Below are 230,686 nucleotides of genomic sequence, written 5' to 3'. Positions count from 1 at the left end.
AGCGTCCGCCGCGCAGCAACCCGGCGATCTCGTCCACCGTTCGGGGCAGTCCACGCATGCTGTCGCGGTCGATGAACCGGGTGCCGGCGCGCCTGGTCAGGGTGCCGACCAGCGGCCAGTCGCCGACCTCGCGCTTGGCCAGCATGGTCACCGGCTCCACCGCGAGCAGGGCGATGACGTCGAGCCAGGAGATGTGGTTGGCCACGACCAGCGTCCCCACACCGCCCGTACCGCCCGCACCAGCCGTGGCGTTCGGCCCGGTCGGCGCGGTCGGTGCGCTCAGCGGTCCGCCGAGGTGTTCCACGCGGACGCCGATGGCCGCCAGGATGGCCTGGGCGTGGGCGCGTACGGCGGCCGGGTCGGACAGGGCCTCGCCCGCCGCCAGGGCGCTGAGCACGCGGCGGGCGAAGGCCATCGAGCGGCGGGTGGCGCGCGCCGCCGTGACCCGGGCCGCGGCGTGGGCGACGCAGCGCTGGTCACAGGGCGAGCTGGGGGCCCAGGCGTTCACTGGGCGTCGCCGAGGAAGTAGCGGCGGTATCGGTCGTTCATCTGCTCGGTGTCCAAGACGACGAAGAAGTCGGCGTCGTCGAAGTCCCGCTCGTGATGCGGGGCGCCGCACATCCACGCGCCGACCCGCAGGTAGCCGCGGAGCAGGGGCGGCAGGTCGGCGTAGCTGGGCTTGGTGTTCAGGGCCGCGGGGGGCGTCCACGGGTCGCGCGGCTGGACGCGCAACTCGGGCGGCGCGGTGTGCCGGGCGGTGCCGAGCAACCAGGCGTTGCTGGCGGCCCCGCCGCCGTCGGCGAGCGAGACGGAGGCGCAGCCCGCGAGGTAGCGGTGTCCGGAGAGCAGCACGTAGCGGGCGAGTCCGGCCCACATCAGGTTGATCACCGCGCCGGAGCGGTGGTCGGGGTGCACGCAGGCGCGGCCCGCCTCGACCAGCGAGGAGCGCACGTCCAGCGGCAGTCCGCGCAGGTCGAACTCGCCCTCCGAGAAGAGTCGTTCGGTGCGCCCGGGCGGCAGCAGCCGGTAGGTGCCGACGATCTCGCCGGTGGCCTTGTCGCTGACGATCAGGTGGTCCATCACGGCGTCGAACTCGTCGACGTCGAGCCCGGCGGCGTGCGACGCGAGCTTGGCGCCCTTCTCCTCGCCGAAGACCTGGTACCGCAGCCGCTGTGCGGCCTCGATCTGCTGCCGCGTGTCCGCGATGGCGGTGATGTAGGAGTCGGTGGCCGCCGTTACGGTGGACGTCGAGAGCGTAGGCATTCCTGGTCTCCGTTCAGGGGGAATTCAGCAGCGTCGGCAGTCTCGGTCGGCAATTGTTTGCTGCCCGGCTATGTATCGTTCTTTCGCGCGTCGGTAGAATGCCCCGCTCGCCGGCGGCCCGGGTGACGACCTTGGGCAGGCATTTCTCTGGCGCTCGCCAGTATTCCGACGCACGCGAAAGTCGCAGTGTCCGTGCGGTGATTCGCATGCTGCCAAGTGATGACGAAGACGGAACGCCAGGGGCCACACCCCGCCGCCGGCGAGGTGTGGCCCGAGCCCCACGAAAGGGCGTATTCCCCCGCATGTCACCCGCCGCTTCGGCCGCGTCGCGGAACGCGGAATCGTCGCGCTCCCAGGCGACGGAGAAGCGAACTCGCGCGGATCACGGGTTCGTTCGCGACCGAACTCCCGGTTGTCGCGGGAATGTCACCGCTTCCCGTGTCCGAGGGAAATCATTCATTGGCCGGCGATTCGCTGGGGAATATCTTGGTAATGATCCTCCCGTCGCGGGTGAGGTAACCGTAGAGCATCCCGGGACTGCTGTGCGGGGCGTCGAACGTGCCCTTACCGTCCAGGGCGATCACTCCGCCGTCGCCGCCGAGTTGGGGCAATTGCTTGATCAGTACCTGGTACGCGGCCTGGGCCACGCCCAGCCGGCTGTATTCCATGAGGTGGGCGATGGTGGCGGTGGCCGCGCCACGGATGAACACCTCGCCGTGCCCGGTCGCGCTCGCCGCGACCGTACCGTCCTTCGCGTACGTGCCGGCGCCGATCAGCGGCGAGTCGCCGACCCGGCCCGGCATCTTGTTGGTCATGCCTCCCGTGGAGGTCGCGGCGGCCAGGTGGTGCCGGCCGTCCAGGGCCACGGCGCCGACGGTGCCCTTGGTCGAGTCGGCGCCCTTCGCCCCGGTGCCCTTCGCACCGGCGCTCTCGTCGCCGCCCCGACCGTCGCGCGCGCCCCGCTCCTTCTCCTTGGCGGCCATGAGCTGGTCCCAGCGGCGCTGCGTCCAGTAGTAGTCCTGGGTGACGGTGGGCAGGCCGGCTCGGGCGGCGAAGTCGTCGGCGCCCTCGCCGGCGAGCAGCACGTGCCGGGTCCGGTCCATGACCAGGCGGGCGGCCGAGATGGGATTGCGCACGCTGCGTGCGCCGGCGACGGCGCCCGCGGCCTGGTCGGAGCCGCGCATGATGGAGGCGTCCAACTCGTGCCCGGCGTCCGCGGTGAACACCGCCCCCTTGCCGGCGTTGAACAGTGCGTTGTCCTCAAGGACGCGCACGGCGGCCTCGACCGCCGCCACGCTGTCGCCGCCCCGGCGCAGGACGCGCTGGCCGGCGCGGAGCGCGTCGGTGAGGCCGGCGCGGTAGGCGCGCTCCTCGGCGGGGCTGGTGTGGTCGGGGTCGAGGGCGGTGCCGGCGCCGCCGTGGACGGCGAGCACGACGTCGTGCGCCTCGGGCTGCCCGGGCCCGCCGCGTTCGGCGGAGCGGGCGGCGACCCGCTCGGCCGCGGGCGCGGACGTCCCCGCCGAACTGGGCACGGCGCTGGTGAGCGAGGCGGTGAGCGCGACGGCCGCGGCGAACACGGTCGTCATCCGCACCCGCGAGGGAAGTCGCCTCCGCAGGGATCGCGAACGCATTGCCTGTCCTCTCGTCGCAAGGCCGTGGGCCGCGGCCAGCGCGCCGAGCGGGACCGGCGCACTGGCGCGCCACGGATGTCCCCTCAGCTCTGCCCATCCCCACCCCCGTTGTCCCCTCAGCTCCCGCGCGAGAGCGCGCGTCGGCGGGTGAGCCCGGGTGAGTCGGGCGGCGGCGCATGGGACGGCACGGCGACGCGCCGTACGTCGAGCGGCACGGCCGGCGGCGCTCGCGGCGGGTCCCGGCGCGCACCGCAGGCCCGCCGGGACCCGACCGACCGAGCGAGCGCGCGCGGCGCCACGCGCCGCGCGCCAGCACCCCGCGCGGCCGTCAGGGACGGGCGTGCGCGTCGTCCGCCAGCGCGCGCCGCACCTGTTCCGCGACGCCCACCATGGCGCCGCGGCGCGGGTGGTAGGAGGCGGCGGCGAGCGGGTCGGTGTCCTTGCCCTGAATCCACGCCTGGTCACCGGGCGCGCAGGCGTCGTGGCCGAGCGAGGTGCCGTACGTGTCGACGTACTGGGCCGCCCCGTCCCGCTCGGCGGCGTCCGCCATCGAGGTGTTCAGCGCCCGCTCGACGGCGTCGAGCCAGCGCAGGTCCCCGTCGGCGAACGGCAGGATCGCGGGGCAGGCGCCGCTCGGTGGCGCGATGCGCGGATAGCCGACGAGCACCACGTGCGCCCGCGGCGCGCGCTCGTGGACGGCCCGCAGGATGGTCGAGACCCGCTCCGAGACCCGGCGCGCGTGGTCGATCAGGGTGTCCACGCCGTCCACCGTGTAGTGCCGCTGGCACGGGTTGCCGGTGGGGTCCTGCGGGCGCAGTTCGGGGCAGGTCCTGGTGAGTTCGCCGAAGATGCCGAAGTCGTTGCCGCCGATGCTGAGCGTGACCAGGTCGGTCTGTCGGGTCAGCGGGTCGAGTTGCGGCGGGTTGACGCCGCCCAGCGGCACGGACTGCGGCCGGGTCATGTGCGTGGTGTCGGCGCCGCCGCAGCTCATGTCCGTGAACGAGCGGACGCGCAGGTCGCGGGCGAGCAGCGCGGGATAGTTGGCGGTGGACCGGAAGCAGCCGAGCGGGTCAAGCCGCATGAGGGGGATGAGCGGCCCGGAGACGTAGGAGTCGCCGAGCGCCACGTAGCGGCTGTAGCGCGCGTCGCGGTCGCCGGCGGGCGCCGCGGCCGGCCCGTCGGGGGCCGCCGACGCGGTGCCGGGCGCGAGGGTGAGGGCGCAGGCGGCGGCCAGCGCGCCGGCGACCGCGAGCGCGGCGCCCCGCGCAGGGCCCGGCCGCTCCTCGGCGCCGCCCGATGCCGGGCTCCCGCGCCCGGGCAGCAGCCGGCCGATCCCGCCCCGGGGGACGAGCCCCACGCGACCGGAGCGCCACGCGCCGGGGGCGCCGGTAGCACCGGCTAAGCGACGAAGACGGGGACGGGCCGAGTGCGCTGCGCGGTCTTGCCGTACGTGCCGTAGAACCATGGTGACCTCACCCGAGTTGACGTGGCCGGTACGGAGCCACCGGGGCCCGTGCGGGCGGGTCGGCGAGCGAGGCGGCCCGGTCGCGCGGTGGGCCCCGGCGCGCCGGTCCGGCGCCCGGCCGGGCGCGCGCCGATCGACCGGTGGCGGCCGGCGAGCGCCGGCGCCCTGGTGCCTCGTCTCATGCCGCTCGCCTCGACACAGGGCGTGCCGGTGTCGAGCTGACGTAGGGAGTGCCGGTGTCGAGCTACGGAAGTGCGCGGTGCGGGTGGTGCGGGAGGTGCGGGAGTGCGGGTGGCCCCGCCGCGCCGCCCCCCGGTCGCCACGGGGGTGGCCGGTGGCGGCGCGCCGATGCGGTACGGACGGTGCCTGGTGGTGCGTGCGGTCGTACGCGCTGGCGCGCGAGGCTCGCCCGCCACCCGGGGCCCCACGAGGGGAACCATCCCTCACAGAGTTGCCCGCTTTCGACGAGGCATCAACAGTCCGACGTGGCCTCGACTGTGCGGATTCCACGCCGATATCGGGCACATGCCGTGACGGCCCGCCGCGACCGGCGACGGAGCACCGGCGGGCGGCCGAGAGCGGCGACGGGAACGGGCGGCAGGGGCGGCGAGGCGGTCGGGAGGAGTGGGCGCGCTCGGCGCTAGCCGGCCCGGCGGGTCATCGCGCCGCTGGCCGCGGCCGGTCGGTGGTGCCCGACGTGGGTGAGGGCCTGCTCGATGAGCGTGGCCACGTGGTCGTCGTGGAGGGAGTACAGGACCCGGCGCCCCTCGCGGTGCCCGGCGACGAGCCCGAGGTGGCGCAGCATGCGCAGGTGGTTGGAGACGGTGTTCTGCTCCATGCCGACTTCGGCGGCGAGTTCGCCGACCGGGCAGGAGGATCGCAGCAGCCGGTCCAGGATCTGTACGCGCGCGGGCGAGGCCAGCGCCTGCATGACTTCGGCCACGGCGAAAGCCTGCTCCTGAGAGATCAGTTCGCCTGCGTTCCCTCGTCCCATAACGCAAATGGTACCGGTAATCATGTGACTGGCCCGAGGCCGATCGTGGCCGAATCCATCCATGACATATCACGACGTCATGATATTTTGAGCTCATGATTTCGAGGGACGATTGCGCCGGCGCGGACACGCTGCGCCTCGACATCACCGATCTAATCCCCGGCCCGCCCGCAGCCTGTGAGCCGTGCGTCGAGCGCGTCGTCATCTCACTCGGGCGGAGCAAGGCCATCGACACCGCGCACCGGGCCCCCCGTGACGCCCGCGCGGCCGGGACGGTGTGCGTGCACTTCGACGCCGCCGCCCTCGGCGCGGAGGAGGTACGCCAGGCGGCGCGTACGGTCGGCGCCCGCACCGGGTGCGCGCACGGCGACCGCGGCACGGCGGGCCGACGCGCCCCCGAGGGGCCTCCGCCGCCCCCGGCCGCGGGCCCCGACGGCGCGCGTGCCACGGCCGTGGCCGCGAGGCCGCCGACCGAGGCCGACGCGCTCGCCACGCCACCGCCCGGCGTGTCGCACGCCGAACCCCCCGCCGGATCCGCGGTCGAGGTCCCCGTCGGAGCCCCCGCCAGGCCGCACGGCCAGGACCCGGCCCACGGCGGCACCCGGGCGCACCGGCGGGATCACCAGCACGGCCACGACCACGACCACGGCCCGTTCGGGGAGCGTGCCGAGTTGGTCTTCGCGCTCCTGTCCGGCGTGGCCTATCTGACCGGGCTGCTGCTCGGGCTCGCCACCGACGCACCGGAGCCGGCCTCCCTCGTCTGCTACCTCGCCGCCTACGCCTTCGGCGGGTTCTTCACGGTGCGCGAGGCGGTCAGCACGATCAGGGCCGGCCGGTTCGAGGTCGACTTCCTGATGCTGGTGGCCGCCGTGGGCGCCGGGGCGATCGGCAGGTGGGCCGAGGGCGCGGTGCTGCTGTTCCTGTTCAGCCTCGGGCACGCGCTGGAGGAGTACGCGATGGGGCGCGCCCGGCGCTCCATCGAGGCGCTGGCCGACCTCACCCCGGCCACGGCGCTGTTGCGTTCGGGCGAGCGCGTCACCGAGGTGCCCGTCGAGCGCCTGTCGCCGGGCGACACGGTGCTGGTCAGGCCGCACACCAGAGTGCCGGCCGACGGCTTCGTCCGCGATGGCGAGGGCTCCGTGGACCAGGCCGCGGTCACCGGCGAGAGCCTGCCCGCCGACAAGGTGCCCGTCGCCGACCCGCTGGCGGCGCTGCGCGACCCGGCCGCCATCGCCCCGGACAGCCGGGTCTTCGCCGGGACCGTCAACGGCGCGGGCGCGTTGGAGGTGACCGTCACCAGCCGGGCCGAGGACAACACGCTGGCCCGCGTGGTGGCGATGGTGCGGGACGCGGAGAACCGGCAGTCGCCGACGCAGGCGTTCACCGCGCGCTTCCAGCGGATCTTCGTGCCCGCCGTGATCGGCACCGTGCTCGCGCTGCTCGGCGCCGGCCTGGTGGTGGACGAGCCGTTCACCGCCTCGCTCTACCGCGCGATGGCCGTGCTGGTCGCGGCCAGCCCCTGCGCCCTGGCCATCGCCACACCGGCCGCCGTGCTCAGCGCCGTGGCCCGGGCGGCCCGCAGCGGCGTGTTGATCAAGGGGGGCGGGCCGCTGGAGGAGTTGGGAAGGCTGACGGCCGTCGCGTTCGACAAGACGGGCACCCTCACCGAGGGCCGCCCTCGCCTGACGGACGTGGCCCCGGCGCCCGGCGTGTCGGAGCGCGAGTTGCTCACCACGGCGCTGGCCGTGGAGCGGCTCAGCGACCACCCGCTGGCCCGGGCGATCGTGCGCGATCTCGACGCCCGGCTCGGCGACGCGCCCGTGCCGACCGCCCACTCCCTGCGGGCGGTGACCGGGCGCGGCGTCCTCGCGCGCCTGGACGGCGTGCCGGTGGCGATCGGCAGCCCGGCGTTCTTCCCCGCGGGCGGGCGGGCGCGCCCGGAGCCGGCGGAGCCGTCCGGGCCACCCCTGCCTGTCGAACTCCGCGCCAAAGCAAGAGAGTTGGAGACAGCGGGGCGTACGACGATGGTCGTGCGGCACGGCGCGCGCTACCTGGGGGTCATCGGCGTCATGGACACCCCGCGGCCCGAGGCGGCGGCCGTCGTGGCGCGGCTGCGCGGGCTCGGCATCCGGCGCGCCGTGATGATCTCCGGGGACAACCAGCGGGTGGCCGACGCGGTGGCGGCACGGGTGGGCCTCGACGACGCGTGGGGCGACCTGCTGCCGGCGGACAAGGTGGCGGCGGTTCGGCGGCTGCGCGCCGACGAGCACCGCACCGCCATGGTCGGCGACGGTGTCAACGACGCGCCGGCGATGGCCCACGCGACGGTGGGCATCGCGATGGGCGCGGCCGGCTCGGCGGTGGCCCTGGAGAGCGCGGACATCGCCCTGATGTCGGACGGGTTGGACAAGTTGCCGCTGGCCACCGGCCTCAGCCGGCGCACCAGCGCGGTGATCAGGCAGAACCTGCTGTTGAGCCTCGGCATCGTCGCGGTCCTGGTGCCCGCCACGGTGCTCGGTCTGGGCATCGGGCCAGCCGTCCTGGTCCATGAGGGCTCCACACTGCTCGTGGTCGCCAACGCGCTACGGCTGTTGCGCTACCCGGAGCACGCCTGACGCCCCACGCCGAGCCGGGCGCCCAGCGGGCGACAGGCGACGGGCGAGAGCGCGCGACGGTGGCCCGACTCCGGGTTCGGAGCCGGGCCACCGCACCGCGCCACGCGGGGTCAGGCGCGTCCCGTGGTCAGGGCGCTACGGGTTCAGCGCGCCGCCTTGAGGAACGAGCCCTTGTCGAAGGCCGTGAGGCCATTGGCCCACAACTGGTTGACGCGGGCCGACTCCTGCGCGTTCGGGTTGGGGTTCCGGCACGAGGGGCCGGGGCCGCCACCGGACATCAGCTCGCTGCACGGACCCGAGTAGTGGTCCGGCAGGCCGAGCACGTGGCCGGTCTCGTGCGAGGTGACGCGGGTCGAGTCGTACTGCTGGTTCTGCCGGTAGTCGAGGAAGATGTAACCGCGACCGTGACCGTTGGTGCTGGCGTACGAGCCGCGCGGGTCGTTGCCCTCGCGGTACTCGAAGTCGTAGCTGCCCGAGCCCTCGCGCAACTGCACGTTGCGCACGGCGCTGTTCCAGATCTGGGTGCTGCGGGCGATCTGGGAGGCGAAGGTGGGTGCTCGTCTCGCGCTGTACGTCACGGTGACGGCGGCGGCGCCGGTCTTGGCCTGCTTGGCCTTGGCCGACTTCATGACGGCCTCGAAGAACGCCTTCGTCGCCGCCCGGTCCTCGCCCGAACCCTCGTACGCCGCGATGCTCGCGGCGGTGCTGACCTGGGACTCCGCCTTCGCGGGCGAGGCCGATGCGGTGGCCGGCAGGGTGGCGACCGCGGTGGCCAGGCCGAGGCCCAGCGAAGCCGTCAGAAATATCCTGGAGCGTTGCATGGGGGGTACTCCATTTCCGACCCGAAGCGCAGACCAACCGCTCGGATAGCGGTGAAAGCGCTCCGGATACAGCTCAGTTGTGGCCCTGAGTCTCGGGGAGAATTCCGCGCGCGTGGAGCATGTCACTTGCCGATAGCGCGATGTAATGGACCGCATAGGCGGCACACACGGACAAGTGCCGGCATGGGGTGACACGGCCGTACCTCACCCGCGAGCGCTCAGCGGACGGCGGCGGCGGACGGCGGTCAACGGGGCGGGCTCACTCCGCGACGCCAGCCTTCGGCCCGGCCGACCGGCTCTCCATGGCCGCCGGTTCGGTGAGCGTGTACGACAGGGCCCAACAGGCGATGGGCATCGACACCAGCGAGGCGAGCGCCCAGCGCAGCGAGGTGGCCTCGGCCAGGGCGCCGACCAGCGGGCTGGCGATGCCACCGATGCTCACGGCGAGCCCGAGCGTGACGCCGCTCGCGGTGCCGACCCGGCGCGGGAGGTAGTCCTGCCCCAGGGTGACGTGCAGCGAGAAGGGCACGTAGAGCGCGACGGCGGTCGCCGCGACAAAGCCGTACACCAGCGGCCCGGGCGCGAAGGGGATGCCCGCCACGGACGGGACGGCCACCGCGTACGCGACGCGCAGCGTCCGCACCCGGCCCCAGCGCGCGGCCAGCCGGCCGCCGAGCAGGGTGCCGATCGCGCCCCCGCCGAAGAGGATGAACAGGGCCGCCGCGCCGGCCGTGTCGCCGGCATCCAGGTGGTGGCGCACGTACAGCGAGATGAACGCGCTCAGCCCCACGTACGCGATCGACCGGCAGATCACGACCGCCGAAAGGCGCAGGAACAGCGGCCAGTCGTCCTCGCCCGCCCGCTCCTTGGCCGCGCCGGTACCGGCGCCGTCCCAGCCGGCCCGGCCGCGGGTCCACAGCACCAGGGCGACGCCGATGACGGCGGGGACGATCAGCAGCGGCGTGGCCGAAAGCCCGCCGACGGCCAGTACGGGGGTCACGAGGACCGGGGCGAGCGCCCAGCCGATGTTGCCGCCGAGCGAGAACCAGCTCATGCCGATGTGGCTGCCCGCCGTCACCGCGCGCGCCATCCGGGCGGCCTCGGGGTGGTAGGCGGCCACGCCGAGGCCGGAGAGCGCGACCGCGGTCCAGGTCAGCGCGTACACGTCGGTGAGCCCGGACAGGGCGATGCCGAGCCCGGCCGCCGCGATGCCGCCCGGGATCAGCCACGGCATGGGCCTGCGGTCGGTCAGGGCCCCGAAGGCGGGCTGGACCACGGAGGACAGCAGCGTGGCGGCGAGCACGATGCCCGAGACCCCCACGTACCCGTAGTGGCGCTCGGCCACCAGGAAGGGCACCAGGGCGAGCACGGCGCCCTGGTAGACGTCGTTGCAGGCGTGCGCCACGGCAAGCAGGCCAATGGCCGACGGGCGTCGGCCGGTGCGCGGGAGACGTGTCATGGGATCGATCATCGATGGGCAAAAGGTGGCCTGCTTCCGATAAAATGCCAACCAATGTCGGAGATCCGCCACACCCCCCGCGCCTCCACCGCCGTGCGCAGGCTCCCGCCCGGGTTCGGTGTCGGGGCGCACCACCACGACGACCACCAGATCATCTACGCGGGGCGCGGCGTGCTCTCCGTGACGACCGACGCGGGCAGTTGGGTCGCCCCGGCGACCAGCGCGTTGTGGGTCCCGGCCGGCACCGTGCACGAGCCCCGCGCCTGGGGCGAGACCGATCTGCACACCGTGGGGCTGCCCGCCACGGTGAACCCGCTGCGCCTCGACCGGCCCGCCGTGATCGCCGTCGGGCCGCTGCTGCGCGAGCTGATCCTGGAGTACACGCGCGACCCGGCCGACGGCGGCCCGGAGCGGCGGCGCCTGCTGCGCGTCCTGCTCGACCAGCTCCGGCACTCGCCGCGACGCCCCATCCACCTGCCGACGGCGCGCGACCCCCGACTGGCCGCGGTGTGCGCGCTGCTGGCCGACGACCCGTCCGACGGCCGCACGCTGACCGCGCTGGGAGCGGCGGTGGGGGCGAGCGACCGCACGCTGGCCCGGCTGTTCCGCGCCGAGATGGGCATGACCTTCCCGCAGTGGCGCACCCAACTCCGCCTGCACCGCGCGCTGTTGCTGCTCGCGGAGGGCATGCCGGTGACGGCGGTGGCGCACCGGTGCGGCTGGGCCTCCGCGAGCGCCTTCATCGACGTCTTCCGGCGGACCCTCGGCCATACGCCGGGCGCGCGGAAGCTCCCGTACGACTGACCCGCGCACCGCGCACGCGCCGGCGCGACTCGCCCCTGACGCCTCCACCTCGCCACGGCTCAGGGCGGGTTCGGGGAAACCTGGACGTGTAAGCATCTCGATAGTGCGACGGGCCAAGGGCGTGGAGTGCGGACCGCACTGCTCTCTGGCGCTGGCGTGGCTCGGGGACGCCGATGACCCGCCGGGCTGGCGCCTTCGGCTCGGCGGCCAGCGGCGCCAGGGACGGCCGGGCGCGCCCCGCGGGCAAGCGAAGACCGGTGGGGCGGGCCGTAAGCACGGCCCGCCCCACCGGTCATCCGGCCGTGGCGACGGGGTCGGCGGATCGCCGCCCCCGCGCCACGGCGCCGTTACGCCGCCGAGCCGCGTCCGAGACCGCCCCGGCCCTGCTGCCCACCGCCGCTGCGGCCGCTCGCACGGCCCCGGCCGGCGCCGCCGCCCTGGCCCGCGCTCCGCTGGCCCATGCCGGCGCCGCGCTGGCCGGCCTCGCCACGCTGGCCGGCCTCGCCGTGCGGGGCACCGCCGCGTCGGGCGCGGGCGGCGCGGCTACGGCGTCCTCGCGAGGAGGCGCTGCTGCCACCGCTCTGCGGGGGCGCGGCGCTCGGGGGCGGCGCGATGGTGACGGGAACGCCGGACGGCTCCTGGGCGCCGGTCACCCGGACCAGCTCCACGTCGCCGGGGCGCGCCTGCACGCTGCGCGGCGTGATGCCGGCCGCGTGCATGAGGCGGGTCATCTCGCGCCGCTGCTCGGGCAGGACCAGGGTGACGACGCTGCCGGACTCCCCCGCGCGGGCGGTGCGACCGCCCCGGTGCAGGTAGTCCTTGTGGTCGGTGGGCGGGTCGATGTTCACGACCAGGTCCAGGCCGTCCACGTGGATGCCGCGGGCCGCCACGTTGGTGGCGATCAGCGCGGTGACGCCGCCGTTCTTGAACTGGTCCAGGGTGCGGTTGCGCTGCGGCTGCGACTTGCCGCCGTGCAGCGCCGCCGCCCGTACGCCGCTGGCCAGCAGGCGCTTGGCCATCCGGTCCACGGCGTGCTTGGTGTCCATGAACATGATCACTCGCCCGTCGCGGGCGGCGATGTGGGTGGCCACGGTGTGCTTGTCGGTCTCGGACACGTGCAGCACGTGGTGCTCCATCGTGGTCACGGCCCCGGCCGACGGGTCGACCGAGTGCACCACCGGGTCGGCGAGGTAGCGGCGCACCAGCTTGTCGACGTTGCGGTCGAGCGTGGCGGAGAAGAGCATCCGCTGGCCACCCGGCGCCACCTGCTCAAGGAGCGCGGTCACCTGCGGCATGAAGCCCATGTCGGCCATCTGGTCGGCCTCGTCGAGCACGGTGATGCTCACCTGGTCGAGGCGGCAGTCGTCGCGCTGGATCAGGTCGGCGAGGCGCCCGGGGGTGGCCACGACGACCTCGGCGCCGCCGCGCAGCATGCTCGCCTGCCGGGAGATGGACATCCCGCCGACGACGGTGGCCAGGCGCAGCCGCAGGCCCTTGGCGTACGGCGTCAGCGCGTCGGTGACCTGCTGGGCCAGTTCCCGGGTGGGGACCAGGACCAGGGCCAGCGGCTGTCGGGACTGGGCCCGCTGCCCCGCTGTGCGGGCGAGGAGGGCGAGGCCGAAGGCGAGGGTCTTGCCGGAGCCGGTCCGGCCGCGGCCCAGGACGTCGCGCCCGGCCAGCGAGTTCGGCAGCGTGGCGGCCTGGATCGGGAACGGCGCGCTCACCCCGTTCTCGGCGAGCACGGTCAGCAGCGCGGCCGGCATGTCCAGGTCGGCGAACGACTCGACGGCGGGCAGGGCGGGCGTCGTGCTGACGGGCAGCGCGAACTCGGCGTGCCCGGTGGCGGGCGCGGGCTTGCGCCGGCCCTGTCCCTGCGGGCGGGGGCGGGGGCGACCGGCGCGGGACTGGCCCTGGCCGGATCGGGGGGAACGCTCGGTGGAGCGGGTGGAGCGGTTCATGCGGAACCTTTCCTCGAAACGGCACGTATCGAGGAAGTCCCGGCGGCGGCTTGGCCGCGCAGGAATCGCAAGAACGAACCGAAAGGGGTGATGACAGAACACGGCAGGAAATCCTGCCCCGCACTATCTGGGGGCGACGCCCGTATCTTTGTCGAACTCTTTTCGACGATTTCCAGGACGCACGGTGACGGAGAGCGTCACGCACACCGCGGAACCGTCCGGGGAATTCGGGCGGGCACCGGTCAAACACAAGACACCGCCGTCACGTCATCGGGACGGCGGCGTGGGCTGGGCCCGCACCCTGGGGTGCGGGCCCAGCCGCGCGGCGCTCTGGCCGCGCCGGATCAGACGGGCTGGATGTTCTCCGCCTGCGGGCCCTTGGGGCCCTGCGTCACGTCGAACTGGACCTGCTGGCCCTCAACGAGCTCACGGAAGCCCTGAGCGTTGATGTTCGAGTAGTGGGCGAAGACGTCGGGGCCGCCACCGTCCTGCGCGATGAAACCAAAGCCCTTTTCGCTGTTGAACCACTTCACGGTACCGGTCGTCATATCCGTCTCCTAACGGGTCATACGAGAATCCGCACCTTACGGAGCCTCTGTAGTCGCGCTGATCACCCGACCGGAGAAAATACACACCGGAAAACAAAAATGCGCCTGAAGGTCGAGAACCAGCAGGCGCACACAACGTCTATGGGAACCACAACTGCAACTGGTCCTAAGGTAGCACGCCCCATCGGGCGATGGGTGATCTTCGATGGTTACCACCGTCACACCTCGGCCCGACCGTGACACCGCGCGTGCGCCCGCGAGCGGCTACTCCCCTTGCCCCGCCCCGGCGACGACCACCTCCGGTGGGCCTCGCGGCCCCCGGGAACGTGGCCGATCATCGCCCCTCGCCCGGCGACCGGCCCGTCAGTACCCTGTGATCGTTCACGCGGCCGTCGGCTGGGAGAGGCACATGCGGTCCTTAACGTTCATCGTGGGCACCGGGCGCAGCGGCTCCAGCGCCCTGTCCCGCATCGTCAACCGCCACCCCGACATCCTCAGCCTGAACGAGCTCTACGCCTCGCTCGGCTCCACCGCCTTCCCCACCGAGCCGATCACCGGGGCGCGGTTCCGTCGGATCCTCACCGAGCCCAACCCGGTGTTCGACACGCTGACACGCAGCGGGGTGCCGCTCCCGGAGTTCCTGTACATCCGGCGCCCGGGCCGCTACGCGGCCGAGACGACCGGCATCCCCGCGCTGTCCCTGATGGTGCTGCCCCATCTCACCGACGACCCCGACGGCCTGCTCGACGAGGTGGCCGACGAGGTGTCGGGCTGGCCGCCACGGCCGGTGGCGCGGCACTACGTGGCCCTGTTCGAGCTGCTGGCCGCGCGGTTCGGGCGCTCGGCCGTGATCGAGCGCTCGGGGTACTCGCTCGGCTGGGTCCCCCGACTGAGCACGGCCTTCCCCACCGCCCGCTTCGTCCACCTCTTCCGCGACGGCCCGGACTGCGCGCTGTCGATGAGCCGCCACTCCGGGTACCGGGCGATCGCGCTGCTGCGGGAGGTCATGGAGCGCTCGAACGTCACGGACCTCTCCGAGCTGACGCCCGATCACGTCCGCGCGCTGCCGGCGGACCTGTCGGCGCTGCTCGGCGACCGTTTCGACGGTCAACGGCTGATCATGGACCGGGAGATGCCGGTCGAGGGGTTCGGGGCGCTGTGGTCGGAGTTGGTCACGGAGGGCGTCGGGCTGCTGGCCGAGCTGCCGGAGGAGCGCCGGATGACGCTGGCCTACGAGGACCTGTTGGACGCGCCGGAGCGCGAGTTGGCCCGGCTGGCGGAGTTCGCCGGCGTGGCGCCGCGCGCGGACTGGCTGGCCGCCGGTCGCGCCGAACTCCGCGACGGCAGCCGGGGCAGCGCGCTGAGGCTGCCCGACGCGGAGCTGGCGACCCTGCGCGAGCGCTGCGCGCCGGGCACCCGAGCCCTGGGCCGGGCGTAGCGCGGGCGGCACACCACGCCCGGCGCGTCCGTCCAGCTGTACGGTGCCACGTCGCAGCCGAGCCAGGCACGGGCGAGGCCGGGCGAGGGGGCGTACGACGCCCGCGCCCGTGCGGAGCTGCGCGGCTACGCGCTCCGCGGGTGCCCCGGCGCGCACTCGGGCGTGCCCGGATCTGGACGGCCCTCCGCACTGAGCGTTAGGTTTGAGGCCGGAAGCGTAGTCGAGGGTGCGCTGTCGCCCGCGCTGGGCAGGCTCGCGCCCCGCCCCCATCGGTCCCTGGATTCCGGGCCGCGGTCATCCCCGTGTGGCGTGCACGGGCCGCACGATCCCGGTCCGGCGGGCGGCACCGCGGCGGGCGGTGGGGTGGTCGGCGGTCACGAGCCGTGGGTCGGCATCCCGTCCGCGTCACGGCCGCCACGACACCGCCAGGAGACCGGCTCCCATGTCACAGCCCGCGCCCCTCCCCCACCACCGTCTACGGATCGCCGTCCTCGGCGCCGGCAGCATCGGCTGTCACCTCGGCGGCAGTCTCGCCGGCATAGCGGACGTCACCCTGATCGGCCGGCCCGCCGCCATGGACACGCTCCGCGAACACGGCCTGTCCCTGACCGGGGGTGGCCGCCCCGCCCTGCGCGTGGCCACCTCGGGCGGGCCCACCGGGGTGCGCCTGGCCACCAGCCCGGACGCGGCGGCCGACGCCGACTGCGTGCTGGTCACCGTCAAGTCGGCGGGCACCGCCGAGGCGGCCCGGCAACTCGCCCCGCGGCTCGCGCCAGGCGCCGTGGTGGTCAGCTTCCAGAACGGGCTGCGGAACACCCACGCCCTGCGCTCCGCCCTGGCCGAGCACCCGGTGCTCGCCGGCATGGTCCCGTACAACGTGGTGCGGACCGCGCCCGGCGCCTTCCACCAGGGCTCGGCCGGCACGCTCATGGTGGAGGCCGCCGAGCGCGCCGAGCCGCTGATCGCGGCCCTGGCCACGGCCGGGCTGCGCGTCGAGGCGCGGCACGACATGCGCGAGGTGCAGTGCGCCAAGCTCCTGATGAACCTCAACAACGCGATCAACGCGCTCTCCGGGCTCCCGCTACGTGACCAGCTCGGCCAGCGCGCGTACCGGGAGTGCCTCGCGCTGAGCCAGTCGGAGGCGCTCGCGGCGTACGAGGCCGAGGGGATACAGCCGGCGCGGCTGGGCCCGATCCCGGCCCGGCTCACCCCGCGGCTGCTGCGGTTGCCGGACGGGATCTTCCGCCGGGTGGCCGCCGCCACGCTGGCCATCGACGCCCAGGCCAGGTCGTCCACCTGGGAGGACCTCCAGCGGGGCCGGCCCACCGAGATCGACTCGCTCCAGGGCGAGGTGGTGGCGCTGGCGGCCCGGCACGCGCTGCCGGCGCCCGTGAACGCCGAGCTGATCTCCCTGGTACGGCGCATGGAGGCGGCCGGCCCCGGCGCGGCCCGGCGCTGGTCGGGCGGCGAGTTGCTGGCCAAGGTGACCACGATCCGCTGACGGCCGCCCCGTGGGCCGGGGCGGGGCGGAGAAATTCGCGTGCGCCCGGTCCGTCCGTGGGGAGAGCCTGTGGCATGACGTGGACGACGACCGACGACAACGGCGCCTTCCGTGCGACCGCGGGCCCCTTCCTGCGCGAGCGGCCCGACGAGCACACGGTCCTGATCTCGCTCGCCGCCTCGCTGCACGACGTCGGGCCTGACCGGTACAGGGACCAGCCGCCGCGCTACGGGTGGTGGCGCGGGCCGGACGGGGCCGTGTCCGGGGCGTTCGTGTGGACGCCGCCCTATCCCGTGCGGCTCTCACCGATGGCGCCCGCGGTCGCGGCGGACCTCGCGGCGCACCTGCTGGACGGCTCGCGACAGCTCGTCGGCGTGGGCGGGCAGCAGGCCGCCGCGGAGGCGTTCGCCGCGCGGTGGGCGCGGGCCACCGGCGGCGCCTGGCGGGTGACCGGGCGGCAGCGCCTGTACCGGCTGGGCGAGCTGGTGTCGCCCTCGCCGATGCCGCCCGGCCGGGCGCGGCGGGCGACGCGGGAGGACCGCGGGTTCCTGCTGGGCTGGTTCGAGGCGTACCACCGCGACCTCGGCGAGGACCCGGCCGACAGCCAGCGCGCGCTCGACGACCGGCTCGGCTACGGCGGCTGCACGCTGTGGGAGGTGGGCGGTGTACCGGTCTCGATGGCCAGCGTCACCCGCGCCAACGGGGGCATGGTACGCGTCAACGGCGTCTACACGCCGGACGCGCTGCGCGGGAGGGGGTACGCGGGCGCCGTCGTGACCGCCGTGTCCCGGGAGGCGCTGGACGCGGGGGTGCCGCGGGTGCTGCTCTTCGCCGACGTCGCCAATCCGACGTCCAACGCGCTCTACCAGCGGCTCGGCTACCGCGTCGTCGGGGGCCACGCGACGCTCGCGCTCGACCCGGCGCCGGCCCACGCGCGACCGGACGGCCGCGCGTGACCGACCCCCGGTCGGGCCGGACGGTCACGCAGGGGTGCCCGGCGTCAACTCGCGGAGCGGTCCGGCGAGTTCGGCCGCGTAGAAGTCCAGGAAGCCGTCGGGGTCGGGGCCGGCGTTCTGCATGACCAGGTGGTCGAATCCGGCGTCGGCGAAGCTGCGGGCCGCCGCGACATAGCGGGCCGGGTCGGGGCCGCAGGCGAACTTCTGGGCCACGTCCTGCTCGGTGACGGTGGTGGTCGCGGCGGCGAAGTTGACCGGGTTGGGCAGTTCGCTCATCACCTTCCAGCCGGTCAGCGCCCAGCGGGTGGTCTCGTGCGCGGCCTTGGCCGCCGTGTGCTCGTCGGGCGCCCAGGCCACCGGCACCTCGGCGTACTTCGGGCCGGCGCCCCCGGCCTCGGCGTAGCGCCGCACGATCTCGGGCTTGTCCTCCGTGGCGAACAGGCCGTCGCCGAGTTCGGCGGCGATGCGCGCGGAGGGCGGGCCGCTGGCGGCCACGGCGACGGGCGGCGGCTCGTCGGGCAGGTCGAAGACGCGGGCGTCCTCCAGGCTCAGGTAGCGGCCGTCGTACGAGCGGTAGCCGCCGCGCCACAGCAGTCGGATGATCTCCAGCGCCTCGCGCAGCATGGCGTGCCGCGCCCGGACGGCCGGGAACTCCCGCCCCACGACGTGCTCGTTGAGCCGTTCGCCCGAGCCGACGCCGAGCGTGAAGCGGCCGTCGGAGAGCAGCGCGAGGGTGGCCGCCGCCTGGGCGATGACGGCCGGGTGGTAGCGCACGGTGGGGCAGGTGACGCCGGTGGCGAGCCCGATGCGTTCGGTGCGCTCGGCGATCGCGCCGAGCACGGTCCACGCGAAGGGTGAGTGGCCCTGGTTGTCCAGCCAGGGGTGGAAGTGGTCGCTGATCTCCACGAAGTCGAAGCCGACGGCCTCCGCCCGCTGGGTCTGCCGGACGAGTTCCGCGGGCCCGAACGCCTCGGCGGCCAGCTTGTACCCGATCTTCATGTGCCTCCGCTCCCTGCCGATCGCTGGTCTGCCCGCCACGCGGGGCCGCGCGCGCTTCGTGAGGCCGCATTCGCGGTACGCGAAGCGCGCCGACGTTCCTTCCCACCGCGGCCTCGGCCGCGCCCGGCCGTACGCCTGTGACCTGGGGGATGTCGGGCCCGCGGCGGGGTGGCTGCGCGGCTTCGGGTGCCACGGGAGCGGCGCGACTAAACCCGTGGGCCACGTCTGACCCGGCCGGCCGCGCCGCGGGCGGGGGTGCCCGACCGGTGGGCGGGCGTCGCCGCTTCGCTCGGGGCCTGCCGGGCGCGGACCCGAGACCGAGTTCCCGGAGGGGGGCCGTCCGCCCTGGTCAGGAGCGCCGTCGGCGGTCACGCTGGGCCTCGGCACGGAATCGGATGGTGGGGGTGGTGCGGTTGTCCACTGAGCTACGCGACATGCTCGACGGGCTGTTCTTCGACAAGGAGATGTTCGCCCTGGTGAACGTGGCCGCCGCGGGCCGCCTCGACCAGCCCGGGGGACACCGTTGGCGGGTGCGGAGACTGCGGTGGGGGGCAGGCTGGCCGTTCCGCAAGCAGGCTTACACGGAGTGCCTGTGGCACCTGTGGCTCGCCTGCCCGACCGGGCACGAGGGGCTGCTCCGGCTCCTGTTACGGCATGGTCGGACCGCGCACGGCTCCGTGGCGCGTATCCCCTCGCAGGTGATGCTGGGCACCCACGACCACCTGGAGCACACGGACCTGGAACTCATCGTCGCCTGCATGGCGTGCCGCGAGCACCCGATCGGCGAGGCGACCCGCCGCCTGGTGGCCGAGCGGCGCCCCGCGCGGGTGGTGGACGCCCTCTGCGAGGCCGCCGTGGACTCCCCGTTCCTGGCCGCCTTCTGCGCCCGGGAGGGGCTGCGCCCCACCACCCCCGGGTGAGGGGAGCGGGGGCGCCCGGAGCGGCTGAGCACCGCTCACCGGCGCCCGTACGCCCCCGCACACGTGCGGCCCGGGCACAGGTGCCCGGGCCGCTCGCGGGTGGGGCGTGGGCGTCAGGTGACGCGCAGCACGGCCTTGTCGCGGGCCGTGGAGTCGCCGCCCACGTACACCTCGATGGTGCCCGGTTCGACGACGAAGCGGCCCGCGCTGTCGTTGGTCCAGAAGCCCAGGTCGTCGGCGCCGAGCGAGAAGCGCACGGTGTGGCTCTGGCCCGGGTCGAGGCTGACGCGGTGGAAGCCGCGCAGTCGGCGCACGGGTTGCGTGATGCTCGCGACCGGGTCGTGCACGTAGAGCTGCACCACCTCGTCGCCCGCCCGGTCGCCGGTGTTGCGGACGGTGGTGGTGACCTCGACGGTGTCGCCCGCGCGCAGCGCGTCCGCGCCGATCCGGTCCGCGCCGAGGCGGGGTGGGGTGATCTCGAAGGTGGTGTAGCTCAGGCCGTGCCCGAACGGGAACTGCGGCCCGGGCGGCAGGTCGAGGTACTTCGAGGTGTACTTCTCGTCCGCCCTGTAGGGGCGTCCGGTGTTCTCGTGGTTGTAGTGGATGGGGATCTGTCCGACGGTGCGGGGGAAGGACGCGGGGAGCTTGCCTCCGGGGTTGACGGTGCCGAACAGGACGTCGGCGATGGCGTTCCCGCCCTCGATGCCCGGGTGCCAGGCCATCACCACGGCGGGCGCGGAGGCCAGCCAGTCGCCCATCGTCAGCGGGCGCCCGCCCACCACGACGACGGCGAAGGGCTTGCCGACCTTCGCGATGGCGGCGATCAACTCGGCCTGCGCGCCGGGCAGTCCGAGCTGGCTGCGCGAGCTGGCCTCGCCGCTGATCGCCGAGGGTTCGCCGACCACGACGACCGTCACGTCGGCCGCCCGGGCCGCGGCCGTCGCCGCCTTGATCCCGCTGGTGTCCCCGCCCTCGGGGGGTACGCCCTGGGCGTGGCTCACCCTGGCCGTGGGGGCCGCCTTCCTGATCCCGTCGAGCACGGTGGTGGCGCGGAACTTCTTCCCGCCCGGGCCGGCCCAGGTGCCGTGCAGGTCGGGCGAGTCGCCGAAGGGGCCCACGACCGCGATCGAGGCGGTGTCGCGGCGCAACGGGAGCGTTTTCCGTTCGTTTTTGAGCAGTACCAGGCAGCGGCTGCCGACCTCGCGGGCCGCCTTGCGGGCCGCCGGGGTCGGGGCGGTGACGGCGGCGCCCTCGTCGACGTACGGGTTGTCGAAGAGGCCGAGTTGGAACTTCACGCGCAGGATGCGGGTGACCGCGTCATCGAGCCGCTGTTGGCTGATGTCGCCCGCGGCGAGCAGCTTCGCGCCGTGGTCGCGGATGGTGGTGCCGACCATCTCCATGTCCACGCCGGCGGTCAGCGCCAGCCGGGCCGCGTCCGCGGTGTCGGCGGCGAAGCCGTGCGTGATCATCTCCTGCACGCCGGTGTAGTCGCTGACCACGAAGCCGGGGAAGTCCCACGCGCGCTTGAGCACGTCGGTCAGGGTGTGGGGGTTGGCGTGCGCGGGCACGCCGTTGATGGTGTTGAAGGAGGCCATGACGGTGGCGACCCCGGCGTCCACGGCCGCCTTGAAGGGCGGCAGGTAGAGGTTGCGCAGCCGCGCCTCCGAGACGTCGACGGTGTTGTAGTCCCGTCCGCCCTCGGCCCCGCCGTACGCGACGAAGTGCTTGGCGCAGGCGGCGATCCGGTCCGCGCGCGCCAGGTCGGTGCCGTCGGCCCGGCCCTGGTGCCCGGTGACCTTGGCCGCGGCGAACCGCTCGGCCAGGTGCGGGTCCTCGCCCGAGCCTTCGGCGATACGCCCCCAGCGCGGCTCGTGCGTGACGTCCATCATGGGGGCGAAGGTCCACTGCACCCCGTTGGACCGGGCTTCGACCGACGCCACCTCGGCGTCCCGGACGGCCACCGCCGGGTCGAAGCTGGCCGCCTGGGCGAGCGGGATGGGGAAGGTCGTCCAGAAGCCGTGGATGACGTCGAGGCCGAACAGCAGCGGAATGCCGAGCCTGGACTTCTCGACGGCGAGCCGTTGCAGGGCGTTGGTGTGCGCCGCTCCGTGGAGGTTGAGCACGGAGCCGATCCGGCCGCTGCGCGCGGCCCGCTCGACCTCCTCGTTCTGGCCACCGCCGGGCCCCGTGTCACCGTTCCAGGTGAGTTGCTGGAGTTGGCCGAGCTTCTCCTCGACCGTCATCCGCCCCAGCAGCTTCCGGATCTTCTCCTCGTGGGGTCCGGCGCGGCGCGCCGACGGCTGCGCCGCGCGCGCCATGTCGCCTCCTCCCGCGGCCTGGGCCGCCGCTCCCGTGGCCAACTGGGCTCCCGTCGCGCCGCTCACGGCGACCGTGCCGCCGATCGCCGCGAGCAGGGTTCGTCTGCGCATGCCGTCCATGCTCTTCATCCTCTGAACGAAGTTGGCTGAGTGTGCGGCGTGTTCTCGGTGCGAGGTGCCGACGTTCCTGTCTCTTCTTGTGCCCTGCGGTGCCGGGCGGGTCAAGGGTCGGGACACGCCGTCCAGCAGCCAACCCCGTACGGGCCGGGCACGGGAGGCGGACGCGCGCGCCACGCGCGGGAGGCGGGGCAGGACCACCCGTTCGCAGGCCAACCCGCCGGGCGCGCGGGGCGCGGCAGCGTGGGAACCCGGCGCGGGGCGCGCGCGTTGGCCAGGTGAACGAGCGGGGGTGCGCGATGGACGAACTGGTTCCCGGTGCCAACCAGGCCCTGCCCGCGGGCACGCTGACGCTTCGGGTGCCCGGGCCCTTCGACGTGTCGGCGTTGATCACCGACGAGAGCGGACGGGTCGGCGGCGACGCGGACTTCGTCTTCTTCAACCAGCCCGGCGCGCCCGGCGTACGCCTCGACGGGAACGCGCTCACGCTGCGGCCCGAGCACCTGCGCCCCGGCGCCAGTCGGGTCACCGTGGTAGTCAGCCCGGCCGAGCCCGGCGCGGCGCTCAGCGCGCTGCCGCCGCCCGCGCTGAGTATCGCGCGAGCCGACGGCGGGCTCGTCACCCGCTTCACCCCTCGCCGCACGGGCCGGGAGACGGTGCTGCTGCTCGCCGAGGTCTACCGGCGCGGCGCGCGGTGGAAGGTGCGGGCGCTGGGCCAGGGGTACGCCGACGGGTTGGCCGGGGTGGCCCGCGACTTCGGCGTGGACGTGCTGGACGAGGCCCCGCCTCCCCCGGCCCCCGCGCCCGCGCCGTTGGCGGACGCCCACCGCGCGCCGCTCGCACCGGCCGGCGGGCGCGGCCCGTTGGCGCCGAGCGCGACCGGTGCGGACACGACCGGCGAGGCTCTCGCCCGGGTCAACGCGCTGCGCTCGCGCGCCGGCGCCCGTCCCGTCGCCCCCGACGGACGCCTGACCAGCGCGGCCAACGCGCACGCCGTGGCGATGGCCGCGCAGGAGCGACTGGGCGTCCAGGCCCCGGACGGCGTCTCGGTCTACCAGCGCGTCGCGCGAACCGGTTACGTCTGCCTCACCATCGCCGAGCACCTGGTCTCCGGGCCGCGCACGGCCGCCGAGTTGGTGGCTTACTGCCAGTCCGACGCCGCGCGCGGCGGGCCGCTGCTCGATCCGTCGGTCGCCCATGCCGGCGTCGGCCGCGCCGTCGGCGCGGCCTCGGGCGACGTGTACTGGACGGCGCTGTGGGCCGCGCCGTTCTCGGCCACGGGGCTGGCGCGCCTGGTGGCCGAGGTGGTGGCGCTCACCAACGCCGAGCGCTCGGCCGTCGGGCTGCGCCCGCTCGCCGTCGACCCCGGCCTGGCGACGGCCGCCCAGGCGCACAGCGCCGACATGGTGGCCCGCGACTTCTACGCCCACACCACGCCCGAGGGGCGACAGCCGTGGGACCGGGCGGCGGCGGCCGGCTGCCGGCACCGCGGCATCGGCGAGAACATCGCCTGCGGCCAGCGCAGCGCCGCCGACGTCGTCCGCGGCTGGATGAACAGCCCCGGCCACCGGGCCAACATCCTCTCCCCCGGCTTCGCCGAGATCGGCATCGGGTACGCCACGGGCAGCCTGGCCGGCACGTACTGGACGCAACTCTTCGGCACGGCGGGCAGGCACTGACGCCGGCCCCGGCGCCGGTGCGCCAGCGGCCCGAGTTGACCGTCCGGGGCGGTGGTCAGGTGCGCGCACCCCGGCGGCCTCGGCCCGCGTCCCGTCCCGGAACTCGCCCTGCCGGCCGAGGCGTTCGCGTTCGCGGGCGCGGTCGAGCGGGGCATCGTACGCGTCGGTGGCCTGGCTCGTCAGCTCGCGCAGGTGTACCCGGGACCGGGGGGCCAGGACGGAGGGCTGACGGCCGGTCGGGGTGCGGTGCGGCGGGCACGCGCGCCACTCCAGCCACCGACTCCGGGGCGCCCGACCCGGCCGGCCCGGGCCCGCCGTCATCGGCCGGTGGGGCCGCCCCCGTACCCGGCCAGGTGCCGGGTCACACGCGCCCGCTCCAGCGCGGGCCGACCTCGGCCCAGGCGCGCTCCCACTGCGCGGCGCGCTCCCGGTCGAGGCGTCGCTGCACCTGGCGGTGGGCGCTCAGGGTCAGGCAGCAGAAGCCGGTCGCCGCTATGGCACCGACCACGCCCGCCCGGGTGGCCGCCTGCGCTGGGCTGAGCGGCGCGGTGGTCAGCTCGCCGCGCTCGTCGGTCCAGATGGTCACCCGCTCGCCCGCCTCACGCCCCTCGTCCACCCGAGTCTGCCCGGTGTGCGTGGTGCCCGAGGTGTCCGTCCAGCGGACGGTGGCCCGCACCCGGTTGGCTCCCGGCTCGCCCAGCTCCGTGGGTCGCTGCGGCACGTCCCTGACGAGTACGGCCCGCGTCTGGTACCGGTTCTCGTGCTGCTCCATGAGCGGCTCCCGCGCCAGCAGGGCCGTCGTGACGCCGAGGGTCACCCCGCCCACCACCATGATCACGGCCGCCAGCAGCAGCGACCACGCCTCGATCACGTCCGTGCGGCGGCGCAACGGGTTGCGCCGCCAGCGCCACAGCGGACGGCCCAGGCCACGCCGCGTCGCTCTCGCGCTCATCGACTCACTCCCTCGGTGCGGTGCCACCCAGCAGGTCGGCCACCCGGCGGGTCGAGCGGGCTACGGGCCGTGACCCCCGTGACCCGCGGATCACAGCCGTCGCCAGTCGGGTACCGTGCCCGCCCCATGGCATGCATGCCACCTGCCACGCCGGCCCGCCGCGCGGACGGGGAGCGCGGCGGTCTCCCGCGCGCCGCCCGACCGGGGCACGGGGCCCGGCCCGGGCGAAAACCCAGCCCGGTGATCGGCGGCACGGCGCTAGAGTCGGTGCCATGACGGCAGACGAGGGGACCGTACGAGTCGACAGTTGGATCTGGTCGGTGCGGCTGACCAAGACCCGCTCCGCGGCAGCGACGGCGTGCCGGGGCGGCCACGTCCGCATCAACGGCGACCGGGTCAAGCCCGCGGCGGCCGTGCGGCCGGGAGACGAGGTGCGGCTCTTCCACGCGGGACGCGAGCGCATCGTCGTGGTCTCGAAGCTGGTGCGCAAGCGGGTCGGCGCCGCGATCGCCGCCGAGTGCTACGTGGACAACAGCCCGCCCCCGCCGCCGCGCGAGGAGGTCGCGCTGCTCGGCGTCCGGGACCGCGGCGCGGGCCGGCCCACCAAGCGCGACCGGCGCGAGATGGAGCGCCTGCGCGGCAACTGAGCGCGAGGCCGACAGCCGGGTGGCTCCCCGACCCCGGGGCGCCACCCGGCTGTCGTGCGCGGTGCCGGGCGGGGTGCGCGCCTGCCGTGCCGCGGTGCCCGGCGGGGTGCGCGGCCCGGCGCGGACCACCCGGATGCGGGCACGCCCGGCGGCCGGCGGCGGGTAGGGATCGTAGGCGCGGGGCGCCGGGCCCGCCGGCGCGGCCGTGTGGCGTCGCCCGGCGCCGCACGCCGTGGCTGCCCCGCCCCGTGGGCAGCCCGACCCGTCGCGGAGAGGAGAGCCACCGATGCGCTTCGCCGATCGCCGCGCGGCGGGCCGCGCCCTGGCCGAGCGACTGCTGCACTACCGCGCCGGCGGCCAGCACCCCGACCCCCTGGTGCTGGCGCTGCCCCGGGGTGGGTTGCCGGTCGCGGACGAGGTGGCCCGGGCGCTGGCCGCGCCGCTGGACATCATCGTCGTACGCAAGATCGGGGCGCCGTTCGCCGCGGAGGTCGGGCTCGGCGCGGTGGTGGGCGACGACCCGCCCCAGTACGACGAGGCCGCGCTGGCGCAGCTCGGGCTGACCGAGGACGACCTCGCGCCGATCGCGCACCGCGAGCGGGAGGAGTTGCGGCGGCGCACCGCCCTGTACCGGCAGGGCAGGCCGGAGCCCGAGCTGGCCGGCCACACCGCGATCGTGGTGGACGACGGCCTGGCGACGGGCTCGACGGCCCGGGCCGCCCTGCGCTTCGCGCGCGCCCGCGGGCCGGCCCGCCTGGTCATGGCGGCGCCGGTGGGCGCGCCGGACGCGGTGGCCCTGCTGCGCCCGGAGGCCGACGAGGTCGTCTGTCTGGAACAGCCGCCGGCCTTCCACGCGGTCGGCTCCTGGTACGCGGACTTCGCGCAGCTCACGGACGCGGAGGTGCTCCGGGTGCTGCGGGCCGACCACCCCTGACGGTCGCGTTCGCCCCTGCCCCCGCCCCCGGGCGCCCGCCAGGTCCGACGGGGCTCCCGTCCCACGGGCCGCACCGGTCGTCCCGTCGCCCACCCGGGGCGCGGGACGACCGGCGAGCACGCCCCCGCGCACGACCCGCCGACCCGCCATACGGGGCCGGCGGACGCGCCGGAAGCGGGCCGGTGGCGCGCGGGCGGGCCGAGGCCGACGTAGGTCGCGCGCCCTGCGCCCGCCGCGCCGTCACACACGACCGCCACTCCCCCGGCGCGGCTCACCCGCGCTCCCGCCCGTACGCCGGCACGCCGCTCGCCCGCCGTGCGGCGGCTCGGCGGTGCGGCGCCGACGTGACCCGCCGCGCCGAACGAGAGCGTTCCGTACGGGAGTTGTGTCGCTACGACTGGTCGGTGGGGGGCCGGGCGCGGGGTCAGAGCTCGTCGATGTCGATGGCCTCGGCCATCGCGTGGTAGCCGGCGTCGCTCGGGTGCAGGTGGTCGCCGCTGTCGTAGGCGGGGAGCAGCCGGTCCTCGTCGGCGGGGTCGGCCAGCACCTTGTCGAGGTCGACGACCTCGTCGTAGGCGCCGGAGGTGCGTATCCACTTGTTCAGTTCGTCGCGCTTGGTCTCGCCGCGATCGGTGTAGTAGCCGGCGCCCTTGAAGGGGACCAGGGTCGAGCCGATCACCTTGAGGCCCTTGGCGCGGGCCTGACGGATGATGTCGCGGTGGCCGGCGATCAACTGCTCGACCGACACGTCCGGGATCTGTCCCATCCCGCCCAGTCCGATGTCGTTGATGCCCTCCAGCACGATGACCGTCCGGATGCCCGGCTCGGCGAGCACGTCCTTGGCGAAGCGGTCCACGCCGCTCTCGCCCGTCCCGGGGGTGCCGACGGTGACCATGTTGCCGCTGATCCCGTGGTTGAGGATGCTGCGCGGGCCCTCTTCCCGGACGAACCGTTCCGCCAGGTCGTCCGGGTAGCGGTTGTTGGCGTCGATGGTCGAGCCCATCCCGTCGGTGATCGAGTCGCCGAAGGTCACCACGCCGTCGCGCCGCCCGTCACCCTTGCCGCGCACCTCGACGTCGGCGAGGTAGTACCAGGACGCCGAGGTCTCGGTGAAGGGCTTGCCGCTCTCATCGGGGCGCTGGTCGCCCGTTGCCCGGTAGGCCGTGGCGGAGGCCGCCATGTGGTAGGTGGCCGGGCCGGTCGGCTCGTGCAGGTACAGCGTGACGGTCAGCGACTCCAGCGCCCTGACCCGCAGCGGCACCGCGTCGGTGAACACCTCGCCACCCGCCGGGATCGTCACCGACTCCTTCTTCCCGAAGGCCAGCGGCCGGCTCGTGTCCTCGCGCACCGCCGCGCCCTTGTCCGTACGCCCGACCGTGGCCCCGGTCACCTTCAGCGGGGCGGTGCCGTAGCGGTTGGAGAGCTTGAAGCGGGCGCTCGTGCCCCCGACGCTGACCCGCACCACCTGACGCAGCGTCTGCTCCTTGAAGCCCTGCTGCGACCAGTTGGGGAACAACCCCCGCCCGGGCTGCTGGACGGAGGTCGACCAACCGCCCCGCCAGGACTTGCCGTTGAGCCGTTCGGCACTGCCCACCTCGGTGGTGGTCGGCGCGCCGCTGTCGGCCACCGACATCGGCGCGGGGGGCAGCACCAGCAGCACCCCCGCCGAGAACAGCACCGCGAGGGGGCGGGCCGCCGCCCGTAATCGCCGGGGCCCGAGGTCCGCTGCCCGGTTCGCCGGCGTGTGTCGTGTCCGGTCACTCATGGATGTGCTCCTTCTCTGCTTCGTCTCGCGCGCGTCTCGTTCGTGGCCGTGGTTCTCCCGTTCGTTGGTGCGCACGGCGGCTTGGCCACCCGCTTCGCTCGTCTCACTCCGCATCGCCGGCCTCGACGGCCCCGGCGCGGCACGGGCACACCAGGGCACGCACGCGTCACCGTGGGACGCGTGCACGACCTGGGGCACTTGCTCCGCTCACGTACCGGCCCGCTCACGAGCCGACTACCGCACCGCGGATGCTCAGGCTCTACGTCACCACCTCCCCGTGCGGGCGTCTACGGGGCCGACGTGCGGGCGAATCGGGAATTGGCCACGGCCCGCGAGCCGGCGCGCGCGCCGGACCCGGCCCTGGGCACGGCACATGGCGGGGCGCTTCCGGAGCCGCCGACGCGCCGCGCGGCGCTCCCGGCGCGTGCGCGGTGGTGAGCGCGCCAAGCGGCGTCGTGGGAGACGCCGCGCCCGAACGGCCGGTACCGATCGGCGCTTCCCGCGCCCCTCTGTCCCCGTCTGTCCCGCTAGCCGCCCATCCCTACCCCGGAGCCTCCACCCAGCCGCCCGCCGTCCGGGCTCGGCGCGGGGCGGGCCGGGCTCGGCACGCGCTGGGCCGGCGGGGTCGGTTCGCGCTGGGCCGGGGTCGGCTCGCGGTCAGGGGGCGCGTCGTTCGTTTCGTACGATGCGGAACACTGTGCCGAAACAGCCGAGCCGAGAGAGGGGATCTAGGTGGGAGCGGTTCCTGAGCCCCGTGTGCTCGCCCAGGTGAGCGAGCTGACCGAGGGGGCGTCCGGGGAGCAGCGCGGCGCCCTGTGGCGGCTCGCCGTCGACCAGCGACAACTGGACGCCAACGTCATTCGCCTGCCCCCGGGCGCCCGGGTCGCCGCGCACCTGGAGGCGCGGTTGGACGTGCTCCTGTACGTCATCGAGGGCAGCGGACACCTGGCGGGCGGCGGCGACGCGGCCCCGGAGGACGGTGCGGCCGGGCCGTCGGGCCAGGCGCACGAGGCGGACGAGGCGGGCGAGGCGGACGACGGGAACGAGGCTCAGGCGGTGCTCGGGCCGGGTGCCCTCGTATGGCTTCCGCACGGCTCGCGGCGGGCGCTGTCCGCCGGCGCCGCCGGCCTCACCTACCTCACCGTGCACCGCCGCCGCCCCGGGCTCAGCATCGGCGCCCCCGCCCCGGTCGAGCGGGCCGGTGGCGAGGCGGCCTGTCTGTTGCACCGCGTCTGCGTCGAGTGCGGGCGCCTCGCGCCCGAGACCGATGCCCGCTACTGCGGGCGCTGCGGCACCGCCCTGCCCGAGCACTGAGCCGAGCGCTGAGCCCTCGCGGGCGGCCGGCCGCCGGCGCCGCCCGGCCGGGTGGCCTGGTCACGGCGTACGACCGCCGCGCGCCGCCACCCCGCGCCGCCCCTCCGCGCCGACGCGGCCCGGCGGCTGGGCTGACTGGGGCTGAGCGAGCCCCGGGTCGACGGCTGGGCTGACCGGAGCTTGGGGCCGGGGCCGGGACCCGGACCGGCGCTCGGCGCGCGCACGCGTGGCGGCGCACCGCGCCGGGGTGACCCCCGGGGCGGTGCGCCGTGTGGTGCGTGGTGTCAGGCCGTGTGGCCGACGGGCCCGCGTCTCGCCGCGGGGCTCCGTTCGGTGGGTTACGGCACGATGCGCAGCAGCTTGTTGGGCGAGCCGCTGCCCGGGTTGGTCACCTTGCCCGGGGTGGCGCCGTTCACCAGGGCGGTGGCCACCTGGGCCGGGGTGGCGCTGGTGTGGTTGGCGAGGTAGACGGCGGCAGCGCCCGCCACGTGCGGGGTGGCCATGGAGGTGCCGGAGATGGTGTTGGTGGCGGTGTCGCTGGTCCGCCAGGCAGCGGTGATGTCGGAGCCCGGGGCGAACAGGTCCACGATGGAGCCGTAGTTGGAGAAACTCGACCGGGAGTCGCTGCGCGTGGTGGCGCCGACCGTGATCGCCTCGCCGACGCGGGCGGGCGAGGTGTTGCGGGCGTCCCGGTTGTCGTTGCCGGCCGCGACGGCGTAGGTGACGCCCGCGCGGATGGAGTTGCGCACGGCCGTGTCCAGGGCGGAGCTGGCGCCGCCGCCGAGGGACATGTTGGCCACCGAGGGGCCGCTGTGGTTCTTGGTGACCCAGTCGATGCCGGCCACCACGCCCGCGGTGGTGCCCGAGCCCTGGTCGTTGAGCACGCGGACGGCCACGACCTTGGCCTTCTTGGCGACGCCGTGGGCGATGCCCGCCGTGGTCGAGGCGACGTGCGTGCCGTGGCCGTTGCCGTCCTGGGCGACGTTGTCGTTGTCCACCGCGTCGTAGCCGTTGACGGCCCGGCCGCCGAAGTCCTGGTGGCTGATGCGCACGCCGGTGTCGATGATGTAGATGGTGGTGCCGCCGCCCGCGCTGTCGGGGTAGGTGTACTTCTGGTCCAGCGGCAGGTTGGCCTGGTCGATCCGGTCCAGACCCCAGTTGGGCGGGTTGTTCTGGGTGGCGGTCGCGTGCACCGTGGTGTCCTGGATGACCTGGTCGACGGCCGGGTCGGCGGCGAGCTTCTTCGCCTCGCGCTCGCTGAGCTGCGCGGAGTAGCCGTTGAGGGCGGCCGTGTAGGTGTGTCTGACGGTGCCGCCGTACTCGGCGATCAGGCTCTTGCCCTCGCCCGACGTGGAGGCGATCCCGGCGGCCTTGTTCAGGGTGACGATGTAGCTGCCCTTGATGGCGCCGGCCGTGCCCGCGTCGACGATCCGACCCTCCGCTGCCTTGGCCTCGGTGGCCTGGGCGGGGAGCGCGGAGACCGCGCCGAGGGCGGTGACGGCGGCCACCGCGGCGACTGCCGTGGCCAGTCGGGACTTGCGCATGGGTATTGCCATGGTGAGGGGTCCTCCTCATCGTGGCGCGCTGCGGTACGCGCGCGGGGGATGCAGGGTGTGCATGCGCGGTTCTCTTCGGGCTCGGCGACGGAGGGGCCGAGGGATGTGCCTGGGACGGACCGTGTTGCCGAGCCGTGCTGTCGCGGTGTGGTGGGGGTAGGTGTGCCGGCCCCCACCGGAGGTGTCGCGGCAGCGCACGCAGGCCGTCGCTCCCGTGGGGGCGAGCGCCGAAACAGGCGATCGGTACGAGGTGGGTGACGGGCTGCCGTGGCTGAACCTTGGCGCACCCCGCGTACATGACACAAGAGCGCACTGAAGGCCATTTTCCACAGTGATGCACGCTCACGCGAGCCGGCCGCGCGCTCCACGCGCCGCACCCCGGCTCGTATCAGGGCGCGGACCTGCGTCTCCCGCGCGAACTGTGGTGGTCGGCGCGGTGGACGGAGGACGAAGCGGGTTTCACAACGAGGCGCGTGGTTGTGAACAGGGCCACACGGAGGGGCCGTTGGAGCACCGGGCGGCGCAACAAACAGTTAACACTCCGCGGCGCGCGGCCCGCGCACCGCCCCCCTCCCGACGCGCGTGCCACCCCCGCTTCACCCACCTGTGTCGCGGCAGCCGCTCCCGCCCCTGGGCACAGGGCCATTCGGGTGAGCCCGGGTTGGTGACCCCTCCGGTGGGCATCGACCTCCACATCCCCACCGCCCGCGGCCACCGGCCTCGCCTCGTGCCGCCGCGTGGGACGGCCGCGGGCCGTCGGCCAGGCACATCCGTCAGGCCCCGCCGATCAGACACCTCACCCAGGCGCGCCGATCAGGCATTTCACTCACGTCCTCTCATCAAGCTAGGAGTTGCCCCATGTCGCACCGTCCCACAAGGCTCAGAGCACGGACGTCACCCGGCGGGAAGCGGGTCTCGAAGGCACCGGGCCGCCGGAGGGCGGTCGGCGGGGCGGCGCGGTCCGCGTTGGTCCTGACCACGGCCTCGCTGCTGTTCGGCGCCATGACGCTGAGCGCGCACGCGGCCAGGGGCGAGTTCGAGTACCTCGGGGCGGACAACAACAGGCCGGACACCATCTCCGACCCGCCCAACGGGTGCCGCACCCTCAACGGCGGCGCCGCCAACGCCAGCAACCGAACGGACACGGTGGCCACCGTCTACCGGTTCTCCGACTGTCGCGACTCCGGGAGGATCGCCACCGTGCCGGCGCGCGGTGGCACCTGGAACGGCGCTCCGACGCTGACCGTCGCACACGGCGTCAGGTTCGGCTGATCCCGCGCGGGGCGCCCGGGCCCGGGCGCCCCGCGCCGGCGCGCGTCACTCCTGGAGCACGAGCTTGCCCAGCAGCGTGCGCGTCAGGGCGAAGTGGTCGGCGTGGACCAGCCGGCGGCCCACCGGGAGCGGCCCGCCACCCACGGTGACCGTGTCGGTGGCGGTGGCCGCGTCGGTCAGGTACGTCTCGTGCTCCTCGATCCGCAGCCGGTGCACCGCCACCGGCGTCAGGGGCGGCGACGGGGGTGTGAGCAGCCCGGTCCAGGCGAAGCCCGCGCCGCGCGCCGCGCAGCCGAGTTCCACCGGTGGCCCGACGTCGGTCCAGGCCAGGTCGCCGGCGGTCACCTCGCGTCGCTGGAAGGTGGCCCGTACGCGTCGGCTGGCCGCGATGCCGGGCAGCCCCGCCCCGGCGCGTTCGCCGAGCGAGTTGGCCGCGACCGGGCCGGTCAGCTCCAGTTGGATCCTGCCGTCGGAGGTCATGGTCCCGGTGGCCGTGCGCCGTGGCACCAGTTGGGTGAACTCCGCCGTGGTCACCTTGGACAGGTGCAGCGGGTCGACGGAGTGCGGTTGGTAGCGCGCCAGGGCCAGTCGCAGGTACGGGAAGTACGCGGTGTCGTCGGCCAGTTCGCCCAGCGTGACGTCGATGTCGCAGTACCACAGCCGCAGGCTCTCGTCGTACTCCGGTGTGAACGCCGCGACGGCGGCCGTCACCTGCTGCCCGTCGACCAGTTCGGCCAGCGCCCGATCGGTCGCGGTGGCCGTGGCGTTGGGGAAGTGGGCGGGCGTGAGGAGGGGCGAGGCGGTGGCGTCCGACCACAGCGGGTCCGTGGCGTAGCGGGTCACCAGGTGGTCGGGCAGGTCGGGGTCCGGGGCGGCGCCCGGGTGGAGGACGACGGCCAGCATCTCGTCGTCGCCCGACGAGTACCAGGGGCGCTTGAGGTAGGCACGCACCCCGGCGCGGTGGCGGGTGCGCGTCACCCGGTGCCGCGCGTGGTCCACCTCGCGCTCCCAGGTGAAGGTGGGCACGAGGTGGCTCAGCTCCGGAGGCTCCGGCCGGCGGGTGCTGGGCACGGACCACCCCTGGCCGGTGGGGCCCGGGTTGTCCGGGCCGCGCCGGGTGATGAGGTCGGTGCGCCGGGTGATGTCCGGGTGGAAGTACTCGCGGAACCGGGTGGTGGCGGTCGGCGTGTAGGTGACGTCGCGGTGCCGGGTGTCGCGGAACTCGTGGCGCGCGCCGAACAGCGAGCGGACGTCCTGCGCCGGGCCCACCGTGACGTCCCCGACGTGGGCGTGCACCGTGACGCGCTCCGGCGCGTCCTGGGTGACGTCGTCGATCCACTCCTGCCAGGTCGCGTCCACGTCGACGCGACCGGTGCTCCCGGCGTGGTTGCGTACGCTGCCGCCCAGGTCGGCGAAGGTCTCCTCGGCCCTGCGGCGGAAGGTGAGGTCACCGATGACCGGCCGCTCCAGCGGCTTCTCCACGGCGTGCACCAGGGTGAGTTCGACCCACGGGGTGATCAGCCAGTTCTCCCCGTCGGCGGCGGCGACCGTCAACTCCTCCCGCTTGTCCGGCGGCAGTCCGGTCGTCGGGTCGCTCCACCGCGGCGAGCCGGTCAGCAGCCGCCACTGGTGGAAGGTGGTCAGGTCGTCGCGGTGCACGTGGCAGCTCATGCGGACGGTGGCGAACGTGGCCTTGGGCAGGAAGACGGTCAGCTCCCGGTCGACGAGCCCGCGCCAGACGGGTGGGCCGCTGCCCTCCTCGATCCTCAGCCGCAGCGGCCTGGCCTGCGGCCACGGGCCGGGGAAGGCGTACGTCTCGGTGGGCTTGCCGCCGGGCAGCCCGCGGAAGGAGACGCCGCGCGCGAGCACGTCGGGCAGGTACGGCAGGAGCAGCCCGCGGCCGTCGTGGACGACGTACTCGCCGGGCGCGAGGCCCGCGCCACGGGGCACCGGTAGCGGGGTGAGCGGCACCGGGTCGTGCGGGCTGTGCTTGGCGACGTGGAGGGCGCCGACGGCCTTGAGGTCGACGACGCGGTCCGGGTCCTCGGCGAGGCTGACCCGGGTGTCCAGGTAGCTGCCGGCCTCGCGGGAGGCCGCGGCGAAGAACCGCCGCCGCTGCGCCGGGGGCCTGGTGGGCCCGAACGCCGCGTCGTACACACCGTGGTGCTCGGCCATCTGGAGCGCGGTCTTGGGCGGGCTGACGTGTCGCTCGTCGAAGGGGCGGTAGCGCCGGTCGAGCGTGTCCACCGGCGTCTGGGCCTCGTGGTCGGGGACTTCGGCGTTGCGCTGGATGGCCCACATGTCGGCGGGCAGGGGCGTTCCGTCGTCGGACACGGTGCTGCGGATGACCAGCCGGGGCTCTGACTCGCCCTCCAGGAAGGGCCAGCGGGGGACGATCGCCGGCGGCGGCACCGGCTCCCACCGGCCGTAGGTCAGCGCCTGGGTGACGGTGCTCGGCGGAGTCTCGGCGTCGAGGCCGGGCCCGTTGCCCGCGAGGTCGACGAGGCGGGCGCGCAGGCGGTAGGTGCGCCCGTAGCGCAGTGCGGGCAGACTGCCGGGGCGCGGCCGGAAGCTGGTGTCGAGCGGGAAGTCCGGGGAGAGGTCGGGCTCGGGCACCTGGGGCAGGTTGTCCTCGCCGATGGTGCGGCCGGGCGGCGGTGCGGCCAGGCTCCAGCCGTGCCAGCCGAACAGCGCCTGGTGGACGTAGTGGTGGCGGTCGTCGGTCCGGTCCTGGGTGAGCGTGCTGGCCTTGACGTGCCCCTCGTCGGGTTCGGCCTGGATGGCGACCGGGGGCTTGCCCGGCCGTCGGATCGCGTAGCTGCCGGTGCGGGCGCACAGCGGGTACCAGCGGGCCACCTGGCCCGTCGCGTCGTCCACGACGCCGACGTCCACCCGGTAGCCGCGGACCAGGTGCGCCGCGTCCAGGACGGCCGTGGGGACGGGGGTGCCGTTCTGGTCGACGCCGGCCACGTGGCGCGCGTCGGCCTCCAGTTGGTCGGCGAGGTCCGCGTCCCGCCCCTCGACGAGCACGGTCAGGCCCGCGCCGTGCAGCGCGGGGGGCGCGGTGGCCTCGGGCGCGATCGCGCCGGCGGGCTCCGACGGGTTGGCGAAGAGTTGGTCGAAGATCCGGGAGAACTCGACGAACTTCATCGCCGCGCCGTCCACGTCGAGGTCGGTGACGTGCACGCGGCTGTCGCCGAGGCCGAGCATGCGGTGTCCGTACGGGCCGGCGTCGTCCGCGTACGCCTCGCACCGCTGCCCCGCCACGTAGCGCAGCCGGGTCCACGGGCGCAGGCTCTCGTCCGCGTTCAGCCCCTCGTGTGGTGGGGCGAAGGTGACGCGGGCCTGCCACTGGTCGGCGAGCCCGGGCGGCGGGGTGACCAGCAGGTCGAGGGCGAGGCCGAAGCGTCGCAGCAGCTCGGGGTAGTCGGCGAGGAGTGCGCAGGCCGCGTGGAAGTCGAGGTCCGGCTCCTGTGGTGGGGGCGGCGGCGGGTCGGGTTCGGCGCCGGGTTCGGGGGGCGCGGGGCGCCGGTCGTAGAAGCGGTACGCCTCGGCGAGGCCGAGTTCGGCCTGGAAGGGTGCGTAGTCGGGGTGCGAGCGGTCGATGTAGCGGGGCCGGTACGGGTTGGCGGCGGCCTCGGCGGCCGGTTCGCCCGGGCCCTTCGTCGGGGCGCGCCCGATGAGTCGGTCGAGCCGCTGGTAGGAGGCCCCGACGGAGCGGGCGAGGTCGCGGACGGGCTCGGTCAGCGGCGTCGTCAGGTCGTCCGTGTGGGGGTGGTCCCAACTGGGCGGCGGCTGCGGCGGCACCCTCGGCGCGTCGCCGGGGGTCGCCACGCCCTCGCCGCCCGGGTCGGGGAAGGCCCGGCGGACGGCGGTGGCGGTCGCGGCGTTCTCGTACAACGTCGTGACCTGGGCGTGTACGGCCCGGCTCGGGAAGGACCGGAGGGTGATCGGCTCGGCGTCGGCCGCGAGGAGCGCGGCCGTGGGCACGGTGACCCTGGTGTCGGTGGGGAACAGCTCGCGCCACAGGGTGCTGTCGGGCGGCGGGTAGCGGTCGGGCTGCGGGGCGGTGGGGGCCGTGGCGCTCGCCCCGCCGGGCGCCGCGCGGAACTCCACCTGGAGGGCGTCGGCGTAACGGGCCAGGGTCTGGGGCCAGTCGACGAAGTCGGCGAAGGCGCCCAGTGTGGTCCCGCCGGTCAGACGGGGGGTGACCAGCACCGTCAGGCGGAGGTTGGCATCGGTGGTGAGCCCGTCGGGCAGGACGGTCCAGCGGATCGACTCGGGCATGGGTCAGCTCACTTCCGCGAAGGCGGTGCAGTACTCGTCGACGGGCACGCGCTGGACGCCGGTGACCGGGTCGGGGTAGGGGCTCATCATCTCGGCGAAGGTGGGTGGCCGTACCGCGTCCGTCGCCGTACCGCCGAGCGCGGCCAGGCTGTCGCCGCCACCGCCCACGAAGGTCTTCTCGCACTCGATGGTGACCGACTGCGACCAGAAGCCGATATGGATGCTGATCGAGATCCTGGCCCGGCCCGACACGCGGCCGGGCTGCCAGGTCAGTTCGAGGTACAGCTCGATGGAGGCCGACACGATGCCGAGCACGTCGACCTCGCCGCGGGCCCGGAAGTAGCCGCTGAGCCGGGCCTCTCCGGTGTCGAGCTCCAGCCGGAAGTAGATGCCGGCCATCACCGAGAGGCTGCCGCTGGCCACGCCGAAGTTCATGGAGACCGCGGCGCCGAACTCCAGGGCCGCTTCCAAAACGGCCACCCGCCTGGGGGTGAGCACGATGCCGAAGAACCCGCCGCCGCCCAGCATGGAGACGGTCAGCCGGAAGGGGGCCGCTCGGGTGCAGAAGGAGAACCCGACCTCCAGCGACTTGCCGACGAACGGCAGGTCGAGGTAGGCGCCGAGGCGCAGGTTCTCCAGGCTGAACACGCCGACCGCGAGGCTGGGCAGCGGCAGCGCGTACGAGGCGACGATGCCGCTGCTGGTGACCTGGATGCCGGGCGGGTCGCTGAAGCCGTCGATGGGGATGAGCTGCCGCAGCGTCTCCATGAAGGACAGCGGGCCGGTGAACTTCACGCGGCGGAAGGCGACGTCGACATCGAGCTTCCTGCCCGCCCGCGCGGTGAAGCGGATGCGCTCGAAGTCCAGCCGCATGGCCTTGAAGTCGGGGATGAGGACGAGGTCGAACTCCTCCAGGCTGCAGGTGATGTCGGCGCCGGCCGTCAGGTCGGAGCGCAGCGACCCGCGCAGGTCGACGATGAGCGAGAAGCGCCCGGTGGTCTTGCCCTGGGCGTCCTCGTGGGGGACGAAGACCGGGTTGCCGGCGGGGAAGGGTTTGATCTCCGGGTTCCACTCCAGGCGCGCGTTGAGGGTCTCGGGCAGCTTGGCGCCCCGCCCCGCCTTCTCCAGCGCCTGGCGCAGGGACAGCACCTGGCCGGCCCCGTTGTTCCAGGTGGCGACCGTCTGCCGGACCCGCTCCAGGAGGGCGCGCACGCCCGGGTCGGCGCCGGGTGGCAGGGTGTCCAGCAGGTGGGTGAGGGCGGCGTCGAAGGCGTCGAAGGCGTGGTCGACGTCGGTCAGCTCGACGGGGCCCGGCCTGCCGGCCAGAGACTGGGCGAGGTAGTCGGCGATGATCGTGACCAGCGCCTCGGCGGTCTCCACCACGCGGCGGCCGGCCGCCGCGTACCGCTCGGCCTCGTTGCGGATCAGGTCGCGGACGCGGCGCAGTTCGGAGAGGAAGCCGGTGACGGCGTTGATGGTCTCGGTGAAGAAGTTGGGTACCTTGAGCGGCTGGTCGAGCCCGGCTTCCTTGATCAGATCGGCCAGCGGCAGGATGCCGAGCAGGTTGGCGCCGAGGGCGCCGATGACGTCCGACGCGTGGAAGAAGTCGGCCGGCTTGAAGTCGCCGTTGGCGATGGTCTCCAGCGCGTCCGCGCCGCCGGCGGCGACCCCGGAGACCGGCCCCGTCTTGCGGGAGAGGCCGGCCACGTCGAAGCTGGGCGCGACCAGCCCGCCGGAGCGGTCGCTGCGTCCGCTGAAGTCCATGGTGAGCGGGGTGTCGGGCGCGCCGAGCACGGGCAGCACGTTGAGGAAGACCTCGCCCAGGTTGGCCTTGCGCAGCCCCTGGTCGACCTGGCGGAAGCCGGACCGGGCGTAGCGCTGGGCGTACGTCACCGGCACGGTCAGGTCGTTGCCGCTGAGCTGGCTGACCGCGGGCACGGTGACGGCGGCCCAGCGGAGCTGCGGCAGGAACTGGGCCTGCCGCGGCGAGGGGCTGGCGAGCCCGGGCGGGGCCGCCACGCCCCACACCATGTGGGCCACGTCCAGGCTGGTGTCGTCGGGCTTGGCGCTGGGCGCGAGTGCCACGGCCTGCCCGAGGAGGTCGGCCTTGGTTTCCGGGGCTGGTTCGGGGGCCGCGTCGGAGGTGGCCAGCGGGAACGGGCTCAGCCCGTTGTACCTGGCCACGATGGCGGCGAGCTGGTCCCGGCTGCCGCGGTCCTCGGTGAGGAAGAGCAGCGGCGTACGGAACTCCACGGTCCGCCCCTCGTGGTCCACGGCGGTGACCTTGAACCGGAAGGGGCTCTCAGAGCGGGTGGTGGGGAAGAAGTCGCAGGACTCGGGAGTGGGGATGTCGTTGGTGAGGTCGGGGGTGACCAGCGTGTCGATGCGCACGGTGGTGAAGGGGAACAGCGCGTTGGCCAGCGGGCCGGTCGCCGGGTCGCCGATCGGCAGGTCGCGTTTCGGGTCGTAGGTGCGCAGCGGCTCGCGTACGACGATGAACCGGCGCTGGAGGAGGTAGCCGGCGCGCGCGTCGTCGAACGTGCGCTCGGTGACCTGGATGAGGTCGGCCCGGTGTCCGAAGGGGCACAGGAAGCCGGAGAACATCAGGCGCACGTAGTGGTCGCGGCCCATGGTGGCGCGGTGTCGCCACTCCGAGAGCGTGACGCCCTCGGGGCGCTGGTCCTGCCACTGGCCCAGGCTGTCGAGCCAGCCGCCGACGGCCGACAGCATGAGGTTCTCCACCGTCACCGGCAGCGGCTTGAACGGCTGTCCCTCGGGCGTGGTCAGGCCGTCGTTGGCGGTCAGGTCCACGATGGCGCCGCGCTGCGGGCCGCTGATCGAGGCGGTGAAGGACTCGGGGGCGCCCGGGTCGGGGTCGCGGTCCCGGTTCCACACCGCGCGCACGGTCCGGTCGGCGGGCCGCCCGCTCGGGTGGGTCAGCCGGGTGTGCCACAGCTCGACCCGCTCCCCCGGCTCCGGGTCGATCGCCCCACGGTGAATCCACCGCGCCCGCTGCGAGGGTGAGAGCAGCAGTCGGTAGGGCAGTTCGATGCCGGTGTGCGGGCGGGCGGGGTCGGCCAGCGGGTCCTGCGGTACGCGCCCGGCCGCGCTGGCGGCGGCCGGCTGGGGCGCGGCGGCCTCGACCACGGCGCCGGCGGCGGTCGCCGCGGCGAGCGTCGCCTCGGTGCCGTAGCGGGCGCTGAGTTCGGCGGTGGTGCGCAGCAGACGCACCAGTGCGGTGGCCCGGAGCGCCGCGTCCGGGGCGGGGTCGGCACCGGCGTCGGCGTCGGCGTCGGCGGGAGTGGGTGGTTCGGGGACGGCGAAGCGGAGGGTGGCCGGGGAGTCGGGCTCGCGGGCCGCGTCCACGACGCGCAGCGGCAGCGTCCGCATGGCGTCGAGCAGCCCCTCCTCGGCGTACTCGACGGCGTCGTCGGGGCCCACCTCGAAGACCAGCACGCTGCGCCCGCTGATCAGCGAGCCGACGGGTGGGTCGGCCGGTGGAGTGGGGCTCTCTTCCTGGAACACCTCCTCCAGCACGTGCTGGGGGCCGAAGGTGACGACGAGGAGGCCGTCGCGTGCCGCGTCGGCGCGGATCAGGTAGCGGCGTCCCAACCGGTTCTCGATGACGAGGCCGACGAAGCTGAAGGCGAGGTCCAGCAGGTCGGTGCCGCGTAGGACGCGAAGTGGTGACGGTGAGCTCATGATGCCCCTCGGGCCGTGCGCTCGGGGATGGGCGGAGGCGGAACAAAAGCGGCCACCTGCCCGGGAGTCCAGCCGCCGCGAGCAGGCACATGCTGCGTCTAGCGCTTATCTATCGCGCACGGCGCGAGCGCAGTAGCGCCCGAACGGGTGATGCGGGAGCCCGCCCCGCGCGGCCCGCGACCCGCTGCACCACGCTCCGGGCGCCCGTACACCCGTCCGCCGCACCCCGCTGACGTGGCCGTGTCGCCGGCATGACGCGGCCCCGCTCCCCGCCCGCGCGCCGGCGCGCGCCCGGCACGTCGAGGGGGCGGCCGGGCACGCGGGGAGGGCGAACGGACGGGGGCGGGGCGAACGCGCGGGGACGAACGGGGACGGGGGCGCGGGGGCAGGCGCGCGGGGAGGGAAGGGAGGTCGAGCGCGAGGAGGTTCTGGCGGGGTCAGCGCACGCGCCGCGCGCGCTCGAAGTGCTGGGCCAGGGTGTGGAAGGACTCCTTGGGCTCCCAGTGCCAGTCGGACGTGGGGTCGTCGGGCCGCGCCCTGATGGTCTTGACGATGCTGTAGCTCGCCATGTCGAGGTCGTACAGCGGGTCGGCGACGTGCGGCGAGCCCGGGCTGACGAAGCTGAACGCCATCGCCGCGTACAGGTCCATCGACTCGAAGACGCCGAACACCTCGCCCAGGTAGGCCGCCTGGGTGCGTTCGCTGCGCACGAGGCCGCCCTTGATACGTGGCGGCCGCACGCCGTAGTCCACGACGTTCCAGCCCATGCCACCGTGGTCGGGGGCGTCGACGAAGGTGCAGGTGCCGCACTCCGCGATCGCCACCGGCTTTCCCCAGCGCTGGAGGGTGCGCAACTCGCGGACGTAGTCGGCGTGGCGCTGGTGGTGTCCGTAGTAGTTGACGCTGACGATGTCGAAGAGGCTCCAGTCCACCTCCTCGTCGGCCGCCGCGCCGTACGTCAGCGCGCCCCGGAAGACGGACCTGCCCACCGCTGCCGCGCGGGCGGTGAACGAGCGCAGCCGGCGGGCCAGTTCCCTGGGGTCGTACGTCCCGTTCAGCAGGTTCTCGACGCGCTCCAGCACGTTGTCACCCGGCACGATGCCGGGCACGTAGAGCACGAACTCGCAGCCGACGCTGAGGTGGACCTCGGCGCCGCCGCGGCGCAGCCGCTCGGCGTGCCGGCCGGCTTCCGCGAGGTGGTCCAGGATCTCTCGTTCGGGGCGGTCCGCCAGCCGGGGTTGGAGCCAGACGTGCAAGCCGCGCTCGGCCGCCTCCGACGAGGTGGCCGCCAGGTGGTCGATGCCGTCACCCCAGACGGAGACGGTGCTCGCGTGCAGCTCGTCCTTGGTGGCCCGGATGTCCGCGCGCATCCTGGCCGGGGTCCACCCCGCGTCGACGGCCTCCTCGCCGACCTCGTAGCACACGCCCCGGTGGGTGAGCCCGCCTCCTCGCCGCGCCCCGGTCGTGGGGCGCCCCGCGTCCGACGCCGGTGTCGCTCCCCGTTCCGTGGCTGCCGCTGGGCCCGCGCCCAACAGCGTCCCCGTCGCCGCCGCGCCCCCGGCGGCTCCCGCCAGGGCCAGGAACCCCGCCCGGCTGATCCCGTCGCTGCGCACCGCGCCTCCTCCGTGTCGTCCCGTGGTCGGTCCGCGCCCGTACTCGCCGGGCGTCGCTCCAGTGTGGGAAGCGCGGGCGCGCCCCCGCGTCATCCCTCGGGCCAGGGGGTGGCGACCAAGGGATGAACGGGGGGCGGGGGTCGGCTACTTAAGTCGGTCAGGCGGCGCTCACGGCAGGTGGGTCTGGTCGCGTCGTGCCTCCAGGCGGGACTCGCGCACGCCGCGGCCCACGGTGTCCACGCGCTCGGTCAGGTCGTCGAGCCGCTTGTCCAACCGCTCCAGGTGGCGCCGCATCCCGGCGACGGCGTGCACCAGGGAGCGGACCGTGGGGTCCAGCTCCGGATCGGCGACCACGACCCCCGGGGTGAGCAGGTTCTCCAGGAGCACCCCTTCCTCGGCGAGCCGCTGGTAGGCGGCGGCGACCGCCTTGGTGAGCACGCCCAACTCGGTTGCCAGGGCATCGGGTTCCGGCAGGGCGTCACCGGGCTGGTAGACGCCGTCGGTGATGTCGCGCCGCACCCGCGCCACGACCTCGTCCGACCTCAGTAGCTTTCGCATCCGCTCCATGCTCCGAACGTAGCCCCTCGCCGGGCCGCCCGTGCGGGCGCCTGCGGGTCGGCCGCGGGGCGCGGCGCGAGGGCGCCCCGCGGGTGGGGTGGAGTAGCCGCCGCCGTCCGCGCAACCCCCCTCGGGCGTGCTTGGCGCGGCCGGACAGCGGCCTCTCCGGGCTGCGGCTCCCCCGGGCCGCAGTGGCGCGGGCCGTGCCGCTCGTCATGCTCGCGGTCACGGTGGCGCCGGCGCAGTGGGCTGGCCGGGCGCGGCGTCCTGGTCGCGTCGTGTCTGCGGACGACGCGACCAGGCGGTTCCCCCCGTGCTCCGGGCCGTGGGCCCCCTGCTGAACGGCGAGCCGGATGCGGTGCCCTGGCGACGTGTCCCGCTCCCCGTTCACGGTCCACTGTGCCGCGCGGGCGGTCGGCCCGTCATGGGCTCAGAGTGCACGGTTCCTTGGCATGGCGTGCACCCGGGCCACGGCGGGCGGGAGCCGTCGCGTGCCGTGCGGCCGGCTCACGCGTGGCGTGCGCGTACGGCCAGCGCGGCGGCCAGGGCGGTCGGCAGGAGGAGCAGCGTGAAGGCGGCGGCGTACCCGGCCGGGTCCGGGGAGCCGACGCCCAGGCAGGCGTTGAACAGGGCGGCGGCGAGGCCGAGGACGCTGATCTGGCCCAGGTTCTGGTTGGTCTGCATCGCGCTGCTGGCGTAGCCCTGCCGGTCGGGCGGGCTGTGGGCGAGTGAGAGCACGGTGAGGGACGGGGCGTACATGCCCATGCCGACGGCCGCGACGGGCATGGCCGCCGCCGCGGTGTACGCGGGAACCGACGCGAGCGTCCCCACGGCGGCGATCACCACGGCCGCCATCTGCACCAACGCGCCGGCCACCACCAGTCGGTAGCGGGGGCAGCGCGGGAGCAGGTGGCCCTGCACCCAGGAGGAGGCGGCCCAGGCCAGGGCGGCTCCGGTGAAGGCCAGGCCGATCACCATGGGGGGCGCGTCGCGTTCGGTGACCAGCAGCAGCGGAACGAACGCCTCCAGCGTGAAGAAGACGCCCGAACCCAGGCCGCACAGCAACACGGTGGCCGGCAGGCCGCGCGCCGCGCGCCAGGTGCCCGGCGGCAACAGCCTGGGGGCGAAGACGACGAGGAGCGCGATCCCGCCCGCCGCGAACAGCAGGTGGCGCGGGTCCCAGGCCGAGACGCCGTACTGGGCGAGCGCCGCGCCCACGCTCACCCCCAGGGCGACCAGCAGGGCGGGGCGCGCGGGTTGGTCGGCGGCCGGCTCGGCGGGGCGCGGGCGGGAGTGGGCGCGCAGCGCCGCCATGACGACCAGCGTGGGCAGCAGGGTGAGGCCGGCGAGGCCGAAGAACACGGCGCGCCAGGACCACCATTCGGTCACCAGGCCGGCCAACGGCGGGCCGACCAGCGACGGAACGATCCAGCAGGCGCTCATCAGGGCGAGCGCGCGCGGGCGCAGGGACTCGGGGTACGCCTGGCCGATGGCGGTGTTGATCGCCACCGCGACCATGCCACCGGCCACGCCGTCCAGGAAGCGCCCGGCGGCCAGTTGCCAGATCGTGGTGCTGGCGCCGGAGACGAGGAGGGTGACCACGGCCAGCACCAGGCCGACGGCCAGCGGGCGGTGCGCCCCGGCGCGGTCGGCCCAGTGCCCGCCCAGCACGCCGCCGAGCAGGCTCGCGGCCACGAAGCACCCGGCGACCAGGGGGTAGAGGGTCACCCCGTCCAGGGCCCGGGCCGCGGTCGGCAGGGTGGGGACCACGGCCAGCGCGGCCAGCCCGGTCAGGAACATCACCGCGGCGAAGCTGGCGGTGGCGGTCGCGTACGTCCGGGAGAACAGGCCCTCGTCGGTGGCTTCGGCCGGGGCCAGCGCGCGGTCAGTCATCGGCACCCGCACGCCGGCTGCTGTCGCCCTCGGAGCCCTGGTGGCAGGGGCCGACGGGACGTGCCTCGAAGCACCTCGGGCGCGGGTCGGCCGGCGCGGTGGCAGGGCGGAGGGCGGCGTCGGGGTGGGGGCACCCGAGGCCGTGGTGGGCGTCAGTCACAGCGGGACCCTAGCCAGTGGGCCCGGGGGCGTCGATCGATTTGTGGGGCGGGAGCGCCGGCGGAGCACAAGGACCGGACCCACGTTGTTCAGTGGTCGCGGCGCGGCTTGCTGAACAATCCGCGCGCCGCTGACCTGGGTGGGCCGGCGACTTCCGGGGTGGTCAGGGCACCCGACGCCGCTGGCTCCGGGGCGCCTGGGAGGGGGCCCGGTAGGCGGGGTGGGAACAGGCCCGCCCGTCAGTCCACAGCATCGCGTGCGGGGTTCCGCGCGCCGCCGAGAGGGGATCCGAACATGCGGAAGAAGGGCAGTCCGGGCACGGCCCGGGGGTTGGTGGCCGCCGCCTCGATGGCGGCACTCGTGGTGGCGGTGCCGGCGGACGGCGGCGTCGCGGCGCCGGCCGCCCCCTGGCTGGCGCAGCCGCACTGCGCGGCGGGCCGCATACCCGGCGCGCACGACGCGGAGCCCGTGGCGGACGCCGCCGCGTGCGCGCCGACCGAGGGCGGCCAGGGCGCGGCGCAGGGGTCGACCGCCGGTGCCGGGCCGGCGCTCGCGGAGGCGGCGCGCACGGCGGCGGGACGCCACGACTGGGGCCCGCCGCTGGGCAGGTGGTCGGACGAGTTCGACTACGGCTCGGCCGGCAGGCCGGCCGAGCCCGACCCGGACAAGTGGAAGCCGGCGGGCGGCGGGGTCGCCAAGTGCTGGCCCGGGCACGCGGGCAACGGCAGGCGGTGCGACAAGAACACCCGGGTGTACGGCGGGGTGTTGCGCCAGACCGGCGAGGCGAACGGCGACAGCGGCTGGCTCGCCTCGCGGTACGGGCAGCGCTACGGCCGCTGGGAGACGCGGGTCCGTTCCGAGGGCGTCGGCGAGAACAACGGCCGGCAGTACCACCCGCTGTTGATCCTGTGGCCGGACTCGGAGCGGTGGCCGCAGGACGGGGAGTACGACTACCTGGAGAACGGCGCGCCGGGCGAGGAGTGCGCGGAGGCGTTCATCCACTACCCGCACGACCCGGACGTGCCGGTGCAGCAGAAGTTCGCGCAGAAGTGCGGCGTGGGCCTGTCGGCGTGGCACAACATCGCCATCGAGTGGACGCCCGACCACGTGCGCGGCTTCGTCGACGGCGTCCAGTGGTACAGCTTCTCCGGTGGCGCGAACGCCGACCGCGAGTGCATCCAGTGCGCCCCGTCCATGCACCAGACGATCCAGCTCGACAACTTCTACGGCTCGAACCTCCAGGGCGCGGTCTACGAGGTGGACTGGGCGCGGGTCTACCCGTACTCCCCCGACTCACCCTGACGCCCTGGCTCTCCCCGGCCCACCCAAGGCTGTCGACGACCGGCGCGGGGCGTCCGGTCAGCGGCAGGGTGGGTCGTAGGGCAGGTGGTGGACGTGGCGCCGCCAGGTGGCGCGGGTGAGGGTGGCGCCGGAGGCGGCGCACGTGCGGGCGAGCGCGTGGGTGACGGGGAGCAGCCACACGCGGGTGGTGGCGTCGTAGCTGCCGGTGGCCAGGGCGGTGCCGCTCGGGTGGTAGGCGAGGGAGGTCACGGAGTCGTTGTGGCCGGTGATCCCGTCGCCCACGGGACGGGCGGCGGCCGGTCGGCTGGTGTCCCACAGCCGTACGGCGTTGTCGCTGGCGGCGCTGGCCAGTTGGCGCCCGTCGGGCCGGAAGGCCAGGGCGTGCACGGTTTCCTCGTGCCCGGTCAGGGGCTTTCCGGCCGGCGTCGGCCGCCGGCGGTCGGTGACGTTCCACAGGCGGACCCTGCGGTCGGCGCTGCCGGTGGCGAGCGTCGCGCCGTCCGGGCTGAACGCCACGGCGGTGACGAAGCCGTCGTAGTCGGCCAGGGGTTCGCCCAGCGGACGGGGGCGGCTCGGCTCGGCCACGTCCCACAGGCGCGCGGTGTTGTCCTCGGCGCCGCTGGCGAGGGTGTGTCCGTCGGGGCTGAAGGCCACGGAGGTCGGCATGTCCCGGTGGCCGGTGAGCGGGCGCCCGGTGCGTCGCGGGTGGCGTGGGTCGGCCAGGCTCCACAGCCGGATGGCGTCGTCGCCGCCGGCGCTGGCCAACAGGCGGCCGTCCGGCCGGAAGGCCAGGCCGGTGACGGGGGCGTGGTGGTCGGCGAGCGGCTCACCCAGCGGTCGCGGGTGGGCCGGGTCGGCCACGTTCCACAGCCGCACCGTCTCGTCCTCGCCGGCGCTGGCCAGGTAGCGGCCGTCGGGGCTGAAGGCGAGGGAGGACACCGCGCCGTCGTGCCCGACGAGGTCGGCGCCCCTGCGCGGCCGGGCCGGGCGGGAGGTGTCCCACAGCCGGATGTCGCCGCCCGTGCCGGCGCTGGCCAGCAACCCTCCCCGGGGGTGGAAGGCGACCGTGTTGACGGGTTGGGTGTGCCCGGTCAGCAGCGTGTCGGGCAGGCGCCACAGCCGTACGGTCTGGTCCCGGCCCGCGCTGGCCAGGGTGCGGCCGTCGGGGGCGAACGCGACCGTCCACACGCCGTCGGTGTGGTCGGTCAGCGGCCGGCCCAGCACGCGCGGGTAGTCCGGGTTCTTCACGTACCACAGCCGCACCGTGTCATCGAGCCCGGCGCTGGCCAGGGTGTGGCCGTCCGGGCTGAAGGCGAGGGACCAGACAGCGTCGTCGTGGCCCGTCACCGGCTCGCCCCTCGGTCGCGGGCGGTCGGGGTCGGTCACGTTCCACAGCCGGACACTCCGGTCGTAGCCGGCGCTGGCCAGCGTGCGCCCGTCCGGGCTGAACGCCAGCGCCCACACCGGCTCCTGGTGCCCGGTGAGCGGACGGCCGCGCGGGGTGGGCCGGGCGGGGTCGGTCATGTCCCACAGGCGTACGGTCTCGTCGAAGCCGGCGGTGGCCAGCGTCGCCCCGTCCGGGCTGAAGGCCACGGAGCGCACGCCGTCGGCGCCGTCGGCGACCAGGGGCTTGCCGAGCGGGCGGGCCCGCTCCGGCCGGCTCAGGTCCCAGCGCCGGACGGTGCTGTCATCGCTGCCGCTGGCCAGGGTCCGCCCGTCGGGTGAGAACGCGAGCGAGATGACGCCGTCCTCGTGCCCCCGGAGCGGCCGGCCCACCGGAACCGCGCGGGCCGGGTCGGAGACGTCCCACAGTCGCACGCGGCCGTCGTGCCCGGCGCTGGCCAGCAGCGCCTGGTCGGGGCTGAACGCCAGGGCGCGCGGCCCCTCGGCGCCGTGCGCGGTCAGCGGCCGTCCCACGGGCCTGCGCCGTCCTTCGGAGACGTCCCAGAGCCGGATCGTACGGTCCCGGCTGGCGCTGGCCAGCAGCCGCCCGTCGGCGCTGAAGGCCACCGCCGGGATGAACCCCCGGTGGCCGGTGAGCGGTGCGGACAGCGGGCCGTGCGCGTCGGTGACCAGACGCGTGTAGAGCCCGTCGCTCGCGCGCCGGTGGTAGGCGGTCGCGTCGAGTTGGGCTGCCAGCGAGGTCCGCGAGCCGCGCAGCGCGTCGGCCTCGGCGGTGATCTGGTGGAAGACGGCGGTGTCGCGCTCGGAGCGTGCCGTGCCGCGCTGTTGGACGGCGACGACGGCGGCGCCGGTGGCCAGCAGGGCCAGGGCGGCGAGGCCGGCGATGGCCGAGCGGCGCAGCCGCAGGGCGCGCCGGCGGTGGCGCACCGACGCGGCGAGGAACGACTGTTCCAGCGCGGTGAGTTCGCGCTGGCCGCCCGCCGGAAACGCCTCGGTGGCGGCGGCCAGCCGGCTGCCTCGGTAGAGGCCGCCCGGATCGCGGTCCAGGTCGTGCCAGGCGCGGGCCGCGTCGGTGAGCCTGCGGTGCAGGCGCAGCCGATCGCGTTCGGCCTCCACCCAGCGGCGCAGCCGGGGCCAGGAGCTGATCAGGGCCTCGTGGGCCAGCTCGACGGTGTCGCCGTCGATGACGAGCAGCCGGGCGGCGGCCAGCCGTTCCACCACGGCGGTGGCGTCCTCGGCCGCCTCGAAGTCGAGTTCGCCCCAGTCGATGGGCCGGCGGGTGGCCGCCGTGCCCCGCCCCGGGGTGACCATGCGGAGCAGGATCTGTCGGGCCAGGTCGGCCTGGGCCGGGGTGAAGCGCCCGTAGGCGTCCTCCGCGGTGCGTGCGATGGCGCCGCGCAGTCCCCCGGCGACCTCGTACGCGGCCTCGTTGAGCGCCGCGCCCTTGCGCCGGCGCCAGGTCTCCAGCAGGGCGTGCGACATGAGCGGCAGGCCGCCCGGCTCGCCCTGGACCTCGGCCAGGATGCGGTCGGTCAGGGAGCGTTGGACGACCAGGCCCCGGCTGCGGGCGGGCCTGGTGATCGCCTCTCGCAGCTCCGCGTCGCTCATCGGTCCCACCAGCACGGTGGCGTCCTGCATGGCGGCGGTCAGCCCCGGGTGCTCGGTGCACGGGTCGAGGAAGTCGGCCCGCACGGTGATCACCACGCCCAGCCGGTGTCGCGGCTCGCGCGCGGCCAGCAGGCGGTCCAGGAACGCGGCGCGCTCGGCCGGGTCCTCGCACAGCGTGAACAGTTCCTCGAACTGGTCGACCAGCAACCAGGTGTCGCCCGTGCCCTCGGCGGCCTCCAGGCGCGTGGCGTGCGTACGCAGCGGGTGGGCGCCGGGGGTGAGGATGCGGACCGCGGCCACCGGGCGCCGGGCGTCGTCGCCCGCGCGCAGCCGGGGCACGAGGCCGGCCCGCAACAGCGACGACTTGCCGCTGCCGGACGGCCCGAAGACGGCGATGAAGCGGTGCTCGCGCGCGAGGTTCGCCAGGCGTTCGGTGAGCGCCTCGCGGCCGAAGAACACGTCGGCGTCGGCCACGTCGAAGCGGGCGAGCCCCCGGTACGGCGCGACGCTCTCGCCCTGCTCCGCCGGGCGCAGCACCGCCTGGTCGACCCGGCGCCAGCGCTCCTCCCACTCGGCGGGGTCCGCCGCGCAGGCCCGTACGTAGGCGAGCGTGACCGCCAGCGACGGCAGCTTCTCCCCCGCGGCGGCCTGCGACAGGGCGGTGACCGAGTAGCCGGCGCGCTGCGCCATGGTCCGGTAGGTGGGGTTCCCCGCCCCGCGTCGCAGCTCGCGTAGCGCGTGCGCGAACCCCGGCACCGGGCCGGCACCGGGGTCCAACGGAATCTCACGACGTCCCACGCTGCCCGCCCCACCGCTGCCAACTCACCACGCCCGTCCGCCGTTTGTGTCGCGCGGACGCACCGGACGGCTCTTACGGTAGGCAGCCGGCAGCGCGCTGTGCAACCGAGCGCTCACGCTCCAAGCGCCCCCGGACCGAGGGTTTCGGGCGGCGCGTCGGGCCCTGGTCCGCGTCCGCGCCCGCGGCCTGGCGCGAGCGCGCGAACACGCTCCCGGTGTGGGACGCCGCGGAGACGGCCAGCGTTGGTCACCTGGACGAGATCGCCCACACCGTCGGCGGCGGCGTCCGTCCCCTGCCCGCTCACTCCGGTCCACCGAGGCGGAGGGCGTCCTTCATCTCGCTGAGCTTCGCGGCTGCCGTCTCGGTCCACTCCCGTGGCTGTCCAGCGACGCGGAGGGCGTCCTCGATCTCGCCGATCTTCGCGGAGGACAGCACGCCTACCCGCTCGACCAGGTCGTCCCGGGACACGGTGGTCAGCCACGTGCACGGGGTGAGGCCCGGGCGCGGGAACGCGAACCGCAACACGCCCTCGAAGGGCAGTCCTTCCGTGGCGCCCACGGCCACTTCCACGCCCAGACCGCTGATGTCGACGCCCGCCGGAGCGACGACCTGCATCGCCCGGAGCCCGGACGTCTCGTCTCCCGGCAGCAGCACGACCGGCCGTCGCTCGTCGAACTCGACCCACCAGACTTCGCCGTGTCGCATAGGTCCTCCTGGCACGTTCCGCGGTGCGGGCGCTGTGAAAGCGGGTGCGGCCACCGTTGACCATCGGTGTGTGCGGACTGGGGAGCACGCGGTGGCCGCAGGTCACAGCGTAGGCCGCGCCCGCTGGCGGGAGTCGTGGGAGGGCCCGACGCAGCGAATAGCGGGCCGCTTCGCGCGGGCTCACCCCCGGCGCCCGGCACGAGGCCCGACCAAGCTCGCGCCCGTCACCGTCACCGCCACCACCAAGCCGCCTTTCACCACACGAGATCACGATCCACGGCCGGAGTACCAACTCCCGCAAGATCGGCCGCCGTTCCTCGCTCTGTCGAGTTTCGGCCCGGCGGCGGTAGCCTGGGCCGCATAAAGCGCGGGGACTACGGCACCACGAGTACGCTGCAGGGTTACGAAGGCGGGGGAATGACTATGGTGTCCAACGCGGCGGACTGGAAGACGAGGGCCAGGTTATCGCCGGCGGCCCGGGCCGAAGTGGCGGAACAATTCTTTCGACGGCTGGGGAGCGTCGGCAGCCCCCTGGTCAGCGAAGCGTCGCTCAGCCAATTGTTGAGCAGGCAGGTCCAACTACTCCTGAACGATCTCGGTCGCGGTGACGCGGCCGGGAACGGGCGCCGTTCACAGCCGAGCGAGGAATCGCTGCGGGGCGCGGCCGAATTCAGCCGAAGACGCGCCTCTCTCGAGATCCACCCGACCGAGACCGTGCGCGCCGCCGGCCTCTTCTACGAGCTGACGCTGCCCGTGCTGATCCGCGAGACGCTGGGCGAGGGGGCCACGCCCGACGCGGTGCTCGACCTGGCACTGGACCTGCACGACGCGGTGATGACGCAGATCGCGCTCGGCTGCGTCGGGTACATCACGTTCCTGCGCGAGAAGATCCACAGCTCGCACCGCGACGAGCGGCGTCGCATCGCCCGGGACCTGCACGACCGGGTCTCGCACGAGATCCTGGTGGCGCTGCTCAGCACCGAACTGTGCGACGGGGCGCTGACCCGCGATCCGGAACTCGCCCGCACCCGGCTCAAATCGACCGAACAGGCGCTCCGCGAGGCGCTGCAAGTGATCAGCGAACTCTCCGGCGAGCTTCGCGATTCGACGACGAACACGGACTTGGAACGTTCGCTCAAGCAGTTTCTCGAATCCGCAATTCCGCAGGACGTGCGGGTCGATTTCGCGGCGACCGGAGACATTGGCGGACTTCCCGGACCGGTGGCGGAAGAGTTGTACTACATGCTGCGCGAGGCGATCAGAAACGCGCTGCGACATTCCGCCCCGCGCCACATCCGGATCACGCTGCGCGTGTCGGGATTGCTCGTGCAGGCCCTGGTCTCCGACGACGGCAGGGGATTCGACGTACGGACGGCCTCGCGGGCGCGGCACGACGGACTCACCTCCCTCCGCGAACGGAGCGAACTGCTCGGCGGAAAGGCGCGGGTGCACAGCGCGGTAGGGCGCGGCACCACCGTTGGCGTGTCCATTCCCCTGGTCAACTGGTAACCGATGACCGCATCCACGGACCCCACCGACCGGACGAGGGCCATCGTGGTCGACGACCACACGCTCTTCCGGGAGTTGCTGGCCGGCCTCCTCGCCCAGGAACCCTGGCTCGACGTGGTGGCCCAGGGGGACAGCGGCCCGGCCGCCGTGGCCCTGGCCCGGCAGCACCGGCCGGACATCGCGCTGCTGGACGTGCAGATGCCGGGCCCCGGCATCCGCACCACCGTCCTGGAGATCCACCGGCACTGCCCGCAGACCCACTGCGTCGTGCTGACGATGCGCGACGACCCGGCGCTCCTCAGGAGCCTGATCGACGCCGGCGCCGCCGCCTACCTGTTGAAGTCCGTCTCCAGCCGGGAGTTGCTCGCCTCCATCCGCTCGGTGATCACCGCACCGGACCGCATCCACCTCTCCATCTCGCGCGACATGATCAAGGCGTTCGACTCGCCGGGCGGCGGCACCTCGCCGCTGTCCCCACGGGAGGCGGAGATCCTGCGCCACGTCGCCCAGGCGCACAGCAACGCGGAGGTCGCGGCGGCGCTGTTCCTGGCCGAGACGACCGTCAAGCGGCACCTGACCAACATCTACCGCAAGTTGGGGGCCACCTCGCGGGTCGACGCCATTCGCCGCGCCCACGAGGCGGGCATCCTGGAGCCCTACCCGTAACCACCCCCGCGCCCGCCCCGCGGCTCGGGTCGACCGCGCTCCCCCGCGGTCGCCGGGGCGGCGCGGGGCCTGGCGCGCCGCGCCGCCGTGGCCCGCGGGGCGCCGAGCCGCGCCGTGCGACGCGGACCGGGTTCCGGCCGCCACGCTCAGGACTCGTGCGGGAGGGCGACGGTGAGCCGGTAGTTGCACGCGCCGGTGTGGGCCAGTTGGCACAGGCCGACGCCGGGGTCGATCTCGGCGGGCAGGTCCATGGCCTGCAACCAGCCGGTGAGGCGCTCGCCCGGCCCGCAGTGGTAGACCTTGTCGATCCCGGCGCGCTTGACCCCCTTGTACGCGAAGCAGGTGGACACCTCCAGGTGCTGGACGCCGTCGGCGTACGACTCCCGCGCCGCGAACAGCGAGCCGAGGTAGAGGTCCACCGCCGTCTGGAACAGGCGGCGGTACTGCTCGACGGTCTCGACCTTCTCGACGCCGAGGCTGCGCATCAGCCGCACCATCTCCTGGCGTCCGAACTCGCGCACCACCTGGATGTTCGCCTCGTTGGCCCCGTCGATGCCGCGCTGGGTGGCGGTCTGGTAGTACCAGAGCCCGTCGGTGGCCATCCACGAGCGGCGCAGGAGTTCCTCGCGCTCCGTGGCCGTGAGGTGCTCCGGTGACTGTGCCGCGTCGGTCATGATCTCTTCCTCCGGTCCGTGGGCCCGCGTCACTCGCCGGCCCGCTCCTCGGCATCCAGCAGGGCCCCGATGCCGTGTCGTTGTAGCTTTCCGCTGGAGGTACGCGGCAGGGCGCCCCTGCGAGCCAGGATGACCTTCCGCGGCGAGATGCCGACCGCGTCGGAGACGGCGTGCCTGAGCTGGCTGACGAGTTCGGCCCGTACCGCCGGATCAGACTCCTTGGTCTCGGCGACCAGTGCAAGCCCCTCGCCGTCGGGCGTGGCGAGGGACGTGGCCAGAACGGCGTGGTTCGCCACCCCGGGCACCCGGCCGGCGACCAACTCGATGTCGCTGGCGTGGTAGTTCTGCCCGAAGACGATGATCACTTCCTTCGTGCGGCCCACGATGAAGAGTTCGCCGTCGTGCCGCAGCCCGAGGTCCCCGGTGGACACCCACCCGTCCGCGTGCACCACGCCGTGGTTGGCGGCCTCGCCCGCCTCGTACGTGCTCATCACCGCGGCGCCCCGGATCTGGACCTCACCCACCCGCCCCTCGCCGGCGGGTTCGCCCTCCGGGCCGGCGACGAGCCGTACTTCCGTGTCGGCCACCGGATGCCCGACCGAGACCAGTTCCCTGGCCGTCGCGGCACCGCCGGCGTCCACGCCACCCACACCCACCCCGCCGGGACCGGCGGTCCCGGCGGCCTGTTCGGGCACCGGCTCCACCACTCCGTCGGCGAGCGGCCCGCGGCGTACCCACAGGCTGCGCACCGGGCGTCCCAGCGGTGGGAAGGTGACCGCGAGGCTGCCCTCGGCCAGGCCGTAGACCGGCAGGAAGGCCGTGGGACGGAAGCCGGCCGGGGCGAAGTGCGCGGAGAACCGGCGGAGCATGTCCGGGTCGATGGCCTCCGCCCCGTTCAGGGCGACCCGCCAGGACGAGAGGTCGAGCCCGCGCACCTCGGACGGGGGCACCTTGCGCATCGCGTACAGGTAGCCGGAGTTGGGGGCGGTGGCGGCGGTCGCCCGGTGGCGGCTGATCAGGCGCAGCCAGCGGCCGGGGTCGCGCAGGAAGTCCTCGGGTGGCAGCAGCAGGGTCTGCGCGCCGTGCAGCGCGGGGGTGAGCAGCATGCCGATCAGCCCCATGTCGTGGAAGAGGGGCAGCCAGCTACAGGACACCTCCGCCTCGGTGACGCCGAGCGCCTTGCCGATGGCCGTGACGTTGGCCAGCAGGTTGGCGTGGCTGAGCACCACGCCCTTGGGGTGCGCGCTGGTCCCGGAGGTGTACTGGACGAGCCCGGGTTCCTGGTCGGACACCTCCAGGTGGTGGGCCGTGGCGGCTGCGGTACGCGCCACGTCGAGCACCTCGAACTCGCCGCCCGGGCCGCCGAGTTCGGGTCCGATCAGTCGGCTCAGCGTGGCGTCGGAGAGCACCACGCGCACCTGAGACTGCCGCATGGCCAGGGCGATCCGGCGCAGGTGGATGTCGAGCGACGCGAACCGTACGGGCGGCGGCAGCGGGACGGCCACCGCGCCCGCGGCCCACACGCCGAACAGGGCCCGGGCGAAGTCGATCGAGGTGGGCAGGGCGATGGCCACCCGCTCGCCCCGCCGCACCCCGCGCTCCAGCAGCCCCTGGGCCAGCCGCCCCGCCTCCTCGTACAACTGGTCGTAGGTGACGTGCTCGGCTTCCGTGTCGCCTCGGAAGAGTCGGATGCCGTGGCCGGTGTCGCGGCCCGCCACCTCGGCCAGCGCTCGGACCAGGCTCACGCGGCGGCTCGCTGCCGGTACAACTCGGCGACCAGCTTCTGGAACTCGCCGACGGTCTGGATGCGGAAGGTGACGTCGTCCTCGATCTCGATGTCGAAGGCTTTCTCCGTCTTCAGGATGACCTGGAGCACCCGCATCGAGTCGACGTTGGGCAGAGCCCGGAAGTGCTGGTCGCCGGACAGGTCGGCGACCGGCACGTCGATCTCCTGGGCGATGATCTCAAGGACCTTCTCGTGGACGTCCATCTGGTTCATTCCCCCTGGTTGGCTGGTTGGTTGGCGGTACGTAGCGCGGTGACGAGCCGGCTCGGCAGGTGCCGGCCCTGTTCGGTCAGGACCTGTTCGGTGAGCAGGCGGAAGGTGCCGTCGGCCGCGGCGACGAGGTCCCGGCCGTGCAGCAGTTCGCCGCTGGCCCGTACGGCGTGCTCGTCGCGCCGGGTGATCTCGGCGCGTGCGGTGTACTCGACGCCGGTCTCCATGGGCTTGCCGTAGCGAACGCGCAGGCCGGTGGTGAACGCCGAGATCCAGCCGGCCCGGTAGACGGCCTGCGCCAGGGTCTCGTCCAGGATGGTGGCGACGATGCCGCCGTGGATGACACCGGGGAAGGACTCGTAGTCGGAGCCGAGCGTGAACCGCGTACTGAAGCCGTCGCCGTCGGCGTCGAAGAGGAGTCGTAGGCCGATGGGGTTGTGCGGGGCACAGCCGAAGCAGTTGGACGGGTTGTCGGTCCGTGGGTCGAAGGAGGCTGACTCCGGCAAGCGACTCACTCCTCGTCAGGGTGGGTGGTACGGGCTGGCCCGGGGCGTGGCCCCCGGCCTGTGCCCGGCCGGCCCGGGGCCCGGGCCGGCGGGCGCGCCGGTCTGTGGGGTGGGCCGGCGTGGGCCGGTGGGGTCAGATGAGCGAGCGCAGCTTGCGCTTGATGTCCCGCGACGATTCGATCGAGTCGTCCTCGACCAGGCGCCGCAACATCTGCAACACCTTGCCGTCGGCGGCGTCGGTGGCCTCCTGCTTGACCGACTCGATGCGTCGGATGCCCTTGGCCGAGGTGGAGTGCGGGTAGAAGTGGCCGGCCGGGTGCTTGAGCCCCTCGCTGCGGTCGGCCAGCCAGACGTACGCCATCTTGAGCGCGGCGATCTGGCTCGCGCGGTTGTCGTCGCACAGCTCCTGGGCGAAGACGAAGAAGGCCCGGGCGTGCCGCGACTCGTCCCGCCCGAGCAGCTTCCAGATGTTGCGGACCACGGGTTCCTTGGTCTCGGCGGCGAGGCACCGGTACAGCTCGGCCGCGCGGGCCTCGGAGATGATGTTCATCATGAGGGTGCCGGTGCGGGTGTCGCCGATCGGGTACGGCTCGCGCTTGTACAGCGCGTGCTTGGAGCGCACCTTGATGCCCAGCTTGTCCAGGCAGCGGGCCTGCACCAGCGAGTGCCTGGCCTCCTCCGCGCCCCAGCTCAACGCCCATGAGGAGAAGCTGGTCTCGCCCTGCCACTCGCGCAGGAAGTTGTGCGCGCCGGGCAGGGTGCCGAACTCGATGATCGCGGCCTCGGTGAGGAAGTCGACCTCCTCCGGGCTCATCAGGCGCGGGTCGAGCCGGTCGAGGTCGAGCTCGCGCCAGTCCCAGCGGGTGGTCTCGAACCAGTCGAAGATCTTGTTCCACGTCATGTCGAGGTAGAAGTCGGTGTACAGCGGGTCCAGGACCAGCGAGTTGTACGCCCGCAGGCCGATCTCGACCGTGTCGGTGAACCCGAACCCCTCCAGGGCGGAGGGGGCCACGATGTCCTCGACGTCCAACGCCTCGGCCCAGCCGGGCACCGGCCCGCCCGCGGCCTCGCCGACGACGAACACCCGGGTCTTGGTGAACTCCGCCTTGCCGCGCAGCGTGCGCACCGCCGACGGTATGGAGGTGCCGTTGCCGCCGACGTACGCCACGGCGAGTTCGGTGCCCGGCTCCAGCTCGTGCAGGTAGCGCTCGAAGGTGTCCGGCTGTGAGCGGTCGAGGCCGATCTCGCCGAAGCGGGCCAGGGAGAGTTGCTCGGCGAGCGTGGTGCCGGGCAGGCAGTCGACGAAGACGATGCGTGTCGTGCTCATGGGTTTTCCCTTCGGAGTGGATGTGCTGGGCGCTCCTCGACGGGCCCGGCGGGCAGTCGCCCGGCGGCGGGACGCGGTGCCATGCCGAGGGCGGCCACGGCACCGAGCAGCATGAGCGCCCCGATGGCGACCCAGGCGTGGACGAACGCCCGGTGCGTCGCGTCGTAGGTGTGCGGGGTGCCGAGGATCGCGATCAACAGGCTGATGCCGAGCACGCTGCCGATCTGCCGGCTCATGTTGACCACCGCGCTGCCCGTGGAGAACCGGGCTTCGGGCAGGTCCGCGGTGGCCGACGCCAGGATCGTGGGAAGCGCGAGCCCCACGCCCGCGCCGCCGATCAGCCAGCCGGGCAGCAGTTCGGTGGCGTAGAGCGGGGTGCGCCCGATGCTGAGCGCCAGCGTCGCGGCGCCGACGGCGCACAGGAGGCAGCCCGCCGCCGTCAGCGCCCTGGGCGTGAACCGCGGCGCCAGCCTGCCGGCGACGAGCGCCGCGACGGGCACCATCAGCGGGCCCGGCGCGACGCCGAGCCCGGTGCGCAGGGCCGAGTAGTCCCAGACCTGCTGCATCCACAGGATGGCGGTCAGCAGGTTGGCCGCGAAGGCCGCGGTGAAGACCAGCGCCGTGACGTTCGACCAGGCGAAGGCCCGTACGCGCAACAGGGCCGGCTCGATGACGGGCGCGGGATGGCGGAGCGAGCGCCGCCAGAACGCCGCGCCGCCGGCAGCGGCGGCGACCACCAGCGTCGAGGTGAGGCCGGCGGACCAGTCGTTGACCTTGACGAGGCCCAGGGCCAGCAGCCCGATCGAGCCGGTCAGCAGGCAGGTCCCGGCCAGGTCGGGCAGGTGGCGCGCGGTGGCCTCGCGCGATTCGGGCAGCACCCGTACGGCCACCAGCAGGGCCAGCACGCCAACGGGAATGTTGACCAGGAACACCCACCGCCAGGACGCGCTGACCAACAGGCCCCCGAAGACGGGACCGGCAGCGGCGGCCAACGCCGCGCTGGCCGACCAGACGCGCACCGCCGCCTGCCGCCGCTCCGCCGGGAAGACCGACAGCAGCAGGCCGAGGCTGGCGGGGGTCAGGGCCGCGGCACCCACGGCCTGGAGCACCCGGCAGGCGACCAGGGTCCACAGCCCGCCCGCCAGCGCGCAGGCGGCCGACGCGGCGGTGAACAGCGCGAGGCCCAGCACGAAGACACGCTTGCGACCCAGGCGGTCCGACAGCCGGCCGAGGGGAACCAACAGGGCGGCGAAGACGATCGCGTAACCGTTGAGCACCCAGGAGAGGTCCGCCAGCGCGGCACCGCCGAAGTCCCGGCTGATGGCGTCGAAGGCCACGTTGACGATGAACAGGTCGAGCCCGGCCACGAAGGCCGCCACCGACAGCACGGTCAGCGACAGGCCGAGCCGCTGCGGCGCGACCGCCAGCGACCGCTCCCGCGGCAGCGAGCGCGCCTCGGGCGGCCTCGGCTGTTCTGGACCGGTCTGGGTCGACACGACGAGCGGCTCCCGGGGCGCGGGGTGGTCGGCGGGCCCCTACGCCACCCGCCGCGTGCGTCCCCAGCCCATGCGAGGCGGACGTCTCCCGCAACGGCCCGCGACAGGGTCGGTCCCTACCGCCACCCGAAAGCGCCCTTGGTGGGAGCGGGGGCTACCACCTTGGTAGTAGTCCCCACTCCACGTTGGCCTCGCGGGGGGCGACGCCGAGGAAGCCGGGGTCGAAATCGGCCATCTGGTCCAGGCAGCCGGCCCGGCGCGCCTGGGCGCCGAAGGCGGTCGGCAGGTCGTCGCCGAGGTCAGCCGGGTCCCACCGGTCGTCGGGCGCCGGGCCGAGTCCGTGGGCTCCGTCCGCCAGGAGTCGCCAGAAGCTCGCCGGATCGGCGACCCCGGCAGCCGGCGGGCGAGTCTGACGAAGACGATCGCGTCGTCGCGCATGGTGCCCCGCAGCCTTCCGCGTCCCGTCCGTACGGCGGTTGGCTTGGATTCGTCACCAGTCGAGCCACACCCAGATTCTTGGTCGAACAGGACATTTCCACCGGCTGGGAAGTGCGGAAATTACTAGTCTTCCGCTGGTCGAGGCGGGAATCGTGGCGGCGGCGGCGTCGCGTGCGTACGGTGTGCAGAGCCTCGGCGGGACACCCGAACCAGCGTCGAGACCGGGCAGGCAGGGGCCCTGAACGGGCAGACTCGGGCATTGTGGAGGGACGGTGGCCGTGCCGCAATGCTGGAAGAGTCGAATTTCAGGGCTCCGGTTCCAGTGGATTGCTTTTTCTTACGCGCTATTAACACGACGCGTGCGCCCCCGCGGCGACACATGGCCAACGGAGGCGGGAACACGGTCGGCCCGCCGGCCGACGGCATCGAACGCGTGTCGGAAAAAGCGTCGATGCCTGCCGACCGGCGAGCCGGTCACGGGGTTACTCGATCAGCTCCGGCCGCACCACGGGGGGCCAGGCGCCGATGGTGAGAACACCGGTGGAGTAGGCGCGCGAAACAAGAGCCGCGCGGTTGGGGACGCGGTGTTTGCGCAACAGCGACGAGACGCGGTACTCGATTCCCTGACGACTCAAATGCAGTCTGGCCGCGAGCTGAATGGTGGATGCACCGGCCGCGATGCCTTCCAGTATCCGAGCGTCGAGCGGGGCGAGTGCCCGAGTCTCACGCACCGGCCTGGTGGGCTGCGTGGTGACGGCGTCCGGCCGCACGATGACGGTCACACCGCTCATCGTGCCGGTGTCGGAGTGTGTGGCTATGGCGGTCAGATGGCCGGTGAACTGGCCACCTTCGGGATCGATGCCCACCAGGTAGTCGGTGAAGGCGGAACGGTGACCGCTGGCGAGCCGACCGAAGTGACGGCGGGCCCGCTCCTGCGTGCCGGGGTTGAGAAATGCGAGAAAACTCTTCCCGGAATAGCTGGTGGCGGCACCAGAGAAGTGGTAGATGAATTCCCGGTTGGCCTCCAGGAGACGCAACTCGGGGTCCAGGTTCGCGATGCATAGGCCGGAGTATTGCAGGATGGCGTGCCCGACCTGGGCGTAGTCGACGGCCCTGCTCGACCCCCCTCTGTTCGCCGAGTGCGTCAGCTCGGAAGTGCGGAAACTTACCTCTTGTGTCACTAGCCTTTGTCATCCCTTCGCGTGGCCTCTGAGCAGTGCCATGCGGATCGGCCGTAAAGCCGATGGAGCGACGCCCGGAATGGCCTATTCCGACGCGGACATATCAAGTGGGCTGGGGATTGCGGTACTTCGTTGTTCGATTCGGTCCGACGTTAGCCCCAGCCGCAAGGCCCGTTCCACCCCGACCTGCTGTGGGCATTTGCCGTTTTGCCAGAGGATTCGCAAGGGGTGTGTTATGCGGCGAGACGCTATGGCGCGAATGTCCAACTATTCACCAGAGCAAAGCATGCGTGCGGCTCTCACCTGGTGTAGTGCCGAAAAGATTGCATAAGCAATTCAATCAATTCGTCATATCGCGACCCGACCCCCAGCATGGGGCGCTTGAGTGCGTCAACGATATATCGTGCCCGTTTCTCGTCTATCTGTGCCCGATCCGTGACCGCTTCGGTCACGTCTCCTCCCATACCCCGCGAAGACGCCCTCCGAGCCGTCCACACCTACTGGAGCAACGTGCTCCGTAGCTGATCAGCGGCCTGACCATCGAGTTTCCTCGGTGATCATGTGAGATGTCCCTCACTCCGCGAGCGCTCACTCACCCCATGCGAACGAGACAACCTGGCTGGATACAGCCCGGCGCACGGGTGCGTGGTGACCGTGACTGGGCCCGCTCGCGCCCCCCGCGGTCGCGATCGGGTGCGGCGGTCGGGCACGCCGGGCACTCGGCCGGGACCGGCCGCCCCGCCACCCCGTCGTACCGCTCCCCCGCCCCGAGTGCCCGCGACAGCCGCCCGTACTCACGAGCGCCCGCGCTCACGATCCCCGGGGGTCACAGCGGGCTGATGCGAGCCACGGTGTGCCGACCGGTCGGCGCGCTCGGCTCCCGCCCTACGACTTTCGTCGTGCGGCGGCACGCCGAACGGCGATCGTGGCCCGCCCGGGGGTGTGTCTAACGTGACCAGGTGACTCGTGTGCAGGGTGTGGCGCAGGCCCGACAAGCTGGGGCGACAGGATGGAGCGGGGCGGTCAGGTGGCTGGCCAGGCCCGTGCGGCGGCTGTTCACCCGGGGCATGTGGCCGCCCCGACGCGTGGCCGGCGAGATCCTGCTGACGGTGGTGGTGGCGCTGCTGGCGGCCGGTGCCGAGATGGCGGTGAACAGCGGCGTGCCGCGGGTGGCCGCGGTGACGCTGGCCACGGCGGTCGTCGCGCCGTTGCGCCGGGTGCTGCCCGCGACGGTCCTGCTGGCGGTCGTCGCGGCCTCGACCGAGTTCTCCGGGCTGGCCCCGCTGGTGCCCGTGCTCGCGTGGTCGGCGGGGCGGCGGATCGCCGGGATCGGCGCGGCCGTCGGCACCTTCGCCGCCGCCTACCTCACCGGCCTCTTCCTGACGCTGGTGACCGACCTGCCCCGGTCGCCGGCGGCCTGGCTGTTCGCGGCCCTCCTGCTGCTGGTCTTCGTCGTGCTGCCCGGCCTCGTCGGCCGCTACTCCGCGCAGCGCCGCGCGCTGGTGGACACCTTCCGGGAGTACAACGCCCAGTTGCTGCGCGAACGCGAGATGACCGCGGAGCAGGCGCGGCTGCGCGAACGCCAACGCATCGCCCAGGACATGCACGACAGCCTCGGCCACCAACTCGTGTTGATGTCCGTGCACAGCGGCGCGCTCGAGGTGGACCGTGAGTTGACGGGCCGGCAGCGCGAGGCCGTGCGCGTGCTGCGCGAGGCGTCGGTGGCGGCGATGCACGAGCTGCGCGAGGTGGTCGGGCTGCTCCGGGACGGCACGCCGGTCCCCGAGTCGCCGGAGGAGTCCGAGGCGGCGACGCGCGGCGTGGCCGGCGTCGAGGACCTGGTGGCCGCGTCCCGGCGGGCCGGCACCACGGTGGAGCTGCGGACTTCCGGCAAGCCCCGCCCGCTGGCGCCGGCCGTCGACCACGCGGCGTACCGGGTGGCCCAGGAGGGGTTGACCAACGCGCACAAGCACGCCCCGGGCGCCGCGATCACCGTGGCCCTGCGCTACGAGCCGGACTCCCTGATCGTCGAGGTCGCCAACGGGCCCGCGACGACGAAGGCCGCTCACGGCGTGGTGAGCGGCGGGCAGGGGCTCACCGGGCTCGGCGAACGCACGCGACTGGTCGGCGGCATGGTGCACGCGGGCCCGACGGCGGGCGGCGGATTCCGGCTGGCCGGGGTCCTGCCGTACACCCCGGCGGAGAGCGCCGCCCCGGTGCGCGCGGCGCGGGGGGCGACGGCGACCTTCGTCGACGCGTCGGACGACGTTCGGCGGCAGTTCCCGGCCGGCCCTGGCGGTGAAGGTGGTCCGGTCATCGACGGGGACGGGCTGCCGAAGGAGCTGGTGAAGGCGATGAGGGAGAGCAGGCGACGCAGTGGCCTGGCGGTCGGCTGCGGGGTGGCGGCCGGGATCGGACTGCTGCTCGTGGCCGCCTTGGGAGTGGGCGTGTGGTTCCTGACGCAGGAGGCCGAGAAGGCCATGATCGACCGCGGGGAGTTCGACGCGGTGCGGGTGGGCCAGTCCGAGGCCGAGGTGCGTGACCGGTTGCCCGACGGGGAGTCGTTCCTGGCCGGGGACCTGACCAAGGGCGCACCGCCCGAGCCGGCCGGCTCGACGTGCCTGACCCTGATGTCCACGGAGGTCGGCGGCTGGGACACCGAGCCGGTGTTCCGGTTCTGTTTCAGGGACGGCAAGCTGATCGAGAAGAAGTCCTTCGACGTCGAGGCGTGAGTCGGTGCGGGGTGTCGGTGCCCGGGCGTCGGTGCCCGGGCGTCGGTGCCCGGGCGTCGGTGCCCGGGCGTCGGTGCCCGGGCGTCGGTGCCCGGGTGCCGGTACGTACGGGGGGGCTTCGCCGGGTGCCTGACCGGCCCGGTGCCCTGATCGGGGATGATGTCCCCTGGTCAGATGGATGATCGTTTCGAGACAGCCCGGGAGAGTCGTGATCAAGGTTCTCGTCACGGATGACGAGCCGCTCATACGGGCGGGCATCAGGATGATCCTGGCTTCGGCGGATGACATCGACGTCGTGGGCGAGGCGGCGAACGGGCGCGAGGCCGTCCAGCGGGCTCAGGCCGGTCGCGTGGACGTCGTCCTGCTCGACCTCCAGATGCCGGTGATGGACGGCCTGACCGCCCTGGCCGAGCTGCGGCGGACCGTGCCGGAGACGAACGTGCTGGTCCTCACCACGTTCGGCGAGCAGCACAACGTGCTGCGTTCGCTGGCGGAGGGCAGTGCGGGGTTCCTGTTGAAGGACTCGGCGCCGGCCGAGCTCATCGGCGCGGTACGGGCCGCGGCGGCCGGCGACGCCTACCTGTCCCCCGCCGCCACCCGGCACGTCGTGAACTCGCTGGCCTCGGGCCAGAGCGTGCTCCGCGCCGAGCAGGCCCGCCGCCGTCTGGAGGCGCTGTCCGCCCGCGAGGGCGAGGTCCTCGCGCTGCTCGGCGAGGGCCTGTCCAACGCGGACGCCGGCCAGCGGCTGCACATGAGCGAGGCGACGGTGAAGACGTACGTGAGCCGCATCCTGGCCAAGCTGGGCTGCGAGAACCGGGTGCAGGCCGCGCTGCTGGCCCGCGACGCGGGCCTGGGCGTGTGACTCCCATCCACGACGGGCGCGCCGGACCCACGGGCTCGACGCGCCCGCCGCGGGCAGCGGCGCCTCAGGGAACGCGGGCGACGGCGGCGTAGCCGGGGACGTGCTCGTGCTGTTCGGTCGCGGCGTCGGGGCGCCACCGGGGCCAGGTGACCAGCCCGGGTTCGACCAGTTCCCACCCCTCGAAGAAGCGGGCGATGGTCTCCCGGTCCCGCAGGACGTAGGGGATCGCGCCGCTCTCGTTGTACGTCTCCTGGGCCGCGACGGCGGCGGGGTCGCCGGGCGCGGCGTGGCTGAGGGCGAGGTAGCTGCCGGTGGGCAGGGCGGTGGCGAGGCGGCGTACGACGGCGCGTGCCTCGTCGTCCGCGACGATGTGGCCGAGCACGTCGGAGAGGACCAGGCCGACGGGTTGGCTCAGGTCGAGGGTGCGGCCCGCGGCCTCGATGACGGTGGTGGTGTCGCGCATGTCGGCCTCGACGTACGCCGTGGCGCCCTCGGGGGTGCTGGTCAGCAGCGCGCCGACGTGCAGCAGGACCATCGGGTCGTGATCGACGTAGACGACGCGGGACTGTGGGGCGACGCTCTGCGCGATCTCGTGCGTGTTGTACGCGGTGGGCAGGCCGGCGCCGACGTCGAGGAACTGGCGCACCCCCGCTTCCGCCGCGAGGTAGCGCACGCCGCGCGTGAGGAACCCGCGCCCGGACCTGGCGTAGGCGCGGACCTCGGGAATCGCCGCCTCGAAGGCGGCGGCTGCCTGCCGGTCGGCGGCGTAGTGGTTCTTGCCGCCCAACAGGCAGTCCCAGACGCGTGCCGAGTGCGGTACGGAGGGGTCCACGCCGGTGGGCACGTGACGTTTGGAGGGCGCTGGCTGGTGCGGCCCGGCCGGCTGGGCCGGGGCGGCGGATGTCATCGCTGTGCAGCCTTTCCTTCGAGTCGTTCGAGTCGTTCGAGGGTGGGGAGCTGGGTCGTGGGGGGCGGGGCCGCGGCACAGGCGGCGTCCAGGCGCTGGCGCAGCGCGCCCACGATGTTCGGGGCGTCGGTGACCTCCTCGTCCCCACCGGGTGACTGCCACACCGCGTGGTCGTCGATCTCGGGCGCCGGGATGCGTAACAGCCGCAACGGCGGCGCCTCGCTGAGCGGGTGGGGCGGCGCGGTCAGCGGCATGACCTGCACCGTGCAACCCGCGCGCCGGACCGCCTCGCGCAACGCCTGGCGCTGTTCGGCCATCACCTCCGCGTCGCCGACCACGGCGTGCAGGGCCGCCTCGCCGAGCAGCGCCCACACGTGTACGCCGCGCTCGCGCAGCCGCCGCTGCCGTGCCAGCAGGAACGCGACGACCTCGTCGGTCGACGCCGTGCCGGGCCCGGGGCACAGCGCGTGCAGGGCGGCGGCGTAGCGGGGGGTGCGCAGCACGTCGGGCACCAGGGTGGGATGCCAGACGCGGATGAAGGAGGCCGAGGACTCGACGCCGATCCACCGGTGTTGGCCGGGTGACAGGGCCGCGCGGTGGCGGTGCCACCAGCCCGCCCTGCTCGCCGCCGCGACCTGCGTCAGCGTCGCGTCGATCTCGCGGGGTGGCACGCTGTACAGCCGCAGCAGGGTCTCGATCTGGCCGATGTCCAGGGCGGTTTCGGCGGCCTCGATGCGTCGCACGGTCATGGTGTGCTTGCCCAGTTCAGCGGCGGCGTCGGCCAGTGACTTGCCGGCCACCTCACGCAGGAGCCGCAGCCGTGCGGCGAGCACCCGATGCTCCACCGTCGGCCCCGACCGTGGCCTGCTCACGTCACTCCTCCACGCTCGCCGGACCGGTCCTCGCACCCCACGGAAACCGATCATCGCGAATCGTACTGTGCGAATTGCATGGCGTGTGATTCACACGCATGGTGGTGCCTATGGCTGACGAGGCGTCCACTCCCGAGTCCCCCCGCGCCCGACAACGGCGTCGCGGGGTCGAGGGTGGCGACTGTTCGCGCTGGACTCCGGCCGTGCCCGAAGGGCGTCGATCGCGCGCGACAAACGAGCGAAGAGCCCTGCGGTACCGGCGCCTTGACGAGCAGGCGGCGTGGGCCGGGCGGCCCTGTTGGTCAGCGAGCTGGTCGCCAACGCGGTCGTGCACGGCGGACGCCACCGGGACAACCCGCCGTGCGTGGTGTGGTGTCACATCCACCGCGCGGCCGGCACGGTGTGGTTGGGCGCGTGGGGACCACCGTGCACCACCGCTCCCAGTCCCGGACGCTTCCCCGAGGGGGCCACGGCGGGGTCTGGGCGTTGCCGGAGTCCGGCCGCGGGCTGCTGATCGTGGCGGCCATGTCCCGTGCCTGGGGCACCCCGGATGGGGCGCGTCAACCGTCTGGTCTGGGCCGAGTTGTCACCCCATCCGCTGCGAAGAGGAGCGCCCATGCTGCCCGACCCCAGGCACGACGTTCACGCCGCCGAGATCGAGCGCGCCGTACGCGACCTTCAGGACGCCCTCTCCCGCCTGGAGGCCCTGGGCCAGGCCCCGTACCCGGTCGGCGACCCCACCGGGTGTGCCCCCTCGCCCGCCATCGGCGGTTGGGGCGAGATGGGTGTCCTGCTGCCCGGCGAGGCGCTGATCTGGTCCCCACCCAGCGCGGACGCGCACGAACCGGGACTCTGGGTACGCTGGCCACACGCCTGGACCCCACCCGAACACCGCCCGTGATGCCGCTACGGATAAACCTCCCCAACTAGCCCTCGGCACCCGCGAATTCAACCCAACTCGCCTCATACGTCGACTGCCGTGGGGAGTTCGCCCGGCGGCCCGGGGCGCGAAGGGTGGGGTCGGGTGCGCGGCGCGTGGTGGGGCAGGGATCATGAGGCCAGGCCGTACCACGAGTTGGTGCCCGTCCCGAGGAGCCGTTCATGCGCCGTCGCCACCCCGCCGAGCGGCGTGCGGCGCGCGTGTCGGCGTGGCGGACGGTCGGCGCGGCGCTGTCTCGGCTCGACGATCGCCGCACCGCCGACCTGCTGGCCGGCGCCACGCCGCTCGGCTCCGGCATCGGCGGCAGGTCGGCCGGGTTGGAGGTCGAGGGGGTGCCAGTCTTCGTGAAGCGGGTGCCGCTCACGGAACGCGAACTGCGCCCCGGGCACGCGAGGTCCACGGCCAACCTGTTCGGCCTGCCCACCTGGTACCAGTACGGGGTGGGGTCGGCGGGTTGGGCGTTCGGCACGCGAGAGCGACGAGCCGTACCCAACCGACCACCGGATGCGGGACCCTGCACGTGGTCCCTGTGGACGCCGCGTCCACGCGCACGCCGACGAAGGGGTAGCGCCCCGGGTGCCCAGGGTTGGTCACCCACCACGGAACACGGAAGACATCGGAAGGCAGACGGACATGACGGGCAACAACGCCGAGCGCATCGACCTCTCCAGGGCACATTCGGCGCGGGTGTACGACTTCATCCTGGGCGGCAAGGACAACTACGAGGCCGACCGGGCGGCGGCAGCCGCGGCGCTCGAAGCCTGGCCCGGGCTCCGGACCAGCATGCACATCAACCGCGCGGTGATGCACCGGATGGCCAACTGGCTGGCGTCCGAGGCGAAGGTCGACCAGTTCCTGGACATCGGCACGGGCATCCCCACCGCCCCCAACCTGCACCAGGTGGTGCAGGGTGTTACGCCCGACGCGCGGGTCGTGTACGTGGACAACGACCCGATCGTGCTGGCCCACGCGCGCGCCCTGCTGACCGGCACGCCCGAGGGCCGCACGGCCTACATCGAGGCCGACATGCGCGAGCCGGACAACATCCTCTCCGCGCCCGAGCTGCACGAGACGCTGGACCTGAGTCGGCCGGTCGCGCTCACCGTGATCGCCGTGTTGCAGTTCGTGGAGGACGCCGGCTGGCTGATCCAACGCCTGCTGGAGCCGTTGGCGTCCGGCAGCTATCTCGCGCTCACCCTCGCGACCGCCGAACTGGCTCCGGAATCCGCCGCCTTGGCCGCCACCTACACGCGCCGCGGCATCCCCATGTACCTCCGTACCCGCTCCGAGGTCGAGGAGTTGTTCGCGGGGGCGGGGTTGGAACTCCTGTCCCCCGGCGTCGTGCCCATGCACCACTGGCGGCCCGAGCCGGGCGAGGAGTTGGCGGAGGCGGCGGCCGTGAACATGTACGCGGGCGTCGGGCGCAAGCCGTAGGGCGCCGGAGCGGTCGCGACGGCGCTCGGCGGGTGGGGCGCCGGCCCCCGCGCGCCGGGGGCGGGTTCCAGTGGGGGCCGCGCCGGCCTCGGCCGGTCGCGGCGCGGGCGCGCGGGTTGCGCGGGCGGGCGGGCGTCAGCCAGGCGTGCGATCGCCCTGGCGCACGCCGGGCGTGATGCTGGGCCGGGTGCGCAGCAGCCGGCGGATCGGGCGGATCGCGGCCTCCAGGGGGGCGCGGCGGAAGGCGAGGTCGCGGGCCACGGAGTAGGCGTGGCTGCCACGGAACATGAGCTTGGCCAGGCCGCGCGAGTTGCTCTGCGCGGCCTCCACGCGGGGGCGCTGGGCCCGCTCGTAGCCGCGCAGTCGGCGCGGCACCTCGTCGGGGGTGGCGCCAGCGAGGTGGGCGCCGAGCACGCCGGCGGACTCCATGGCCATGCAGGCCCCGATGCCCGCGGTGGGCAGGAACCCGGCCGCCGCGTCGCCGAGCAGCACCACCCTGCCGTCCGTCCAGCGGGCCGCGCGGCAGTCGGTCAGCGGCCAGAAGTAGGTCTCGTCGCCGTACGCCACCTGGTGCAGGGCCCGCTCCAGCCGGGCGTCCACCCCGTCGAGGCCGGCGCGTGCGCGCGCGACGAAGGGGCGGGGACCGTGCCGGGTGGCATCCCGTGGCCCGCACACGATGACGCCGACCCGGTCCTTGACCGGATACGTACCGATGAACGCCCCCGTCCCCCAGATCTCCCACCCCAGGTCGGGCTCCGCGTCTGGCTCCGCCCAGCCGACCCAGCCACCCCAGCCGGTGTCGTAGGCGCTCACCTCCGTGGGCGCGAGGAGGAGTTGGCGCGTGGTGGAGTGCAGGCCGTCGGCGGCGACGACGAGGTCGAAGGCGCCGGCGTACGACTGCCCGCGCGCGTCCAGGGTGACGTGCGCCGTGGTCGGCGTCTGTTCGATGGCGGTGACGGTGGTGTGGTGGGTGACGGTGCCGCCCGGGGAGGCGAGCACGTCCATGAGCGCGCCCCGGCTGATGCCGCGGTAGTGGCCGGCCTCGCTCAGCAGGCGGTCCATGGGGTACTCGCGCAGGGGCTGGCCGTGCCGCCCACGGATGCGGTAGCGGCGCATCGGGGTGCTGCGACTCAGGTACGCGTCCATGGCGCCGAGCGCGTCGAGTACGGGGTCGGCCAGCGGCATCAGGGCCAGCATGTAGCCGGCGGCGGCGTCCGGGGCGGCCTTCTCCACCAGGACGGGGTGCAGTCCCTGTCGGCGCAGGAGCTGTGACAGCGTCAGCCCCGCGGCGCCGGCGCCGACGACCAGCACGCGCGGCCGGTTGCTCGCGACGGCCTCCAACTGCCTCTCCAGGGACGTGTGTTCAAGCATGGTGTACCTCCGATGGGCTCCGGCCGACGGCCGGGCCGGCGGGGTTCGGCACGCCACGGCGCGCGTGCGCCCGGCGGGCGCCCCGTCGACGCGCCGGAGTGTGCGGGGATGGAGACAGCTCAGGCGCCCTCCTCCGGGGCGCGGGGCGGCGCGCCCAGGCCGACGGCGTAGAGGTCGAGCACCTCCGGCGCCCAGCGGGCCATGCCCTCGCGCGTCAGCGGATCGACGCCCAGCACGTCGGCGAGGTGCTCGCGCAACAGCAGGACGGCGAGGTCGTTGGCGAGGAGGAGCGCGGCGCGGACCGCCGGATCGGGGCCCGGCTCGGCCCGCCCGGCGCGGGCCAGGTCGTCGAGGACGGCCCGGCTCACCGCGTACAGCCGCCGGAACAGCAGCCGCCCGGCCCCCTCGTCGGACAACAGCAGCCTGCGCAGGTACCCGGGCAGGGGCGAGTCGGCGGGCAGGTGGCGCACGAGCGCCTCGTGCAGCGAGCCGGTCGCCTCCGGGGCCCACGTCGCCCCACCCTCCTCGCGAGTGAGCTCGCCGAGCAGGTTCTCGAAGGTCTCCACCGCCCAGCGGTCGCACTCCGCGCGCAGCCCGTCCTTGGAACCGAAGTGGTGCACGACCAGGCCCGGCGAGACCTCGGCCGCGGTGGCGATCTGGCGCACCGTGACCTTGTCCGGGCCGTGTGCGGCGAACAACCGCAGCGCCTCGTCCCGGATGGTCGCCCGGGCGGTCCTGCCTTCCGAAGCTGAACGCATGTTCAATACGTTAAACGCTTGTTCAGTCGTTGTCGAACGGCGGCCCCGACGGCGGGCTCGCGCCGGCGCGCGGGGTGGTGCGGGGGCGTGGCGCGGCGGCGCGGCTTGGCGAGCGGAATCCGGCCGTGTTCGGGAGACGGAACACGGGAGCGTCGCGGGCGGGCATCATGCCGCCATGACGGCCAAGGGCACACTCTTCGACTTCTCCGGAACCCTCTTCCGCGCCGAGCCGGCCGAGCGCTGGCTGCGCGCCGGACTGGACGCGGTGGGGCTCGACCTGGCGCCACCGGAGTTCGCCCGCGCGCTGGGGGAGTTGCAGGCCGTGGGCGCCCAACCCGGGGGCACCGCGCCGCGCGAGGTGCCCGCCCACCTGGCCGCCGGCTGGCGCGTGCGCGACCTGAGCGGCAGCCAGCACCGCGCCGCGTACCTCGCACAGGCCCGCCAGGTCAGCCTGCCGTACGCGGGGCTCCACGAGGCGCTGTACGAGCGGCACAAGGACCCGGTGGCCTGGGAGCCGTACCCGGACGCCGCCGAGGTGCTGGCCGGGCTGCGGGAGCGCGGGGTGCGGATAGCCGTGGTGAGCAACATCGGGTGGGACCCGCGCCCGGTCTTCCACCGGCACGGGCTCGACCGGTTCGTGGACGCCTACCTGCTCTCCTTCGAGCACGGCATCACGAAGCCGAACCCCGCCCTGTTCCAACTGGCCTGCGCCACCCTCGGGACGAGCGCGCCCGAGACGGTCATGGTCGGCGACGACCGGCGGGCGGACGGCGGCGCGGCGGCGATCGGCTGTCGGGTGCACTTCGTGGACCACCTGCCGGTGGACCAGCGCCCCGACGGCCTGCGGCCCGTGCTCGACCTCGCCGGTTGAGGCCCGAGCCGGTCACGGCGGGCGCCCGGGCCCGAGCCGGGTGGCCGCCGACGGGGGCGCGCGGGCGCGCGCCGGGGGTACGGGCCCGGGGCGGCGGCCGGGCCGGGGCGGCACCCGGGCCGGCCGCGACGGAGCCGAGGCGACGGGCGGTCAGCCGGCGGCGTCGTGGCGGGCCTCGTGGGCGAGGATGCTGGCCCGCCAGCGCGCGATGACCTCCTCGCGGTCGGAGCCCGCGTGGTCGGCCTCGGTGACGAGCGCCTCGGCGGCCATCGCGGCCAGCCGGACGACGACGTGGCGCAGGTCACGCTCGTCCAGGGGCTCCAGTAGGGCGCCCGCGCCGTCGCTGTCGTTGGCGAGTGCGCAAGCGATCATGGCCATCGTCGTGCGATCCCACTCGTATGCGTTCACGCGGTCAGCCTTCCCGCGGCCCACGGGGCAAGAACGCCTACCCGCGGGTAAACCGGGCTCCCCGGGGCGGGAGGGTGCCGTGTGGCGGAGGTGCGTGATGGACGCGCGCGTGCGGGAGTGGGGCCACCGGGGCCGGTGCGACGGCGCGGTCCCGCCGACCCGGTCACCGGCCGGCGGGCTCCGCCGCCGTGGCCCGGCCGAGAACTCCGGGCCGACCGCGAGTCCGCTGCCGCGCACGCCGGCGACCGCGGTCGCTGGCCGTCTCACCCCCGTTGCGACCACCGATTTCGGACGATCCCCCGCGTCGCCCGAAATCGGCGGCCAAACCGGTGTTCGCCCTGTTCAGAAGGGGCGGACAACCGGAGACCCACTGAGTATATTGGCTTCGAGCCAGTCAACGCAGGAGTTACAGCATGTCCCCGCGCAGCGCATCGGTCAATGAGGAGTTGCGCCGACGCTCCCAACAGCGTCTGCTCCAGGCGACCGTCGATCTTGTCGATGAGTACGGCTACGAGGCCACGACGCTCGCGAGCATCGCCGATCGCGCGGGCGCCGCGCGCGGCCTGGTGTCGTACTACTTCCCTGGGAAGCGCCAGCTCCTCCAGTCCGCCGTGCACCGGCTGATGCACACCGAACTGGCGGCGGCGCTGGCCCGCGAACCCGTGCCGACCTGCGACGACGCCGGGCGCGAGCTGCTGGCCCGGGCCATCGACGCGATCCTCGGCCTCGCCCGGGACCGGCCCCGGCTGATGCGTACGCACATGGCGGGCATCCTGCAGGCGGAGGGCTTCATCCAGTGCGCCGAGCAGCAACGGCTGGCCGAGCTGCTCCGGGAGACGGTGGTCGCGTACGGCAGCGACGACCCCGACACCGACTACCGGCTGCTGCGCGCCCTCCTGATGGGCGCCGTCGTGGCCGTCCTGCTGCCCGGTGCGCCGATGCCGACGGCGCGGCTGCGCGCGGAACTCTTCCACCGCTACGGCCTCGACTGGGAGCTGGGCGATCCGCCGCCGCGTTCGGACGACGCGCCGGAGCCGCCCACCGCCGGCACCCCGCGACCGACGCCCGACCCGCCGACGTCGGCCCCGCCGGCCGGTCAGGCCGGGTCCGGGCCCGTACCCGATGACGACGCCGATGCCGATGCCGACGGACCCGCCGTGTCCCGCACCTGACCGCCGGGGAGCGCGCGCCGGCGCGCGCTCCGAGCGACGCCCCGTGGGCCCGGGTGGGCCCGGCGGCGGGGTCGGTCACCGCCGCCGGGCCACGGTCGGGCCGGTGGCGGGGGTTGTCAGCGACTGTGGGCGCACGCCTCCCGCCGGGCCCGCGCCGGTGCCATGCTGGAGGCCCAGCGGGAAGGAGTTCCGCCGTGCTCCGCGTCGCCGTCGTCGGTTCGGGTCCCAGCGGTGTGTACACCGCGCAGGCCCTCCTCCAACAGTCCCTCGTGCCCGATGTCGTCGTGCACGTCCTCGACCGACTGCCCTGCCCCTTCGGCCTGGTCCGATACGGGGTGGCTCCCGACCACGAGAAGATCAAGTCCCTCCAGGGCAACCTGCGCACCGTCCTCGAGGACCCCCGGGTCACCTTTCTCGGCAACGTGCGTGTCGGTGCTACCGGCCTCTCGCCGCAGCGGTTGCGCGAGCTCTACCACGCGGTGGTGTACTGCGTGGGGGCCGCCGCCGACCGCCACCTCGGGGTGCCGGGCGAGGAGCTTGCGGGGAGCCGTTCGGCCACCGACTTCGTCTCCTGGTACAGCGCGCACCCGGACGCCGAGGCGGACGAGTTCGCGCTCGCCACCCCGTCCGCCGTGGTGATCGGGGTCGGCAACGTGGCGGTGGACGTGGCCCGCGTGCTCGCCAAGGACGCGGCGGAGCTGCGTACCACCGACGTGCCCGCGGGCGCGCTCACCGCGCTCGGCCGCAGCCGGGTGCGCGACATCCACATGGTGGGCCGGCGCGGCCCCTCGCAGGCCAAGTTCACCACCAAGGAGTTGCGCGAGCTGGGCGCGCTGCCCGGGGCGAGCGTGCGGGTGCGCCCCGAGGAGTTGGCGCTCGACCCGGCGTTCTTCGACCCGTCCGGCCTGCCCGCCGTGAACCGGCGCAACGTGGACGTGCTGCGTACGTGGGCCACACAGCCGCCGGCCGACCGGCCACGCCGCATCCACCTGCGCTTCTTCCTGCGCCCCGTGGCACTCCTCGGCCATGGGAGCGCGCCGCCCGCCGACACGGGCGCGGCGGGTCCGGCCGCCTGGCCCGAGGCGGCCGGCGTCGGGGTGCGGGCAGTGCGCTTCGAGCGCACGGCGCCCGACGGGCGCGGCGGGGTGGTGGGCACCGGTCGGTACGAGGACATCGACGCGCGCCTGGTGCTGCGCTCGGTCGGGTACCGCGGGGTGCCGCTGCCGGGCCTGCCGTTCGACGCGGAGCGCGGCACGGTGCCCCACCGGGCGGGCCGGGTGCTGCGGGAGGGGACGCCGGCACCGGGCGAGTACGTGGCGGGCTGGATCAAGCGCGGGCCCACCGGGGTGATCGGCACCAACCGGCCCTGCGCCAAGGAGACCGTCAACTCGCTGCTCGCCGACGCGCCGCGGCTCGCCTCGCGGGAGGTGGTCGCCGATCCGCTGGCGGCGCTGCGCGGGCTGGGTCAGGAGCCGGTGGAGTGGCCCGGCTGGTTGCGGATCGAGGAGGCGGAGGCCGCGCTGGGTCGGGAGTTGGGGCGTACGCAGGTCAAGATCCCCGACTGGGAGGGGCTGTTGGACGCGGCCCGCGCCCGGCCCTGAGGCCGCGGGGCCCCCGCCGTCGGCTCGGCCGGCCGCGGCGGGGGCTGGCGGATCACTGCCCGGCCAGGCGTTGTTCCTGGTGGTGGGCGGCGGTCAGCACGCTGTCCAACAGGCCGGGGAACAGGCGCTCCAACTCCTCCGTGCGCAGCAGGCTCATCTTGGCGGTGCCGCGGTAGATCTGCTGGATGACGCCGCTCTCGCGCAGCACGCGGAAGTGGTGGGTACAGGTGGACTTGCTCACCGGCAGGTCGAAGACGGAGCAGGCCAGTTCGCCGCCGTCGGTGGCGAGCCGGCACACGATGCGCAGTCGCATGGGGTCGGACAGCGCGTGCAGCACGTGTTCGAGGCGGATGTCGTCGGTGTCCGGATGGTCGAGTACCCGGCCCGACGGGGCGGGGGCCTGCTGAGTTGCCACGGCTGCTCCTCACGCTGCTCCGAACGGCGGGGCACGGCAGGGGCGCGCCGAATTTTGCCATCCACCGTACTACGACGGAAATCGTACAACACGGGCCGGGAAATGCGAAGGGCCTTCCGCGTCCGATACGGGCGTCCGCGCCCCTCGCCGTCACCGACGGTCGCGCGGGAAAGTCGCTCGATATGCTTTTCTTTTTCGCGGCCCCGGGCCGCGACTGCAAATGAGTGAAACATCGCCGGCCGGTTTGTTCATGTCCCGCGCCTGTCGCGACACTTGAGGCCGCGCGCACAGCGCCCTGAAAATGCGCGGCACCACCAGGCGAGGAGTGCACATCGATGAGCGATGCCCTTGGCGTCATCACGGAAATTCTGGCCGAACAGTTCGAGGTCGACCAGGCCGTACTGCGCCCGGAAACCACGCTCGAGGAGTTGGAGCTGGACTCGCTCGCCCTCCTGGAATTCTCCCTGGTGCTCGCGGAACGCACCGGTCTGCGGGTCAGCGACGAGGACGTCACCCGCGACCTCACCCTGCGGCAGATCGCTGAATGGATCGAGACCGGCCGCGACCTCGCCGAGGCCGGGCTGCGGACCTGACGGGGCGCGCACGATCGACGGTCGGCGGCCGGCGCACGGCGAGCGTGCCACGTGACTGAGCCGCGTGGGGGCCCGGCGGCGGGCGCGCGGGCCGCGTCGACACCCGTCCCGCACGGTGCGCCCACGCGGCCCGATTCGCCGCCGCACGTGCCACCGATCACTCCTGAGGAGAAAGGCGCGGATTCTTGGCGCGCAAGAGCACGACACTCGGCGAAAGAGAAAACGAAAGCGAAAGCGAAAGCGAGCAGCGGACCGGACGCGTTCCCGATGCGTCCGCCCTGCTGTCGACCCTGTCCGCACACGCGCCCCTGGCCGTCGCGTTCTCCGGCGGTGTCGATTCCGCCGTGGTCCTCGCCGCCGCGGTACGGACGTGGGGCCGTACCGGCACACTCGCGGTCATCGCGGATTCCCCGGCGCTGGCCAGAGACGAACTGCACGGTGCACGGCGCACGGCGGCCGAGATCGGCGCCGAGCTGGTCGTGGTGGCTACCGACGAATGGACGGTCCCCGGCTACCGGGAGAATTCCGGGGACCGCTGCTACTTCTGCAAGCGCACCGTGCTGGCGCGGGTGGCCGAGGTGGCGGCCGAGCGCGGGTTCCACGGCGTCGCGACGGGCACGCACCGCGACGACCGGCGGGCCGCGCACCGGCCGGGGCTGCGCGCGGCGGCGGAACTCGGCGTCGCCGAGCCGCTGGCCGACGCCGGCCTGGGCAAGCGCGAGGTGCGCGCCGTGGCCGCCGCGTGGGGGCTGTCGGTCGCGGAGAAGCCGGGCACGCCCTGCCTCTCGTCGCGGGTGGCGGTCGGGGTGCCGGTGACGCGGGAGCGGCTCGGACTGGTGGAGCGGGCCGAGGAGTTGGTCCGCGCGGAGCTGGCGGCGGGCCGCGTCCCGGTCACCGACGTACGGGTGCGGCTCCTGGCGGCCGACTTCCGTGTCGAGCTGGGGCCGCCCGCGTACGACTGGCTCGGCGGGCGGCCGGAGCGGGCCGGCGCGTTGCTGCGCCGCGTGGCGGCGGCGACGCGGCTCGGCCCGGGGACGGTGGCCCGCTACCGCTCCGGAGCCGTGAGCACGGGGCCCGGGCCGGCCTCTGGTCCTGGGCCCGGGATTGGCCCTGGTCAGTGTCGTACGGGGCGCGCTGGCCCCCTCGTGCCGCGGCCCGCTGGCCCGCGAGGGGACGGCGCCCCGCACGCGGTGGTCGAGGGCGCCTCGTGAGCGAGGCCGAGGCCCTGCGGGTGGCCGACTACGCCCGGCTCGACATCGCGCGACGCGACCGGACCGGGGTGCCGGAGGTGGTGTTCGCGCAGGCCAAGACGGCGGCCCAGACGCTGCGGCTGCTGGCCGAGCTGCGCGCGGGCGACCCGGACGCGCCGGCCCTGGCGACCCGGTGCCCGGATGAGGTGCTGGCCGCCGCGCCCACCGCGTTCGGCACCGACCCCGTGCGCGTCGACGAGGTGGCGCGGACGGTCACGGTGGGCCCGCTGCCACCGCCGCGCGGGAGGGTCGGCGTGCTGACGGCCGGGACCTGCGACCTGCCGGTGGCACGCGAGTGCCTGGCCACGCTGGCGGCGCTGGGAGTGGGAGCGACGCTCGTGGACGACGTGGGCGTCGCGGGCATCGGCCGGCTGTTCGCGCAGTTGCCGCGGTTGCACGACGTCGACTGCGTGCTCGTCGTGGCCGGCATGGACGGCGCCCTGCCCAGCGTGGTGGCCGGCCTGTTGCGCGCGCCGGTGGTCGGGGTGCCCACGAGCGTGGGGTACGGCGTGGCGTCGGGTGGCGTCACCGCCCTGGGCTCGATGCTCTCCGCCTGCGCGCCGGGCCTGACGGTCGTCAACATCGACAACGGCTTCGGGGCCGCGGTCCACGCGGCGAAGGTGATCAACGCGGTGCACGGTGACTGAGCCGGAGCCGGCCGGCGGCGCGCAGCCGCCCGGCGCGGCGCCCGCTCGGCCCGGGACGGACGAGGCGTACCAGGCGCCACTGGCCCGCGTGGACAGCGGGCCGCGACACGACATGGAGACGCACGCGATGAGCGAACCCCCCGAGGCGGGGCCGGCCTCGACCACGCCCACGGAGCGACCGGCCCCCGCCGCGCCGCAGCCGCCGCAGCCTCCCCCGCACGCCGGGTCCCGCCCGGTGGCCGAGCCCCGGCAGGGCGCCGCGCCGCCGGCCGTGCCCGTCGCCCCGGAGCCCTGTGACACGGCCGAGCCGCAGGGACCGTCGGGCACCCAGACGGCCCCGGGCGCGCCGGCGCCGGCGGGCGTGGGCGGCGCGCCGGTGCGGGCGGCGCACCTGGACTGCACCGCCGGCGTCGCGGGCGACATGCTGCTGGCCGCGCTGGTGGACGCGGGGGCCGACCCGCGCGTGGTGGCCGACGCGGTGGCCGCCCTCGACGTACCCGGCCTCGCGGTGCGCACCCGGCCCGCGCGGCGCGGTGGGTTCGCCTGCCTGCGGGCCCACGTGGAGCAGCCGCCCGTTCCCGACCACGCCCGGCGCCTGCCGCAGGTGCTCGCGCTGCTCGCCGCCGCGCGCCTGGCGCCCGACGTCGCCCGCTTCGCGCGCCGGGTCTTCGAGCTGCTCGCCGAGGCCGAGGCGCAGGTGCACGGCACGGCGCCGGAGCAGGTGCACTTCCACGAGGTCGGCGCGCACGACGCGCTGGCGGACGTGGTGGGCTGCGCGGCGGCCCTGGCCGACCTGGGGTTGCTGGCAGAGGGCGCTCAGGTCACCTGTTCCGCGCTGGCCGCGGGCAGCGGGCGCGTCGACAGCGCCCACGGCCGACTGCCGGTGCCGGTGCCCGCCGTGCTCCGCATCGCCGCGCGGCACGGGCTCGCGCTGGTCGCGGGCGAGCTGACCGGGGAGCGTACGACGCCGACCGGGGCCGCGCTGGTGGCGGCGGTGGCCACGCCGGGGCCCATGGCCGCGATGACGGTACGCGCGGTCGGTGTCGGCGGGGGCAGCCGGGACACCGCCGAGGGGCCCAACATCACCCGCGTCGTGCTGGGCGAGGCCCTCGACGTGCCGTCGGCCGCGGTCTCGGGCGAGGTCGTGGTGGTCGAGAGCACCGTGGACGACCTGGACCCCCGGTTGTGGCCGTCGGTGCTGGACGCGCTGCGCGCGGCCGGGGCGTGGGACTGCTGGACGATCGGCACCGTCGGCCGCCGTGGTCGGCCGGGTCGGCTGGTCACGGCGCTGTGCGCGGCCGAGGTGCGGCCCGCCGTCGCCGACGTACTGCTGCGGCACACCACGACGTTGGGCGTGCGCTGGTCCGTACAGCGGCGCACGACGCTGCCGCGCCGGGTGGTGACGGTGGCCGTCGGCCCGCCCGGGCGGGAGCAGTACGTGCCGGTCAAGATCGCCGACGTGCCGGGCGGTGAGGTCACGGTGCAGCCGGAGCTGGCTGACGCGGAGCGCGCCGCGCGGGCCCTGGGGTGGCCGGTCCGGCAGGTCTGCGCGGCGGCCATCAGCAACTACCTGCGCGAGCCCCCCGCCCGCGCGGTCCCGCGCCAGCCCCCGGGCCACACCTGATCGCCCCTCGCCGCCTCGTCCCCCGCGCGCCGGGCGTACGCCGCCGGGCCGCTCTTCGGCCCGACCGCGGCACGCGACCACCACCGTCGGGCCGCTCCCCCGCGACCGCCTCCCGTCGGCGGCCCGGCGGCCGGCGCTCACGCCGCCGCCGTGCCACCCGTCCGTCCGCCCGTTCACCGTGCCGAGCCTCCCCATCCCCCATCCCCCAACCCCCTCCCCCGTCCCTCGTCGTCGCCGACCCAGAGGAAGCCATGCCGCGCACCTACGCCGTCACCAGCCTGAAGGGGGTGCACGTCCTCCTCACCGGGGCCACCGGATTCATCGGGCAGGCCGTGCTGGAGCGGCTGCTCGCCGATCACCCCGACACCCGCGTCAGCCTCCTGTTGCGGGGCCGGGGCGGGTGTGGTGGCCGCGACCGTCTGGTGCGGCTGCTGCGCAAGGACGTGTTCCGGCGGTGGCACGAACGGCCGGGCGGAGACGACGAGTTGGCCGACGCGGCGCGCCGGGTCCAGGTCGTCGAGGGTGATCTGGAGAGTGTGACGGGGCTGCCGGGCGACCTGGACACGGTCATCCACTGCGCGTCGGCGGTCACCTTCGACCCGCCCATCGACGAGGCGTTCGGCTCCAACGTCGCCGGGGCCGTCCGGTTGTGCGAGCAGTTGGCCCGCCAGCCCGTCCCGCCGCACCTGGTCTACGTCTCCACCGCCTACGTGTCGGCACCCGGCCACGGCACGGTGCGCGAGGAGCCGCTGCGGCACACGGTGGACTGGCGGGAGGAGTTGGCCGCCAGCGAGACCGTACGCGCGGAGGTCGAGCGGGACTCGCGGCGCCCGGAGGTGCTGCGCCGGCTGCTGCGGGAGGCGGACCGGGCGCACGCGCCGTGCGGCAACCAGGTGGTGGCCGGGCACGCCGAGGAGGCCAGGCGGGCGTGGGTGGCGCGGCGGCTGGTCGCCTACGGGCGGGCCCGGGCCAACGCGCTGGGGTGGACGGACGTGTACACCTTCACCAAGGCGCTGGCCGAACGCGCCACCGAGGAGAGCTGGGCCGGGCGGCCCCTGACCGTGCTGCGGCCGGCCATCGTCGAGAGCGCGCTGCACCACCCGTACCCGGGCTGGATCGACGGGCACAAGATGCTCGACCCGCTGATCATCGACTACGGGACGGGGGCCATGTGGGACCTGCCGGGCGATCCGGACGCCGTCCTGGACGTCATCCCGGCGGACCTGGTGGTCAACGCGATCCTGGCCGCCGCCGCGGCGACACCGCCGGCGGACGCCCCGCACTACTTCCACGTCGCCTCCGGCGCCGGCAACCCGCTGACCTACGGGGCGCTCCACGACCACCTGGACGCGTACTTCACCCGGCATCCGCTGCCCGATCCGTCCGGGCGCGGCCACCTGCGGCACGCCCGGTGGCGGTTCCAGAGCCCGGCGCGGGTGCGGACGGCGCTCGACCTCGCCGACCGGGCCGTCGCGGCGGCCGGGAGCGCGCTGGAGTGGCTGCCCGGCGGCGAGCGGGTCCAGGAGCGGAATCGCGCGCTGCGCCACCGGCGCGGCGAACTCGCGCGCCAGCGGCACTACTTCGAGGTGTACCAGCCGTACACCGGCGCGCAGGGCCGCTACGACGACCGGGAGTTGATGGCCCTGCACCGCTCGCTGCCGCCGGAGCTGGCGGCCGAGCGCGGCTTCGACGCGCGCGGCCTTGACTGGCGCGGCTACCTGGAGGAGGTGCACTGCCCGGCGGTCACCCGGCGGCTGCGCGACGCCATGGGGTTGCGCGGGGCGGCGGCCGGGCGGGGGCGCGCGGCACCCCGCGCGCTGCCGCCGGCGGACGACGTCGCCGCCGTGTTCGACCTCGACGGCACCGTCGTGGCCGCCGACATGGTCGAGTCCTACCTGTGGGCCCGCCTCGGCTCCGGCTCGCTGCCCGGCCACGCGGCCGAGCTGCTCGACCTGGCCCGCGCGGTGCCCCGCTACCTGCGCGCGGAGCGCACCGACCGGGCGGCGTTCGTCCGCGCCTTCCTGCGCCGCTACCAGGGCGCCGACGCCGCCGCGCTGCGGAACCTGGTGCAGGACGCGTTGGCTGACGCGCTGCTGCGGCGGGTGCTGCCGGAGGCGGTGCGCCGGGCGCGCGAGCACCGCGCCGCCGGGCACCGCACCGTCCTGGTCACCGGCAGCCTCGACCTGCTGGTCGAGCCGCTGCGCCCGCTCTTCGACGACATCGTGGCCTGCCGGATGGAGAGCCGGGGCGGCGTGCTCTCCGGCCGGCTGGTCGCCCCGCCGGTGGTCGGCGAGGCGCGCGCCGCGTGGCTGCGCGAGTACGCGCGCGAGCACGGGCTGTCCCTGCGGCGTTCGTACGCGTACGCCGACAGCTACTCCGACCGGCCCTTCCTGGCCTCGGTCGGCCGGCCCTGCGCGGTCAACCCCGACCTGCGGCTCTACCGGTACGCCGCGCGCCGGCACTGGCCCGTCGTGCGCTGGGGCGCGCACGCGGGCACCCGGTGGGAGGCGCTGACCGAGACGGTGCGGGCCGGCGATGCCAGCACAGCGACAAGGAGCTACGCGTGAGCAGACCCGGACTGGTCCTCGAAGTCGACGAGCGCACACCGCCGTTGCTGGTGTGTGAGGGGGAGGGCTTCCGACTCGAGCAGTTGCCGTACGGCACCCGGGTCGTCTATCCGCCCGCGTGCCTGCCCGGCATCCGGGACCTGGACGCGGCGATCACCCGGGCGCTGCACCAGCCGCACGGCAGCGATCCGCTGCCCGCGCTGCTGCGCCCCGGCATGCGGCTGACCATCGTCTTCGACGACCTGTCGCTGCCGCTGCCGCCCATGCGCAGCCCGGACATCCGGCAGCGGATCATCGAGCACGTGCTGGAGCTGGCCGCCGCGCACCGGGTGGACGACGTGGAGCTGATCGCGGCCAACGCGCTGCACCGCCGCATGACACCGGCCGAACTGCGGCACGTGGTGGGCGACCGGGTCTTCCGCTCCTTCTTCCCCCAGCACCTGCGCAACCATGACGCGGAGGACCAGGAGAACCTGCTCCACCTCGGCCAGACCGGGCACGGCGAGGACGTGGAGATCAACCGCCGGGCGGCGGAGAGCGACCTGATCGTGTACGTGAACATCACGCTGGTGGCGATGAACGGCGGGTCGAAGTCGGTGTCGGTGGGCCTGGCCAGCTACCGCAGCCTGCGCCACCACCACAACGTGGACACCCTGCGCGACTCGCGTTCCTTCAACGACCCGGCCCGCTCGGCCATGCACCACTCCTACGACCGCATGCAGGACCTGATCGGCGGTCAGGTCAGGGTGTTCACGATCGAGACCGCGCTGAACAACGACGCCTTCCCGCAGTCGCTGGGCTTCCTCAGCAAGCGCGAGTGGGAGTGGAACGCGGCGGACCAGGCGGCGTTCATCGGGGCGCGGCGCGGCTCCCGGCTGTTGTCGCCCGCGCTGCGCCGGCGCGCCTTCCACCGGGTGGCCGCGCCCTGGGGCGTGACCAGCGTCGCCGCGGGCGCGCCGAGCGCGGTGCACCCCATCACGCTGCGGCACGTGCACCGGCAGCAGGTCACGCCGGTGTCGGGGCAGGCGGACGTGGGGGTGTTCGGGGTGCCGTACCTGTGCCCGTACAACGTCAACTCGGTGATGAACCCGATCCTGGTCGCCTCGATGGGGCTCGGCTACCTGTTCAACATGTACCTGAACAAGCCCATCGTCCGGCGCGGCGGTGTGGGCATCTTCTACCACCCGCTGCCGAACGAGTTCCACACCGTGCACCACCCGAGCTACCTCGACTTCTACGAGGACGTGTTGACGCAGTCGACCGACCCGGCCGTGGTGGAGAGCAAGTTCGAGGAGCAGTTCGCGACCGACCCGTGGTACGTCCACCTGTACCGCAAGAGCTACGCGTACCACGGGGTGCACCCGTTCTACATGTGGTATTGGTGCGCGCACGCCAGGGAGCACCTGGGCGACGTCATCTTCGTCGGCGCCGATCCGGCGGTCGCCTCCCGCCTCGGGTTCCGCGCGGCCAGCACGCTGGCCGACGCCCTCCAGTTGGCCTCGCACACGGTGGGCGGCAGCCCGGAGATCACCTACCTGCACGCCCCGCCGCTGACCCTGGCGGACGTCTCGTGACGGGCGGCCGGGAGGGCGGACCCGGCAACCGGGCCGCCCGGTGGCTCGGCGGCGCGGCGCGCGGGAGCGGTGCGGGCCTCCGTCGTGACCTGGCCCTGTTGCGCCAGGGACGCGACTGGCGGGGGCGGGCCAGGCCGCCGCGCGGACTGCCGGCCGAGCAGGACGCGGCGCGGGCGCCGTTCCGTACCGCCTGGGCCCGGTCGGCACCGGCCGCGCTGGCCCGCGACGCGCTGCGCACCGGCGTGCTGAAGCCGCTGCTGTGGGCGCACGCCCGGCCCGTGGTGACGGGGCGCGAGCACCTGGCGGGGCTGCGGGGCCCGGTGGTGTTCGTGGCCAACCACGCCAGCCACCTCGACACGCCGTTGATCCTGGGGGCGCTGCCGGGGCCCGTCGCGGCCCGGACGACGGTGGGCGCGGCGGCCGACCACTTCTTCGCCTCGCGGCTGACCGGGGTGACGACGGCGTTGCTGTTCAACGCCTTCCCGGTGGACCGGCGCGGCGACCGCAAGACCGGGCGGCGTGGCCACGGCGCCGGGTTGGCGACGCGGTTGATCGGCAGCGGTTGGAGCGTGTTGCTGTTCCCCGAGGGGTCGCGCTCCCGTGACGGCTGGATGGGCTGGTTCCGGCTGGGCGCCGCGCGGCTGTGCCTGGACGCCGGGGTGCCGGCCGTGCCGGTGGCGGTGCGGGGCACGTTCGCGGCGCTGCCGCCGGGCGACGTGCTGCCCCGGCGCGACGCCGCGCCGGTCAGCGTGCGCTTCGGCCGGCCGATCGTGGCGCGCCCGGACGAGACGGCGCCGGCGTTCCGTGATCGCATGATGCGCGAGGTCAACGCGTTGTGGGCGGAGTCGGACGTGGGCTGGTACGGGGCGCTGCGCGGCGCGGCGGAGGCCGCCGACGCGCCGCCGACCCCCGCAGCGGCGCCGCCGGCGGACGGCGTCCGGCGGGCGGCGCGGTGGCGGCGCATCTGGGAGTCCACGCGCCCCACGGAGCGGCCGGGGCGGCGCCGCGTGTGGGGCGGCCCGGCGCCGACCTGGCCCCGGCAGCGGGGTGCGGGCAGCGGCGCGGCCGACGGGGCGCGGGGCGGAGCGCGCCGGTCGTAACGGCGCGCCCGGGGCGGGCGGGATGGGGCACGGGCGGGGTGGAGGCGTGGGGCCGCCACCCCGCCCCGCGCGGCGTTTGTACGAGGGGTCTCGTAATTTGATGAGCGACGTACTACGATCAGCACCGTACAAACCCGCACCCCATCGCCCCGCGAAGTGGAGTAGTCGTGAGCGCCCTGTTCGAGCCGTACACCCTGCGGACGCTGACCATCCCGAACCGCATCTGGATGGCCCCGATGTGCCAGTACTCCGCCGAGGTCTTCGGGCCGAACGCCGGTGTGGCGGGCGACTGGCACCACACGCACTACACCTCACGGGCCGTCGGCGGCGCCGGCCTCATCCTGGTCGAGGCCACCGCCGTCTCCCCCGAGGGCCGGATCAGCCCCGCCGACCTGGGCATCTGGAACGACACCCAGGTCGAGGCGCTGCGCCGGATCACCGCGTCGCTCAAGGAGCACGGCACCGTTCCGGGAATCCAGATCGCCCACGCCGGACGCAAGGCGAGCACCGACCGCCCCTGGCGCGGCGGCGCCCCGATCACCGACCCCGCGCAGCACGGCTGGCAGCCGGTCGGGCCGAGCCCGATCGCCTTCGACGCCGACCACCCGGTCCCCGACGAGCTGACGGAGGAGCGGATAGACGAGATCGTCGGCCAGTTCGCGGACGCGGCCCGGCGCGCGCTCGCCGCCGGCTTCGAGGTCATCGAGGTGCACGGCGCGCACGGGTACCTGATCGGCGAGTTCCTCTCCCCGCACAGCAACCACCGCACGGACGCGTACGGCGGCTCGTACGAGAACCGCACCCGCTTCGCGCTCCGGGTCGTGGACGCGGTGCGCGCGGTGTGGCCACGGGAGTTGCCGGTCTTCTTCCGGATCTCGGCGACCGACTGGTTGCAGGAGACCGCGCGGGCGGACGGCTCGGCGGCCGACGGCCCGCTCGGCTGGACGGCCGACGACACTGTGCGCTTCGCGCGCGACCTGCACGCCCACGGCGTGGACCTGCTCGACGTCTCCACCGGCGGCAACGCCACCGGCGTCCGCATCCCCACCGGCCCCGGCTACCAGGTCCCCTTCGCGGCCCGGGTGAAGGCGGAGACCGACCTTCCGGTCGCGGCCGTCGGCAAGATCACCGAGCCGGAGCAGGCCGAGAAGATCCTTCAGTCCGGCGAGGCGGACGCGGTGCTGCTCGGTCGGGAGCTGCTGCGCGACCCGTACTGGGCGCACCGCGCGGCGCGCGCCCTCGGGCGTACCCCGGACTACCCCAACCCGTACTCCTGGGCCGCCTGACCTCCGCCCCGCGACCGCGCTGACCTGCGCGAACACGCTCCGGGGACGCCGTTGTCAGTGGCCGGGCGCACACTGGCGACAGTAGGCGACGGCTGGGACAACGGCGTCCCGGAGGTGAGGGCCGAGCCGGACGGGATCGTTCCGCTCCGACGGCCAGGGCGGGATCCTCGACGGCGACACCTGGCGCCAGCTCGCCCGCCACCTGCCGGACGTGCTGTGCGTACGGGCGGCCACGGTCGGGTGAGGGGGCCCCTCGTGGGCCAGTAGAGTGACGGCCGTGGCTGGACGACCGTTGAACGAAATCGTGGAACCCGGCTGGGCCAAGGCACTTGAGCCCGTAGCCGAACGCATCACGGCGATGGGGACCTTCCTGCGCGCCGAGATCGCGGCGGGACGTACGTACCTCCCGGCGGGGCAGCACGTACTACGCGCCTTCCAACAACCCTTCGACGACGTCCGGGTGCTGATCGTCGGACAGGACCCGTACCCCACCCCGGGACATGCCGTGGGGCTCAGCTTCGCGGTCGCCCCCGAGGTGCGTCCGCTGCCCGGCAGCCTGCAGAACATCTTCCAGGAGTTGCACACCGACCTCGGCCATCCCCGGCCCTCCAACGGGGACTTGACCCCCTGGACCGAGCAGGGCGTGCTGCTGCTCAACAGGGCGCTCACCACCGCCCCGCGCAAGCCGGCGGCGCACCGGGGCAAGGGCTGGGAAGAGGTCACCGAACAGGCCATCCGGGCGCTGGTCGAGCGCGGCAAGCCGCTGGTGTCGATCCTGTGGGGGCGCGACGCGCGCAACCTGCGCCCGCTGCTCGGCAGCCTGCCCGCCGTCGAGTCCGCCCACCCCTCGCCCATGTCGGCCGACCGCGGGTTCTTCGGCTCGCGCCCGTTCAGCCGGGCCAACGACCTGCTGGTGCGGCAGGGGTCACAGCCGGTGGAGTGGCGCCTGCCCTGACCCGGCCCGCCCGCCCGCCCGCCGTACCGCCTGCCGCCTGACCGGCGGCGTTCGGAAGTACGAGCGATAGTGTCGGGGCATGACAACGCACAACGCCACGCCCGCTGGCTGGTACGCCGACCCCCAGGGCACCCCTCACCTGCTGCGCTGGTGGGACGGCGCTCAGTGGACCCAGCACACGCACCCGGGGCAGCCCGGCCAGGCCGCCCAGCAGCCGGCCGCCGGACCGCCGCCGGAGAAGATCCAGCGCCAGGTCCAGCAGCAGGCCGGGCTCGGCACCTCGACCCCGCAGGGCGGCGGGACGCTGTTCACCGAGCCGGTGCTGGTGGTGAACCAGAAGGCCAAGCTCATCGAGCTGACCAACGAGTACAGCGTCTTCGACCAGCACGGTCGGACCATCGGCTCGGTGGTCCAGGTGGGCCAGAGCGCGCTGAAGAAGGTGGCGCGCTTCGTCGCCAGCTTCGACCAGTTCATGACCCACCGGCTGGAGATCCGGGACGCCCACGGGCAGCCGCACCTGGTGATGACCAGGCCGGCGAAGTTCATGAAGTCCAAGGTCCTGGTCACCCGCCCGGACGGCCAGCCGGTCGGCGAGATCCACCAGCAGAACGTCATCGGGAAGATCAACTTCGCGATCATGGCGCAGGGGCAGCAGGTCGGCGCCATCAAGGCGGAGAACTGGCGCGCCTGGAACTTCGCCATCGTCGACCACACCGACCGCGAGATCGCCCGTATCACCAAGACCTGGGAGGGCCTCGCCAAGACCATGTTCACCACCGCGGACAACTACGTGCTGCAGATCCACCAGCAGCTCCCCGAGCCGCTGCTCAGCCTCGTGGTGGCGACGGCGCTGACCGTGGACACGGCGCTGAAGCAGGACGCCCGCGGGTTCGGATGAGCCGATGAGCGCCCCCGACCCCCAGCCGGCCCCGGCCCCGGCCGCCGCCAGCCGCGCCCCCGAGCCCGACCCGCGCGCCCCCGACGTCCACTACGCGCTGGGCATCGACTCCGGCGGCTCGGGCGTACGCATCGCCCTCGGCCCCGTCGGACCGCGGGGCGCCCCCGCCGCCCAGCCGCTGACCTGGCACTCCCCCACCCCCGCCCTCGTCGGGGAGCGCGGTATCGACGCGGCCGGGCTGCTCGGCCAGGTGCTGCCGGCGGCCCAGCGACTGCTGCGCCAGGCGGGCACCGAGCGGGTGGCCGCCGTCTGCGTGGGCGCGGCCGGCATGGCCAGCCTCGGCGACGACTTGCGGGCCCACCTGCCCGCCGCGCTCGCCGAAGCCCTCGGCCCGCGACGGCTGGCCCTGGCGGCCGACGGCGTCACGGCGTACGTGGGGGCGCTCGGCCAGCGCCCGGGCGCCGTCGTGGCGGCGGGCACCGGCATGATCGCCCTCGGCACCGGCCTTGGCACCAGCCCTGGCACCGGCCCTGGCGACGATCCGCACGGTGGCTGGCGACGCGTGGACGGCTGGGGCCACCTGCTGGGCGACTGCGGCGGCGGCGCGTGGATCGGCCGGGCCGGGCTCGAGGCGGCCATGCGCGCCCACGACGGGCGGGCGGGCGGCTCGCAGCCGCTGCTGTCCCGACTTGAGGCGACGTTCGGGCCGCCGGAACACCTGCCGGGGCTGCTCTACCCGCGCTCCGACCGGCCGGCCGTGCTGGCCTCCTTCGCCCCCGAGGTCGGCCGGTGCGCGGCCACCGACCCGGTGGCCGCCGCCATCCTCCACGAGGCGGCGGACCACATCGCACGCGCCGCGCAGGCGGCCTTCCCCCACCCGCCCACCACGGCCCAGGCGACGCACGGCGACGACGCCGGGGCGCTGGCGCTCACCGGCGGGCTCTTCCGGATGGGGGCGCCGCTGGTCGATCCGGTACGGCGGGAGCTGGCTCGCCGGCTGCCCGGGGTGCCGGTCACCGAGGCGGCCGGCGATCCGCTGGCGGGGGCGCTGCGCGTGGCATCGGCGCTCGCGGCGGTCACGCTGCGGCTACCGGTGGACGGGGAACTGCTCCAGGTGTTCTAGGCGCTCCGCGCGGTGGCCGGCGCGCGAGGGCCCTGACCACCGAGGGTCGGCCCGTAGTCACCACTGCATATCGGGTAGCGCGTCACACACGACCCAAAACGCCGGATAAAACGGGACGGATTCGGCCTAGTTATACCCACCTGAACAGCGCTGCTCGTCAAACGGCTAACATGCGGCGCCATGAGTTCCCCCACCGGGCCCGCGTCCGGCCTGCCTGTACGAATGCCACGACCTCGCCAGTCCGGACGGCACCGGCGGCCCGAGCCCGCCGCGGCCCCCGTCGGCGCGCCGCCGCTGGTGCTCGCCGTGCCCGGGGCTCCCGATCCCGTGACGCGCGCGGTGGTCGACGAGGTGCTGAGCATCGCGCGCTCCGAGCTGCCCGGCCTCGACGCCCGGGTCGGTTACGTCGGCGGCGCCGACGAGCAGGCCCCGGCCCTGGAGGTCACGCTGGCTCAGGCCGCGCGCGACCGCGCGGCCCTGCTCGCCGCCGCGCGGGCCGACGCCGCCGGTCAGCCGGGCAACGCGGCGGGGGACGCGCCCGACGCCGCGGCCCAGGAGGCCGCGTACGCCGCGCGGCAGCAGGCCGTGATCGACGCGGACGGACCGGCGGCCGTGGTGGTGCCGCTCCTCGCCGGCCCCGACAGCGAGTTGCTGGCCCGCGCGCGGCAGGCCGTCGAGGGCAGCGGCTGCGCCGCCCTGTTCACCGACCCGCTCGGCCCGCACCCGCTGCTCGCCGAGGCGTTGCACGTGCGGCTCTCGGAGGCCGGGCTGGCCCGCGCCGACCGCGCCCGCCTGTTCACGGTGGCCACCGCGGCCGACGGCATCATCCTGGCCACCGTCGGCGGGCCGGAGGCCGTGCAGGCGGCGGGCATCACCGGCATGCTGCTCTCGGCGCGCCTCGCCGTGCCGGTGCTGGCCGCGCCGCTCGACGAGAAGGGCGCCGTGGCCCGCACCGCCGAGCAGTTGCTCGGCGCCGGGTCGCAGCGCCTCGCGCTGGCCCCGTACCTGATCGGCCCCGAGGTGTCCGCCGAGCTGATCGAGACGGCGGCCAACGAGGCGGGGTGCGCGGCGGCCGAGCCGCTGGGCGCCTACCCGGCCGTGGGCCGCCTGGTGCTGTCCGCGTACGCCGCGGCGCTGGGCCTCACGCTCCCCGGCGCGCCCAACCGCTAGCCCGCCGGCCGCCCAGGCCGTGACCGCCGGCCGCCCCCGGGCGGCACCCGGGCCCGAACGGGCCGACGCGGACGGCCCCACGGCGCCTGCCGCCAGCGGCAGCGGGCGTGCCCGAGCGGGCGTGGCAGCACGGATGACGGCGCCTCACCGGGCGCCGTTCGTACGCCCGGCCGCGCGTGGCGCGCCCGAACAGGGCCCGGGCCTCAGGACACGTGGAAGGACCCGGCTCGATGCCCCGGTGGGGGCGGGACGAGCCGGGTCCTTCGCTGTCCTCCCGCCGGACGCGTGCAGGCCGGCGGACGGGCACCACACCCCACGTCGGGGGCGTGGTGGCCGTCGCCGGTTGGCGCGCGGTCGGTGTCAGGCGAGGACCACGCAGGACGCCGCGGGGGCGTCGACCGAGCCCGACCAGGTCGGGACTCCCGTCTCGGCGTCGAGGGTGAACCAGGCGACGCCGCCGGAGCGTTCGTTGGCCACGTACAGCCGCTCCCCCGTCGCGGACAGCGCGAGGTGCCGGGGCCAGTGGCCGCCGCAGTCCACCGTGGTCCGCAGCTCAAGCTGGTCGCCCGTGGTGTTGAGCGCGAGGACGGCGATGCTGTCGTGGCCACGGTTGGCGACCCACACGAACCGTCCGTCGGGCGCGACGACCAGCTCGGACGGGTAGTTGCGCGGCAGGTCGTCACCCTCGCGCGGGGGCAGCACGCTGACCGTCGCGCCGGGGGTCAGCTCGCCCGTGGCGGCATCCCAGCGGCAGACGGTGACCGTGGAGTCCAGTTCGTTGGTGACGTAGGCCCACTCCCCGCCCGGGTGGAAGGCCAGGCTGCGCGGACCGGCGCCCGGGGTGAGGTGGGCGGCGTGGTGCGGGCGCAGGGTGCCCCGCTCGGCGTCCAGCTCGTAGCTGTGGACCGTGTCCGTGCCCAGGTCCACGGCGAGCACCCAGCGCCCGGACGGGTCGGGCAGCACGGCGTGCGCGTGCGGTCCGCGCTGCCGCTCCGGGTCGGGACCCGACCCCTCGTGCTGTCGTACGTCGGTGGGCCGGGCCAGGCCGCACCAGGTGCCGTGCCCCTCCGGGTCCAGGAGGTAGGGCAGGACGCTGATGGTGCCCGACGAGTAGTGGGCGGTCAGCACGTGGCCCTCGGTGAGCGACAGGTGCGTGGGATCGTCGCCGCCGACGGCCGCCGGCAGGCCGAGGGGGGCCGGCCGGTCGGGGTCGCCCAGGGAGAAGGCCGCGCCATAGCCGTCGGGCGTCTCGCTCACCGCGTACAGCACCCCCTGCTCTCGTGAGAGGGCCAGGTAGGAGGGGTTCTCCACGATGTCGGTCGAGTACTTGACGGTCAGGGCCCCGCTGTCCGGTTCGACCGTGGCGACGCTGACGCCCCAGCCTCCCGCCGAGGTGAACGAGCCGATGTACGCCCGCTGGTTACCACGGGTCGCCCCGTCGCCGGTCTTGCTCTCATCGCTCGTGGCGCTCGCCATGTCGCACCTTTCTCGATCCGCCGGGTGAGGGCGGGCCGTAGCCGTAGGTCCGGACCAGGATGCCCGGTTCACCCGCACGGCTCTAGATGCATGCGACCACGACGGACATCGGGTAGCACGGGGGGAACGGCGGATGGGCGGAAAAGCCTCGGGGGGAGGTCTGCTGAGACCCGAGGAGGCGTCAACGATGCTGTACATGGTGCAGTTGTTCGGCAGTGCCACGCGGTGGGACGAGGAGATCGCCGCGTACTCGCCCGAGGAGTTCCAGGCGATGGTCGAGCACATGGGGCGGCTCAACGAGGAGCTGGCCGCCTCCGGCGAGTTGGTGGAGGCGCGCGGCCTCGGCGGTCCGGCGCTGGTGACCAGCGTGTGGGCCAGGGACGACGGGCCGCCACGGGTGAGCGACGGCACGCACGACGGGCGGGAGAAGCTGCTGGCCGGCTACTGGGTGGTGGACGTGACCGGCCTCGACCGGGCGATCGAGATCGCCGCCCAGGCGTCCGCCGCGCCCGGCCCCGGCGACTCGCACAACTTCCCCGTGGAGGTGCACGAACTGCCCACGGACCTGCCGCGCTGACCTCGCCCGGCGGCACGTACGCGCACGGGCCCGTACCCGGTACCTGCCGGGTACGGGCCCGCGGCTCGCGATGGGTGGCCGGCGCGCGCCAGGGCGGCCGGTCAGGCGTCGGCCAGGGGCGCGCGCGGGGAGCTGCGCAACGGGGCGGCCAGCTCGGTCAGCGCCCGCTCCAGGCCGTGCAGGTGGGCCAGCGCGGGCTCCGTCGCGGCCGGTTGCGCCGCGGTGGCCGGGGCCGGCGACGCCACCTCGCGGACCCGGTCCGGGGTGGTCAGCGACTCGACGGCGGCCTCGACGCGCTGGCAGGCGGCGGTGAGCCGGGCGTCGTGGGACGCCTCCGGGTCGGCGGCGATGGAGGCGAGCCCGCGCACCTCGCGGGCGCAGTCGTCGAGCAGGGCGAGCACCTGTCGGGCGCGCGCCTTGCGGGCGCGCAGCGGGCTCAGCGGGTGCACCAGCGGGGCGAGCGACAGCCGCACCCTGCCGAGCAGCACCTCCAGCTCGGCGACGCGCGGCGCGGGGTCGGCGGTGGCGGAACCGGCCAGCCGCGCCGCCGCCTCGGCGGTGCAGGCGTGTACGCAGCGCAGGGCCCGCTGGATCCAGGCGTCGGTGGTGGCGTGCGTGGTGACGGGCAGCACGAACAGCACGGCCAGCGCGGCGCCGAGCGCGCCCACGGCGGTCTCGGTCACCCGCAGCCCGAGCAGCCCCGGGTCCAGCACGCCCAGCGCCCCGTAGAGGAGCCCCGCCATGAGCGTCACCGCGAGCATCATCCAGGTGTAGGAGACGGCGGCCGTGTAGAAGATGCCGAACACGCAGACGGCGACCAGGAGCGCGGTGGGGACGGGGGCTCCGTCCAGCGGGACGGCGACGACCAGGCCGAGGGCGACGCCGATGACGGTGCCGAGCGCCCGGCGGAAGCCGCGGACCAGGGTCTCGCCCCGCGAGGCGGTGTTCACGAACACCCACCAGGTGGCGCCGACGGCCCAGTACCAGCGTTCGTGCGAGAGCACCTGGCCCACGATGAGCGCGAACGCCCCGCCGGCGGTCGCCTGGATCGCCTGCCGGGTGGTGACCCGGGCCAGGCCCCGGCCCTCGGGCGGCGCGGGGGCGGGAGCGGCGGGTGGCAGGCGCCGCTCGTAGCACCACAGGCCGAAGCGGACGAGGGAGGCGGAGAGCAGGGACAGCGTGACCGCCGCGTACAGCTCCGGCAGTTGTCCCGGCACCGTGTGCAGGAACTGCGTCGCGAAGAAGGTCATGAACGCGAACACGCCGAGGGAGTGGCCGCGCGGGCCCCAGCGGCGCGCGTACACGCCCGCCCCGACGACGGCCAGGAAGGCGGCGTCGCGGGCGAGCGGATGGTCGTGCAGCCCGGCGGCGAGGGCCAGGACGGGAAAGCCGGCCGCGGGCAGCAGCGCGGTGGTGATGGCCTGCCCGCGCACCGTGGTGTCGAGGACCGTGAAGAGTGCGAGCAGGGCGGCGAGCCCGCCGGTGATGGCGGCCACGAGCGAGTGGCCGGCGAGGCCGCACACGGCGACCGCCAAACCGATGCCGAGGACGGACCGGGCCGCGCTGCGTAGGCGCAGCCGTCCCGGGTCCGGAGCCACGAACATCCTCTTGAGCACGGTTTCCCACCCCTTCTGTCGTCCGGTACGAACGGCGGACGGCGCGTATCCCCACGGTCCGCGCGCGTCCACACGAAAAATGACGCCGCGGAGGGTTCCGCAGCGCCATCGACAGGACCATCACAGCATTGACGTCCCCGTTGGCTCAACACACCCCGCCACGACTGGACCATTGGCCCACCCACGGCAGCTCCGACCGGGCCAGGGGCGGGCCAACGGACCACCCCACCGGGCCACGCTCGCACCCGGTGCGCCCCGGCGCGCACCACCGGCCCTCCCTCACGCGACCGGCCCGCGCCGCCCGCGCCCCACCACTGGGCGGGCTCCCCGCGCGAGCCGGCGGATTCGGCCGGGCCGAGGGGTGGTGCACCCCCGGCGAGCGGGGGTACCCGGCCAGCGGGCACGCCCCGGCGCCAACGGGCACGCCGGCCCGGGCACCGGGCTGGGGCGTGGCCGGTCGGGTCGCGGGCCCCGGCGTCGGACGCCGACCCGTCGCGGGTCGGCCGGCGACATTCCGTATCCGACAGCGAAGAACCGACATGAGGCATGAGGCATCCGACACCGCACCGGCCAGCCGGCACGGGCGGGGGTCGGTAGCCACGGAGCCAGACGCGACAGCAGCACACGCCGGACCGTCCGGAGGTCTCCCCCGGCGGGCGGGCGGGGTGGGAGGCACCCAGCATGGCGACGACAGCCACCAGCACACAGGCCATCAGCGTGAACGTCGATGACGTCACGCTGCCGGGCGACCTCACGCTGCCCGCCGAACCGCTCGGCGTGGTCGCCTTCGCCCACGGCAGCGGCAGCTCGCGGCACAGCCCGCGCAACCGCGCGGTGGCCGCGACGCTGCACGAGGCCGGGCTCGGCACCGTACTCATCGACCTGCTCGACCCGGAGGAGGAGCGCGTCGACCAGGTGACGGCCGAGCCGCGGTTCGACATTCCGATGCTGGCCCGACGCGTCGCGGCGGTCGTGGACTGGCTCGACCGCCGGCCCGAGACGCGCGAGGTCCCGGTGGGCCTCTTCGGCGCCAGCACCGGGGCCGCGGCGGCGCTCGTCGCGGCGGCCGAGCGGGCCGACCGGGTGGCCGCCGTGGTCTCCCGTGGCGGGCGCCCGGACCTGGCGGGCCCGGCGTTGACCGCCGTGCGGGCGCCGGTGCTGCTCGTCGTCGGCGGCGCGGACCCGCGGGTGCTGCGCCTGAACGAGGAGGCGGCCGAGCGTCTGACCGCCCCGTGGAGCCTGCGCGTCGTGCCGGGCGCCGGGCACCTCTTCGCGGAACCGGGGGCGCTGGAGGCCGTCGCGCACGCCGCACGGGACTGGTTCCTCGGCATGCGCCGCCAGGACGACCGATGACCGTGCCCGTGCGGCGCCGGACAGCCGGGCGCCGTGCGGGCGGAAGGGAGAAACCACCATGCTCTTCTCCGATCGCCGGGCGGCCGGCCGGGAACTGGCCGCTCAGCTCGCCGACCGCGCACTCCACTCCGAGGTCGCCAGCCCCTTCGTGCTGGCCCTGCCGCGCGGTGGGGTGCCGGTGGCCGACGAGGTGGCCAGGGTGCTGCACGCGCCGCTGGACGTCCTGGTGGTCCGCAAGATCGGCCCGCCGTTCAACCCCGAACTCGGCGTCGGGGCCCTGACCGGCGAGGACCCGCCGCTGTACGACGAGCGGGCGTTGGCCATGCTGGATCTGACGGCGGACCGGCTGGGCGCGCAGGTCGCGCAGGCGCGCACCGAGCTGCACCGCCGGGAGGATCTGTACCGGGGCGGGCGTCCGGCGCCCGACCTGCGCGGCCGGACGGTCGTCCTGGTGGACGACGGGCTCGCCACCGGCGTCACGGCCCGCGCCGCGCTGCGGGCGGTACGTCGCGGGGAGCCGGCCCGGGTGGTGCTCGCGGCCCCGGTCTGCTCCGTGGAGGCCGCCACCGCGCTCGCCGCCGAGGCCGACGACGTGGTGTGCGCGCACCAGCCGCGGCCCTTCGGCTCGGTCGGCCAGTGGTACGCGGACTTCGAGCAGGTCAGCGACGACGAGGTGATCGACACCCTGCGGGCCGCCCACGCCCCCGGGTGACGGGCGGCCGACCCCGCGTGGGCCGCGGGCGGACGCCGGGCCGTTGGTACAGTCACCAGGCCGCATACGGGACCTTCTGGGCCCGTGCGGACGAGCGGGACGAGCAACGACGAACAGGAGCCGGTGGCCCGTGGCCGTGGACGCCCTCGACGCGAAGATCCTGCGGCTGCTCCTGGAGCAGCCGCGTACCAGCGTGCGGGAGTACGCCCGGCTGCTCGGCGTCGCCCGTGGCACCCTGCAGGCGCGGCTCGACCGGCTGGAGCGCGACGGGGTGATCACCGGCACCGGGCCGCGCCTGTCGGCCGCCGCCCTGGGCCATCCGGTGCTGGCCTTCGTGCACGTCGAGGTCACCCAGGGGCACCTGGACGACGTGGGGGACGCGCTCGCCGAGGTGCCGGAGATCATCGAGGCGTTCTCGATCACCGGCGGCGGCGACCTCATGACGCGGGTGGTGGCGCGGGACGCGGGGCACCTGGAGGACATCGTCCAGCGCCTGATCCAGCTTCCCGGCGTGGTCCGCACCCGCACCGAGATCGCGTTGCGCCAGCGGGTGCCGTACCGGATGTTGCCGCTGGTGGACGCGGTGGGCGCGGAGGCGGGCCGGCAGCGGTAGCCGGGGTGGTTCTCCCTCCTTCCGTGCGTACGCCGCGCCCGGCTCCTTGGCATGCTGTGCCCATGAGCACTTCCCCCACCACCGCGGTCATCTTCGATCTCGACGGCACACTCGTGGACAGCGAGCCGCACTACTTCGAAGCCGGGCGGCGCACCCTGGCCGCGTACGGGGTGACCGACTTCGACTGGGCCGAACACACCCGCTTCATCGGCATCGGCACTCGCGAGACGCTGACCATCCTGCGGTCCGAGCACGGGATCGAGGCGTCGGTCGACGAGTTGCTGGCCGCCAAGAACCGGCACTACCTGGAGTTGGTGGGCACCTCGATCGAGGCGTTCCCGGAGATGCGCGCGTTCGTGGAACGACTGTCCGCGCGGGGCCACCCGATCGCCGTGGCGTCCGGTTCGTCGCGCGCCGCGATCAAGGCCGTGCTCGGCGCCACCGGGCTCGACGCGCACTTCGCCACCTACGTCTCGGCCGAGGAGGTGCCGCACGGCAAGCCGGAGCCGGACGTCTTCGTGGAGGCGGCCCGGCGCCTGGGCGTGCCGCCGGCCGACTGCGTGGTGGTCGAGGACGCTCCGCCGGGCGCGGAGGCGGCGCGCCGGGCCGGGATGCGGTGCGTCGCGGTGCCGTACGTGCCGGCGACCGCGGACGACCCGCGGTTCGCCGCCGCCGGACTCCGTTTCCCGGGCGGTCAGGGTGAGTTCGACGCGGAGCGTGCGTACGCCTGGCTGACCGGGTCCGGCTGATTCTTCGACACCCCCACCTTTCTGGCGTAAATGACCTAATGAGAGCATTCGCTCGCACGATCAACACGCAAGACGAAGTGGAGTTCATATGGAACGACGTGGGGGACGCGCGGCCTACCGGTGGGGAGCTACGGTGGTCGCCTCTACAGCGGCGCTCGCCGTGCTGGTCCCGACGAGCAGCGCCCAGGCGGCGAGCGGGCCCTCGGGCATCACCGCCCGCGGTGCGTACCTGCTCGACAGTGGCGCCAACAAGCAGTTGTGGGCCAAGGACGCCGACACCAAGCGTCAGATGGCGAGCACCACCAAGATCATGACCGCGGTCGTGGTGCTCGACACGAAGAAGGTGAACCTGAACAAGCAGGTCACCATCAAGAAGGAGTACCGCGACTACGTCGCCAAGGAAGGCGCGAGCACCGCCGACCTGAAGACCGGCGACAAGGTGACGGTGCGCCAACTGCTGTACGGGCTGATGCTTCCCTCGGGTTGCGACGCCGCGTACGCGCTGGCCGACACCTTCGGTTCGGGTAGCACCATGGCCGCCCGGAAGAAGTCGTTCATCACCAAGATGAACGACCGGGCCAAGGCGCTGGGGCTCAAGAACACCAAGTACGACTCCTTCGATGGCATTTCCGCGAAGGGCTCCAACTACACCACGCCGCGCGACATGGCGAAGTTGGCCCGGCACGCCATCGGCAACAGCACCTTCAAGACGGTCGTGAAGGCGCAGAGCACCAAGCAGAAGGCCACCAACGGCCGCACGTACACCTGGTACAACACGAACAAGCTGCTCGGCTCGTACCAGGGCACCTTCGGCATCAAGACCGGCACCGGCACGGCCGCCGGTCCGTGCCTGGTCTTCGCCACGACGAAGGGCAAGCGCACCGTGGTCGGCGTCATCCTGAATGACGGCAACCGCTACGCGGACGCGAAGAAGATGCTCGACTGGTCCTTCAAGACCAAGACCAAGGTCGCCTGGCGCGCGCTGCCCAGCAGCGCACAGCAGGACTAGGGTCCGTCGACGCTCCGGCCGCCGCGCGCGAACCCGCCTGGAGGCGGATCGCCCGTGGCGGTCGGGGCCGGCCTCGGGGTCGACTCGGGTCGTTCGGTGCCCCGCTCGGAGCTGCTTCGGGCGGGGCATCGTGCTGAGCTACCCCTCTTTCGGCATGGTCCAGACCTCTTGACGAGAGGTCTGGACCAACTTACCGTGTGGCCCACCACACACCCATGCCCCATCTTCGGGTCCACCCCGGCTCAGGAGGTACGCGTGCCTTCCCCCACGCCTCCTCGCGTGTCATGTGCACATCCAATGCCGCACACCGGCACGGCCGCGGCCGGCGGTCCCCACCCACGCGCCCGAAGACACGCCACCGCGGACCGCGCGCCGATCCGGTGTCGCCGTTCGCGGCCAGAAGGGAGCACAGCATGATCGGTCGGACGTTACGCCTGCTGGGAGTCGGCCTCGCGCTGGCCTTCGCCGCCCAGGTACCCGCCGCCCAGGCGGCCGAGACGCCTGACACCCCACGCGCCGACACCTGCGAGGTCAAGTCCCGGCCCACCGGCAAGGTGCTCCAGGGTTACTGGGAGAACTGGGACGGCGCGGCCAACGGCGTCCACCCGCCCTTCGGGTGGGTCCCGATCAACGACAAGCGCATCCGCGACCACGGCTACAACGTGATCAACGCCGCGTTCCCGGTCATCCGCTCGGACGGCACCGTCCTGTGGGAGGACGGGATGGACGCGACGGTGAAGGTCTCGACGCCGGCCGAGATGTGCGACGCCAAGGCCAACGGCGCCACGCTGCTGATGTCCATCGGCGGCGCCGCGGCCGGCATCGACCTCAGCTCCAGCAAGGTCGCCGACCGGTTCGTCGAGACGGTGGTGCCGATCCTGAAGAAGTACAACTTCGACGGCATCGACATCGACATCGAGACGGGCCTGACCGGCAGCGGCAACATCAACCAGCTCTCCGCCTCGCAGTCCAACCTGATCCGCATCATCGACGGCGTCCTCGCCAAGATGCCGTCCAACTTCGGCCTGACGATGGCCCCCGAGACGGCGTACGTCACCGGCGGCAGCGTCACCTACGGCTCGATCTGGGGCGCCTATCTGCCGATCATCAAGAAGTACGCGGACAACGGCCGGCTGTGGTGGCTGAACATGCAGTACTACAACGGCAGCATGTACGGCTGCTCCGGTGACTCGTACCAGGCCGGCACGGTCCAGGGCTTCACCGCGCAGACCGACTGCCTCAACAAGGGCCTGGTCATCCAGGGCACCACCATCAAGGTCCCCTACGACAAGCAGGTTCCGGGGCTGCCCGCCCAACCCGGCGCCGGCGGCGGCTACATGTCGCCCAGCCTGGTGAGCCAGGCGTGGAACAAGTACAGCGGCGGCCTCAAGGGCCTGATGACCTGGTCCATCAACTGGGACGGCAGCCGTTCCTGGAGCTTCGGCAACAACGTCAAGTCCCTCCAGGGGCGCTGACCCAGCCAAGCACCCACACCGAGGGCGGCACCCCGCCGTCCCCCACACGAGCCGACCCGCGCCACACGGCCCCGGCGCGGGTCGGCTTCTGCCATGCCCGGCGCTCCGCCGCGACGGCACCTCGCCCTACCGGCCCCGGCGGGCCGGCCCCGCGGCTCCTGGTACGCGGCGACGAGGCCGTTCCGCAGGGGCTGTGGACCGGCTGGCCAGCGGCCCGGCGCGGTCCGTGAACGCGTACGGGCCAACCTCTTCGAGCGGCCCGTGGCAGCGGCGGCGACCGGCAGCGGGCCGCGTACCAGGACCGGGGGCGCCTGGCGGACGTCGTCGACCGGATGGCCGCCGCGACCCTCGCGGTCGCCGGGGCCGATGATGTGCGGGAGACCGCACCGGTACCGGACGCCTAGCGAGGAACGTATGCCCACCGCCGACGCCCCCTTCCGACTCCATCCGGGAGCGCCCGACTCCCCCGTGCTCCTGCACGTCCCGCACTCCTCGCGGACCCTGCCCGCGGCCGTCCGCTCCCAGATCGTGCTGGACGACCAGGAGTTGGCGGTCGAGTTGGACCACATCACCGACGCCCACACGGCGCGGCTCGCCGCCCGCGCGGCGAAGGCGGCACACCACACCCCCTGGCAGTTCGTCAACCAGCTCTCGCGCCTGGTCGTCGACCCCGAGCGGTTCCCCGACGAGCGCGAGGAGATGCTCAGTCGCGGCATGGGCGCGGTCTACACCCGCACCACGCACCGCGCCGACCTGCGCCCGGCCGACTTCGACGGGCGGCCCCTGATCGAGCGCTACTTCCACCCGTACGCGCGGGCCATGACCGACGCGGTGGCCGACCGGCTGGCCACGGTCGGACGTGCCGTGATCATCGACGTCCACTCGTACCCGACCAAGCCCCTGCCGTACGAGTTGCACGGCGCGGGCCCGCGCCCGCCGATCTGCCTCGGCACGGACCCCTTCCACACGCCGGCCCCGCTGCTGGCCGCGGCGCGGCAGGCGTTCGCGGGGTTCGGCGGCGTCGGCCTGGACAGCCCCTTCGCGGGGACGTACGTGCCGCTGCCGTACTACGGGAAGGACGCGTCGGTCAGCGCGCTCATGGTGGAGATCCGGCGTGACCTCTACATGGACGAGCCGGGCGGCCCCGCGGGCCCCGGCCTGGACGCGCTGGCCGAGGCACTGGCCGGCCTCGTCGCGCGGGTGCCCGCCTGACGGGCGGGTGTCGCGGGACGCCCGCCGGCCCGCCCCGGAGGCGTGGGGTGGGCCGGTGGGCGGCACGGGCAGGTCAGCGGCAGGTGCTCACGCGGCGTTCGGGCCGACGTCCGCCGGGGTGAGGGGGGCGCGTACGGGGGCCGCCGTCGCGTACTCGTCCGCGCCGACGTCACGCTTGTCGCCACGCGGGTGGCCGTCGATGTCCTCGGCCACGACCGGGCTCGCGAGCGTGGCGGCGCCGATCGCCGGGCTGTCCGCCGCGAGCCGGTGGACCCCGTCGGACGCCTTGCGCAGCCGGGGGTCGACGCGGGTGAAACCGCCGGCGGGAACGGTGCCGTTCGACGCCGCGCCCCACAGGATGTTGCCCTGCCAGGTAAAGCCGGTGGACTTCGGCACCGCGACGAGGCTGCCCGCGTCGCCCACCAGCAGGTTGTCGGCGACCACCACGTCGCGGGGCTCGTGCGGCCTGCCGTCGCTGGAGAGCGTGTTGCGGTTGTTCAGCAGGGTGTTGTGGGCGATCACCGCGCGGTCGCAGGCGTCGTAGCCGCGCCGCTCGTCCTCGCTCTCCCCCGCGTGGTGGTCGCGGGTGGTGCCGCTGCCGATCACCAGGGCGTCGTCCGACAGCCCACTGAGGTAGTTGTTGACGACCAGGTGGTCGTTGCCGTAGACGCGCACCCCGTCGGCCCCACCGATCAGGTAGTTGCCCTCGACCGTGGAGCGGTTGCCGTGGCGCAGCACGATGCCGCCCCGGCTGTCGCGGATCGTGTTGTACCGGATGGTGTTGTCCGACGACTTCACCGAGACGGCCTCGGGGTCCCCGTCGCACCGCTCGAAGAGGTTGTACTCCACCACCGCGTTCGCGCTGGCCAGCGCCCGGCTGCTGACGCCGAGCCGGATCGCCTCGCCGCCGTTGAGGCCGCTGAAGCTGTGGTCGGAGAAGTGGTTGCGGAAGACGTGCAGCCGCTGCGCCATGGTGGCCTCGTCCGGCCCGTCGACCACGATGAAGATGCCCGCGGTGGTCTTGTGGTGGAAGTGGTTCCGGTCGATCTTGGTGTCGTCACCCCGCACCACTACCCAGTAGAGCTTGGTCAGGTCGGCGAGTTGGAAGTCGTTGCGGGTCAGCCGGATACGGTGGCAACTCCCCGGGATCTCCAGGCTGGTGGACTGTCGGAAGGCGAAGCCGCTGACGGTGACGTTGCTCGACGCGTCGAAGACGAAGCCGCGCTCCCCCTTGAGCACCACGCCGCCGCGCGACTCCGCGGTGATGGTGATGGGCGCGCTGGTCGTGCCGTGCTTGCCGGACACCCTGATGCCGCCCGAGGGAACGGTGTACGTCCCGTTGGCCACGACGATGCGGGTGCCGGGCGCCGCGCGGTCGATCGCGCTCTGTAGTTCCTTCAGGGAGGTGACGGGCGCCGCCGACGCGCTGGCCGGCAGCACGGCGGTGAGGGCCGCCGCGCCCAACACGGTGCCGGCGAGAAAGGTGCGTCTGTGCATGGTGCCTCCTGGGGAACGGAACGGTGCTGGTCGACGGGGTGGCCGTGCCCGCCACCCGAGCGGCGGGGAGCGGGGCGCGACCGGGCCGGACGCGGGCGGGCGCTCAACCACCCGGCGCCCTGCCACGCCGCACGGCCGAGACCCGCCCGCCCCACAGCTTCAGGCCCGGCCCTGCCGTTCCGCTGGCGTGCCGCTAACGCCGGCGACATCTCGGGCACAGGAGCCCGCTCGCGGGCGCGCGCCGTTCCACCCCCGCCTCGTACGGCGTCGTCCCCGACGGCGTACGCGGAGCGACCGCCCCGGGTCAGGTCCAACCGGCCGACGGGTTCGTTCCTCGGGCGGGCCGCTGAGCTGCTGGGTCACCTGGGGGTGCCCGAGTCACCGAAAAGTGCGTTCTCCCATGTCAGGGGCCACTCTCCTACAGTCATGCAGTAACCACGAGAGAGCGAGGGCACCGTGGATCGGCGGGCGTGCGTCCGCGGGGCCCGCACGACGAGGAGACGCGCACCATGGCCATCACCCTGACCAACCCCAGCGGACTGCCGACGGTCGACGCGTACCGGCAGGTGTCCATCGCCACCGGGACGAAGCTGATCTCCGTCGCGGGCCAGGTCGCCTGGGACGCCGAGGGCACCACGGTCGGCGTGGGTGACCTCGCCGCCCAGGTCGAGCAGTGCTACCTCAACGTCAACACCGCTTTGGCCTCGGTCGGCGCCACCTTCGCCGACGTCACCCGGCTCACCGTCTACGTCGTCGACTGGACGCCCGACAAGATGCCCCTGTTCCTGGAGGGCGCCATGCGCGCGGGCGCACGCCTGGGAGCCACCCCCGTGCCGCCGGGCACCCTGCTGGGCGTCGCGGCGTTGGACGTGCCTGAGCATCTGGTGGAGATCGAGGCCACCGCCGTCATCGACTGACCGGCGCGGCAGCCACCCAACCCACCCGCCCCCACCACTCCCCCGCGTTCCGGCGCCCGATCAGTACGGGTGCTTGTCCTGCTTGTACTTCCACGCCGAGTAGGAGGTGGCGCCGAGTTCGGGGAAGATCTGTCTGATCGGGATGAGGCGCTGGTCGAGTGGCTTCTTGAAGTCCTCGTACTGGTAGGCGTCGCTGAAGCCGATCTCCGCGGTGGCCTTGAGGTCACAGGCGAAGTAGACGGCGTCCAGCCGTGCCCAGTAGATGGCGCTCATGCACATCGGGCAGGGTGCGCCGCTGGTGTAGATCGTGCACCCCTTGAGCATGCGGGCCCGCTTGGGGAGCGGGTCGGGCGAGCCCTCCTCGCGCGGGATGAGCTTGAGGGTGCTGGCGTCCTGGCGGTTCTTGGCGACCGAGGGTGCCGACGGGTTGAGGATCCGGACGGCCTTGCGGATGGCCTCGACCTCGCCGTGCGCGGTGGGGTCCGCGGTCAGCAGGACGCGGTTCTGGCCCCTGGCGATGATCTTCCCGTCCCGGACGATGACCGCCCCGAACGGGCCGCCCCAGTTGTTCTCCACCGACTCCGTCGCCAACCGCACGGCCTCGGCCATAAATACCAGGTGCTTTGACATGCCCTGTCTCCGTCCCGACGCGCTCGGCCCGTCGCACAGATGCCCGGTCAGCCCCTTTAACGACCATATGCGACGGGGCCGGGACGGCAACTTCGCCGGCCCGCCCCGACTTCGGCGCGACACTCCCGCCGCTCGCGGGCGGGACACCGCCGGGCGCCGGGTCGTGCCCCGACCAGGCCGCCCCCACCGGGTGTCCGAAACCCACCCCCGCGCGCCGGCTCGCGGGAGCACGCGGTCGGCGCTCGCTCGGCGCCCGTAGCACCCCCGCGCGTCGGCACGCCCTCGGCCGAGGGGTGGCCCATGCCAGGGGCAGGGGCCAGAGTTCACGGTGCTCGTCCAAGCTGTCGAAACTCGGGAGGACATGGTGTCCGCACGACCGTACGTGACCGTGATCGCCGCCCTCGGACTGCTCGGTGCCGCGGCCGGCGCCACGCAGGCCACAACGAGCCACCAGCACAGCGCGACCAGCACGGCGAAGTCGACCCACCAGGCACGCGGCGTCGACGACGGGAGCTTCGAGTACCCCACGGCACCCGCGAACAGCTTCACCACCGTGGCGACGGGCGGGTCGATAGGCCCGTGGACCGTCACCCGTGGCAACGTGGACCACATCGGACGCGGATTCTGGCAGGCGGCGGAGCGGAACCAGTCCGTCGACCTCAACGGCGGGACGCCGGGCACGATCGCCCAGACGTTCCCGACGACCCCAGGCACGACGTACTCGATCACCTACGCCCTCGCCGGCAACTCCGGCGGCGGCGCGGCGGTCAAGACGGGGCGCGTCCTCATCGACGGGCAGACGATCCAGGACTTCACCTTCGACATCACGGGCAAGACCTTCACCAACATGGGTTACGTGGGACGCCAGGTCACCTTCGTCGCCCGCTCCGCCTCCACCACCCTCTCCTTCGCCAGCACCACAGCCAACAGCGCGCACGGCCCGGTGATCGACGACGTGGTGGTCCGGGCCGCCTGTTGTTCCTGCTCCTGCGACCGGGGATCGACCGGCAAACACTGACCAGGCTCGCGCGGCCCCGCCCCACCGGGGCCGCCCGACCCCACTGACCAGCGCGACCCAGCGGGGCCCCGGCGTCATCGAACGCCGGGGCCCCGCGCGTTCCCCCGGCCAGGGCTCCCCCGACCGGGCCACGGCGCACCGCGTCCCCACACGCCCGAGCGCCGCACCGGGCCCGGCGTGCTCGACCCCTTCGGCGCCGGCAGCGCGCGTACGTACGCCGGACGCCGCGCCCCCGACCGCCCGCCCGCGCCCGCGCACCCGAGCGAGCGCCCCCGCGACAACAGCCGTCCCCGCGACGACAGCCGTCCCCACGGTGCCAGCCGCCCCCGCGAACGTCAGCCGTCCTCGCCCGCCGCGTCGGGCAGCAGCGGGAAGAGTCGGGCGATGAGGGCGACCGGCTCGGCGCCGGCGGGACGCGCGGCGGGGCACTGCTCCCGGTCCTGGTAGGGGGCGAGCGTCCGGCGCACCGCCTCGGCGACCGCGCCCATCTCCTCGGGCGTCAGGTAGACCACCGCGCTGAACGCCTCGTCCCGCTGCCACGCCAGCGGGGCCCGGTCGCGCCGGGTCAGCCAGCGCTGGTAGCTCTCGTCCTCCAACCCACGGGCGAGTTGGCCGAACCCCGCCGCGGGGGGCGGATCGGCCGGCGCCGCCTCCTCCTGCCGCAGGCGCCACGGCCGGGCCCGGCCGCCCACGTGCGGGGCCTCCTCGATGTGCCCGTAGCGCGCGAGTTGGCGCAGGTGGAACGAGCACAGTCCGGAGCTGTAGCCGAGCCGCTCGGCCGCCACGGTGGCCGTGACGGTGCCCACCTCGGCGAGCAGTTCCAGCAGGGCCCGGCGCACCTGGTGTTCGGGCAGGTGGCCGGTGGCGGGGGCGGAGCCGCCAGCCCCCGTGGGCGCCGGCACGTTGACACCTTCTTCAGTCACTTTGCAAAGTCTGCTACTTTGCAAAGCACTTGGCAAGCAGCCATCGGCTTCGCCACTCGCCCCAGGCGTTCTCACGCTGAGGAAGGATGATGTCCGCGGTGTCCGTACGTGACGACCAGCCCGGCCCTGTCGACCGTCGGGTCCGGGTGCAGGGCCAGCCCGTCGACTCCTATCCGGCGCTGCCCCCCGAGGCGGAGCGCGGGACGGTCCGGCGGATCACGGTGCTGGGCGAGGACGTGCTGCACCGCCCGTGCCGGGAGGTGACCGAGTTCGGCACGCCCGAACTGTCGGCCCTGATAGACGACATGTTCCTGACCATGCACGCCGCCGACGGCGCCGGCCTGGCCGCCAACCAGGTCGACGTGGACCTGCGGATCTTCGTCTACGACTGTCCCGACGACCACGGTGTCCGCCACGTCGGGCACATCGTCAACCCGGTGCTTGACGAACTCCCGCCAGCCGAACGGCGGTTGGTCGACGAGGGTGAGGGGTGCCTGTCCGTGCCGGGGGCGACCATGAACGTTCCCCGCCTCGACCGGGCCGTGGTCCGCGGCGTCGACCGGGACGGCAAGCCGCTGGTCATCGAGGGGACGGGGTACTTCGCCCGGTGCCTCCAGCACGAGAGCGACCATCTCGACGGGCGGCTGTACGTGCAGCGCCTCGCCAAGCGGGACCGGAAGGAAGCGCTGCGGCAGATGGCCGACCGCCGCGAGCGGGTCTTCGCCCAGCGCGCCGCCAAGGCGGCCAGGCTGGGCCGCGCGCCGGGCGGGGCACCCACCGCGCAGGCCACGCCGGAACGCTGAGCCCGACCCGGCGGCCCACCTCCCCCGCCGTCCCGCTACCGGGCTCGCCCGCTCATCGCCGCTCCCCGGCCGGCGGGTCGGATGGCGGGTCGGGTGGCACGATCGCGTCCAACTTCCCCCGCAGGTGGGCGCGTTCGGGTTCGGTGCCGGCCAGGGCGAGGGCCTGCCGGTAGGCCGCCGCGGCTTCCGGCAGCCGGCCGAGCCGGTGCAACAGGTCCCCGCGGGCGGCCTGGTACGGGTGGTACGCCTGGAGCTGCCGTTCGCCGGCCAGGCCGTCGAGCAGCGCCAGCCCCGCCAGTGGTCCGTCGCGCATCGCCACCGCCACCGCTCGGCCCAGCGCCACCACGGGGGACGGCGTGAGCGCGAGCAGCACGTCGTAGAGCGCCACCATCTGCGGCCAGTCGGTGCTGGCGAGGTCGGCCGCCTCGTCGTGCAGGGCGGCGATGGCCGCCTGCACGCCGTACGGCCCGGGCGGCCCGCCCCGCAGCGCGCGCACCACCAGGTCCCGGCCCTCTTCGATCATCGGCCGGTCCCAGCGCGCGCGGTCCTGCTCGTCGAGGAGGACGAGCGCGCCGTCCGGGTCGGTCCTGGCCGCGCGCCGGGCGTGGACCAGCAACAGCAGCGCGAGCAGGCCGGCCACCTCGCGCTCGGCCGGCAGCAGCCGGCGCAGGATCCGCGCCAACCGGATGGCCTCGCTCGCCAGGTCGAGCCGCTGCAACGCGGGGCCCGAGCTGGCCGCGTACCCCTCGGTGAAGACCGAGTAGACGACCTGGAGCACACCGGGCAGGCGCTCGGGCAGTTCGTCGGGGCCGGGCACCCGGAACGGGATGCGCGCCTCGCGGATCTTCTTCTTCGCCCGCACGATCCGCTGGGCCATCGTCGCGGGCGGGACCAGGAAGGCCCGCGCGACCTCCGGTGTCGTCAGGCCGGCCAGGCAGCGCAGGGTGATCGCGACGCGGTCCTCGGCGGCCAGGGCGGGGTGGGCGCAGGTGAAGAACATCTGCAACCGCTCGTCGGGCAGCTCCCCGTCGGCGTCGGCGGGCGGGGCGGGGTCGGCCCGCTCCACCTCCAGGTGCAGGAGGGCGAGCCGGGCGGCGTACGCCTGGTCGCGGCGCAGGCGGTCGACGGCCTTGCGCCGCGCGGTGGTCAGCAGCCAGGCCCCGGGCCGGGCGGGAACGCCCGCGGTCGGCCAGTGCAGCAGTGCCGCTTCGACGGCCTCGGAGGTGACCTCCTCGGCCAGGTCGAGGTCGCCGAAGCGGCGGACGAGGGAGGCGAGCAGCCGTCCGCGCTCTTCGCGGAAGACCGCTTCCACGGACGCCCGCGCGGGAGTCTGCTGGGCCGCGGCGATCGGTGTGCCGGGCTCGGCACGCTGCTCGTCTCCCACGGTCAGGCGCCGAAGTCGGCGATCGGGCGGACCACGATCGAGCCGCTGCCGCGCGCGCCGGGACAGCGGGCGGCCCAGTCGAGCGCGACGTCCAGGTCGGGTACGTCGATCACGTAGAAGCCGCCGAGCACCTCGCGCGTCTCCGCGAACGGCCCGTCGGTGATCGTGCGCTTGCCGTCCGGTTCGACCCGTACCGCCGTGGCGGTGACCAGGTCCGCCAGCGACTCCCCGGAGACGAAGATCCCCGCGTCCTTGACCTCCTTGTCGTAGCTCATCCAGTCCTCGACGGTGCACTCGGCGGCCGTGCCGTCCTCGCCGATCGTGCCCGCGTTGATCAGCAGCATGTACTTCATGGTCCGACTCCTGTCATCCCGTGGTCCGTGCGTGCGGCGAGTCGCCGTACACCATGACGACGAACGGACAGCGGCCCGATCGACACCCGCCCCGAAAGTCTTTTCCACACGCGCTCGCGACCTGCCGGCGGGCGGCCCGCACCGAGCACCGCCCCCGCCCACCAGGCGACGATACGGTCTCCGCCGCGCCGCCGCCGGTGACCGGGAGGCCGCCCGCCCGGGGGCGGTGACCGGGAGACGGGATCGCGGGCGCGCCGGCCGGCGCCGTGCCGTACGCACGACCGCTGTCCCCTGAAACCGGCTCGCACGGCGGGGGCGGTGAACTCAGCGGAACGCGGCGACGTTCTCCGCGACCCACTGCTGGAAGGGGCGGCCCGGCACGCCGGTGAGTCGTGGCACCGTGTCCCGGACGCGGAGCAGCTCGTCGTTGACGTCGCCGCCCGTGACGTCGAGCACCGCGTCCGCGGCCTCGGGGCCGAAGGCCGCGACCATCCACGCGTGGGCCTCGCCTCGGCTGACCTCGGCGAACGGCACCTGTCTGCCCAGGGCCGCCGCGATGGTCGCCACCTGTTGCCGGGCGGAGACGGGCGCCGGGCCCGTCAGCTCGTACGTGGCGCCGTGGTGGCCCGGCTCGGTCAGGGCGAGCCGGGCCACCGACGCGATGTCCGCCGGGTGGATGGTGGGCAGCGCGGTGTCCGCGTACGCCACGCGCACGGTCCCGAACCCGCGGATGGTGTCGGCCCACAGCAGGGCGTTCGAGGCGAACTGCGTCGGCCGCAGGATCGTCCAGGCCATGCCGCTGTCCTGGACGAGCCGCTCGACCGCCAGGTGTTCGGCGGCCGGGCCCAGGTGGGGGTGGGTCCGCACGGTGAGGGAGGAGACCGACACCACGTGCTCCACACCCGCCAGCCGCGCGGCCCGCAGGATGTCGGCGTCCGGGCCCAGGTGCGGAACGAGGAACAGCGAGCGCACCCCCTCCAGCGCGGGCCGCAACGACGCCGGACGCGCGAGGTCCGCCTCGACGACGGCGACGCCGTCGGGCAGGGTGGCCCGGGCGGCGTTCCGGGTGAGCCCCCGCAACGGCCCGAGGCCGCTCGCGTGCAACTCCTCCAACAGACTGCTGCCGATGTTTCCGGTGGCTCCGGCTACGAGGATCATGAGCGCGTGTCTCCCGTTGTCAGGTGATCGACTGCCGGGAACGCTAGAAGTTGCATCGCGCTTCAAGTCAAGGCGGCGTTCTCCCTCGTCACGCGGTCGAACGCGGCCCCGGCCGGGCCGCGAGGCCGGTGCGGGCCGGCCGCGACCGACGTCCGTACCGAGGGAGCGGGGAAAAAACAGGCAGCGGGGAGAAGGCAGGGAGGGGAGTAAAAGAAAAGGGAAAGGAGGTCGCCGCTCCTTTCCACTCTTAACGTATAGCGCACCGGGGGGCTTGCGGCAAGGCCCCGGTTGTCCTGCACAATCACCCGCCGTAGGCAGAACCGGACGATCTGGGAGTCACATGGTGCGGGTGTGGGGGCGGGGCGCATGGGTTACGCCCGATGGCGAGCAGGGTGACACCGCGGCTGGCGGTGTCCCGTGCCGGGCGCGACCGAGCGGGCACCGCGCGGGGTGACGCGGGCGCCGGGCCACCCGCGTCACACCCGGGCCCGGAACACGAGATCCACCCCCTTGGCGCCCCCACCCGGGCCACGGGACCACGTCAGGCGGGGCGTCGCTCACGGGGCGGCCCCGCCACCAGCTCGACCCACACGTCGTACCGCGCGCCCACGGGCCGCGAGCAACCTGACATCGGAGACATGCCGTGCACTCCCTGAAGACCAGTGTCTTCAACCTTCCCGACCGCCTCTCCGCCAAGGCCGACCCGGCCCTGATCGCCGGCGACGAACGGCACTTCGCGGCCATCGCTGACTGCCTTGAGCAGGCGATCGCCGAGCTGACCGACCATCTCGACGCCGAGCGCAGGGCGCCCGGTGGCGTCGGGCGCGAGGCGATGGACCGGGACACGGAGATCCACCGGTTGAGCGCCCGGCTGCGTGCCCTGCGCCGCTTCGGCCTGGACCTGTGCCTGGGACACATGGTCAGCGCGGACGATCCCGAGCCGGTGTACGTCGGGCGGCTCGGCCTCACCGACAGCGCGGGGCGCCAACTGCTGCTCGACTGGCGCTCCCCCGCGGCCGAACCCTTCTTCGGAGCGACCCACGCCAACCCGATGGGGTTGGCCAGCCGCCGCCGGTACCGCTGGTCCCACGGCCGGATCGGGGACTACTGGGACGAGGTGTTCGCCTCGGAGGGGTTCGCCGGCCATGCCGCGCTCGACGACCAGTCCGCCTTCATCGCCAGCCTGGGTGGCAACCGGTCGTCCCGCATGCGCGACGTGCTCGGCACCATCCAGGCCGACCAGGACGCCATCATCCGCGCGGGCTCGCGCGGCGCCCTCGTGGTCGACGGCGGCCCGGGCACGGGAAAGACCGTCGTCGCGCTGCACCGCTCCGCCTACCTCCTGTACTCCGACCCCCGCCTCGGGCACCGTCGGGGCGGCGTGTTGTTCGTCGGTCCACACCAGCCCTACCTGGCGTACGTGGCCGACGTGCTGCCCAGCCTGGGTGAGGAGGGTGTGCGGACGTGCACCCTGCGGGGCCTGGTCACCGAGGGCGCCGACGCGACGGTCGAGACCGATCCGACGGTGGCCCGGCTGAAGTCGACCGCGGACATGGTGCGCGCGATCGAACCGGCCGTCGGCATCTACGAGGAGCCACCCACCCGGGGGATGACGGTCTCCACCCCCTGGGCCGAGATCTGGCTCGGCCCCGGCGACTGGGCCGCCGCGTTCGACGCGCCGGAACCGGGCACCCCGCACAACGAGGCGCGCGACCAGGTCTGGGACGAGCTGGTCACGATCCTGTGGGACAAGTACGAGGGCGAGGAGGTCTCCCCCGAACTGTTCCGCAGGGCGCTGGCGCAGGACAGGGAGTTGGTCACCACCCTCAAGCGCGCGTGGCCGCTGATCGACGCGGCCGACCTGGTCGGCGACCTGTGGTCGGTCCCCGCCTACCTGCGCAAGTGCGCTCCCTGGCTCAGCCCGGACGAGGTGCGCGCGCTCCAGCGCGCGGACCCGCAGGCGTGGACGCTGTCCGACCTGCCGCTCCTCGACGCGGCCCGGCACCGGCTCGGCGACCCGGAGGTGGCGCGTCGCCGGCGTGCCCACCAGGCCGCCGTGGCGGCCGAACGTCGGCGCATGGCCGACGTCATCGACAACGTGCTCGCGGCCGAGGACGACGGCGAGGGCGCGGTGACGATGCTGCGCGGCCAGGACCTCCAGGACACCCTGGTCGACCAGACCGCCCTGCCCCGCACCGACCCGGACCAGCTCGCCGGCCCGTTCGCGCACGTCGTCGTGGACGAGGCACAGGAGTTGACCGACGCGGAGTGGCACATGCTGCTGACGCGCTGCCCGTCCCGTAGCTTCACCATCGTCGGGGACCGCGCCCAGGCACGACACGGGTTCACGGAGACGTGGCGGGAGCGGCTTGAGCGGCTCGGGCTCAACCACATCGACGTGGCGTCCCTCAGCATCAACTACCGGACGCCGGCCGAGGTCATGGCCGAGGCCGAGCCGGTCATCAAGGCCGCGCTCCCGGACGCCAACGTGCCGACCTCCATCCGCACCAGCGGCATCCCCGTCACGCACGGCCACGTCTCGGAGTTGGGCGCGGTACTCGAAGGCTGGCTCGCCGAGCACACCGAGGGCGTCGCCTGCGTCATCGGCGCCCCCGCCTTCCGGGCCACGCCCCGCGTCCGGTCGCTGACCCCTGAGCTGGCGAAGGGGTTGGAGTTCGACCTGGTCGTCCTCGTCGACCCACAGGCGTTCGGCACCGGTATCGAGGGGGCCGTCGACCGCTACGTCGCGATGACGCGAGCAACCCAGCGACTGGTCATCCTGACCAGCGCGTAACAGGCCGTCCCGCGGGTCCAACTCCCCTACCTGGTCGTGGTGTCACCCACTCCCCCGGCGGCGCGCCCCGCCCGCCCCGCGCGAGCCGGTGGACGCGCCGCGAGGGGGCGGGGTCAGGTGCCGACCAGCGGAGCGGGGTCGGCGGCCCGCGTGGTCACCGGCTGGTGCGGGTAGGCCGGCGAGCGGCCCTGGTAGGACAGGATCCCGGGGTTGAGGACGACGCCGTGCCGCATCTCGATGGCCCGCCGGACCGTCTCGTGGGTGTGCCACTTCTCGCGGTCGACGAGGACCGGCAGGTACGGAAGGGTGCTCTGGCTCTGCTCCCAGGTGGCGGAGTCCCACAGCAGCGACGGGCTGTGGTCCACAGCGTAGTAGTGCACGTTCCCACCCACCGTGATGGTGGGTTGGTCGAAGGAGGTGGGGCGCGCCCAATCGAAGCCCATGCCCTTGTCGCACGAGACGTCCACGATGAGGGAACCGGGCGCGAAACGGTCGAGGTCGTCCGTGGTCAGGTACACCTCGGGTGCGGCGATGTCCTGGAGTGCGCAGTTGACGACGATGTCGTGCTCGGCCAGGAAGGCGACGAGCGGCACCTCGCCCTCCGCGAGCAGCACCGTGCTGTCGCGCTCCCGCGAGGGGTCGTAGCGCAACTGGCCCATCCGGGTGGTGCCCGCCGGCGGGCTGACGGCGGCGCTGGGGCGCCGGGTCACCATGCTCAGCTCCGACACACCCTGGGCCCGCAGCGCCGCCACCGCGCCCCGCCCCGTGGAGCCGTAGCCGATGACGACGGCGCTGAGCGGTCGGCCCCACGCCCCGGTCCTGCCCACGCACTGGGTGGCGTGCTGAACGGAGCAGTAGCCGGCGATCTCGCTGACCCGGTAGAAGGCGAAACGGTCGCGCGTGCCGTCCGTCGGCCAGTGCCGCATGGCCTCCAGGGAGATCACGGTCAGCCGCTTGTCGATGGCCAGTTGGGTGGTCTCCATGTTCTGCGCGAAGTGCGGGGCACCCACCAGGACCTGCCCCTCGCGCAGTTCGGCGACGTCCTGGGGTGTCACCTTGAACAGCATGACGGCCTCACAGTCACGGATCAGTTCCGCCCGGGGCACGACGCCCGCGACGTGGGGCCTGAGATCGTCGTCCGAGAGCCCGAACCGCCTGCCGTAACCGCGTTCCAGATACAACCTGGCCCGGATGTCGGCGTCCAGGAGCGGCAGATGGGCGGGGTGCAGCGGTACGCGCTTCTCGTGCTTCTTCCCGGTGGTCGCCACCACGCCCAGGCTCAGCCTACCCATGACCCACCTTCTCCTTACGCGACGCGTTCTTGTGATTACGCTAACGTGACACGAATGAAGCAGACATTCGAGACAGCAATGAGCAATTTGGACAGTCATGGATATGCGCTGGTGGAGGGCCCCCTGGAGCCCGACGAGGCCACCGCCCTGCTGCGGCAACTGGGGGAGCTGGTCCCGCAGACCACCGGGGAGGTGGCCTACAACATCCAGGCCCACGCGGGGTTCGAGGCGCTGCGGGACACCAGGAGCCCCCACACCCTCCGGCCGCACACGGAGGCGCCGGGCCAGAGCCTGCCGCCGCGCTACCTGGCGCTGCACTGTCGGGTCCAGGCCACCTGCGGCGGCGGTCGCACCCTGCTCGCCGACGGGCGCCACTTCCTCACCACCCTGGACGAGGACCTCCAACGCCTGGCCCATCAGCACCCCGTCTACTGGCCCTCGTACGAGGAGCACCCCGACGCCGTGGGCGTCCGCAAGCCGGTCGTGGACCGCACCCCCTCCCGGACCGTCATCCGCATGAGCTCCACCCTGCTGCGGGTCGGCGCGTACTCGGAGACCCTCGACCAACCCACCGCCGACTCCCAGCCTCTGGGCCCCGGCGGAGTCGCCCTCGCCGAACGAGCCGTCGACTTCGTCGAGACGGGCGGCACCTCCGTACTCATCCCCGAAGACGCGCTGCTGATCTGGGACAACCACCGGATGTTCCACGCCCGAACCGGCTTCTCCGACACCCGCCGACGCCTCACCCGCTACTGGGTCGCCGAGCCGGCGCGGGAGGACACACCCTGACCACGCCCGCACGCTCCCCCGCCTCCCGCGCCCTCGCGGCCTCCCAACTGACGGTTGCCTGACGTCCGGCGGTGACAGTGGGGACACCGGAAGCGGCCTGCCGCTCTCGGCCCGCCCAGTACGCTCGTCAACAGCCCGACCTTCTCTCCCAGTCAGGCGCGACGACGAACGTAGGAGTGAACATGCCCTTCCATGATGTGGAGATCAACACCCTCGGCGGCGGTCCGGCCAATCTCGCCCAGTACCGCGGCAAGGCCGTCCTGGTCGTCAACGTGGCCTCCAAGTGCGGCCTGACCCCGCAGTACGCGGCGCTGGAGAAGCTGCACGAGCGCTACGCCGCACGCGGCTTCACCGTCCTCGGCGTGCCGTGCAACCAGTTCGCGGGCCAGGAGCCCGGCAGCGCCGAGGAGATCGCCACCTTCTGCTCCACCACCTACGGCGTCACCTTCCCCCTCACGGAGAAGACCGACGTCAACGGCGCCCAGCGGCACGCCCTGTACGCGGAACTCGTCGCCACGGCCGACGCCGAAGGCCACAGTGGCGACATCCGCTGGAACTTCGAGAAGTTCCTCATCGCCCCCGACGGCACCGTCACCGCGCGCTTCGGCCCGCGCACCGAGCCGGACGCCCCGGAGGTCACCACCGCCATCGAGGCCACCCTGCCGACCTGACGCCCGCGCGGGACGGCGGCCCAAGCCGTCAGGGGCTGGCGACGAGCAACCCGAGTCGCCTGGCCAGCCACGGCCTGCGCCCGCTGGCCCGCAGGTGGCCGCGTGCGACCGCCTTCCAGGTGGGGGTGCGCCGGAAGGAGACCAGCAGGAACGCGGTGGGGGTCGCCGTGATCCGGCAGTCGTAGGCGCGGGGTGGGGCGTCGCGGGTCACCGTCATCGTTCCGTCGTTGACGACAGCCGCGAGTCGCGGACCACCCTTGATCGCGAGGTCGAACGCGATGCTCGCACCTCGCGCCCGCGACGCGTCCAGGGCCATCCGCATCATCGTCGGCATCGACTGCCCGAGCACCAGGCGCGCCTCGTCCGGACCGATCGGCCAGGGGAGCCTGGCGCCACGCGCGATGTCCAGGCCGTGTACGAGGGTCTCGCTGAGCACGAGCCCCGTCGCGGTCGCCACCGCGATCTCCCGCCCCAACCAGGGTGCGTGGACGAGGGTGTCCGGGGCGAGGCCCTCGGTGTCTCGCAGGAAGGTCTCGCCCCGCTCGGCGAGGAGTTCACCCAGGCGGGCGCGTTCCTCGCGGCTGAGCAGGCCGATGGACGCGGCGTTCACGGCCCCGACGCGTTCGCTGAGCGACCTCTCACCCGGCGGCACGATCCGGTCCCACTCCACGGACGCGTCGGGGTGGGCGATGGCGTGGTAGGCGAGGTACACGGCCGCCAGGTGCGCCCCGACGTCGCCGACCGTCCACACCGGGACGCCCGAGGCCGCGTCAAGGTCGGGCACCGCGCGCACCAGCCGGACCAGCCGCGGTAGGGCGTCCCCCAGCGCGGCGCGGGTCCGCGCGTGTTCGGCGACGGGATCGAAACGCGTGACGGCGCCCATGCGACTCCCCCTTGCGGTCGGGACCGCAGATTACCGCCGGGTAGCGGGGTGGCGGTAGGCGCTGGGGGGAGGGGCGGGCCTGAGGAAGGACCTGTGCACGGTAAAGCGGCCCCGCTCAACGTCGACGGCTCGGGGCTGCGCCGTCAGCGTCAAGCGATCGACATTCTTGGCCGGCACGCCGATGGCCCGAAGATCGCCGAACATTCGACACTGATAGCGATGACACATGACGCACTGCCCTCGCCATGCTCGTCGGCCGCCGTTGCCACTCACTATCCCGTCGCCCATAAAGACCCCGCCAGATGAGACCTGACGGGCCTTCGGTTCCCGCTCGGACTTTCAAGAGGTCGGCTACCGTGAAGTGCGCCATGCGGCAGAACAGCTGCGCCAAGGCTAGCTGTCGACCCTGACTATCAGGTTTTAGTCCTCGCCCCCGGCGCTTCGAACCCCTCACCGCAGAGGAACCCGCGGCTTCTTGGCTGCTGCCAGCGGACACCGGTTGCAGGCGCTGTTCGAACTCGCCCTGCACACGGGGCTCCGCAAGGGCGAACTCCTCGGCCTGCGCTGGACTTCGCCGGCGACACCGCCAGCATCCGACGCACCCTCCAGCGCACCAACTCCGGCGGCCTGTCCGCCCTCCCGACCACGACCAAGAGCTCGGAGCGGCGCATCGCCCTGCCGACGCCGTGCGTGCGCTCCATCGAACAGCACCGCGACCGGCAACTTCACGAACGCGAGGCGGCGGAGACGGGCTGGAGGAACAGCGGCTACGTCTTCACCCGCACCGGCGGCGTCCCGATCGAAGGATCACCCCCACCCGGCACTTCAACACCCTGCTCCGCCGAGCCGGGCTCCACCGCATCCGGTTCCACGGCCTCCGCCACTCGATCGCCACCCTCCTCTTGGAACAGGGAGTGGAACTCGTCGTGATCAGGGAGCTGTTGGGCCACGCGCACATCGGCCTCACCGCCACCGTCCACGCCCACGTCCGGCTTCGCCTCCAGCGCGACGCCATCGACGTCCTCGGACTCGCCCTCCGCGCTCCCGCCGCCACCGGAATCCGGTCCGACGACGGCAACGAACCGCCGTTCTGCGCAGCCCTCGTCCGCTGACGTTGCCGTCAACTACTGCCGTCACGACACGCTGAAGCCCAGCCAGGCAGTGCCTGGCTGGGCTTCATGTTTGCGAACGCACGCTTCTCAGCGAATCCTCAAAGGTCCTGGAGAACCCAATCGCGGGCAGTCGCAAGGCAGGATTCGAGATCACCGGGCGACGCCAGGCGGCCGCTCCGCGTCCGAACTTGACCCGTTTCCGCGTTCACTAGATCCTCCTCGAATTCCCCGGTATCCCACAGCACCACCTGGGCCATGAAGTTGCCGCCATCGAGGATCCAGCTCATTGACGTCACCCCATGCTCATTAGGGGATGTATCAATCTCTGAAATATCCCGCAGAGCCTTCGTCTTGTGGATTTCCTGTCGGATCCACTCCTGAGCCCGTTCCAACAGCGCACTACCTAGGGACATCCCCATCCTCCCAGCTTGACGTTCTTGGCCTCGGGAAGTTGAGGAACAGGGTTCCCCTTCTTCTGCGCCAGACGAGCAAAGATGGTGCCGGAATCTGACATCTTGAAGTCCCCCGGCCTGCCGCCAGGAATGAGTGAGGATTTCGGCACGTCGAATTCCACGTACACGGATCCCGGGCGTGCCGATATGTATGCGTCGCGACTTGCCGGGTACACCACGTAGGTGAAACCACCCGCACCACGTTGAACCATTCCGGTCTCCATCATCGCCTGATGCTCTGCCCCAGACATCCAACGGCCAACAGTGACCATCCCGTCGTCTGAGGTGTGGCCTCCGCTGTTGTGAACGAGTACCGGCGTCTGACCAGCCAGCACATAGTACGTGTGCACATCCGCCACGGTCAGGTTGTGGGTGCGCTGCCGCTTCTCGTAGTGGCGGGTGGCCTGGACCTGGACGGTGTCACCCTTCGGGGTGCGCAGGGTCATGCCGGGCTTCAGGTCGCCCGCATCGATCCACGCGTTCTCGCTGGGACTCCAGAAGGGGTGGTGGTCGGTGGCGATGAGGGAGGCCGTGGCGCCGGCCGTGGTGACCGTAAGGTCCGTGAAGTACTTGTCGTCCTCGGTGACGATCGTGGCGACGACCTCACGCGTGGTCGTCTCTCCCGTCTGCGGGTCGGTGACCGTGACCCGGTCGCCGGTCCTGACGTCCTCGATCTCCTTGCGGGTGCCGTTGGCCAGCAGTACGCCCGTACCGGGGAGGAAGCTGTCGGTCTTGCAATCCAATCTGCCTCGTGGCGGCGCTTGTTCCTTGGACTTCGGTGCCTTCTTGAAGAACTTGAGCGGCTTGAAGAGCTTGCCCCAGGGCAGGTCGGTCGCCGCCCACGCGCACCCCTCCGCGTCAGCGCGGGAGCACTTCTTCCACTGCTCGACGTCCGGCAGCACCAGGCTCTTGACGAAGTTGAAGAGGTTGAACCCCTTCAGGGCCCCGTCGGTCTTCACCTCGGGCGCCACGGGGTAACTGTGACTGGAACGGCTGCCGCCACCGCGACCACCACCGCCCTTTCCACAGCCATAGCTCGCACCCATGGCGTAGTAGCAGGTGCCACCGCCCCCGGAACTGGCGGTGCGTACGTATCCGCCGCCGCGCGGGGCTTGGCCTCCTCCGGCAAAGCTCGACCAGGACCTTCTGGCGATGCGTTCCGAGTCTCGAAGCAGATCCTTGCCCATGCGGGCAAAGGAATCCCTCACGTCGCTGATCCACGACAGACCGGTGGGGTCCGAGAAGGTGAGGGGACTGTTGTTGCCGTAGATGTAGCCGTGCATCTGCTGGGGGTCGTTCAGGTCCATCAGTGGGTCGACGGAGATGAAGCGCCCCGTGGCGGGGTCGTACTCGCGGGCGCCCAGGTGCGTCAGGCCCGTGCTCGTGTCGATGGTCCCGCCCACGAACCCCTTGGTGCCCGGCCAGGAGACGGGCTCGGTGCCGCGTAGCGCCCCGAAGGGTGTGGTGCGTCGCTGGGTGAGTTCGAACGTGGGGCCATCGATGGCGAGTTGGCCGGTGCCGTGATGGTCGGCGACGGTGAGGGAGACCGTGTCGTCGTCTTCGCGCACGGCCTGGTGTCCACCGCCGAGGTCGAGATAGCGCGTGGCCTTGGCTGTGTTGGCTCCCTTGGCGACGGTGATCTCGGTGTGACCGAGGTGGAGCGTGGTCTGTGACGGAGTACGGCTGATGAGCCGGTTGCCGTCAGCGTCGTAGAGATAGCTGGTGACCTCGTCCGTGCCGTTCGGGCCGGGCTCCGTGGCGGTGGCCAGGTGGCCCTCCGCGTCCCAGGTGAGCGTCTGGGTGTCGCCGCCCAGGGTGCGGGTCCGAGTGTTGCCGACTTCGTCGTATCCGTAAGTGTCCCTGGCGGTGCCGGTGGGTGACTGGGTGTCGACCTGCTTGAGGGTGTGCGGCTGCGGGCTGCCTGGCGCCGGGTAGGTGTAGGTCCGCTTGGTGTTCCTGGTTGTGTCACCCGCGGGATCGTGCTGGGTTTCCGTGCGACGGTTTCCCGACACGTCGTAGGTGTAGGAGAGCCAGTAGGGGGCTGGGCCGCCGATGCCGTCGGCGGGGGGCGTGGCCTGGCAACTCTTCGCCGGTTCGGTCCACGCCTCGGTCAGGCGCCGCAGGTAGTCGTAGGTGAAGCACTGGGTGTCGGTGCCGGAGCGGGAGGTGTCGGATACGGAGGTGACATTGCCGATCTGGTCGTAACGGTAGGTGGCGTGCTGATCCACTCCGGGGACGTCCTGGCGGTCCACCCGGCTGGTGGCCAGGCGTTGGGTGCCCCACTCGTAGGTGTTGGTCACCCAGGTCTTCTTGTCGCCGGTGCTCGCACCACCCAGCTCGTACTGCAGGGGCTTGCCGGTCAGGCTGTAGCTGGTGGTCGCCGTCATGCCCCGGCCGTCGAAGACCTTGTTGGGGCGCAGCGTGCCGTCTTCGTAGTCGTAGCTCGCGCCACCCCCCGGCAGGGCGCCTGCCGCCGAGTAGCTGATGCCCGCTGTGAGGCCGTTGGCGTGATAGGCGGTGCCCGTCTGATGGGTGCCGGCCAGAGCGCCTTCCTTTTCGGGGATGACGATGGAGGTCTTCATCGGTTGGTAGAGCTGGTCACGCATGGTGACCTTGCTGGTGTAGGCCGCGCCGTCGACGTAGCGCGTGGTCTCGGCGAGGTGTCCCTTGGCGCCGCTGAGGGTGTCGTAGACCCATGTGGTGCGGAGCTTCCCGGCCCTGTCACCCTCGCGGACACCGGTGCGGCGGCCCAGTCCGTCGTAGTCGTAGACGAGGGTCTTGTCGCGGGCGTCGGTGGTGGAGGTGAGCTGGCCGCGATCGTCGTAGGCATGGGTGGTGACGCCTCGGTCGGGGTCACCGGTCCTGACCTTGCGGCCGAGTTGGTCGTAGGCGAAGGTCCATGCGTTGCCCGCCGGGTCGGTGACCTCCGCCAGCTCTCCGGACGGGGTGTAACGGTAGCGGGTGGTGTCGTGGGCCGCCGTGGCCGAGCGTGTGTGGTGTTGCCACAGTTCACTGGTCTTGCCTCGCGCGTCGACGAGGGTGGTGGTGGCGGTTCCGCCTTCGGGTGGGATGACGGTGGTGCGGTCGCCGCCGTGCACGGTGCGCGTGGTCGCCAGGATCGCGCCACCGTCGCCGTTGCCGGCGATCTCCTGGGCCAGGGTCTCGCGGCCCAGACCATCGTAGGTGTGGCGGGTCTGGCTCTCCACGGACAGCGCGTCGGCCGGTTTGAACAGGAACTTCTGGGGGTTGTCCGCTGCGTAGTACGGCGCGAACGTCTTTGTGGTCAGGCCGCGCTCGTCGTAGAAGGTGTCGGTCAGCACACGGCCGCCGTCGGGGCCAGGCGACTGGGTCTGGCGCGGGCGCAGGTACCCGTCGTAGAGGACGTACGAGGCGATCTGCGAGCCGCCAGCCAGTGACAGGTTCTGGGTGCGAACCGCGACCGGCTGTCCCTCTTCGATGAAGTAGGTGAACTCCATGCTCGGTAGCTGGGTGGTGCGGCGGTTGGCCAGCCAGACCTTGGTGGAGCGGCCGAGGGCGTCCTGGGCGAAGCTGGTGCGCTTGCCGTTGGTGTCGATCTGTGCGGTCGGCTGCCCGCGCAGGGGGTCCAGCTCGCTGGTGGTGGTCTGCGCGGTGGAGGCGTCGCCCTTGGTCGCCGGTGGCGTGGTCACCACGGTCTTGGTGGGGAGACCGGTGGTGGGTGTGTACACGGTGGTGGTGGTACGACCGTCGTCGCGCTTGGTGCGCACGGGCGCCGCGGTGCCGGTGACGGTCACCGTGGCGGTCAGGTCGGTGTTGGTCAGGGCCCGTCCGTACGAGTCGTAGGTGGCGCCGGACTCCAGGTAGGTGGCCTTGGTTCCGTCGTGTTCCTTGAGGGTGGCCGTGGTGGTGGCATCACCCCTGACGGGGGCGGCGCCGTAGTCGCCGCCGTCGTAGGCGGTGCGGACGTCGGAGATGACGTCCTTGCTCCGGTCCGGCGTCTGCGCGCAGGCCACCGAGACCTGCTCCACGCGGGCGGGGAGGTTGAGCAGGTTCGCCTTGGTGTTGTCAGCGTAGGTGGTACGGGTGCACTGGTCGTCTTTCGTGGTGCTGTCGTCACCGAAGTCGTCCGCCTCGATGGGACGCCCCGCGACCGTGTCGTAGCGTGTGGCGGTGCTCGTCGTGCGCCACTTCTCGCCCGCGCCGTCGTCGAGCGAGGTGAAGTGCCTGCTGTGCGCGGTACCGGTCAGGTTGGCGGTGATCGTGCCCCAGCTACGCTTTCGTTCGGCGGTCTGGTGGTGCCAGGGGTGGTTGACGCTCCTTTCCAGGGCTTTGCCGCCCGGCCCCGCGAAGGTGACGGCCTTGTACTCGAATCCCGCGGCGGAGGCGTGGTCGGTGATCGGGTCACCCTCGCCCGCGTCGAGGGCGACTCGCACGCTCTTCGTGCCACCGGAAGGTTCTTTTCGGTCCCCGTCCATGCCCCGCAGGAAGTAGTGCTCCTCCTGCGTCTTCATGCCGCCGGCGCCTTGGCCACCGGTCTGCACGCGTACCTTGCCGTAGCCGCGCCACTGGGACCAGGTCTTGTGCTTCTCCTTCGTCAGGCCGTCGTCGTCATCGAAGTGCCAGGCGGCGCCGTCGAGATAGCTGTAGCGGATGAGTTGGTCGGGAGCGCCGCCGGTGCGGTCGGTCGAGGTGGCCGTCTCCACGACGTACTTGTTGAACCACTCGCGTTCCGGCTCGGTGATGGAGTCGCCGGCGACGTACTGCGGGAAACAGCGGGTGGTGTTCGTCTGCGGGGTGGGGAGGCTGTCCCACGCGCACACCGGAGCGGAGTACCCCACGTCGATCTGGCCACCGGACTCGTCCGCGACCGTGGACACGCGTTCCTTGTTGAAGGGAGCCTTTCCGTCGCCGACCTTGTCAAGACGGTTGGGGAGTTGGGTGTAGGCGAACGTCGTCTTCGGGAGGGTGATCGGCGTGGCGGCGGTGTGGCCGGTGTGCTGGACGGATTCGAGGAGGAGTTGGTAGTCGACGTCCGCCGTACCCCAACGGTGTCCCAGCTTCCAGGAGTCCACCTTGGCGTAACTGGTGCCCCTGAGGACCTCGGTGGTGACCTCGGTCAGTCGCTTGCGGGTCCAGAAGCTGGGCGACAGCCGCCCCTGGTCGCACTTGGCGCCCGCGGCGCAGTTCAGGTCCCACGGCGTGTCGTACCAGTACTGCGCCTTGGTGCCGATGGTGTCGGCCGCGCAGGTGACGCCGGTGGTGGGGAGGCAGCGCTCACTGTTGGTGAAGGTGACCTTCGCCAACGCCTGGGTGGCGTAGGCACTGCCGTCTCGCAGGCCGTACTCGATGCGATCCAGGTGGCCACCGCGCACATAGGGGGTCTCGTCCTCGGCCTTGAGGTTGCGACCGTAGTGGTTGGTCTCCTTGTCGTAGTAGTACGCGACGGCGTTGCCGTGTGGGTCGACCACGTAGTCGAGGTTCCAGCGCCACGCCTGCTGGCACCAGGAGTCCTTGAAGGCCGCCGCGTGGCACTTCTCGCCGTCGTCGTCGCCGTAGACGGGCACCGTCCAGGTGGAGTCGGTGGTCTCCTTACCGGTGGCCCAGCCCGGGAGCTTGTGGTGGCCGAAGTAGTAGACGGTGCCGTCTGGGTCGGTCATCTCCCAGTACTCGTTGTCGTTGTCGCCGTTGTCGCGCGCGCTACTGGTCAGGCGCTTGATCCGGGTTCCGTCGTCCTGCTGGAGCTTCCACTCGCCGTCTCCGGTGGGGACGAGCTCGCCGGCCTTGCCGTTGAAGGTGATGGTGGCGTTGTCATAACCCCAGCAGAGGTCTCCCGGCTTGTTGCCGTCGCTGTTCTCCACCCCGTCCTCGGAGCAGGGCTTGTAGCGGCGCTCGATGAAGCCACTGCCGAGGTCGAAGCCGTCACCGACCCAGGATGACTGGTTGTTGGTGCCGCCGGAGCGGCCGTCGATGGCGCTGGAGGAGTAGGAGAGGCCGACCTCGGGCTGCAAGCCGCCGGGCACCTCGGGTACGGGCATGCCGTAGGACCAACCGAAGTGCCCCGTGTTCAGGTCGGTGTTCCAGGTGGCGGATGGTGAGAGGGGGCTGGCCTTGTAGTCGCCCTTGTCGCCCTGTGCCTCCGCGCTGGCAGCCAGCACGGTGGCTCTGTCGGCGCGCAGCGTCACGGCCTCGGCGGTCAGGGACCGTCGCTCGGTGTCGTTGACGGCCGCCAGTGGCTTGCTGGTGCGGCACTCGGCCTTGTTCGGGGTGGTCAGCGCGCAGGCGGGTAGCTCGCGCAGGCGTAGTCGGGAGGCGTAGTCGCCGCCGTACGCCTCGGCGAAGGCGGAGTAGTTCACGCTCACGCCCGTCCGACTGTCGGAGCGGGTCGGTCCGCCAGTTGTCGCACGAGGCGCCAGGGTGAACAGGAGCCCGTCGACGCCGGCTCGGGCGGCGCGTTCGCGGTCCCACACGCGGGCCTCGATGCTGGCGGGCGCGGGAGGTGACATCCGGCGGGCGGTGGGCTCCGGCGGGAGAGGGGTCAATTCCAGGGGGAGGTCGCCCACCGCGACGGGCCTGCTCGCTATCCTCGCGGTGACGGCCGGTATCCGCACCACGGCGGTGCCAGCCTGTGCCCACTGGGCCTTCGGAGCCTGCCGCGGGACCCTGGGCCCGGTCTCGACCCTGCGGGGCTTGGTCTGCTGGGCGGCTGCTCCTGCCACCGGCCGTTCAGCGGTAGGCAGGTCAGGGCGGCCCGTGCCGTCGTCGGCCGCGCTCGGTGGGGCCGAGACGGCCTGGAGCAGGGTGCCGACGAGCACGGCGGATAGCGAGAGGGCGAGATGGCGCCGCAGCGTCTTTCCCTTCCCCCGCCGTCTACCACGTCTGTCTATGTGATCCATCGGGGCTGTTTTCCTCACTGCGAGCGTCTCCCGCCGCCCAGGGCGTGCCTGGGCGGCGGGGCTGTCGGGTCAGTAGCGGCCGTGTTCGGGCATGCCGCGTCGGCGGGGCGCGTAGTGTGCTCGGGCCCCGGCGTGTTCCGAGCCGTCAGACGCCGTCAGGCGCTGGGGACCTCGGTCGGCGGGTCAACGTAGTCGTGGGCCAGGCGCCAGATCTGGTCCTCGGTGAGGGCTCCCTGGAAGGTCCACACGTCATCGATCGTGCCGGGCCAGTGTTCGCTGCCGCTGGTGGCGCGGGTCGGCTTGGTCCGACCGATGTCCAGGGCGCCGGTGGCCGTGAAGGTCAGCGCGTTCTCGGCTGACGAGACGCGGTCGCCGCAGGCGGCGTCGTCCGGCCGGCCGTCGCCGTCGGTATCGGTGCAGGCGCTCTCTTCCAGTTCGCCGTTGACGTAGAGGTGTGCTTGGCGGGAGAAGCCGTCATACACCAGTGCCAGGTGGTTCCACTGCCGTACGTCGTAGAACTGGCTGTTGTCGGCGCGTGCCGTGGTGGCCTCTGGCGCGTCCCGATCCGGAAGGGTGATCTCCCAGCGGCCCAGGGCGTCAGGGGTCCTGGTGTCGGGTACGTAGCGCACGGCGAAGGCGGCGCGCTGGTTGCCCTCTCCGCTGAGCAGCGTGGCGTTGCCCTGTGGCGTGGCGGCGGCTTGGGCCCAGGCGGTCACCGTGTAGCTGGAGCCGGTGTCCATGGGCAACTTGGCTGTGGCCGCGTAGTCGTTGACACCGTCCAGGCTGAGACCGCCATCGCCGAGCATGCCCGCGCCGATCGTCGCGCCGCCGTGGAGGGTGGCGGATCGCTTGTGGGCGGAGGCGTCCGGAGAGGTGACCGGGGTACCGGCGGCCTCCTCGAACTTCCAACGCCCCTGGATGCGTGGCCGTGCGCGGAAGAGTTGCAGCACCTCTCCCTCGGCGACCGGTCGGTCGAAGAGTCGGACGTCGTCAATCTGGCCGGGGAAGAAGTTGCCGGGTTTCTGGTCGTAGCTGCCCGCTCCGATGAACATCGGCCCCGCGGCGTACCAACCGCCGCCCAGCTTGGTCGACCCCGCCTTCTGCCCGTTGACGTAGAGAGTCAGGGTGTCGGCCACCGTGTCGTGCACTCCGGCCAGATGGGTCCACTGGCCGCCGGGCGCCGTGGTGCCCTCGGGTTGCATGGCGCGTATCGCCGCCGCGCTCGGGGTGTCGTCGGCGTGTTGGTCGAACACCCACCGCTGGTACGCCGCCGAGTAGTACAGCTCGAAGCCCGCCTTGTGGGTGCCACCCTGGGATATGGCCACCGCGGCTCTGCCCGGTTTGGTCTCGGGAAGCTTGGCCCACAGCGCGACGGCGAAGCTCCTGGAGGAGTTCAGGTGAGGTGCGCCCACACGGGCGTAGTCATCCGTTCCGTCCAGTGTCAGGGCATTGCCTGCCACGCCCGGCTTTCCCGGGGCCGCTCCGCCGTGGAAGCGGGCGGGAAGCACGCCGCCGTGGGCGGTGACCTCGGTGACTCCGGACTCCTCGTCGAGAGGGAAGATCGCCTTGGCGGGGCGGCCGGGATCGCCGATGGTCTCCTTGGCGTACAGGCGGGTCACTTCTTCCGGGCTGATGCCCTTGTCGAAGATCTGTAGTTCGTCGATGGTGCCGGGGAAGAAGGAGTCCGCCTTGCCGCTGTAGGAGCCGGCGCCGATGCGCAGCCCGCGGCGGGCGTTCCACGCCGTCGGGTAGGTGGTCTCCCCCACTCGCGTGCCGTTGACGAAGAGCTGTAGCCGCTGGCCGGTGGAGTCGAACGAGCCCACGAGGTGGGTCCACACCCCGGCTCGCACTCCCCCTGGCTGTGCTGCCATGGCACGCACGACGCTCGCGTCGGGCGCGTCCGAGCTGTACTGGTTGAAGACCCACCGCTGGTAGACGGCGGAGTAGTACAGCTCGAAGCCGGGCCTGTGGTTGCCGGGTTGTGCCGCGATGATCGCGGCGTGGTCGGGGACGGTGTCGAGTTGGACCCAGGCGGAGACGGTGAAGCCGCGATCGGTGTCCACGACGGGGATGTCGGTGGCGGCGTACCCGCTCGTGCCGTCCAGCTTGAGGCCCGTACGCACCGCGCCCGGAGCTCCTGTCTGAGCCCCGCCGTGCAGTCGGGCGGCACGGGCCGGGGTGCTGCCGGTGGCCTCAGTCGCCTGCGCGGGCTCGTCGAGCTGCCAGGTGGCGCGCTCTGGTTGACCGCTGCGCACCCGGAACTGGTAGGTGTACGGCTCCGAGACGTTTCCCGCCTTGTCGAACGCCTGGGCTGTGACGAAGTTCAGCCCAGGCCGTGAGGGCAGCACCGACACGGTCCTCGCGGCACCACCTGAGGTCGTGAGTTCGTTCTTCGCCGAGGGGCTGCCGTTGATCCCGTATCGGTAGCGGGTCACGTCGGTCGACGGGGAGTCGAGGGTGAACTCCCCGTACTGGCCCACGCCGTCGTACCAGGGGTCGTCCGGGTCCTCGGGGTTCGACGCGGGGTACTCGCCCGAGGTCAGGCGGGGTCCTCGGGGCGTGTTCTTGTCGTAGTGGAAGTAGCAACTGGTGGCCGATCCCGCCGATGACCACGGGGAGTACTGCGCGCCGTCGTGGGAGCGCGCGTACCAGGAGATCCTGCGGTCCGACGGTATCCCCGACGGAAGAGTGATGGCGAAGTCGGAGCCGGCCTTCTTCGCCGTGGTGCGACCCGGCTTCCAGCGGGGGATCACGCCCTTGCCGTCTCCGCTGTCCCAGGCGGCTTCCACCTGTACGGAGACGGGGTCGCCGTCCGGGTCTCCGACATCGTTGACGTACAGCTTGCCCAGCGTGCGGACGGCGGGTGCGGAGTCGGGTCGTTGGCACTGGCCGCCGTACTCCATCAGCAACTGGCTCATCTTGATCAGCCCGGGCGGCCGGTTGTACTTCACCCGCAGGTGCGCCTTGTCGGAGAACCGTTTCCACGCGTACCGGTCGGACTCGCTGCCGGCACGCAGGCCGAACGTCATCGTGGGCCACTTCTTGTTCGCGGCCTCCTGGACCGCGCTCTTCACGGAGAACTCGGCATCCCCTGCGGCACAGCCCTCGAAGCCATAGGCGAAGGATCGTTCCGCCAGCTTGTCGATCCAGAAGCCGGCGGCGTTCTGGGAGTTCCAGGTCGTGGCGGAGTCGATGTCCTTCGTACGCCAGAGTTCGACCTGCCGGTCGGCGCAGGAGGCCGACCACGTGTTACGGACCACCAGCTCGGCCGACAGGATCGTCTTCCCGCTGAACGCCGATGTCGGTATGCGGTAGAAGAGTCGCTTGGTGTCGTGCGGGTTGCAGTACTCCCACTCGCAGTAGCCCAGTCCCTCGGTGGACTTGCCGTTGAACTTCCACTGCGGCGAGCTGGCCCAGTACTTCGACGCCATCGTCCAGGCCGTCGCACGCGGCGCGTGGATCTGCGGATCGATGAAGACCGGGTACACCGTGTCCTTGCCGCGCAACACGTCGTGGTCCGGAGTGAGCTCCAACCTCTGCCCGTCATCGGGCACGTTGACGGCGATTGGCGCGAGCTTGCCCGACTCGCCAGCGCCTGGCTCACCGCTGCCTCCGGCCTCACTCGCCCGGAGGCGCGCCGGTTCCGACGCGGTGGTGCGCGCCTCCTGTGCTATCCCAGGGACCTTGCTGGAGTCCCACATCAAGGGCGTCGATGCCTCGAACACCGAGGAACCCGCCCCGTCGTCCACGGCCTCCAACCCGCCCCCCGCGGTCTCCGTCAGCCGTACGCCCTCGGCACCCAGCCCCAACCTGATCTTCTGCAACTCCGGGTTGGCCGCGGCCTGCGCCGACTTCACGACCAGGAGCTGGGAGAAACCGTCGGCCTGCGCGGAGAGTCGCAGATCCACCTCCGGCAACACGTTGGGATAGGTGGCCGTCGCCCCGTCCAGCACCGGGGTGGGCAGCGGAGCGGGCCAGGAGAGAGACAGTTCCCGTCCCGACCGACGCAGCCGCACCATGGGGGTGTCGCCGCCGCCCGAGAACGCCATGTCCAGCGTCGCGGCCTTCGGCGCGACCATGTCCGCGTCGGTTCTCGACAGTTCGGTGTCGATCGGGCGCCAGGTGCCACCGGAGCGGGCCCGGACGGGGCGCAGGTACTCACGCGCCTCCAGGTAGCCGTCCGGCGTGGCGAAGACGTCGCGGCTCTCGCCGCGTAGCGCAGTGACTTCCACGCTCTTTCCGGAGCGCCCTGCTTCTGTCAGCGCCTCGCCCTCGGTCCGCAGGCCGCTTTTCTCCGGCGTGCCCTGCGACCGGGGGGCGGAGACCGAAGGTGTCGCGGCAGAGACCGCCGTCGCCGGTGTCAGGGCGGAGGGCAACAGGCCCACCGCCAGAGTCAGTCCCAGTCCGCAGGTGCCCGTTCTCATCCAGCCACGCTGGAACACTTGCCGCACCACGTCCCGCCTCCCCTGGCCCGCACAACCACAACGTGAAGATCGCGTGGACGGGGCGCAGAGGAAACGTAGAGCACGGCAGCGCTCTGGTCCAGAAAAAACACGGAGCGTCACCGTTTTTCGGTTCAGTAACGCGTTGGGTAGGGACGCACAACGCTCCGTTACAACCCACCAGCCTCCACAAGCTCGGCCACCACACGCTCTTTCCTGGTCGGACGGTAGGGCCCCGCGAGGCCGTGCCAGCCGGGTGACTCCGGGCGGCGCCGACGCGGTCTCCCCGGCACCAGAATGCGCTGAGGGCAACCCCCGCCAGAGTGATTACTCCTCTCCTCCGCCCGGCGGACGAGGTCGCCGGTGGGGGCGTGGGGTCAGGTCGCACATGCGCGAGAGTGGGGGTTTTCGTTGGGGGAAGCGCGGGGGCGGCGGCCCACCGTGGTTGTCCTCACTGCCTTGCGGGTGGAGTACGAGGCGGTGCGCCGACATCTGACGGACATCCGGGAGAACGAGCTGCCGCACGGCACCCTCACCGACGTCGGCCGCGTACCGGGACTGAACTGGGACGTCGCGCTGGTCGAGACAGGCCCCACCAACACCCGGGCCGCGCTCGTCACGCAGCCCGCGATCGAGTACTTCGACGCCGCGATCGAGTACTTTGACGCCGCGGCCGTGCTCTTCGTCGGCGTCGCCGGTGCGTTGACGGGTGATGTACGCCTTGGCGACGTCGTCGTCAGAAAGGTCTACGGCTACCACGGCGGGCGCGAGAGCGTGGACGGGTTCGCGGCCCGGCCTGACGCCTGGGAACCGTCCCACGACATGGACCAGTTGGTGCGCTCCGCCCGCCGCAATCGTCCGTGGGCCTTCCTGCCCCCGGCGCACCACCCGCCCAGGAGCCCCGCGACGTTCTCGGCCGGGAGGCCGCCCATCGGCACGACGCGCACCGGCGCTCCCGCAAGCGGACTCAACTGGCCGTGGACTTACTGACGTTCTGCGCCGCGCCCCTCGTGGCCATCGCCGTGCACTGACTGTCCGGCCCGGTGAGGTGACCGCTGCTTCTGGTCTCGTTGGTGGAGACGGCCATGGTGCTCGGGCTCGCCTTCCAGATCGTGCGCTACGCCGAACTGTGACAGTCCCGCGCGGCGGTCGTTGGGCCCGCTTTCTCGGTTGGGCCCGGGTGCCAGCCCAAGGTCACCGTCGGTCGCGACGGGGCGAGGACGCTCGACGCGGGCCCGAGACGTTCGGGGCCCAGGCACGCCCCGCCCCGCGCGGGCCGTCGGCCGCCGGTGCCCGTACGGCCGAAGGACCGTGCTCCCTTCAGCCGTACGAGCATGCCGGCCAACGGCATCGCGTCATCCCGCGCGTGGGTCAGGGCTTGGGGCACTGCTTCCAGGCGAGCCGGTAGACGGTGTTGATGTCACCGTCCGTGGAGTCCATGGTCATGAAGCTGGTCTTCTTCGGGTCCGAGGTGCCCGCGTTCACGCGCAACTCGGTGTTGATGTTGAAGTTGCGCCGAGCGCCGCACGGGGCCCAGACCAGTTGTCCCCAGTCGGTCTTGTCGGTGACCTGCCAGTTGTCGTCCTGCGGGCCCTTGAACGGGTGGGAGCGAGCGGCCGTGTCCGGCGACCCCTGGAAGTAGTACGAGGCCTTCTGCTCGCTGGTGGCGCCGGGTTGCAGAGACGCGTAACCGCGGTAGTCGGCGCTGGCGACGGCGTAGGTGAAGCCGCTCGGGACGTACACGACGAGGCTGAGCTGACAGTTCTTCCGGTAGTCCGTTGGATCGGAGGTGCCGCCGACTCTCGCCAGGTAGCGGCTGTACGTCACGGTGAACGCGGTGTTGTCCGGGGAGACGGCCACCTCGGCCGTTCCCTTGGGGCATCCGGAGCCGTTCACCGTCGCGACCTCGATCACGATCTTGTCGGCGGGCGGGTTCTCGATCGTGGCGGGGCTCTGGGGCGAGAGGGTCGCGCCGAACAGGCCAACTACCGCGCTGGTTGCGAGTATGCCGGTGTGCATGATGATCCAATCCTTTGCCTCGGGGAACGGGCAGTCAGGGCAGGCAGGGGTCGCCGAGGTGTGCTGGGGACGTGCTGTGCGCGAGCGGCGACCGCCGGAACCGTGACGGGCGGAGCGATGAGGCGGAGGCGCATGTGATCCGAGCGGACATGCGCATGCCAATTGAGCGAGATGTTAAGGAGCCGTGGAGGCACCGCCTAGGGCGAACTCAGGCCAATACCCGGGGCACGCCTCGCGACCTGGCGTGACGCGCCTCCGCCACGCCCCAGGCGCCACATGCCGCGCCTCACGCCCCACGCCTTGGCGCGCGGGGTCCGCCGGAAGAGCCGATACGGGTCCGGTGGACGCGGCGGACCGGGCGCGCCGGGCGCGGTGGAGGTGCCTTACACGAGCCGGCTACTGCCTGACAGGGCGTCAGAAGTTGTCGTCCGCTTGGTCGTTACGCCAGTCCCAGTCGGTGATCGTGGCGCGCATCAGTTGGGCCGCGGTCGACAGGTGGCCGTCGGCGGCCCAGCACAGGGTGACGGTGCGGCGGCAGTCCGGGCTGTCGACCGGGACCCATACCAATGGCGTACGCGGGTTCTTGCGACGGGCGAAGGAGGGGACGAGGCCGATCCCGAGGCCGGCGCCGATCAGGTCCGCGATGGCGCTGTGTTCGTCGCTCTCGCAGACGATCCTCGGGGCGAGACCCCGGGTGGCGAAGAGTTGGTCGAGCAGTCGACGCAGCCAGTGCCCCGCACGGGCGGTGACGAAGGGGTACTCGGCGAGTTCGTGGAGGCCCACGGGCGCGCGGCCCGCGAGCGGGTGGTCGCGGGGCACGGCCACTCCCACCGCGTCCTCGAAGAGTCGCACCCCCGCCACACCCTCGGCGTGGATCGGCTGCGAGGCGACGCACAGGTCGACGTCCCGAGCCCGCAGCCGGCGGGCCATGTCCTCGGCCGGCGACCACTGGAGTTCGAGTTCTACGGCGGGGTGGTCACGCTTGTAGACCGCCAGCGGCCCGGTGAGGGTGAGAAAGGTCTCCGACGCCAACCGCACGGTCCCCAGGCCCTCGGTGGTGGCCTCGGCGACGGCGAGCTGTCCGGCCTGGAGCTCGCCGAGGGCGCGTTCGACGTACGCCCGAAAGAGCCTGCCCGCGTCGTTGAGTCGCAGCCGGCTGCTCCGGTCGAACAGCGGGGTACCCAGTTCGCCCTCCAGGCGCGCGATGGTGCGGCTCAACGACGGCTGCGCGACGCGCAGTTCGTCGGCCGCCCGACTGAGGTGCTCCAGTCGCGCCACCACCAGGAACTGCCTGAGCGCGTTCAGCTCCACCACGCCTCCGAGAAGATGACGCCATAGCGGTAGTGACCTTAGACAAGACGACGCGGGGGTCATGGCGGCAGGGTGTGCGCACGGGGCGCTACCGCGAGGGGCCACGGGCCACGGCGGCGCGGCACCGTGATCGTCGGCGCCATGGGACTCGCCCGGGCGGCGGGAAGGGTCGAAGGATCTCCCGAGGGCGGCGGGAATGAGTCAGAGGGCTCGTACCACCGCCCGGGAGCGCGCGGCGCGGCGCCTGACCACGGCAGGGCTCGCTCGCGGCGCGGTGCCGAGGCGGTAGCGCGCGGTACGCGGCCCGCCGCTCGCCCCGGCCGCCACCAGGGTGGGTGCCATATCACCTCGTGTGGGGTCTCACATGCTGGGTGGCCGGACCCAGGTACTAGTCAAGATGTTTATATGGGCGTCACACTTACTTTGCCCCGCGTGCGGCAATGGCGCCGAGCGCTCACCGATGGACCGGGCCCGAGCGAGTCACACTCCTGCCGGCACCGGTCACAGCCGCGCCAGAAAGGCATTCTGTGGCGACGCGATCCGACATGCAGAGCGTACTCGGCACCCTCCTGACCGAGATCGAGCAGCGCAACCCGGCCCAGCCCGAGTTCCACCAGGCCGTGCACGAGGTCCTGGAGACCCTGGCGCCGGTGCTCGCGGCCCACCCCAGGTACGCCGAAGCAGGACTCATCGAGCGGCTGTGTGAGCCGGAACGCCAGGTCATGTTCCGCGTGCCGTGGCAGGACGATCGCGGACGGGTCCAGGTCAACCGGGGGTTCCGCGTCGAGTTCAACAGCGCGCTTGGCCCGTACAAGGGCGGCCTGCGCTTCCACTCGTCGGTCAACCTCGGGGTCATCAAGTTCCTGGGCTTCGAGCAGATCTTCAAGAACGCGCTGACCGGCCTCGGCATCGGGGGCGGCAAGGGCGGCAGCGACTTCGATCCGCACGGGCGCAGCGACGCCGAGGTCATGCGGTTCTGCCAGTCCTTCATGACGGAGCTGTACCGGCACATCGGCGAGCACACGGACGTGCCGGCCGGTGACATCGGAGTCGGCGGCCGGGAGATCGGCTACCTGTTCGGCCAGTACCGGCGCATCACCAACCGCTGGGAGGCCGGCGTGCTGACCGGCAAGGGACAGGGTTGGGGCGGCTCGCTGATCCGCCCGGAGGCGACCGGGTACGGCAACGTGCTGTTCGCCGGGGCGATGCTGAACGAGCGCGGCGAGGACTTCGGGGGCCAGACGGTGGTGGTCTCGGGCTCCGGCAACGTCGCGATCCACACCATCGAGAAGCTGCGCGCCCTCGGCGCGAACCCCGTGACCTGCTCGGACTCCTCCGGGTACGTTGTGGACGAGAAGGGCATCGACGTCGAGCTGCTCAAGCAGGTCAAGGAGGTCGAGCGCGGTCGCGTCGACACCTACGCCGAGCGCCGGGGCGCCTCGGCCCGCTTCGTGTCCGGTGGCAGCGTCTGGGACGTCCCCGCGGACGTCGCGCTGCCGTCGGCCACGCAGAACGAGCTGGACGAGAACGCCGCCGCCGCGCTGATCCGCAACGGGGTCAAGGCGGTCTCCGAGGGCGCGAACATGCCGACGACGCCCCCGGCCGTCCACCTGTTCCAGCAGGCCGGCGTGGCGTTCGGCCCCGGCAAGGCGGCCAACGCGGGCGGCGTCGCGGTCAGCGCGCTGGAGATGGCGCAGAACCACGCCCGTACGTCGTGGTCGGCGCGGCGGGTCGAGGACGAGTTGACGCACATCATGAACGACATCCACGCCACCTGCCACGAGACCGCCGAGCGCTACGGCTCCCCCGGCGACTACGTGACGGGCGCCAACATCGCCGGCTTCGAGCGGGTGGCCGACGCGATGCTGGCGCAGGGCGTCATCTGACACCACGTGCCCGGCGGTCCCAGGCGGAACATGCGCCGACCGCCGGGCACGGTGGTCTGCCGTGGGCCCGGGGCGCGTCAGCGCGCCGCGCGGGTCTCGGAGCGGTTGGCCTTGCGGATGGCGTCGAGCAGTTCGGACTTCGACATGCGCGACCGGCCGTCGATGTCCAGCCGCCGCGCGACGCCGTAGAGGTGTTCCTTGGTGGCGCTCTCGTCGACGCCCTCACCGCTGCGTCCGCCCTGCTGCCGGGGCCGGGCCGACTGCGGGTCGGAAGGCCCCTTGCGGCCACCCTCCTTCCGCTCCCAGTGGTCACCGACCTTCTCGTACGTGTGCTTCAGCGCCCCGTACGCCACCCGGTGCGCTCGTTCGCCCTCGCCGTACTGGTCGACCGCCGAGTCGTGCGCCTTGATCCACGTGCGCTGGGCGTCCTTCGGGGACCGTTCCAGCGTCGACGGCATCTCCTGTCGTCCGGGCACCTGCCTCATCTCCTGGGTAGTGACGTTCGGGTGTGACTGTCGGGTGTGTATCGGGTGTGACGTTCGGGTGTGCGTGGCGGCTGTGCCTGGTCGGGGTTCCCCGAGGTTGGTGGTGGTAACGGTGGCGGCGGCTTCGCCCGCCGCGCCGTGCGGGTCGCCCGGGCGGCCGAAAGCGGCGCGCCGGCCCGTCCGGGTGGGCGCCGTCGCGGCATAGTCCTGGTGGGGCCCGGCCGGCGGCGACCGGTTTCCGGTGCGCGCGGGGGTGTGCTCGTCGATTCCGCCGCCGCGGCGCGTCAGCCGCAGCGGCCGTCCTTGGTCGTCCCTCCCCCGCACCACCCGAGATCGGTGAAGGAAGTACGCCATGAACGATGAGAGCCCGAGGCGGCGCGAGCGTCCGGTGCCGCGCGGGCGTTCCGGCGTGATCGGCCGTCGCTTCGCCCGATCCGGGACCGAGCCCGTGACCGCGCAGAGCGCGCTCGGGTTGCGGCGGGTCCTGTCGACCGTGTTCCTGCCGTTCTTCGGCGGGGCGGCCGTGGTCTTCGGGGTGTGGGCGGCGATGTCGGACTCCGACGACACCCCGGGACGCGGTCCGCTGGTCACCCTCGCCGCGGTGTGTGCGGCGCTCACCCTCTTCGCGGCGGCCGACCTGCTGGTCGTCACCCGTCGGCTCAGGCGCGAGCGCGGCAGCCGACCGCCGGCGGAGTGAGGCGCGCCGCGCACCTCGCCGGCCGCGCACCTCACCCGCCGCGCACCGTCAACGGTGGTAGAGCGCCACCAGGTTGCCGCTGGCGAGCTGCCGGGGATCGACCGCCTGGTGCACCTGTTCGGCGCTGGGGGCGTCGGGCAGGACACACGGTTCCGCGAGGGCGTAGAGGCGGAAGAAGTAGCGGTGCGCCTCGTCGCCGGGAGGCGGGTGTGGCCCGCCCCAGCCCCGTTCACCGAAGCCGTTGACCAACTCCGTGCCGCCGGGTGGCGTCTGCCCCGCTTCGACGCCGTCGCTGTGGGGATCGATGCCGACCACGACCTGGTGCACGAACGTGCCGGAGGGCGCGTCGGGGTCCTCACACAGCAGAACCAGCTCGGAAGCGTCGTCCGGAACGCCGTGCCACGTCAGGGGCGGCGAGGTGTTCTCGCCTTCGAACGCGTACCGACGGGCCAGAAAGGCGTGGTCGTTGAACGCGTCGCTGATGAGTTCGATGCCAGCCATGGGCCCCGGGGTACCCCGGCCACATCCGGGCAAACACGTCGGTCACCTGCGGTTTCTCCGCCAGGACAGGCACGGTACGGGTCCCGACCGGGTGCGCGTCTGGTGGCGTCACCCATGCGGCCCTCACAGGCCCCCGGGCCAGGTCTGCTCCTCCTGGCTCTCGGCCGCCAAGGCGTGCAGGGGCGTGAGGGCGCCGGTGCGGTCCAGGTAGCAGAAGGCGTCGTACCGCTCGCCCAGGACGGTGGGGACGTAGTTGCCCACCCGCTCGTACCGCGACCGGTAGACCACGCCGATGGCACGGTGACCGCGCTCGTCGTGGTACCACTCACCGTCGGTGAGGGGCCGCTGGAACTGCACGTGGGGGAAGACGAACAACCCCGGCTGGCCGCGCAGCACCCGGTGCAGCAGGTCCTCCAGGCTGTCCGTACGGGCGGGTGGCACGCTCATGACCCTCGGTACGGCGCCCCAGGCATCGGCCGCGAGCACGGTGCCGGAGTGGGAGCCGAACCCCACTAGCACCACGCCCTGGCCCATGTGTCGTTCGCGCACCAACTGGCCGATGTTGATCTCGCCGACGTCGGCCATGTCCGTGGCGCGGGCGTCCCCCACGTGGGTGTTGTGCGCCCACACCACCGCCTTGGCGTCGGGGCCGTGGTGTTCCATGAGCCGGTCCAGGGTGTCGGCCATGTGGCGGTCGCGGATGTTCCACGACTCCGACCCGCTCTCCAGCATGACCCGGTAGTACCGTTCGGCGCCGGCCAGCACCTCCGCGTTCTGCCGGGTGGCGAACTCCGCGAGCGAGCCGTCCGGGGAGGTCGTCTGCGCGGCCCGTTGGCGCAGTTCGGTCAGCAACCCGACGACCTGCGGTTCGCAACCCTCGGGCACGGAGCGGGTGCTCAACGCGTACGCCTGTGGGTCCTCGGCGTACGGCTCGAAGCAGCGGTACGCCGCCAGGGCGTGTGCCACCTGGTCCGGGTCGTGCGCGCGCAGGTGGTCGAGCACCGCGTGCAGGGACTCCCACAGGCTGTAGACGTCCAACCCGAAGAAGCCGACGCGCCGGTCGGGCGGCCGTCCCTCGTTGTGGCGGCGTAGCCACCGGGCGAACGCGGCCACGTCCGTGTTGGCCCACATCCACGTCGGCCAGCGCCGGAACCCCGCCAGTACCTCCCGCGGGTCCGAAGGCGCGCCCGGGGCACCGACCACCGAGCAGTGCAGGGCCTGGCAGTCCGGCCAGTCGCCCTCGACCGCGACGAAGGAGAACCCCTTCTCCTCGATGAGCCGACGGGTGAGCACGTCACGAAGCCGGTAGTACTCCGCTGTGCCGTGGGACGCCTCGCCGAGCAGCACGTAGCGGGCGTCGCCGACGCGGTCCAGCAGCGGGTCGAGCGACGCCTGGTCCGTCAGGGGCAGCGCGGCCGATCGGATCCGGTCCTGCTCGCTGTGGGACACGACGTCCTTCCCTTCTCGCCCGGTGTCGCCCCGGGTTCCCGCCGCGCCCCGCCGGAAACCGCGCCACGTGTCGCTGAGCGGCTCGGTGCGGGTGGCACCTCGCGGGACAGCAACCCGATAGGCGTACCTCCCGCCGCGCGGCGGTTCCGGGCCCGGCTGTCCCCCGGGGATAGCCTCCGCCGTGACCGGCCGACCGAGGGAGGTGTCGCGTGGGCGCATCGGGGACGCTGGCGGCCCTCGCCGCCGTCGCTCTCGCGGGGTGCGCGATCGTCGTGGGGGTCTCGCGGCTGGCGACCGTGGGGCCCACCGTCCCCGCGCGCCTGCCGCATCTGGGTGGGTTGCCGCCCGTCGAGCACGCGCTGTCGCGGTTCCACGTGCGCTGGTACACGGTGACCATGGTCTTCCTGGCCTTCGACATGGAAATGATCTTCATGTATCCGTGGACCCTCGTCGTGCCCATGATGGGGACGTCGTCGGTGGTGGAGATGTTCCTCTTCCTGGCCATCCTGCTGGCGGGCGTGGTCTACGCGTGGCGCGAGGGCGCCCTGCGATGGACCTGACGCGAGCGCTGCTCCGGTTCGCGGCGCGCACGCCCCACGTGCTGATCGTCCCGGTGCCCGGTGCGGACGGTCCGCGCGGGGAGGTCGAGCACGCGGTCGCCGTGCGTCGCTGGCGCGAGGCGACGGGCCCGGCGGACACCGATGTCCTGGTCGTCGCGGGCCGCCCGGGCCCCGAGATGCGAGCCGTTGTCGCCGACGTCTGGCGGCGCGTCCCGGCCCCCCGACTGCGTATCGACTTCGGCACTCGGACCTCGCCGGCGGACATCGGCCGGCGGCTGGACCAGGTCCCGGGGTTGCTCGCCGATCCCCACCGCGCGCGTGTCGAGGCGGTGTCCGCCGCCACGGACGCTCACCCCGTACGAGAGCGCGTACCAGAGCGCCACCACCCGGCCCACGCCGACCACCCGGACCACGGCGCCGACGCCCCCGGGGCTCGCGACCACGCGGGACCCGAGCGGCACGCCGCGCACGACACCGCGGGCCACGGCGACCACGACGCCCACCATGACCACCACCACCCGGACATGCCGTTGCCGGGTGGGTTGGGCATGGCGGAGGTGGCCGAGGACCGGGACGGGCTGGCGCTGGACGTGCTGCGGCTGCCGCTCGGCCCGGTGTTGCCGGACTGGCCCGCGGGCCTGGTGGTCGACGTCGTCATGCAGGGCGATGTGATCTCCTCGACCGAGGCACGCTTCCTCGACGGGCCACACGCGGCGCCGGACGCCGGCGAGAGCGGCGCCGTGGTGCGGGAGTTGGACGTGGTGGCCCGGCTCCTCGCGGTCGCGGGTTGGGCCGGTCCGGCCGCGCGGGCGCGGTTCCTGCGCGACTGGACGCGCGCGGGGGCGAGCCGGCGGGAGACCGCGGACGATCTGCTGGCCCTGGTGCGCCGGGTGCGCCGCTCGCGGGTGCTGCACCTGATGCTGCGCGACCTGGGCCGCGACCAGCGGGCCGACGTCGCCGACTCGCTGCGGCGGCGCCTGTCTCGGATCGAGGCCCACGCCCTCGGCCGCCCGGCGCCGCCGTCGGATGCGTCGGACGGGTTGCCGGTACGGGAGTTGGGGAGCCGGCTTGCCGGGGCCGAGTTGGCCGCGGCCCGGCTGCTGGTCGCGGCCCTCGACCCGCGGCCGGACGAGGGGGCTTCGGCCGGGCCGGGCCGCGTCGAGGGGGGCGGGCGATGGCCACCGTCGCGGTGACCTGTCTGCTGCCGGTGGCGCTGGTGGCCGGCGCGTGGTGGGTCACGGCGCTCGACGGCGTACTGGCCGACCGGGCGGCCGGGTTGAGCGCCGGTGCCGGGCGGGCCCTGGCCCGCCCCGGGCGGGAGGTGGCGCGGCTGCTGGTCGCGCAGCGCCGCACCACGCTGGCCGCCGACGGGATGCTGCGCTGGGCGGGCGTCGTGGCGCTGGTCGTGGCGGCCGTGCTGGGCGCGGCCGTGGTCCCGCTGGGCTGGCGCGCACCGGCGGAGCTGTCCGTCGGCGTCGTCTGGTTCAACGCCATGGAGGTCGTGGCGTGGGCGGCGGTGTGGCTGGTCGGCTGGGGACCCAACAGCGCCCTGTCGCTGGTGGGTGGCTACCGGTTCGTCGCCCAGGGGCTGTCGTACGAACTGCCGCACATGTTCGCGATCATCACCGCCGCGCTCGGCGCTGGCAGCCTGCGGATGAGCGAGATCGTCGACGCGCAGGCGGACCTGTGGTTCGTGGTCTGGATGCCGGCCGCGTTCGCCGTCTATCTCCTGAGCGCCGCCGCGATGGCCTTCTGGGGGCCGTTCGACGCTCCCCTGGGCCGGGACGTCGCCGGTGGCGCGGCGGGCGAGTTGTCCGGGGTGGACCGGCTGCTGTTCGCGGGTGGCCGTCGGTTGCTCCTGGTGGCCGCGGCGGCCGTCGCGGTGCCGCTGTTCCTCGGCGGCGGGCACGGTCCGTGGCTGCCGGCCTGGGCGTGGGTGCCGCTCAAGGCCCTCGCGGTGCTGACGCTGCTGGTCTGGTTGCGGCACCGCCTTCCCGTCGTCCGGATGGACCGTTGGGCGGAGGTGTCCTGGATCGTGCTGTTGCCGCTGACGATGGTGCAGACGTTGGTCGTCGCCCTGGTCACCCTGGCCGTTGGCGGTGTCGGACGGTGACGCTCCCCCTGTTCGGAGCGCTGGCGGTGCTCGCGGTCGCCAGTGGCGTGCTGGTCTTCGTCGTCGACTCCATGGCCCGCGCGACGTTCTCGCTGCTGGTGTCGTTTCTCGCCGTCGCCGGCATGGTCCTCATGACCGGTCTCGCCTATCTGGGCACCGTCATCGTCCTCATGATGATCATCGAGATGGTCGTGATGGCCGTCTTCATGGTGATGTACATGATGAACCCGGCGGGGCTGATGCCCATGTCGATGTTCCACAACACCCGTGGGGCGGCGGTCATCTGCGCGCTGGTCTTCGCCGGGCTGACGGCCGGGGCCGTCCTCCTGGACTGGCCCGAGAGGCGCGGCGCGCGGCCCGACGACCCGACGCTGGCGCTGGGTGAGGCCCTGATGGAGGGTCACATGCTGACGATGATGACGCTCGGGGTGACCCTGTTCGCCACGATCGTCGCCACCGTGGTGCTGGCCACCGGGCGGGGCCGCTACGACCGGTTCGGCGACGACCTGGACGCCGCGCGCGCCGACGACCGCGCGGGCGGGGGTGTGGGGCGGTGATTCTCGAAGCGTTCCTGGTGGTGGCGGCGGCCCTGTTCTCGGTCGGCCTGTTCGGCGCGCTCACCCAGCAGTCGATCGTGATGCTGATGATGGGCCTGGAGCTGATGATCAACGGGATCATGCTGGCAGCTGCGGGCTTCTGGTACTTCATGGCCCCCACCGCGGACGGGCAGGTGATCGTGGTCGCGGTGGTGACCGCGATGGCGATCGAGATGGCGACGGGCTTCGCCGTGGTCACGGCGGTCTACCGGGCCAAGCGCGTCGACACCACCGACGCGGCCACCGAGTTGGAGGGCTGAGCGGTGCTGCTCCTCCTCCTGGCCTGGCCGCTGGCGGCCGGGGTGGCACTGCTGGCGGCCCGGAGCGGGCGTACGCCGGTGGCCCTGGGCCTGCTGGCAGCCGCCGGGACGCTCGGCCTGGCCGTGGTCGCGGCCGTCGGGCGGCCGGCGGGAGAGGCGCCCCTGCTGGCGGGGGTCCCGGCCGGGTTCGCCGTCGACGGGCTGTCCGCGGTGCTGGTCGTCCTGGTCGTCGCGGCGCTGTTGGCCTCCCTGCTGGTCGGCGCGGCCGAGCCGGCGCTGCGCACCGGGCGGTACGTCGGGCTGATGCTGGTCTTCGCCGGGGCGATGCTCGCGACCGTCACGGCGACGACGCTGCCGCCGCTGCTCATGGCCTGGGAGGTGATGGGCGCGACGAGTTGGGCGCTGATCGGCTACCACCTCGACGACGCCAGGGCCGCGCGTGCCGCGAACGTCGCGTTCTGCACCACCCGCGCCGCCGACCTGGGCCTGTACGTCGCGGGCGGCGCGGTCCTCGCCGGCGGCGCCGACACCATGGCGCTGGGCGACGTGGCCGGCCTGGACGGGGGTTGGTCGCACGTCGCGGTCGCCGGGATCGTCCTCGCCGCGCTGGGCAAGTCCGCTCAACTGCCCTTCGGTTTCTGGCTGTCGGGGGCGATGCGCGGCCCGAGCCCGGTCTCCGCGCTGCTGCACTCGGCGACGATGGTCGCCGCGGGCGGCTACCTGCTGCTGCGCCTGTCACCCGCCCTGGAGTCCGCCGGCTGGGCCGCGCCGCTGGTCGCCTGGGTCGGGGCGGCCACCGCGCTGCTGATGGGTCTGGTGGGGCTCGCCCAGGACGACCTCAAGCAACTCCTCGCCGCCTCGACCTGCGCGCAGATCGGGTTCATCGTGCTGGCCGCCGGGACGGCGGGCACACCGGCCGGCCTGTTGCAGATGACCGCGCACGCCGCCACCAAGAGCGCCCTGTTCCTCGTCGCGGGCCTGTGGCTGACGACCCTGGGCAGCCGAAGCCTCGGCGGCGGCCTGCGCGGGGCGGCCCACCGCCATCCGGTCATCGGCGCGGCCTTCACCCTCGCGGCCCTGACCCTGGCCGGACTGCCACCCACGGGTCTGTGGCTCGCCAAGGACGCCGTGCTCGCCGCTGCCGCCACCACCTCACCCGCCCTGTACGTGACCGGACTCGCGGCGGCCCTGATCGCCGCCCTCTACAGCGGCCGGGCCCTGTGGTCCGTATGGCAGCCCGTGCCCACCGCGGAACCGGCGGGCCGGGTGCGGGCGCCGGCGGCGGCCACGGTGGTCACCATGGTCCTCGCCGTGGCCGCCGCCGGCACGGGCCTGCTGGCGTTCGGGCCCAGGGCGCTGCGCCCCCACCCCGCGCCCCACGCCGCGGAACTCCTCGCCTCCGCGTTGCTGGCCGTGGCCGGTCTCCTGCTCGCCCGGCGCTACGGCCGCCGGGCGCCCGCCCCGGCGCCGCTGGTCGGATGGCTGTACCTGGAACGGGCCGCCCGGAACGGCGTGGCCCGCCCCGTACTCCACCTGGCCACGGTGCTCGCCCGCGTGGACGACCGGGTCCTGGCGCGCGGGACGCACCGGGTCGCGCGGGCGGTGCTGGTGCTCGCCCGCCGTACCGACGCCGTCGGGGAACGGTCCCTGGAGGGCGTCGTGGGCGGCATCGCCGATGGGGCGCGCGCACTGGGCCGGGCCGCCCGGCGCCCGCAGACCGGCCAACTGCACCAGTACTACGCGCAGGCGTCCGTGGGCTTCGTCCTCCTCGGCGCCCTGGCCGTTCTCGTGACCGTGGTGAGGTGACCGATGCTCTCGCTGATCGTCTTCCTGCCCGCGCTGGTGGCACTGGCGCTGTCCGCGCTGCCCGCCCACCGCGACGCGCGGGTCTTCGCCGGCGCGTGGACGGTGGCCGGCCTCGCGCAGTGCGCCCTGGTCCTCGTCGTGTGGCGGGACCTTCCGGGTACGGGCTACGGAGCCGTCGAACGCCGGGAGTGGATTCCCAGCGCGGGCGTCTCCTACCACCTCGGCGTGGACGGCCTGTCCCTGCCCCTGCTCGCCCTGACCGCCGTCCTGTTCACCGCCACCGCGGTCTACTCCTGGCGCCAGTTTGACCGGCCGAAGAACTTCGTCCTGCTCTTCCTGTGCCTGCAAACGGTCAGCGCCGGCCTGTTCGTCGCGCTCGACCTGATCCTCTTCTTCCTCTTCTTCGACCTGTCGATCGTCTTCATGTACTTCGTGATCGCCGGGTGGGGGGCCGGCGCTCCGGCCCGCGCGGCGGCCCTCACGTTCTTCCTCTACACCTTCCTCGGCTCCCTCGCGCTACTCGTGGGCTTCATCCTCCTTGCCCTGGCCGCCGACACCCCGACCTTCGACATCCCCGCCCTCGCCGCGCACGACCCGCTCGCCGGCGGCGGCCCGTACGCGACGCTGACCCTGCTGGCCGTCGGCGTCGGACTGGCCGTCAAGACACCCGTCTTCCCCTTCCACACCTGGTTGCCACCCGCCCACACGGAGGCGCCCGCGGCCGGGTCGGCGATCCTGGCCGGAATCCTGCTCAAGATGGGCACCTACGGCTTCGTACGGATCGCCATGCCCCTCCTGCCGGCCAGTTGGCGGCAGTTCGCCCACGTCATCGTGGTCGTCGGCCTCGTCTCGGTCGTCTGGGGAGCCCTGGTCGCCCTGGCCCAGGCCGACCTCAAACGCATGATCGCCTACACCTCGGTCAACCACATGGGCTACGTCCTGCTGGGCCTCGGCGCCGCCGGCATGGTCGGCGCCGACAGCGAGCACGCCCGCGAACTGGCCACCACCGGCGCCGTCTACCAGATGGTCAGCCACGGACTGATCACCGCGGCCCTCTTCCTCCTCGCCGGCGCGCTCCACACCCGCGGCCACACCTACGCCATGAGCGCCTACGGCGGCCTGGCCACCCGCGCCCCACGCTTCGCCGCCCTGTTCGCCGTGGCCGCCTTCGCCTCACTCGGCCTGCCCGGCTTCTCCGGGTTCATCGCCGAGTTCCAGATCTTCGCCGGCGCGCTACGGGGCGCGCCCGCCGCCACGCTCGTCGCCGTGACCGGCGTCCTGCTGACCGCCACCCTGTTCCTGCTGGCCCTCAGCCGCATGCTCACCGGACGCGTCCGCCTCCCGGACGCCCCCGGCGCCCCCCGCCCCTTCCCCGACCTGCGCCCGCCCGAGCTGCTTTCCGTCGGGGCGCTGCTCCTGCTGGCCGCCTTCCTCGGCCTGCTGCCCCGCGTCGTCCTGGACGTCATCGAACCGGCGGCCCGCGCGCTCAACCACCTGGTCGCCAGGTAAGCGGGGCGACGACCGCGCCGTGGACGCCACCATGAACAGCGATCCGACCACGCTGATCCCCGAGATCACCCTGCTGGCCAGCGCCGTTCTCGGCCTGCTGGCCGGGGCCTGGACGCCGCGTCGGCGGCAGTGGACGCTCCGGGCCCTGGCCGCGCTCGCCTGCGGGGTGGGCCTCGCGGCCACCGCGCTCGCCGCCGCCCGGCCGGCGGAGACCGTCTTCGGTACGTACGTGCTGGACACCGCCACGCACACGGTCCGGGCCGTCGTGCTCGTCGCCGTACTCGCGCTGCTCGCGCTGTGCCACGACACGGTCGCCGGGCACCGGCGGGAGACCGAGTTCGTCGTGCTGCTGCAACTCGGTGCCCTCGGCTCGATCGCGCTGGCCGGAGCCAACGACCTGATCATGCTGTTCGCGGCGTTCCTGCTGGCCAGCGTCCCCTTCTACGCCCTGGCCGGCTGGGTCGTACGTGGCCCGGCGACCGAGGCGGCCCTGAAGTACTACCTCGCCGGGGCCCTCGCCGGCGTCACCACGGTCGCCGGCGTGACCCTCCTGTTCGGCGTGGCCGGCGCCACCGGTTACGGCGAGGTCGCCGAGGGCGTCTCCCACGGCCCGGCCGCGGTCGCCGCCGTCGGGCTGACCTCGGTCCTGGCCGGGCTGGCCTTCAAGGCCGGGGCGGTGCCCGCCCACTTCTGGGTCCCCGACGTGAGCGACGGCACCCCGCCCGCGGTCGCCGCCGCCCTCACCACCGTGCCCAAGATCGGCGCCCTCGCCGCCACGTACCGCCTGCTCGACAGCGCCATCCCAGCGGACGTCATCGACTGGCGACTCCTCGCCGCCATCCTGGCGACCGCGAGCATGACCCTGGGAAACCTGGCCGCCTTCGCCCAGATCTCCGTCCCGCGACTCCTGGGCTACTCGACCGTCTCCCAGGTCGGCTACCTCCTGATGGCCGTCACCGTCGCCGGCCGCACCCCGCTCGCGCGGCCGGCGCTGCTGCTGTACCTCGCCGCCTACGCGCTCACCAACATCGCCGCGTTCGCCGTCGTCGCCACCACCGACGGGCGCACGCTCGACAGCTACCGGGGACTCGCGCGACGAGACCCGCTGCTCGCCGTCGCCTTGGCCATCACCCTGCTGGGGCTCGTGGGCACGCCCCCGACCGCCGTGTTCGTCGGAAAGCTGGAGGTCTTCACCGCCGCCATCGACGGCGGCTACGCCTGGCTCGTCGTGGTCGCGGCCCTCAACACGCTCGCCTCCCTCTTCTACTACCTCCGCTGGATCGCCCCGGCCTTCCGCCCAGTACACGGCCCCACCCCGCGCGACCGGGGCGCGACGAGTGGGTGGGCCCGAGCCGTCGCGCTCACGACGGCCGCGCTGACCCTGCCGCTCGGCCTCGCCAGCGGCGCCGTCCTCACGGCCCTCGGCGCCCCCGGGTAGCCCACCGGGCGTCCTCCCCCACCCGCGTTCGGCGCGGAGCGGTGCGCGACCCGACCGCTGCTCGGTTTGGTACCTTTCATTGACACGATATTCGATCGGATGTTCGTTTTTGGGATTTCCGAGACGTCCGTTGTCGGCAGGAGACACTCGCGTTCTCCGACGCGCGGTGTGCCACTCAAGCGGACCAGGTGAAGCTCATGGCAGGAACCGATCACGAGAAGGCGCTGGACACCGCGCTCGCACAGATCGAGCGGAAGTTCGGCAAGGGCGCGGTCATGCGCCTCGGCGAGCGCCCTAACGAGCCCATCGAGGTGATCCCCACCGGTTCCACCGCGCTGGACGTGGCGCTCGGCGTGGGCGGCCTGCCGCGCGGCCGTGTGGTGGAGGTGTACGGGCCGGAGTCCTCCGGCAAGACGACGTTGACCCTGCACGCGGTGGCGAACGCGCAGCGGGCCGGCGGCGCGGTAGCGTTCGTCGACGCCGAGCACGCCCTGGACCCGGAGTACGCCAAGAAGCTCGGCGTGGACACCGACAACCTCATCCTGTCCCAGCCGGACAACGGCGAGCAGGCGTTGGAGATCGTCGACATCCTGATCCGCTCCGGCGCGATCGACCTGATCGTGATCGACTCCGTCGCCGCCCTGGTGCCACGCGCCGAGATCGAGGGCGAGATGGGCGACTCCCACATGGGCCTGCAGGCCCGACTGATGAGCCAGGCGCTCCGCAAGATCACCAGCGCGCTCAGCCAGACACGGACGACGGCGATCTTCATCAACCAGCTCCGCGAGAAGATCGGCGTGATGTTCGGTTCGCCGGAGACCACGACCGGTGGCCGCGCGCTGAAGTTCTACGCGTCGGTACGCCTCGACATCCGCCGGATCGAGACGCTGAAGGACGGCACCGACGCCGTCGGCAACCGCACCCGCGTCAAGGTGGTCAAGAACAAGGTCGCCCCACCCTTCAAGCAGGCCGAGTTCGACATCCTCTACGGCCAGGGCATCAGCCGCGAGGGCGGCCTGATCGACATGGGCGTGGAACACGGCTTCGTCCGCAAGTCCGGCGCCTGGTACACGTACGAGGGCGACCAGCTCGGCCAGGGCAAGGAGAACGCCCGCAACTTCCTCAAGGACAACCCCGACCTCGCCGACGAGATCGAGAAGAAGATCCTCACGAAGCTCGGCATCGGGGCGTCGACGAAGGCCCCGGCCGCCGAGGACGCGGACCCCATCCCGGCCCCCGACACCGCCGGGCCCTCGACCGGAAGCGCCGCCTGACAGGCACGGGCCGACCCGGCCGGAGGGCGGGCTGGCTCCTGATGTTGCGGTCGCGACCAACGCGACGTACTTCGTGGCCAGTTGGTTTCTGGACCCGCGATCGAACTACCAGGAGCTGCGGCCGGCCCGCAGCGAGGAACAGATCGCCCGATCCCTCGCCCGGTACAACCTCGACCCCGAGGTGCCGCTGGTGCAGCGGTGTGGAACTGGCTCACCGCGGGCGGCCGTGGCGCGGCGACGCGGCTGGTCGCGTGGCTACGGCTGGTGCGAGGTCGTGGTGAGGAAGTCCAGGACCAGGGGGCTGGCGTGGGTGCGGGCTTCCTCGAAGTAGGCGTGGCGGGTGTCGGGGATCAGGTGGAGTCGGGCGCCCGGGATGCGGTCGGCGAGTAGGGGCGCGTTGGCGGTGGGGTTGAGCACGTCGTCGGTTCCGTGGAGGACCAGGGTGGGTGCGCTGATGGTGGGCAGGAGGTCCCAGGCGTCGTGGCGGTCGCTGGCCGTGAGGTGGCGGCGCCGGGAGTGGGCGGGCATCCGGGGGTCGCCGAGGGTGTGGTGCGGGCCCGGATGGTCGGCGAGCCAGCGGGGGGTGTACATGAACTCCAGCAGGGCTTGCCGCGCGGCTCCGGAGTGGGGCCGGGCCAGTGCCTGGCGGACGTCGTCGCCGCGTTCGATGCCGTGCGGGCCGCCGGGTGAGGTGCAACCCAGGACCAGGGCGCCGACTCGGCGCGGGTGACGGGCGGCGAGTTGCTGGGCGACACGCCCACCCATGGACGTGCCGTAGACGTCGGCCCGCTCGATGCCGAGGTCGTCGAGGACGGCGATGACGTCCTGGGCGAACAGTTCGGTGCTGTGGGGCGTATCGGGCTTGTCACTGTCGCCGGTGCCCCGGTAGTCGAGGGTCAGGGTGCTGCGTGCGGGGTGGAAGTCGGCGCGCACCATCTCCCACCAAAGGTGGCTGTTGGCCTGCCCAGCCAGCAGGACGAGCGGCACACCCTCGCCTTCGAGCTGGTAGGCGATGCGGGTCCCGTCGGGCGCCGTCGCGTAGGGCATCGGCTGCTCTCCTCAACTCCGTGGGCGAAGCGCAGTACTTCGTCGGGAAGCGCTGGACAGAAGGCGGTCCGTGAGGGCGGTTTTGCCGCCCTCACGGTGCAGAGCCTGCCACCCGAACGGCTCGCCGTCGTCCGCCATGTGCACCGGGCAGGCGGTTCGCGTGGCCGTCGTGAGGTCGTTCGATCACTTGCTGGCCCCTTGCCTCGGCACGGCGATCTGACCAGTTGAGGCGTTACACCATGGTCGACCAGACCCACCCCTACGACGTCGTCGGGTCGCCTCCCCCATGTCGAAGCCATTCACGAGACCGTCATACGCGCCCGGCGTTCGGGCAGCCAATTGGAGATATCGCGCTTACTTCGATTACAGCGTAGCGAATAAGACCCAAAATGTGCGCGCAGCCTTCTCTGCCACCGGCAGTCGGAACAGTTCTACCGGTAGGGCAAACCGCTTAGCAGGTGACACCAGGCGGCATGGTGGTATTTTCACGCGGCCCGTGAGCCCGGGCAAAGCCACCGCGTGAGCCTCGACGGTAAAATGAATCATAGGTTGACTCGATGGGTCACATTCTGGCGAGGGCGTTATGTGGCATAAAAGGAACGTGTCGAAGCTGGAGAAAACACTGCCACGCGGGTCGTGGTTCGACGACGCGCCTAGGCTTTCAGAACGGGAGGACATCGGCGATCTCGTCATCGCAGTATCTCAATTAGAGGCCGACCTCACGGGCATTGCAGGGAGTAACGGCCGCGCACTCTCGGCCGGCCTGCGAGTGGTCGATGCCCAATTCGCCGAAGTGGACAACGAGCTGCACAGGCAGGACCCCGAAGTCAATATCGAGCGCCTGCGTGTTTACGTTGAAGAACTCAGGGCCGCATACAGGGAGTACCTGACGGTGCGAACGACAGGCGACTGAACTGACAGACCCTGAACTGCGAGGACGGCTTTGCCGCCCTCGCAGTTCTCTTACAACCGCAACGACGTCACACGGCTGATCCCCTCTGCTGGCAGCCATCCCGCGCATCCGCGGCAGACCTGGCCACCCCCGCCAGCGGCCGAGAGAGGTCTACGCCGACTGCGGCTATGACCATGTCTCGGACGCGAACGCGACGGGAGAGGTCGTGCGAGGGGACGCCACAGACCCCGACGCCTGGACGTCGGGGTCTGGGAGGGGTGCCGCTACTGGGGGGACTGGAGGAAGAGCGAGTCCCCGGGCTCTGCCCCGACCTGCTCGCCCTCTACCAGGCGGTCGCCGCGCAACACGTCGGCAACGACCACGCGGCGCTCGGCCAGTGGCAGCGTGCCGAGGGGCCGCTACGCAGCGCGCTCGCCGCCTTCGAGAGCTCCGCCATGCCGGCCTGGAGCGGGCCCGCCCACCTCGAACTGGGCATCGTCCTGCGCCACGTCGGCAAGCTCGCGGAGGCCCGTACGGCCGTACGCGCCGCGCTGGCCACCCTCACCGAACACCGCAGCCCCCGCCAGGCCGAGGCCAGGGCGGAACTCCGGGTGCTCGACACCCTGTTGCCGAGCTGACCGGGCGCACACGCCTGCGCCCCGCGGGTTTCGCCTGTTGGACGCCCCACGCCGTGTCCTCACTCGCCACCCTCGTCCCCCTGTGCGCGGGTCCGGCGAGGAAGCCGTGCGAGGCACCGGGCACGCCGACTGCCAGACCGTCGAAGTCCAGACAGCCCGCGATACGGAGCGCGACACGGATTGCTACCCGCCCCCGCACACCGTCAAGGTAGGCCCGTCAGCCGGCGCCGTCGCACCTCCCACACCCCTCGACGGCGTTGCTGGCGGGCTCCTCGCTCGGCCCGACCACACATCGGGCCGAGCGGCGCCTCCGACCGGAGGCGATGGACAGCAGCACGGAACAGGCAGCGGGCGACGCCGTGTCGGGTTGCTGCCGACGCGACAGTGTCCGCGGTGGTCAGCACCGATGTGGCGAGCGCCGGCGACGGCGACCTCGCCCAGGTCGTGCGCCTCGGCGCGGGACAGGCAGACGCGCTACGCACCGCCTTCTCGTCCCACCGGGCCCGCTCGCACCGGGTGAGCGGTCGAGCGCCTCACCACGGCGGCTGGCCGTCTGGTCGCGGCAACCGATCGAGGCCGGGGCGCGCCCGCCTCCCCACGCGGACGCGTCCCTCGCGGACGCGTCCTCGCGGACGCGTCCTCGCGGACGCGTCCCTCGCGCCGACCTTCGCGGCGAGCGGCACGAGCACGCTGCGGCACCTGCCACCCGCCCTCGACTGTCCGTCCGTGGCCGCCGGCTGTGCGCTACGTACGGCCGGCGTCCCACCGAAGTACCACGCCCACGCACTTCACCGAGACGGAAAGGCAGACACACCCAGGATGAGAACCACGAGAAGGAACTACCGCTGGTTGACGGCATGGTGGAGCGGGCTCGCCGTCACCGCCGCGCTGGCCATGGCCGGCGCACCCGCCCAGGCCACTGAGGACAGCGGCGGCACGGCCGCCGAAGGAAAGGTCATCAACGCCGGGGCCCCCGGTGCCATCGACGGCCTGTACATCGTCTCACTCAAGGGCGCCACCTCGGCCTCCGCGGCTGCCGAGACCGCCGTCACCGACCAGGCCGACCGGCTCACCGACCGCTACGGCGGCGACGCCGATCGGATCTACACGGCGGCCCTGCGCGGCTTCTCCGCCAGGATGACGCCCGTCCAGGCCAAGCGGCTGGCGGCGGACCCCGAAGTGGCCTACGTACAGCAGTCGTTGATGGTGCACGCGACCGAGGGCGGCAGCCAACCCAACCCGCCTTCCTGGGGCTTGGACGCCGTGGACGGCAAGCAGGACAAGGCGTACGACTACCCGGGCACGGGCGCGGGTGTCATCGCGTACGTCATCGACTCCGGCGCCCGGTTCTCGCACCAGACCTTCGAGGGCCGGGCCTCGTCCGGCTACGACTTCCTCGACAACGACACCGACGCCGCCGACTGTTACGGCCATGGCACGCACGTGGCCGGCACCATCGCCGGCAAGGAGTACGGCGTCGCCAAGCAGGCCAAGATCGTCGCCGTACGGGTGCTCGACTGCCAGGGCAGTGGTCCGGACGCGGACACCATCGAGGGCATCGACTGGGTCGTCAAGAACGGCAAGAAGCCCGGCGTCATCAACATGAGCCTCGGCTCCGGCGGTCCGAACGCCGACCCGCAGGGCATGCGGGAGGCGACCAAACGAGCTGTGCAGGCGGGATTCCCGACCGCGATCTCGGCGGGCAACGCCAACCAGGACGCGTGCGGCACCTCGCCCGGCGACACGCCCGAGGCGCTGTCCCTCGGCTCCACCGACAGCGACAACGCGCGGTCCAGCTTCTCCAACTACGGCCGCTGCATCGACCTGTTCGCCCCCGGCGGCAACATCACCTCGGCCAGTAACAGCTCCGACACGGGCAAGACCACCATGGGCGGCACCTCCATGGCCGCGCCGCACGCCGCCGGCGCGCTGGCTCTCTACCTGGAGAACAACCCGAGGGCGAGCAGCGCGCAGGCCACCGAAGCGGTGATCGCCGCCGCACGGGACGGCGTGGTCACCAACCCGGGCACCGGCTCGCCCAACAAGTTCCTCGACGTGACCAAGCTCGGTGCGCCCGCGGACCCGGGCAAGCCGACCGCGGAGTTCACACCGACCTGCTCGGAGGCCACCACGACGTGCGCCTTCGACGCGTCCGCGTCGAAGGACCCGGACGGTTCGATCTCCTCGTACGCGTGGGAGTTCGGCGACGGCGAGGCCGGCGAGGGCGCCAAGCCGTCGCACACCTATGACAAGGCAGGTTCGTACGAGGTCAAGCTGACGGTGACCGACAACAGCGGCAAGACCGGGACCGTCACCAGGAAGGTGGCCGTGGGCAAGCCGGCGGGCGAGCCGCCGGTGGCACGGTTCACCGTCTCCTGCCGGAACGACGCGTGCGCCTTCGACGCCTCCCGCTCCACCGACAAGGACGGTGACATCGCCTCGTACGCCTGGAAGTTCGGCGACGGCAAGACCGGCGAGGGCAGGACCGCCAAGAACACCTACCCAGCGGGTCAGAAGACCTACACGGCGGAGCTCACGGTCACCGACCGGGCGGGCAACGCCGGCACCGCGGCCAAGCAGATCCAGTGCCGCGACTACGGCAGCCAGACCGTCTGCTTCGGTAACTGACCCGACCGCCGTTCGACAGACCACCTGCCCCTCCTACCCGCCACGGCCGACTGCCTTCCCGCACCGGCCGCCGAGCCTCCCGACAACGACGGCTACCGCTCGTCGCTTCGGAGGCTGGGCGTCCCATGCCCGGCCTCCGAGGGAGACCACCCACAGCGTGCGGGGCCCCGCAGGGGCCCCGCACCGACTCGTCGCGGCGTACGCGACCCGCAGCCGTCCGGTCGATGTCCTCGGCGTCCTGCCGCAGGTCCGCGCCTCCCCCTCTCAGTCCCCGGGTCGCGGGTATCACGCGCGCACGCGCACTCGGCCTGGCCCGGGCCGGACTGCCACAGCCCGGTAAGCCGGCGCGCGAGGGCCGACCACTCCCGCTCCACCGTGCACCCACCCCACAGGCCCCGGCGACGAAACAGACGACCGGGAAGCCAACCACCCCACGACCACGCCGCACAGGCCGGGCGGACCGGGCAGGCCAGCCCGGTCAGTAGGCGTCTGTGGGTACCTCGCTTCGGGAGGTGAGGTTGAGCTTGTGCAGCACCCTCGCCACGTGCTGCTCGACCGTCCGTGGCGACAGGAAGAGCACGTCGGCGATCTCCCGGTTCGTGCGCCCCGTGGCCACGAGGCGGGCCACCTCCCTCTCGCGCGGCGTGAGTTGGTCACCGTAGCCACGTCGACCGCGTCGCGCGGAGATGCTGACACCGTTATCACGTAGCACCCGACGGCACCGGGCCGCGTCCCGCGTAGCGCCCAGTGCGGCAAAGCGCTCGGCGAGTTCGGTCAGCTCCCTCGCGACCCGCGCCCCGGAGGTGTCTCCCGCGCGGCCGGCACCGCCGCGCCCAGCCGTACCGGCCGGGTCGGCCTTGCCGCCAAGGCCACCCGTAGCGAGGCGGCAGCGCAGGGCGGCCTCAGCGGTGCGGGCTGCCGAATACGGTCTGGGCAGTGCCGCGTAGCGAGCGCTCGCCGTCTCGTAGGCCGCGATGGCCTCGGCCAGGCGGCCCCGCGCGTACGCCACCGCCCCCCGGCATGCCTCCAGTGCGGCGGCGGCCAGCGGCGCGTCGCGACCGGCGATGCCCGCGGCGTACTCCGCGACTAGGGCGTCCGCCTCCGACACTCGTCCGTGCCGTACGAGCGCGGCGACCGCCGTCGGCATGAGGTCCGCGCCCCAGACCCACATCCCCTTGCGTCGGACCCTGGCGACGGCCCGTTCCGCCTCCGCCCGGGCCGCCCCCATCTCGCCACGGGCCATCCACACCCGGATCATCGCCCCCGCGGCGGCAGCCAGGACGGGGGCCCGGGCGTTGACCGGGTCACCGAGGGCGGCGGCCTCGAGTGCGTCGGTGGCCTCGTCCCACTCACCGCGAGCGATGGCGAGCAGCCCGAGGACCAGGTACGCGTCGGCCGCGGTGCCGGACACGCCCTGCACCATGTCGAGCACTTGGCGCGCACGCGTGGCCAGGTCATGCCAGTTGCCGAGGCCCCATTCCAGCCGCAGCGAGGTGCCGTCGATGATCCCCTGGAGCCAGGGTGAACCACACTCGGCGGCGAGCCGCTCGCCCGCGCGCCGGAACCGCTGCGCCGCCGCGTAGTGGCCGAGCCAGGTGGTGGCCTCGGCCAGGTTGCCGGACAGCCGGGCGAGCTGTAGGCATTCTTCGGGAGTGCGCCCGGTGCCCATCATCTCCTCAGCCTCGGCCCAGACCGTGGGATCGCCCGCCATCATGCGCAGGACGACGTGATTGCCCCGTACGGCCAGCCGCAGGGCCGGGTCCGACTGGTCCGTGAGGAGTCCCTCGGCGCGGGCGATCCACTGCTGGTACGCCCCGTACGGTTGCTCGCCGGAACTCGCCATGGCCAGCGCGGCCATGGCCCGGGCGGCGAGTTCAGGTGAGTCGCGCAGCTCCCGGACCGCGATCTCGGTGTCCGTCCAACCCTGCTCGTACTGTCCGGCCTGGTTTCTGAGCAACAACCCGAGGTTGAGCCGGACCTCACCGCGTACGACGTCGGGGAGATCGCCGTCGCGCACGATGCCCCGCAACAGCGCGACGGCCCTGCGGTAGGCGAGGCCCAACAGCGCGACCCGGCTGAGCTGGACGGCGAGCCTGGCTCGGTCGTCACCGCGCAGTCGCGGGTCGGACAGCAGCCCCTCCAGTACCTCCGCCGCGACAGCGGTGTCGCCGACCTCACGGGCGGCGTCCACCGCCGCCTCGCTGTACCGCAGCCAGGCATCAAGGTCGCCGACCTGTCGTGCGTGGTAGGCGAGTTGCACCAGCGGCGGCGGGTCGGCGTCGACGAGCACGGCCATCACACGGCGGTGCAGTCGGCGCCGGTCCAGGCTCGGCAGTGAGTCGTAGGCCGCCTGCTGGGCGAGGGAATGCCGAAAGCCGTAGCGGTCACCGCCGAAGTCGTGCAGCACGCCCGCCAGCAGCGCCTCCCTGATCCCGCTGTCCGCGTCGGCGCCGCTCGAAGGCCGGGGCGCCTGGTGGTACGCGCCGCCGCCAGCCCCGTGCCCGGGCAGCGCGCCCGGTGCGTTCTCGCGCGTACCCGCTCGGCCGGCGCTCGCGGAGGGCCGGGGATCACCGGCTTCGGCGAAAGCGGGCTCGGCGCTTGCGACGGCGGCGATGAGGTCCTCGGCGGCGGGGACGCGGAGCACGGCCGCCGCGCGCACCACGGCCATGGCACGCGCCGAGAACCCCGCCGTCTGGTCCACCATCGCCTCGCGCAGCAGCCTGGGCACCTCCAGGGCGTCGAGTGTCTCCCGCTGTGCGCCCCAGCCGGCCGGTAGACCGCTGACGACGAGCGCGCGGACGACCTCCTCCAGGACGAACGGGATGCCGGCGGTGCGTTCGCGCAGTTCGGCGGCGAGGTCGGCGGGTACGGTCTCGCCGCCGGTGATGGCGGTGGCGAGACTACGGACGGCCGACACGTCCAGGGGCCCGAGCGGGATCAGGGCGGAGGTGGTACCGGGCGGGTGCCGATAGGCGCGGCCTAGTTGCAACCCGACGTTCGCGAGGTCCTCGCGGCGGTAGCTGAGCACCATCGCCACTTCGGCGGGTGGGTCCTCGACGAGGAAGCCGACCAGGTCGCGGGTGCCGTCGTCCGCCCAGTGCAGGTCCTCCACGACCACGACGACCTGACCCAGCGAGGCGAGGAGCGCGCGCACCGCGCGGAAGAGTCGGTGCCGGCGGGCCTGGTGGTCGTGGAGTGTCTCCGGCGTGGGCGGCAACGCGTCGGCCAACTCCGGCAGATAGGGCCGCAGCGTGCCGCACACGGGGTTGAGACCACGTGGCAACTGGCCTTCGAGTTGCCGTAGCAGGTCGAAGAACGGGCCGTAGGGGAAGGGCTCGCGCAGCGGTTGGCAGGTGCCGAGCAGCACGCGGCGGCCCCGTACGGACGGGTGCCCCAACGCCTCCCGGATCAGCCGGGTCTTGCCGATCCCGGCCTCTCCCTCGACGAAGGCGACCGCGGGAGGGTGGTTGACGACGTCGAGCAGCGCGCGCAGTTCGCCGGTGCGACCGACGAGGGCCGGGGCTCCCGAACGGCGAAGAAGTGGACTGGTCATGGAGGACTCCGTGCCCGAGGGAAGGCCGAGGCCATGGCTCACGGTGGCAGGCGGGCAGCAACGCACCCGGACTGGCCGTCTCGGTCGTGGCCGTAGGTCTGTGGAGACCGCACCGGTGTCCCGGTCGTCACCCACCGGCTGTCTCTTCCGGCTCGCCCGTAGCCAGTCGGCCACCGCGGTAACGCGAAGCTACTTTCCGTGGGCCGCCGGAGCAAGAGGGGGGAAACTCCGCCGCTGTTCGGTACGGCCGGACCAGTGACCGGTGCACGGCGTGGGACGCGGCTGTCTCGCAGGGTCGCCGCGGCCCGGGCTCCGACGCGCACTCCTGGGTGTGTCCGCGCCGCTGGTCGGGGGCGGTGCCAACGCCCGTGCCAGGCAACTCGCCTGGCGCGTCCAGCTACGGATGAAAACACGGATTGTCCCCCTCGCGTACCGCCTCTACGGTCCCTTCATCCCCCCACCACGACATGCACCCGACAAGGTTCCCCACAGCGGGGCGGGCCCAGGCGTCTTGGGCCCGGGACCAGACGCCAGAGTCCGAACCGCAACGGGAACCAGGACCCCGACAGCGCCTCCGACACGCGACGGACAACGCGGCTCTACGCCACGCCAGCGCGGCGGGGGCGTGGAGCCGGGGTCAACGGGTGCTGTCAGCCGGTTGGGGGCCGCCCGCCCCATGGCGGGCATCCACGGAGAGAGGAACAGCATGAGCAAAACCAAGCGGCTGACCCAGTTGGCCAGCCTCACGGTCGCGGCCCTTGCCGTCGCGCCACTGTTGTCCGGGGGTGCTCAGGCGGCGACCGACGACACCACCCACCGCACGCGGGCGGTCAACCCGACCGACACGGCGCCCGCGCCCAGCGGGGCGCACACCAGAATCGTCGGAGGTCAGCCCACCACGGTCGCCGAGTACCCCTACGTCATCGCCGCGCTGCGCGAGGGCGGGCAGCGCCCGATGGGCCAGACATGTACGGGATCGGTGATCGGCCCGAAGACGATCCTGATCGCCGCGCACTGCAAGAACGGCGACGGTGCCAAGTCCTTCTTCTACGGAGCCGACGACCTCACCAAACCGGAAGGAGGAGTGAGGATCGACGTCGAGTCCTACACCCAGCACCCCAAGTACTCGTCACCGGACGGCCGGCCGACCGGCTACGACGTGGCCGTCGTCAAGACCAAGCAGACGATCCCGGTCAAGGGCGGCCAGTACGCCAGGTTCGCCACGTCGGCCGACAGCAGCCTGTCCAAGCCGGGCAAGACCGGCACCGCGATCGGCTACGGCCGCGTACGCCTGGGTGAGAACCAGTACGCACGAGTGAAGAAGGCCAGCCTGCCGATCGTGGACGGGCGCAACACCTGCGGCGCCTTCGGCAACTTCAAGGACGCGACCATGGTCTGCGCCGGGTACGCGAACGGTCACGACGGCATCTGCCAGGGTGACAGCGGCGGTCCGCTGGTCGTGGACGGCGTCGTGGTCGGTGTCGCCTCATGGGTGAAGACCGGCTGCACCAGCTACGGCGCGTGGGGACGGCTCACCAACGAGATGGGTGACTGGGTCAAGACCCAGTTGGCCAGGGGCTAACCGCACGGCCCGACGCTCACACCCGCCAGGCTGACCCGGGAAGTCACCCGACGAAGCCGTCCACCACCGCGCGGGCGGCGAGCACCGGGCCCAGCCTCGCAGCGGCGCCAGACCCGGCACCCGGGCCGCCGCGTCCTCTGGGCCGACGGTCGACTCCACGGTCACAGCGCACGGTGCGGGGCCCTCCCAGGGGCCCCGCACACACGCGTGCCGGCGCAGGATGATCCTGGTCAACCCAGGAAACTCAGCCGCACCTGCCGCCGCGGGTTGTCGACGTTCGTGTCCACCAGACACACCGACTGCCACGTTCCCAGCGCCAGTTCCCCACCCACCACCGGCAACGTCGCGTGCGGTGCCACCAGTGCCGGCAGGACGTGGTCGCGGCCGTGGCCCGGGGTGCCGTGGCGGTGGCGCCAGCGGTCGTCGGCGGGGAGGAGGTCGCGCAGGGTGGCCAGGAGGTCGTCGTCGCTGCCCGCGCCGGTTTCCAGGACGGCGACGCCGGCCGTGGCGTGCGGGACGAAGACGTTCAGCAGGCCGTCCCGGCCGGCGGCTGCCTCGTGGAGGAAGTCGGCGCACGCCGAGGTCAGGTCGGTGACCGTCTCCTGGGAGCCGGTGGTGAGGTCGAGGACGTGGGTGGTGAATGGGCTCATGGCTTCATCCTGCCGCTCCTCACCCGGTGCCGTGGGGTGGGGTCACAACTTGCGGGTGTCGCGGGGTTCGACGTACGGCTCCTCGGTGGGTGGGTGGCCGCTTTGGATGGCGCGGCTGCGTTCCAGTTCCGCGTTGAACTCCAGGCCCAGCAGGATGGCCAGGTTGGAGATCCACAGCCAGACCAGGAAGATGATGACCGCGGCGAGGCTGCCGTAGGTCTTGTTGTAGCTGCTGAAGTTCGCCACGTACACCGCGAAGCCGGCCGACGCGACGATCCAGATGAGGACGGCGATGAGGCTGCCCGGGCTGACCCAGCGCATGCTGCGTTTGACGTTGGGGGCGGCCCAGTACAGCAGGGCGACGATCACGCTGAACAGCAGCAGCATCACCGGCCACTTGGCGATGTTCCAGACCGTGACGGCGGTGTCGCCGACGCCGATGACCTCGCCCGCCTTCTTGGCCAGCGTGCCGGTGAAGACCACGCCCACGGCGATGGCCGCGAGCAACAGGACCACCACGATGGTGATGCCCAGGCGCGTGGGCAGCGTCTTCCAGACCGGGCGGCCCTCGCCGATGTCGTAGACCGCGTTGGAGGCGCGCATGAAGGCGGCGACGTAACCCGAGGCCGACCACAGCGCGATCAGGACACCGATGGCCAGGGCGATGCCCGCCTTGCCCTGCCCGTCGCGCATCTGCTCCAACATGCTCACCAGGGTGTCCTGCACGGCACCGGGCGCCAGCTCGCGCACGTTGTCGATCAGCGAGTTGACCTGCGAGGTGCCGAGCAACCCGACGATCGACAGCAGGGCGATGACGGCGGGGAAGATGGACAGGATGCCGTAGTAGGTCAGGGCCGCGGCCCAGTCGCTGAGGTTGTCGTCCTTGAACTCTTTGATCGTGCGCTTGAGGACGGCCCTCCAAGAACGGCTGGGCAGGTCCGTCGGCGCCTTGGCGGGTTGGTCCGCGTGGGGTTGGTCCCCGTGCGGCGCCTGGGGCGACCTGCCGGCTGCCGGCGGGTCGCCAGCAGCCGCGGGGCCGCCTCCCACGGAGGCGCCCGCGGCCCGCGGCGGCGCGGGCTCATCCGGCCCCTGGGGCCTGGGTGAATGCCGTCGCTTCGGTCCTGCCTTGTGCAACGCCATGGTGGTTCACCAGCTCCGTTCCGCGCCGCCGCAGGGTGGGGGCGCTCGCGCTTGGTCGGGGGGCTGCCGTGGTCGCCACGCCGGTCCGCTACGTCTGTCCGCCGCTTTCGCGGGCCTCGTCGGCCACGTTCGCCCCGGAGCGCCGGGCGTGGTCGGTGACGTCGCCCGCCTGTTCGCGGGCGTGTTCCTGGGTGGTCCGGGCGGCCTTGGACGCCGTTCCCTTGACCTCGTCGGCGGCGTGCTTCGCCGTGTCGGTGGCCTCCTCCTTGAGGTGCTGGGCGGACTCGGTGGCGGCCTGCTTGACCGGTTCGATCACGCCGCTGGCGTGCTCGGTGAGTTGGGCCGCCGCCTGCTCCTCGGCGCGGGACGCCGGGGCCAGCGAGGCGACGAGCATCCCGGCGCCGAAGGCGATCAGGCCGGCCGCGAGCGGGTTGCCCTGCGTCTGGGCCACCGCCTGTTCGGGCGCCTGGCGGACCGCGTCGCTCGCCTGGCCGGCCGCCTGCTTGGCGGTGTCCGCCGCCTGGCCCACGCCCTCGCGGGCCGACTCCGCCGCCTGTTGGGCCCGGTCGCTCGCCTGTTGGGCGCGGTCCCCGGCCTGGTCGGTGGCGTGCGAGGCGGTTCCCATGACGCGTTCTCGCATGCCGGTGACCGAGTTGCGCATCCGACGCCCGCGGCGGTGAGCCACGCGGCGGGGGCTGGTGCGGTCAGCGAGCCGATCGAGGTCAGCGGACAGCTTGGCCCGGGTGGTCTCGATGTCGGCCCTTATCCGATCGGGTGACGTGCCCATCGCGCGTCCTCCTTGAGGGTTTCCATGGTGCGTTCCGGCTTCGGTGACACGGTCCTCATCTGGGCGCGGCCCCGCAGGAAGAGAACCGCTCCGATCACTGCCCAGACGCCGGTGACGATCAGCGCGGCCCAGGCCAGGTCCATCACGTTGGCCAGGGCGAACACCGCCGTCAGAGACAGCAGCACGGCGACCATGTACCCGGCGAACCCGGCGCCGCCGAACATGCCCGCCGCCTTGCCCGCCTTCGTGGCCTCCTCCCGCACCTCGGCCTTCGCCAACTCCACTTCCTGCCGGAAGAGTTGTTGGACGTCCGAGGTCACGTCGGACACCAGCTCGCCGACCGACCGGTTCTTCGCGGGGCGGTAGGGCTCGTACGTCTCGTGCCGGGTGGCGCCGTGCCCGTCGAGGTCCGGCGCCCGGTCCTGGACCGCGCTGGGGTACTGACGCGGCCGGGTGGATGTGGAAGTGGAAGTGGATGTGGAAGTGGAAGTCGACATGTCACCTCTCCGGGTATCCGAGCAGTTCCGGGTGGTCGGAGCCGCGCGGCAGGGCCTGCCCGTCCTCGGGCGATCCCCGGCCGCCGGTGGCCAGCGGGCGCTCGGCGCCGGGGCCTCGGCCAGCGTCGCGGGCGCCGTCGTACGAGGCTCCACCGCTGGTGGTGGCCCGGCCGTTCGAGCCGCTACCGGCCTTCACGAGCCTGCCGACGACCACGCCGGCCAGCACCGCCCCACCCAGGAACGCACCGGGCCGCCGCCTGGCGAATCCCTGGAGGTCGTCGACCAGGCCGCTGACCCCCTGTCGGTCCAGGTAGTCGGCGGCGCGGTGGCCGCCGTCGGCGGCCTGGGAGACCAGACTCCGGGCGGGCGAGTCGTCGGGCGCGTTGCGCGCGAGCCCGGCCAGGTCGTCCGACCACTGCCGCAGGGTGTGCGCCATGCGGTCGGCCTGGCCCTCCGCCTCGTCGGCGATGCGCCCCTTGAGGTCGTGCACCGCCGCGCCGGCCTGCTGCTTGGCCTCGTCCGTCACGGCCCTGGCCTGCTGCGCCGCGGTGCCCGCGACCTCGCCGGCGGCCTCCTTGGCGTGCCCGGCCGTCGCCGACGCCTCGTCCTTCGCCGCCTGCCCGGCCTGTTGCACACGCTCCGTACCAGTGTTCGCGGTCTCACCACTCACGAGTCCTCCTCTGTCGCCTGTCGCGGCCGTCCAGCCGGTGAGGGCTGTCGGCTCGGCTTGTCGGCTTGGCTTCGCTTCGGCTTGTTCGGGTCCTCGGCTCGCTCGGGCCGTTCGGCCCGAGTGCCGACCGGGTGTGGGCCTCCTTCGGGTCTGTCGTGCGGCAGCGGGATCCGTAGCGTGACGACCCGCCCGCGTGCCGCGCGTACCGCACGGCTTCGCGGCCTGGCCGCTCGGACCCGCTCGGCGCGCCCCGCGCGCGGAGCGGGTGTCCGCTCCCGTGCGGGCCATGCCCGGCCCCGTGGGGCCACCGTGACGCCGGGGCCGGCCGCTGCCCGGCGTCGTGGTTCGGATCGTCCGGGTAACCCACCCTCGGTGGTACGAAACAACCGCGCCGCGACGGAAAAGCCCGCGACCGCTCCACGGCCTCGGCGCGGCGGCCCTCGGCGGAGCCCGGGCGCGTGGGTGCCGGGAGTGCCCGCGCCCGCTGCTGCCCTGCCCACCGGCGACCAGTGCGCACGGTCGTGCGGTCGGTACACGCTCCCGTTAGGCCGTCGCAAGGCCGTCGCAACAAAGGTCCGGCAGGCGAGACGGGCGTTGACCCATCCGAGGGGCGTCGCTACGTTCGAGCGCATGTCTACGTCAGCCCTGCTCACCACGCGCGGTCACATCGACCTGCTGCGGGTGGCATCCGCCGCGTGTCGCCGCGCCCGCTGACGGTTCGTTCTCCCCTCTTCCTCCTTTCCGGCTTCCCCGCGTGCCTTCCTCGGCGTTCCTCCGCAGGCTGACGGCCCGGCCGCCGCGCCCGACCGGCTCCTGAGCGGGACGGCGTGGGCCGACCTTTCCGGCATGCGTGCGCTCGTCGGCGTCAGTCGGCGCAGGTCGTCGGCGTCGGCGTACGGGTCGCCGCTCCCTCTCCGCTCGCCCGGGCCCCGGGTGCGTGCCGCGCGCCGCACGCGGCGGGTCGCCCTGGCCTACCCACTTCCGTGGAGCCCCCATGTCTCCGGTCCTCGAACCGGTCGTCCCCCTGTCCGCGCGCCGCCGGTCCGTGCCGCGCTGGCTGCGCCGCGCCACCGGTCCGCTCGCCCTGCTCGCCCTGTGGCAGGTGTGCAGCGCGACGGGAGTCCTCAGCCCCGACACGCTCGCCTCGCCCGGCACCATCGCCAGCACCGCGGCCGACATGACCCGGGACGGCACCCTGCCCGACGCCATGGCGGTGTCCGTCCAGCGGGTGGCGATCGGGCTCGCGCTCGGTGGCCTCGTCGGCATCGCCCTCGCCCTGCTGTCCGGGCTCTCCCGGCTCGGCGAGGACCTGATCGACGCCAGCGTGCAGATGCTGCGCAGCATCCCCTGGGTCGGGATGATCCCGCTGTTCATCATCTGGCTCGGCATCGGCGAGGCGCCGAAGATCGCGCTCATCGCGCTCGGCGTCGCCTTCCACCTCTACCTCAACGTCTACGCGGGCATCCGCGGCGTGGACGCCGGACTCATCGAGGCCGGCACCGCGCTCGGGTTGAACCGGTGGGGCCTGGTGCGGCACGTCGTGCTGCCGGGCGCGTTGCCCGGCGCGATGACCGGGCTGCGGTACTCGCTGGCCACCGCGTGGCTGGCGCTGGTCTTCGGCGAGACGATCAACGCCGACGAGGGCATCGGCTTCCTGCTCAACCGGGCGCGGGAGTTCTTCCAGACCGACGTGATCGTCGTCTGCCTGCTCGTCTACGCGGTCCTCGGGCTGCTCGCCGACTTCGTGGTCCGTACTCTCGAAAGGCTGTTGCTGCAATGGCGACCGACGTTCACGGGCGCATAGGCCCCCTGGAGAAGACGGCCACCGACCGGGCCCCGGCTCCGGAGGTGGACGCGCCCCACGCGGACGGCCCCGCGCCGGCGCGTGGGCCGCGGCCCGACGGCGCGCGCGGCCCCGGTGGCGGCACGGCCGGCGAGGGTACGGGTGTGCCGGGCGGCGGTGCGGCTGTCGCCATCGAGGTCGCCGGGCTCAGCCGGTCCTTCGGCGGCCGGCGGGTCATCGACGACCTCCATCTGACCGTGCGCCCGGGCGAGTTCGTGGCCCTGCTCGGCCGGAGTGGGTGTGGCAAGTCCACGCTGCTGCGCGTGTTGGCCGGGCTCGACCGCGAGATCGAGGGGCTGGTCCGGGTTCCACGGGCTCGCGCGGTCGCCTTCCAGCAGCCCCGGTTGATGCCGTGGAAGCGGGTGTGGCGCAACGTGCTGCTCGGCCTTCCGGGGCGTCCCGACCGGGCCACCGCGGAGCGCGCGCTGGCCGAGGTCGGGCTCACCGAACGCGCCACCGCCTGGCCCAAGACGCTGTCCGGCGGCGAGGCCCAACGCGCTTCGCTGGCCCGGGCGTTGGTGCGCGAGCCGGATCTGTTGCTGCTGGACGAGCCTTTCGGCGCGCTGGACGCGCTGACCCGGATCACGGCACAGCGGCTGGTCGCCGACGTCTGGCAGCGGCGCGGCTGCGCCGTGTTGCTCGTGACGCACGACGTCGACGAGGCGGTGTCGCTGGCCGATCGCGTGCTGGTGATGGACCGCGGGGTCATCGCGTACGAGACGCCGGTGGGCCTGGATCGGCCGCGCGACGCGGGCGATCCGGCGTTCACCGCGCTGCGCGCCGAACTGCTCGGCCGGCTCGGCGTGGCGGCTCTGGTCGGCCCCGACGTCACTGCTGAGGCCGTAACGAACGCCGTATCGGACGTCGCGTCGGACGCCGTCCGGAAGGAGGGGTGAGTCACATGGACCTCACGGACCGTATGAGCCCGGCGCCTGGCGCGCCCCGGATGCCGCCGAGGGGGCGCGGGCCGCACTGCCCGCGCGGCAGCATCCGCCGCGACCCCGATGGCGCTCCGCGCGTCGCGACCCCCACCAGCCCCCGGATCGCCGACCACCGCCGCACCCGAACGGACTCGCTGTCATGAGCGCGCGCACCGCCATCGCCCTCCCCGCCCTGCTGCTCCCGCTGGTCCTGCTCCTCACGGGCTGCTCGGGCTCCTCGTCCGCGAACTCGGGCGGGGGCAACACCGACGGCAAGGGTTCGGTGACCCTCAACGTGGGCGACCAGAAGGGCGGCTCGGAGGCGGTGTTGCGGGCCGCCGGTGAGCTGGACGACCTGCCGTACAAGATCCGCTGGTCGACCTTCACCTCGGGTCCGCCGCTGCTTGAGGCGGTCAACGCGAAGGCGGTGGACATCGGGGCCGTGGGCAACACCCCGCCGGTGTTCGCCGCCGCCGCGAAGTCGAGGATCAAGGTGATCGCGGCGACGCACGGCACCTCGTACGGCGAGGCGATCGTGGTCAAGAAGGGCTCGGAGCTACGGACGGTCGCCGACCTCAGGGGGAAGTCGGTCGCGGTGGCCCAGGGCAGCTCGGCGCACTACCAACTGACCGCGTCGCTGGCCAAGGCCGGCCTGTCGATCGACGACGTGAAGGTGAGCCTCCTCCAACCCGCCGACGCGTTGGCCGCGTTCACCCGGGGCAAGGTGGACGCCTGGGCGATCTGGGACCCGTACACCTCGCAGGCCCTGCGGCAGGCCGACGCCCGGGTGCTCACGACGGGGCAGGGGGTGGTGAACGGTCTCGGCTTCCAGGTGGCCGCCCCGGCGACGCTCGACGACGGCGAGAAGTCCAAGGTCATCGCCGACTACCTGCGCCGGTTGCACCGCGCCCAGGACTGGGTGTTCACGCACCCCGAGGAGTGGGCCAAGGTGTGGGCGAAGGAGACGGGGCTGCCGTACGAGACGGCGCTCGACTCGGTGCACCGCTCGCACGGCACCCGGGTCACCGTCGCCGTGGACGAGGCCGCGGTCGCCTCCGAGCAGAAGATCGCCGACACCTTCGCCGAACTGGGCCTGACCCCACGCCGGTTCTCCTTCCGGGACTTCGTGGACACCCGCTTCAACGCCGGGCTGCCACCGTCCACCGCGGCGCCCCGCTCCTACGGAAAGGGCCACTGATGTCCCTCCACCTGCACTGGTTCCTGCCCACCGGCGGCGACGGCCGCACCCTGGTGGATCGGCACGCCTACGCCGCCGCCGACACCGGCCGCTCGGGCATCGGGCCGGTGAGCGGGGTGCGCGCGCCCGACATCGACTACCTGACGCAGATCGCCAAGGCCGCCGAACACCTCGGCTTCGAGGCGGTGTTGACGCCCACCGGCACCTGGTGCGAGGACGCCTGGCTGACGACGGCCGCCCTGGCCCAGCACACGAAGCGGCTGAGGTTCCTGGTCGCCTTCCGGCCCGGGGTGCTCTCGCCGGTGCTCGCCGCGCAGATGGCGGCCACCTATCAGCGGATCACCGGCGGGCGGCTGCTGCTGAACGTGGTGACCGGCGGCGACTCCACCGAGCAGCGCCGGTTCGGCGACCACCTGGACCACGACCAGCGGTACGCGCGCACGGCGGAGTTCCTGTCGGTGGTGCGGGGCGCGTGGCGCGGCGAGCCGTACGACTTCGCCGGCGAGCACTACCGGATCGAGGGCGGGCTGACGGCGCTGCCGCCCGACCCGCTGCCGCCCGTCTTCTTCGGGGGCTCGTCGCCGGCGGCGGGGCCGGTCGCGGCGGAGCACGCCGATGTGTACCTGACCTGGGGCGAGCCGCCGGCGCAGGTGCGGGAGAAGATCGGGTGGATCAGGGGGCTCGCCGAGCGCGCGGGGCGCGACGTCCGGTTCGGCATCCGGTTGCACACCATCTCGCGGGACTCGGCGAAGCAGGCGTGGGCCGTCACCGACCGGCTGCTCGACGACCTCGACGCGGAGACGGTCGCCGCCGCCCAACGGGCCCTGGGGCGCAGCGAGTCGGTGGGCCAGCAGCGGATGCTGGCGCTGCACGGCGGCTCGCGCGACAAGCTGGAGATCGCGCCGAACCTGTGGGCGGGCGTCGGCCTGGTGCGGGGTGGCGCGGGCACGGCGCTGGTCGGCAGCCACGCGGAGGTCGCCGACCGGATCGAGGAGTACCACGCGCTGGGCATCGACCACTTCGTGTTGTCGGGCTACCCGCACCTGGAGGAGGCGTACTGGTTCGGCGAGGGCGTCGCGCCCGAGTTGGCGGCGCGCGGGCTGCTGGCGACTTCGACCGGGGGCGCGCGGGCGCCCCTCACCCACGGCCACCCGGCGCCCACGCCGGGTGGCGCACCGCTGCTGGTCGCCGGGGGGCGGTGAGGGGCAGCGGTGCTCCCGCCCGGCCCCGCCAGCGAGTGGCGGGGCCGGGCGGGCTCTCTTCTGGAGCGCACGCGGGCTCTCGCCCGGGGCCGGGGCGTGCGGGCCCTCCCACGAGGCGTGCGGGAAGCCGGGGCGCGGTTCCGCCGCCGAGCGCGCTGGGGCGGCACGCGCGGGGAACCGGCTGGAGCGGCGTGCTGCCGTACGGCCCCGTGCCGCGCGGGAAGATTTCTCGCGCCGCCCAAGTTAGTAGAAGCGTGAACAACACTGGGGTGGTGCGGGAGCGAGGGACCGGAGTCGGCCGGACGGCGGACGGCGGCCCGGGGAGTGGCGGCGCGGCGCGGCCCACGGCGCCGACGCCGCTCGACGTGCTCGTCATCGGCGCTGGTCAGGCCGGCCTCTCCAGCGCGTACCACCTGCGCAGGCGCGGCTACGAGCCGAACACGGGCTTCGTCGTGCTCGACCACTCCCCCGCGCCGGGCGGCGCCTGGCAGTTCCGCTGGCCGACCCTGACGTACGGCAAGGTGCACGGGATGCACGCGCTGCCGGGCATGGAGCTGACCGGGGCCGACCCCGAGCGGCCCTCGTCCGAGGTGATCGGCGCGTACTTCGCCGCGTACGAGCGCGCCTTCGAGCTGCCGGTGCGCCGGCCGGTGGACGTCAGCTCGGTGCGCGATGGGGCGGACGGGCGGCTGCTGGTGCGCACCTCGGTGGGCGACTGGGCGCCCCGGGCCGTGATCAACGCGACCGGCACCTGGGACCGCCCGTTCTGGCCGCGCTACCCGGGCCAGCAGACGTTCGCCGGCCGCCAGTTGCACACCGCGCGGTACCCGGGGCCGGCGGCGTTCGCCGGGCAGCGGGTCGTCGTGGTCGGCGGCGGCACCTCCGCCGTGCAGCACCTCCTGGAGATCGCCGAGGTGGCGGCGGAGACCACCTGGGTGACCCGGCGCCCGCCGCTGTTCCGCAGCGGCCCGTTCGGCCCGGAGGAGGGGCGCGCCGCCGTGGCCATGGTCGAGGAGCGGGTGCGGCGCGGCCTGCCGCCGCGCAGCGTGGTCTCCGTGACCGGGCTGCCGATGACGGAGGCGATGGAGCGGGCCCGGGCGGCGGGCGTCCTGGACCGGCACCCCATGTTCGACCGGCTCACCCGTTCCGGCGTCGCCTGGGACGACGGCCGGTTCGTCGAGGCGGACGTGGTGCTGTGGGCCACCGGCTTCCGCCCGGCCGTCGAGCACCTGGCCCCGCTGCGGCTGCGCGAGGCGGGCGGCGGCATCGCCCTGGACGGCACCCGGGCCGTCCGCGACCCGCGCGTCCACCTCGTCGGGTACGGCCCGTCGGCCAGCACCATCGGCGCCAACCGGGCCGGCGGCGCGGCCGTACGGGAGATCCACCGGCTGCTGGACCAGCCCACGCCCGTGGCCGCCTGAGCACGGAGCACGCGCTCCGGAGGCGGCCCGCCAACCGGGCGAACGGCGCCGGCCGGCGCGCGAGGGTGGCGGCCCGGTCATACTTCACACCGCACATCGGCTGCGGCAGGATGGCCACCGCGGTTGATCACGTTCCGGGCCCGCCCCGGTGGTCGGCCGGCGCCACCGGCCGAGGCAGGCCGAACCGGAAGGGCCAGGGCACCTCGCGAGGCGGGCCGGGCCGGAAGGAGCGTCCGTGCGCGTTGCCCTCTTCGTCACCTGCGTCAACGACACCCTCTACCCGCGCACCGGCCGGGCCGTCGTCACCCTCCTGGAGCGGCTGGGGGTCGAGGTGGACTTCCCCGCCGCCCAGTCCTGCTGCGGCCAGCCGCAGTACAACACGGGGTACCGGCACGAGAGCGAACCGCTGCTGCGCCACTACGCCGAGGTCTTCGCGGGCTACGACCACATCGTGACCCCCTCCGGCTCCTGCGTCGCCATGGTGCGGGACAACTATCCGCGCCTGGGGGCCAGGGCGTGGGCCGAGGGCCGGGGCGGCGCGTTGGCCGAGGCGGCGGCGAGCGTCGTGCCACGGACGTACGAGCTGACGGAGTTCCTGGTGGACGTCCTCGGGGTGACCGACGTCGGCGCGTACTACCCGCACACCGTCACCTACCACCCCACCTGCCACGGGCTGCGCATGCTGGGCCTGGGCGACCGGCCGCTGGCCCTGCTGCGCCAGGTGCGGGGGCTGAAGCTGGTGGAGTTGGCGGGGGCCGACGAGTGTTGCGGCTTCGGTGGCACGTTCGCCGTCAAGAACGCCGCCGTCTCGGCCGCCATGGGCGCCGACAAGGCCCGCGCCATCGACGCCACCGGGGCCGACGTGGTGTGCACCGTGGACAACTCCTGCCAGACGCACATCGGCGGCACCCTGTCCCGCCGGGGCTCGGCCGTGCGCCCCGTCCACCTCGCGGAGATCCTGGCCAGTACGGAAGGAAGGGTGCTGTGACCCGTATCCACCTCGGCATGCCCGCCCCGCCCGGCCCCGCCCCCGCGTTCCCGGACGCGGCCGAGCACTCCACGCGCGACACCACGCTGCGGGACAACCTGCGGCACGCCACGCACACCATCCGGGCCAAGCGCGCCGCGGCCGTCGCCGAACTCGCCGACTGGGGCGAGCTGCGCGCGGCGGGCGCCGCCATCAAGGACCACACCCTGCGCCACCTCGACCACTACCTGGAACAGGTGGAGGCCGCCGTCACGGCCGCCGGCGGCCAGGTGCACTGGGCCGTCGACGCCGCCGAGGCCAACGCCATCGTCACCCGCCTGGTGCGGGAGACCGGCGAGCGCGAGGTGGTCAAGGTCAAGTCGATGGCCACCCAGGAGATCGGCCTCAACGAGGCGCTGGCGGCGGCCGGGATCACGGCGTACGAGACGGATCTGGCCGAGTTGATCGTGCAGCTCGGACAGGACCTGCCGTCGCACATCCTGGTGCCCGCCATCCACCGCAACCGTGCCGAGATCCGCGACATCTTCCGCACCCAGATGGGCCACTGGGGCCGCCCGGCGCCCGCCGGGCTCACCGACGAGCCGACCGAACTCGCCGAGGCCGCGCGGCTGCACCTGCGGGAGAAGTTCCTGTCGGCCAAGGTCGCCGTCTCCGGCGCCAACTTCGTCGTCGCCGAGACCGGCACCCTGGTCGTCGTCGAGTCCGAGGGCAACGGCCGGATGTGCCTGACCCTGCCCGAGACGCTGATCTCGGTCGTCGGCATCGAGAAGGTCATCCCCTCCTGGCGGGACCTCGAGGTCTTCCTGCAACTGCTGCCGCGCTCCTCCACCGCCGAGCGCATGAACCCCTACACCTCGATGTGGACCGGCATCACGGACGACGACGGCCCCGCCGCCTTCCACCTGGTCCTGCTCGACAACGGCCGCACCGACGCGCTCGCCGACCAGGTGGGACGCCAGGCCCTGCGCTGCATCCGCTGCTCCGCCTGCCTCAACGTGTGCCCCGTCTACGAGCGCGCCGGCGGCCACGCCTACGGTTCCGCCTACCCGGGGCCGATCGGCGCGATCCTGACGCCGCAGCTCCGGGGCACCGTCAGCGCGCTGGACGCGTCCCTGCCGTACGCCTCCTCGCTCTGCGGCGCCTGCTACGAGGTCTGCCCGGTCGCCATCGACATCCCCGAGGTCCTGGTGCGGCTCCGGGAGCGGGTGGTCGAGGGCGGCCCGGTGACGGTGCGCGGCACGCGGGCGGTGATCCGGCCGGCCCGGGGCCACGCGGCCGAGCGGGCCGCCATGCGCACCGCCCGCTGGGCCTTCGAGCACCCGCGCGCGCTCCGCGCGGGCCAGCGGCTGGCCTCGCGTACCCGCGCGCTGCACCCCAGGCGCCTGCCGGGCCCCGGCCGCGCCTGGACGCGCAGCCGCGACCTGCCCGAGGTGCCGGCGGAGTCCTTCCGCGACTGGTGGCAGCGCACCCGTGGCGATCGGGGGACGGCGTGAGCAGCAGGGAACGGGTCCTTGGCCGGGTACGCCGGGCGCTGGCCGACGTGCGCGAGGAGCACCCCGGCGCTGCGGCGCGAGGCGGCGCGCCGCACGCCGACGGCGAGCCCGGGCGGGACGGCGTGGCCCGGGACTATCTGCGGGTGCACGGCGAGCGCACGGCGGCCGAGCGGGTCGAGCTGCTCGCGACGCACCTGGCGGACTACCGGGCCCACGTGCACCGCACCGACGCGGCCGGGCTGCCCGGCACCCTCGCGGCGTTGCTCGCCGCGCGGGGCGCGCGCCGCGTGGCGGTGCCCGAGGGGCTGCCCGCCGCCTGGCTGGCCGCGTCCGCCGCCACCCCGGTCCCCGACACGCCCGCCCTGACCGCCCGCGACCTCGACGCGGTGGACAGCGTCGTGACCGGGTGTGCGGTGGCGATCGCCGAGACCGGCACGCTCGTCCTCGACGCGGGCCCCGGGCAGGGCCGGCGTCAGCTCACGCTCGTACCCGACCACCACGTGTGCGTCGTGCACGTGCCGGAGCAGGTGGTGGACTCGTTGCCGCAGGCGTTGGAGCGCCTGGTTCCGCACCGCCCGTTGACCTGGATCTCGGGCCCGTCGGCCACCAGCGACATCGAGCTGAGCCGGGTGGAGGGGGTGCACGGCCCGCGCGCCCTGGACGTCGTCCTCCTGTCGGCCGACGCGTCGCCCGCCGCCCCGCCAAGCCCCCGCTGACCGGCCGCGCCCACCCGCGACGGGCGCGCGGCGCGGCGGACGAGCAGCGTGGCAGGCGGGTCAGCCGGTGCCGGCCGCCGCGTCGGTGGCGGTGTCGATGGCTGTGGCGTCGGTGGCGGTGGTCGTGGCGTCGATGGCCGTGGCGTCGACGGCCGTGATGGCAGTGGCCGTGGCCGCCTCGATCGCCGGCGCCCAACCCAGCAACTCCTCGTCGGCGCCGGCGCGGGCCACGCACTGCACGCCGAGCGGCAGCCCGGGGGCCAGGCTGCCGGCGGGCACCGTGAGCGCCGGCACCCCGGCGTACGACCACGGCAGGCACATCACCGAGTTGCCGGTGGTGGCCAGCCCCCTGGGCGCCGTGCCGGTGGCGGCCGGGGTGATCCACAGGTCGATGCCCTCGGCGGTCAGCGTGGCGTGCACCCGGTCGCGGAACGCCCGCTGGTGCTCCCGGGCCGCCGCGTAGTCGGCCTCCGCCACCTGCTGGCCCTGTCGGATGGCGGCGACGGTCTCGGGGCGGTAGAGGTGGCCGAAGCGGGGGAACCACTGGGCGTGCGTGCGGGCCACCTCGTACCGGTTGACGACGAACTGCTGGGCGTAGACGGCGTCGAAGTCCGGCATGAACGGCACCCGGCGCACCGTGAACCCGGCCGCCCGCAGGCGCTCGACCTGCCTGTCGAACGCCGCGACGGCGTCCGCGTCCGCGCGGTCGAGGTAGGGGCCCGTGGGCACGCCGAGTACGGGCAGCGCGCGCCCGGCGCCGGTCGCCTCCCGCGCCGCGTCGGCGCGCCAGTCGTCACACACCACCGCCGCCGCGTGGGCCACGCCGGCCACGTCAGCGGCGAAGAGGCCGAGCGTGTCCAGGCTGGGCGCGTTGGCGATGACACCGGCCACGGGAACGCGGTCGTAGCTGGGTTTGAAGCCGACGACGCCGCAGTAGGCCGCCGGCCGGATCATCGAGCCCACGGTCTGCGTGCCGACCGCCAGCGGCACCATGCCCGCCGCGACGGCCGCCGCGGAACCACTGCTGGAACCGCCCGGCGAGTGGTCGAGGTGGTGCGGGTTGCGGGTGGGGCCCGGGGCCGTGACCGCGAACTCGGCGGTCACCGTCTTGCCCGCCACCACGGCCCCGGCCGCGCGCAGCCGCGCCACCACCGTCGACTGCTCCCCCGTCAGTTCGCCGGCGGGCACGGCCGAGCCGGCGCCCGTGGCCAGCCCGTCGGCGTGCATGATGTCCTTCACGCCGACGGGCACGCCGAACAGCGCGGGCCGCCCGGCCGGCTCGGGCCAGCGGGCCCGGACCGCGGCGGCCTCGGCCCGCAGCCGCCCGCGCCGGTCCGGCTCGGCGACGAACGCGCGTATCCGGCCATCGATCGCGGCTATCCGCTCGCAGGTCCGCTCGACGTGCGCGAGCGGGTCCCGCTCCCCCGAGCGGAGCGCCGCGACCTCGGCCACCAACGGGCGGCGCCTGATCAGCTCATCCCTGTCTGCCATGGCGGACAGCGTACGGTGGCGCCCGCCGCCGGCCGGCCCGCGCGCGGCGGTCGTCGCGGCGCCCGAACGCCCCGCTCGCGGAGGTCCGTTACCGGCCAGGGCTGCGCCGCGCCGGGCTGGCCCGGACCCGGCGCGGCCCGCCGTCGGCCGCCCTCACTCCTCGGTGAACAGCCCCACCAGGTCCGGGCGGCCGAAGACCTGGGCCGCCTCGATGGCCGAGGGTGCGCCGGCCGACGGGTCGGCGCCGTGCCGCACGAGCAGCCGGACGACCTCGTCCTCGCCCTTGAACACCGCGCCCGCCAGCGGCGTCTGGCCCCGGTCGTTGGCTCGGTCCGGGTCGGCGCCGCGCTGGAGCAACGCCTCCACGGCCGGCGCGTGGCCGTGGTAGGCGGCGAGCATCACCAGCGAGTCGCCACGGTCGTTGGTGAGGTTGGCGGGGACCCCGGCGTCCACGTACGCGGCCAGCGTGTCCGTGTCGCCGTGCCGGGCCAGGTCGAAGACCTTGGCCGCCAGTTGCAGCACCTCCGGATCGTGCGCCGGCTCGGCGTTCGGGTCCACCCCGCCCTGTGCGCTGGCACCGCCGTGTTCGGTCATGAAATCCGCCCTTCGCTCTGTCGAGAAGGGCCCACCCCAGGTGCGGGAGAGCCCCGATCGCCGCATCGAGGCGCCGCGGTTCCGGTCCGCGCCGCACTCCCACCCTACGGATCGATCATCACTCACGCGCGAGTGAATTGACCGATAAATCACCCATTCGCAACTTTCTCACTTTCGTCCTTTCTGTGAGTCTTGTGTCACTCGCGGTGATCGTCCACATTCATCAGGAGACCCGTCATGATCTTCTCCATCTCCGGCGTCGTGCTGCTCGGCGTCATCGTCTTCCTGTTCTTCCGTAAGGACGGCCTCAAGGCATCACACGCCATCGTCTGCGCCCTGTTCGGCTTCTACCTGGCCGGCACGGCGATCGCGCCCAGCATCCAGGCCGGCAGCGCCAGCCTCGCCGACCTGCTGGGCGACATCAGGATCTGACCGCCCACCGCCAGCCCTGGAGGCCGCCCGTGGCCCGCCCCGCGCTCCCCCGCCCCCCGATCGCCAAGGCCCCACTCGCCCGTGGGCGCGCCCTCGCGCGCACCGCCGCCGGCGGCGTCGCCGACGTCCTGCACCCGCTGCTGGTCGTGGCGCGCGGCCTGCGGGCGCTCGCCACCGCCGGCCGCCGCGGGTGGCAGCGGACCCCACGGGAGCGGCGCGGCCCCGCGCTGTTCTTCGGCGCGGCCGGCGCGCTGGCCGTCGGCCTCGCGCCGTACGGGCCACTGCTGGCGCTGGTCGGCCTGCTGGCCGCGGCGGGCTGGGCCGGCCGCGAGCGGTCGGCGCTGCGCAACGCGCCCACCGAGGCCGAGGCCGCGCGGCTGCGCACGCTGTACGAGGCGCTCGTGCCGCACTTCGGCGCGCCCGACGACCCCGACCCACTGTACGCGTACGCCCGCACCTGGGAGACGGCGTTCGAGGAGTACGCCTTCGCGGACGACGGGCGGCCCACGCACCTGGCGCTGCGCTACCCCGCCTACTTCGCGGACGGCGACCCCGTGGCGCGGTGGCGCGTCGAACGGCTGCTGGCCGCGAAGTGCGGGCGGGGCCGCGAGTACCGCTTCGACTGGGACCAGGAGGCGGGCCGGCTCACCCTCAGCGTGTTGCCCGCCCTGCCCACCACCCTGTGCGCCCAGCGCTTCGTGACGGCGCCCGGCGAGGCGGTCCTGGGCTTCACCGACCCGGACGCGGTGCGGCGCACCGTACCGGTGACCGACCTCGACGGGCGGGCCGACCAGCACGCGGCGCCGGTGCTGTGGCGCACCGGCGCCCGGTCCACCGAACCGCACCTGCTCGCCCTCGGCCGGCCGGGCAGCGGCACCACCACCCTGCTGCGCTCGCTGCTGCTCCAGGCCCTGCCGTACGCCGACGTCCTGGTCGTCGACGGCGCGGGCAGCGGCGGTTACGGCTTCCTGCACGGCCGGTCCGGCGTCCTGGCCGTGGAGAGCGACCCGGCCGGCGCGCTGGCCGCCCTGGAGTGGGCCGCGCACGAGACCGAGCGGCGACTCGTCCGCGCCCACGAGGCCCGGAGCGTCGGCCGACCCGCCCCCGACGACATCCGCCGGCCGCTGTGGCTCGTGGTGGACCGACCCGCCGCCCTCACCCACCTGACCTCGACCAAGGGCCGCCCCGGCCCTCAGGAACTGCTGCGCGGCCCGCTCCGGCACGGCCGGCCCGCGCACATCAGCGTCGTCATCGCCGAGCAGCCCGACGGAGCGGAGTCCCTCGGCCCGTACGTCGCCGCCGCCACCCGCGCCCGCGTGGTGCTCGGGCCCGCCTCGTACGAACAGCTCCACCGCACGCTCGGCGCGCCGCCGCCCACCTCGCCGGTGCTCGACACGCCGCCGGGTCGCGGCTTCGCCCGGCTCGGCGACGGTCCGGTCTACCGCCTCCAGGTCCCCGCCACGCCCGACCCGTACGACGACGCCACCAGCGAGGCCCAGCGCAGGGCGGTCCTCGCCCTGCTGCCGGGGTACGCCGCGGCCCCGTCGGCGACGGAGGCCGTGCCGTCGACCGCGCCACCACCGACCCGGCGCTGACACCCGGCCACGGTGGGCGCGTGGCGCCGTACGACTACGCCACGAACAGCCGCGTCGATTCGCCCTCCGCGCCGGCCCCGGTCGCCACCAGGCGCGCCGCGGACTCCAGGCGGACGGCGGCCTCGTCGGCGACCGCGCCGCTGACCGTGAACGGCAGCCGCACGTACCCCTCGAACGCCCCGTCGATGCCGAAGCGCGGCCCGGACGGGACGCGCACCCCGAGCCGTTCGCCGGCCTCGGCGATACGCGATCCGGACAGGCCGCCGGTGCGCACCCACAGTGTGAGCCCGCCCCGCGGGATCGTGAACTCCCAGTCCGGCAGGTGCCGTTCGAGCGCGGCCACCAGCGCGTCCCGGTTCTCCCGCGCGCCGGCCCGCCGTACGGCCACCGCCTCCTCCCAACCGCCGTTACCCAGCAGCCAGTTCACGGCGAGCTGGTCGATGACGGGCGTGCCGAGATCGGCGTACGCGCGGGCCGCGACCAGCGTGCGGATCACCTCGGGCGCGGCCCGCACCCAGCCGATCCGCAGCCCGCCCCAGAACGCCTTGCTCGCGCTGCCCAGGGTGATCACGGCGTTGCCCGCGGGGTCGAACGCGGAGACCGGCTTGGGCATCCGCACGTCCGGCTCCAACGGCAGGTCGGCCATCGTCTCGTCCACCACGAGTACGGTGCCGGCCGAGCGCGCGGCCTCGACCAGGTCGCGCCGCTGCTCGTCGGTGGCGAGCGCGCCGGTCGGGTTGTGGAAGTCGGCGACGACGTAGGCCATCCGGGGCGCGGCGTCCCGCAGCACCTGCCGCCAGCCCGCGACGTCCCAGCCCCGCAACCCGTCGGCCATGGCGACGGGCACCAGCCGGGTGCCCATCTCGCGCATGAGCTGGAGGACGTTGGCGTACGAGGGGGACTCGACGGCCACGCGTTCGCCGGGCCTGACCATGAGGCGGCAGATGGCGGCCACGGCGCCCATCGCCCCGGTGGTGACCATGATCTGCTCCGGCATGGTCGGGACGCCGCGCTCGGTGTAGCGGTCCGCGAGCGCCTGCCGCAGGGCGGGCAGGCCGGCGGGGTAGTCGCCGTGGGTGTGGGCGTACGGCGGCAGCGCCTCCATCGCGCCGCCCACCGCGCGCGTCAGCCACGGCTCGGGCGCGGGCAGCGCCGCGCAGCCGAGGTCGATCACCGAACCGGCGGCCTCCGGCGGCAGCGGCTCCAGGGCCCGGGTGGGCAGCGGGTTGCCCGCCGGCACGGCCGTCCAACTGCCCGACCCGCGGCGCGAGGCGAGGAAGCCCTCGCCGCGCAGCGCCTCGTACGCGGCGGCGACGGTGGTGCGGCTGACGGCGAGGGCGGCGGCGAGTTCCCGCTCGGCCGGAACCCGCGCGGCCACCGGCAGCCGGCCCTCCAGGACGAGCAGCCGCACGCCGTCGGCCAGCGCCCGGTAGGCGGGTACCCGGCGCCCGGGCACCTCGGCGGTGGCTCCCGCCGGACGTTGCGACGCCAAGAGCCGCGCCAACTGCGGAGCCCCCACCGCCGAGGTCCACTCACCCATGATCACCAGTCCACCTTTCCGAGATTGGCTCTGGAAGTGGCCTACTCCCGGGCCACAGGGTGTCATGAGACAGGCCACTGCCACCACCTCAACGCCCCACCGCGCACCCACCGCGCGGGTGGCGCGACCCTCGCCACCGGCGACGGCCGCGCCACCCACCCTCGCGAGCGCCCACACCGGGCGCCCCGAACGCCGTCAACACCCGAAGGAGCACACCGTGCCGATACCGAGGGGGTCGCACCTCACCCGCCGCGTCACGCAGTTGTACGTCGGTCTGACGCTGTACGGGGTGAGCATGGGGCTCCAACTCCGCGCGGGCCTCGGCCTCGACCCCTGGGACGTGTTCCACCAGGGCGTCTCGGAGCACACCGGCCTCTCCATCGGCACGGTGGTGATCCTGGCGGGCGCGGCGGTGCTCGCCCTGTGGATTCCCCTGCGCCAGCGCCCGGGGCTCGGCACGATCTCCAACGTCGTGGTGATCGGCCTCGTGATGGACGCGACGCTGGCGCTCACCTCCGACCTCGCGTCACTCGCCGCACGCGTCCCACTGCTGCTGTTCGCCATCGTGCTCAACGGAGCGGCCACCGGCCTGTACATCTCGGCGCGCTTCGGCCCCGGCCCGCGCGACGGGCTGATGACCGGCCTGCACCGGCGCACCGGACGCTCCATCCGCCTGGTGCGGACCGGCATCGAGGTGGCGGTCCTGGCCACCGGGTTCGCCCTGGGCGGCTCGGTCGGCGTGGGCACCGTGCTGTACGCGGTGGCGATCGGGCCGCTGTCGCAGTTCTTCCTGCGGGTCTTCACCGTTCCGGGCCTGGATCAGGGGCGGCGGGGCGTGGTCGCCAGCGGTTCGGGGCGGCCGAAGGCTACCGAGGAAGCGGCGGAGGCCGGGGCCGCCGATGCCGCGTCGAACGCCGGTCCCGCGAGGCAGCCGGACGCGACTGCGGACGCCCCCGCGCCGGAGCGCGCGGAGCGCGCCGGGCCGGCACAGCGGAGTGAGTTGGCGGAGGGCGCCGGAGGCCCGGAAGGTGACGCGGCACGGACCAGCACCGGTCCCGCTGGCAACCATCGGACGTCTTGACGCGTCCAGGATAGGAGAGGGCGCACTAGGGTACGAAAGGGCTAGACCCTCGATCAGTGAACGTCAATTTCTGACCGCACAGTGGACCGGATTTAGAGCTGACGCATGAGGGCGAGTAGTGTACGCCCTCGACCTACCAGGCGGACCGTTACTGCGCGCTAAAGGACGGCAAACGCTGGGTGACATCTACTGTCAGATGTGACAAACCGGGCGCCGGTGGGTAGAACAACGGGGCGGCACGACGGGCGACGCATGTCCCACTACGGGAATCTTCACCGCCGACCGGACGTTGAACGGATGACGACGACAGCGACACCTGTCCTGTGGGCGACAAAGCCCGGGAGGCACGATTCATGAGTGAGCGAGCTCTCCGCGGCACGCGACTCGTGGTGACCAGCTACGAGACCGACCGCGGCATCGATCTGGCCCCGCGCCAGGCGGTGGAGTACGCATGCCAGAACGGACATCGATTCGAGATGCCCTTCTCGGTAGAGGCGGAGATTCCGCCGGAGTGGGAGTGCAAGGCGTGCGGCGCCCAGGCGCTCCTGGTGGATGGCGAAGGGCCTGAGGAGAAGAAGGGCAAGCCTGCGCGTACGCACTGGGACATGCTCATGGAGCGACGCACTCGCGAGGAGTTGGAGGAAGTGCTGGCCGAACGGCTGGCCGTCCTGCGCTCCGGCGCCATGAACATTGCCGTGCACCCGCGGGACAACCGCAAGTCCGCCTGACGGACGAGGCGCCGGGCCCGCCCGGCGCGCAAGGCAGCACACGACGGAGGCCGGGGCCACTGCTGAGCAGTGGCCCCGGCCTCCGTTCGTCGTCTCGCCCGCTCCCGACCCACCCTGCCCTCGGCGTACTCCGCCGCGAGGCGGCCGGTCGGCCGACGGCCGGGACGGGCGGGGCCAGCGTGGAAGGCAGCCGGTTCACGGCCCGCGCCGGCCGCTACGCCGCTACGGAGCACGCCGCCGCACGGTCCTGATGGCCCCGTGCGGCGGCGGCGCCCGTCAGCGCGGCAGCGGCGGGTCCTGGCGACCCGGGCCGCGCTCGTCACCGGGACCGTCGGCCCTCGGCGGCTCGTCGTCGCGGATGACCTCGCCCGGCACCACCTTGTCGCCGCCGGGCCGGTAGGTCTGACCCCGCCCCGCCTGCTGGAAGGCGTCGCCGAGCGAGCTCGTGGCGTACCCGATGCGACGGGACAGCGCGCGCTCGGCGCGGCGGCCGAGCAGGGCGCGCACCGGCGGCAGGAGGAGCACCAGCCCGAGCACGTCCGAGACCAGGCCGGGCAGCATCAGCAGCAGCCCGCCGAGCATGAGCAGCCCGTTGCCCAGTCCGGCGGTCGGGTCGTCGTCGGGGGCGCCGGCGCCGGGCCGCAGCCCGGCGGTCAGCGTCTGCCACGCCCGGCGCCCGGCCCGCTTGATGACATAGCCACCCAGCACGGCCCCGACCACCAGGAGCGCCAGCACGGCCAGGGGGCTCGAAGCGTCCGCGACCAGAACGAGCAGCCAGATTTCCAGGACCAGCCAGGCCGCGAGGGCGAGGGGAACGATCCGCCGGGCCCGCGAGCGCTGTCCCTGCGGTCGGGGGTGCGGTGATTGAGGTGCGCCGAACGTCATGTCTTCAGTGTGCCTGCGCCGTGTCGAGAGTGTGCCGGTGCGGTGTCGTCGTACGCCGACGCTAGGGCTGCTGCTTGCGGCCGGTCACCCGGTTCACCCGGGAGCCCACGCCCCAGGCGGTCACCCGCCACAGGGCCTCGACCAGGATGTCGCGGCTCATCTTGCTGTCGCCGTGCTCCCGGTCCACGAAGGTGATGGGCACCTCCACGACGTGGAAGCCGGCCTTGACGGCACGCCAGGCCAGGTCGACCTGGAAGCAGTAGCCCTGCGAGGCGACGGCGTCCATGCCCAGGCCCTCCAGGGTCTCCCGGCGGAAGGCCCGGAAACCGCCGGTGACGTCGCGGATCGGGACGTCGAGCAGCAGCCGCGAGTAGGTGCTGCCGCCCCGGGAGATCAGCTCGCGGAACTTCGGCCAGTTCACCACGCGCCCGCCCGGCACCCAGCGCGAGCCGAGGACCAGGTCGGCCCCGCCGAGGGCGGTCAGCAGCCGGGGCAACTCCTCGGGCTGGTGTGAGCCGTCCGCGTCCATCTCGACCAGGACGCCGTAGTCGTGCTCGATCCCCCAGCGGAAGCCCGCCAGATAGGCGGCGCCGAGACCTTCCTTGCCCTTGCGGTGCAGGACGTGCACCTGCTCGTCCTGGCCGGCGATCTCGTCGGCGATCTTGCCGGTGCCGTCGGGGCTGTTGTCGTCGGCGACGAGCACGTGTGCGTCGGGGACGGCCTTGCGCACCCGTTCCACGATCGGCTTGATGTTCTCCGCCTCGTTGTAGGTCGGAATGATCACCAAGGTCGTGCCGAGCGGACCGTACTTCCTCTCCTGAGTCTCGCCACGCACAACCTCAACGCCGTCGTTCACTGCATCCCCTTCTCGTCCGTACGTCCTCGCCGGCTCACCATGATCGCGGCGGCGCAGGACAGAACGCCCACCATAGCGAGCACCCACTCGGGCACCGCGCCGATCCGATCGGCGACGGTGATGTCGTCGCGCAGGGGAATCCGAGCGCTGAGCACGTCCTGGGTGAATTCCTTGGTGCGCTGCTCAATAGTCCCATCGGGGGCGACCACGGCGCTAATTCCGCTCGGCGCCGCGGTGACCACGGCCCGACCGTGCTCGATGGCGCGCAGCCTGGACATCACGAGTTGCTGCTCGGGCTGGCCGCTGCGACCGTACGTGGCGTTGTTCGTCTGGATCACCAGCGCCCGGGCCCCGGCGTTGACCGTGTCGCGCACGATCTCGTCGTAGGCGACCTCGAAGCAGATCACGTCCCCCAGCTTGGCCGGGCCGACCTGCATGACCCCGGAGTGGTCGCCCGGGTAGAAGTCCCGGGGAACCCGGTCGAGCCGCGAGATGACCTTGCTGAGCTGGTCGCGGAAGGGCACGTACTCGCCGAACGGCACCGGGTGCTGCTTGGTGTACGAGGCGCCGGGGCCGGTCCTGGGGTCCCAGACGATGCCCTGGTTCTCGACGTAACCCTCCTTGGTCGGGTGGTCCACCAGGGCCCCGACCAGGACGGGAACGCCGATCGACTTCACCGCCAGGTCGATGCGCGCGTACGCCTCGCGGTACTTGTACGGGTCGAGGTCGGAGGCGTTCTCCGGCCAGATCACCAGGTCCGGCTGGGGCTTGCGGCCCGCCTTGACATCCTCGGCCAGTCGTAGGGTCGCCTCGACGTGGTTGTTGAGGATCTTCATCGGGCGGCCGAGGAAGTCCATCCCCGGCTGCTGCACGTTGCCCTGCACGACCGCGATGTTCACGGTGTCGTCGGCGTCGGTGGGCACCGGCACCAGGAACCCGGCCAGCGTCACCGCGCCGGCCAGGGCGATGGCCTCGACGGCCGGCAGCGCGCCGCGCAGCAGCCGGGGGCCGCTGGGCCGCGCGGCCGGCGCGGGCTCGGGGGTCGCCCCGGCGTCCTCGTCCGCCTCGCTCCCGGCCGCGTCCGCCGGCGCGGCGGGATCGGCACCCAGCGGGGCGTTGGCCGCGGTGCTCGGCGTGGTTCCGGGGGCCGTCGCGGCACGGCCGCCGGCGAGCGCGTACACCCGCCACAGGGCGACGACGGCGGCTGCGAGCAGCGTGCTGGCCAGGGCGACGCCGAAGGTCACCAGCGGCGCGCCACCGAGCGCGGCCAGCGGCGTGAACGGCGAGCCGGTGTTCGCGAACGCCAGCCGCCCCCAGGGGAAACCGCCGAACGGCAGCCGGTCCCTGGCCCACTCCTCGGCCACCCACAGGCAGGCCGCCCACAGCGGCCAGCCGGGCAGCCTGGAGGTCAGGGCGAGGCCAGCGCCGAGCGGGACGAAGAACAGCGACTCGGCCAGCGAGAGGCCGATGACCGCGTCCCAGCCGACGACGTCCAGCCACTTCAGCAGCAGCACGAAGAACGGCAGCCCGAAGGCGAACCCGGTCCACGCCCCCTGGCGGGCCGTCCGGCCCCGGGTGAGCAGCGCGAGGGCCGCGACGGCGAGGAGCGAGAGGGGCCACAGGTCGTACGGCGGGAAGGCGAAGCCGAGGGCGAGCCCGCTGGCCGCGGCCAGCGCGGTGCGCCGCGCCTCGCGGCGGCACCAGCGCGCCACGCGTTGGCGGCGGGTGGCCCGGACGGCGGGCTCGGCGCTCGGCGCCGCGGCGGGCTCGGGGGCGGCTGTCGGCGGCTCGGCTGGTCTACTGACCGGCGCGTCGGCTGCCTCACCGCTGGCGGTGGCACCAGCGGAGGTGTCGGAACCGGGGTGCAACGTCGCGGCCTTCCTGCAGGTCGAGCTGTGGTGAAGTGACGGTATACCGCGAGCCACCACGAGCGGCCCGCTGGGTGCGTAACGGGTGTGCGACGTCCGGCGTGCCCGGGCCCCGCCACGGCCCGGCGGAGGCGGGTGGCCCGGGGCGGGGGGGCGGTGCGGGGCGCTGGGGCGCTACGGGCCGCGAGAGGGCCTGACGGCCAGCGAGGAGACGACCGGGGCGCGGCGCGGGCGCGCGGGCCGGCGAGTGGGGCTGGGGCGCCGGGTGGCCCGAGGCGGGCGCCAGGGAGTGGTGCGCGGGGCTGGGGCGTAAGGGTGGCCCGAGGCGGGCGCCTGGAGGTGGTGCGTGGGGTGCGGATAGGGGCCCGTCGCCCTTCGGGCCGACCTGGGGCCCGCTGGCTGCGGGTCGACCGAGAGCCGTTGTCTACTGAGCGTCCGGGCCCCACCCGGGTCGCACCTGCCGACCCGATGAGCGCCTCCCCCGCCCCCGTGCGCTGGACCTGGCTCCCATGGGCGACGAACCGGTGCGGCTCGCCACCCCATGGCCCAGCGGCGCTCGACGACTGCGTGGAGAACCCATCCCCGGCCGGACGTCCTGTGGTGGACCCGGCCGAAACTACCCGCCGGCTCCCGCTTCCTGTCAACAGCCGTGCCACCTGCGGCGTTGCGCCAAATCAGCAGGTCAGTACGGAGGGTGCCGGAGTTGGTCGACAGGCCGATGGCACATCGTTCGGCGGTACGCGACGCGACCGTGTCACTCGTTCGGCCGCTCGTAGACGGTGCGCCCGCCGACCATCGTGCGCACGCACACCGGCAGCGGCAGCCCCGGCGTGAGGTCGGGCAGGCCCGGGGTGCCGGAGCGGGGGTCGGTGGACCAGTTGGCGACCCGCTCGTCGGGGACCTGCACGACGAGTTCGCCGTGCTGCCAGACGGCCAGGTCGGCCGGTGCGCCGGGGACCAGGACGCCCGCGTCGTCGCGGCGGGCGGCCCGCCAGCCGCCCCGGGTGTGAGCGGTGAACGCGGCCCGTACCGAGACCCGGTGCTCGGGCGTGCGGTGGAAGGCGGCGGCGCGCACGGTGCCCCACGGGTCGAGCGGCGTGACGGGGCTGTCCGAGCCGAGGGCCAGCGGCACTCCGGCGCGCAGCAGGGCCGCGTACGGGTTGAGCGTGCGGGCCCGCTCGACGCCGAGCCGCTGGGCGTACATGCCGTCCTCGCCGCCCCAGGCGGCGTCGAAGGCGGGCTGGACGGAGGCGGTCAGACCCAGTTCGGCGAACGCGGCGATGGTCTCCGGGGTGAGCATCTCGGCGTGCTCGACCCGGTGCCTGGCGGCGCGGACACGGGCGAGCCCGACCTTCTCCGCGGCGGTGCGCACCCCGGCGATGACGGCCGAGACGGCGGCGTCGCCGATGGCGTGGAAACCGGCCTGCAACCCGGCCTCGGTGCACAGCGCGACGTGCGTGGCGATGGCGGTCGGGTCCAGGTACTGGGTCCCGGTGCTGGGCGGGGCGTCGGCGTACGGCGCGTGCAGGCAGGCCGTGTGGGAGCCGAGCGCGCCGTCCACGAAGAGGTCGCCGGCGGCGCCGACGGCGCCCAGTTCGCGCACCTTCTCCAGGTCGCGGGCGCTGCTCGCGGCCTCGGCCCAGTAACCGATGACGCGGGGGCCCGCCGTCTGGGCGGCGATGCCCAGCAGGCCGGTCAGGTCGGCCTCGCTGGAGATGTCGGGGCCCGCGCACTCGTGGAGGGTGCCGATGCCGAGCGCGGCGGCCCGCCGGAGCGCGGCGCGCTGTGCGTCGGCCCGCTGGGAGTCGGTCACGTTCGCGAACGCCGCTGCGCGGACCGCGTGGTGGGCGTCGGCGGTCAGCGGCGCGTCGCCCTGGTAGCCGGCGCGCCCGGTCAGGTCGCCGACGCGGTCGAGCAGGGCGGTGGTCGCGACGGCGGAGTGCACGTCCACGCGGGTGAGGTAGAGCGGCCGGCCGCCGGTGGCCTGGTCCAGCTCCGTACGGGAGGGGGCGCGCCCTTCGGGCCAGCGGGAGGAGTCCCAGCCGTGGCCGAGCAGCACCGCGTCGCCGGGGTGCGCCGCGGCGTGGGCGCGCACCAGATCGAGCGCCTCGGTCAGGGTCGAGGCCGCGGTGAGGTCGAGGCCGGTGCGGGCGAGCCCGGTGGCGGTGGTGTGCACGTGTGCGTCCGTGAACGCGGGCGTGACGAGCGCGCCGGCGAGGTCGATGACCTCGTCGACGCCGTCGGCGAAGGAGTCGGCCGCGCCCTCGGAGCCGACCCAGGCGACGCTGCCGCGCTCGACGACCATCGCCGTCGCGAAGGGGTCGGCGGGGCTGTGCACGGTGCCGCCGCGCAGCAGCACGGTGCCGCCCTCGGTCGGCGGGATGCCGGCGCTGGGGCCTGCGGCGGGGATGAGGTCGCTCACGGGGTTCGCCTCGCGGTGTCGTTCGTCGGGTGGACGGCGGTGGCGCGCCGGGGAGGTCACTCCCCCGCGAGCCGGCGCCAGGGTGTCAGTGTCGCCGGGCCCGGTTCGGCTCCCGCGCCGGGGGTGGGCCGCGCGCCGGGGCACCGGGGTGCGCCGCGGGCGCGCGGACGCGTCCGGCGCCCGCGGCGCGCACGCCGGGTCGGCTGGTGGGGCGCTCGGCCTGGCCGGGCCCGGGGCGCCGCCGGGCGCTCGCGCGGCCGGCGGGTCAGGTGCGATCAGATGCGGGGCGGGCGGGCCTCGTACGGCGTGGACAGCACGACCGTGGTGCGGGTGGAGACGCCGGCCAGCGAGCGGATGCGGGTCAGGAGGTGCTCCAGTTCGAGCGGGGTCTCGACGCGCACCTTGAGGATGTAGTTCTCGTCGCCCGCCACGCTGTGGCACGCCTCGATCTGCGGGACCTCGGCGAGCCGGTCGGCGATGTCGTCGGGCGCGCTGGGGTCGAAGGGTTTGACCGAGATGAAGGCCGTCAGCGGCAGCCCGACGGCCTCGGGGTCCACGACGGCGGCGTAGCCACGGATGACACCGCGCTGTTCCAGGCGTCGGACCCGCTGGTGCACCGCCGAGGTGGACAGGCCGGTGGCCTTGCCCAGGTCGGTGTAGCTCATGCGCCCGTCATTGACGAGCAGTTCCACGATCTGTCTGTCCAACTCCTCCACCCCGTCACCCTATGGGGTAGCGGGCGTTGAGGCACAGCCGACGAGCACCCGGGCGCGCGCCGCACCTGCACGGGGCATGTGACGAATGCCACAGCCAGGGGGCAGGGGCATGGGCGCGCCGGCGATTACCGCCACCGCCGGACGGGAAATGCTTGCTGTGGTCGAGGCTGCCTTGTCGCCTTGTCGACCTGACCCGAGGGGGAGAAACACCATGCCCGGTCTTGAACGCCTGGACAGTGGCGAGAGCGATGTCTACGAGACGTACGAGATGTTCCGGGTGACGTGCCCGGACTGCGCACGCCCCATTGCCCTGCTCGCCGACGAGGACGTGCTGCCCGAGCACGCGCTGTGCCCGTCCCCGTGGAACCCGTTCGGGCTCACGGTCTGCCCGGGCACCGGCCGTGGCGTCGCCGACGCGGTCCCCGCCGACGACGCCTCGGGTTCCCAGGAGCAGGACGCGGCGCTGCTCCTGACCCTTCCGGAGAGCCTGGACTGGAGGACGCAGCCGTTCTCGCACATCGGCGGCCACGCCTCCCGTCCGGTGCAGGTGCCGCGCCAGCCGACGCGCGGACACTAGCGCCTCGGTCGGGCGCCCCGGGGTCCGCCCCGTCAGCGCCCGACCTCACCTTCGCCCCGGTGCCCGCGGCGAGCGGCGGTGGGCCGCCCGCGGCACATCGCCCCGGCCGGCCCCGTCAGCCCCGGTCACGACCGGTCAGCCGCCGTCCAGCGCGGCGCCTGACGTCTCGTCACAGCTCGAGCCGCGGCGCCTGACGGCTCGTCACAGCTCGAGCTGGGCCTGCACCGGCAGGTGGTCGCTCGGGAACTGTCCGTCGAGCGAGAAGGTGTTGATCGAGGCGTAGCTGGTGTGGATGCCCGGCGAGGTGAGGATCCAGTCGATGCGCTCGCCGTCCGGGACCAGCGGCCGGTAGCCGTGGAAGGTCGCGTACAGCTTCCCGCGCTCCTCGGCGCGGTCCCAGGTGTCCACGAGGCCGCCCGAGCCCAGCAGCGTGTCGCAGACCGGGTTCTGGTGCGCCGGTACGTTGAAGTCGCCGGTGACGATGCGCGGCACGGCCGGGTCGAGGCCGCGCAGCCGCTCGGCGATCAGGTCGGCGGAGCGCTCGCGCGCGCTCTGGTTGCGGTGGTCGAAGTGGGTGTTGAGGGCGTAGAACTGGCCACCGCTACGCAGATCACGGAAGCGCACCCAGGTGGCCATGCGCACGACCGCGTTGCCCCAGGTGTTGGAGCCGATCACGTACGGCGTGCCGGACAGCCAGAAGTGGTCGTACTCCAGCGGGGCCAGCCGCTGGGTGTCGTAGAAGACGGCCATGAACTCGCCCCGGCTGCCGCCCTCACGGCCGGTGCCGACCCAGTCGTAGCGCGGCCCCAAGTCCTGTGCGATGTCCCGGATCTGGGAGTACACGCCCTCCTGGGTGCCGAGCAGGTGCGGGCGCTCGCGGCGGAGAAGCGTGCGCATGACGGGGCGGCGTTCGGCCCAGGAGTTGGGGCGGGTGTCCGAGGCATAGCGCAGGTTGAACGTCATGGCGCGTAGCTGGCTGGCGCTGCTGCCGGGGGCTGCCGGGGCCGCGGCCGTCGCCGGGGCGGCGGCCGACGGGGTGGCGGCGTGGGCGACGCCGGCGGTCAGGGGGAGGGCCAGGGCGGCGGCTGCCGCCGCGCGCATTCCGTCGCGGCGGCTGAATCCGGTCGCCTCGGCGGGGGCGGTCGGTGCGGTGGGGGCGACGGCGGGGGAATCGGTCATGGTTGCTCCAGTGGTCGATTGCTACGCACACCTGGCCAGGCACGGCCTGGGCACAGCGAAGTGTGCGGGCGACCGGTGTGCCGCGCGTGGCATGCGGACGCCGGGGGCGCGAACGGCCGGTGACTCCCCCGGGGTACGCCGCCACGCGCCCCCGCACGCCCCCGCGCGGACGGCCACGGCTGCCGTTGGCGCGGCACGGGCCCGGGAGGGGCGCACGGGCGCCCCACGGTCCGTTGAACGGCGAACGGCGCGGCACCCCGCGTCCGGGGTGCCGCGCCGAGACGGTGCGCCGCGGGCTGTCGCCGCCGCTGGTGGCGGCGAGCGCTGGCGCGGGTGGGTCAGCGGGACTCGCGGCCCGCGATCTGGCGGGCGATGACCATGCGTTGGATCTGGTTGGTGCCCTCGACGATCTGGAGCACCTTGGACTCGCGCATGTAGCGCTCGACGGGGAAGTCGAGCGTGTAGCCGTAGCCGCCGAGGAGTTGCACCGCGTCGGTGGTCACGCGCATCGCGGTGTCCGTACAGAACAGCTTGGCCATCGCCGCCTCCTTGGAGAACGGCCGGCCCGCGTCGCGCAGCCGGGCGGCCGTCAGGTACAGCGAGCGGCCCGCCTCGATCTGGGTGGCCATGTCGGCCAGCATGAAGCGCAGGCCCTGGAAGTCGGCGATCGGGCGGCCGAACTGCTGGCGCTCGGCGGTGTAGCGCAGGCCCTCGTCGAGGGCGGCCTGGGCGACGCCGATGGCGCAGGCGGCGATGCCGAGGCGGCCGGCGTCCAGCGCGGCGAGGGCGATCGAGAAGCCCTGCCCCTCGTCGCCGATGCGCCGCTCGTCGCCCACCCGCACGCCGTCGAAGTGGACCTGGGCGGTGGGCGAGCCCTTCATGCCCATCTTGCGCTCGGGCACCGCGGCCGAGAGCCCCTCGGTGTCGCCGGGCACCAGGAAGGCGGTGATGCCGCGCGGGCCCTGGTCGCCGGTGCGGGCGAGGACGGAGTAGAAGTCGGCGACGCCGCCGTGCGTGATCCACGCCTTGGTGCCGTCGATGGTCCAGTCGTCGCCCGTCCGCGCGGCACGGGTGACCAGCGAGGCCGCGTCGGAGCCGGAGGCCGGCTCGGAGAGGCAGTACGCGCCGAGCACGCCACCGCCGAGCATCACGGGCAGGTGCTCGGTGCGCTGCTGCTTGCTGCCGAACTCGGCGAGCGCGTGGCAGGCCAGGGTGTGCACGCTGACGCCGAGGCCGACGGTGAGCCGGGCCGCCGCGAGCTCCTCCAGGACCTGGAGGTAGACCTCGTAGGGCTGGCTGCCGCCGCCGTACTCCTCCGGGTAGGGGAGCCCGAGCAGGCCGGAGGTGGAGAGCAGGGCGAAGACCTCGCGCGGGAAGTGCCCGGCGTCCTCTTCTTCCGCCGCCTGTGGCCGGATTTCGCGGTCGGCCAGATCGCGTACCAGCGCAAGCAGGTCACGGGCCTCCTCGGTGGGCAACTGTCGCTCCACCGGCTGCGGGCCGGGATGGGTCATGGCGGCGCTCTCCTCCCTGTTGGGGTGCTCATCGGCGCGGCGGCGAGGACGCTCGGGTACGGCGGCTCCACCGAAATGTGCGGCTCAACCGATCTTCCCTCGCCGGGTTACGAACCGGGATGACCTGCGGCTGTAGCGGGTTGGAGTATGCCCGATCAGCGGCTCCACGTCACCGGTCGACGATCAGGTTCCGTCACGCGGGAAATGGTCCGAACCATTGACCGCAGTGGTCTAGTCCTTCTACGGTTTCCCCGCAGAAGAGAACGCGTTCATGTCAAATCTGCGTTCTTCGCACTGATCCCCCCACCTCTCCCCCACCGAGGAGACTCCATGGTCAGATCACAGCGCACCCGTACCCGGCTCCCCGCGATGGTCACGGCCTTCGCCGCGTCGGCCGCGGTTCTGGTCGGCACGCTGTTCACCGGCGCGGGACCGGCCACCGCGGACGCCTCGGGCGACCCGCAGGGCGGGAAGCAGGCAGGGTCCGCGGTCACCGCGCAGCGTGACCAGGCGCCGCAGACCACCCCCGCCACCACCCCCACCAAGGCCGCCGCCGGTAACAAGGTCGTCGGCTACTTCACCAACTGGGGCGTCTACCAGCGCAATTACCACGTCAAGAACATCGAGACGTCCGGTGCCGCGAACAAGCTGACCCACATCAACTACGCGTTCGGCAACGTCCAGGGTGGCAAGTGCACCATCGGCGACAGCTACGCCGACTACGAGAAGGCGTACACCGCCGACCAGAGCGTCGACGGCAAGGCCGACACCTGGGACCAGCCGCTGCGCGGCAACTTCAACCAGCTCCGCAAGCTCAAGGCCAAGCACCCCAACCTCAAGGTGATCTGGTCCTTCGGCGGTTGGACCTGGTCCGGCGGGTTCGGGCAGGCCGCGCAGAACCCGGCCGCCTTCGCCGACTCCTGCTACAAGCTGGTCGAGGACCCGCGCTGGGCCGACGTCTTCGACGGCATCGACATCGACTGGGAGTACCCGAACGCCTGCGGCCTGACCTGCGACACCAGCGGCAAGGACTCGCTGACCAAGGTGCTGTCGGCGCTGCGGTCGAAGTTCGGGCAGAACAACCTGATCTCGGCCGCCATCTCGGCCGACGCCTCCAAGGGCGGCAAGCTGGAGGCGGCCGACTACAAGTCCGCGGCGGCCGTCACGGACTACATCATGCCGATGACGTACGACTTCTTCGGCGCCTGGGACGCGAAGGGCCCGACGGCCCCGCACTCCCCGCTCACCTCCTACCCGGGCATCCCGAAGGAGGGCTTCAACTCGGACGCCGCGATCCAGAAGCTCAAGGGCTTCGGCATCCCGGCCGACAAGTTGCTGCTCGGCATCGGCTTCTACGGCCGCGGCTGGACCGGCGTCACCCAGAAGGAGCCGGGCGGCACCGCGACCGGCCCGGCGCCCGGCAAGTACGAGCAGGGCATCGAGGACTACAAGGACCTCAAGACCCGCTGCCCCGCCAACGGCACCGTGGGTGGCACCGCGTACGCCCACTGCGGCAACCAGTGGTGGAGCTACGACACCCCGGCCACCATCGGCGGCAAGATGAACTACAAGAACCAGCAGGGCCTGGGTGGAACCTTCTTCTGGGAGCTGAGCGGGGACACCTCGGGCGGCGAACTGGTCAAGGCCATCAGGTAACCACCGTCGGGTGACCGCGGCGCGCCGCGGCCCCCGTGTCACAGGGCGGGAAGCCGGATCACCGGCTTCCCGCCCTCCGTCGTGCTCGCGCGCCCCGGGCGCGCCCCTACCGCGGTGGCGCCGTCGGGGCCGGGCACTGGGGCGCGAACGCCTCGATGGCGCACAGGGTGTCCCGCAGCCCGCGCTCCAGCAGCGCGCGCACCTCGTCCCGGGCCAACTCCGGGCGCTGTAGCCAGTCGAGGGTGACGCCCTCGACGCCGGCCATCCACCCGATCAGCGCGAGCCTGGCCACCGCCGGCGGCTCGCTCAGGCCCCACGCCAGCTCGCCGATGGTCGAGATGAGCCGCTCCCGGACCGCGTCGCGGATGGCGAGCACCTGGGAGTCGAAGCCGACGCCGCCGGTGACAATCGCCCGGTAGGCGGCCTGGTGGTGCTGGGCGTAGCGCAGGTAACCGTCGATGGTCTGGCGCACCCGCTCGCCGGGCGGCAGGTCCCGGGTGCGCTCGGCGCGGGCGACGAGTTCGGCGACGGACTCCTCGATGATCGCGAGGTAGTAGCCGCGCTTGCTCTTGAAGTAGTAGTAGATGAGCCCCTTGGCGACCCCCGCGTGGCGCGCGATGTCGTCCATCGACAGGGCGTCGTACGAGGTGTCGGCGAACAACCCGCGTCCGGTCGCGATGAGTTCGGCCCGCCGCGCCTGGGAGCGCTCGGAGCCGCCCTCGGTCTCGGAAGCCCCACGTCCGACCCGTTGACTATTATTCAAAATCGCGCCTACTCTCCAACTGCCGTGAGACTTCCGCAGTATGGCAGAGGGACACCGGATGGCGGATCGCTCTCACCACGGCTGCGTCGTGCCGCGTTCGGAGACGCCCCCGCCATGGGCACCCGCTCGCCGCCGACCGCAGTGCAGTGCCTCCGTACCGACGCGCGACCGCTCCCGCGACCGCGTGCCGCCCCTCCCCTGCTGCCCGCGGGGAGGCTCATTCCTTGTGGAGGGCGCCGTGAAGGCATCTCAGGAACGGCTGCCGGAAGGCAGGACAGCGTGGAAGCGGACGGCCGTGGTGGGGTTGCCCGCGGTGCTCGCGGTCGGCGCGATGGCGACCATGATGGCGCAGGGCGTGCTGGCCGCGTCCTTCGCCGTCTCCGGCACGAGCTTCCAGGTCGCCTCGTCCAAGCTGACCAGCGACGGGCTCGCCTCGTACGTGGAGACCGACCGCTCCCTGGACGGCAAGGGGCACCCGGTCTCGCTGCTGGGGCTCGACCAGGCCACCCTCAACGACATCTGCCAGGCCGCCGAGGTCAAGACGCCGCTCGGCACGGTGACCTTCAAGCTGACGGCGGGCGGTGACGCCGGCAAGGTGACCGCCAGCAACCTGATCATCGACGCGGAGGACCTAGCCGGCGACGCCCGCTTCGGCACGGTCGAGCTCGGCCGCGACGCCTCCACCCTCAACGAGACGCCCGGCATCCGTGGGGAGAAGGGGAAGTTCGGGCTCCAGGCCGGGAACATCGAGGTGGCCGACGTGAAGTCGCACGCCTGGTCCGCCACCGGCGGCAACTTCCGGCTCAAGGGGTTGAAGCTCGGCGTCAGCCTGGGCGGCGACAAGTGCTTCTGAGCCGGGGCCGGGCGCGCGAGGCGCGACGTGGGGCGCCGACCGGCACCGCCGTCGGGGCCCGGCCCACCCCGTCGGGCCCCCGCGCGCGGTGCCGGGCCGCGCTCCAGGGGCTGCCGCTGCCCCGCCAGCGCGCGGCCTTCCGTGGCTGGCGGCGCACCCGGCCGTTCTGGGCGGGCCTGCTGCTGGTGCTCGGCGGGCTCGAACTGATGGCCATCCCGCTGTCGCCGCTGACCGTCCTCGTCAGCCTCGGCCTCGGTGGGATCGCGGCGATCGGCATCGGCATCGCGCTGGTCGTCGCGGGCCTGTTCCTGTGGTTCGCGCCCCGCGCCCGGCACTACGTGAGCATCAACGCGTTGCTGCTCTCCGTACTCTCCTTCGCCGCCACCAACCTCGGTGGCTTCCTGATCGGCATGGTGCTGGGCATCGTCGGCAGCGCCATGGGCTTCGGCTGGACGCCGCGCGAGGCGCCCCAGGCCCCGGCCGGCCCGCCGCCCGGGCCACCCTCCGGGCAGTCCGACGACCCGGGCCGGGGCGGCCCGTCGGGCGACGCGGCGGCCCCTGGCCCTCCGTACGGTGACCCGGGCGCTGGACGCGATGCCCGAGGCGAGGACGCCCCGGCCGACGGCGCCGGCTCCCGCGGCGCGGCGGAAGGCCCGAGGTCGCCGACGCCACCGGAGGGGGCCGGCGGCAGGGCGGTGGCGGACGCGGGCGGGGCGGAGGGGCCCGGCCCGGGCCCGGCCGGCGCGCCGAGGTCCGCCCGGCGCCGGCGCGGCGGCGGGGCGCTGCGGGCGCTCGCGCCGCTGGTGCCGGCCGTCGCGCTGCTGGCCGCCGTGGGGGTCCCCGCGCGCGGCGCGCCACTGCCCGGCGGCGCTGCCCCGGCCCCGCTCGCCGCGACGGGCGCGCACACGGCCCCGGACGGGACCGGCCCGCCCGGGGCCGTGGGCGGGCGGACGCCGCGCGAGCTGACCGCCGCGCTGGCACCGGCGCCGCGGCGGGGCGCCACACCGGTCCCGACCGCCGGCCCCGGGGAGCGCGCGCCGGCGGCCGACGGGCCAGGGTTCCCGGTGGCGGCCACCCCCGCGACCATCACCACCACCCGGTTCACCCCGCACGGCTTCCTCGTGGCGGGCGTGACCGAGTTGCCCACCGCTCGCGGGCCGCTCAAGGTGATGGTGCTCAAGATGCGGGCCGCCTCGCTCACCGACTACCGGATGCGGACCCGCGACGGCTCGCCCGAGCTGGACCTGGGGGCCGACTCGCTGGAGCTGTCCGGCCACGTGACGCTCTACCTCAGTCGGTTCAAGGGCTGCGTCGAGGGCCTGCTGTGCCTGACCTTCACCCCGGACCGGCTGCCGGTGCCGCCGCTCGTGCCGCCGCTGATCTTCCTCACCGACGTCGAGGCCGACCAGGCGCTCGTGACCGCCGACTCGATCACCACCGACGGACTGACCCTGACCCCACACGCCTGAGACGCGCCCGGCGGGGCGCGTCCGGCCCGGGCTCCACGGCGGCGCACCCCGGTGCCCCGGTGCGGTGGCCGGTGGCACGGGTCCGTGCCAGCCTGAGACCATCCGCAGCCCCACCGGGAGGTCTCACCACAGTGCCGTGGCGACTGCGAACCCCGAGGTTCACCAACGGCCTCTTCGTCCTGCTGCTCGGGTACCTGGTGACGATCGTCGTCATCGACGAGCTGACCTCGCGCTACCTGCGATTGGACGTGTACGCGGCGGTGGCCCCGATGGTCGCCGCCGCGCTGTGTGCCTACCGCCACGCGATCGTCATCGGGGCCCTGGACTTCGTCGCCATGACCGTCATCTACGGCGTGCTGCCCTCCAGCGTGCCGACGGTCGCCCGGGCCGGCGCGATCCTCAGCAACGCGCTGATGGTCGGCGCGAGCATCGCGGTGGCCAGGCTGCTGCGCGACCGCGAGGAACTCCTGGAGCGCGAGCGCGCCACCGGCGAGGCCGCGCAACGGGCCCTCCTGCGCCAGCTCCCTCTGCGGACCCAGGACGTCGTCGTCGACGGCTTCTACGTCTCCTCGCAGCGGGACGCCCTGGTGGGTGGCGACCTGTACGAGGCGGTGCAGACCCCGTACGGCACCCGCGTGCTCATCGGCGACGTACGCGGCAAGGGGCTGAGCACGCTGGGCGCGGGCGCGGCCGTGCTGACCGCGTTCCGCGAGGCCGCCTACCACCGCCGCAACCTCACCAGCGGCGTGCTCGCCATGGAGCAGGGCCTGGCCCGCTACAACGCCTCCCGTGAGGGGCGGGAGCCGCTGGAGGCGCAGGAGCGGTTCGTGACGGCCCTGGTCCTCGGCACGGACGGCGGCGCCGGGGCCCCTGCGGACGCGGCGGCGCGGGAGGAGCCGATGTCGCTGCTCGTCGTGGACTGCGGCCACGTCGCGCCGTACGTGATCGGGCCCGACAACGCCGTACGCGAGGTCGAGCTGGCCGAGCCGGGGTTGCCGCTGGGCCTCGGCGAGCTGGCCGACCATCCCCGGGCCGTCCAGCGGGTCGTGCTGCCGCCCGGGTGCCGGCTGCTCGCCTGCACCGACGGGGTGACCGAGGCGCGCGGCGCGGATGGCTCGTTCTATCCGTTGGCGGCCCGGCTGCACCGGTGGGCGGCGCTGCCGACCTCCGAGTTGCTGAGCCGGTTGCGTGCGGATTTGGACGCGCACACCGGTGGCCAACTGCAGGACGACGCCGCCGCGTTGATCATGGAGCGGCTGGCGATGCCCGATCAGCGGGCGCTGGAGGCGGCCCGCGACTGACGGCCGGCCGCGCTGCCCGCACCCCGCCGGCATTGGTGCAGACCAGGTCAGGGCGGCGACCGTGGCCCGGCGCGCGCCGCACGCCGACAGCGCGTCGGCGGCGTGTACAGACCCCGTCATCCCTATGAAGTCGGCTCCGCGCGGGCGCCAGTTCCCGGCGCGTGCCGGGAGAAACCTCACGTGCCGTGCGGCCGGATCAACAGGGCCGAGATGGGCTGGACCCGTGTCACGATGATGCCGCGTCACGATGACGTCACCACTGTCGTACCGCATCCGACGTCCCCTACCGCCCGCCCGTGCCCTCCGCCACATCCGTCCGTCCAGCACCACCCCCGGCCGCCCCGGGGCCCCGTACCCGGCCTCCGGCGCCCGTCGTCCGCCCCCGTCCGACTCGCCTCGCGCCCGTGCCACCCCGCCAACCCGGCTCCGCCCGCCGCACGCCGCCCGGCCCGCTCCACGCCGGTGCGCACGTGCCACTCCCCACCTGTCCGCCTTCGTCCGTCTTGGAGCGGCGATGACCTCACGTCAGTACAGTCCAGCGCTCATGCTCACCGGCTTCGTCCTGTTGCTCGGTGCCATGTTCGGCATCGCGTACGCCGTCGGCTCGGCAGCCGGCCCGGTCGCCCCCGGCCTGCACCGGTCCGACGACGGAGGTTCCGGCGGCGACATGGGCGACATGGGCGGGATGAACAACCACGGGATGGGCGTCGTCTCGCCGGCGCCCGTCGGCGGGGTGCCGGCCGTGGTCGGAGGCGCCCAGTGACCACGCCCGCCCCGGTCACCACCGAGCTGACCATCGGCGGCATGACCTGCGCCGCCTGTGTCGGCCGCGTCGAGAAGCGCCTCGGCCGCCTCGAAGGCGTCACCGCCACCGTCAACCTCGCCACCGAACGCGCCCACATCACCCACCCCGCGACCCTCTCCACCGCCGAGCTGATCGCCACCGTCGAACGAGCCGGCTACACCGCCGAGCCGCCGCCCCCGCCGCGGCCCGTCGCCACCCACACCACCGAGCTGGCCATCGGCGGCATGACCTGCGCCGCCTGCGTCGGCCGCGTCGAAAAGCGCCTCGGCCGCCTCGAAGGCGTCACCGCCACCGTCAACCTCGCCACCGAACGCGCCCACATCACCCACCCGGCGGGCGTCTCCGTGGCCGAGTTGACGGCCACCGTCGAGAAGGCCGGGTACACCGCCGAGCCGGTGCCGACCTCGGCCGGGCGCGGCGCCACGGGCGACGACGACGCGGAGCCGGGCGCCGACGGCGCGCAGGACCAGCAGGACCAGCGGGAGAAGAAGAAGGCCGCCATCGCCCGCGAGGAGCGGGACCGGCTGCTGATCACGGCTCTGCTGTCGATCCCGGTGCTGGTCATCTCGATGGTCCCGGCCCTCCAGTTCCGCAACTGGCAGTGGGTGTGCTTCGTGCTCTCCACGCCGGTCGCCGCCTGGGGCTCGTGGCCCTTCCACGCACGGGCGGCCCGCGGGCTGCGGCACGGCGCGGCCACCATGGACACGCTGGTCTCGCTGGGCGTCATCGCCGCCTTCTCCTGGTCCACGTACGCGCTCTTCTTCGGCGGCGCGGGCGAGCCGGGCATGGAGATGCCGTTCACGCTGCTGCCCTCCGCCTCGGGCGACACGCCGCACGTGTACCTGGAGGCGGCGGTCGCCGTACCGCTGTTCGTGCTGACCGGGCGGTGGTTGGAAGCGCGAGCACGGCACGGCACCGGCTCCGCGCTGCGCGCGCTCGCCAACCTGGCCGCCAAGAACGTGGTCATAAGGGTGGACGGCGCCGAACGGCGCATTCCCATCGAGCAGTTGCGGGTCGGCGACCTGTTCGTCGTACGACCGGGCGAGCGCGTCGCCACCGACGGCGTGGTCACCGAGGGCGGCTCCGCCCTGGACATGTCGCTGGTGACGGGCGAGAGCGCGCCGGTCGAGGTCAGCCCCGGCTCCGCGGTCGTGGGCGGCGCCGTCAACTCCGGCGGGCTGCTCGAGGTACGGGCCGAGGCCGTGGGCGCCGACACCCAACTGGCGCGCATCACCCGCCTGGTGGAGGACGCGCAGGCCGGCAAGGCCAAGGCGCAGCGCCTGGCCGACGCTGTGGCCGGCATCTTCGTGCCGGTCGTGCTGGCCATCGCCGTCACGGTCTGCGGCTTCTGGCTCGGCGCCGGCGCCGACCCGCAGGCGGCGGTGACCGTCGCCGTGGCGGTCCTGGTCGTCGCCTGCCCGTGCGCCCTCGGCCTCGCCACCCCCACCGCCCTGCTCGCCGCCACCGGGCGCGGCGCCCAGCTCGGCATCCTCGTCAAGGGCCCGCAGGCCCTGGAGGGGCTGCGCCGGGTGGACACCGTCGTGCTGGACAAGACCGGCACGCTGACCATCGGCGAGATGGGCGTCACGCAGGTCACCTGCCGTACGGAGGGGCTGGACGAGGCGACCGTCGTACGCCTGGCGGGCGCGGTCGAACAGGGCTCGGAGCACCCGGTCGGGCGCGCCGTGGTGAGCCACGCGCGGCGCAACGCCGCGGAGGGCGACGGGCTGCCGGCGGTCATCGGCTTCGCCGCGACCGCGGGGCACGGCGTCAGCGGACGCGTGGACGGACACCAGGTGACGGTCTCCCGTCCGGACGCCGAGCCCGCCGACGACGCCCCCCAGGACGGTCAGGCCGCGCTGCCCGCGGAGTTGGCCGACGCCGTACGCGAGGCGGAGAGCACCGGGCACACGGCGGTGCTGGTACGCGTGAACGGCGCGCCGGAGGCCGTCCTCGCGCTGGGTGACAGCCTGCGTCCGGGCGCCTTCCGCGCGGTGGACCACCTCCGTCGCCTCGGCCTGCGCACGGTGCTGGCGACCGGCGACAGCGAGGCGACCGCGCGGGCCGTCGCCGAACGGCTCGGCATCACCGAGGTGCACGCCCGGGCCACCCCCGAGGGCAAGGCCGAGCTGGTGCGCTCGTTGCGCGAGCACGGCCACCGGGTCGCGGTCATCGGCGACGGTGTCAACGACGCGGCGGCGCTGGCCAACGCCGACCTGGGCATCGCCATGGGCGGCGGTACGGACGCCGCGATCGGCGCGGCCGATGTGACGCTGGTACGCGAGGACATGGGCGCGCTGCCGGACGCCGTACGGCTGGCCCGGCGCACGCTCGGCATGGTGCGCTCCAACCTGGCCTGGGCGTTCGGCTACAACGCGGTCACCCTGCCGCTGGCGGCCGTCGGCTGGCTCAACCCGATGGTGGCCGCCGCCGCGATGTCCGCCAGCTCGGTGATCGTGGTCGGCAACAGCCTGCGGCTGCGCGGCTGGCAACCCACCTCGTCCACCGGAGCGCCGGGGCGCCCCCGGCCCAGCAATCCCAGGCCGGGCGGGGGTCGGCCGGCGGGCAACCGTCCCAACAGGTCGCGCGCGCGTGCCACGGCCGCATCGGAGCAGTCATGAGCGAGAAGTCCGTATCCGAGGCGACCGACGCCGCACCCGAGCCCAGCGCGCCCACCGCGGCTGACCCGACCACGGGCGCGACCGGCGCCGGCGCGGGGGGCCCCGCCCCCCGGAAGTCGCGCCTCGCGCTCAACAAGGGCGCGCTGACCGCCGTCCTCGCGCCGGTCATCGCCTGCGCCGTGACGCTCGGCGCGCTCACCGCGTGGACGGCGTCCGGCGCGGCGGGCAGCCCGGCCGAACCCACCCTGGTCGACGCGCGCATCATGCTCCCGTCCAACCCGGAGGCGACGGCCGCGCTGTTCAACCTGACCAACGAGGGTGGCGCCGACGACGCGCTGGTGCGCGTCTCGACGCCGGCGAAGGCCGGTCGGGTGATGCTCAGCCGCAACGTGCACGAGAACGGCGTGGGCACCATGCAGATGGTCTCCGCGGCCTCGCTGCCCGCCGGGGGCAAGCTGGAGATGTCGGCGACCGGGCTCGACGTCATGGTCGAGAACCCGCCGCCGATGCGGCTGGGCGAGCGCGTGCCGTTCGTCCTGCACTTCCGCGACAGCGAGCCGATGCGGGTCAACGCCCTGGTGGTGCGGCCGGGCAGCTAGAGCACGGCGCGCATCCGCTGCCCCTCGGCGAACGGGGGCAGCGGCTCCGGGCGACTCCCCCTCCGCCGCGCGCGCCCCAAGGGCCCCGCCACGACTCGTGGCGGGGCCCACTGGCGTCCACGGCCGGGTGCCTCGGGGGTCTGAGGGGCCGGCCGTGTCGCAAGCGTCGGGCGACGGCACGGACTTGCCGTACGCGACAGGTGACCGCACGGACTTGCCGTACGCGTCGGGCGGCCGTACGGACTTGCCGTAGGCATCGGGCGCCCGTACGCGTCGGGCGGAGGCCCGCGATTCGCCCCGCGAGCCCCCGCCCAGTCGGCCTACCTCAGCGGGCCCCGGCCAGTTCCGGAACGCGCGCCCGCGTCCCGCCGACGCCCGGCCCGGCGCCCACCGCCGGGCGCCCCGAGCCCACGCCGGGGCCGGAGCCCACGCCGGGGCCGGAGCGCGTGGCCGTGGGCGCGGCAGCCCGCGCCGGCACGCCGCCCGCCCGGGCGGCTGCCCGCGCGCCCCGGTCCGCCGCCCCGCGGGCCGGCGCCCCCGGGGGCGCAGCCGCTTCAACGCCGGCCTGTGCCATGTCCGGCGCCGACCCGTGGCCGGCCCGCTCCGCGCTCGCCAGTTGCTCGATCAGCGCCTCGCGGGCCCGCGCGACGCGCGAGCGCACGGTACCCACCGGGCAGTTGGCCACGAGCGCGGCCTGCGCGTACGGCAACCCGAGGAGCTGGGTGAGCACGAACGCCTCGCGCCGCTCGTACGGAAGCTGCCCCAAGAGTTGGGACAGGGCCACCCCCTCGTCGAACCCCGGCAACTCGCGGGACTGCGCCAACTCGGCCGCGGTCTGCCAGTCGTCGGTGTCGGACAGGCGTGGCCGGGCCGCGTTCCAGCGCAGCCGGTCCACGACCGTGTAGCGGGCGATCGACAGCAGCCAGGTACGGGCCGACGACCTGCCCTCGAAGCGGGGCAGGCTGCGCAGCGCCCGCAGGTACGTCTCCTGGACGAGGTCGTCGGCCGACTGCGGGTCGTTGCTCAGCCGCGAGACGTACCGCCACACGTCGCGTTGGGTGGCCCGGATGAACTGGTCCACCGCCTCGGCGTCGCCGCCGCGCGCCGCCAGCGCCCACGCGGTCACCGCCTCGTCGTCGCGCTCATACACGGGCACCACCGTGCTCCGCGTCGTACTGCCCCAGTGCACGCACGGCGCCGGCCCGTGGGCCGTGGGCGCGGGGGGCGCCGCACGGCCCGGGCGCGGCAGCGGGGACCATGGCCGGGTGCACTGTTCCGATTCCCGTACCGCGCTCTCCGCCAGGGTCGACGGTGAGGCGCTGCCGCCCGGTGTCACCGGGCCGGTTCTCGACGCCCATCTGCACGGCTGCGCCGACTGCAGGCTCTGGGAGCGTCGCGTGCTGGCCCTGCGCGAGTGGACCACCCGCATCGGCGGCACGGCGCTCTAGCCGCGCGCGGCCGGCCGCGACGGCGGGCGCGCCGCCGCCCCACCGCCACGCGCTGACCGGCGGCGTTCGGCGCGCTCGACGCGGCGGGCTCGTACGGGCCGTGCCGTGGGTCGCGGTGCGGGTCGCGGCGCACGCGCGCGACGAGCACCGCGACGTCACGGGCTCGGCGGCGCGGGCGTACGGGGCCACCGGGGCCGTCGCGGCGCGGCCGGCGGCCGAACCAGCCGATCGGCGGGCGGCCGTACGGGGCACGGCCGCGACCGTACGCGCGTACCGCACGGCCTGAGCGCCGGGTGTCGCGTGCCCGGCCGCGCCGGGCGGCGTCCAGGTACGGGAGGGTGCGGCGGCGGGCGGCTGGGCCATGGCGCGGGCCGTAGGCCGGGGGCGGGTGGGGTGGTCGGGCCGGCTGCCGCCGGCCTCGGGGGCGGGGCGCGGCGCCACGCGCCGGGCCGGTGCTGCCCGGAAGAGGGCAGGATTCATCGCCATATGTCCTTCCTGGGTTCCGGCGCGTCGCGGGGGCGCGCCGGCCCCGGCCGCCGAGGGGGCGGGCCGGGAGGTGATCTGCCAACGGGAGGTGCCGTCAGGCGACGGCGATCCCCGGTGGCGGACCACGGGTGGCGATGACGTGAACGAGCAGCAGGAGCCGCGGGCGGCGGGCCTCGTGGGACCCGCGGGAGCGGCCGTGTTCGGGCTGCGGTCCGGGCGCGGTGTCGCCGAAGAGCACGTACAGCGGCGCGAACAGCCGCACGGCCAGCGCCCGCCCGACGCGGAAGGCCGCCTGCTCGCCGCCGCACAGCCAGACCCCGCAGACCAGCGCGACCAGCAGGTGGGCGGACCACATGCCGAGTCCGCCGTGCCCGTCGTGCAGGGCCATGGTGTGCGCGGAGGAGAGCACGTCCTGGCCCAGCCCGGCGACGTGCTGGCCGAGGCCGTCGCCGTCGGCCGCCGAGCCCTCGCCGCTGACCAGCGGGTTGGACAGGCCGCAACTGGGCGGCAACACGGCCTCGCCGGCCGCGATGCGCTCACGGAGGGCGTCGGAGGCCCCGGCCGCGGACGGTGCGGCGTGGGCGTGCTGCCCGTGCCCCGCGCCGTGCCCGCCGACGCCGGTCTGCGCGACGCTGAACAGCGTGTGCAGCGCCATCTGGGCCCCGGCCGTCAGCGACATGATCAGCAGCGGCCCGCGCTCCCGGCCGGCCGCGCACCAGGCCGCGCCGCCCGTGCCGAGCAGCGCGACGCCGACGGCCCAGAGCGGAATGGGAGTGGCGGACATGACGACGTGTCCGGCGGCGGCGAGCAGCACGCAGACCGCCGCGAACACCGCTGCTCGCAGCCCCCGTAGAACGTGCCCCGCTTCCATGACGCACACATCGTTGCACCCGCGGTCAGAGCGGTGACGTGCGGGGGCGTGAATCATCGAGGAGGGCGCGAAGCGCCGCCCCGCACCTCGGCCCGTGGGTACGGGGCGGTGGAGGGCCGCCGGCTCGGGGGGAGGAGCCGCGGCCTGGTCCGTCGCGCTGTCGCTGTCCTGGTTCCGCTCGACTCCCGGGGGCGCCACGCGCCACGGGAGCCATGGTGCACGCACGGTCGGCGCACGCCCCTGGGGGCGCCGTAACCGCGTTCTCGGCCGTTCATAACGCCCCATACTGGCGCGTACCGACGGCGGTTCCCGCGCACTGGCCGCGCGCGTCGCCGCGCCGTGGTGGCCGCCACGCGCCGGGTCGCCCCGACTCGCCTCCCGCCAGTCAACTGCCTTCGGGCGGCTGGTGGCAGCGTGTGCGCGCCGCGATGATGGGTGCGCCGCGCACACCCCGTGTGAACGCGGGGGGCGGCGGACGCCGTTCGCGGGCGTGTTCCTCCGCATCCGGGGCATTCACCTGGCAGGGGGCATTGGGTACCGCAGAACGGACGAGGAACATGAGAACGAAGAGTGGCGTAGTGCCCGACACGACGGACGGCCGACGGCCGTCCCCCACGGCCCCGCGAGCCGAGCAGTGCCCGAACTGCGGGGGTCAGCTGGCCGTCAACCAGGACGGCTGGAAGATCTGCCACACGTGCGGATACGCCTCTCCACCGTAGATCGTCCGGTGCGAGTGCAGGAGGCAGGCCCCGTGGTCAACCCGTCGCTCAACGCGTCCGTCAACCCATGGCTGGCGATGACGCCCGGAACCGACCCCGCTGACAGATCCCGGGCGGTGCACGCCGGCTGGGAGCAGTTCCTCGCCCACGGCGCCGTCACCCCGTCGGTGCGGCCGGTGGTGGCGGACTCGTGGCGGCGGTCCGCCGACGCGCGGGTGGCCAGGGACGGGGTCGCGCCGATCGCCCTGGAGGCGGGCGACCTGGAGGCGTACCGCAGCGAACACCCGCTGGCCCGAGTGCTGCCGCTCTTCCGTGAACTGCTGGGCGCCGTCGCGCACGACGGCGCCCACCTGTTCGCGGTCTGCGACGAGTTGGGTCGCATGCTCTGGGTCGAGGGCCACCGCGGCGAGCTGCGACGGGCCGAGCGCATGAACTTCGTGGCGGGCGCCCGCTGGGACGAGCGGCACGCGGGCACCAACGCGCCGGGCACGGCGCTGACCGTCGGCCACCCGGTGCAGATCTTCTCGACCGAGCACTTCAGCCGCCCGGTGCAGCCGTGGACCTGCGCGGCGGCGCCGGTGCGCGATCCGTACACCGGTCGACTGCTCGGCGCCATCGACATCACCGGCGGCGACCATCTGGCCGCCCCGCACAGCCTGGCCCTGGTGCAGGCCACGGCGCGGGCCGCCGAGGCGCAACTCGCCACTCTCGATCGCCCCACGGCCAGTGCCGACGCGGACCCCGGCGTGTCCGTGAGCGCGCTGGGGCGGGACGAGGCGCTGCTGGTCACGCACGGGCGACGGCTGCGCCTGAGCCGCCGGCACAGCGAGATCGTGGTACTCCTGGCCTGCCACCCCGACGGCCTGACCGGCGACCGCCTGGCGACGCTGCTGTACGGGGAGCGGACGGTGGACCCGGTGACGCTGCGGGCCGAGCTGTCCCGGCTGCGCCGGCGCGTGGGCCCGCTACTCGGCTCGCGCCCGTACCGGCTGTGCGCCCCGGTGCGGTGTGACGTGCTGACGGCGGCGGACCAGTTGACCGCCGGCTGTCCCCACACCGCGCTCCGCACCTACCAGGGCCCGCTGCTCCCGCTGTCGGAGGCGCCGGGCATCCGTCGGCTGCGGGCGGTCCTGGACGACCGATTACGACGCGCCGTGCTCGCCAGCCGGGACGCCGAACTCCTGCGCCGCTGGGCGGAGGCACCGTGGGGCGAGGGCGACCTGGAGGTGCGCGAGGCCCTGCTCGCGGCGCTGCCCGCGCACAGCCCCGACCGCGCGTCGGTGGCCCGTGGCGCGCAGCGGCTGCGCCTGGCGTACGGCCTGCCGGACGGCGACCTGGCGGGATGAGCGGGTGGCGGGGTGGCGGAGTGGTGGGACGAGAGGCGGCAAGGGCGACCGCGCCGCGGCCGGCAACGTCCGCGCAACGTGTCGGTGCCTAGCCTCCGCCCAGCGCTGCCCGCGACGGGAGCGGGCCGCATGTGATCGGGAGGTCGCGCCATGCCCCGCTACGCGAATCCGGGCTCCGATGACTCCGTGGTGAGCTTCCAGTCGCGCTACGACCACTGGATAGGCGGCGCGTACGTGCCGCCGGCCCGGGGCCAGTACTTCGAGAACCCCACCCCGGTCAACGGCCAGCCCTTCACCGAGATCGCCCGGGGCACGGCCGAGGACGTGGAGCGGGCGCTGGACGCCGCCCACGCCGCGGCGCCGGCCTGGGGCAGGACGTCACCGACCGAGCGGGCGGTGCTGCTGAACCGGATCGCGGACCGCATGGAGGCCAGCCTCGAAACCCTTGCGGTGGCGGACAGTTGGGACAACGGCAAGCCGGTCCGGGAGACCCTGGCGGCCGACATCCCACTGGCCATCGACCACTTCCGGTACTTCGCGGGCGCCATCCGCGCGCAGGAGGGCGGCCTGTCCGAACTCGACGCGGACACCGTGGCGTACCACTTCCACGAGCCTCTCGGCGTGGTGGCGCAGATCATTCCGTGGAACTTCCCCCTCCTGATGGCGGCCTGGAAGCTGGCCCCCGCGCTGGCCGCGGGCAACACGGTCGTCCTCAAGCCCGCCGAACAGACCCCGGCGTCGGTGCACGTGTGGCTGGACCTGGTCGCCGATCTGCTGCCGCCGGGCGTGATCAACGTCGTCAACGGCTTCGGCGTGGAGGCCGGAAAACCCCTGGCGAGCAGCGCCCGCGTCGCCAAGATCGCCTTCACGGGCGAGACCACCACGGGCCGGCTGATCATGCAGTACGCGGCCGAGCACGTGAAGCCGGTGACGCTGGAGTTGGGCGGCAAGAGCCCGAACATCTTTTTCGACGACGTCTCCTCCGCCACGGACGACTTCCTGGACAAGGCGATCGAAGGCTTCACCATGTTCGCCCTCAACCAGGGCGAGGTCTGCACCTGCCCGTCCCGGGCGCTGATCCAGCGGGGGCACTACGCGGACTTCCTCGCCGCCGGCCTGGCACGCACCGAACAGATCGTCCAGGGCCACCCACTGGACACCACGACGGCGATCGGCGCCCAGGCGTCCAACGACCAGTTGGAGAAGATCCTCTCCTACCTCGACATCGGCCGCCAGGAAGGCGCCAAGGTCCTCACCGGCGGGGCCAGGGCGGAGCTGGGCGGCGAGTTGGCGGGCGGCTACTACGTCCAGCCGACGGTCTTCGAGGGCACCAACCGCATGCGTGTCTTCCAGGAGGAGATCTTCGGCCCGGTGGTCGCGGTGGCGCCGTTCAGCGACTTCGACGACGCGATCGAGATCGCGAACGACACGCTGTACGGCCTCGGCGCGGGCGTCTGGACCCGCGACGGCAACACCGCCTACCGCGCGGGCCGCGCCATCCAGGCCGGCCGCGTCTGGACCAACTGCTACCACGCGTATCCGGCCCACGCCGCGTTCGGCGGCTACAAGCAGTCCGGCATCGGCCGCGAGAACCACAAGATGATGCTCAACCACTACCAGCAGACCAAGAACCTGTTGGTGTCGTACTCGCCGAAGGCGCTGGGGTTCTTCTAGAAGCGGAAGGAGGGCGCCTGACCTGGGCTTTTGTCGTCGGGCGCCCTTCGGGGCGGGCAGCTAGGCGGCGAGTCGAAATACTCCCCTGCTCCCGATATCGGTCAGCGACAACAAAACCGTGCTGGACGGGCCCAGGCGGTAGCTGTCAGTTCAAGGCATCAGCGTTTCTGGGCGAGAAATGCATGCAGATGCGTGGCGCTATAGATGCAGATACTCAGAAACAGGAGGAACCAGCCCCCACTATTCCCTTTCACGAGCAGGAAAACTGCGAAGACCACACCTGCGAACGTAAAAAAAGAGACGGCAGCTCTGCTCCGGGCATGCCACATGGACGCGCCGTGAACGCGTAAGCGCATGAACTCCCTACATCGCGTCACCGACGACCGCACCGGTCGCCGGACACACAACCTGTCACGCAACGCACGGAACCTACGGAGAACCAGAGCCTGGGAAAACCGGTCAAGAGTGCGATCAGGCCCCACAAACCCCCAGGTCGCTTTCTGCCCTCCCGATCCCCGCAGGCACCATCGATCGCGGTGACACACGACCTGACCGAAACAACGCCTCAGAGGACTCAACTCGATGGGCCCCATCGAGTTGGGCTCAATGGGCCCCACTCGGCGGTGCCCGGCATCGTCACCACAGCCAGGCATTCAAGTGCCACAGTCGGGGCGGGACTCGGGCGTCGCGAGGCGCAACCGCGCGGTGCCGACCCGGTTGCACTGGGGCCCTGGCCGGCGAGTGGGCAGCGAGACGGAGGCGTCCGCGCCAGGCGCGTACGGCGTCCAACGCCTACGAGCTCACCTGGTCGACGGATACAGGCCCTGCGGCACGCGCGACCTGGCCGGCCTGTGAAGAACGACGCGTACCCCGCCCGCATCAAGTAACTCAGGTGCCTGCCACACTGCCCCTCGACGAGGGGTAGGCGACAGGCACCGCGATGGGGGTTCTCCGTGCACCGCTCCAACTGGCCACCGCTTCAAGGCAGCACCCACCCAATCAAGATGAAGGACTGGGGCGACCTGGACCTCATGGACCCCGACGCCGGCGAGCCGCCGGCCGGGGACCAGTTCCTGACGGTCGACAAGGACTGGGTGCGCGTCGACACCGGAAGCAACCCGGAGGCCCCCATCGTCACCCTCTACGCCGGGGACGACCCCGGACCGCAAACCGGCTGGGAAGAAGTCCAGGAGATCACCATGGTCTCCACGACCGGCTTCCTCGCCCTGTGCGACGGCGGATACACCCCCGTACACAAGACGAACCTGGCCACCGCCGGCACCGGTCCCTACGTGATCCGCGTCCACGCCAGCGACCGCTCCAGTGAGGACAAGAAACCCCGCTTCCTCCTCCAGGTCATCCCCGGACAGCGCACGGGCGCCGAGCCCGCGCCGCCTCTCACCACGATCGAGGAGTGCGAAGGACCACTCCTGGTCCGGACGTCCTTCACACAGCCGGATGAGTGGGTACGTCTCCTCGACGCCCTCGACGAAGCCGCGGAGGAGCACCACGCGCCCCTCACCGTCATCGACAACCCCGCCTACGCCGGCCACTCCCCTGCTCAGATCACGGCGCGCATCCAGCACGATGACGAAGACTGGCCCAACATCACGCTCGTCCTCATCGCCGATGAGCGGACGTTGGCCTCCACGGAGTTACCGGTGCTGGCCGTGAACCATCTGTCCGACGATGCCCCCTTCAGGATCACCCTCGCAGCGGCCAGCTCCCTCGTCATCAACATGGAGTTGTCCAGCTCGGACTTCCGCGGATGGGGCCGGGGCGTCGACACCGATGGCATCTACCGGGAAGAGCACTACTGATCGCGGGGAGCGCTGTCCGCTCCCGGTGTCGTAGTGAGGCCCGGTGCCCGCGCGGGAACGGCCGGCCAGCCCTGGAGCGGTGCTTGCTGTGACTGCTTGTGCGTTGGTGTGGTCATGGGTGGGGGAACTTGCTGATGTCGGGCTGTGGGCGGGTGGACTGAGCGCTGGGCATGAACGGTTCGTGTACCGGTTCAACCGGGAGTAGCCGCGGCATTCCGCGCTTGCCTATATGCGCGGGCTGATCGCGCCGCTGGAGCGGAAGGACGGCTGGACGCCTGCGGAAGAGGCCGGGCACGCGGGGCCCGACCCCATCCGACGGCTACTGAACCGGATCGAGTGGAATGCCGACGAGGTGCTGGACGACGTGCGCGACTACGTCGCGCGAGCCTCGCCCGGGTTGGCCGGGCGAGATGTCGAGCGCCCTGGTCGGCCGGCCCGGCGCGCCCGGCCGCTGAAGGACCGCCGTTCAGCTGCTCCACTCCGGCTGGACGTGGGGGGCGTCGGTCGGATGCAGTTCGGGCGGTAGGAGCAGGCAGAAGGGGTGGCCCTCCGGGTCCAGCAGCGTCGCCCACGGTGGATGCCCTGGCCAGTCGGGGGAGGCACCGGGCTGGTGCCCAGGCAGGGTGGCGCCGAGCGCGACGGCCGCTGCCGTCGCCGCCTCCACGTCCCTGACGAAGAGGTCCAGGTGAGCACGCTTGGGCTGGGCCGGACTGTCCGGCCAGGGCGCGGCCTCGTGCCCGGCGACGCGCGCGAAGCACAGCGTGGCGCGTCCGTCGCTGATCGACGTGTATTCATCGGTACGAAAGGGCGTCGACCAGCCGAGCAGCCGGGCGTAGAAGTCGGCGAGGCCGGGCGGGTCGGCACAGTCAAGCGTGACGGCTCCGAGAACGAACGGTGCGGGCTCGGCGCGGGGATCATCGGGCACGCGGGGTTCATCGGGCACGGCGACTCCCTGGGCGTACGGGGACGACCGGCGCGGCACGGAAGGTGCGCCAGAGGCCACTTTCAGCCTTCCATTCCTGGACCGCGCGTCAAACCCTCTCACCTCCGAGCGCCCGGATGCCCGAGCGAGTACCCCCGATTGACGGCAACACCGGCCACCGCACCATGCGCCGGCCGCCACGGTGGAGCCGCCCCCGCCCTACCCGACGGGGCGCGCCCGCCGCGCGTGGAAGCCCGGCTGGCTGGCGGATGACCTGAACCGCCTCCCCGAGGCACCCGCCACACGGAGCTGAACGACGGAACTTTCGTCCCCTCTAGTGTCCCGGCGGTGGTGGCGCGCCCGCCTCGCCGCCCCAGCCGTGGTCGCGGCGACCGGAACGCTCGACGACCAGCGTGGCGAGCGCCGCTCGTCCTCACGGACCGCAGCGGCCCGCCAGATGGGCGGGGCACCCAGAAGCCACCGGGGGGCCTCAGCTCTCCGACCGCGAACACGGCGCGGACCGGGGTGTAGGTCGGCTGCCCGCAGGTCTGCGCCTCCATATCGCGCCGATATGCGGAGCAGTGCGGCGCCCCGCCACGGGTAGGGGCACGGCGCCCGCGGCCCGGCTGGGCGGCGTCGCGTGCGCGATCGAGCGCGTACGGGCCGTCCTCATCCTCCAGGAGCCGCAGGGCGTGGCCCAACGCCTCGCGGGCCTGCGTGGCGACGGGGCGACGAGCAGTCTGGTACGTGTCAACTGCTGCGCACCAAACACCCGTTGACGCTACGGATGCATCAGAGCCATGGGCTTCGCCGGACAGAGGTCGCGGCCCCGCTATGCGGGTTGGCGCCGTGCGCCTCCGCCGCTTCCGTTCAGGGGGATCAGCGTATCCAGGTGGGCACCCTTGACCCAAGATCCCAGCAGATCGCGGTGCAGAGCCACGATGTCCTGGCGCACCGCCAGCCCGAGGGCTGCCTTGGTGAACGTGCGACACGTGGTGACGAACAGGGCGACGTCCGCGCCGTGCTCAAGACGGGCCGTGCCGACGAACTTCTGCATGTCCTGCGAGGACACGCTGCGCTCGGGGGCGTACTTCTTGCACTGGATGACCAGTTTGCGACCGTCGGCGAGGTAGCCGATCACGTCGGCGCCCAGGTCGCCGCGCTTGCCGCTGACGACAACCTTCGTGCATCCGTCCCGACGGCACAGGTCGGCGACATAGTGCTCGAACTCCTGCCAGGTGAGCGCGTCGACCTCCGTCATGGACAGCTCCCGTGCCCTCGCTTCCTCCTGCGCCCGCCACTGCCGGTCCTGGCCGACCGTGCGCCGGTGCGCACGCAGGAGCCCCCAACCGGCGCCACTCACACCACAGACGACGAGCACGATCACCAGGACGGGCCACACCGCCGCCCAGTTCCCAGCAACCCAGACCGCAGCGATAAGCGCCGCCGCAGCGCCCCAGCCTTGCACCTGCCTGCGCGTGCGCTTCCTCATCCGTCTGCGCCGTCGTCGTGCTGCCACAGCTCCCCCACCCTCCTACGCCGTGATTCGCAGTGTGAAAGCCCTGCTCGGTCCCGACAAGAGGGCCTGACTGGTAACACGCCGGGCGCCACTGCGGGCCATCGGATCCGACTACGGATCGGGTACGAGACCGTCGGTGTCGGCGCGAGCTTCGGGGCGTCCCAAACACCGAAAGGCACTGGGTGCGTGGCCTGGCCGCCGGTGCTGGCTAGGGCGGCTTCCCGGGGCCGTCGCACACGGCTGCTCCCTCGCCCTGCTGGCGCCCACGGCCGCGGGCGCCGGACACGACCAGAATCGACAGGACCCGTTTACGCCCGACACGACCGGGCTCCGGCACGCGTCGGCACTCGGCCCGCTCACGGTTCCCGAACGACTCTGCGCACTCCGGCTGCTCCGAACATCCGGAAAACTGGCCTGATCCGCGCCGGGTGGTCGAGTGCATCTCGCCTGGCTCCACCAGTTCAGGGAATCCACGGCGGGCGGTGTCGGGCACCCGGGTTCTTTCACGAACCTGTCCGCGGCGGGAGTGCGGTACGCGTGGATAGCGCGTGCGGTAAGGGCACGGTGTGGGTCGAGAATTGACCTCGCCGCACTGCTGTCACGCTCAGACAGTGACATGGCGGAGTAACCTCCCTCAGCGGCTTTCGTCCCGTACTGCGGCTGAGCACAACCTCCGCGTGCCAGAGCAAACGGATACTCATCACACGTAACACGGCCGGGACGCTCTCTCTCTTGGCCCGGGAGCACGCGCCGCCCAAGCCCAAGGTCGTCCCCCGCGCGAAACGAAAGGGCCGCCTGCCTACCGGCCTCCGCCGCACGGTTCCCTGGCCCCACTGGGTGGGCCGGAGCTCCGTGAAGCTCCGGTGAGAACCTCGTGGAAACCTCGCGCCCGGCGCCGCTTATGCTGCGTCGGATGATCACGCGAGGCCAGGGGGGGCGCGTCATGTTCGGCAAGCTGTTCGGTGGGAGTACGGAGAGACCGAGGGCCGCCCCGTACGCCCTTCCCGTCGCGCGCAGGCGGAGGAACGGCACGTACCCGTTGCACGCGCTCGGAGACACCCGGGTGCTGGCCCTGTTGGAGGCGGCCGGAGCGGGTGACTGGCCGGCGGTCAAGGCCGCGCTGGCCCCCTTCGACATCGGCCGTGACCACCACGTCCTGCGGGAACTGGCCGCCGTGGACGGCGTGCAGGACTGGATCGGCCGGGCCGTGGACGAGGACGAGGAGCACCGGGCGACGGCCCTGCTGATCTCCGGAGCGCGCCATATCGTCTGGGGTTGGCAGGCACGCACCACCAAGCTCGCCGTGGACGTCTCGCCGGAGCAGTGGCGGGTCTTCCACGACCGGCTCCGCATCGCCGAGGAGCAGTTGCTGGAGGCCATCGAGTTACGGCTGGAATGGGTCACGCCGTGGGTGCGCCTCCTCACCCTGGGGCGGGGCATGTCATTGGGCACAGACGTCAACAAGGCGTGGCTGGAAGGCGCCCTGAGCCGCGACCCGTTGGACCTGGAGGCCCATCTCGAGTGGCTCTCGCACCTGCTGCCCCGGTGGGGCGGTGCCCCCGGCGAAGCCCTGCCCTTCGCCCGCGCCGCGCTGGCCCGCGCTCCGCGGGGGCACCGTCTCGGTTGCGTGATCGCCATGGCGTACGTCAACGTCTGGGCCGACGCGGACCGCGCGGACTGTCTCGAAACACCCGAGATCCGCGCCGAGTTGCGCGCGGCGGCCGACCACAGCATCCTCGACCCCGCGTACGCGTTCGCCCCGGGCTGGCAGCACGACTTCAACCTCTTCGCCATGGCCCTGGTCATGGCCGAGGAGAACCACACGGTGCGCCGCGTCTTCCGCACGCTCGACGGCGCGTACACCGGTTGGCCCTGGAACCACCACCTCGCGAAGCCCGAGAAGGTGTTCGCCCGCTACCACCGCCGCGCCTGAGGGGTGCCGCAGGCAGTCCCGGCGCGGCTCGCTCACCCGCCGTCCGGCTCGTCCGCGTCGGAGTCCTCGCGCGTCACCGCGAGGACGCTGCCCGCGACGGCGATCACGGCGATGGCCAGGGCGATGCTGATCCCGCCCGTGGTGTCCCAGTACACGTCCTCCAGGCTGAGCAGCAGCGCCGCCTCGTCCACGACGAGGGCCAGCCCGACCCCGTAGGCGAGTCCCATCCAGGCGCGCGCCCGCGCCGAGCGTGCGACGAGGCCGGCGGCCCCCACCACCGCGAGCAGCAGGATGCCCCACACGTAGTGGTGGATGTGCACCCCGCCGGTCTGTACGTCACCGAGCCCGGCCACCTCGATGTGGATGAGCCAGGTCAGCAGGCGCATCCCGCCGAACGTGAGGGCGAAGCCCCACCAGGCCAGGACGAACCCGCGACGCTCGGAGGAGATGTCGGGCAGCAGCCGCAGCCAGGGCGAGGGGCCGGACGCCCGCGACGGTTTCACGCGTGTACCTCCGTGGTGAAGGATTCGATCCGCTCGGCGACGGCGTCCGGAGCGCTGTAGTGGGCCGCGTGCGCGGCTCCCGGGACCTCCACCGCGCGCCCGTCCACCACGGTGCGGGCCACGTGCCGCACCCAGGGGCCCGAGGCGATGGTGTCTCCCGTGCCTCGCAGAACCAGGGTCGGCGCGCTGACGCGGCGCAGATTGGCCTCGAAGGACGCGGCGGCGTCCCGCAGCGCGTACCGGAAGGAGCCGGCGATCCGCAGCGGGCCGGTGACCAGGTAGTCGCTCGCGGCCACGGCGAGGAGCGAGAGGGGCTCCCGTGGCGCGTCGGCGAGCAGTCGGCCGCACAGCCGCCAGCCCGACGTCCCCGGTTCGAGCGCGGGGCCGGTCAGCACCAGGCGGCGCACCAGGCCGGGCGCGCGGGCGGCGAGTGCCGCGGCCACCTGACAGCCGACCGAGTTGGCCACCACCAGGCTCGGGCCCAGGGCCAGGCGCCGGTGCCAGCGCGCCAGGTCAGCGGCGGCCCGCTCCGGACTGGAGGCACCGCGCGCGGCGGCCCGCGACCGCGCGTTGCCCGGCAGGTCCGGTACGAGCACCGTCCTCCCGCGCGCGGCCAGCCGCTCCGCGAGCGGCACGAAGTAGCGCCCCGAGAGCCCCAGCCCGTGCACCAGCAGCGTGGCGGGGGCGCCCGCGCGCGGCGCGGGTCCGAACCTCCGGGTGAAGATCCCGCCCAGTGTCTCCTGTTCCATGCCTCCACCCTCGCTCCTCGGAAGGCACCGATGGGCGCCAGGGGCGGGACGACACCGGCGGTTGCTCCTTCCGCGTCCGGCCCCGCCCGGCCGGTGCCGGTGCCCCGTCATGCCCGAGGCCCCCATTTCCGCGGGCGCGGGAGGGACTCGCCAGCGACAGCCCGGCGGCACCGGCGCCCCCGACAGCGATGTCCGACCACGCGTACGCGACGATTCCCTCCCGCGTCCCGGGAGCCGGCCGGTCTCGCTCCCCGCCGGCCGCGACGGGCGGGACGAGCGGCCGGATGTGCCGTCGATCCTTCGCCCTGCCTCATACGCCGCTCGCCGCGCCCACCCGGAGGCGCCGTGCAGCACCGAGCCGCGACGCACGGTCAGCGCGGCCCCAGTGGCGGCGTTCCCCTCGCGCATCGGGCGCGGGCCCACCCGCGCACACGAGGGGCGCTGCGCCCTCGCCCGCGTCGGCGGCGTGGGCAGGCGTACGGCGACGGCCCGCCGGGATAGCGGGCGCTGGCCGGCGGGCCGTCGTGTGGGAGGGGTTACCGCGTGCGGTACGCCTCCTGGATGGTCTGGCTCACCGTGTTGCCCTGCTTGTCGCTGGCGTGCGCCTTGAACGAGACGCTCTTGCCAGCGCCCGGGTTCTTCACGGTCACCTTGCCGCCGCTGACGGCCAGCTTCTTCCAGTGCGCGCCCTTGTCGTAACTGACGTACACCGCCAGCGACTTGAGGTTCTTGCCGGCGGCCGAGCCCTGCACCGTGACCGGGACCTTGAGCGTCGCGCCCGCCTTGGCGGTGCTGTCGGCCGCCAGGGTGGGGGTGAAGCGCACCACTGAGGCGGGCAGTCGCACCTGGTCGGTGGATTGCTGGGAGGAGAAGGTCCAGTCCCCGGTGACCCGGGTGGAGACGCCGGCGGCCTTGGTGCGGCTGACGCTGGTGCTGAGTCGGTACTTCGCCGGCCCGGCGGGCACCGTGAACGCCTCGTCACCGGTCAGCGGGTCGGTGTTGCTGCCGACCTTCTTGCCGTTGCGGTAGAGGGTGGTCCGCACGGTCTCGAACGTCGAGGTGCCGTAGTTGTTCGCACCGTCCGCCACGAGCGGGAGCGAGCCGTAGAGGTCGTCACCCTGGCGGAAGATGCCGTCCGTATCACTCAACCCCGGGCCGAACACGCCGGTGTTGAGGCGCTGGGCGTAGGACTTGCCCGGGGACAGGCGCAGTTCGTCGGTCACGTAGTAGGCGTCGTCCTCGCCCTGGGCGTCGAACTGTTGCAGGAGCAGCTGCCAGCGGGGGCCCTTGGCGTTGACGTACAGCGTCGAGGTGTGCGGCAGCTCGCCGCCGATGGGGGCGACCTCGCCTTGGTTCAGGTCGTTGAAGAGGGGGCTCACGGACAGGATGCCGGTCTTCTTCGGGGCCGAGGCACCCAGCGTGACCTTGATCCTGGCGAGGTCGGCGGGCTTGGCGTGTCGGACGAACCCGGTCGTCACCTTGGCGTGGGAAACGCCGTAGCTCAGGTAGTACGAGGGGTTGTCGCCGCCACCTCGGCGGAAGGCGCTGGTGAACTGTTGGAGCAGTGCACCAGCGGGGACGGCGGGGCCCCGGTGTGCGGTCCTGAGGCGCTTGAAGGAGTCCCCCATCCAGCCGACGCCGATACCCCACCCCTCGGCGACGACGGTGAGGTCCGCGTGGGCGTCCAGCGAGGCGGCCTTGCGGTCCGGGACCGTCAGGTCGACCGGCTTCGTGGTACGCGCGTCGAGCGTCACCGTGGACTGCTTGTCGACGACCAGCTTGGGTTGGACGATCCAGTCGGTGCTCCCGTCGGCTCCCTCGATCGAGCCATTGAGCACGTAGTGACCCTTGGGAAGGCGCAGCGTGGCGTCCTGGAGGGTCTCGCCGAGCCAGCCCTCGGCGAGACCGCTGGTCCCGACCAGGCCGCTACGGAAGGTCTGCGCGGGCTTGCCGTCCCGGCCCAGGTGCCGAAGGTCGACGTCGTAGGACTCGACCTCGCGATCCACGGTGGCGACGGTGTGCACCGCCTGCCGGCCGGCGGTCGCGGTCACCCGCGCGCTGTACGCGCCGTCAACGGTGCCGCCCAGCCGGGTGTCGGCGATGACGGACGTGCTCGCCGTGCCCTGGGCCGGCACGGTGAGCCGCTGGTCCGCCACGGTGAAGAAGCCGGCGGGGGCGGGCTTTCCGTCGGGGCCCGTACCGGTCAGCGCCACGTCCACGGTGACCGGCGTGCTGCCCAGGTTGCGGTAGGTCAGCTTCCCGCTCCGCGGCTTGTCGTCGTGGTGCGGCCACTGCTGCTGGCCGAGGGAGAGCGAGAGGGGCTCGGCGATCACCGTCTGGGTGATGGCCTGGCGCAGGTCGATGCGGCCGGTGCCCTGCTCGAAGGCGCCGTACGCGCCGGGAGTCGTGGAAGCGACCAGCGCGGCCTTGATCCGCTCACCGCTCCAGTCCGGGTGTTGCTGGGCCAGGATCGCCGCGGCGCCGGCGGCGTGCGGGGTGGACATGGAGGTGCCCGAGATGGCCACGTAACCGTCGGCGACCGGGGTGCCGTCGCCCGCGATGTCACTGCCGGGCGCCGCCGCGGCGCCGATGTCCACACCGGGCGCGGTCACGTCGGGCTTGACGGCGCCGTCACCGAGGCGGGGGCCCCTGCTGGAGAAGTCGGCCAGTTTGTCCGCCTTGTCCACGGCGCCCACGGTCAACGCGGCGTCCGCGCTGCCCGGGGAGCTGACGGTGCTGGAACCCAGCTCGCCCTCGTTGCCCGCGGCGATGACGAAGAGGACGCCGTGGTCGGCCGAGAGCTTGTTGACCGCGGTCTCCAGCGGGTCGAGGCCGGGCGCGTCGGCCCCGCCAAGGCTGAGGTTGACCACGTCGGCCTTCTCGGCCGCCGCCCACTCCAGGCCCGCGACGATCCCGGAGTCCTCGCCGAACCCCTCGTCGTTCAGTACCTTGCCGTCGAGGATCTTCGCACCGGAGGCAACGCCTCGATATTTGCCGCCGGACTTGGCGCCGGTGCCCGCCGCGATGGAGGCCACGTGCGTGCCGTGACCGATGCGGTCCTTGGTGTCGACGGCGTCGGTGAAGTTCTTCTCGGCGACCTGCTGGCCAGCCAGGTCCGGGTGTGTCTGGTCGACACCGGTGTCCAGCACGGCGATCTTGGTGCCCTTGCCGTCGTAACCGGCCTTCCACGCCGCGGGCGCGCCGATCTGCGGCACGCTCTTGTCGAGCGTGGCCTTGCGGATACCGTCCAGCCACACCTTCGCCACCCCGGGGGCGGCCGTACGGTGCGAGGTGCCGCGGGGCGCGTCGGTCAGCGCCTCCCAGGCGGCCGAGGCGTGCTCGGGCGAGGCCGTCACCGCGTCGGCGCCCAGCACCGGGAGCGAACGCCGCACCTTCGTGCCCTCGGCGGCCCGAAGCTTCGCCTTGGCGGCGGGCCGCTCGCCCTGGTAGGCCACGATGAGCCGCACCCCGGCACGCTGGCTGGCCACGTACTCCGGCCGGCTCAGCGTCGTCACGTCGAACAGTCGCCGGTCCACCGTGCCCCGGGAGATCAGGTGCCGGGCGTCACGCGGGATCACGTACGCGTGCCCGCCGCGCCGCTCCACCTGTACCGGGATGTGCTCGCGCCCCTCGGCCGGTTGGAAGGTCGCCGGGCGGCCCTTGGCGTCGACCGCGACCCGGTCACCGGTGACGAGGGTGACCCAGGTGCGGGCGGTTCCGGTGCGGTGGGTGTTCTCCACGCGTTGGGTGTCGGACGTGGCGGTGCGTGTTTCCTGGGTCGCGGCGGACGGGGTGGTCAGCCCCGCCACGAGCGCGGTGGCCGCGGTGACGGCCACGCCGGCGACCCGTAGTGCCTGTTTGCCTGTACGCAACTTTCCCCCAGTGAGGACAGTTCACGGGAAGGGCCTCATAGGCCCCCCGCATGCCGTGCATGCATGGGAAGTATGTGCCAACTCACCTTGCACATCGCTTGAGTTGGCAGGTACGTGAAGTGTCCGCGACGCGAGGCAACGCGACGGCGATGGTTCGCGTCAGGGGCGCCCGTGTCGTGTGCAGGCCGTCTACCGGGGAGGCGTCGAACACCACTGACTCGTGCTCGCGCTCCAGCAGCGCAAGCGGTTCCGGCCGTCAGCGTGTGACGTCCACGAAGATCGGGTTGGTGTAGAACCACGTGTCGAGCCACGGGTCACCCTTGCCGGGCTCGTGGGGAAGCGGGCCGTGGGGGTCGATCCTCGTGCCGAGGAAGCCCGCGCCGTGACGCTTGCCGTCGCTGCCGCGCAGCCGCAGGTAGAACGGGTGGTCAGCGCGCCCGACCGGGATGCGCAGGGTGTACGTACCGCGGCGGCCCAGTACGTCGGAGGTGTGGACGACCCGGGTGTCCGGGGCTCGCCAGTCGTCGCGGTCGGCGGCCGGTCCGCGGACCGCTCCGCGAATGACGTCGACGTGTTGCAGACGGGGCAGCACACCGTACGGGTTGCGGCGGGAGGCCGCGGTCACGGTCACGGTGAGGGTGAGCCGCTCGCCTCGCCGGGCCCGCAGCCGGCCGCCGAGGGTGGCACTGTTGCCGCGCTCGCCGCGCACCTTGACGTCGATGCCGTCGATGAGGTGGCCGTGGTCGACCCAGACCCGCCCGGCACGCAGCCCCTCCATCACGTGACGGTAGCCGTACCGGGTGACCCCCACGTGCGTGCGGCTGAACTGGCCGGGCCAGAAGTCGCCGCCGGGCTGCGGTTCGGTGGTGTTGTACGGGTCGGGGAGGCGGCCGGTGTTGTCGAAGTTCTGCCCGGGCTGCCAGTCACCGTTGACCCAGGTGTCCTGGGCGACGCGGTGGACGTCGGAGTTGGAGGTGATGGTGAAGAGCTTGCCCTCCGCCAGCATCGCGTCCCACATGCCGCCCACGGTCGCGGTCGCCCAGTCGAAGCCGCCGTAGGTGACGTACGCCTCGCGCGGATAGCCGGGCCAGGAGTCCGCGGAGGGCGAGTTGGTGTACTCGCCGCGGACGTTGGTGTCCGCGTGCCAGCCGGGGATCGCGCCTGCCTGGGCGCCGGGTGCGCCCTCCATGCCGATCATGATGTCAGGGGCGGCGTCGCGCCAGCCGCGCAGCTCGTGCGGGGAGTCGATGCCGAGCCGCATGGGGTGGTTGGCGAGGACCAGGACGTCGTCCACGTACCGGGTGCGACGTTGCTCGGCCAGCCACTTGAGGGCCTTGATCGCGTGCGCCTCGTTGCGCGGGGTGTCGGGGTGGTTCGGGCCGCCGGCCGTGTACCCGAGCAGCTTGCCGTCGAAGGCTTCCTCGAAGCGGGTGAGCAGGTCGACCTCGTGTCGGCCGGGCGGTGAGAAGACGGTGCAGTGTTCGGCACCGGGGATGTACCACTCAAGGCCCTGGAAGATCAGCATGCGCCTGTTCTCGGCACGGGCCCGCAGGATCTCGCGGTGCTCCCGCGCGGCACCGAACGTGGCGTGGCCGATGTTGCTGTGCTCGGTGAAGACCATCCAGTCGAGGCCGAACTTCCGCCCGGCCGAGGCTATGTGGGAGAACGTGTACTTGGCGTCGTGACTGTAGACGGTGTGGTTGTGGTGGTCTCCGACCAGGTAGACCAGGTTGGGGGCGTGGCCGTGCCCGCCGTGACCGTGGCCGGGGCCGTGATGACCGTGTCCCCCGCCCTGCCCGCGCCCGTGCCCGCGCCCGTGCCCGTCGGCCAGCGCGGGAAGGGGCAGCGAGGCGGCGGCGAACCCCGCCCCGAACAGGCCGGCGCGACGCATCAACCCTCGACGGCTGAGCCCCTGCGGGTCGAGCGATTCCGCGGGCACCTGGGGGTCGGCCCATTCGGGCACAGGGTGGGTCATGACGTGCGGTTCTCCGTCGCCTAGGAACATTTCGTGTGAAGAGGAGGATTTCTGGATCACGAAACGACCGGGTGAATCAGGGACGAATTTCGCGGATTCCCCCTGTGGAGTGCCGGTCACGGGGGGCGCTGGGTGCGTGGCTCGTGATCAGGGCATCACCACTGGTCACGACTGCCTGGAGCTCAACGGGTGCCGGGTGCCGGGGGCCGTCGGGGCACAGGCCAACCCTCGGAGGGCCCACTCTCCGGCGTGAGCCGACCCGGCGACTGTCGCCGAGGGCGGCGGGCAGGCCCGCGCCGACGACAGGTGGTTCCGGAGTGAAGCCCACTCCTCAACCACGGGCCCCAAGAGGCTTCAACAGCGTTGCGGGGAAGCCCGATAGCACCCCAACGCGGTGCGGAGAACCCCGCGGCATCTCGTGAGCCAGCGTCGGAGTAGTACATCGGCCGGGGCTCACCAACGCTCGCCCCACCCGGTTGGTGCGGTCCGCCGCCCGCACGCGGACTGTGCGCGCGACCTCGGCTGCGCCCGTACGCGAGCCGAGCCCTGTACGCGAACCACGGCGGTAGGCGGTACGAGAACTCTGGCGGGCTTCTCCAGGGCCCAAGCCCGGTCGGCACCAGCTCACGGCGCGTTGCCGGACCGGGGCCCGTCCGGCCTCAGACGACGAGCGACGGGCGGCGGATGGCGGGCGGCGATGGCAGGCGGCAGCCGAGGGAGATGGCGTGGCGCGCTCGCCCCGTGTTCAGCCGTTTGCGGCCTGGGCCGCCTTCTCCGCCTGCTCCGCTTTCTTCGCCTTCAGGCGGACGGCCTCGTTGCGGACCTCGGCCTGCGTGGCGCGCTCGCGCTCCAGCCACTCGGGCCGCTCTTCCTTCAGCGCGTCGATCTGCTGCGTGGTGAGGGGCTCGGTGACGCCGCCGCGGGCGAGGCCCGACACGGAGACGCCCAGCTTGGCCGCGACGACGGGGCGCGGGTGTGGGCCGTTCTGGCGCAGGTCGCTCAGCCACTGGGGCGGGTCGGCCTGGAGGGCGTTCAGCTCGGTGCGCGAGACCATGCCCTCCTGAAATTCGGCGGGGGTGGCCTCGAGGTACACACCCAGCTTCTTCGCCGCGGTGGCGGGCTTCATGGTCTGGCTCATGGATTAAGGGTAACGAGCCAATGAGCCAGCATTGACCACGAGGTCTCGGCGCCGGCCCTGCCCTCCGGTGGGTCGGTCGGTGACTACGGCCGGTAGTCTGGCGAGGTGACAGGCTCGGAAGACTCTCCCGCGTTCCGGCTCGCCTACGTACCCGGGGTGACGCCCTCGAAGTGGGTGCGCATCTGGAACGAGCGGCTGCCGCACATCCCCCTCACCCTCCACCAGGTGCCGGCCGCCGAGGTCTGCGAGGCCCTGCGGAGGGGCGAGGCCGACGCGGGGTTCGTTCGGCTTCCGGTGGACGGGGACGACCTCAGCGCGATCCCCCTCTACGAGGAGACGACGGTGGTCGTCATCCCCAAGGACCACCTCTTCGCGGCGGCCGACGAGGTGGCCGTGACCGACCTCGCCGAGGAAGTGGTGCTCCACCCGCTGGACGACACCCTGGCCTGGGAGCAGCCGCCGGGACGCCCTGCTGTCGGGCGCCCCGCCACGACCGCCGACGCCGTCGAACTGGTGGCGGCGGGCATCGGCGTACTGATCGTCCCGCAGTCCCTGGCCCGGCTGCACCACCGCAGGGATCTCACGTACCGCACGATCACGGACGTGCCCACCTCCCGCGTAGCGCTGTCCTGGCCCCAGGAGGCCACGACGGACCTGGTGGAGGACCTCATCGGCATCGTCCGCGGCCGTACCGTCAACAGCACCCGGGGCCGCCGAACCGAGCCCGAGCCGAAGGCGAAGCGCCCGGAGAAGGGCGGCACGCGACGGCAGCAGCCCGCCGGAGGCAGGGGCGCCGGCAGGACGGCGGGCAAGCCGTCCGCCAAGAACGCACGCCGCGGCTCCGGCGGCGCGAAGGGCGGCAAGCCCCGCCGCAGGCCGTAGCGCCTGCGGCGACCAGCGACCAGCGACCAGCGACCAGGGGGACGGTGAACGGCCGGCCCCTCTCTGTCGGGGAACCGACACCCGCGTCGCGATCCGGCCGGTCGAGGGCGGCCGGACGCGTCGGGACGGCCGGGCACCTGGCGTTTGAGGGCTTCTGCGGGCGGGAGGAGGGTGTCTGACCAAGGAGGTCACGCGTCAGGCGCCTTCGGGGCGCGCAGCTAGGCGGCGAGTCGAAATGCGCCCGTGCTCCTGGTATCTCCCGCTGGTACCCCACGACTGACATCGGGTGGCGAGTCAGGCGTTGTTCGCCGACACGTCGCGTGGTGGGTCGCCGCGTCGCCCCACTATCCGGATGACGGCACAGGCAAAGCTTCCGGGTGTTCCCGTCGCAGGGGGCGGGTGCGCGTCCAGTACGAGCGGGCGGCGATGGTCAGCGCCACCCCGTACACCGCGAACGCGGTCAGGCCGATCCAGGCGACCAGCAGCGCGTCGCCCGGGGAGTGGAAGTCGCCTTGCGGCATCGTCACCACGTCGGCCGTGGCCAGAGTCGCGTAGCCGACCCCGAGCACCCCGTACGGGGCCAGGGTGGCGGCGCCGATCAGGGCCGGGGTAAGGGGGAGCCAGCGCGGGACGCGCCGACCGCTCAGCCGCCACGTCCAGCGCGGGAAGACATGGCCCCACGGACGCACCAGGCCCCACAACAGGAAGACGCCGAGCGCGGCCAGCAGCACGGTGCCGTCCAAGCCCCAGGACTCCAGCGTGAGCCAGATGCCCGATGCGCCGTTGTGCTCGGAGACGGCGAGCATCTCCTCGCCGGACATCCCGGCGAACGTACCGCCGGTGCTCCAGGTCAGTTTCATCGCCGCGTACGGAAGGAAGGCGAGCGATCCGGCCCAGGAGACGAGTTGGACCGGGTGGGAGGCGGCGGAAGGAGGGGGCGCGACGGTCACTTCGGACGGGCGGCGCGCGGATCGGGCCGTGGCCGCGAGCAGCGGGACCCCCACCGCCGCCAGCGCGTGGTGCGTCGCGGCCACAGCGCTGTCCACCCCCTGGCCGAACGTCAGCGTGACGACGTCCATCAGCAGGCCGAACGCGGCGATCCCGGCCAGCAGACAGATCGCCCACAGCACCCACCGCAGCGCTGGTCGCATTCCCAGCCGCCCCACCGCGTGGCATGTCACCGCCGCGACCGACCCGACCACCACGACCACCCAGCCCAGCGCGGCGGGCCCCGGAGTCTGCCCCAGGTACAGCAGAGGCGTGCCCCTCAGCGCACAGACTAGGCCAAAGCCGGCATACCCCGCCGCCCAGAGCACGGCAGCCGGCCCCACCCAGCGCGGCCACCGCTGCCGCCACCCGCGCCCAGGGGCCTTCGTCGTCACTGCCGCACTGACCATGCGTTGACTCTCGCACCGACCATGGCGGCACGGCGTCACCCCGCGGAACGACCCCTGTCCCCCTGCCGGGTGACCAACCCGTACGCCCCAGGACGCATCACCGGCACGCGTCACCACTGGCCACGGGCTCGGCTGTTACCGCGGGTCTTCGAGCCCTGCCTCCCCCAGCCCCCGGGCCCCCGGGCACCCGGGCACCCGGGTGTACGGGTGAAGGCGTGGTCGGCGGGGGGCCCTCGTGCCCGCCCACGAGGCATCGGCCGCCGAGCGCACCGAGCGTCTCCGTGGGACGCGTGGAGGGGCCCTGGTGTCTGTGACACCAGGGCCCCGAAGGAACTGCTACACCATCTGCCGGCTCGGATACCGCGCCGGCCTTCTGTTTCCGCTGACCCGACGGGGAACCTGTCGGGGGCGCGGGGATCGCGGTTGCTTGACCGGAGACCACCTCACTATCGATGTCCTGCGGTACCCGGGCTCCAAGACTTCCGCCCGGGCGATCCTGATGGCGTCTGGCTCCTCCGTTCTTCCCTCGGTGATCAACTGCGTATCTGCTCCTGCCAACTGCTCGGTGGCCGGTGAAAGCACCACCCTTCGACAGCCAGCCCCGTCGCCCGTCCTGCGTCTGCTCTGGCTTGGAACCCCACTGCCGAACCTCCCGGTGCGCGCGCCCGCAGCCGACGCCTTCACCGAGGTGCTGCTCTCTGCATTCACTGCTGGGAACTGCCAACCGCACTGTTCGGATACCGCGGTACTGCTCATGGCGGCCCCTGATCACTGCGGGCCACCCGGTGCGGTCGCCAGTCCCGTCGCCGTTCCGCAACAACCCTGGCTTCGGAACTCCGCCACCGCACCGTCTTACCAACCACCGCCTGGCAGTTCGTCTCTGCCAGGCCCTGCTGACTTCCTTGGCTACGAGAAAAACCATAACCACACCACGAGGCAATGTCTACTCCAGCCAGCATAGATTTTCGTGCGCTCGGTGGTGAGGAAGTCGGTCTTGAGCGGTGACGCGGCAGGGTTGCCGGGCCTCAGGTCGGGCACAAGAACTGCCCAGGCGGAACGACCAGGCATGACGACGCAGAGACCAGAGGTGGCCTGATGGACACGATGAGCGTCACCGTCGTACCCGTCCGCTCGGCGACATTCATAGCCGGCGCACGTGAGAGCACCCGGGCCTTCCTCGCAGGGCTCACGGTCCCGGTCGCGACCGAGAACGCCGACGCCGTGATCCTGGTCGTCTCGGAACTCGTCACCAACGCCCTGCGCCACGGCGGCGGCACCTGCGTCCTGGAGCTGACCGCCCATCCGGACAGCATCGAGGTGGCCGTTCGCGACCCCAGCCCGCGGGCGCCACGCATGCGCATCCCCGACCTGAACGGTGGCACCGGAGGCTTCGGCTGGCCCATGGTCAACCGCCTCGCCCGCGCCATCTCGCTCTCCCCCACCGCGTCCGGCGGCAAGACCGTCAGCGCCCTCCTCCCCCGCGCGGCGCGCTGACGTGCCAGCGCAGGAGCCGCGCGACGCGTCGGTCACCACGCCCTGTCCGCGTACGACCCGAGCTGTCACGGTGGCGCTCGACGCCGATACGTGACCTGTGGGGTGTCTCAGCCTCAAGGTGTCTCAGGCGGCGCGGCTCCCGCAGCCGAGACGCGACGGGCGTCGCGACCACGTGCCGCGGCGGCCCCCGCTCATACGTGGCCGTTCAGGAACTCCCGCACCTCGGTGTGGGTCATCAGCCCCGTGCCGTGCGCCACCGCCTCCCCCTCCTTCAGCAGGACGTAGGACGGGGCGCCGGTGATCCCGTATCGCTCGGTCGCGGCCGGACAGCGCGTGATGTCGGCGCGGACGACCGTCAGGCGGCCCGCGTGGTCGTCGGCGATGGCGCCCACGACCAGGTCCATCTCCCGGCAGGGCTCGATGGCCTTGGGCCACGTCCCGGTGAAGTACGCGAGGACCGGAACCCTGCTCATCCCGAGGATGAAAGCGAACTCCGCGTCCTCGCGGGGGCGGTGGACCCGCTTCGCCATGGAAGCTCCTGACCTCGCGTTCCGGCATTCCCTCCCCATCATCCCTCGCGCGGTGGCCGGCCCGGCCCGGCCGGTCGCCCGGTCGCCTGCCGGAAGGGAGGCCCGGCTCCTGGGCCGCTCCCGGACGCGGTCGTGGGCTATCGGAGTACGCGTCAGTCGGCCCGGAGACCGACCGCCAGCGTCAGTTCGAGGACCCGCTGTGGCGACGCGAGATCCGGAAACAGCTCCCGCAGCTGCGCCATCCGGTACCGGACCGTCTGGGGATGGACGAACAGCGCCGCCGCCACCTCGTCCCGCCTGCCCTGGTGCAGCAGCCACTCCCGCAACGTCTCCTCCAACCGCCGCGCGGTCGCGACAGGCACGGTCCGCAGCGGTGCGAGGGCCCGGGCACGCAGGTCCGCGAACGCGTCCGCGTCGGCGCTCAGCACCAGCTCGGGCAGGTGGTCCTCGGTGTCGCGAATATCAGGGGAGAGGGAGCGCGCGTGTGCGGCTCGCGCGTACGAGGCGGACGCGCGGGTCCAGGGACGGGCCGGGCCGACCACGGCGGTGCGCTCGGTGAGCTGCCGCAGGAGGCGTGAGCGGTCGGCGTCGGGGACGAGCAGCACGCCGGTGGCGTCCGGCAGGTCGTCGAGGACGAGGGTGCTCGGGTCGAGCGCGCGGTAGGCGGGCCGGGTCTGGGCGGCGGGCAGCAGGACCGCGGTCAGCGAGACCGGAGGCTGCCACCCGGCCCGTTGCGCGGAGACCAGCAGCGCGTCCGGGCTCGCGCCGGCGAGGAGGTCGCGGGCCAGGTGTTCCAGGTGGCGCTCGTGGGCCCTGCCCTGGGCGGCCAGCTCGTCGGCGTGACCGGCGGCGCTCGCGGCGGAGAGCTCGTCGATGTAGGCGAAGGTCAGCTCCGCGAACTTGGCGACCTCGGCGGCGGGCAGGCCCGCGGGTACGGCACCCGCCGCCAGACACCGCCAGGCCACCCGGGCGCCGACGCGGTAGGCGCTGAGGAGGGCGTCCATCGAACGGCCGTCGCGCACCTCGCCACGGCCCAGCTCGTAGGCCGCGTCACCGGCGTCGCCGCCGGTGGCGTTCCCGCTCGCGAGGTCCAGGTAGTGTCCCAGGGCGGTGCGGACGGCTCCCCGGATGGTGCTGCCCATGTGCCCCGAAAGGGCGTTGGCGTAGGAAGGGACCTCGTCGATGATCGCCTGGACGACCTCGTCGGCGGTGGTCGTCAGCGCGGCCCGAAGTGCGGTGACCGTCGTCTCATCCAGGGCCAGTTCGCTGGCCCTCCGGAGTGCATGGCTCATGTTTTTGTTCCCTGCGAACAATTCAGCCGACCAGATTTACGTCCTACGGTCAGGACTTTACGCCCTGAGGCGCAGCAAGCTAGAGGGATGACGAGTGCAGCCCTCCGCAGCAGGGCGTGGAAACTGCTGGAGATGGTCACGACGCCGCTGGTGCCATCGGACTACCTCGACCTGGTCAGCCCGCTGCGCGCGGGCGCCGACCTGCGGGGGCGCATCGAGGCCGTGCGCCCCGAGACGCGTGACGCCGCGACCATCGTGATCAGGCCGGGACGGGGCTGGCGCGGCCACGTGGCCGGTCAGTACGTGCGGCTCGGGGTCGATGTCGACGGGGTACGCCTGTGGCGTGCCTACTCCATCACCTCGCCGACGAACCGCCAGGACGGCCGCGTCACGATCACCGTGAAGGCGATCCCGGACGGCAAGGTCAGCAACCACCTGGTCCGCAGGGCCAAGCCGGGCACGCTGATCCACCTCGACCAGCCGACCGGTGACTTCGTGCTGCCGCGGGCCAAACCCGCCAAGGTGCTCTACCTGACGGCCGGCAGCGGCATCACGCCCGTGATGGGGATGCTGCGCGACATCGAGTTCGACGACGTCGTCATGGTCCACTGCGCGCCTCAGCCGCGGGACGTGATCTTCCGCGACGAACTGCACCACCTGGTCGCGGACAGGAAGCTACGGCTCACCGAGGTGCACACCGACACGGACGGCATGCTCGACATCGCCCGTCTCGACGCACTCGTCCCCGACTGGACCGAGCGCGAGACCTGGGCGTGCGGGCCCGCCGGCCTGCTATACGCGGCCGAGAAGCACTGGGCCGACCACGGCGTTCCTGAGCGCCTGCACACCGAACGCTTCCGCCCCAGCATCGTCGCCGCCGGCGACGGCGGCGAGGTCACGTTCAGCACCACCGGCAAGGCCGTCAACGCGGACGGCGCCACGCCGTTGCTGGACGTCGGCGAGGAGGCCGGTGTGCTCATGCCCTCCGGGTGCCGCATGGGCATCTGCTTCGGCTGTGTCACGCCGCTCAGGTCGGGCGCCGTCCGCGACCTGCGTACCGGCGAGATCACCGAGGCCGAGCCGGGCGTCCTCATCCAGACCTGCGTGTCCGCCGCGGCGGGCTCCTGCAACATCGAACGGTAGGAACACCTTGACCGCCATCGACCCCACCGCCCACCTGACCGCGGAGCAGATCGAGGAGCTCGGGCGCGAGCTGGACGCGATCCGCGACGAGGTGATCGCCAGCCGCGGCGAGAAAGACGCCGCCTACATCCGCAAGGTCATCTCGGCGCAGCGCAAGCTCGAGTTGGCCAGCAGGGGCGTGCTGCTGTTCTCGCGCTTCCGGCCCGCGTGGCTGCTCGGCACCGCCGGTCTGTCCGTGGCGAAGATCATGGACAACATGGAGATCGGCCACAACGTCCTGCACGGTCAGTGGGACTGGATGCGCGACCCGAAGATCCACTCCACCACCTGGGAGTGGGACCACGTCTCGCCGTCCGACCAGTGGAAGCACTCGCACAACGAGCTGCACCACACGTACACCAACGTGATCGGCAAGGACAACGACCTCGGCTACGGCATCATGCGCGTCGACGAGGACCAGAAGTGGCACCCGTTGTACCTCGGCCAGCCGCTGTGGAACTTCGTCAACGCCTGCTTCTTCGAGTACGGCATCGCGGCGTACGACCTGGAACTCGGCAAGAACCTGAGCAAGCGCCGCCGCAAGAACCCGGAGTTCCGCGCGCGGGCCAGGGCCGTGGGCCGCAAGATCCGCAAGCAGGTGCTCAAGGACTACCTGATCCACCCGCTACTGTCGGGCCCGTCGTTCCTCCCCACGCTCGCCGCCACCTTCACCGCGAACCTGGTCCGCAACATCTGGTCCCACTCGGTGATCATGTGCGGGCACTTCCCCGAGGGCGTGCAGGTCTTCGAGCGCCGGTCGATCAAGGGCGAGACGCGCGGCCAGTGGTACCTGCGCCAGATGATGGGCTCGGCGAACATCAGCGGCAGCAAGGCCATGCACTTCATGACCGGCAACCTGTCGCACCAGATCGAGCATCACCTGTTCCCGGACCTGCCGAGCAACCGGTACGCCGAGGTCGCGGTGAAGGTGCGCGCGCTGTTCGAGAAGTACGAGCTGGAGTACGTCACCGGGCCGCTGCCCAAGCAGGTGTTCTCCGCGTGGCACAAGGTCTTCCGGCTCTCGCTGCCCAACAGGAAGCCCACGCTCAAGGCCCCGATCCGCGAGCGGGAGCTCGTCGCGGCCTGATTCCCGGTACGGGTCGGGCCTTGCGGCCGGCCGTACCGGCCGTCGAGCCCGCCCGGATGGGTGGGCTCGACGACTGACCCGTGCGGGGCCGGGTCAGCCGGTGATCTCGATGCGTCGGGGCTTGGACTGCTCCGCCTTGGGGACCTCGACGGTGAGGACACCGTCGGTGAGGTCGGCGGTGACGTGCTCCTCGTCGGTGGCCTGCGGCAGGGTGACCTGGTTCTCCCGGAACGGGTCCCACACCGGATCGCTCGGCTCGCGGGGGAGGACGAGGTAGCCACCTTCCGCACTCACGGACTCCGGGCGTTCGCTGGTCCGGCACACCCGGCAGCGGACCGCCAGCGCCCCCTCCCCGTCGCGTTGCCGCCGGAATCGACGCCGGCCCCGCCCCAACCGGGACTGTCAGTGCTCACTGCTACGTTCCACGGATGACCAAGATCGTGCCCTACACCGGTGGCGAGAAGGAAAGCCTGCGCGCCAGCCTCGACCGCCACCGCGACGCGGTCCTGTGGAAGCTCGACGGCCTCGACGACGAGGCGCTGCGGCGGCCGATGACTCCGTCGGGAACCACCTTGCTGGGCCTGGTGAAGCACCTGGCGACCGTCGAGTACGGATGGTTCTGCACGGCGTTCGGACGCGAGACCGAGCCCTTCTGGTTCGACCCCTCCACGGAAGACATGAGCGTGGGACCGGATGAGGCCACGGCGGACATCGTGGAGTTCTACGGCCGTGCTCGCGCCGCCGCCGACTCGGCGATCGAGGAACTCCGGCTCGACGCCCTGGGCACCTCCTGGAACGGCCACACGGTGTCCATGCGCTGGGTGCTGATCCACATGATCGAGGACACCGTGCGCCACGCCGGCCACATGGACATCGTGCGCGAACTCATCGACGGAGCAACCGGCGATCACCCGTGGGACTGACATCAACCTGGGCGCCCTGCCGTCCGGGCCGACCGCCGCTCGGCCTGGGCGGCCTGGTCGGCAGGTCGCTTACCCCGGAAGGGCGCGTCGTGGCACAGCCCATAAGCGCAGGTGTGGGCAGCAGCCACAACGCCGTCCGGTGAGGCGAGTCCGCGGGCGTACGTGACGTCCTTCGGGGCGACGCCGAAGCCGCGTAACGGTTGGCGGCTTGGCCGGATCGCCACTCCCGTGGCGCGCGGATCGCGCTCCTTCGACCAGCCTCAACCGCCCTCGGCCCGGCGACCGTACGGGACTCGTCCCTCGCGCGGGGCGGTTCGCGGAAGGGCAGCCGTGCCTGACCGTCCCGCGAACTCGGTGCGCGGTCCCGGCCGTTCTCGCATGGCACACGTGGTCAGGCTTGGAGGTGAATGCCGGGTGCCGGCATGCGGCTCTGTGCGGCGACGGGTTCGGGCAATGGGGGCCGCGTTGCGGGGCAGGGCGTATCGCTACCGGCGACAACCGTCACGTTGGCCACATCCGACCATCCTGTCGCTTCAGTCCCGAAAAGTGCCGTGACTGCGCAGGTTCGGTGACCAAACACCCTTTTCCCTTGAGGTGACGCTCGGGCACAGTCCACGATATTTCGGGCGCTGCACGGGGCCGAAACGGGCATTGCACTGATGGGTGGGGGACGCGCGGCCGATGACGTTGCCGCTCACGTCGGAGCACATTGAGTGCGGGTGAGGAGCAACTGCCTTTTTATCCACGCGAATTGGGTAATCCGCGCGGCAAGATGGTCGCATTGTCTCCATTCGGGTTCGGCGGCCAACCCGCGACCCACTGAGACGCCGAGCCGTGAACATCGCGTGACGCGCGAGGCCGCCAGGCAGCTCGCTCACCAGTCGACGCGACGGTCGCCGAAGCAGCACCGGCTGGCGTCGCGCGCCTGACTCTCCACCGCCAGCGCGCGCGACGGAGGGCCGGCACGACATCCCGATCCGCCGCGAAGTCGAAGCCTCGTCGCGATCAGCGGAAGAGGGGCGGCACCGTCGCGGTGGAGGAGAAGGTCACGTCTCTCCCTGGCGAACCCGCCCGAGGAAATGAGCGAGGGCGGGGTGCGGATTCCTCCGTACGATCGCCTTGCTCGCCGACGATCCTCCCTTCGCTCCCGCCCTCATCCGCACGCCGGAATTCTCCCCCGTGACTCACGCGCTTCTCCCTTCTCCGCTTTTCCGGAGCGGGACAGCGCAACATTCGACACTAGCAGCCTCTCGTGCGCAACGAGAGAAAAGCAGCGAACTCGTTTACTCCGCCTTCCGCCGGAAAGGAAGCTCGTCTCTTCACCGTGCCATCAGAGCCCAATCGGGCAAGGAAAAGCGAAGCCATGCACTATGCCAACAGCACTTACCAAGTGTCCCGAAAGCGCACCGCACCACGCGGGCCATACCGCGGGAACCTGACCCCTTTCGGGCACCCGCCCTCCGGGCCCCGGCCGCTCCGCCCCCGGGCACGACCGCAGGCGACGCGTGGCGGGCGACCCACCAGCCCTTACCCGCGGTCCAGACCAAGCGCTCACGAGCATCCGAGCACGGGCGGTCCCGGCGCGAACCAGCCCGAGCGGCGCGTGCCGACCCCCAGGACGCGGGCCCGCGAGGGCGTGAAGAGAAGGCGTTTTTGCGCCAAGCTGGAGGCGACCCACCCCGCCAACGCGTTACTCCCGAGTAAACGCGGGCGGCGTTACCAGCGGTATGCCGGACGCCGTAGCGAAACAGTTCCCCGAACGCGGTTCGGCGCGACGCCAGGGAGCCTCAGATCCAACAAATAAACAATTCTTCTGCACATCGATGTTTGATCGCGCAAACGCCGTTCACCGCGCCCGGCGACGGCTCCGGTCTCGCTTCCCGACGCCCGAACGGATCGTTGAAGTCGCAGGTCAGCAAGGTGGGAGTGCGCTCGGCTCGGGCGACCACCGACAGTCAGCGTGCCGCGCCATATCAGCAGATGAGCGACAACTCCAGACCTTCACTTTCACGTCCCCGTCAGTACGCTGGCAGCCATTGGGGAAGAACACATGACCAGACGTTACGGCGTCGCTGTCTGCGCGTCGCGTTATCAGGTTCCTATGGACTACATTCGGGGGTCTTTTCGACCGTGGATTATCCAGTGCATTTCCACGTCCTTGGTCCGGTCGGAGTAAGTGTTCACGACAGTCCGGTAAACCTCGGCTCGGCCCGGCAGCGAGCCGTCCTCTCCGCCCTGCTCCTCACGCCGGGCCATCCGATGACGGCGGAACAGCTCACCGAGGCCGTCTGGCCGCACAGGGCACCCAGCGCGGCCATGGCGAACCTGCACAGTTACGTATCCAACCTGCGGCGGACGTTGGAGCCGCACCGACCACCCCGCAGCCGGGACAACGTCCTACGGCGCGAGGCGACGGGCTATGTCCTCGCGGCAGACCCGCAGAGCATCGACGCGGTGCGCTTCGAGCAGTTGATGCGGGAGGGCCGGCGCCTGCTGACGGAGGGGACGCCGCAACAGGCGTGCCGCACGCTGGAACGGGCCCTGGCCCTGCGGCGCGGGTGCGCTCATCCGGAGGTCAGCGACTACTCGCTCGGGGCGCAGGTGGCGGCCCGGTTCGAGGAGTTGTGGTTGCTCGCCCTGGAGAGTTACTGGGAGGCACGGTTGGCGGAGCCCGGTGACATCTCGGTGATAGCGGCCGAGCTGTCGGCCCTGAGCACCCGGTTCCCGACCCGTGAGCGCTTCCACCTGTTGCTGATGAGCGCGCTGTGCAGCGCGGGCCGCCGTGCCGAGGCGATCGACACCTACCACCGCGCGCGCCGGGTGTTGGCGGACGAGTACGGCATCGACCCCGGTGAGGAGTTGCAGCGGCTGTTCCGACGGGTTCTGTGCGGCGAGCCGACGTCCGAGCGCCGAGGCTCCGGCCTCGGCTCCCGGGCCTCGAACGTCTCCGTGTTCCCGACTCCGTAAGTCCCCGCTCCCCACGCGGGCCACGAACGACGCTGGCCCGCCCCGGCACGGCCCCGCCCCTCGCGGCGGGCCCTCGGGGCGGGCCAGCGTCGTTCGCGCTTGACGGGCCCAAGATCGCTCCAAGTTGGTTCCAAGGTCACTCCAAGAGCGCCGTGGCAAGGTGTGGTTCAGCGCTTGGGAGCGACCCGGGGAGCCATGACCCCACCGTCGGCACCCACGCGCGAGGCGAGTGATCGCCGCAGGCGACGGGGGTGGGCGTGCGACGGGGCACGGCCCGGAGATCGGGATTCTGACAACGACTCAGAACTTCTCCCAGCGGTCACGGCTGACGCCGTATGACCTGCCAGGTGACAGGCCGGCCCCGGCACCTGCCCCCGCCACGGAATCCATTGCTCAGGAGTCAGCACCTTGCCCGGTGCACCGGATGGGTGAGACGAGTCGATGAGGAAGCCCGTGCCCCAGACAAGCCGCCAAGCCGATCCCGTCGTCATCGTCGGACTCGCCACTCACCAGGGTGTCGGCGCTCCGCTCAGCTGGGACGACGACCGCGCGTTCTTCGGCCTCCCGGCGACGGCCGAGCTGACCGCCGACCGGTCGCTGGCCCTGCGGCTCGCGTGGGCCGCTCTGGAGGACGGCGGGATCGTGCCCGGTAGGCTCCCCGGCGGCCGGACCGGGGTGTTCCTCGTCGCGGCCGGGGACGGGCTCGCGGAGTTCGTCGCCGACGGGCTCCACCTGGACGGTTTCCAGGCCACGGTGGGTTTGGCCGACTCTGGAACCTTGGACCGTCGCGCCCTCCGTACGGCCCTGGCGCACGCCACCGACCGGCTGCGGCGCGGCGACATCGATCGGGCCCTCGTCGGCGCGATCCCGTCTGACGCCGACGGGGCGGGCGGCCTCACCCTGGTGCTCAAGCAGCGCTCACGGGCGATCCGGGACGGCGACCGGGCGTACGGCGCCCTGCCCGCTGACGACACGGCCGAGGACG

Annotated in this window: 179 protein-coding genes and 5 pseudogenes (2 of these 184 only partly in view); 100 read left to right on the top strand and 84 right to left on the bottom strand. The window is 73.2% G+C overall.

Annotated features, from left to right (window positions below; genetic code table 11):
* The 5 genes from AC3CHW_RS32470 to AC3CHW_RS32450 all read right to left on the bottom strand — a co-directional run.
* On the bottom strand, positions 1-508 hold the beginning of the coding sequence (locus AC3CHW_RS32470; protein ID WP_488468853.1) for a lysophospholipid acyltransferase family protein. It extends 548 nt beyond the left edge of the window; the window shows 508 of its 1,056 coding nt (coding positions 1-508); its start codon is at positions 506-508; the stop codon falls past the left edge of the window.
* Positions 505-1,263, bottom strand: a complete 759-nt coding sequence (locus AC3CHW_RS32465) for a GNAT family N-acetyltransferase (protein ID WP_176160206.1) — start codon at positions 1,261-1,263, stop codon at positions 505-507. The genes AC3CHW_RS32470 and AC3CHW_RS32465 overlap by 4 nt, the downstream gene beginning before the upstream one ends.
* Positions 1,264-1,715: 452 nt before the next feature.
* Positions 1,716-2,894 (bottom strand): isoaspartyl peptidase/L-asparaginase family protein, encoded by a 1,179-nt coding sequence (locus AC3CHW_RS32460; protein WP_488468852.1) that lies wholly within the window; start codon positions 2,892-2,894, stop codon positions 1,716-1,718.
* 328 nt (positions 2,895-3,222) lie between these two features.
* The gene (locus AC3CHW_RS32455) at positions 3,223-4,251 is read right to left on the bottom strand and encodes an SGNH/GDSL hydrolase family protein (RefSeq protein ID WP_488468851.1); all 1,029 of its coding nucleotides are present in this window, start codon (positions 4,249-4,251) and stop codon (positions 3,223-3,225) included.
* A 748-nt stretch (positions 4,252-4,999) separates the two neighbouring features.
* On the bottom strand, positions 5,000-5,353 hold the full coding sequence (locus AC3CHW_RS32450) for an ArsR/SmtB family transcription factor (RefSeq protein WP_176160209.1): 354 nt from the start codon (positions 5,351-5,353) through the stop codon (positions 5,000-5,002).
* A 95-nt stretch (positions 5,354-5,448) separates the two neighbouring features.
* Between AC3CHW_RS32450 and AC3CHW_RS32445 the strand changes: the two genes are divergently transcribed.
* Entirely contained in the window at positions 5,449-7,968 is a 2,520-nt protein-coding gene (locus AC3CHW_RS32445; protein WP_488468850.1) for a heavy metal translocating P-type ATPase, read from the top strand.
* A gap of 143 nt (positions 7,969-8,111) precedes the next feature.
* Here AC3CHW_RS32445 and snpA read toward each other — a convergent pair whose 3' ends face one another.
* Positions 8,112-8,789 carry a snapalysin gene (gene snpA / locus AC3CHW_RS32440; RefSeq protein WP_187064654.1) on the bottom strand — a complete coding sequence of 226 codons (678 nt, stop codon included), beginning with the start codon at positions 8,787-8,789 and terminating at the stop codon, positions 8,112-8,114.
* 259 nt (positions 8,790-9,048) lie between these two features.
* Positions 9,049-10,248, bottom strand: coding sequence for an MFS transporter (locus tag AC3CHW_RS32435; RefSeq protein WP_488468849.1), 1,200 nt, complete (start codon positions 10,246-10,248; stop codon positions 9,049-9,051).
* Positions 10,249-10,302: 54 nt separating this feature from the next.
* On the opposite strand from AC3CHW_RS32435, the gene AC3CHW_RS32430 reads away from it, so the two are divergent.
* Complete coding sequence (locus AC3CHW_RS32430) at positions 10,303-11,052, top strand: AraC family transcriptional regulator (protein ID WP_459246692.1); 750 nt, start codon at positions 10,303-10,305, stop codon at positions 11,050-11,052.
* 347 nt (positions 11,053-11,399) lie between these two features.
* Here AC3CHW_RS32430 and AC3CHW_RS32425 read toward each other — a convergent pair whose 3' ends face one another.
* Positions 11,400-13,010, bottom strand: coding sequence for a DEAD/DEAH box helicase (locus AC3CHW_RS32425; RefSeq protein WP_488468848.1), 1,611 nt, complete (start codon positions 13,008-13,010; stop codon positions 11,400-11,402).
* A 344-nt stretch (positions 13,011-13,354) separates the two neighbouring features.
* A complete protein-coding gene (locus tag AC3CHW_RS32420) occupies positions 13,355-13,558 on the bottom strand; it encodes a cold-shock protein (RefSeq protein WP_176160216.1) in 204 nt (67 codons plus the stop codon).
* A 409-nt stretch (positions 13,559-13,967) separates the two neighbouring features.
* On the opposite strand from AC3CHW_RS32420, the gene AC3CHW_RS32415 reads away from it, so the two are divergent.
* The 3 genes from AC3CHW_RS32415 to AC3CHW_RS32405 all read left to right on the top strand — a co-directional run bounded on the left by AC3CHW_RS32415 (position 13,968) and on the right by AC3CHW_RS32405 (position 17,453).
* Positions 13,968-14,996 (top strand): sulfotransferase, encoded by a 1,029-nt coding sequence (locus AC3CHW_RS32415; protein ID WP_398611537.1) that lies wholly within the window; start codon positions 13,968-13,970, stop codon positions 14,994-14,996.
* Positions 14,997-15,438: 442 nt separating this feature from the next.
* Positions 15,439-16,497 (top strand): 2-dehydropantoate 2-reductase, encoded by a 1,059-nt coding sequence (locus AC3CHW_RS32410; RefSeq protein WP_387602719.1) that lies wholly within the window; start codon positions 15,439-15,441, stop codon positions 16,495-16,497.
* Positions 16,498-16,571: 74 nt separating this feature from the next.
* The gene (locus tag AC3CHW_RS32405) at positions 16,572-17,453 is read left to right on the top strand and encodes a GNAT family N-acetyltransferase (RefSeq protein WP_488468847.1); all 882 of its coding nucleotides are present in this window, start codon (positions 16,572-16,574) and stop codon (positions 17,451-17,453) included.
* Positions 17,454-17,477: 24 nt separating this feature from the next.
* Here the strand turns inward: AC3CHW_RS32405 and AC3CHW_RS32400 are convergent, their stop codons facing one another.
* On the bottom strand, positions 17,478-18,452 hold the full coding sequence (locus AC3CHW_RS32400) for a TIGR03557 family F420-dependent LLM class oxidoreductase (protein ID WP_488468846.1): 975 nt from the start codon (positions 18,450-18,452) through the stop codon (positions 17,478-17,480).
* Positions 18,453-18,865: 413 nt separating this feature from the next.
* Between AC3CHW_RS32400 and AC3CHW_RS32395 the strand changes: the two genes are divergently transcribed.
* Positions 18,866-19,372 (top strand): hypothetical protein, encoded by a 507-nt coding sequence (locus AC3CHW_RS32395; RefSeq protein WP_488468845.1) that lies wholly within the window; start codon positions 18,866-18,868, stop codon positions 19,370-19,372.
* A 113-nt stretch (positions 19,373-19,485) separates the two neighbouring features.
* Here the strand turns inward: AC3CHW_RS32395 and AC3CHW_RS32390 are convergent, their stop codons facing one another.
* On the bottom strand, positions 19,486-21,810 hold the full coding sequence (locus tag AC3CHW_RS32390) for a glycoside hydrolase family 3 N-terminal domain-containing protein (protein ID WP_488471246.1): 2,325 nt from the start codon (positions 21,808-21,810) through the stop codon (positions 19,486-19,488).
* A 296-nt stretch (positions 21,811-22,106) separates the two neighbouring features.
* Between AC3CHW_RS32390 and AC3CHW_RS32385 the strand changes: the two genes are divergently transcribed.
* Positions 22,107-23,486 (top strand): CAP domain-containing protein, encoded by a 1,380-nt coding sequence (locus tag AC3CHW_RS32385; protein ID WP_488468844.1) that lies wholly within the window; start codon positions 22,107-22,109, stop codon positions 23,484-23,486.
* Between the two features lie 361 nt (positions 23,487-23,847).
* On the opposite strand, the gene AC3CHW_RS32380 is transcribed toward AC3CHW_RS32385, so the two are convergent.
* On the bottom strand, positions 23,848-24,438 hold the full coding sequence (locus AC3CHW_RS32380; RefSeq protein WP_488468843.1) for an Rv1733c family protein: 591 nt from the start codon (positions 24,436-24,438) through the stop codon (positions 23,848-23,850).
* 272 nt (positions 24,439-24,710) lie between these two features.
* Here AC3CHW_RS32380 and AC3CHW_RS32375 point away from each other — a divergent pair, with 272 nt between their 5' ends.
* Positions 24,711-25,085, top strand: coding sequence for an RNA-binding S4 domain-containing protein (locus AC3CHW_RS32375; protein ID WP_359327386.1), 375 nt, complete (start codon positions 24,711-24,713; stop codon positions 25,083-25,085).
* A gap of 286 nt (positions 25,086-25,371) precedes the next feature.
* Positions 25,372-26,019 carry a phosphoribosyltransferase gene (locus tag AC3CHW_RS32370; RefSeq protein ID WP_176160225.1) on the top strand — a complete coding sequence of 216 codons (648 nt, stop codon included), beginning with the start codon at positions 25,372-25,374 and terminating at the stop codon, positions 26,017-26,019.
* 424 nt (positions 26,020-26,443) lie between these two features.
* Here the strand turns inward: AC3CHW_RS32370 and AC3CHW_RS32365 are convergent, their stop codons facing one another.
* Positions 26,444-27,784, bottom strand: a complete 1,341-nt coding sequence (locus tag AC3CHW_RS32365; RefSeq protein ID WP_488468842.1) for an SGNH/GDSL hydrolase family protein — start codon at positions 27,782-27,784, stop codon at positions 26,444-26,446.
* Positions 27,785-28,561: 777 nt separating this feature from the next.
* On the opposite strand from AC3CHW_RS32365, the gene AC3CHW_RS32360 reads away from it, so the two are divergent.
* Positions 28,562-29,098 carry a hypothetical protein gene (locus AC3CHW_RS32360; protein WP_488471245.1) on the top strand — a complete coding sequence of 179 codons (537 nt, stop codon included), beginning with the start codon at positions 28,562-28,564 and terminating at the stop codon, positions 29,096-29,098.
* Between the two features lie 338 nt (positions 29,099-29,436).
* Here the strand turns inward: AC3CHW_RS32360 and AC3CHW_RS32355 are convergent, their stop codons facing one another.
* Complete coding sequence (locus AC3CHW_RS32355; RefSeq protein ID WP_398611546.1) at positions 29,437-30,654, bottom strand: S8 family peptidase; 1,218 nt, start codon at positions 30,652-30,654, stop codon at positions 29,437-29,439.
* Positions 30,655-31,512: 858 nt separating this feature from the next.
* On the opposite strand from AC3CHW_RS32355, the gene AC3CHW_RS32350 reads away from it, so the two are divergent.
* Positions 31,513-31,926, top strand: a complete 414-nt coding sequence (locus AC3CHW_RS32350) for a hypothetical protein (protein WP_488468841.1) — start codon at positions 31,513-31,515, stop codon at positions 31,924-31,926.
* Between the two features lie 45 nt (positions 31,927-31,971).
* Here AC3CHW_RS32350 and AC3CHW_RS32345 read toward each other — a convergent pair whose 3' ends face one another.
* From AC3CHW_RS32345 to AC3CHW_RS32325, 5 genes are all read right to left on the bottom strand, one after another.
* Positions 31,972-36,213 carry a hypothetical protein gene (locus tag AC3CHW_RS32345; RefSeq protein ID WP_488468840.1) on the bottom strand — a complete coding sequence of 1,414 codons (4,242 nt, stop codon included), beginning with the start codon at positions 36,211-36,213 and terminating at the stop codon, positions 31,972-31,974.
* Positions 36,214-36,216: 3 nt separating this feature from the next.
* A complete protein-coding gene (locus tag AC3CHW_RS32340; protein ID WP_488468839.1) occupies positions 36,217-39,915 on the bottom strand; it encodes a hypothetical protein in 3,699 nt (1,232 codons plus the stop codon).
* Between the two features lie 437 nt (positions 39,916-40,352).
* Entirely contained in the window at positions 40,353-41,528 is a 1,176-nt protein-coding gene (locus AC3CHW_RS32335; protein ID WP_488468838.1) for a glycoside hydrolase family 113 protein, read from the bottom strand.
* 168 nt (positions 41,529-41,696) lie between these two features.
* Positions 41,697-42,086 (bottom strand): GntR family transcriptional regulator, encoded by a 390-nt coding sequence (locus AC3CHW_RS32330; RefSeq protein WP_488468837.1) that lies wholly within the window; start codon positions 42,084-42,086, stop codon positions 41,697-41,699.
* A 507-nt stretch (positions 42,087-42,593) separates the two neighbouring features.
* Positions 42,594-43,979 (bottom strand): MFS transporter, encoded by a 1,386-nt coding sequence (locus tag AC3CHW_RS32325; protein WP_488468836.1) that lies wholly within the window; start codon positions 43,977-43,979, stop codon positions 42,594-42,596.
* 453 nt (positions 43,980-44,432) lie between these two features.
* Between AC3CHW_RS32325 and AC3CHW_RS32320 the strand changes: the two genes are divergently transcribed.
* On the top strand, positions 44,433-45,440 hold the full coding sequence (locus AC3CHW_RS32320; protein WP_488468835.1) for a glycoside hydrolase family 16 protein: 1,008 nt from the start codon (positions 44,433-44,435) through the stop codon (positions 45,438-45,440).
* A 57-nt stretch (positions 45,441-45,497) separates the two neighbouring features.
* Here AC3CHW_RS32320 and AC3CHW_RS32315 read toward each other — a convergent pair whose 3' ends face one another.
* Together AC3CHW_RS32315 and AC3CHW_RS32310 are read right to left on the bottom strand one after the other, a co-directional pair.
* Complete coding sequence (locus AC3CHW_RS32315; RefSeq protein ID WP_488468834.1) at positions 45,498-49,250, bottom strand: nSTAND1 domain-containing NTPase; 3,753 nt, start codon at positions 49,248-49,250, stop codon at positions 45,498-45,500.
* Between the two features lie 301 nt (positions 49,251-49,551).
* Positions 49,552-49,956, bottom strand: a complete 405-nt coding sequence (locus tag AC3CHW_RS32310) for a type II toxin-antitoxin system PemK/MazF family toxin (RefSeq protein WP_488468833.1) — start codon at positions 49,954-49,956, stop codon at positions 49,552-49,554.
* Positions 49,957-50,373: 417 nt separating this feature from the next.
* Between AC3CHW_RS32310 and AC3CHW_RS32305 the strand changes: the two genes are divergently transcribed.
* Together AC3CHW_RS32305 and AC3CHW_RS32300 are read left to right on the top strand one after the other, a co-directional pair.
* A complete protein-coding gene (locus AC3CHW_RS32305) occupies positions 50,374-51,465 on the top strand; it encodes a sensor histidine kinase (protein WP_488468832.1) in 1,092 nt (363 codons plus the stop codon).
* A gap of 3 nt (positions 51,466-51,468) precedes the next feature.
* Positions 51,469-52,131 carry a response regulator transcription factor gene (locus tag AC3CHW_RS32300; protein WP_459246713.1) on the top strand — a complete coding sequence of 221 codons (663 nt, stop codon included), beginning with the start codon at positions 51,469-51,471 and terminating at the stop codon, positions 52,129-52,131.
* A 146-nt stretch (positions 52,132-52,277) separates the two neighbouring features.
* Here the strand turns inward: AC3CHW_RS32300 and AC3CHW_RS32295 are convergent, their stop codons facing one another.
* The 8 genes from AC3CHW_RS32295 to AC3CHW_RS32260 all read right to left on the bottom strand — a co-directional run bounded on the left by AC3CHW_RS32295 (position 52,278) and on the right by AC3CHW_RS32260 (position 59,749).
* A complete protein-coding gene (locus AC3CHW_RS32295) occupies positions 52,278-52,805 on the bottom strand; it encodes a DUF6125 family protein (protein WP_398611558.1) in 528 nt (175 codons plus the stop codon).
* A 29-nt stretch (positions 52,806-52,834) separates the two neighbouring features.
* Positions 52,835-54,550, bottom strand: a complete 1,716-nt coding sequence (locus AC3CHW_RS32290) for a fatty acyl-AMP ligase (protein WP_488468831.1) — start codon at positions 54,548-54,550, stop codon at positions 52,835-52,837.
* Complete coding sequence (locus tag AC3CHW_RS32285; RefSeq protein WP_176160240.1) at positions 54,547-54,804, bottom strand: acyl carrier protein; 258 nt, start codon at positions 54,802-54,804, stop codon at positions 54,547-54,549. The genes AC3CHW_RS32290 and AC3CHW_RS32285 overlap by 4 nt, the downstream gene beginning before the upstream one ends.
* Positions 54,801-55,307, bottom strand: a complete 507-nt coding sequence (locus AC3CHW_RS32280) for a PaaI family thioesterase (RefSeq protein WP_398611561.1) — start codon at positions 55,305-55,307, stop codon at positions 54,801-54,803. The genes AC3CHW_RS32285 and AC3CHW_RS32280 overlap by 4 nt, the downstream gene beginning before the upstream one ends.
* Positions 55,308-55,440: 133 nt before the next feature.
* A complete protein-coding gene (locus AC3CHW_RS32275) occupies positions 55,441-56,634 on the bottom strand; it encodes a ferritin-like domain-containing protein (protein ID WP_176160242.1) in 1,194 nt (397 codons plus the stop codon).
* On the bottom strand, positions 56,631-58,130 hold the full coding sequence (locus tag AC3CHW_RS32270; RefSeq protein WP_488468830.1) for an MFS transporter: 1,500 nt from the start codon (positions 58,128-58,130) through the stop codon (positions 56,631-56,633). The genes AC3CHW_RS32275 and AC3CHW_RS32270 overlap by 4 nt, the downstream gene beginning before the upstream one ends.
* A 154-nt stretch (positions 58,131-58,284) precedes the next feature.
* Positions 58,285-58,617 (bottom strand): beta-ketoacyl synthase N-terminal-like domain-containing protein, encoded by a 333-nt coding sequence (locus AC3CHW_RS32265; RefSeq protein WP_488471244.1) that lies wholly within the window; start codon positions 58,615-58,617, stop codon positions 58,285-58,287.
* Positions 58,618-59,050: 433 nt separating this feature from the next.
* Positions 59,051-59,749 (bottom strand): helix-turn-helix transcriptional regulator, encoded by a 699-nt coding sequence (locus tag AC3CHW_RS32260; RefSeq protein ID WP_187063432.1) that lies wholly within the window; start codon positions 59,747-59,749, stop codon positions 59,051-59,053.
* A gap of 1,067 nt (positions 59,750-60,816) precedes the next feature.
* On the opposite strand from AC3CHW_RS32260, the gene AC3CHW_RS32255 reads away from it, so the two are divergent.
* The gene (locus tag AC3CHW_RS32255; RefSeq protein WP_488471243.1) at positions 60,817-62,481 is read left to right on the top strand and encodes a sensor histidine kinase; all 1,665 of its coding nucleotides are present in this window, start codon (positions 60,817-60,819) and stop codon (positions 62,479-62,481) included.
* A 208-nt stretch (positions 62,482-62,689) separates the two neighbouring features.
* A complete protein-coding gene (locus AC3CHW_RS32250) occupies positions 62,690-63,343 on the top strand; it encodes a response regulator transcription factor (protein WP_398611563.1) in 654 nt (217 codons plus the stop codon).
* 64 nt (positions 63,344-63,407) lie between these two features.
* Here AC3CHW_RS32250 and AC3CHW_RS32245 read toward each other — a convergent pair whose 3' ends face one another.
* Both AC3CHW_RS32245 and AC3CHW_RS32240 read right to left on the bottom strand, forming a co-directional pair.
* Positions 63,408-64,250 carry an SAM-dependent methyltransferase gene (locus tag AC3CHW_RS32245; protein ID WP_488468829.1) on the bottom strand — a complete coding sequence of 281 codons (843 nt, stop codon included), beginning with the start codon at positions 64,248-64,250 and terminating at the stop codon, positions 63,408-63,410.
* Entirely contained in the window at positions 64,247-65,122 is an 876-nt protein-coding gene (locus AC3CHW_RS32240) for a helix-turn-helix domain-containing protein (protein WP_488468828.1), read from the bottom strand. Before AC3CHW_RS32240 ends, AC3CHW_RS32245 begins: the two co-directional genes overlap by 4 nt.
* A 616-nt stretch (positions 65,123-65,738) precedes the next feature.
* Here AC3CHW_RS32240 and AC3CHW_RS32235 point away from each other — a divergent pair.
* The 3 genes and pseudogenes from AC3CHW_RS32235 to AC3CHW_RS32225 all read left to right on the top strand — a co-directional run bounded on the left by AC3CHW_RS32235 (position 65,739) and on the right by AC3CHW_RS32225 (position 67,496).
* Positions 65,739-66,023: a hypothetical protein gene (locus AC3CHW_RS32235; protein WP_398611565.1), complete on the top strand. Its 285-nt coding sequence runs from the start codon at positions 65,739-65,741 to the stop codon at positions 66,021-66,023.
* A 200-nt stretch (positions 66,024-66,223) separates the two neighbouring features.
* Positions 66,224-66,520, top strand: a pseudogene (locus tag AC3CHW_RS32230) (protein kinase family protein); the annotation flags it as partial.
* 175 nt (positions 66,521-66,695) lie between these two features.
* Entirely contained in the window at positions 66,696-67,496 is an 801-nt protein-coding gene (locus tag AC3CHW_RS32225; RefSeq protein ID WP_488468827.1) for an SAM-dependent methyltransferase, read from the top strand.
* Positions 67,497-67,631: 135 nt separating this feature from the next.
* Here AC3CHW_RS32225 and AC3CHW_RS32220 read toward each other — a convergent pair whose 3' ends face one another.
* Together AC3CHW_RS32220 and AC3CHW_RS32215 are read right to left on the bottom strand one after the other, a co-directional pair.
* The gene (locus tag AC3CHW_RS32220) at positions 67,632-68,867 is read right to left on the bottom strand and encodes an FAD-dependent oxidoreductase (RefSeq protein ID WP_488468826.1); all 1,236 of its coding nucleotides are present in this window, start codon (positions 68,865-68,867) and stop codon (positions 67,632-67,634) included.
* Positions 68,868-68,986: 119 nt separating this feature from the next.
* The gene (locus tag AC3CHW_RS32215; RefSeq protein WP_488468825.1) at positions 68,987-69,625 is read right to left on the bottom strand and encodes a TetR/AcrR family transcriptional regulator; all 639 of its coding nucleotides are present in this window, start codon (positions 69,623-69,625) and stop codon (positions 68,987-68,989) included.
* A 175-nt stretch (positions 69,626-69,800) separates the two neighbouring features.
* On the opposite strand from AC3CHW_RS32215, the gene AC3CHW_RS32210 reads away from it, so the two are divergent.
* Positions 69,801-70,496 carry an HAD family hydrolase gene (locus tag AC3CHW_RS32210; RefSeq protein ID WP_398611569.1) on the top strand — a complete coding sequence of 232 codons (696 nt, stop codon included), beginning with the start codon at positions 69,801-69,803 and terminating at the stop codon, positions 70,494-70,496.
* 150 nt (positions 70,497-70,646) lie between these two features.
* Here the strand turns inward: AC3CHW_RS32210 and AC3CHW_RS32205 are convergent, their stop codons facing one another.
* Positions 70,647-70,868 carry a hypothetical protein gene (locus AC3CHW_RS32205; RefSeq protein WP_315971640.1) on the bottom strand — a complete coding sequence of 74 codons (222 nt, stop codon included), beginning with the start codon at positions 70,866-70,868 and terminating at the stop codon, positions 70,647-70,649.
* A 449-nt stretch (positions 70,869-71,317) separates the two neighbouring features.
* Here AC3CHW_RS32205 and AC3CHW_RS32200 point away from each other — a divergent pair, with 449 nt between their 5' ends.
* Together AC3CHW_RS32200 and AC3CHW_RS32195 are read left to right on the top strand one after the other, a co-directional pair.
* Entirely contained in the window at positions 71,318-72,076 is a 759-nt protein-coding gene (locus AC3CHW_RS32200; RefSeq protein ID WP_488468824.1) for a TetR/AcrR family transcriptional regulator, read from the top strand.
* Positions 72,077-72,270: 194 nt separating this feature from the next.
* Positions 72,271-73,677 (top strand): FAD-dependent oxidoreductase, encoded by a 1,407-nt coding sequence (locus AC3CHW_RS32195; protein ID WP_488468823.1) that lies wholly within the window; start codon positions 72,271-72,273, stop codon positions 73,675-73,677.
* A 52-nt stretch (positions 73,678-73,729) separates the two neighbouring features.
* On the opposite strand, the gene AC3CHW_RS32190 is transcribed toward AC3CHW_RS32195, so the two are convergent.
* Positions 73,730-74,092, bottom strand: coding sequence for an ArsR/SmtB family transcription factor (locus tag AC3CHW_RS32190; protein ID WP_232110181.1), 363 nt, complete (start codon positions 74,090-74,092; stop codon positions 73,730-73,732).
* Positions 74,093-74,427: 335 nt separating this feature from the next.
* Between AC3CHW_RS32190 and AC3CHW_RS32185 the strand changes: the two genes are divergently transcribed.
* From AC3CHW_RS32185 to AC3CHW_RS32130, 12 genes are all read left to right on the top strand, one after another.
* The gene (locus AC3CHW_RS32185) at positions 74,428-74,685 is read left to right on the top strand and encodes an acyl carrier protein (protein ID WP_176160256.1); all 258 of its coding nucleotides are present in this window, start codon (positions 74,428-74,430) and stop codon (positions 74,683-74,685) included.
* Between the two features lie 185 nt (positions 74,686-74,870).
* On the top strand, positions 74,871-75,896 hold the full coding sequence (larE, locus tag AC3CHW_RS32180) for an ATP-dependent sacrificial sulfur transferase LarE (RefSeq protein ID WP_488468822.1): 1,026 nt from the start codon (positions 74,871-74,873) through the stop codon (positions 75,894-75,896).
* Positions 75,893-76,582, top strand: a complete 690-nt coding sequence (gene larB, locus AC3CHW_RS32175) for a nickel pincer cofactor biosynthesis protein LarB (protein ID WP_488468821.1) — start codon at positions 75,893-75,895, stop codon at positions 76,580-76,582. The genes larE and larB overlap by 4 nt, the downstream gene beginning before the upstream one ends.
* Complete coding sequence (gene larC / locus AC3CHW_RS32170; RefSeq protein ID WP_488468820.1) at positions 76,575-78,206, top strand: nickel pincer cofactor biosynthesis protein LarC; 1,632 nt, start codon at positions 76,575-76,577, stop codon at positions 78,204-78,206. Before larB ends, larC begins: the two co-directional genes overlap by 8 nt.
* 251 nt (positions 78,207-78,457) lie before the next feature.
* Entirely contained in the window at positions 78,458-80,773 is a 2,316-nt protein-coding gene (locus AC3CHW_RS32165) for an HAD-IB family hydrolase (protein ID WP_488468819.1), read from the top strand.
* Positions 80,770-82,347, top strand: coding sequence for an NPN-dependent hydroxyacid isomerase, LarAH14/15/16 family (larAH, locus tag AC3CHW_RS32160; RefSeq protein WP_488468818.1), 1,578 nt, complete (start codon positions 80,770-80,772; stop codon positions 82,345-82,347). The genes AC3CHW_RS32165 and larAH overlap by 4 nt, the downstream gene beginning before the upstream one ends.
* The gene (locus AC3CHW_RS32155; protein ID WP_488468817.1) at positions 82,344-83,447 is read left to right on the top strand and encodes a lysophospholipid acyltransferase family protein; all 1,104 of its coding nucleotides are present in this window, start codon (positions 82,344-82,346) and stop codon (positions 83,445-83,447) included. The genes larAH and AC3CHW_RS32155 overlap by 4 nt, the downstream gene beginning before the upstream one ends.
* 167 nt (positions 83,448-83,614) lie before the next feature.
* Complete coding sequence (locus AC3CHW_RS32150) at positions 83,615-84,733, top strand: NADH:flavin oxidoreductase/NADH oxidase (protein WP_217189789.1); 1,119 nt, start codon at positions 83,615-83,617, stop codon at positions 84,731-84,733.
* A 277-nt stretch (positions 84,734-85,010) separates the two neighbouring features.
* Positions 85,011-85,688 carry a uracil-DNA glycosylase gene (locus AC3CHW_RS32145; RefSeq protein WP_176160261.1) on the top strand — a complete coding sequence of 226 codons (678 nt, stop codon included), beginning with the start codon at positions 85,011-85,013 and terminating at the stop codon, positions 85,686-85,688.
* A 79-nt stretch (positions 85,689-85,767) separates the two neighbouring features.
* On the top strand, positions 85,768-86,586 hold the full coding sequence (locus AC3CHW_RS32140; protein ID WP_176160262.1) for an LURP-one-related family protein: 819 nt from the start codon (positions 85,768-85,770) through the stop codon (positions 86,584-86,586).
* 4 nt (positions 86,587-86,590) lie between these two features.
* Positions 86,591-87,709, top strand: coding sequence for an N-acetylglucosamine kinase (locus AC3CHW_RS32135; RefSeq protein ID WP_488468816.1), 1,119 nt, complete (start codon positions 86,591-86,593; stop codon positions 87,707-87,709).
* Between the two features lie 180 nt (positions 87,710-87,889).
* A complete protein-coding gene (locus tag AC3CHW_RS32130; protein WP_488468815.1) occupies positions 87,890-88,879 on the top strand; it encodes a sirohydrochlorin chelatase in 990 nt (329 codons plus the stop codon).
* 360 nt (positions 88,880-89,239) lie between these two features.
* On the opposite strand, the gene AC3CHW_RS32125 is transcribed toward AC3CHW_RS32130, so the two are convergent.
* Complete coding sequence (locus AC3CHW_RS32125; RefSeq protein ID WP_488468814.1) at positions 89,240-90,355, bottom strand: lactonase family protein; 1,116 nt, start codon at positions 90,353-90,355, stop codon at positions 89,240-89,242.
* 187 nt (positions 90,356-90,542) lie between these two features.
* Between AC3CHW_RS32125 and AC3CHW_RS32120 the strand changes: the two genes are divergently transcribed.
* On the top strand, positions 90,543-90,932 hold the full coding sequence (locus AC3CHW_RS32120; RefSeq protein ID WP_488468813.1) for a YciI family protein: 390 nt from the start codon (positions 90,543-90,545) through the stop codon (positions 90,930-90,932).
* Positions 90,933-91,033: 101 nt separating this feature from the next.
* On the opposite strand, the gene AC3CHW_RS32115 is transcribed toward AC3CHW_RS32120, so the two are convergent.
* On the bottom strand, positions 91,034-92,548 hold the full coding sequence (locus AC3CHW_RS32115; RefSeq protein ID WP_488468812.1) for an FUSC family protein: 1,515 nt from the start codon (positions 92,546-92,548) through the stop codon (positions 91,034-91,036).
* Between the two features lie 681 nt (positions 92,549-93,229).
* Between AC3CHW_RS32115 and AC3CHW_RS32110 the strand changes: the two genes are divergently transcribed.
* The 7 genes from AC3CHW_RS32110 to AC3CHW_RS32080 all read left to right on the top strand — a co-directional run bounded on the left by AC3CHW_RS32110 (position 93,230) and on the right by AC3CHW_RS32080 (position 99,671).
* A complete protein-coding gene (locus tag AC3CHW_RS32110; protein WP_488468811.1) occupies positions 93,230-93,901 on the top strand; it encodes a dienelactone hydrolase family protein in 672 nt (223 codons plus the stop codon).
* A gap of 58 nt (positions 93,902-93,959) precedes the next feature.
* Complete coding sequence (locus AC3CHW_RS32105; RefSeq protein ID WP_398611585.1) at positions 93,960-94,613, top strand: phosphoribosyltransferase; 654 nt, start codon at positions 93,960-93,962, stop codon at positions 94,611-94,613.
* 130 nt (positions 94,614-94,743) lie between these two features.
* The gene (locus tag AC3CHW_RS32100; protein ID WP_398611586.1) at positions 94,744-95,226 is read left to right on the top strand and encodes an Lrp/AsnC family transcriptional regulator; all 483 of its coding nucleotides are present in this window, start codon (positions 94,744-94,746) and stop codon (positions 95,224-95,226) included.
* Between the two features lie 62 nt (positions 95,227-95,288).
* Positions 95,289-95,975, top strand: coding sequence for an HAD family hydrolase (locus tag AC3CHW_RS32095; protein ID WP_488468810.1), 687 nt, complete (start codon positions 95,289-95,291; stop codon positions 95,973-95,975).
* 88 nt (positions 95,976-96,063) lie between these two features.
* Positions 96,064-96,984, top strand: coding sequence for a D-alanyl-D-alanine carboxypeptidase family protein (locus AC3CHW_RS32090; protein WP_381161742.1), 921 nt, complete (start codon positions 96,064-96,066; stop codon positions 96,982-96,984).
* Positions 96,985-97,400: 416 nt separating this feature from the next.
* Positions 97,401-98,459, top strand: a complete 1,059-nt coding sequence (locus tag AC3CHW_RS32085; protein ID WP_187062096.1) for a chitinase — start codon at positions 97,401-97,403, stop codon at positions 98,457-98,459.
* Between the two features lie 414 nt (positions 98,460-98,873).
* A complete protein-coding gene (locus AC3CHW_RS32080) occupies positions 98,874-99,671 on the top strand; it encodes an N-formylglutamate amidohydrolase (protein ID WP_488468809.1) in 798 nt (265 codons plus the stop codon).
* 87 nt (positions 99,672-99,758) lie between these two features.
* Here the strand turns inward: AC3CHW_RS32080 and AC3CHW_RS32075 are convergent, their stop codons facing one another.
* Positions 99,759-101,168, bottom strand: a complete 1,410-nt coding sequence (locus AC3CHW_RS32075) for a polysaccharide lyase 6 family protein (protein ID WP_488468808.1) — start codon at positions 101,166-101,168, stop codon at positions 99,759-99,761.
* 509 nt (positions 101,169-101,677) lie between these two features.
* Here AC3CHW_RS32075 and AC3CHW_RS32070 point away from each other — a divergent pair.
* The gene (locus tag AC3CHW_RS32070; RefSeq protein WP_488468807.1) at positions 101,678-102,085 is read left to right on the top strand and encodes a RidA family protein; all 408 of its coding nucleotides are present in this window, start codon (positions 101,678-101,680) and stop codon (positions 102,083-102,085) included.
* Positions 102,086-102,145: 60 nt separating this feature from the next.
* Here AC3CHW_RS32070 and AC3CHW_RS32065 read toward each other — a convergent pair whose 3' ends face one another.
* Positions 102,146-102,694, bottom strand: coding sequence for a nucleoside deaminase (locus tag AC3CHW_RS32065; protein WP_488468806.1), 549 nt, complete (start codon positions 102,692-102,694; stop codon positions 102,146-102,148).
* Between the two features lie 382 nt (positions 102,695-103,076).
* Here AC3CHW_RS32065 and AC3CHW_RS32060 point away from each other — a divergent pair, with 382 nt between their 5' ends.
* Positions 103,077-103,733, top strand: coding sequence for a choice-of-anchor C family protein (locus AC3CHW_RS32060; RefSeq protein ID WP_398611592.1), 657 nt, complete (start codon positions 103,077-103,079; stop codon positions 103,731-103,733).
* A 335-nt stretch (positions 103,734-104,068) separates the two neighbouring features.
* Here the strand turns inward: AC3CHW_RS32060 and AC3CHW_RS32055 are convergent, their stop codons facing one another.
* The gene (locus AC3CHW_RS32055) at positions 104,069-104,656 is read right to left on the bottom strand and encodes a helix-turn-helix domain-containing protein (protein ID WP_488468805.1); all 588 of its coding nucleotides are present in this window, start codon (positions 104,654-104,656) and stop codon (positions 104,069-104,071) included.
* 98 nt (positions 104,657-104,754) lie between these two features.
* On the opposite strand from AC3CHW_RS32055, the gene def reads away from it, so the two are divergent.
* Positions 104,755-105,459: a peptide deformylase gene (gene def, locus AC3CHW_RS32050; protein ID WP_488468804.1), complete on the top strand. Its 705-nt coding sequence runs from the start codon at positions 104,755-104,757 to the stop codon at positions 105,457-105,459.
* A 52-nt stretch (positions 105,460-105,511) separates the two neighbouring features.
* Here the strand turns inward: def and AC3CHW_RS32045 are convergent, their stop codons facing one another.
* The 3 genes from AC3CHW_RS32045 to AC3CHW_RS32035 form a co-directional block, all read right to left on the bottom strand.
* Positions 105,512-106,807: an RNA polymerase sigma factor gene (locus tag AC3CHW_RS32045; protein WP_488471242.1), complete on the bottom strand. Its 1,296-nt coding sequence runs from the start codon at positions 106,805-106,807 to the stop codon at positions 105,512-105,514.
* A 38-nt stretch (positions 106,808-106,845) separates the two neighbouring features.
* Positions 106,846-107,196: a YciI family protein gene (locus AC3CHW_RS32040; RefSeq protein ID WP_176160285.1), complete on the bottom strand. Its 351-nt coding sequence runs from the start codon at positions 107,194-107,196 to the stop codon at positions 106,846-106,848.
* Positions 107,197-107,520: 324 nt separating this feature from the next.
* Positions 107,521-108,354 (bottom strand): SDR family oxidoreductase, encoded by an 834-nt coding sequence (locus AC3CHW_RS32035; RefSeq protein WP_488468803.1) that lies wholly within the window; start codon positions 108,352-108,354, stop codon positions 107,521-107,523.
* A gap of 643 nt (positions 108,355-108,997) precedes the next feature.
* Here AC3CHW_RS32035 and helR point away from each other — a divergent pair.
* The gene (helR, locus tag AC3CHW_RS32030; protein ID WP_488468802.1) at positions 108,998-111,148 is read left to right on the top strand and encodes an RNA polymerase recycling motor ATPase HelR; all 2,151 of its coding nucleotides are present in this window, start codon (positions 108,998-109,000) and stop codon (positions 111,146-111,148) included.
* Between the two features lie 113 nt (positions 111,149-111,261).
* On the opposite strand, the gene AC3CHW_RS32025 is transcribed toward helR, so the two are convergent.
* Positions 111,262-112,440, bottom strand: a complete 1,179-nt coding sequence (locus tag AC3CHW_RS32025; RefSeq protein ID WP_488468801.1) for a Rossmann-fold NAD(P)-binding domain-containing protein — start codon at positions 112,438-112,440, stop codon at positions 111,262-111,264.
* Between AC3CHW_RS32025 and AC3CHW_RS32020 the strand changes: the two genes are divergently transcribed.
* Together AC3CHW_RS32020 and AC3CHW_RS32015 are read left to right on the top strand one after the other, a co-directional pair.
* Positions 112,363-113,229, top strand: coding sequence for a TauD/TfdA family dioxygenase (locus AC3CHW_RS32020; RefSeq protein ID WP_488468800.1), 867 nt, complete (start codon positions 112,363-112,365; stop codon positions 113,227-113,229). The genes AC3CHW_RS32025 and AC3CHW_RS32020 overlap by 78 nt on opposite strands.
* Before the next feature lie 182 nt (positions 113,230-113,411).
* Positions 113,412-113,900: a glutathione peroxidase gene (locus tag AC3CHW_RS32015; protein ID WP_488468799.1), complete on the top strand. Its 489-nt coding sequence runs from the start codon at positions 113,412-113,414 to the stop codon at positions 113,898-113,900.
* Between the two features lie 28 nt (positions 113,901-113,928).
* Here AC3CHW_RS32015 and AC3CHW_RS32010 read toward each other — a convergent pair whose 3' ends face one another.
* Positions 113,929-114,783 carry a maleylpyruvate isomerase N-terminal domain-containing protein gene (locus AC3CHW_RS32010; protein WP_488468798.1) on the bottom strand — a complete coding sequence of 285 codons (855 nt, stop codon included), beginning with the start codon at positions 114,781-114,783 and terminating at the stop codon, positions 113,929-113,931.
* Between the two features lie 93 nt (positions 114,784-114,876).
* On the opposite strand from AC3CHW_RS32010, the gene AC3CHW_RS32005 reads away from it, so the two are divergent.
* Both AC3CHW_RS32005 and AC3CHW_RS32000 read left to right on the top strand, forming a co-directional pair.
* The gene (locus AC3CHW_RS32005) at positions 114,877-115,089 is read left to right on the top strand and encodes a hypothetical protein (RefSeq protein ID WP_488468797.1); all 213 of its coding nucleotides are present in this window, start codon (positions 114,877-114,879) and stop codon (positions 115,087-115,089) included.
* A 116-nt stretch (positions 115,090-115,205) separates the two neighbouring features.
* Positions 115,206-115,895, top strand: a pseudogene (locus AC3CHW_RS32000) (site-specific integrase); the annotation flags it as partial.
* A gap of 98 nt (positions 115,896-115,993) precedes the next feature.
* Here the strand turns inward: AC3CHW_RS32000 and AC3CHW_RS31995 are convergent.
* From AC3CHW_RS31995 to AC3CHW_RS31985, 3 genes are all read right to left on the bottom strand, one after another.
* Positions 115,994-116,314: an immunity protein TriTu family protein gene (locus tag AC3CHW_RS31995; RefSeq protein WP_488468796.1), complete on the bottom strand. Its 321-nt coding sequence runs from the start codon at positions 116,312-116,314 to the stop codon at positions 115,994-115,996.
* Positions 116,299-123,219, bottom strand: a complete 6,921-nt coding sequence (locus tag AC3CHW_RS31990) for a TreTu family toxin (RefSeq protein WP_488468795.1) — start codon at positions 123,217-123,219, stop codon at positions 116,299-116,301. The genes AC3CHW_RS31995 and AC3CHW_RS31990 overlap by 16 nt, the downstream gene beginning before the upstream one ends.
* 155 nt (positions 123,220-123,374) lie before the next feature.
* Positions 123,375-127,298: a LamG-like jellyroll fold domain-containing protein gene (locus AC3CHW_RS31985; protein WP_488471241.1), complete on the bottom strand. Its 3,924-nt coding sequence runs from the start codon at positions 127,296-127,298 to the stop codon at positions 123,375-123,377.
* 726 nt (positions 127,299-128,024) lie between these two features.
* Between AC3CHW_RS31985 and AC3CHW_RS31980 the strand changes: the two genes are divergently transcribed.
* Positions 128,025-128,651, top strand: a complete 627-nt coding sequence (locus AC3CHW_RS31980) for a 5'-methylthioadenosine/S-adenosylhomocysteine nucleosidase family protein (protein WP_488468794.1) — start codon at positions 128,025-128,027, stop codon at positions 128,649-128,651.
* Positions 128,652-129,032: 381 nt separating this feature from the next.
* Here the strand turns inward: AC3CHW_RS31980 and AC3CHW_RS31975 are convergent, their stop codons facing one another.
* Both AC3CHW_RS31975 and AC3CHW_RS31970 read right to left on the bottom strand, forming a co-directional pair.
* Positions 129,033-129,680: a DUF4360 domain-containing protein gene (locus tag AC3CHW_RS31975; protein ID WP_176160297.1), complete on the bottom strand. Its 648-nt coding sequence runs from the start codon at positions 129,678-129,680 to the stop codon at positions 129,033-129,035.
* 414 nt (positions 129,681-130,094) lie between these two features.
* Entirely contained in the window at positions 130,095-130,994 is a 900-nt protein-coding gene (locus AC3CHW_RS31970) for a LysR family transcriptional regulator (protein WP_488468793.1), read from the bottom strand.
* Between the two features lie 542 nt (positions 130,995-131,536).
* On the opposite strand from AC3CHW_RS31970, the gene gdhA reads away from it, so the two are divergent.
* Entirely contained in the window at positions 131,537-132,877 is a 1,341-nt protein-coding gene (gene gdhA / locus AC3CHW_RS31965) for an NADP-specific glutamate dehydrogenase (RefSeq protein ID WP_488471240.1), read from the top strand.
* A gap of 77 nt (positions 132,878-132,954) precedes the next feature.
* Here gdhA and AC3CHW_RS31960 read toward each other — a convergent pair whose 3' ends face one another.
* Positions 132,955-133,353 (bottom strand): ChaB family protein, encoded by a 399-nt coding sequence (locus tag AC3CHW_RS31960; protein WP_176160300.1) that lies wholly within the window; start codon positions 133,351-133,353, stop codon positions 132,955-132,957.
* 361 nt (positions 133,354-133,714) lie between these two features.
* Between AC3CHW_RS31960 and AC3CHW_RS31955 the strand changes: the two genes are divergently transcribed.
* Positions 133,715-134,059 carry a DUF6343 family protein gene (locus tag AC3CHW_RS31955; RefSeq protein WP_488468792.1) on the top strand — a complete coding sequence of 115 codons (345 nt, stop codon included), beginning with the start codon at positions 133,715-133,717 and terminating at the stop codon, positions 134,057-134,059.
* A 48-nt stretch (positions 134,060-134,107) separates the two neighbouring features.
* Here the strand turns inward: AC3CHW_RS31955 and AC3CHW_RS31950 are convergent, their stop codons facing one another.
* Positions 134,108-134,560, bottom strand: coding sequence for a YbhB/YbcL family Raf kinase inhibitor-like protein (locus tag AC3CHW_RS31950; protein ID WP_176160303.1), 453 nt, complete (start codon positions 134,558-134,560; stop codon positions 134,108-134,110).
* Between the two features lie 123 nt (positions 134,561-134,683).
* A complete protein-coding gene (locus tag AC3CHW_RS31945) occupies positions 134,684-136,009 on the bottom strand; it encodes an erythromycin esterase family protein (RefSeq protein WP_488468791.1) in 1,326 nt (441 codons plus the stop codon).
* A gap of 272 nt (positions 136,010-136,281) precedes the next feature.
* Between AC3CHW_RS31945 and AC3CHW_RS31940 the strand changes: the two genes are divergently transcribed.
* From AC3CHW_RS31940 to recA, 9 genes are all read left to right on the top strand, one after another.
* Positions 136,282-136,569: an NADH-quinone oxidoreductase subunit A gene (locus AC3CHW_RS31940; protein ID WP_488471239.1), complete on the top strand. Its 288-nt coding sequence runs from the start codon at positions 136,282-136,284 to the stop codon at positions 136,567-136,569.
* Positions 136,560-137,762, top strand: a complete 1,203-nt coding sequence (locus AC3CHW_RS31935) for a hypothetical protein (protein ID WP_488468790.1) — start codon at positions 136,560-136,562, stop codon at positions 137,760-137,762. The genes AC3CHW_RS31940 and AC3CHW_RS31935 overlap by 10 nt, the downstream gene beginning before the upstream one ends.
* A complete protein-coding gene (locus AC3CHW_RS31930; RefSeq protein WP_488468789.1) occupies positions 137,744-138,682 on the top strand; it encodes a complex I subunit 1 family protein in 939 nt (312 codons plus the stop codon). The genes AC3CHW_RS31935 and AC3CHW_RS31930 overlap by 19 nt, the downstream gene beginning before the upstream one ends.
* Positions 138,679-139,239: an NADH-quinone oxidoreductase subunit J gene (locus tag AC3CHW_RS31925; RefSeq protein WP_488468788.1), complete on the top strand. Its 561-nt coding sequence runs from the start codon at positions 138,679-138,681 to the stop codon at positions 139,237-139,239. Before AC3CHW_RS31930 ends, AC3CHW_RS31925 begins: the two co-directional genes overlap by 4 nt.
* A complete protein-coding gene (gene nuoK, locus AC3CHW_RS31920) occupies positions 139,236-139,538 on the top strand; it encodes an NADH-quinone oxidoreductase subunit NuoK (protein WP_459246784.1) in 303 nt (100 codons plus the stop codon). Before AC3CHW_RS31925 ends, nuoK begins: the two co-directional genes overlap by 4 nt.
* A 3-nt stretch (positions 139,539-139,541) precedes the next feature.
* On the top strand, positions 139,542-141,344 hold the full coding sequence (locus AC3CHW_RS31915) for a proton-conducting transporter transmembrane domain-containing protein (protein ID WP_488468787.1): 1,803 nt from the start codon (positions 139,542-139,544) through the stop codon (positions 141,342-141,344).
* A gap of 3 nt (positions 141,345-141,347) precedes the next feature.
* Entirely contained in the window at positions 141,348-142,853 is a 1,506-nt protein-coding gene (locus AC3CHW_RS31910; protein ID WP_488468786.1) for a complex I subunit 4 family protein, read from the top strand.
* A 31-nt stretch (positions 142,854-142,884) separates the two neighbouring features.
* A complete protein-coding gene (locus AC3CHW_RS31905) occupies positions 142,885-144,291 on the top strand; it encodes an NADH-quinone oxidoreductase subunit N (protein ID WP_488468785.1) in 1,407 nt (468 codons plus the stop codon).
* 197 nt (positions 144,292-144,488) lie between these two features.
* Positions 144,489-145,565: a recombinase RecA gene (gene recA, locus AC3CHW_RS31900; protein WP_488468784.1), complete on the top strand. Its 1,077-nt coding sequence runs from the start codon at positions 144,489-144,491 to the stop codon at positions 145,563-145,565.
* Between the two features lie 255 nt (positions 145,566-145,820).
* On the opposite strand, the gene AC3CHW_RS31895 is transcribed toward recA, so the two are convergent.
* Positions 145,821-146,612 carry an alpha/beta fold hydrolase gene (locus AC3CHW_RS31895; protein ID WP_488468783.1) on the bottom strand — a complete coding sequence of 264 codons (792 nt, stop codon included), beginning with the start codon at positions 146,610-146,612 and terminating at the stop codon, positions 145,821-145,823.
* A 601-nt stretch (positions 146,613-147,213) separates the two neighbouring features.
* Between AC3CHW_RS31895 and AC3CHW_RS31890 the strand changes: the two genes are divergently transcribed.
* The 3 genes from AC3CHW_RS31890 to AC3CHW_RS31880 all read left to right on the top strand — a co-directional run bounded on the left by AC3CHW_RS31890 (position 147,214) and on the right by AC3CHW_RS31880 (position 150,770).
* Positions 147,214-147,525 carry a hypothetical protein gene (locus AC3CHW_RS31890; RefSeq protein ID WP_488468782.1) on the top strand — a complete coding sequence of 104 codons (312 nt, stop codon included), beginning with the start codon at positions 147,214-147,216 and terminating at the stop codon, positions 147,523-147,525.
* Positions 147,526-147,782: 257 nt separating this feature from the next.
* A complete protein-coding gene (locus tag AC3CHW_RS31885) occupies positions 147,783-148,142 on the top strand; it encodes a hypothetical protein (protein WP_488468781.1) in 360 nt (119 codons plus the stop codon).
* An 819-nt stretch (positions 148,143-148,961) separates the two neighbouring features.
* Entirely contained in the window at positions 148,962-150,770 is a 1,809-nt protein-coding gene (locus tag AC3CHW_RS31880; protein ID WP_488468780.1) for a S8 family serine peptidase, read from the top strand.
* A 478-nt stretch (positions 150,771-151,248) separates the two neighbouring features.
* Here AC3CHW_RS31880 and AC3CHW_RS31875 read toward each other — a convergent pair whose 3' ends face one another.
* Positions 151,249-154,323 carry a helix-turn-helix transcriptional regulator gene (locus AC3CHW_RS31875; protein ID WP_488468779.1) on the bottom strand — a complete coding sequence of 1,025 codons (3,075 nt, stop codon included), beginning with the start codon at positions 154,321-154,323 and terminating at the stop codon, positions 151,249-151,251.
* Between the two features lie 706 nt (positions 154,324-155,029).
* Here AC3CHW_RS31875 and AC3CHW_RS31870 point away from each other — a divergent pair.
* Entirely contained in the window at positions 155,030-155,905 is an 876-nt protein-coding gene (locus AC3CHW_RS31870; protein ID WP_488468778.1) for a S1 family peptidase, read from the top strand.
* Between the two features lie 230 nt (positions 155,906-156,135).
* On the opposite strand, the gene AC3CHW_RS31865 is transcribed toward AC3CHW_RS31870, so the two are convergent.
* The 5 genes from AC3CHW_RS31865 to AC3CHW_RS31845 form a co-directional block, all read right to left on the bottom strand.
* The gene (locus AC3CHW_RS31865; RefSeq protein WP_488468777.1) at positions 156,136-156,555 is read right to left on the bottom strand and encodes a YjbQ family protein; all 420 of its coding nucleotides are present in this window, start codon (positions 156,553-156,555) and stop codon (positions 156,136-156,138) included.
* A gap of 42 nt (positions 156,556-156,597) precedes the next feature.
* Positions 156,598-157,602 carry a YihY/virulence factor BrkB family protein gene (locus tag AC3CHW_RS31860; RefSeq protein WP_488468776.1) on the bottom strand — a complete coding sequence of 335 codons (1,005 nt, stop codon included), beginning with the start codon at positions 157,600-157,602 and terminating at the stop codon, positions 156,598-156,600.
* Positions 157,603-157,783: 181 nt separating this feature from the next.
* Positions 157,784-158,482 (bottom strand): DUF3618 domain-containing protein, encoded by a 699-nt coding sequence (locus AC3CHW_RS31855; RefSeq protein WP_488468775.1) that lies wholly within the window; start codon positions 158,480-158,482, stop codon positions 157,784-157,786.
* Positions 158,458-158,979 carry a phage holin family protein gene (locus AC3CHW_RS31850; RefSeq protein ID WP_488468774.1) on the bottom strand — a complete coding sequence of 174 codons (522 nt, stop codon included), beginning with the start codon at positions 158,977-158,979 and terminating at the stop codon, positions 158,458-158,460. The genes AC3CHW_RS31855 and AC3CHW_RS31850 overlap by 25 nt, the downstream gene beginning before the upstream one ends.
* Position 158,980: 1 nt before the next feature.
* On the bottom strand, positions 158,981-159,649 hold the full coding sequence (locus AC3CHW_RS31845) for a hypothetical protein (protein ID WP_488468773.1): 669 nt from the start codon (positions 159,647-159,649) through the stop codon (positions 158,981-158,983).
* A gap of 994 nt (positions 159,650-160,643) precedes the next feature.
* Between AC3CHW_RS31845 and AC3CHW_RS31840 the strand changes: the two genes are divergently transcribed.
* From AC3CHW_RS31840 to AC3CHW_RS31805, 8 genes are all read left to right on the top strand, one after another.
* Positions 160,644-161,453, top strand: a complete 810-nt coding sequence (locus AC3CHW_RS31840; protein WP_217199998.1) for an ABC transporter permease — start codon at positions 160,644-160,646, stop codon at positions 161,451-161,453.
* Positions 161,426-162,388, top strand: coding sequence for an ABC transporter ATP-binding protein (locus tag AC3CHW_RS31835; RefSeq protein WP_488468772.1), 963 nt, complete (start codon positions 161,426-161,428; stop codon positions 162,386-162,388). The genes AC3CHW_RS31840 and AC3CHW_RS31835 overlap by 28 nt, the downstream gene beginning before the upstream one ends.
* A 184-nt stretch (positions 162,389-162,572) precedes the next feature.
* Entirely contained in the window at positions 162,573-163,610 is a 1,038-nt protein-coding gene (locus tag AC3CHW_RS31830) for an ABC transporter substrate-binding protein (RefSeq protein WP_488468771.1), read from the top strand.
* The gene (locus tag AC3CHW_RS31825; protein WP_488468770.1) at positions 163,610-164,812 is read left to right on the top strand and encodes an LLM class flavin-dependent oxidoreductase; all 1,203 of its coding nucleotides are present in this window, start codon (positions 163,610-163,612) and stop codon (positions 164,810-164,812) included. Before AC3CHW_RS31830 ends, AC3CHW_RS31825 begins: the two co-directional genes overlap by 1 nt.
* A 365-nt stretch (positions 164,813-165,177) precedes the next feature.
* Positions 165,178-166,233 (top strand): NAD(P)-binding domain-containing protein, encoded by a 1,056-nt coding sequence (locus tag AC3CHW_RS31820; protein WP_488471238.1) that lies wholly within the window; start codon positions 165,178-165,180, stop codon positions 166,231-166,233.
* A 235-nt stretch (positions 166,234-166,468) separates the two neighbouring features.
* Positions 166,469-167,221, top strand: a complete 753-nt coding sequence (locus AC3CHW_RS31815; RefSeq protein ID WP_488468769.1) for a (Fe-S)-binding protein — start codon at positions 166,469-166,471, stop codon at positions 167,219-167,221.
* A 17-nt stretch (positions 167,222-167,238) separates the two neighbouring features.
* Positions 167,239-168,714, top strand: coding sequence for a lactate utilization protein B (locus tag AC3CHW_RS31810; protein WP_488471237.1), 1,476 nt, complete (start codon positions 167,239-167,241; stop codon positions 168,712-168,714).
* Positions 168,711-169,430: a LutC/YkgG family protein gene (locus AC3CHW_RS31805; protein ID WP_488468768.1), complete on the top strand. Its 720-nt coding sequence runs from the start codon at positions 168,711-168,713 to the stop codon at positions 169,428-169,430. The genes AC3CHW_RS31810 and AC3CHW_RS31805 overlap by 4 nt, the downstream gene beginning before the upstream one ends.
* Positions 169,431-169,490: 60 nt before the next feature.
* Here the strand turns inward: AC3CHW_RS31805 and AC3CHW_RS31800 are convergent, their stop codons facing one another.
* Complete coding sequence (locus AC3CHW_RS31800) at positions 169,491-170,921, bottom strand: amidase (protein WP_488468767.1); 1,431 nt, start codon at positions 170,919-170,921, stop codon at positions 169,491-169,493.
* Between the two features lie 153 nt (positions 170,922-171,074).
* Complete coding sequence (locus AC3CHW_RS31795) at positions 171,075-171,515, bottom strand: ankyrin repeat domain-containing protein (RefSeq protein ID WP_387597747.1); 441 nt, start codon at positions 171,513-171,515, stop codon at positions 171,075-171,077.
* A gap of 237 nt (positions 171,516-171,752) precedes the next feature.
* Between AC3CHW_RS31795 and AC3CHW_RS31790 the strand changes: the two genes are divergently transcribed.
* Positions 171,753-171,947: a hypothetical protein gene (locus AC3CHW_RS31790; protein WP_176160394.1), complete on the top strand. Its 195-nt coding sequence runs from the start codon at positions 171,753-171,755 to the stop codon at positions 171,945-171,947.
* A gap of 29 nt (positions 171,948-171,976) precedes the next feature.
* Positions 171,977-173,542: a hypothetical protein gene (locus AC3CHW_RS31785; RefSeq protein ID WP_488468766.1), complete on the top strand. Its 1,566-nt coding sequence runs from the start codon at positions 171,977-171,979 to the stop codon at positions 173,540-173,542.
* Between the two features lie 34 nt (positions 173,543-173,576).
* On the opposite strand, the gene AC3CHW_RS31780 is transcribed toward AC3CHW_RS31785, so the two are convergent.
* Positions 173,577-175,082, bottom strand: coding sequence for an SCO1417 family PLP biosynthesis transcription factor (locus AC3CHW_RS31780; protein WP_488468765.1), 1,506 nt, complete (start codon positions 175,080-175,082; stop codon positions 173,577-173,579).
* A gap of 295 nt (positions 175,083-175,377) precedes the next feature.
* Here AC3CHW_RS31780 and yczE point away from each other — a divergent pair.
* A pseudogene (gene yczE, locus AC3CHW_RS31775) lies at positions 175,378-175,992 on the top strand (membrane protein YczE); the annotation flags it as partial.
* A 524-nt stretch (positions 175,993-176,516) separates the two neighbouring features.
* On the top strand, positions 176,517-176,891 hold the full coding sequence (locus tag AC3CHW_RS31770) for an RNA polymerase-binding protein RbpA (protein WP_176160397.1): 375 nt from the start codon (positions 176,517-176,519) through the stop codon (positions 176,889-176,891).
* 276 nt (positions 176,892-177,167) lie between these two features.
* On the opposite strand, the gene fxsA is transcribed toward AC3CHW_RS31770, so the two are convergent.
* The 5 genes from fxsA to AC3CHW_RS31745 form a co-directional block, all read right to left on the bottom strand.
* Positions 177,168-177,776 carry an FxsA family membrane protein gene (gene fxsA, locus AC3CHW_RS31765; protein ID WP_488468764.1) on the bottom strand — a complete coding sequence of 203 codons (609 nt, stop codon included), beginning with the start codon at positions 177,774-177,776 and terminating at the stop codon, positions 177,168-177,170.
* 61 nt (positions 177,777-177,837) lie between these two features.
* Positions 177,838-178,632, bottom strand: coding sequence for a polyprenol monophosphomannose synthase (locus AC3CHW_RS31760; protein ID WP_187061202.1), 795 nt, complete (start codon positions 178,630-178,632; stop codon positions 177,838-177,840).
* Entirely contained in the window at positions 178,629-180,500 is a 1,872-nt protein-coding gene (lnt, locus tag AC3CHW_RS31755; RefSeq protein WP_488468763.1) for an apolipoprotein N-acyltransferase, read from the bottom strand. Before lnt ends, AC3CHW_RS31760 begins: the two co-directional genes overlap by 4 nt.
* 754 nt (positions 180,501-181,254) lie before the next feature.
* Positions 181,255-182,922, bottom strand: coding sequence for an amidohydrolase (locus AC3CHW_RS31750; RefSeq protein WP_488468762.1), 1,668 nt, complete (start codon positions 182,920-182,922; stop codon positions 181,255-181,257).
* 275 nt (positions 182,923-183,197) lie between these two features.
* A complete protein-coding gene (locus tag AC3CHW_RS31745; RefSeq protein ID WP_176160400.1) occupies positions 183,198-183,638 on the bottom strand; it encodes an Lrp/AsnC family transcriptional regulator in 441 nt (146 codons plus the stop codon).
* Positions 183,639-183,747: 109 nt separating this feature from the next.
* On the opposite strand from AC3CHW_RS31745, the gene AC3CHW_RS31740 reads away from it, so the two are divergent.
* Positions 183,748-184,215: a hypothetical protein gene (locus AC3CHW_RS31740; RefSeq protein WP_398610173.1), complete on the top strand. Its 468-nt coding sequence runs from the start codon at positions 183,748-183,750 to the stop codon at positions 184,213-184,215.
* 201 nt (positions 184,216-184,416) lie between these two features.
* Here the strand turns inward: AC3CHW_RS31740 and AC3CHW_RS31735 are convergent, their stop codons facing one another.
* Together AC3CHW_RS31735 and AC3CHW_RS31730 are read right to left on the bottom strand one after the other, a co-directional pair.
* Positions 184,417-185,316 (bottom strand): endonuclease/exonuclease/phosphatase family protein, encoded by a 900-nt coding sequence (locus AC3CHW_RS31735; RefSeq protein ID WP_488471236.1) that lies wholly within the window; start codon positions 185,314-185,316, stop codon positions 184,417-184,419.
* Between the two features lie 416 nt (positions 185,317-185,732).
* Positions 185,733-186,905: an acyl-CoA dehydrogenase family protein gene (locus AC3CHW_RS31730; protein ID WP_398610175.1), complete on the bottom strand. Its 1,173-nt coding sequence runs from the start codon at positions 186,903-186,905 to the stop codon at positions 185,733-185,735.
* 330 nt (positions 186,906-187,235) lie between these two features.
* Between AC3CHW_RS31730 and AC3CHW_RS31725 the strand changes: the two genes are divergently transcribed.
* Positions 187,236-188,561 carry a glycoside hydrolase family 18 protein gene (locus tag AC3CHW_RS31725; RefSeq protein WP_488468761.1) on the top strand — a complete coding sequence of 442 codons (1,326 nt, stop codon included), beginning with the start codon at positions 187,236-187,238 and terminating at the stop codon, positions 188,559-188,561.
* Positions 188,562-188,667: 106 nt separating this feature from the next.
* On the opposite strand, the gene AC3CHW_RS31720 is transcribed toward AC3CHW_RS31725, so the two are convergent.
* A complete protein-coding gene (locus tag AC3CHW_RS31720; protein ID WP_398610177.1) occupies positions 188,668-189,324 on the bottom strand; it encodes a TetR/AcrR family transcriptional regulator in 657 nt (218 codons plus the stop codon).
* A 238-nt stretch (positions 189,325-189,562) separates the two neighbouring features.
* On the opposite strand from AC3CHW_RS31720, the gene AC3CHW_RS31715 reads away from it, so the two are divergent.
* The 6 genes from AC3CHW_RS31715 (at position 189,563) to AC3CHW_RS31690 (ending at position 196,972) form a co-directional block, all read left to right on the top strand.
* Positions 189,563-190,177 (top strand): DUF6230 family protein, encoded by a 615-nt coding sequence (locus AC3CHW_RS31715; RefSeq protein ID WP_232543890.1) that lies wholly within the window; start codon positions 189,563-189,565, stop codon positions 190,175-190,177.
* Complete coding sequence (locus AC3CHW_RS31710) at positions 190,168-191,646, top strand: DUF6114 domain-containing protein (RefSeq protein WP_488468760.1); 1,479 nt, start codon at positions 190,168-190,170, stop codon at positions 191,644-191,646. The genes AC3CHW_RS31715 and AC3CHW_RS31710 overlap by 10 nt, the downstream gene beginning before the upstream one ends.
* Positions 191,647-191,777: 131 nt before the next feature.
* Positions 191,778-192,947 (top strand): PP2C family protein-serine/threonine phosphatase, encoded by a 1,170-nt coding sequence (locus tag AC3CHW_RS31705; protein WP_488468759.1) that lies wholly within the window; start codon positions 191,778-191,780, stop codon positions 192,945-192,947.
* Between the two features lie 514 nt (positions 192,948-193,461).
* On the top strand, positions 193,462-193,710 hold the full coding sequence (locus AC3CHW_RS31700; protein ID WP_176160407.1) for a hypothetical protein: 249 nt from the start codon (positions 193,462-193,464) through the stop codon (positions 193,708-193,710).
* 41 nt (positions 193,711-193,751) lie between these two features.
* On the top strand, positions 193,752-196,373 hold the full coding sequence (locus AC3CHW_RS31695; RefSeq protein WP_488471235.1) for a heavy metal translocating P-type ATPase: 2,622 nt from the start codon (positions 193,752-193,754) through the stop codon (positions 196,371-196,373).
* Positions 196,370-196,972 (top strand): copper chaperone PCu(A)C, encoded by a 603-nt coding sequence (locus AC3CHW_RS31690; protein ID WP_488468758.1) that lies wholly within the window; start codon positions 196,370-196,372, stop codon positions 196,970-196,972. The genes AC3CHW_RS31695 and AC3CHW_RS31690 overlap by 4 nt, the downstream gene beginning before the upstream one ends.
* 595 nt (positions 196,973-197,567) lie before the next feature.
* On the opposite strand, the pseudogene AC3CHW_RS31685 reads toward AC3CHW_RS31690, so the two are convergent.
* Positions 197,568-198,161: pseudogene (locus AC3CHW_RS31685) on the bottom strand (sigma-70 family RNA polymerase sigma factor); the annotation flags it as partial.
* A 76-nt stretch (positions 198,162-198,237) separates the two neighbouring features.
* Between AC3CHW_RS31685 and AC3CHW_RS31680 the strand changes: the two are divergent.
* Positions 198,238-198,420, top strand: coding sequence for a zf-HC2 domain-containing protein (locus AC3CHW_RS31680; RefSeq protein ID WP_176160409.1), 183 nt, complete (start codon positions 198,238-198,240; stop codon positions 198,418-198,420).
* Positions 198,421-198,520: 100 nt separating this feature from the next.
* Positions 198,521-198,706 (top strand): hypothetical protein, encoded by a 186-nt coding sequence (locus AC3CHW_RS31675; RefSeq protein ID WP_488468757.1) that lies wholly within the window; start codon positions 198,521-198,523, stop codon positions 198,704-198,706.
* A gap of 294 nt (positions 198,707-199,000) precedes the next feature.
* Here AC3CHW_RS31675 and AC3CHW_RS31670 read toward each other — a convergent pair whose 3' ends face one another.
* Complete coding sequence (locus AC3CHW_RS31670; RefSeq protein ID WP_488468756.1) at positions 199,001-199,777, bottom strand: PE-PGRS family protein; 777 nt, start codon at positions 199,775-199,777, stop codon at positions 199,001-199,003.
* 796 nt (positions 199,778-200,573) lie between these two features.
* On the opposite strand from AC3CHW_RS31670, the gene AC3CHW_RS31665 reads away from it, so the two are divergent.
* The 4 genes and pseudogenes from AC3CHW_RS31665 to AC3CHW_RS31650 form a co-directional block, all read left to right on the top strand.
* Positions 200,574-201,842, top strand: coding sequence for a GAF domain-containing protein (locus AC3CHW_RS31665; RefSeq protein WP_488471234.1), 1,269 nt, complete (start codon positions 200,574-200,576; stop codon positions 201,840-201,842).
* Between the two features lie 150 nt (positions 201,843-201,992).
* The gene (exaC, locus tag AC3CHW_RS31660; protein ID WP_488468755.1) at positions 201,993-203,516 is read left to right on the top strand and encodes an acetaldehyde dehydrogenase ExaC; all 1,524 of its coding nucleotides are present in this window, start codon (positions 201,993-201,995) and stop codon (positions 203,514-203,516) included.
* A gap of 1,004 nt (positions 203,517-204,520) precedes the next feature.
* Entirely contained in the window at positions 204,521-205,336 is an 816-nt protein-coding gene (locus AC3CHW_RS31655; RefSeq protein WP_488468754.1) for a DUF6924 domain-containing protein, read from the top strand.
* Positions 205,337-205,454: 118 nt separating this feature from the next.
* A pseudogene (locus tag AC3CHW_RS31650) lies at positions 205,455-205,715 on the top strand (IS701 family transposase); the annotation flags it as partial.
* 87 nt (positions 205,716-205,802) lie between these two features.
* Here the strand turns inward: AC3CHW_RS31650 and AC3CHW_RS31645 are convergent.
* Together AC3CHW_RS31645 and AC3CHW_RS31640 are read right to left on the bottom strand one after the other, a co-directional pair.
* Complete coding sequence (locus tag AC3CHW_RS31645; protein ID WP_488468753.1) at positions 205,803-206,279, bottom strand: VOC family protein; 477 nt, start codon at positions 206,277-206,279, stop codon at positions 205,803-205,805.
* Positions 206,280-207,090: 811 nt separating this feature from the next.
* Complete coding sequence (locus tag AC3CHW_RS31640) at positions 207,091-207,750, bottom strand: restriction endonuclease (RefSeq protein ID WP_488468752.1); 660 nt, start codon at positions 207,748-207,750, stop codon at positions 207,091-207,093.
* Between the two features lie 970 nt (positions 207,751-208,720).
* Between AC3CHW_RS31640 and AC3CHW_RS31635 the strand changes: the two genes are divergently transcribed.
* Positions 208,721-209,710, top strand: a complete 990-nt coding sequence (locus AC3CHW_RS31635) for a hypothetical protein (RefSeq protein ID WP_488471233.1) — start codon at positions 208,721-208,723, stop codon at positions 209,708-209,710.
* 32 nt (positions 209,711-209,742) lie between these two features.
* Here the strand turns inward: AC3CHW_RS31635 and AC3CHW_RS31630 are convergent, their stop codons facing one another.
* From AC3CHW_RS31630 to AC3CHW_RS31610, 5 genes are all read right to left on the bottom strand, one after another.
* Complete coding sequence (locus AC3CHW_RS31630) at positions 209,743-210,213, bottom strand: hypothetical protein (RefSeq protein WP_488468751.1); 471 nt, start codon at positions 210,211-210,213, stop codon at positions 209,743-209,745.
* On the bottom strand, positions 210,210-210,962 hold the full coding sequence (locus AC3CHW_RS31625) for an alpha/beta fold hydrolase (RefSeq protein WP_488468750.1): 753 nt from the start codon (positions 210,960-210,962) through the stop codon (positions 210,210-210,212). Before AC3CHW_RS31625 ends, AC3CHW_RS31630 begins: the two co-directional genes overlap by 4 nt.
* A 536-nt stretch (positions 210,963-211,498) precedes the next feature.
* Positions 211,499-214,834 (bottom strand): S8 family serine peptidase, encoded by a 3,336-nt coding sequence (locus AC3CHW_RS31620; protein ID WP_488468749.1) that lies wholly within the window; start codon positions 214,832-214,834, stop codon positions 211,499-211,501.
* Between the two features lie 256 nt (positions 214,835-215,090).
* Positions 215,091-216,809 (bottom strand): PHP domain-containing protein, encoded by a 1,719-nt coding sequence (locus AC3CHW_RS31615; RefSeq protein WP_488468748.1) that lies wholly within the window; start codon positions 216,807-216,809, stop codon positions 215,091-215,093.
* 745 nt (positions 216,810-217,554) lie between these two features.
* Positions 217,555-217,947: a DUF5997 family protein gene (locus tag AC3CHW_RS31610; RefSeq protein WP_176160429.1), complete on the bottom strand. Its 393-nt coding sequence runs from the start codon at positions 217,945-217,947 to the stop codon at positions 217,555-217,557.
* Between the two features lie 105 nt (positions 217,948-218,052).
* Here AC3CHW_RS31610 and AC3CHW_RS31605 point away from each other — a divergent pair, with 105 nt between their 5' ends.
* Positions 218,053-218,829: a LysR family substrate-binding domain-containing protein gene (locus AC3CHW_RS31605; protein ID WP_488468747.1), complete on the top strand. Its 777-nt coding sequence runs from the start codon at positions 218,053-218,055 to the stop codon at positions 218,827-218,829.
* Between the two features lie 344 nt (positions 218,830-219,173).
* Here the strand turns inward: AC3CHW_RS31605 and AC3CHW_RS31600 are convergent, their stop codons facing one another.
* Positions 219,174-219,980: a hypothetical protein gene (locus AC3CHW_RS31600; protein ID WP_488468746.1), complete on the bottom strand. Its 807-nt coding sequence runs from the start codon at positions 219,978-219,980 to the stop codon at positions 219,174-219,176.
* Between the two features lie 1,341 nt (positions 219,981-221,321).
* Here AC3CHW_RS31600 and AC3CHW_RS31595 point away from each other — a divergent pair.
* On the top strand, positions 221,322-221,720 hold the full coding sequence (locus AC3CHW_RS31595) for an ATP-binding protein (RefSeq protein WP_398610198.1): 399 nt from the start codon (positions 221,322-221,324) through the stop codon (positions 221,718-221,720).
* Between the two features lie 191 nt (positions 221,721-221,911).
* On the opposite strand, the gene AC3CHW_RS31590 is transcribed toward AC3CHW_RS31595, so the two are convergent.
* Together AC3CHW_RS31590 and AC3CHW_RS31585 are read right to left on the bottom strand one after the other, a co-directional pair.
* Entirely contained in the window at positions 221,912-222,250 is a 339-nt protein-coding gene (locus AC3CHW_RS31590) for a thioredoxin family protein (RefSeq protein WP_488468745.1), read from the bottom strand.
* Positions 222,251-222,402: 152 nt separating this feature from the next.
* Positions 222,403-223,542, bottom strand: a complete 1,140-nt coding sequence (locus AC3CHW_RS31585) for a PucR-like N-terminal domain-containing protein (RefSeq protein ID WP_488468744.1) — start codon at positions 223,540-223,542, stop codon at positions 222,403-222,405.
* 87 nt (positions 223,543-223,629) lie between these two features.
* On the opposite strand from AC3CHW_RS31585, the gene AC3CHW_RS31580 reads away from it, so the two are divergent.
* Complete coding sequence (locus AC3CHW_RS31580) at positions 223,630-224,685, top strand: ferredoxin reductase (protein ID WP_488468743.1); 1,056 nt, start codon at positions 223,630-223,632, stop codon at positions 224,683-224,685.
* Positions 224,686-224,692: 7 nt separating this feature from the next.
* Entirely contained in the window at positions 224,693-225,811 is a 1,119-nt protein-coding gene (locus tag AC3CHW_RS31575) for a fatty acid desaturase family protein (protein WP_488468742.1), read from the top strand.
* A 93-nt stretch (positions 225,812-225,904) separates the two neighbouring features.
* Here the strand turns inward: AC3CHW_RS31575 and AC3CHW_RS31570 are convergent, their stop codons facing one another.
* A complete protein-coding gene (locus tag AC3CHW_RS31570; protein WP_488468741.1) occupies positions 225,905-226,105 on the bottom strand; it encodes an Hsp20/alpha crystallin family protein in 201 nt (66 codons plus the stop codon).
* Between the two features lie 134 nt (positions 226,106-226,239).
* On the opposite strand from AC3CHW_RS31570, the gene AC3CHW_RS31565 reads away from it, so the two are divergent.
* From AC3CHW_RS31565 to AC3CHW_RS31555, 3 genes are all read left to right on the top strand, one after another.
* Complete coding sequence (locus AC3CHW_RS31565; RefSeq protein ID WP_488468740.1) at positions 226,240-226,734, top strand: DinB family protein; 495 nt, start codon at positions 226,240-226,242, stop codon at positions 226,732-226,734.
* 1,980 nt (positions 226,735-228,714) lie between these two features.
* Positions 228,715-229,701 carry an AfsR/SARP family transcriptional regulator gene (locus AC3CHW_RS31560; RefSeq protein WP_488471232.1) on the top strand — a complete coding sequence of 329 codons (987 nt, stop codon included), beginning with the start codon at positions 228,715-228,717 and terminating at the stop codon, positions 229,699-229,701.
* Positions 229,702-230,154: 453 nt separating this feature from the next.
* On the top strand, positions 230,155-230,686 hold the beginning of the coding sequence (locus tag AC3CHW_RS31555; RefSeq protein WP_488468739.1) for an SDR family NAD(P)-dependent oxidoreductase. The gene runs 7,487 nt beyond the window's last position; the window shows 532 of its 8,019 coding nt (coding positions 1-532); the start codon lies at positions 230,155-230,157; the stop codon falls past the right edge of the window.

Source organism: Streptomyces sp. MGP-BFMKR1, from assembly GCF_057766585.1.
This window is presented reverse-complemented; position numbering and strand designations above follow the sequence as displayed.

Coding starts and splice junctions, on each gene's coding strand:
- AC3CHW_RS32465 (WP_176160206.1), bottom strand. CDS start 1,263: ATGCCTACGCTCTCGACGTCCACCGTAACGGCGGCCACCGACTCCTAC.
- AC3CHW_RS32460 (WP_488468852.1), bottom strand. CDS start 2,894: ATGCGTTCGCGATCCCTGCGGAGGCGACTTCCCTCGCGGGTGCGGATG.
- AC3CHW_RS32450 (WP_176160209.1), bottom strand. CDS start 5,353: ATGGGACGAGGGAACGCAGGCGAACTGATCTCTCAGGAGCAGGCTTTC.
- AC3CHW_RS32445 (WP_488468850.1), top strand. CDS start 5,449: ATGATTTCGAGGGACGATTGCGCCGGCGCGGACACGCTGCGCCTCGAC.
- snpA (WP_187064654.1), bottom strand. CDS start 8,789: ATGCAACGCTCCAGGATATTTCTGACGGCTTCGCTGGGCCTCGGCCTG.
- AC3CHW_RS32435 (WP_488468849.1), bottom strand. CDS start 10,248: ATGACACGTCTCCCGCGCACCGGCCGACGCCCGTCGGCCATTGGCCTG.
- AC3CHW_RS32430 (WP_459246692.1), top strand. CDS start 10,303: ATGTCGGAGATCCGCCACACCCCCCGCGCCTCCACCGCCGTGCGCAGG.
- AC3CHW_RS32425 (WP_488468848.1), bottom strand. CDS start 13,010: ATGAACCGCTCCACCCGCTCCACCGAGCGTTCCCCCCGATCCGGCCAG.
- AC3CHW_RS32420 (WP_176160216.1), bottom strand. CDS start 13,558: ATGACGACCGGTACCGTGAAGTGGTTCAACAGCGAAAAGGGCTTTGGT.
- AC3CHW_RS32415 (WP_398611537.1), top strand. CDS start 13,968: ATGCGGTCCTTAACGTTCATCGTGGGCACCGGGCGCAGCGGCTCCAGC.
- AC3CHW_RS32410 (WP_387602719.1), top strand. CDS start 15,439: ATGTCACAGCCCGCGCCCCTCCCCCACCACCGTCTACGGATCGCCGTC.
- AC3CHW_RS32405 (WP_488468847.1), top strand. CDS start 16,572: ATGACGTGGACGACGACCGACGACAACGGCGCCTTCCGTGCGACCGCG.
- AC3CHW_RS32400 (WP_488468846.1), bottom strand. CDS start 18,452: ATGAAGATCGGGTACAAGCTGGCCGCCGAGGCGTTCGGGCCCGCGGAA.
- AC3CHW_RS32390 (WP_488471246.1), bottom strand. CDS start 21,810: ATGGACGGCATGCGCAGACGAACCCTGCTCGCGGCGATCGGCGGCACG.
- AC3CHW_RS32385 (WP_488468844.1), top strand. CDS start 22,107: ATGGACGAACTGGTTCCCGGTGCCAACCAGGCCCTGCCCGCGGGCACG.
- AC3CHW_RS32380 (WP_488468843.1), bottom strand. CDS start 24,438: ATGAGCGCGAGAGCGACGCGGCGTGGCCTGGGCCGTCCGCTGTGGCGC.
- AC3CHW_RS32375 (WP_359327386.1), top strand. CDS start 24,711: ATGACGGCAGACGAGGGGACCGTACGAGTCGACAGTTGGATCTGGTCG.
- AC3CHW_RS32370 (WP_176160225.1), top strand. CDS start 25,372: ATGCGCTTCGCCGATCGCCGCGCGGCGGGCCGCGCCCTGGCCGAGCGA.
- AC3CHW_RS32365 (WP_488468842.1), bottom strand. CDS start 27,784: ATGAGTGACCGGACACGACACACGCCGGCGAACCGGGCAGCGGACCTC.
- AC3CHW_RS32355 (WP_398611546.1), bottom strand. CDS start 30,654: ATGGCAATACCCATGCGCAAGTCCCGACTGGCCACGGCAGTCGCCGCG.
- AC3CHW_RS32350 (WP_488468841.1), top strand. CDS start 31,513: ATGTCGCACCGTCCCACAAGGCTCAGAGCACGGACGTCACCCGGCGGG.
- AC3CHW_RS32345 (WP_488468840.1), bottom strand. CDS start 36,213: ATGCCCGAGTCGATCCGCTGGACCGTCCTGCCCGACGGGCTCACCACC.
- AC3CHW_RS32340 (WP_488468839.1), bottom strand. CDS start 39,915: ATGAGCTCACCGTCACCACTTCGCGTCCTACGCGGCACCGACCTGCTG.
- AC3CHW_RS32330 (WP_488468837.1), bottom strand. CDS start 42,086: ATGCGAAAGCTACTGAGGTCGGACGAGGTCGTGGCGCGGGTGCGGCGC.
- AC3CHW_RS32325 (WP_488468836.1), bottom strand. CDS start 43,979: ATGACTGACCGCGCGCTGGCCCCGGCCGAAGCCACCGACGAGGGCCTG.
- AC3CHW_RS32320 (WP_488468835.1), top strand. CDS start 44,433: ATGCGGAAGAAGGGCAGTCCGGGCACGGCCCGGGGGTTGGTGGCCGCC.
- AC3CHW_RS32310 (WP_488468833.1), bottom strand. CDS start 49,956: ATGCGACACGGCGAAGTCTGGTGGGTCGAGTTCGACGAGCGACGGCCG.
- AC3CHW_RS32305 (WP_488468832.1), top strand. CDS start 50,374: ATGACTATGGTGTCCAACGCGGCGGACTGGAAGACGAGGGCCAGGTTA.
- AC3CHW_RS32300 (WP_459246713.1), top strand. CDS start 51,469: ATGACCGCATCCACGGACCCCACCGACCGGACGAGGGCCATCGTGGTC.
- AC3CHW_RS32295 (WP_398611558.1), bottom strand. CDS start 52,805: ATGACCGACGCGGCACAGTCACCGGAGCACCTCACGGCCACGGAGCGC.
- AC3CHW_RS32285 (WP_176160240.1), bottom strand. CDS start 54,804: ATGAACCAGATGGACGTCCACGAGAAGGTCCTTGAGATCATCGCCCAG.
- AC3CHW_RS32275 (WP_176160242.1), bottom strand. CDS start 56,634: ATGAGCACGACACGCATCGTCTTCGTCGACTGCCTGCCCGGCACCACG.
- AC3CHW_RS32255 (WP_488471243.1), top strand. CDS start 60,817: ATGTGGCCGCCCCGACGCGTGGCCGGCGAGATCCTGCTGACGGTGGTG.
- AC3CHW_RS32245 (WP_488468829.1), bottom strand. CDS start 64,250: ATGACATCCGCCGCCCCGGCCCAGCCGGCCGGGCCGCACCAGCCAGCG.
- AC3CHW_RS32235 (WP_398611565.1), top strand. CDS start 65,739: ATGCTGCCCGACCCCAGGCACGACGTTCACGCCGCCGAGATCGAGCGC.
- AC3CHW_RS32225 (WP_488468827.1), top strand. CDS start 66,696: ATGACGGGCAACAACGCCGAGCGCATCGACCTCTCCAGGGCACATTCG.
- AC3CHW_RS32220 (WP_488468826.1), bottom strand. CDS start 68,867: ATGCTTGAACACACGTCCCTGGAGAGGCAGTTGGAGGCCGTCGCGAGC.
- AC3CHW_RS32215 (WP_488468825.1), bottom strand. CDS start 69,625: ATGCGTTCAGCTTCGGAAGGCAGGACCGCCCGGGCGACCATCCGGGAC.
- AC3CHW_RS32210 (WP_398611569.1), top strand. CDS start 69,801: ATGACGGCCAAGGGCACACTCTTCGACTTCTCCGGAACCCTCTTCCGC.
- AC3CHW_RS32205 (WP_315971640.1), bottom strand. CDS start 70,868: ATGATCGCTTGCGCACTCGCCAACGACAGCGACGGCGCGGGCGCCCTA.
- AC3CHW_RS32200 (WP_488468824.1), top strand. CDS start 71,318: ATGTCCCCGCGCAGCGCATCGGTCAATGAGGAGTTGCGCCGACGCTCC.
- AC3CHW_RS32185 (WP_176160256.1), top strand. CDS start 74,428: ATGAGCGATGCCCTTGGCGTCATCACGGAAATTCTGGCCGAACAGTTC.
- AC3CHW_RS32165 (WP_488468819.1), top strand. CDS start 78,458: ATGCCGCGCACCTACGCCGTCACCAGCCTGAAGGGGGTGCACGTCCTC.
- AC3CHW_RS32140 (WP_176160262.1), top strand. CDS start 85,768: ATGACAACGCACAACGCCACGCCCGCTGGCTGGTACGCCGACCCCCAG.
- AC3CHW_RS32135 (WP_488468816.1), top strand. CDS start 86,591: ATGAGCGCCCCCGACCCCCAGCCGGCCCCGGCCCCGGCCGCCGCCAGC.
- AC3CHW_RS32130 (WP_488468815.1), top strand. CDS start 87,890: ATGAGTTCCCCCACCGGGCCCGCGTCCGGCCTGCCTGTACGAATGCCA.
- AC3CHW_RS32125 (WP_488468814.1), bottom strand. CDS start 90,355: ATGGCGAGCGCCACGAGCGATGAGAGCAAGACCGGCGACGGGGCGACC.
- AC3CHW_RS32120 (WP_488468813.1), top strand. CDS start 90,543: ATGCTGTACATGGTGCAGTTGTTCGGCAGTGCCACGCGGTGGGACGAG.
- AC3CHW_RS32110 (WP_488468811.1), top strand. CDS start 93,230: ATGGCGACGACAGCCACCAGCACACAGGCCATCAGCGTGAACGTCGAT.
- AC3CHW_RS32105 (WP_398611585.1), top strand. CDS start 93,960: ATGCTCTTCTCCGATCGCCGGGCGGCCGGCCGGGAACTGGCCGCTCAG.
- AC3CHW_RS32095 (WP_488468810.1), top strand. CDS start 95,289: ATGAGCACTTCCCCCACCACCGCGGTCATCTTCGATCTCGACGGCACA.
- AC3CHW_RS32090 (WP_381161742.1), top strand. CDS start 96,064: ATGGAACGACGTGGGGGACGCGCGGCCTACCGGTGGGGAGCTACGGTG.
- AC3CHW_RS32080 (WP_488468809.1), top strand. CDS start 98,874: ATGCCCACCGCCGACGCCCCCTTCCGACTCCATCCGGGAGCGCCCGAC.
- AC3CHW_RS32075 (WP_488468808.1), bottom strand. CDS start 101,168: ATGCACAGACGCACCTTTCTCGCCGGCACCGTGTTGGGCGCGGCGGCC.
- AC3CHW_RS32070 (WP_488468807.1), top strand. CDS start 101,678: ATGGCCATCACCCTGACCAACCCCAGCGGACTGCCGACGGTCGACGCG.
- AC3CHW_RS32065 (WP_488468806.1), bottom strand. CDS start 102,694: ATGGCCGAGGCCGTGCGGTTGGCGACGGAGTCGGTGGAGAACAACTGG.
- AC3CHW_RS32060 (WP_398611592.1), top strand. CDS start 103,077: ATGGTGTCCGCACGACCGTACGTGACCGTGATCGCCGCCCTCGGACTG.
- AC3CHW_RS32040 (WP_176160285.1), bottom strand. CDS start 107,196: ATGAAGTACATGCTGCTGATCAACGCGGGCACGATCGGCGAGGACGGC.
- AC3CHW_RS32035 (WP_488468803.1), bottom strand. CDS start 108,354: ATGATCCTCGTAGCCGGAGCCACCGGAAACATCGGCAGCAGTCTGTTG.
- AC3CHW_RS32020 (WP_488468800.1), top strand. CDS start 112,363: ATGGGCGGGGTGCAGCGGTACGCGCTTCTCGTGCTTCTTCCCGGTGGT.
- AC3CHW_RS32025 (WP_488468801.1), bottom strand. CDS start 112,440: ATGGGTAGGCTGAGCCTGGGCGTGGTGGCGACCACCGGGAAGAAGCAC.
- AC3CHW_RS32015 (WP_488468799.1), top strand. CDS start 113,412: ATGCCCTTCCATGATGTGGAGATCAACACCCTCGGCGGCGGTCCGGCC.
- AC3CHW_RS32010 (WP_488468798.1), bottom strand. CDS start 114,783: ATGGGCGCCGTCACGCGTTTCGATCCCGTCGCCGAACACGCGCGGACC.
- AC3CHW_RS31995 (WP_488468796.1), bottom strand. CDS start 116,314: ATGGGGATGTCCCTAGGTAGTGCGCTGTTGGAACGGGCTCAGGAGTGG.
- AC3CHW_RS31990 (WP_488468795.1), bottom strand. CDS start 123,219: ATGGATCACATAGACAGACGTGGTAGACGGCGGGGGAAGGGAAAGACG.
- AC3CHW_RS31985 (WP_488471241.1), bottom strand. CDS start 127,298: ATGGTCGCGCCGAAGGCCGCGACGCTGGACATGGCGTTCTCGGGCGGC.
- AC3CHW_RS31975 (WP_176160297.1), bottom strand. CDS start 129,680: ATGCACACCGGCATACTCGCAACCAGCGCGGTAGTTGGCCTGTTCGGC.
- gdhA (WP_488471240.1), top strand. CDS start 131,537: ATGCAGAGCGTACTCGGCACCCTCCTGACCGAGATCGAGCAGCGCAAC.
- AC3CHW_RS31955 (WP_488468792.1), top strand. CDS start 133,715: ATGAACGATGAGAGCCCGAGGCGGCGCGAGCGTCCGGTGCCGCGCGGG.
- AC3CHW_RS31950 (WP_176160303.1), bottom strand. CDS start 134,560: ATGGCTGGCATCGAACTCATCAGCGACGCGTTCAACGACCACGCCTTT.
- AC3CHW_RS31935 (WP_488468790.1), top strand. CDS start 136,560: ATGGACCTGACGCGAGCGCTGCTCCGGTTCGCGGCGCGCACGCCCCAC.
- AC3CHW_RS31930 (WP_488468789.1), top strand. CDS start 137,744: ATGGCCACCGTCGCGGTGACCTGTCTGCTGCCGGTGGCGCTGGTGGCC.
- AC3CHW_RS31910 (WP_488468786.1), top strand. CDS start 141,348: ATGCTCTCGCTGATCGTCTTCCTGCCCGCGCTGGTGGCACTGGCGCTG.
- AC3CHW_RS31905 (WP_488468785.1), top strand. CDS start 142,885: ATGAACAGCGATCCGACCACGCTGATCCCCGAGATCACCCTGCTGGCC.
- recA (WP_488468784.1), top strand. CDS start 144,489: ATGGCAGGAACCGATCACGAGAAGGCGCTGGACACCGCGCTCGCACAG.
- AC3CHW_RS31895 (WP_488468783.1), bottom strand. CDS start 146,612: ATGCCCTACGCGACGGCGCCCGACGGGACCCGCATCGCCTACCAGCTC.
- AC3CHW_RS31880 (WP_488468780.1), top strand. CDS start 148,962: ATGAGAACCACGAGAAGGAACTACCGCTGGTTGACGGCATGGTGGAGC.
- AC3CHW_RS31875 (WP_488468779.1), bottom strand. CDS start 154,323: ATGACCAGTCCACTTCTTCGCCGTTCGGGAGCCCCGGCCCTCGTCGGT.
- AC3CHW_RS31870 (WP_488468778.1), top strand. CDS start 155,030: ATGAGCAAAACCAAGCGGCTGACCCAGTTGGCCAGCCTCACGGTCGCG.
- AC3CHW_RS31865 (WP_488468777.1), bottom strand. CDS start 156,555: ATGAGCCCATTCACCACCCACGTCCTCGACCTCACCACCGGCTCCCAG.
- AC3CHW_RS31855 (WP_488468775.1), bottom strand. CDS start 158,482: ATGGGCACGTCACCCGATCGGATAAGGGCCGACATCGAGACCACCCGG.
- AC3CHW_RS31850 (WP_488468774.1), bottom strand. CDS start 158,979: ATGTCGACTTCCACTTCCACATCCACTTCCACTTCCACATCCACCCGG.
- AC3CHW_RS31840 (WP_217199998.1), top strand. CDS start 160,644: ATGTCTCCGGTCCTCGAACCGGTCGTCCCCCTGTCCGCGCGCCGCCGG.
- AC3CHW_RS31835 (WP_488468772.1), top strand. CDS start 161,426: ATGGCGACCGACGTTCACGGGCGCATAGGCCCCCTGGAGAAGACGGCC.
- AC3CHW_RS31830 (WP_488468771.1), top strand. CDS start 162,573: ATGAGCGCGCGCACCGCCATCGCCCTCCCCGCCCTGCTGCTCCCGCTG.
- AC3CHW_RS31825 (WP_488468770.1), top strand. CDS start 163,610: ATGTCCCTCCACCTGCACTGGTTCCTGCCCACCGGCGGCGACGGCCGC.
- AC3CHW_RS31810 (WP_488471237.1), top strand. CDS start 167,239: ATGCCCGCCCCGCCCGGCCCCGCCCCCGCGTTCCCGGACGCGGCCGAG.
- AC3CHW_RS31800 (WP_488468767.1), bottom strand. CDS start 170,921: ATGGCAGACAGGGATGAGCTGATCAGGCGCCGCCCGTTGGTGGCCGAG.
- AC3CHW_RS31795 (WP_387597747.1), bottom strand. CDS start 171,515: ATGACCGAACACGGCGGTGCCAGCGCACAGGGCGGGGTGGACCCGAAC.
- AC3CHW_RS31790 (WP_176160394.1), top strand. CDS start 171,753: ATGATCTTCTCCATCTCCGGCGTCGTGCTGCTCGGCGTCATCGTCTTC.
- AC3CHW_RS31780 (WP_488468765.1), bottom strand. CDS start 175,082: ATGGGTGAGTGGACCTCGGCGGTGGGGGCTCCGCAGTTGGCGCGGCTC.
- AC3CHW_RS31770 (WP_176160397.1), top strand. CDS start 176,517: ATGAGTGAGCGAGCTCTCCGCGGCACGCGACTCGTGGTGACCAGCTAC.
- fxsA (WP_488468764.1), bottom strand. CDS start 177,776: ATGACGTTCGGCGCACCTCAATCACCGCACCCCCGACCGCAGGGACAG.
- AC3CHW_RS31740 (WP_398610173.1), top strand. CDS start 183,748: ATGGGCGCGCCGGCGATTACCGCCACCGCCGGACGGGAAATGCTTGCT.
- AC3CHW_RS31735 (WP_488471236.1), bottom strand. CDS start 185,316: ATGCGCGCGGCGGCAGCCGCCGCCCTGGCCCTCCCCCTGACCGCCGGC.
- AC3CHW_RS31730 (WP_398610175.1), bottom strand. CDS start 186,905: ATGACCCATCCCGGCCCGCAGCCGGTGGAGCGACAGTTGCCCACCGAG.
- AC3CHW_RS31725 (WP_488468761.1), top strand. CDS start 187,236: ATGGTCAGATCACAGCGCACCCGTACCCGGCTCCCCGCGATGGTCACG.
- AC3CHW_RS31700 (WP_176160407.1), top strand. CDS start 193,462: ATGACCTCACGTCAGTACAGTCCAGCGCTCATGCTCACCGGCTTCGTC.
- AC3CHW_RS31695 (WP_488471235.1), top strand. CDS start 193,752: ATGACCTGCGCCGCCTGTGTCGGCCGCGTCGAGAAGCGCCTCGGCCGC.
- AC3CHW_RS31690 (WP_488468758.1), top strand. CDS start 196,370: ATGAGCGAGAAGTCCGTATCCGAGGCGACCGACGCCGCACCCGAGCCC.
- AC3CHW_RS31670 (WP_488468756.1), bottom strand. CDS start 199,777: ATGGAAGCGGGGCACGTTCTACGGGGGCTGCGAGCAGCGGTGTTCGCG.
- AC3CHW_RS31665 (WP_488471234.1), top strand. CDS start 200,574: ATGACGCCCGGAACCGACCCCGCTGACAGATCCCGGGCGGTGCACGCC.
- exaC (WP_488468755.1), top strand. CDS start 201,993: ATGCCCCGCTACGCGAATCCGGGCTCCGATGACTCCGTGGTGAGCTTC.
- AC3CHW_RS31655 (WP_488468754.1), top strand. CDS start 204,521: ATGAAGGACTGGGGCGACCTGGACCTCATGGACCCCGACGCCGGCGAG.
- AC3CHW_RS31640 (WP_488468752.1), bottom strand. CDS start 207,750: ATGAGGAAGCGCACGCGCAGGCAGGTGCAAGGCTGGGGCGCTGCGGCG.
- AC3CHW_RS31635 (WP_488471233.1), top strand. CDS start 208,721: ATGTTCGGCAAGCTGTTCGGTGGGAGTACGGAGAGACCGAGGGCCGCC.
- AC3CHW_RS31625 (WP_488468750.1), bottom strand. CDS start 210,962: ATGGAACAGGAGACACTGGGCGGGATCTTCACCCGGAGGTTCGGACCC.
- AC3CHW_RS31615 (WP_488468748.1), bottom strand. CDS start 216,809: ATGACCCACCCTGTGCCCGAATGGGCCGACCCCCAGGTGCCCGCGGAA.
- AC3CHW_RS31610 (WP_176160429.1), bottom strand. CDS start 217,947: ATGAGCCAGACCATGAAGCCCGCCACCGCGGCGAAGAAGCTGGGTGTG.
- AC3CHW_RS31600 (WP_488468746.1), bottom strand. CDS start 219,980: ATGCGACCAGCGCTGCGGTGGGTGCTGTGGGCGATCTGTCTGCTGGCC.
- AC3CHW_RS31595 (WP_398610198.1), top strand. CDS start 221,322: ATGGACACGATGAGCGTCACCGTCGTACCCGTCCGCTCGGCGACATTC.
- AC3CHW_RS31590 (WP_488468745.1), bottom strand. CDS start 222,250: ATGGCGAAGCGGGTCCACCGCCCCCGCGAGGACGCGGAGTTCGCTTTC.
- AC3CHW_RS31585 (WP_488468744.1), bottom strand. CDS start 223,542: ATGAGCCATGCACTCCGGAGGGCCAGCGAACTGGCCCTGGATGAGACG.
- AC3CHW_RS31580 (WP_488468743.1), top strand. CDS start 223,630: ATGACGAGTGCAGCCCTCCGCAGCAGGGCGTGGAAACTGCTGGAGATG.
- AC3CHW_RS31565 (WP_488468740.1), top strand. CDS start 226,240: ATGACCAAGATCGTGCCCTACACCGGTGGCGAGAAGGAAAGCCTGCGC.
- AC3CHW_RS31560 (WP_488471232.1), top strand. CDS start 228,715: ATGAGCGACAACTCCAGACCTTCACTTTCACGTCCCCGTCAGTACGCT.